Origin of the sequence: Alteromonas sp. DY56-G5 (genome assembly GCF_041414725.1) — a bacterium.
GTDB lineage: Bacteria > Pseudomonadota > Gammaproteobacteria > Enterobacterales > Alteromonadaceae > Alteromonas > Alteromonas macleodii.
This window is the reverse complement of record NZ_JANHZQ010000001.1, coordinates 57,672-253,710: the sequence shown is the minus strand read 5'-3', so window position 1 is coordinate 253,710 and position 196,039 is coordinate 57,672. Positions and strand designations below refer to the sequence as shown.

The 196,039-nt window shown below is 45.5% G+C and carries 168 protein-coding genes and 1 tRNA gene (1 of these 169 running past the window's edge); 66 read left to right on the top strand and 103 right to left on the bottom strand.

The features are described 5' to 3' along the window. Nucleotides 1–550: 550 nt before the first annotated feature. The 5 genes from nusG to NO989_RS01025 form a co-directional block, all read right to left on the bottom strand. Complete coding sequence (gene nusG, locus NO989_RS01045; RefSeq protein WP_014951044.1) at nucleotides 551–1,102, bottom strand: transcription termination/antitermination protein NusG; 552 nt, start codon at nucleotides 1,100–1,102, stop codon at nucleotides 551–553. 4 nt (nucleotides 1,103–1,106) lie between these two features. Beyond that, nucleotides 1,107–1,484, bottom strand: a complete 378-nt coding sequence (gene secE / locus NO989_RS01040) for a preprotein translocase subunit SecE (RefSeq protein ID WP_014951045.1) — start codon at nucleotides 1,482–1,484, stop codon at nucleotides 1,107–1,109. An 81-nt stretch (nucleotides 1,485–1,565) separates the two neighbouring features. Next, nucleotides 1,566–1,642 (bottom strand) — tRNA-Trp (locus NO989_RS01035). A 167-nt stretch (nucleotides 1,643–1,809) separates the two neighbouring features. Continuing rightward, nucleotides 1,810–3,651 carry an ABC transporter ATP-binding protein gene (locus NO989_RS01030; RefSeq protein ID WP_061486708.1) on the bottom strand — a complete coding sequence of 614 codons (1,842 nt, stop codon included), beginning with the start codon at nucleotides 3,649–3,651 and terminating at the stop codon, nucleotides 1,810–1,812. A gap of 231 nt (nucleotides 3,652–3,882) precedes the next feature. Then, nucleotides 3,883–4,506 carry an RraA family protein gene (locus NO989_RS01025; RefSeq protein ID WP_061486709.1) on the bottom strand — a complete coding sequence of 208 codons (624 nt, stop codon included), beginning with the start codon at nucleotides 4,504–4,506 and terminating at the stop codon, nucleotides 3,883–3,885. A gap of 251 nt (nucleotides 4,507–4,757) precedes the next feature. Here NO989_RS01025 and NO989_RS01020 point away from each other — a divergent pair, with 251 nt between their 5' ends. Together NO989_RS01020 and NO989_RS01015 are read left to right on the top strand one after the other, a co-directional pair. After that, nucleotides 4,758–6,824 carry a M13 family metallopeptidase gene (locus NO989_RS01020; protein WP_061486710.1) on the top strand — a complete coding sequence of 689 codons (2,067 nt, stop codon included), beginning with the start codon at nucleotides 4,758–4,760 and terminating at the stop codon, nucleotides 6,822–6,824. 138 nt (nucleotides 6,825–6,962) lie between these two features. Next, complete coding sequence (locus NO989_RS01015; RefSeq protein ID WP_061486711.1) at nucleotides 6,963–7,655, top strand: lysoplasmalogenase; 693 nt, start codon at nucleotides 6,963–6,965, stop codon at nucleotides 7,653–7,655. On the opposite strand, the gene NO989_RS01010 is transcribed toward NO989_RS01015, so the two are convergent. From NO989_RS01010 to NO989_RS00990, 5 genes are all read right to left on the bottom strand, one after another. Further along, complete coding sequence (locus tag NO989_RS01010; RefSeq protein WP_061486712.1) at nucleotides 7,652–8,050, bottom strand: ACT domain-containing protein; 399 nt, start codon at nucleotides 8,048–8,050, stop codon at nucleotides 7,652–7,654. The two genes, NO989_RS01015 and NO989_RS01010, sit on opposite strands and share 4 nt — an antisense overlap. A gap of 48 nt (nucleotides 8,051–8,098) precedes the next feature. After that, complete coding sequence (gene dbpA, locus NO989_RS01005; protein WP_014951051.1) at nucleotides 8,099–9,478, bottom strand: ATP-dependent RNA helicase DbpA; 1,380 nt, start codon at nucleotides 9,476–9,478, stop codon at nucleotides 8,099–8,101. Next, nucleotides 9,478–10,788 carry a substrate-binding periplasmic protein gene (locus NO989_RS01000; RefSeq protein ID WP_371341882.1) on the bottom strand — a complete coding sequence of 437 codons (1,311 nt, stop codon included), beginning with the start codon at nucleotides 10,786–10,788 and terminating at the stop codon, nucleotides 9,478–9,480. Before NO989_RS01000 ends, dbpA begins: the two co-directional genes overlap by 1 nt. Further along, nucleotides 10,758–11,804 (bottom strand): dihydroorotase, encoded by a 1,047-nt coding sequence (pyrC, locus tag NO989_RS00995; RefSeq protein ID WP_014951053.1) that lies wholly within the window; start codon nucleotides 11,802–11,804, stop codon nucleotides 10,758–10,760. The genes NO989_RS01000 and pyrC overlap by 31 nt, the downstream gene beginning before the upstream one ends. 98 nt (nucleotides 11,805–11,902) lie before the next feature. Then, a complete protein-coding gene (locus NO989_RS00990) occupies nucleotides 11,903–12,445 on the bottom strand; it encodes a lipocalin family protein (protein WP_371341881.1) in 543 nt (180 codons plus the stop codon). A 255-nt stretch (nucleotides 12,446–12,700) separates the two neighbouring features. Between NO989_RS00990 and NO989_RS00985 the strand changes: the two genes are divergently transcribed. Further along, a complete protein-coding gene (locus NO989_RS00985) occupies nucleotides 12,701–13,651 on the top strand; it encodes an aldo/keto reductase family oxidoreductase (protein ID WP_371341880.1) in 951 nt (316 codons plus the stop codon). A gap of 23 nt (nucleotides 13,652–13,674) precedes the next feature. Continuing rightward, nucleotides 13,675–14,058, top strand: a complete 384-nt coding sequence (locus tag NO989_RS00980) for a VOC family protein (protein ID WP_371341879.1) — start codon at nucleotides 13,675–13,677, stop codon at nucleotides 14,056–14,058. A 78-nt stretch (nucleotides 14,059–14,136) separates the two neighbouring features. Here the strand turns inward: NO989_RS00980 and NO989_RS00975 are convergent, their stop codons facing one another. Continuing rightward, a complete protein-coding gene (locus NO989_RS00975) occupies nucleotides 14,137–14,955 on the bottom strand; it encodes a mechanosensitive ion channel family protein (RefSeq protein WP_014977631.1) in 819 nt (272 codons plus the stop codon). A gap of 125 nt (nucleotides 14,956–15,080) precedes the next feature. After that, nucleotides 15,081–16,298, bottom strand: coding sequence for an MFS transporter (locus NO989_RS00970; RefSeq protein WP_014980533.1), 1,218 nt, complete (start codon nucleotides 16,296–16,298; stop codon nucleotides 15,081–15,083). A gap of 279 nt (nucleotides 16,299–16,577) precedes the next feature. Here NO989_RS00970 and NO989_RS00965 point away from each other — a divergent pair, with 279 nt between their 5' ends. After that, complete coding sequence (locus NO989_RS00965) at nucleotides 16,578–18,527, top strand: amylosucrase (protein WP_371341878.1); 1,950 nt, start codon at nucleotides 16,578–16,580, stop codon at nucleotides 18,525–18,527. 338 nt (nucleotides 18,528–18,865) lie between these two features. Then, on the top strand, nucleotides 18,866–19,093 hold the full coding sequence (locus tag NO989_RS00960; protein ID WP_230598813.1) for a hypothetical protein: 228 nt from the start codon (nucleotides 18,866–18,868) through the stop codon (nucleotides 19,091–19,093). A gap of 100 nt (nucleotides 19,094–19,193) precedes the next feature. On the opposite strand, the gene folE is transcribed toward NO989_RS00960, so the two are convergent. Beyond that, nucleotides 19,194–19,877 (bottom strand): GTP cyclohydrolase I FolE, encoded by a 684-nt coding sequence (gene folE, locus NO989_RS00955; protein WP_014951061.1) that lies wholly within the window; start codon nucleotides 19,875–19,877, stop codon nucleotides 19,194–19,196. Between the two features lie 161 nt (nucleotides 19,878–20,038). On the opposite strand from folE, the gene folM reads away from it, so the two are divergent. The 3 genes from folM (at nucleotide 20,039) to NO989_RS00940 (ending at nucleotide 22,839) form a co-directional block, all read left to right on the top strand. Continuing rightward, on the top strand, nucleotides 20,039–20,746 hold the full coding sequence (folM, locus tag NO989_RS00950) for a dihydromonapterin reductase (protein WP_014977635.1): 708 nt from the start codon (nucleotides 20,039–20,041) through the stop codon (nucleotides 20,744–20,746). Nucleotides 20,747–20,894: 148 nt separating this feature from the next. Continuing rightward, nucleotides 20,895–21,959 (top strand): agmatine deiminase family protein, encoded by a 1,065-nt coding sequence (locus tag NO989_RS00945; RefSeq protein ID WP_014977636.1) that lies wholly within the window; start codon nucleotides 20,895–20,897, stop codon nucleotides 21,957–21,959. Further along, entirely contained in the window at nucleotides 21,946–22,839 is an 894-nt protein-coding gene (locus NO989_RS00940; RefSeq protein ID WP_039229281.1) for a carbon-nitrogen hydrolase, read from the top strand. The genes NO989_RS00945 and NO989_RS00940 overlap by 14 nt, the downstream gene beginning before the upstream one ends. A 118-nt stretch (nucleotides 22,840–22,957) precedes the next feature. Here NO989_RS00940 and pdeM read toward each other — a convergent pair whose 3' ends face one another. Then, nucleotides 22,958–23,662: a ligase-associated DNA damage response endonuclease PdeM gene (pdeM, locus tag NO989_RS00935; protein ID WP_061486720.1), complete on the bottom strand. Its 705-nt coding sequence runs from the start codon at nucleotides 23,660–23,662 to the stop codon at nucleotides 22,958–22,960. Nucleotides 23,663–23,702: 40 nt separating this feature from the next. Next, nucleotides 23,703–26,309 (bottom strand): ligase-associated DNA damage response DEXH box helicase, encoded by a 2,607-nt coding sequence (locus NO989_RS00930; RefSeq protein ID WP_371341877.1) that lies wholly within the window; start codon nucleotides 26,307–26,309, stop codon nucleotides 23,703–23,705. Between the two features lie 223 nt (nucleotides 26,310–26,532). On the opposite strand from NO989_RS00930, the gene NO989_RS00925 reads away from it, so the two are divergent. From NO989_RS00925 to yeiP, 5 genes are all read left to right on the top strand, one after another. Further along, nucleotides 26,533–27,711 carry a DUF418 domain-containing protein gene (locus NO989_RS00925; RefSeq protein ID WP_281715384.1) on the top strand — a complete coding sequence of 393 codons (1,179 nt, stop codon included), beginning with the start codon at nucleotides 26,533–26,535 and terminating at the stop codon, nucleotides 27,709–27,711. Between the two features lie 140 nt (nucleotides 27,712–27,851). Beyond that, nucleotides 27,852–28,793: a transporter substrate-binding domain-containing protein gene (locus NO989_RS00920; RefSeq protein ID WP_239240904.1), complete on the top strand. Its 942-nt coding sequence runs from the start codon at nucleotides 27,852–27,854 to the stop codon at nucleotides 28,791–28,793. A gap of 274 nt (nucleotides 28,794–29,067) precedes the next feature. Further along, nucleotides 29,068–30,084, top strand: coding sequence for a ligase-associated DNA damage response exonuclease (locus NO989_RS00915; protein WP_039229360.1), 1,017 nt, complete (start codon nucleotides 29,068–29,070; stop codon nucleotides 30,082–30,084). Next, on the top strand, nucleotides 30,084–31,769 hold the full coding sequence (locus tag NO989_RS00910) for a cisplatin damage response ATP-dependent DNA ligase (RefSeq protein WP_371341876.1): 1,686 nt from the start codon (nucleotides 30,084–30,086) through the stop codon (nucleotides 31,767–31,769). The genes NO989_RS00915 and NO989_RS00910 overlap by 1 nt, the downstream gene beginning before the upstream one ends. 102 nt (nucleotides 31,770–31,871) lie before the next feature. After that, a complete protein-coding gene (gene yeiP / locus NO989_RS00905; RefSeq protein ID WP_014951071.1) occupies nucleotides 31,872–32,447 on the top strand; it encodes an elongation factor P-like protein YeiP in 576 nt (191 codons plus the stop codon). A 101-nt stretch (nucleotides 32,448–32,548) separates the two neighbouring features. On the opposite strand, the gene NO989_RS00900 is transcribed toward yeiP, so the two are convergent. Next, on the bottom strand, nucleotides 32,549–33,517 hold the full coding sequence (locus NO989_RS00900; RefSeq protein WP_014951072.1) for a carbohydrate kinase: 969 nt from the start codon (nucleotides 33,515–33,517) through the stop codon (nucleotides 32,549–32,551). Nucleotides 33,518–33,802: 285 nt separating this feature from the next. On the opposite strand from NO989_RS00900, the gene NO989_RS00895 reads away from it, so the two are divergent. Next, nucleotides 33,803–34,975 carry an ROK family transcriptional regulator gene (locus tag NO989_RS00895; protein ID WP_101566185.1) on the top strand — a complete coding sequence of 391 codons (1,173 nt, stop codon included), beginning with the start codon at nucleotides 33,803–33,805 and terminating at the stop codon, nucleotides 34,973–34,975. Between the two features lie 36 nt (nucleotides 34,976–35,011). Further along, nucleotides 35,012–35,920 (top strand): homocysteine S-methyltransferase family protein, encoded by a 909-nt coding sequence (locus NO989_RS00890; RefSeq protein WP_101566187.1) that lies wholly within the window; start codon nucleotides 35,012–35,014, stop codon nucleotides 35,918–35,920. A 25-nt stretch (nucleotides 35,921–35,945) separates the two neighbouring features. Here the strand turns inward: NO989_RS00890 and NO989_RS00885 are convergent, their stop codons facing one another. Beyond that, complete coding sequence (locus NO989_RS00885; RefSeq protein WP_156078946.1) at nucleotides 35,946–36,692, bottom strand: hypothetical protein; 747 nt, start codon at nucleotides 36,690–36,692, stop codon at nucleotides 35,946–35,948. Nucleotides 36,693–36,810: 118 nt separating this feature from the next. Here NO989_RS00885 and NO989_RS00880 point away from each other — a divergent pair, with 118 nt between their 5' ends. Beyond that, nucleotides 36,811–37,713 (top strand): LysR family transcriptional regulator, encoded by a 903-nt coding sequence (locus NO989_RS00880; RefSeq protein WP_342324352.1) that lies wholly within the window; start codon nucleotides 36,811–36,813, stop codon nucleotides 37,711–37,713. On the opposite strand, the gene NO989_RS00875 is transcribed toward NO989_RS00880, so the two are convergent. From NO989_RS00875 to ubiG, 5 genes are all read right to left on the bottom strand, one after another. Further along, the gene (locus NO989_RS00875; protein ID WP_014951077.1) at nucleotides 37,703–38,362 is read right to left on the bottom strand and encodes a glutathione S-transferase family protein; all 660 of its coding nucleotides are present in this window, start codon (nucleotides 38,360–38,362) and stop codon (nucleotides 37,703–37,705) included. The genes NO989_RS00880 and NO989_RS00875 overlap by 11 nt on opposite strands. Continuing rightward, nucleotides 38,362–38,970 (bottom strand): glutathione S-transferase family protein, encoded by a 609-nt coding sequence (locus tag NO989_RS00870; RefSeq protein WP_014951078.1) that lies wholly within the window; start codon nucleotides 38,968–38,970, stop codon nucleotides 38,362–38,364. The genes NO989_RS00875 and NO989_RS00870 overlap by 1 nt, the downstream gene beginning before the upstream one ends. A 189-nt stretch (nucleotides 38,971–39,159) precedes the next feature. Further along, nucleotides 39,160–40,158, bottom strand: coding sequence for a lipase secretion chaperone (locus NO989_RS00865; protein ID WP_101566191.1), 999 nt, complete (start codon nucleotides 40,156–40,158; stop codon nucleotides 39,160–39,162). Next, nucleotides 40,158–41,147 (bottom strand): triacylglycerol lipase, encoded by a 990-nt coding sequence (locus NO989_RS00860; RefSeq protein WP_101566193.1) that lies wholly within the window; start codon nucleotides 41,145–41,147, stop codon nucleotides 40,158–40,160. The genes NO989_RS00865 and NO989_RS00860 overlap by 1 nt, the downstream gene beginning before the upstream one ends. A gap of 249 nt (nucleotides 41,148–41,396) precedes the next feature. Continuing rightward, nucleotides 41,397–42,149: a bifunctional 2-polyprenyl-6-hydroxyphenol methylase/3-demethylubiquinol 3-O-methyltransferase UbiG gene (ubiG, locus tag NO989_RS00855; protein ID WP_101566195.1), complete on the bottom strand. Its 753-nt coding sequence runs from the start codon at nucleotides 42,147–42,149 to the stop codon at nucleotides 41,397–41,399. A gap of 164 nt (nucleotides 42,150–42,313) precedes the next feature. Between ubiG and NO989_RS00850 the strand changes: the two genes are divergently transcribed. Beyond that, complete coding sequence (locus tag NO989_RS00850) at nucleotides 42,314–42,673, top strand: DUF2237 family protein (RefSeq protein WP_371341875.1); 360 nt, start codon at nucleotides 42,314–42,316, stop codon at nucleotides 42,671–42,673. Nucleotides 42,674–42,754: 81 nt separating this feature from the next. Here the strand turns inward: NO989_RS00850 and NO989_RS00845 are convergent, their stop codons facing one another. The 14 genes from NO989_RS00845 to NO989_RS00780 all read right to left on the bottom strand — a co-directional run bounded on the left by NO989_RS00845 (nucleotide 42,755) and on the right by NO989_RS00780 (nucleotide 60,034). Beyond that, the gene (locus NO989_RS00845; RefSeq protein ID WP_338852563.1) at nucleotides 42,755–44,188 is read right to left on the bottom strand and encodes an aldehyde dehydrogenase family protein; all 1,434 of its coding nucleotides are present in this window, start codon (nucleotides 44,186–44,188) and stop codon (nucleotides 42,755–42,757) included. Between the two features lie 32 nt (nucleotides 44,189–44,220). After that, the gene (locus tag NO989_RS00840; protein ID WP_014951084.1) at nucleotides 44,221–45,861 is read right to left on the bottom strand and encodes an acetolactate synthase large subunit; all 1,641 of its coding nucleotides are present in this window, start codon (nucleotides 45,859–45,861) and stop codon (nucleotides 44,221–44,223) included. 366 nt (nucleotides 45,862–46,227) lie between these two features. Beyond that, nucleotides 46,228–46,629: a DUF4112 domain-containing protein gene (locus tag NO989_RS00835; RefSeq protein WP_014977648.1), complete on the bottom strand. Its 402-nt coding sequence runs from the start codon at nucleotides 46,627–46,629 to the stop codon at nucleotides 46,228–46,230. 93 nt (nucleotides 46,630–46,722) lie between these two features. Beyond that, the gene (gene hemH / locus NO989_RS00830) at nucleotides 46,723–47,802 is read right to left on the bottom strand and encodes a ferrochelatase (RefSeq protein ID WP_014951087.1); all 1,080 of its coding nucleotides are present in this window, start codon (nucleotides 47,800–47,802) and stop codon (nucleotides 46,723–46,725) included. A gap of 212 nt (nucleotides 47,803–48,014) precedes the next feature. Continuing rightward, a complete protein-coding gene (locus tag NO989_RS00825) occupies nucleotides 48,015–49,616 on the bottom strand; it encodes an AbgT family transporter (RefSeq protein WP_207198752.1) in 1,602 nt (533 codons plus the stop codon). A gap of 295 nt (nucleotides 49,617–49,911) precedes the next feature. Continuing rightward, entirely contained in the window at nucleotides 49,912–50,793 is an 882-nt protein-coding gene (gene hflC, locus NO989_RS00820) for a protease modulator HflC (RefSeq protein WP_014951089.1), read from the bottom strand. Nucleotides 50,794–50,798: 5 nt separating this feature from the next. Continuing rightward, entirely contained in the window at nucleotides 50,799–51,950 is a 1,152-nt protein-coding gene (gene hflK / locus NO989_RS00815) for an FtsH protease activity modulator HflK (protein ID WP_014951090.1), read from the bottom strand. Nucleotides 51,951–52,017: 67 nt separating this feature from the next. Further along, nucleotides 52,018–53,307 (bottom strand): ribosome rescue GTPase HflX, encoded by a 1,290-nt coding sequence (gene hflX, locus NO989_RS00810; RefSeq protein ID WP_014951091.1) that lies wholly within the window; start codon nucleotides 53,305–53,307, stop codon nucleotides 52,018–52,020. 17 nt (nucleotides 53,308–53,324) lie between these two features. Further along, entirely contained in the window at nucleotides 53,325–53,573 is a 249-nt protein-coding gene (gene hfq / locus NO989_RS00805; protein WP_014951092.1) for an RNA chaperone Hfq, read from the bottom strand. A gap of 78 nt (nucleotides 53,574–53,651) precedes the next feature. Next, on the bottom strand, nucleotides 53,652–54,605 hold the full coding sequence (gene miaA, locus NO989_RS00800; protein WP_371341874.1) for a tRNA (adenosine(37)-N6)-dimethylallyltransferase MiaA: 954 nt from the start codon (nucleotides 54,603–54,605) through the stop codon (nucleotides 53,652–53,654). Beyond that, nucleotides 54,589–56,448, bottom strand: coding sequence for a DNA mismatch repair endonuclease MutL (gene mutL, locus NO989_RS00795; protein WP_371341873.1), 1,860 nt, complete (start codon nucleotides 56,446–56,448; stop codon nucleotides 54,589–54,591). The genes miaA and mutL overlap by 17 nt, the downstream gene beginning before the upstream one ends. Before the next feature lie 94 nt (nucleotides 56,449–56,542). After that, a complete protein-coding gene (locus tag NO989_RS00790) occupies nucleotides 56,543–57,892 on the bottom strand; it encodes an N-acetylmuramoyl-L-alanine amidase (protein WP_283630092.1) in 1,350 nt (449 codons plus the stop codon). Nucleotides 57,893–57,977: 85 nt separating this feature from the next. Further along, complete coding sequence (tsaE, locus tag NO989_RS00785; RefSeq protein WP_014951096.1) at nucleotides 57,978–58,460, bottom strand: tRNA (adenosine(37)-N6)-threonylcarbamoyltransferase complex ATPase subunit type 1 TsaE; 483 nt, start codon at nucleotides 58,458–58,460, stop codon at nucleotides 57,978–57,980. Nucleotides 58,461–58,534: 74 nt separating this feature from the next. Beyond that, a complete protein-coding gene (locus tag NO989_RS00780; protein WP_014977653.1) occupies nucleotides 58,535–60,034 on the bottom strand; it encodes a bifunctional ADP-dependent NAD(P)H-hydrate dehydratase/NAD(P)H-hydrate epimerase in 1,500 nt (499 codons plus the stop codon). A 6-nt stretch (nucleotides 60,035–60,040) separates the two neighbouring features. On the opposite strand from NO989_RS00780, the gene queG reads away from it, so the two are divergent. Further along, complete coding sequence (gene queG, locus NO989_RS00775; RefSeq protein WP_168532746.1) at nucleotides 60,041–61,183, top strand: tRNA epoxyqueuosine(34) reductase QueG; 1,143 nt, start codon at nucleotides 60,041–60,043, stop codon at nucleotides 61,181–61,183. Between the two features lie 62 nt (nucleotides 61,184–61,245). Here the strand turns inward: queG and NO989_RS00770 are convergent, their stop codons facing one another. The 3 genes from NO989_RS00770 to nudC all read right to left on the bottom strand — a co-directional run bounded on the left by NO989_RS00770 (nucleotide 61,246) and on the right by nudC (nucleotide 64,086). Continuing rightward, nucleotides 61,246–61,869, bottom strand: coding sequence for a hypothetical protein (locus NO989_RS00770; RefSeq protein WP_069945116.1), 624 nt, complete (start codon nucleotides 61,867–61,869; stop codon nucleotides 61,246–61,248). A 23-nt stretch (nucleotides 61,870–61,892) separates the two neighbouring features. Further along, nucleotides 61,893–62,984, bottom strand: coding sequence for a uroporphyrinogen decarboxylase (hemE, locus tag NO989_RS00765; protein ID WP_168532748.1), 1,092 nt, complete (start codon nucleotides 62,982–62,984; stop codon nucleotides 61,893–61,895). A 268-nt stretch (nucleotides 62,985–63,252) separates the two neighbouring features. Beyond that, nucleotides 63,253–64,086: an NAD(+) diphosphatase gene (gene nudC, locus NO989_RS00760; RefSeq protein WP_080986364.1), complete on the bottom strand. Its 834-nt coding sequence runs from the start codon at nucleotides 64,084–64,086 to the stop codon at nucleotides 63,253–63,255. A gap of 161 nt (nucleotides 64,087–64,247) precedes the next feature. Here nudC and NO989_RS00755 point away from each other — a divergent pair, with 161 nt between their 5' ends. The 5 genes from NO989_RS00755 (at nucleotide 64,248) to NO989_RS00735 (ending at nucleotide 67,400) form a co-directional block, all read left to right on the top strand. After that, the gene (locus NO989_RS00755; protein ID WP_014977657.1) at nucleotides 64,248–64,712 is read left to right on the top strand and encodes an Rsd/AlgQ family anti-sigma factor; all 465 of its coding nucleotides are present in this window, start codon (nucleotides 64,248–64,250) and stop codon (nucleotides 64,710–64,712) included. A gap of 35 nt (nucleotides 64,713–64,747) precedes the next feature. Continuing rightward, complete coding sequence (locus tag NO989_RS00750) at nucleotides 64,748–65,221, top strand: transcriptional repressor (protein WP_014951103.1); 474 nt, start codon at nucleotides 64,748–64,750, stop codon at nucleotides 65,219–65,221. After that, entirely contained in the window at nucleotides 65,211–65,675 is a 465-nt protein-coding gene (locus NO989_RS00745; protein WP_014951104.1) for a chemotaxis protein CheX, read from the top strand. The genes NO989_RS00750 and NO989_RS00745 overlap by 11 nt, the downstream gene beginning before the upstream one ends. Then, entirely contained in the window at nucleotides 65,665–66,102 is a 438-nt protein-coding gene (locus NO989_RS00740; protein WP_014951105.1) for a secondary thiamine-phosphate synthase enzyme YjbQ, read from the top strand. Before NO989_RS00745 ends, NO989_RS00740 begins: the two co-directional genes overlap by 11 nt. A gap of 101 nt (nucleotides 66,103–66,203) precedes the next feature. Next, entirely contained in the window at nucleotides 66,204–67,400 is a 1,197-nt protein-coding gene (locus NO989_RS00735) for an OmpA family protein (RefSeq protein ID WP_039229239.1), read from the top strand. Between the two features lie 126 nt (nucleotides 67,401–67,526). On the opposite strand, the gene dnaB is transcribed toward NO989_RS00735, so the two are convergent. The 5 genes from dnaB to NO989_RS00710 form a co-directional block, all read right to left on the bottom strand. Beyond that, complete coding sequence (gene dnaB / locus NO989_RS00730; protein ID WP_014951107.1) at nucleotides 67,527–68,912, bottom strand: replicative DNA helicase; 1,386 nt, start codon at nucleotides 68,910–68,912, stop codon at nucleotides 67,527–67,529. 115 nt (nucleotides 68,913–69,027) lie between these two features. Continuing rightward, entirely contained in the window at nucleotides 69,028–69,498 is a 471-nt protein-coding gene (locus tag NO989_RS00725; RefSeq protein WP_014951108.1) for a hypothetical protein, read from the bottom strand. Nucleotides 69,499–69,752: 254 nt separating this feature from the next. Further along, nucleotides 69,753–70,754, bottom strand: coding sequence for a DUF4097 family beta strand repeat-containing protein (locus NO989_RS00720; RefSeq protein WP_069945118.1), 1,002 nt, complete (start codon nucleotides 70,752–70,754; stop codon nucleotides 69,753–69,755). Nucleotides 70,755–70,767: 13 nt separating this feature from the next. After that, nucleotides 70,768–71,280, bottom strand: coding sequence for a hypothetical protein (locus NO989_RS00715; RefSeq protein WP_069945119.1), 513 nt, complete (start codon nucleotides 71,278–71,280; stop codon nucleotides 70,768–70,770). Further along, nucleotides 71,273–71,848, bottom strand: coding sequence for an RNA polymerase sigma factor (locus NO989_RS00710; protein ID WP_014951111.1), 576 nt, complete (start codon nucleotides 71,846–71,848; stop codon nucleotides 71,273–71,275). Before NO989_RS00710 ends, NO989_RS00715 begins: the two co-directional genes overlap by 8 nt. Before the next feature lie 117 nt (nucleotides 71,849–71,965). Here NO989_RS00710 and NO989_RS00705 point away from each other — a divergent pair, with 117 nt between their 5' ends. Next, a complete protein-coding gene (locus tag NO989_RS00705; RefSeq protein WP_049585691.1) occupies nucleotides 71,966–72,616 on the top strand; it encodes an MOSC domain-containing protein in 651 nt (216 codons plus the stop codon). Nucleotides 72,617–72,637: 21 nt separating this feature from the next. Here NO989_RS00705 and NO989_RS00700 read toward each other — a convergent pair whose 3' ends face one another. Beyond that, nucleotides 72,638–73,750, bottom strand: a complete 1,113-nt coding sequence (locus NO989_RS00700; RefSeq protein ID WP_202285731.1) for an MBL fold metallo-hydrolase — start codon at nucleotides 73,748–73,750, stop codon at nucleotides 72,638–72,640. Nucleotides 73,751–74,039: 289 nt separating this feature from the next. On the opposite strand from NO989_RS00700, the gene NO989_RS00695 reads away from it, so the two are divergent. Both NO989_RS00695 and NO989_RS00690 read left to right on the top strand, forming a co-directional pair. Continuing rightward, nucleotides 74,040–74,729: a response regulator transcription factor gene (locus tag NO989_RS00695; RefSeq protein WP_014977663.1), complete on the top strand. Its 690-nt coding sequence runs from the start codon at nucleotides 74,040–74,042 to the stop codon at nucleotides 74,727–74,729. Then, on the top strand, nucleotides 74,726–76,156 hold the full coding sequence (locus NO989_RS00690; protein ID WP_371341872.1) for a histidine kinase sensor domain-containing protein: 1,431 nt from the start codon (nucleotides 74,726–74,728) through the stop codon (nucleotides 76,154–76,156). Before NO989_RS00695 ends, NO989_RS00690 begins: the two co-directional genes overlap by 4 nt. Here the strand turns inward: NO989_RS00690 and NO989_RS00685 are convergent. From NO989_RS00685 to rpsF, 7 genes are all read right to left on the bottom strand, one after another. Then, complete coding sequence (locus tag NO989_RS00685) at nucleotides 76,134–77,264, bottom strand: PepSY-associated TM helix domain-containing protein (RefSeq protein WP_371341871.1); 1,131 nt, start codon at nucleotides 77,262–77,264, stop codon at nucleotides 76,134–76,136. The two genes, NO989_RS00690 and NO989_RS00685, sit on opposite strands and share 23 nt — an antisense overlap. Nucleotides 77,265–77,277: 13 nt before the next feature. After that, the gene (locus NO989_RS00680; protein WP_371341870.1) at nucleotides 77,278–79,323 is read right to left on the bottom strand and encodes a TonB-dependent receptor; all 2,046 of its coding nucleotides are present in this window, start codon (nucleotides 79,321–79,323) and stop codon (nucleotides 77,278–77,280) included. A gap of 96 nt (nucleotides 79,324–79,419) precedes the next feature. After that, complete coding sequence (locus NO989_RS00675; RefSeq protein WP_069945124.1) at nucleotides 79,420–80,508, bottom strand: efflux RND transporter periplasmic adaptor subunit; 1,089 nt, start codon at nucleotides 80,506–80,508, stop codon at nucleotides 79,420–79,422. Between the two features lie 13 nt (nucleotides 80,509–80,521). Then, nucleotides 80,522–83,707 (bottom strand): efflux RND transporter permease subunit, encoded by a 3,186-nt coding sequence (locus tag NO989_RS00670; RefSeq protein ID WP_069945125.1) that lies wholly within the window; start codon nucleotides 83,705–83,707, stop codon nucleotides 80,522–80,524. Between the two features lie 459 nt (nucleotides 83,708–84,166). Next, nucleotides 84,167–84,619 carry a 50S ribosomal protein L9 gene (gene rplI / locus NO989_RS00665; protein ID WP_012519953.1) on the bottom strand — a complete coding sequence of 151 codons (453 nt, stop codon included), beginning with the start codon at nucleotides 84,617–84,619 and terminating at the stop codon, nucleotides 84,167–84,169. A 26-nt stretch (nucleotides 84,620–84,645) separates the two neighbouring features. Continuing rightward, nucleotides 84,646–84,873: a 30S ribosomal protein S18 gene (gene rpsR / locus NO989_RS00660; RefSeq protein ID WP_012519954.1), complete on the bottom strand. Its 228-nt coding sequence runs from the start codon at nucleotides 84,871–84,873 to the stop codon at nucleotides 84,646–84,648. A gap of 11 nt (nucleotides 84,874–84,884) precedes the next feature. Next, nucleotides 84,885–85,286 carry a 30S ribosomal protein S6 gene (gene rpsF / locus NO989_RS00655; protein ID WP_014951120.1) on the bottom strand — a complete coding sequence of 134 codons (402 nt, stop codon included), beginning with the start codon at nucleotides 85,284–85,286 and terminating at the stop codon, nucleotides 84,885–84,887. A gap of 246 nt (nucleotides 85,287–85,532) precedes the next feature. Between rpsF and NO989_RS00650 the strand changes: the two genes are divergently transcribed. The 3 genes from NO989_RS00650 (at nucleotide 85,533) to NO989_RS00640 (ending at nucleotide 88,189) form a co-directional block, all read left to right on the top strand. Continuing rightward, nucleotides 85,533–85,820: a YebG family protein gene (locus NO989_RS00650; RefSeq protein WP_014951121.1), complete on the top strand. Its 288-nt coding sequence runs from the start codon at nucleotides 85,533–85,535 to the stop codon at nucleotides 85,818–85,820. A gap of 222 nt (nucleotides 85,821–86,042) precedes the next feature. After that, nucleotides 86,043–86,846 (top strand): ABC transporter ATP-binding protein, encoded by an 804-nt coding sequence (locus NO989_RS00645; protein ID WP_069945126.1) that lies wholly within the window; start codon nucleotides 86,043–86,045, stop codon nucleotides 86,844–86,846. Continuing rightward, nucleotides 86,846–88,189, top strand: coding sequence for an ABC transporter permease (locus NO989_RS00640; protein ID WP_371341869.1), 1,344 nt, complete (start codon nucleotides 86,846–86,848; stop codon nucleotides 88,187–88,189). Before NO989_RS00645 ends, NO989_RS00640 begins: the two co-directional genes overlap by 1 nt. 117 nt (nucleotides 88,190–88,306) lie before the next feature. Here NO989_RS00640 and NO989_RS00635 read toward each other — a convergent pair whose 3' ends face one another. The 9 genes from NO989_RS00635 to NO989_RS00595 form a co-directional block, all read right to left on the bottom strand. Next, nucleotides 88,307–89,890: a PAS domain-containing methyl-accepting chemotaxis protein gene (locus NO989_RS00635; RefSeq protein WP_039229218.1), complete on the bottom strand. Its 1,584-nt coding sequence runs from the start codon at nucleotides 89,888–89,890 to the stop codon at nucleotides 88,307–88,309. 156 nt (nucleotides 89,891–90,046) lie between these two features. Then, complete coding sequence (locus NO989_RS00630) at nucleotides 90,047–91,552, bottom strand: sensor histidine kinase (RefSeq protein ID WP_039229215.1); 1,506 nt, start codon at nucleotides 91,550–91,552, stop codon at nucleotides 90,047–90,049. An 87-nt stretch (nucleotides 91,553–91,639) separates the two neighbouring features. Next, nucleotides 91,640–92,722, bottom strand: coding sequence for a methyl-accepting chemotaxis protein (locus NO989_RS00625; protein WP_348670360.1), 1,083 nt, complete (start codon nucleotides 92,720–92,722; stop codon nucleotides 91,640–91,642). Between the two features lie 152 nt (nucleotides 92,723–92,874). Beyond that, complete coding sequence (locus NO989_RS00620; protein WP_348670361.1) at nucleotides 92,875–93,276, bottom strand: hypothetical protein; 402 nt, start codon at nucleotides 93,274–93,276, stop codon at nucleotides 92,875–92,877. 44 nt (nucleotides 93,277–93,320) lie between these two features. Next, nucleotides 93,321–94,700 (bottom strand): sulfite oxidase, encoded by a 1,380-nt coding sequence (locus NO989_RS00615; RefSeq protein WP_014951128.1) that lies wholly within the window; start codon nucleotides 94,698–94,700, stop codon nucleotides 93,321–93,323. Next, a complete protein-coding gene (locus tag NO989_RS00610; RefSeq protein ID WP_014951129.1) occupies nucleotides 94,700–95,704 on the bottom strand; it encodes a YeiH family protein in 1,005 nt (334 codons plus the stop codon). The genes NO989_RS00615 and NO989_RS00610 overlap by 1 nt, the downstream gene beginning before the upstream one ends. Before the next feature lie 6 nt (nucleotides 95,705–95,710). Beyond that, nucleotides 95,711–96,718, bottom strand: a complete 1,008-nt coding sequence (locus NO989_RS00605; protein ID WP_014951130.1) for a TauD/TfdA family dioxygenase — start codon at nucleotides 96,716–96,718, stop codon at nucleotides 95,711–95,713. 9 nt (nucleotides 96,719–96,727) lie between these two features. After that, complete coding sequence (locus tag NO989_RS00600; RefSeq protein WP_014951131.1) at nucleotides 96,728–97,681, bottom strand: aldo/keto reductase; 954 nt, start codon at nucleotides 97,679–97,681, stop codon at nucleotides 96,728–96,730. A 354-nt stretch (nucleotides 97,682–98,035) separates the two neighbouring features. Continuing rightward, the gene (locus NO989_RS00595; protein WP_014951132.1) at nucleotides 98,036–98,785 is read right to left on the bottom strand and encodes a GntR family transcriptional regulator; all 750 of its coding nucleotides are present in this window, start codon (nucleotides 98,783–98,785) and stop codon (nucleotides 98,036–98,038) included. A gap of 99 nt (nucleotides 98,786–98,884) precedes the next feature. Here NO989_RS00595 and NO989_RS00590 point away from each other — a divergent pair, with 99 nt between their 5' ends. The 4 genes from NO989_RS00590 (at nucleotide 98,885) to NO989_RS00575 (ending at nucleotide 106,281) form a co-directional block, all read left to right on the top strand. Continuing rightward, nucleotides 98,885–99,637, top strand: a complete 753-nt coding sequence (locus NO989_RS00590; protein ID WP_014951133.1) for a TSUP family transporter — start codon at nucleotides 98,885–98,887, stop codon at nucleotides 99,635–99,637. 116 nt (nucleotides 99,638–99,753) lie between these two features. Next, the gene (locus tag NO989_RS00585; RefSeq protein ID WP_321824909.1) at nucleotides 99,754–101,820 is read left to right on the top strand and encodes an alpha-xylosidase; all 2,067 of its coding nucleotides are present in this window, start codon (nucleotides 99,754–99,756) and stop codon (nucleotides 101,818–101,820) included. Nucleotides 101,821–101,836: 16 nt separating this feature from the next. Then, a complete protein-coding gene (locus tag NO989_RS00580) occupies nucleotides 101,837–103,564 on the top strand; it encodes a solute:sodium symporter family transporter (protein WP_014951135.1) in 1,728 nt (575 codons plus the stop codon). A gap of 308 nt (nucleotides 103,565–103,872) precedes the next feature. Then, complete coding sequence (locus tag NO989_RS00575; RefSeq protein WP_014951136.1) at nucleotides 103,873–106,281, top strand: TonB-dependent receptor; 2,409 nt, start codon at nucleotides 103,873–103,875, stop codon at nucleotides 106,279–106,281. A gap of 122 nt (nucleotides 106,282–106,403) precedes the next feature. Here the strand turns inward: NO989_RS00575 and NO989_RS00570 are convergent, their stop codons facing one another. Next, nucleotides 106,404–107,399 carry a cation diffusion facilitator family transporter gene (locus NO989_RS00570; RefSeq protein ID WP_039229202.1) on the bottom strand — a complete coding sequence of 332 codons (996 nt, stop codon included), beginning with the start codon at nucleotides 107,397–107,399 and terminating at the stop codon, nucleotides 106,404–106,406. Nucleotides 107,400–107,793: 394 nt separating this feature from the next. On the opposite strand from NO989_RS00570, the gene NO989_RS00565 reads away from it, so the two are divergent. The 3 genes from NO989_RS00565 (at nucleotide 107,794) to NO989_RS00555 (ending at nucleotide 115,507) form a co-directional block, all read left to right on the top strand. After that, entirely contained in the window at nucleotides 107,794–110,475 is a 2,682-nt protein-coding gene (locus tag NO989_RS00565) for a family 16 glycosylhydrolase (RefSeq protein WP_371341868.1), read from the top strand. A gap of 66 nt (nucleotides 110,476–110,541) precedes the next feature. Then, the gene (locus tag NO989_RS00560; protein ID WP_014951139.1) at nucleotides 110,542–113,487 is read left to right on the top strand and encodes a TonB-dependent receptor; all 2,946 of its coding nucleotides are present in this window, start codon (nucleotides 110,542–110,544) and stop codon (nucleotides 113,485–113,487) included. Between the two features lie 136 nt (nucleotides 113,488–113,623). Continuing rightward, nucleotides 113,624–115,507 carry a GGDEF domain-containing protein gene (locus tag NO989_RS00555; protein WP_371341867.1) on the top strand — a complete coding sequence of 628 codons (1,884 nt, stop codon included), beginning with the start codon at nucleotides 113,624–113,626 and terminating at the stop codon, nucleotides 115,505–115,507. Between the two features lie 133 nt (nucleotides 115,508–115,640). Here NO989_RS00555 and nhaC read toward each other — a convergent pair whose 3' ends face one another. From nhaC to NO989_RS00540, 3 genes are all read right to left on the bottom strand, one after another. Continuing rightward, entirely contained in the window at nucleotides 115,641–117,128 is a 1,488-nt protein-coding gene (gene nhaC, locus NO989_RS00550; protein ID WP_348668038.1) for a Na+/H+ antiporter NhaC, read from the bottom strand. Between the two features lie 232 nt (nucleotides 117,129–117,360). Beyond that, nucleotides 117,361–119,913: an exo 1,3/1,4-beta-D-glucan glucohydrolase gene (locus NO989_RS00545; protein WP_371341866.1), complete on the bottom strand. Its 2,553-nt coding sequence runs from the start codon at nucleotides 119,911–119,913 to the stop codon at nucleotides 117,361–117,363. A gap of 12 nt (nucleotides 119,914–119,925) precedes the next feature. Further along, entirely contained in the window at nucleotides 119,926–121,188 is a 1,263-nt protein-coding gene (locus tag NO989_RS00540) for a sugar MFS transporter (RefSeq protein WP_039229189.1), read from the bottom strand. Between the two features lie 205 nt (nucleotides 121,189–121,393). Between NO989_RS00540 and NO989_RS00535 the strand changes: the two genes are divergently transcribed. The 3 genes from NO989_RS00535 to NO989_RS00525 are packed head-to-tail and all read left to right on the top strand — an operon-like array spanning nucleotide 121,394 to nucleotide 125,342. Beyond that, on the top strand, nucleotides 121,394–122,752 hold the full coding sequence (locus tag NO989_RS00535; protein WP_014951144.1) for a GH1 family beta-glucosidase: 1,359 nt from the start codon (nucleotides 121,394–121,396) through the stop codon (nucleotides 122,750–122,752). Between the two features lie 18 nt (nucleotides 122,753–122,770). Continuing rightward, nucleotides 122,771–123,772: a LacI family DNA-binding transcriptional regulator gene (locus NO989_RS00530; RefSeq protein WP_014951145.1), complete on the top strand. Its 1,002-nt coding sequence runs from the start codon at nucleotides 122,771–122,773 to the stop codon at nucleotides 123,770–123,772. Between the two features lies 1 nt (nucleotide 123,773). Beyond that, nucleotides 123,774–125,342, top strand: a complete 1,569-nt coding sequence (locus NO989_RS00525; protein ID WP_014951146.1) for a sugar porter family MFS transporter — start codon at nucleotides 123,774–123,776, stop codon at nucleotides 125,340–125,342. 19 nt (nucleotides 125,343–125,361) lie between these two features. On the opposite strand, the gene NO989_RS00520 is transcribed toward NO989_RS00525, so the two are convergent. The 6 genes from NO989_RS00520 to NO989_RS00495 all read right to left on the bottom strand — a co-directional run bounded on the left by NO989_RS00520 (nucleotide 125,362) and on the right by NO989_RS00495 (nucleotide 132,762). Beyond that, nucleotides 125,362–126,951 carry an ATP-binding cassette domain-containing protein gene (locus NO989_RS00520; protein ID WP_371341865.1) on the bottom strand — a complete coding sequence of 530 codons (1,590 nt, stop codon included), beginning with the start codon at nucleotides 126,949–126,951 and terminating at the stop codon, nucleotides 125,362–125,364. Continuing rightward, on the bottom strand, nucleotides 126,941–128,818 hold the full coding sequence (locus NO989_RS00515) for an ATP-binding cassette domain-containing protein (protein WP_371341864.1): 1,878 nt from the start codon (nucleotides 128,816–128,818) through the stop codon (nucleotides 126,941–126,943). Before NO989_RS00515 ends, NO989_RS00520 begins: the two co-directional genes overlap by 11 nt. Nucleotides 128,819–128,993: 175 nt before the next feature. Beyond that, on the bottom strand, nucleotides 128,994–129,107 hold the full coding sequence (gene cydX, locus NO989_RS00510; protein WP_061486754.1) for a cytochrome bd-I oxidase subunit CydX: 114 nt from the start codon (nucleotides 129,105–129,107) through the stop codon (nucleotides 128,994–128,996). A gap of 10 nt (nucleotides 129,108–129,117) precedes the next feature. Continuing rightward, nucleotides 129,118–130,254, bottom strand: a complete 1,137-nt coding sequence (gene cydB, locus NO989_RS00505) for a cytochrome d ubiquinol oxidase subunit II (RefSeq protein WP_061486755.1) — start codon at nucleotides 130,252–130,254, stop codon at nucleotides 129,118–129,120. After that, nucleotides 130,251–131,831 (bottom strand): cytochrome ubiquinol oxidase subunit I, encoded by a 1,581-nt coding sequence (locus NO989_RS00500; protein WP_039229177.1) that lies wholly within the window; start codon nucleotides 131,829–131,831, stop codon nucleotides 130,251–130,253. Before NO989_RS00500 ends, cydB begins: the two co-directional genes overlap by 4 nt. A gap of 325 nt (nucleotides 131,832–132,156) precedes the next feature. Continuing rightward, nucleotides 132,157–132,762, bottom strand: coding sequence for a DUF3365 domain-containing protein (locus NO989_RS00495; protein ID WP_371341863.1), 606 nt, complete (start codon nucleotides 132,760–132,762; stop codon nucleotides 132,157–132,159). Between the two features lie 155 nt (nucleotides 132,763–132,917). Between NO989_RS00495 and NO989_RS00490 the strand changes: the two genes are divergently transcribed. From NO989_RS00490 to NO989_RS00480, 3 genes are all read left to right on the top strand, one after another. After that, complete coding sequence (locus NO989_RS00490; protein ID WP_371341883.1) at nucleotides 132,918–134,198, top strand: sigma-54 interaction domain-containing protein; 1,281 nt, start codon at nucleotides 132,918–132,920, stop codon at nucleotides 134,196–134,198. Nucleotides 134,199–134,266: 68 nt separating this feature from the next. Beyond that, complete coding sequence (locus NO989_RS00485; protein WP_014951154.1) at nucleotides 134,267–134,677, top strand: hypothetical protein; 411 nt, start codon at nucleotides 134,267–134,269, stop codon at nucleotides 134,675–134,677. Between the two features lie 72 nt (nucleotides 134,678–134,749). Beyond that, nucleotides 134,750–136,867 carry a TonB-dependent receptor plug domain-containing protein gene (locus NO989_RS00480; RefSeq protein ID WP_371341862.1) on the top strand — a complete coding sequence of 706 codons (2,118 nt, stop codon included), beginning with the start codon at nucleotides 134,750–134,752 and terminating at the stop codon, nucleotides 136,865–136,867. Between the two features lie 197 nt (nucleotides 136,868–137,064). On the opposite strand, the gene NO989_RS00475 is transcribed toward NO989_RS00480, so the two are convergent. Continuing rightward, complete coding sequence (locus NO989_RS00475; RefSeq protein WP_371341861.1) at nucleotides 137,065–137,847, bottom strand: sulfite exporter TauE/SafE family protein; 783 nt, start codon at nucleotides 137,845–137,847, stop codon at nucleotides 137,065–137,067. Nucleotides 137,848–138,468: 621 nt separating this feature from the next. Between NO989_RS00475 and NO989_RS00470 the strand changes: the two genes are divergently transcribed. From NO989_RS00470 to NO989_RS00450, 5 genes are all read left to right on the top strand, one after another. Beyond that, a complete protein-coding gene (locus NO989_RS00470) occupies nucleotides 138,469–138,891 on the top strand; it encodes a nuclear transport factor 2 family protein (protein ID WP_014951158.1) in 423 nt (140 codons plus the stop codon). 144 nt (nucleotides 138,892–139,035) lie between these two features. Beyond that, complete coding sequence (locus tag NO989_RS00465) at nucleotides 139,036–139,746, top strand: hydrolase (protein WP_014951159.1); 711 nt, start codon at nucleotides 139,036–139,038, stop codon at nucleotides 139,744–139,746. 64 nt (nucleotides 139,747–139,810) lie between these two features. Further along, nucleotides 139,811–140,179 carry a cytochrome c gene (locus NO989_RS00460; protein WP_014951160.1) on the top strand — a complete coding sequence of 123 codons (369 nt, stop codon included), beginning with the start codon at nucleotides 139,811–139,813 and terminating at the stop codon, nucleotides 140,177–140,179. A gap of 10 nt (nucleotides 140,180–140,189) precedes the next feature. Continuing rightward, nucleotides 140,190–141,950 carry an amidohydrolase gene (locus tag NO989_RS00455; protein WP_371341860.1) on the top strand — a complete coding sequence of 587 codons (1,761 nt, stop codon included), beginning with the start codon at nucleotides 140,190–140,192 and terminating at the stop codon, nucleotides 141,948–141,950. Nucleotides 141,951–141,962: 12 nt separating this feature from the next. Continuing rightward, complete coding sequence (locus tag NO989_RS00450; protein WP_014977698.1) at nucleotides 141,963–142,817, top strand: pirin family protein; 855 nt, start codon at nucleotides 141,963–141,965, stop codon at nucleotides 142,815–142,817. Nucleotides 142,818–142,933: 116 nt separating this feature from the next. On the opposite strand, the gene NO989_RS00445 is transcribed toward NO989_RS00450, so the two are convergent. Together NO989_RS00445 and NO989_RS00440 are read right to left on the bottom strand one after the other, a co-directional pair. Beyond that, nucleotides 142,934–144,304 (bottom strand): 5-methyltetrahydrofolate--homocysteine methyltransferase, encoded by a 1,371-nt coding sequence (locus NO989_RS00445; RefSeq protein ID WP_371341859.1) that lies wholly within the window; start codon nucleotides 144,302–144,304, stop codon nucleotides 142,934–142,936. Between the two features lie 40 nt (nucleotides 144,305–144,344). Continuing rightward, complete coding sequence (locus NO989_RS00440) at nucleotides 144,345–146,747, bottom strand: TonB-dependent receptor (RefSeq protein ID WP_371341858.1); 2,403 nt, start codon at nucleotides 146,745–146,747, stop codon at nucleotides 144,345–144,347. A gap of 90 nt (nucleotides 146,748–146,837) precedes the next feature. Between NO989_RS00440 and NO989_RS00435 the strand changes: the two genes are divergently transcribed. The 4 genes from NO989_RS00435 (at nucleotide 146,838) to NO989_RS00420 (ending at nucleotide 150,011) form a co-directional block, all read left to right on the top strand. Continuing rightward, nucleotides 146,838–147,581 carry a DUF2796 domain-containing protein gene (locus NO989_RS00435; RefSeq protein WP_371341857.1) on the top strand — a complete coding sequence of 248 codons (744 nt, stop codon included), beginning with the start codon at nucleotides 146,838–146,840 and terminating at the stop codon, nucleotides 147,579–147,581. A 71-nt stretch (nucleotides 147,582–147,652) separates the two neighbouring features. Further along, nucleotides 147,653–148,129, top strand: a complete 477-nt coding sequence (locus NO989_RS00430) for a MerC domain-containing protein (RefSeq protein WP_371341856.1) — start codon at nucleotides 147,653–147,655, stop codon at nucleotides 148,127–148,129. Between the two features lie 95 nt (nucleotides 148,130–148,224). Then, nucleotides 148,225–149,151: a GTP cyclohydrolase FolE2 gene (gene folE2, locus NO989_RS00425; protein WP_371341855.1), complete on the top strand. Its 927-nt coding sequence runs from the start codon at nucleotides 148,225–148,227 to the stop codon at nucleotides 149,149–149,151. A gap of 62 nt (nucleotides 149,152–149,213) precedes the next feature. After that, nucleotides 149,214–150,011 (top strand): 5'-nucleotidase, lipoprotein e(P4) family, encoded by a 798-nt coding sequence (locus NO989_RS00420; protein WP_371341854.1) that lies wholly within the window; start codon nucleotides 149,214–149,216, stop codon nucleotides 150,009–150,011. A gap of 18 nt (nucleotides 150,012–150,029) precedes the next feature. On the opposite strand, the gene NO989_RS00415 is transcribed toward NO989_RS00420, so the two are convergent. From NO989_RS00415 to NO989_RS00385, 7 genes are all read right to left on the bottom strand, one after another. Beyond that, nucleotides 150,030–150,758 carry a DUF3299 domain-containing protein gene (locus tag NO989_RS00415; RefSeq protein WP_371341853.1) on the bottom strand — a complete coding sequence of 243 codons (729 nt, stop codon included), beginning with the start codon at nucleotides 150,756–150,758 and terminating at the stop codon, nucleotides 150,030–150,032. 15 nt (nucleotides 150,759–150,773) lie between these two features. Then, on the bottom strand, nucleotides 150,774–151,220 hold the full coding sequence (locus tag NO989_RS00410; RefSeq protein WP_014951169.1) for a hypothetical protein: 447 nt from the start codon (nucleotides 151,218–151,220) through the stop codon (nucleotides 150,774–150,776). A 5-nt stretch (nucleotides 151,221–151,225) separates the two neighbouring features. Continuing rightward, nucleotides 151,226–151,807: a DUF3299 domain-containing protein gene (locus tag NO989_RS00405; RefSeq protein WP_014951170.1), complete on the bottom strand. Its 582-nt coding sequence runs from the start codon at nucleotides 151,805–151,807 to the stop codon at nucleotides 151,226–151,228. Nucleotides 151,808–151,957: 150 nt separating this feature from the next. Next, a complete protein-coding gene (locus NO989_RS00400) occupies nucleotides 151,958–152,164 on the bottom strand; it encodes a DUF2892 domain-containing protein (protein WP_014977706.1) in 207 nt (68 codons plus the stop codon). Nucleotides 152,165–152,191: 27 nt separating this feature from the next. Beyond that, nucleotides 152,192–153,805: a hypothetical protein gene (locus tag NO989_RS00395; RefSeq protein WP_371341852.1), complete on the bottom strand. Its 1,614-nt coding sequence runs from the start codon at nucleotides 153,803–153,805 to the stop codon at nucleotides 152,192–152,194. A gap of 28 nt (nucleotides 153,806–153,833) precedes the next feature. Then, nucleotides 153,834–154,724 carry an outer membrane lipoprotein-sorting protein gene (locus NO989_RS00390; RefSeq protein ID WP_014951173.1) on the bottom strand — a complete coding sequence of 297 codons (891 nt, stop codon included), beginning with the start codon at nucleotides 154,722–154,724 and terminating at the stop codon, nucleotides 153,834–153,836. Between the two features lies 1 nt (nucleotide 154,725). Further along, nucleotides 154,726–157,329 (bottom strand): RND family transporter, encoded by a 2,604-nt coding sequence (locus NO989_RS00385; protein ID WP_156087160.1) that lies wholly within the window; start codon nucleotides 157,327–157,329, stop codon nucleotides 154,726–154,728. A gap of 1,089 nt (nucleotides 157,330–158,418) precedes the next feature. Between NO989_RS00385 and NO989_RS00380 the strand changes: the two genes are divergently transcribed. From NO989_RS00380 to NO989_RS00370, 3 genes are all read left to right on the top strand, one after another. Further along, nucleotides 158,419–159,582, top strand: a complete 1,164-nt coding sequence (locus NO989_RS00380; RefSeq protein ID WP_207198635.1) for an MFS transporter — start codon at nucleotides 158,419–158,421, stop codon at nucleotides 159,580–159,582. A gap of 490 nt (nucleotides 159,583–160,072) precedes the next feature. Continuing rightward, on the top strand, nucleotides 160,073–160,846 hold the full coding sequence (locus NO989_RS00375; protein ID WP_371341851.1) for a siderophore-interacting protein: 774 nt from the start codon (nucleotides 160,073–160,075) through the stop codon (nucleotides 160,844–160,846). 201 nt (nucleotides 160,847–161,047) lie between these two features. Beyond that, nucleotides 161,048–161,239, top strand: a complete 192-nt coding sequence (locus NO989_RS00370; protein WP_014951177.1) for a CsbD family protein — start codon at nucleotides 161,048–161,050, stop codon at nucleotides 161,237–161,239. 156 nt (nucleotides 161,240–161,395) lie between these two features. Here NO989_RS00370 and NO989_RS00365 read toward each other — a convergent pair whose 3' ends face one another. From NO989_RS00365 to NO989_RS00355, 3 genes are read right to left on the bottom strand one after another with little or no spacing between them, the layout of a single operon-like run. Beyond that, nucleotides 161,396–161,917, bottom strand: a complete 522-nt coding sequence (locus NO989_RS00365) for a hypothetical protein (protein ID WP_014951178.1) — start codon at nucleotides 161,915–161,917, stop codon at nucleotides 161,396–161,398. Then, nucleotides 161,907–162,761: an anti-sigma factor gene (locus tag NO989_RS00360; RefSeq protein ID WP_371341850.1), complete on the bottom strand. Its 855-nt coding sequence runs from the start codon at nucleotides 162,759–162,761 to the stop codon at nucleotides 161,907–161,909. The genes NO989_RS00365 and NO989_RS00360 overlap by 11 nt, the downstream gene beginning before the upstream one ends. Further along, entirely contained in the window at nucleotides 162,758–163,255 is a 498-nt protein-coding gene (locus NO989_RS00355) for an RNA polymerase sigma factor (protein ID WP_371341849.1), read from the bottom strand. The genes NO989_RS00360 and NO989_RS00355 overlap by 4 nt, the downstream gene beginning before the upstream one ends. A gap of 352 nt (nucleotides 163,256–163,607) precedes the next feature. Here NO989_RS00355 and NO989_RS00350 point away from each other — a divergent pair, with 352 nt between their 5' ends. After that, nucleotides 163,608–164,984, top strand: coding sequence for a S8 family serine peptidase (locus NO989_RS00350; protein ID WP_371341848.1), 1,377 nt, complete (start codon nucleotides 163,608–163,610; stop codon nucleotides 164,982–164,984). 41 nt (nucleotides 164,985–165,025) lie between these two features. Here NO989_RS00350 and NO989_RS00345 read toward each other — a convergent pair whose 3' ends face one another. The 4 genes from NO989_RS00345 to arfB all read right to left on the bottom strand — a co-directional run bounded on the left by NO989_RS00345 (nucleotide 165,026) and on the right by arfB (nucleotide 168,520). Then, the gene (locus NO989_RS00345; RefSeq protein WP_371341847.1) at nucleotides 165,026–166,045 is read right to left on the bottom strand and encodes an outer membrane beta-barrel protein; all 1,020 of its coding nucleotides are present in this window, start codon (nucleotides 166,043–166,045) and stop codon (nucleotides 165,026–165,028) included. A gap of 249 nt (nucleotides 166,046–166,294) precedes the next feature. Further along, nucleotides 166,295–167,176: a hypothetical protein gene (locus tag NO989_RS00340; RefSeq protein ID WP_371341846.1), complete on the bottom strand. Its 882-nt coding sequence runs from the start codon at nucleotides 167,174–167,176 to the stop codon at nucleotides 166,295–166,297. Between the two features lie 123 nt (nucleotides 167,177–167,299). Next, complete coding sequence (locus tag NO989_RS00335) at nucleotides 167,300–167,977, bottom strand: hypothetical protein (RefSeq protein WP_039229119.1); 678 nt, start codon at nucleotides 167,975–167,977, stop codon at nucleotides 167,300–167,302. A 126-nt stretch (nucleotides 167,978–168,103) separates the two neighbouring features. Further along, nucleotides 168,104–168,520 (bottom strand): alternative ribosome rescue aminoacyl-tRNA hydrolase ArfB, encoded by a 417-nt coding sequence (gene arfB, locus NO989_RS00330; RefSeq protein WP_014951185.1) that lies wholly within the window; start codon nucleotides 168,518–168,520, stop codon nucleotides 168,104–168,106. Nucleotides 168,521–168,666: 146 nt separating this feature from the next. Between arfB and NO989_RS00325 the strand changes: the two genes are divergently transcribed. Continuing rightward, nucleotides 168,667–169,596: an alpha/beta fold hydrolase gene (locus NO989_RS00325; RefSeq protein ID WP_061096124.1), complete on the top strand. Its 930-nt coding sequence runs from the start codon at nucleotides 168,667–168,669 to the stop codon at nucleotides 169,594–169,596. A gap of 9 nt (nucleotides 169,597–169,605) precedes the next feature. Here NO989_RS00325 and NO989_RS00320 read toward each other — a convergent pair whose 3' ends face one another. The 4 genes from NO989_RS00320 to NO989_RS00305 all read right to left on the bottom strand — a co-directional run bounded on the left by NO989_RS00320 (nucleotide 169,606) and on the right by NO989_RS00305 (nucleotide 171,531). Then, nucleotides 169,606–170,040 (bottom strand): hypothetical protein, encoded by a 435-nt coding sequence (locus NO989_RS00320; protein WP_239217729.1) that lies wholly within the window; start codon nucleotides 170,038–170,040, stop codon nucleotides 169,606–169,608. A gap of 73 nt (nucleotides 170,041–170,113) precedes the next feature. After that, on the bottom strand, nucleotides 170,114–170,560 hold the full coding sequence (locus NO989_RS00315) for a hypothetical protein (protein WP_014951188.1): 447 nt from the start codon (nucleotides 170,558–170,560) through the stop codon (nucleotides 170,114–170,116). A 130-nt stretch (nucleotides 170,561–170,690) separates the two neighbouring features. Beyond that, complete coding sequence (locus tag NO989_RS00310; RefSeq protein WP_371341845.1) at nucleotides 170,691–171,254, bottom strand: CBS domain-containing protein; 564 nt, start codon at nucleotides 171,252–171,254, stop codon at nucleotides 170,691–170,693. Nucleotides 171,255–171,297: 43 nt separating this feature from the next. Continuing rightward, on the bottom strand, nucleotides 171,298–171,531 hold the full coding sequence (locus NO989_RS00305; protein WP_039221646.1) for a hypothetical protein: 234 nt from the start codon (nucleotides 171,529–171,531) through the stop codon (nucleotides 171,298–171,300). A gap of 461 nt (nucleotides 171,532–171,992) precedes the next feature. Here NO989_RS00305 and NO989_RS00300 point away from each other — a divergent pair, with 461 nt between their 5' ends. Then, complete coding sequence (locus tag NO989_RS00300; protein WP_371341844.1) at nucleotides 171,993–172,520, top strand: cytochrome b; 528 nt, start codon at nucleotides 171,993–171,995, stop codon at nucleotides 172,518–172,520. A 22-nt stretch (nucleotides 172,521–172,542) separates the two neighbouring features. Then, on the top strand, nucleotides 172,543–173,109 hold the full coding sequence (locus NO989_RS00295; protein ID WP_014951192.1) for a YceI family protein: 567 nt from the start codon (nucleotides 172,543–172,545) through the stop codon (nucleotides 173,107–173,109). A 76-nt stretch (nucleotides 173,110–173,185) separates the two neighbouring features. Here the strand turns inward: NO989_RS00295 and NO989_RS00290 are convergent, their stop codons facing one another. Together NO989_RS00290 and NO989_RS00285 are read right to left on the bottom strand one after the other, a co-directional pair. Further along, a complete protein-coding gene (locus tag NO989_RS00290) occupies nucleotides 173,186–174,478 on the bottom strand; it encodes an NAD(P)/FAD-dependent oxidoreductase (RefSeq protein WP_371341843.1) in 1,293 nt (430 codons plus the stop codon). 185 nt (nucleotides 174,479–174,663) lie between these two features. Continuing rightward, complete coding sequence (locus NO989_RS00285) at nucleotides 174,664–176,733, bottom strand: TonB-dependent receptor (RefSeq protein WP_371341842.1); 2,070 nt, start codon at nucleotides 176,731–176,733, stop codon at nucleotides 174,664–174,666. A 317-nt stretch (nucleotides 176,734–177,050) separates the two neighbouring features. Between NO989_RS00285 and NO989_RS00280 the strand changes: the two genes are divergently transcribed. After that, nucleotides 177,051–177,494, top strand: coding sequence for a DUF2721 domain-containing protein (locus NO989_RS00280; protein WP_014951195.1), 444 nt, complete (start codon nucleotides 177,051–177,053; stop codon nucleotides 177,492–177,494). A gap of 194 nt (nucleotides 177,495–177,688) precedes the next feature. On the opposite strand, the gene NO989_RS00275 is transcribed toward NO989_RS00280, so the two are convergent. Next, on the bottom strand, nucleotides 177,689–178,699 hold the full coding sequence (locus NO989_RS00275) for a 5'-methylthioadenosine/S-adenosylhomocysteine nucleosidase (protein ID WP_156078986.1): 1,011 nt from the start codon (nucleotides 178,697–178,699) through the stop codon (nucleotides 177,689–177,691). A gap of 314 nt (nucleotides 178,700–179,013) precedes the next feature. Here NO989_RS00275 and NO989_RS00270 point away from each other — a divergent pair, with 314 nt between their 5' ends. Further along, complete coding sequence (locus NO989_RS00270) at nucleotides 179,014–179,898, top strand: LysR family transcriptional regulator (protein WP_239244154.1); 885 nt, start codon at nucleotides 179,014–179,016, stop codon at nucleotides 179,896–179,898. Between the two features lie 127 nt (nucleotides 179,899–180,025). On the opposite strand, the gene NO989_RS00265 is transcribed toward NO989_RS00270, so the two are convergent. Beyond that, a complete protein-coding gene (locus tag NO989_RS00265; protein WP_014951198.1) occupies nucleotides 180,026–181,384 on the bottom strand; it encodes an OmpP1/FadL family transporter in 1,359 nt (452 codons plus the stop codon). 387 nt (nucleotides 181,385–181,771) lie between these two features. Here NO989_RS00265 and NO989_RS00260 point away from each other — a divergent pair, with 387 nt between their 5' ends. Further along, complete coding sequence (locus NO989_RS00260; protein ID WP_039221630.1) at nucleotides 181,772–182,770, top strand: NADP-dependent oxidoreductase; 999 nt, start codon at nucleotides 181,772–181,774, stop codon at nucleotides 182,768–182,770. 23 nt (nucleotides 182,771–182,793) lie between these two features. On the opposite strand, the gene NO989_RS00255 is transcribed toward NO989_RS00260, so the two are convergent. The 4 genes from NO989_RS00255 to NO989_RS00240 all read right to left on the bottom strand — a co-directional run bounded on the left by NO989_RS00255 (nucleotide 182,794) and on the right by NO989_RS00240 (nucleotide 188,053). Then, nucleotides 182,794–183,870: a diguanylate cyclase gene (locus NO989_RS00255; RefSeq protein ID WP_014951200.1), complete on the bottom strand. Its 1,077-nt coding sequence runs from the start codon at nucleotides 183,868–183,870 to the stop codon at nucleotides 182,794–182,796. 104 nt (nucleotides 183,871–183,974) lie between these two features. Continuing rightward, a complete protein-coding gene (locus NO989_RS00250) occupies nucleotides 183,975–185,900 on the bottom strand; it encodes an ATP-binding protein (RefSeq protein WP_014951201.1) in 1,926 nt (641 codons plus the stop codon). A 19-nt stretch (nucleotides 185,901–185,919) separates the two neighbouring features. After that, entirely contained in the window at nucleotides 185,920–186,942 is a 1,023-nt protein-coding gene (locus NO989_RS00245; RefSeq protein ID WP_239257714.1) for an ABC transporter substrate-binding protein, read from the bottom strand. Between the two features lie 124 nt (nucleotides 186,943–187,066). Beyond that, nucleotides 187,067–188,053, bottom strand: coding sequence for an LLM class flavin-dependent oxidoreductase (locus NO989_RS00240; protein ID WP_371341841.1), 987 nt, complete (start codon nucleotides 188,051–188,053; stop codon nucleotides 187,067–187,069). Nucleotides 188,054–189,042: 989 nt separating this feature from the next. Between NO989_RS00240 and NO989_RS00235 the strand changes: the two genes are divergently transcribed. Continuing rightward, the gene (locus NO989_RS00235; protein ID WP_371341840.1) at nucleotides 189,043–190,554 is read left to right on the top strand and encodes a Fic family protein; all 1,512 of its coding nucleotides are present in this window, start codon (nucleotides 189,043–189,045) and stop codon (nucleotides 190,552–190,554) included. Nucleotides 190,555–190,784: 230 nt separating this feature from the next. Here NO989_RS00235 and NO989_RS00230 read toward each other — a convergent pair whose 3' ends face one another. Further along, nucleotides 190,785–191,018 carry a hypothetical protein gene (locus NO989_RS00230; protein WP_371341839.1) on the bottom strand — a complete coding sequence of 78 codons (234 nt, stop codon included), beginning with the start codon at nucleotides 191,016–191,018 and terminating at the stop codon, nucleotides 190,785–190,787. Between the two features lie 158 nt (nucleotides 191,019–191,176). Between NO989_RS00230 and NO989_RS00225 the strand changes: the two genes are divergently transcribed. The 3 genes from NO989_RS00225 (at nucleotide 191,177) to NO989_RS00215 (ending at nucleotide 193,427) form a co-directional block, all read left to right on the top strand. Next, nucleotides 191,177–191,497: an IS66 family insertion sequence element accessory protein TnpB gene (locus tag NO989_RS00225; protein WP_272977205.1), complete on the top strand. Its 321-nt coding sequence runs from the start codon at nucleotides 191,177–191,179 to the stop codon at nucleotides 191,495–191,497. Beyond that, nucleotides 191,494–191,844 carry an IS66 family insertion sequence element accessory protein TnpB gene (tnpB, locus tag NO989_RS00220; RefSeq protein ID WP_156086391.1) on the top strand — a complete coding sequence of 117 codons (351 nt, stop codon included), beginning with the start codon at nucleotides 191,494–191,496 and terminating at the stop codon, nucleotides 191,842–191,844. Before NO989_RS00225 ends, tnpB begins: the two co-directional genes overlap by 4 nt. A gap of 86 nt (nucleotides 191,845–191,930) precedes the next feature. Beyond that, complete coding sequence (locus NO989_RS00215; RefSeq protein WP_371341838.1) at nucleotides 191,931–193,427, top strand: IS66 family transposase; 1,497 nt, start codon at nucleotides 191,931–191,933, stop codon at nucleotides 193,425–193,427. Between the two features lie 126 nt (nucleotides 193,428–193,553). Here NO989_RS00215 and NO989_RS00210 read toward each other — a convergent pair whose 3' ends face one another. Together NO989_RS00210 and NO989_RS00205 are read right to left on the bottom strand one after the other, a co-directional pair. Beyond that, nucleotides 193,554–195,083 (bottom strand): TnsD family Tn7-like transposition protein, encoded by a 1,530-nt coding sequence (locus NO989_RS00210; protein WP_371341837.1) that lies wholly within the window; start codon nucleotides 195,081–195,083, stop codon nucleotides 193,554–193,556. A gap of 2 nt (nucleotides 195,084–195,085) precedes the next feature. After that, nucleotides 195,086–196,039, bottom strand: partial view of an ATP-binding protein gene (locus NO989_RS00205; RefSeq protein WP_371341836.1) — the 3' portion only. It continues 693 nt past the right edge of the window; the window shows 954 of its 1,647 coding nt (coding positions 694–1,647); its start codon lies off the right edge, out of view; its stop codon occupies nucleotides 195,086–195,088.

The following is a 196,039-nucleotide window of genomic DNA, read 5'->3' as shown; positions in this document are numbered from 1 at the left end:
CCAAAGATGAGTAATAGATCAAAATGGGGGATCGGTGTCAAGAAAAATAAATCAGTTAATTAGGTGCGGAATGACGGGTGCAGGCGCTTTAAGTCCGGTTAAAGGTTTCAGCTCTCTCGCAACATCCGTAGGTGGTGGGTTAGTTTCGGGCGCTATAGCAAATTTGGCGTCGGATCTAGAGGGTTTAGAAACAACAGATGAGTGAAGGTCAAATTTAAAATGGTAGATATCGGAACGGTGTTCATTTGGGTCATGGTAATTTGTGGAATGAACCTAATCTTAAAACGTGCGCTGGGTGTCAGATTTTGGGACTCTTTTACAAAGAGCGATAAAATCTCTGAAAAAACCGCAACAATATTGCAGTTTATGTTTATATTTCTTTCGCTTATTAGCTGTTATTTCTGGCTTATTTAGGTCAAGAGGATGCTACGTTGTAGTTACATGCATATTTTTATAAATATTCACCGCTCTCCTTTTATCGTTATCTAGATACAAAAAAGCCCCGTCAAACGGGGCTTTTTAAAAATGCTATACGGTAGCTTGAGTAGGCTTAGCCTTTTTCTACCTGACCAAATTCTAGGTCTACTGGAGTAGAACGACCGAAGATAAGTACCGATACTTTTACGCGGCTCTTTTCGTAGTCTACTTCTTCTACCACACCGTTGAAGTCTGCAAACGGGCCATCGATAACGCGAATAACTTCGCCTGGCTCGAACAGCGTCTTTGGTCTTGGCTTATCAACGTTTTCTTCAAGACGATTTAAGATAGCGTCAGCTTCTTTCTGCGTGATTGGCATAGGACGGTCAGATGTGCCGCCGATAAAACCAAGTACGCGAGGTACGCTTTTCACTAAGTGCCATGACTCTTCCGTCATCGCCATTTCTACCAATACATAACCTGGGTAGAACTTACGCTCAGACTTACGCTTTTGACCCGCACGCATTTCTACTACTTCTTCTGTTGGTACTAGTACCTGACCGAAGTAGTCTTCCATGTTGTGCATTTTGATGTATTCAAGCAGGGTCTTCTTAACGCGAGACTCATATTGTGAATAGGCTTGAACTACGTACCATCTTTTCTTTACTGCTTCTTCTTCAGACATACGGTTATGCTCCTATTCCTGTAATAAAGCCAACTACACGAACGATGATGCCGTCTAGTCCCCATAAAATTAGTGCCATAATTAACGTCGCTGCAAGCACGATAAGTGTAGTTTGGTTCGCCTCTTGGCGAGTTGGCCACACAACCTTGCGAACTTCTGTGCGAGACTCTTTAGCGAAGCTCAAGAAGGTGCTACCTTTTTCGGTAGTTGCCGCGATGAAACCAGCTATACCAACAACTACAACAATTGCGATGGCACGGTATAGTACCGAGATCTCACCGTACATTGTATTAGCGGTTACTAAACCGGCAAGTAGTGCAAAAACCACTACCCATTTAAACATGTCCAATGCATTGGACTGATTTTCCGTCTTTTCGCTCATGTTACGATCCTAGCACTACAGCGTCGTTGTTTTACGCATCTAAAAAATGCGCAACTTAAAAATTCTTAGTTTAAGTAAATTTGGCAGGGGTGGAGGGACTCGAACCCCCAACCATCGGTTTTGGAGACCGCTGTTCTACCAATTCGAACTACACCCCTGTGGTGTCGATAAGACAAAATTTACTTACACTGCCCTTGTGAGTTGTGCGTCTTTTCTAAGGAAAGTGCGGTATCGCAAGGGAGGGACGCGTATTATACTTAACCACTTTCAAGATACAAGCGGTTTATCCATCCCATCTGCGATTGAAGGCTAATTCGCGCCTTGCCTATTCAACGCCTATAAATCCGCCCGTTTGGTGCGCCCAAAGCTTGGCATATATGCCATTGTGCGCAATAAGCTCGGTATGGGTTCCCTGCTCTACAATATTGCCCTTATCCAGAACAAGTAACCTGTCCATTTGCGCAATGGTCGACAGTCGATGCGCAATAGCCAACACGGTTTTGCCTTCCATCACTTTATCCAGACAGGCTTGAATTGCCGCTTCAACTTCTGAATCTAGCGCTGATGTGGCTTCGTCCAGCACTAATACAGGCGCGTCTTTCAGTAACACTCGCGCAATAGCAATGCGCTGGCGCTGACCGCCTGAAAGCTTAACACCTCGCTCACCTACATGCGCGTCGTACCCTGTTCTACCGTGACTATCGGTAAGCGTAAGAATAAAGTCGTGCGCTTCGGCCTGTTTGGCCGCACGTATCATATCTTCTTCTGTCGCATCCGTTCGACCGTAAAGGATATTGTCGCGTACCGAGCGGTGCATCAGTGAAGTATCTTGTGTCACCATGCTGACTTTGGCGCGAAGGGTTTCTTGGCCTACTTCAGTGATATCTTGACCATCAATGACAATGCGACCACTTTGGGTGTCGTAAAAACGCATGAGCAAATTAACCAGGGTCGATTTACCTGCCCCAGAGCGCCCCACTAAGCCCACTTTTTCTCCAGGCTTAATGGCTAAATCCAAGTTAGTGAACACATCAATAGGTTTGTTGTCTGCACCTGAATAGGAAAAATGCACATTATCGAAATTAATCCCGCCGCCATTTACCTTTAACGCATCGGCTTTTGGCTTGTCTTTTACTGCAATAGGCTGCGCTAGTGTATTCATGCCATCCTGCACCGTGCCTAAGTTTTCGAACAAACCTGATACTTCCCACATAACCCAGTGCGACATACCGTTTAGTCGCAAACACAGACTAATAGCAATGGCGATATCGCCCGGGCTCGCGATGTTTTCCATCCACAAATACACAGATAGCGCACCAATGGTGAAAATAAGAATGGCGTTAGCCATTTCCACGCAGAATTCCAACACGGTAACCAAACGCATTTGCGGGTAAACCGTCTTAAGAAAACCATCCATACTTTCTTTTGCGTAATCCGCTTCGCGGCGACTATGTGAAAACAGCTTCACCGTTGTGATATTGGTATAGCTATCGACAATACGCCCAGTCATTAATGAGCGCGCGTCGGCTTGCTTTTGCGAGACTTCTTTTAGTTTAGGTACCAGCACCTTCAAGATACCGATATACACAAAAAACCACACGATAAGCGGCATGGCTAAGCGCCAGTCAGTGCTGAAAATAAGCACTACCATAGAGATAAAATAAACACTGATGTACACCAGCAAATCGAGAACCTTGGTCACGGTTTCTCGTACCGATAGCGCTGTCTGCATCACCTTGGTGGCCACACGGCCGGCAAACTCGTCGTGGAAGAAGGTTAAACTTTGGCCAAGCAAATAGCGGTGAGCCTGCCATCTAATGCGCATGGGATAGTTCCCCATCAGAGACTGACGAGAAAACAGCGAGCGCAACAAAATAAATAATGGAATAAAAACGAGAACGGTTAAACCCATGCCAATGAGGGTAAATTTTTGATCCGCTAAAAACGTGTCTCGGTTTTGATCAGAGAACCAGTCAACTAACTGCCCTAAAAAGCCGAAAAGCGCCACTTCTAACATGGCAACAATGGCACTTAGCACGGAAACAGTAAGGATTACGCCCCACATGCCTTTTGTGTAGTACTTACAAAATGCAACGATACCTGTTGGCGGTTGGGTAGGCGGCGTGTCAGGGAAAGGCTGGGTCAGCTTTTCAAAAAATGAAAACATGTAGAACTCGTTAGTTATTCAGTGACAGAGCACGTTTACGTATGCCCCAAAATGCTGGGTCACAATTCTACACGATAACTGAAAGTGTGTTGAACTTTGCGGTGTTTTTTTGCCGCAAAGCTCGTTTAACATTAGCTAATATTTGGCACAGGCTGATACTTGGCGAAAATTATTATCTGGAGAAGAGCTCACATAAAACAACTCAACACTAAGCTAATTTCCTGTCAGCCTTCACTCTGCAAAGCCTAATTTAGCGAGTATGCTTTCTACTTTTTCAACATGTTCAGCCTGCCATTGTTCAAGTGACATAGAGCCGTCTTTCTGGGCACGTTTTTGAGCAATGTCATAGGCTGCTAGCGCCTCATCTCTTGGAATTACTGCAATGCCCTCTTCGTCTGCAACAATGATATCTCCGGCGTGAACCGTTACACCAGCACAGGTAATCGGCTCATTTAACGGGGCTATACACTTTTTGGCTCCTGGCTTGGGTATAACGCCCCTGGCAAATACCGGGAATTTGTTGTCACGGGTTTCTGCAAGATCTCGTATAACACCATCAATCACGAAACCTTTTATGCCGCGAGACTGGGCTATCGCGCAGACGTTACCGCCCGCAACAGCGAATTCATCATCGGCTTCCACAACAATAATGTCACCGGGGCTTGCGCGATATATCGCCGCATGCAGCATAAGATGGTCTCCCGGCTCACACTTAACGGTAAATGCTGGACCCGCAATGCGTGGCATGCCTTCCCACAATGGTTTTATCGCATAGTGCATGAACTGCTCTCTTGGCAGCGCATCGGCGTACTCACAAGGTGATACGCTATCGAAAGGGGTATTGTGTAAGTCCATCGCCGTTCCTTGAATGTTGTAGTGTGTGAAAAAAACACTATAGCGAAATTAGCCCTACAAGTTGTTACAAGCTGTGTATTTTCACTATAAACACTTTTTCTATCCCCCCCGCCATGCTAAAAATTAGTAAAAAGCGTGCACGCAATACGCCACACCATTCTTTCGAAGGGATGCACAGGTTTCGCAACGCACTAAAAACAATAAGCGACAAGCCCAAATGTCGCCCAATAAAATGAAAAGGAAAACTCGACATGTTACGTAGCGTTTTAAGCTTAAGCGTGGCACTGGCCCTCACGGCTTGTAGCCCACAAAATTCATCCACAGAACAACAGACACAGAGCGCGGCTACCGAAGAAGCTCAGCAACAGCTTTCTTCAGGTGTCATTAAAGAAAATATGGATCTGTCTGTTGACCCGGGTGATGACTTTTTCCGCTACGTAAACGGCAAGTGGTTTGATAATTTTGAAATACCGGCAGATAAATCGAGCTACGGTTCTTTCGTGATCCTTCGCGATGAAGCACAAGATCACGTTATGGATATTATAAAATCGTCTGCAGAAGGCGACTTTAAAGCGGGCAGCGACGAGCAAAAAGTCGGTGATTTTTACCGTGCCTATATGGACATGGAAACCCGCAACGAACTTGGTACGACGCCGCTAAAGCCTGAGTTAACTAAGATTGATGCCATTGAAGACTACACCGACCTTGCTGAGTATTTCGCTTATGCAGCTCGCTATGGCTACGGTACGCCGTTCAGCCTAACTCAATACCCTGACCTTAAGTCGCCAAAAGAATATTTGATGTACACGTGGCAGTCGGGCTTAGGCCTTCCTGAGCGCGAGTACTACTTCAAGGACGACGAAACATCACAAACCATTCGCGATGCCTACGTTAAACATATTCAAACCATGTTTGAGCTGGCGGGTTTCGACGCGCCTAAAGAAAGTGCGGATATGCTGTTCGCACTTGAGACTAAAATTGCTCAGCTACATATGAAAAAAGAGCAGGCCCGTAACTTTGCTGCCAACTATAACAAACTGACAATTGAAGAACTTAAAGCGTTAATGCCTAAGTTCGACTGGGACGCTTATCTTACTGAAGCAGACATTAGCGACATTCCTTCGCTAGGCATCCTGCAAAAAGACTACATGCAAAACATTGATGGCGTTATTGCAGATACCTCACTGGAAGATTGGAAAACGTTCCTTAAGTGGGGCTTGTTAAATGCTTCAGCCAGTCGCTTAAATGCCGAGCTTGATGAAGCAAACTTCAATTTCTACAGCAAAGTGCTTCGCGGTGTTGAAGAGCAACAGCCACAATGGCGTCGTGCAGTAAGCCTTTCAAATGCCCATGTAGGCGAGCTAATCGGTAAGGTTTATGTGAAACAGCACTTCCCGCCTGAAGCGAAAGATCGCATGATGGAAATGGTTAATAACCTGTTGTTAGCTTACAAAGAAAGTATCGAAAACCTTGATTGGATGACAGATGAAACCCGTGCACAAGCACTAGACAAGCTATCTAAGTTTACTGTGAAAATTGGTTACCCAGACCAGTGGAGAGACTATTCAGCGCTGACAGTTAATGCCAGTGACCTGTTTGGAAACCTAAAGCGTTCTTCGGACGTGCTGTACGAAGAAATGCTTAAGAAACAAGGCGGCCCAGTGTGGACCCACGAATGGGGCATGACACCACAAACTGTTAATGCTTACTACAACCCTCCGCTAAACGAAATTGTATTCCCTGCGGCTATCCTTCAACCTCCGTTCTTTGACATGAACGCCGAAGATGCGGTTAACTACGGTGGCATTGGCGCGGTAATTGGTCATGAAATTGGCCATGGTTTTGATGATTCAGGGTCAACCTTTGACGGTGACGGCGTTCTGCGAAACTGGTGGACTGACGAAGATCGCGGCGAGTTTGAAGCACGCACTGCAAACTTGATTGAACAGTATAACCAGTTTGAGGTTCTGCCTGACTTGCACGTGAACGGTGAATATACCCTAGGTGAAAACATCGGCGACCTTGGCGGCATCAGCATCGCACTTAAAGCTTACCACCTGTCTCTTGATGGTGAAAAAGCACCTGAACTAGATGGTTTCACTGGCGATCAGCGTGTATTCATTGGTTACGGTCAGGTTTGGGCAAGCAAATATCGCGAAGAAGCGTTGCGCAGCCAAGTACAAACCGATACCCATTCACCTACGAAGTTCCGCACTAACGGTGCTGTTCGCAACGTACCTGAATTCTACGAAGCGTTTAACGTGACCGAAGAAGATGCGTTGTATTTACCACCAGAAGAACGCGTGAAAATTTGGTAATTCGCGTACTCTAAACACAGTACATAGAACGTAGCGTACATAAAATACGATAGCTAAAGCCCCATGTTTGCTTCACCAAACTGGGGCTTTTTTTGTCGTGTTGAAGTGTATGACTGAGCAGTTTCAAAAAGGCTAAATATGAATGTAAGAACAACTATTGTCTTTAGCAGCTTAGCGTTGATTTACCTGGCGACGCTGCCGCTTACCCCCTGCGTGGCGCAATTCTTACCCAAAGCCCTGCCTATTGTGGTACTGGCAGTTTTCGCCTATACAAAACTTAGCGCCATGCCGCGATACATGGTGTTGGCGGCGTTACTTTTTAGTCTTGCCGGAGATGTTAGTCTGGCCTTGCCCTTTGCTGATAGTTTTATTACCGGCTTGGCGTGCTTTTTTGTTGCCCATTTAACGTATGCTATGTGTTTTGCGTTGCTGCATCGCCGCCTACAAGAAACGCCCGGCGACCATATCATTTCACGCAAACCAAAGTGGTTCATTAGTATTATTATGGTTAGCTTTGCCGTAATGATGGCAGTGCACATTCTGCCAGCGTCGAAAGCCTTATTTTACCCTGTAGTCGCCTATATTAGCGTAATCACACTGATGGGTTTAACCGCAGTGTGGTTGGCTCAAACTAAGCTGATCGTAACCGGTGCGTTATTTTTTGTGATATCAGATGCCATTCTCGCCCAGTCGGTTTTCAAAACCCCGCTTCCACTGTCTACCATTTGGGTAATGACAACTTACTATGGTGCCCAATATTGCTTAACCATGGGGCTGGTTGATGGTTTTTTGAGAAAAGAGAATAAGCAGGAAGAGATTGGTCAGACCTAGTTAGACAACGACGTTAAAACGTCTATCGCCAAGTCGGCTTTTTCAGCTGGCACGAAAATATGGTCGTGATAATAAGCGGCCACCACGTTGGCGCTAATTCCTGCCTTACCCAGCGCGGTGGACATAGCTGCAGTCATGCCTACCGCTTCCAAACTAGAATGCACTTCACAGGTTATACAGCGGTAATAACCTTCAAATTGCAGATTAGCTTTCTCGGCTGCGGCAACCGGAAGAATAAGGGTGGTGCCCTCGCGTTCTTGAAACATCCCCTTAGCTACTGAAATTAACGCACTAGTTAATCTGTCAGCAGGCAAGGTAGTAAAAACGTAATTTTCACTACTCGCCACAGGATTCAGATTTTTCAGTATCACGCTCAAGTCAGTTTCAGCGACCACACTCACCTTCCATTGAATAACGTCAGTACTTAGATCTAAGAGCGCATATTAAAGCTTTCGGGCTCTAATACGCTTTCCTTTAATCTTACCTTCTCTAAAGTGCGCCATGGCTTTTTTCACGCTTCGCGTTTTCACTGCGACAAAACTCATGCTGTTCTGAACTTTAATTTTGCCCAAGTCGTCGCCAGGAATGCCCGCATCTTTGGTAAGTGCACCCACCAGATCGCCTGGGCGAAGCTTTTCCTTTTTACCCGCGCTTAGTGAAATACAGGTAAATTCAGGCTGAGTAATTTTGTTTTTATGAAAACGCAGGCTTTGTGCGCCTTTAAGTGGAATATCGCTTTCTTGCAATACTTCTATTTTTCGCAAAAAGTGCTCTTCGTCATCGCTGACTAGCGTGACCGCCATGCCCTGTGCGCCTGCTCGCGCCGTGCGACCAATGCGGTGAATATGGGTTTCCGGCTCTTCACTTACCGTGTAATTAATTACGCAGGCAACATCATCAATATCCAGCCCTCGCGCAGCTACATCGGTGGCAACAAGTACTTGTAGCGCATCGCTGGCGAACTGCATTAGCACCGATGTGCGTTGATGCTGTTCCAAGTCCCCCTGAAGTCCAGCTGCGCTAAAGCCATCTTCGATAAGCTCCTCAACCACTTCATTTACCTGAACCTTGCGGTTACAAAATACAATGGCATTTTTAGGTTGGTAGTGGGTAAGTACCGCTTTAAGCGCCTGAGTGCGTGTGTGCGGGAGCACGTTGTAGCCCAATTGGGTGATAGCGGGTTTACTGTCTTGAGACTCAACTTTACAGGTTACCGGGTTGTGCAGGTACTGCTTGGCTACACGCTCAATTTGTTCCGTAAAGGTTGCAGAAAACAATAGGGTTTGCACTTGTTTTGGCGTTTGACCGAAAATAATGCGTAAATCGTCTTCAAAGCCCATATCTAACATGCGATCGGCTTCATCGAGGACACGCAACTTTACGTTACTTAGGTCAATTCGACGCTTTTCCACATGGTCCATTACGCGACCCGGCGTGCCCACAATGATGTGAGGGCTATGTTTCAGTGACTGAATCTGCGGCCCCATAGGCTGGCCACCACATAACGTGGTCACTTTAATATTACCGATGTTCTTAGCCGCCGAACGGCACTGCTGAGCCACTTGATCAGCAAGCTCTCGGGTAGGACAAAGTATGATAGCCTGCGTGGTAAAATCATTCACTTCTACGTGCTGCAAGGCAGGAATTACAAAGCACAGAGTCTTGCCGCTGCCCGTCTGCGCTTGGCCTATCACATCTTTCCCCTGCAACGCCTCAGGGAGCGATTGTGCCTGTATAGGGGAAAGTTGGTAAATGCCTTGTGAGTCTAGCGCCTTGGTGATGGCAGGGTTTATATCTAAATGCTTAACTGTTTCAACTGTCATTAATTTGGGTTCCAAAGGTGCACTACACCATGTTCGGTATGATGAGCTATGCCGTATTCTTGGGACACCATGTCACTCCAGGAAGAAAGCTGCTCATTAAACTTGTCACTCATTTTCACACCGGCCGCCGCTAACTTGAGCTTCTCTAAAACCAAAACACAGGTGTCTTTCTTTGACAGTGCTAGGTAGGCCGTTGAAATGTCGTACTTACTCGATAGGGTTATTGTCTCACATTTAAATTGTTTTGGGTTACATCCAAAGTCAATTGCCCCCTGAGAACCGAAAATAGTATCAATTTCGTTGTTGATCAGTGCGTCCACTAATGCCTGCCACGAATCATAGGCTTTTACTTTGAAGCCATGCTCTATCGCAACGTTATAGCGGTAGTCTTCCAATAAGGTACCAACCCTAAAGTTCTTTGGTACGTTGGCAAAGGATTCAAAATAGGGCTTATCAATGCCGTACAGTCCATGAAGGTTTCTTGATACCGGCGTTACCCAGTGAAACACGCTTTCTCTTTCATGCGTGCGAATTACTGAGAATACCAATACGTTAGACTTGGTCATTGCTTCCTTTGCAATACGTTCCCATGGCGCGGAAAGGATACTCTGCTTGAGCGTCATCTCATCTAATATGTCTCTGACCAAGTCTGCAGCAATGCCTTTAAGCTTTCCTCGCACTCCCACCTCTGAAAAAAGTGGCACAATGTCGGCGATGACCCAAAGATTGTCGGTATTAGCATGCAGCTCACCTGCTAAGCTTAGTGTTCCAAAAGTAAGTATTGTGGCCGGGAAAGATGCTTTCAGTTCATCCCGCATTGCGCTAGCAAGCAATGTGAAGTCGTCTGAACCTTTGTATTGAGCAATCAGCTCGCTCATCCGCTCTGCAATATCGGCAGAACCTTCACTTTTGCTCAGTGCGATATAGCTCACTGCTATTGTCGTTGCCTGACTGCCCGCATTAGGCGTACAACGAACATTATTTCCACATTCAAAGGCAAATAGCGGCGTGATCCAATAATAACTATCTTCGTTATTTTCATCTCTGATCAAATTGATAAGGACGTCAGCTTTATTCGATATGGTGTCAGTAGCAGGCGTTAAATCAATGCCATTTTTTGATAAGGCATTTTTAAACGCTGTGAGTGAGTAAGATTGAATACTCTGCTTCTCAGAGGAAGATAGGGTGCTTGGTAAATCGGGGGCGTGAGAGTAAGAGAGTGCTTGTGCCCAAGTGGATGAACTCCACAGGGCACATAAACAGACAATAACAACAAAAACTACGCTTGAAATGCCTTTTCTAATTTCCACTGCAACGTTTGCCCCGCATAAAATGGAACCATATCGGTGCCATCAGCTAGGGTTACTTGTTCTGGCACCGTCCACGACTCTTTCACTAATGTCATTGTAGTCGTATTTCGTGGTAAACCATAAAAATCTGCACCGTAATGGCTAGCAAATCCTTCGAGCTTATCTATTGCGCCTAGCTGCTCGAACACTTCGGCATAAAGCTCAATTGCAGACCATGCGCTATAACAACCCGCGCAGCCGCAAGCATTTTCTTTTTTATGTTTTGCATGAGGTGCCGAGTCGGTACCTAGGAAGAATTTTTTGTTGCCGCTTGCCACCATATCGCGCAACGCTTTTTGATGCGTGTTACGTTTTAGTACTGGCAAGCAATAGTTATGAGGGCGTACGCCGCCAACCAGTAAATCGTTGCGATTTAACAATAAGTGCTGAGGGGTAATGGTGGCTCCAACAAATTCGCTGGCGCCCGCTACGAAGCTTGCGGCATCTGCTGTTGTAATATGCTCAAACACCACTTTCAGCTTAGGGAATGCGTCAACGATAGGCCCTAAATGGGTATCAATGAACACTTTTTCACGGTCAAAAATATCAATGTGATGTTCGGTCACCTCACCATGAATTAGCAACAATAAGCCTTGCTCTTGCATGGCTTGAAATACAGGGTATAAAGCCTGAATGCCTTTTACAGCCGCATCTGAGTTAGTAGTGGCCCCTGCAGGATATAGCTTACACGCAGTTACGCCCGCTTGTTTTGCATCGATAATGTCTTGAGGTGTAGTTTGATTAGTAAGGAATAAGGTCATTAATGGCTCAAAGCTACTACCTTTAGGTCGCGCAGCTTCAATTCGCCCTTTGTACGCCATGGCCATTTCAGCATTAACCACCGGTGGTACAAGGTTTGGCATAACAATAGCGCGCTGGAAACAACGTGCGGTTGCAGGCACTGTTTCAGCTAGCATTTCGTTATCGCGAAAGTGAAGGTGCCAATCGTCTGGCGTAGTAATGGTGAGCGTTTGCATGCCTTGTCTCTCTTAGTACTTATTCAAACAGAGGGGAAGATGCGCGCAATAATAGCACAATTCCCATTTTGCGCGCAGAACAACTCGCTCGAAAGTGGCTATGAATTCTCTTCGCCGTGCTCTACCCAAATAAGCTTGCTAACGTCGTACCCAGCCGATGTCGCTTTTTCTAGTAAACGGGTGCGGACTTCATCTGAAATAGAAGGTGTTCGCGCTAAAATCCAAAGGTAGTCTTTATCTGGGCCTGTTATCAAAGCATATTGATAACCTTCTTTATCTAGCTCCATAATTACATAACTAGCGTAAAATGGGCCAAAGAACGATACTTTCAGATGCCCTGTCGTTTCAGACTCTACAAAATACGCTTTGCCCTCGGCTTCATCCCATGCATTTTCTTCTACTGAAAAACCGCGATTAATTACCTTAACCCCTCCGTCATCGCGCATGCTATAGGTTGCCGTAACTTCGCTTAATCCTTCTTCGAAGCTATGGTCAAAGCGCGCTACTTCATACCACTTCCCTAAATAACGAGGAAGCTCAAAGCCTTCAACCGGCACTACCTTGTCAGGTACGCCAGTACAGCCAGACAAGCCCACACACACCATACCCGCCATAATCATTGAAACTAACTGCTTAAACATATGCCCTCTTTTCCTTGAACTCAGCTTTTAAAAAGCCCACTGATTAATTTAAATACACGCCTACATCGCAAAAATGATCTTTATCGGTGCTGCAACACCATAAACCTTCAAGCTAGGCTAACGGTCGACAGTAAAAATACGCTCGCCTAATCAGACTTTTCTTATCGCTTGGACCATATTACAGTGCTTTTAAAACAAGCCTTGAGCTAATACAGGCCCTGCCCACTCGATATTCTCAAACAGGGAGAAAATGACATGAATGCACACTTTCCACACGCAAGCCGCTTAATATATGGATGCATGGGCTTAGGTGGCGGTTGGAACGACAAACCGGCAACCAAAGCCGATATAAGCCAAGCAAGAAGCATCATTGATACTGTGCTGAGTTTAGATATTAATGTGTTTGATCATGCTGATATTTATACGTTCGGCAAAGCCGAAACGGTTTTTGGTGAAGCGCTCAAGCAAGCACCCGAATTAAAAGACAAAATGATTATCCAATCTAAATGTGCAATACGATTTGAGGATGATTTAGGACCAAAGCGTTACGACTTTTCAGCAAATCACATTCACACGTCGGTTGAAGGCATTCTCTCTAGATTAGGAATAGAACAGCTTGATATACTGCTGCTGCATCGTCCAGATCCACTTATGGAGCTAGACGAAGTCGCCGGTACACTGAAGCTGCTTCAGCAGCAAGGTAAAATAAAGCATGTTGGCGTTTCAAACATGCATGGTCACCAAATTAATTACCTGCAGTCTGCACTTTCCACACCTATTGTTGCCAACCAACTTGAAATGAGCCTTGGCTTTAGAGACTGGTTAGAAGACGGCATTACTACCAACAGCGCTGCTAATCGCGATACAGGTTATGCGCCCGGCACACTTGAATACTGCATGATGAACAACGTGCAACTTCAGGCATGGGGAAGCTTGGCACAAGGTAGATACACAGGTGCAAAAGTTGAAAATAGTAATGACCGTGCAACAGCAAACTTAGTGGCTCAACTTGCAGGTGAATATCAAACTACGCCTGAAGCGATTGTTTTGGCCTGGTTGATGCGACATCCTGCCAACATTGCGCCCGTTTTGGGCAGTACCAATATTGACAGAATTAAAGCAAGCCAAAAGGCTGAAGATGTTCATTTAAGTCGAGAGCACTGGTACAAGTTATTTGAGGCTGCTCGCGGTCAAGAGATGCCGTAAGCATAAATATTAAGGAAATTAAGATGCTGAAAGGCTTTCACCACGTTGCTATCATTTGTAGTGACTACCCTCGCTCAAAGACGTTTTACACGGACGTGTTGGGCTTCTCGATTATTGATGAAAACTACCGTGAAGCCAGAGACTCTTACAAATGTGACCTCGCGTTACCTGATGGCAGTCAGATTGAGCTTTTTTCGTTTCCGGGGGCACCGCAAAGACCGTCGCGCCCAGAAGCGCAAGGACTTAGGCACTTAGCGTTCAAGGTGGACAACCTTGATGAAATGATCAACCACCTAACGAATAAGCGAGTTGAATGCGAGCCAGTGAGAACCGATGAATACACCGGCAAACGCTTTACATTTTTCCAAGATCCTGACGGTTTACCCCTAGAGCTATGCGAAATCTAAAAATCGCGAAGCCGTAATAGAAAAATGCCGAATAAGGGGTCTCTTAGTCGGCATTTTTATCAATAACGATACAAACTTTTATTGGTCGAGCATCCTGACTTCCCGCTGCGGGAATGGTATTTCAATATCATGCTGCTGAAGGGCATTGAAAATGGCTTGGTTTAGTGCATAGCGCACTTCGAAATGCCTTACAGCTGGCGCCCAAACCCGAATACCAAAGTTAATACTGCTGTCGCCAAAATTATCTACACCAATGGCGGGTGACTTTTCTTCGCTGACTCCATCTACCGTTTCAACAGCCTTGCGAATCACATCGATTACCTCATCGACCTTACTGGAATAGGCAACGCCAATTTCAAGTTCAATCAACATGTTCTCTGCAGAATTATGCAAGATTTCACCGACTATCAGTTTGTTGGGTATTTGGATGTGAACATTGTCTTCGTCAATAAGAATGGTATAGGGCAACATGACTTGATCGACCACCCCTGCAACACCACGCACGCGGATAGTGTCGCCAACAACGAAAGGACGGGTAATAATTATGGTAAAGCCAGCGGCATAATTGGCCAACATACCTTGAATAGCTAAACCTGCACCTAAACCTACAGCACCTACGGCGGCTATAAGTGGGGTTACGCTAATGCCCACATTACCTAATGCTATAATTATTACGATACCCAATACCACTAGCTTGCTGGCACCGCCGGTAAAGCGGCTCAGCGTAATATCGATATTTCTGCTGACCATCAGGTTTTCAACCATGTGGCCTATTTTATTGGCCACCCACCAGCCAAGCAGAAAAATAATGATGGCGCCTACAATTTGGAAACTGTAGGTCACTGCAAATTCTACAAGAGTGTCGTAAAGGGCTTGCGCTTGTTTTAACTCATCCATGGAACGTGATTAGACTAGAAACTGATAGGAATAACCGAAGCTTAAACAACAACGTGAGGAAAAACCAGTGCCGAGAGCAAGCCCGGCACGTTACGGTTTTAAGGAATAAAGAGCGAGCATTGCATTTAGTTGGCGTATTCGCTTGCCTCAATTTCCGCTAAACGTTCTTTGGTAGGGTTCTTAATGTAGTTATACACCAAGCCAACAAAGAGCACGGCAGCAAAACCCGTGGCTACCATAAAGCCATACTTGGCGTCGCCACCGTTGGCGTCGCTCACCAGGCCCATGATGAAAGGCCCTGCAGCCGCACCTGCTGCGGTGAAGAACAAGATTACTCCGGCTACGCTTCCGTGTTGATGTTTTGGGAAACAGCTTATGCCTTTTGAGTTAAAGGTAGGATAAATTACTGACATAAAAATGCCCGTTAGCGGGAATAGAAACAACGCAAGCTGTTTTCCGCCCCACAGACCAAGACCGAAACACAGTACAATAGCACCAGTGAACACCATAAGAACCAATGCCCAGTTGAAGTGAGACATCATCCAGATGCCTACGAAACGCCCTGCAGCACGAAGGATAAAGAATGCCGTTACCGAGTATATTGCAAGGGTCTGAGAGAAGCCTTCAGTATAACAATCGTAGGTCGCTTTAAGCGTAGTCGCATCGCACACTAAATAACTCGGCATCCACACATAAATGGCGCTTTCTGCGGCGACATATAAAAACGCGCCTACTGAAAATCCTAAAGCATAGGGGTTTTTCACTAAACTTAAGCTCTGCGCTATCGATACTTTCTTTTCACCTGAGGCTGTATCTCGAGTGTAAGCGGGGTATTTCACCAGCAAAGCACCGATTATAAGTAGCGTACAAACACCACCAGCGATTACATAAAGCCACTGCCATGCAACGCCTTGATGAATAAGATAAGCGACAATAAGAGGCCCGATAATTGCGCCAACGCCAAAGAAGGCTTCTGCTCCATTCATAGTTGCTGTGTGCTGCTTGGTCGATGTTGAAATATCACCGATGAGCGCCAGCGCACCTGTTTTAAAGATACCCACGGCAACACCAGATAAGCTCATTAAACTTACAATCAACACAAAGTCGTTAGCAATTAAGAAGCTGTAGCATGCAAGGCCAAACAACGCTAAACCAATGATAATGGTAGGCTTGCGGCCTAACTTATCAGCCAAAAAACCAAGGAATAGACCCGATAAGGCAATACCTAACATGGGGAGTGAATGCATTAAGCTTGCTTGAGCATTGGTGACAGAGAACGCCACTTTCACTTCTTTGATTATCTCGCCTACCGAGTCTGACGTCATCGCAAACATCATAAACATTAGGTAGGTTAGCCATCTGATAATTCTGCTACTAGGATCATGATTGGGCATAGTCTGTCTCACAAGCACGGTATGAAAGGCCTTGTTCCGCCCTTCTAAACTTCACAAAAACACGTTGATCATTGCACGCATTCAGTAGGTCAAAAATAACGATGTAATAAACTTGATAAATGAGCTTAATCGTTTAAGATAAAAGTTAACAGAATTTAAAAAGCCTGTAAACCTGTTAATTAGGATAGGTTGTATGACGCACCTAAGCGTCGCACTTTGGAGTTTTCTATGAGCTATGCTGCTGACAGTGGTGTATGTTTAGACCGAATCTTGGCATCAACCGATTTATCTGGCCTAAGTAAGAAAGATGCAACAACTTTTACTCGTCGCTTGAAGGAACATTTTCCTCGTCTTTTTGACAAATATACCTACGTTTATGGGCACCAGTATGACTGCTACTTTCATTTACAAAAACTGGTTGAAATATTAAGAGACGGGTTAAAAAGCCGTAAACCAGCCCTCAAAAAGCTTGATAATGAAAGGTTAAAAAACCCGCTTTGGTATCGCGATGAACAGCAAGTCGGCATGGCCTGTTATGTTGACCTGATGGGCCCCACTCTGAATGACTTGCATGACAAAATTCCCTACTTTAAGTCTTTAGGCGTTACCTATGTGCACTTAATGCCTTTATACGATGCGCCCAAAGGGGATAGCGATGGCGGATATGCTGTGTCGGATTATCGCAAGGTTAATCCAACGCTAGGCACAGTGAAAGACCTGGAAAAGCTTGCTTCAGCACTGCAAAAAGAGGGAATAAATCTTGTTCTCGACTTTGTGTTCAATCATACCTCTGACGAGCACGCTTGGGCGAAAGCTGCACTGGCAGGTGAGAAGCAGTTTCAAGACTACTACTACCTTTTCGATGACAGGACCATTCCCGATCAGTACGAACATACTTTAAGAGAAATATTTCCCCAGGTAAGAAGAGGTAGCTTTACCTTCAATGAACAGATAGAGAAATGGATATGGACAACATTTAATAGCTTTCAATGGGATTTAAACTACAGTAATCCTGCGGTGTTTAACGCTATCACTTCTGAAATGTTGTTTCTCGCCAATATAGGTAGCGCTGCACTGCGTTTAGATGCGTTGGCCTTTATTTGGAAAGAGCTCGGAACTAACTGCGAAAATCAGGAAAAGGCCCACGTACTTATACAAGCGTTCAACTGTTGCTTACAAATTGTAACGCCTGCCGTGGCCTTTAAGTCAGAAGCCATCGTGCACCCTGACGAAGTACTTAAGTACATCGACAAAGATGAGTGTCAGCTATCCTACAACCCTTTGCTAATGGCACTGCTATGGAATTCGTTAGCCACGCGTAAAACCCGTTTGCTTACGCGCTCAATGAAAAAGAGCTTCTCTATTTCTGAGAACTGCACATGGGTGAACTACGTGCGATGCCACGACGATATCGGATGGACCTTCGACGACGCGGTAGCCAACGAACTGGGTATTAACGCATTCGATCACCGCCATTTTCTTAATCAATTTTATACCGGTCGTTTTGAAGGAAGTTTTGCCAACGGCGTGCCGTTTGCTGAAAACCCTTCGAATGGCGATTGTCGTGTGTGTGGTTCGCTGGCTTCCTTGTGCGGGCTAGAAGGAGCATTAAAAGCTAACGATTTAAAAGGCATTGACGATGCTGTGAAGCGAATGATGCTACTTTACGGTATTACCTTTAGCATCGGCGGCATTCCACTTCTTTACTCAAGCGACGAAGTGGGCAAGCTTAATGACTACAGCTATCGCTTTGATGAATCCAAAAAGCACGACGACAGATGGGTAAACCGAATTGCTGTTACCCGCGCAGATACGGAATTGGCGCTAGGAAACACGTCGCCTGCCAACCCTACAGAGACTGCGAGCCTTCACGTGTTTAATGGATTGCGCAAAATGATAGCAATTAGAAAGCAGAATGCGATTTTCGGGCAGTCTAGCACCCAAATTTTAGATGCCGATAACCATCATTGCTTTGCTTTTCTTCGGGAAAATACACAGGGTCACAAGCTGCTTGTAATATGTAACTTCAGTGAGCACCCTCAGACCATTCAGCGTAGCCTTTTGGCAACACTAAAGGGCGCATCAAGCCAAGATTTGCTAACTGATGAAACTGTCGAAATGAATGCTTCACCACTATTGCTTGAGCCTTTTCAACAAATGTGGCTTCTTGCTGATTAGAGCTTGAGCTTTCGCCATATCTTGCTAATTGCTGTTTGAAAAGTGGTTAGCAAGTTATCCGCGGCTTAGTCGCCAAATTATTTATCTTTACTGCCAGTGACTTATCGAATAAGTCATTTTTTCACAGGCACGCCAATAAATACCCACTATACTTTTTATAGTGAATAGATAGTTCACGTAGCTTCCGCATGACTTTGGTAGCCTCGCCTGTGTTTGACTGGCTCTCAAACTGATTGACGCGGAAGTAGCACTCTTCTTGTTGTGTGTGGTTTGTTTCTTGCTTCACGCAGAGGTATTACACAGCGGGATTCGACTTATGTCATATGGATATGTTTAACATGGTAACGGATAAAACGATGCAAAGTGATAGTGCTTTGGAATACATGTGCCCGTATTGCGGCGCAATAAATGACTTCCAGCTAGAAACAGTTCGCGACATGTATCACGAACAGCATGAATCTTGTGGGTGCTGTAACAAAGTACTCAGTTTAACGGCGGCCGATGGTATTGGTGGCCGTATCAATTTGATTGTCGATTCACTGGATGCAGAGCTTGTTATCAAATAAAGCGCATTGGAAAGCGTAGCAAAATGTTAGCAAACAAAAAGCCGCTTCATGAGCGGCTTTTAAAGTTCTTAAATAAAGTTCCGAAACAAACAACCATTAACTACCGAAAGAACTCTCGTTTCAATTCATTATCAGTAAGGAAACGGCCGCCGAGCGCAGACGTTTTCGTATATGAATTAGTATCACGGATCCCTCTCGCCTTAACGCAATAGTGCGTGGCGTTAATGCTCACCGCTACGTCTTCAGTATTGGTCAACGTCTGCAACGCAACTAACACTTGTTGAGTTAAACGCTCTTGTACCTGTGGACGTTGAGCAAAGAAACCCACAAGGCGGTTAATCTTTGAAAGGCCGATTACTGTATCTTTTGGAATATAAGAAACGGTTGCCGTGCCATCAATAGTAACAAAGTGGTGTTCGCAAGTGCTGGTCAGGCTTATATCAGATACCTGTACAGGCTGGTCAATCTGCATTTTGTTTTCAATGGCAGTAATCTTAGGAAATTTGCGGTAGTCCAATCCACCGAAGATTTCATTAACATACATTTTAGCGATTCGCGTGGGCGTATCACACAAACTGTCGTCAGTTAGATCAAGGCCAAGCGTGTCCATTACGTCACGCATAGCACTTTCAATTCGTTTGCGCTTTTGCTCGTCAGTAAGACCATTAGCCACCATAGGTGTTTCTAAACCTTTGGCTTCTAATGCTTCTCGTACACGTTGTGCTGGCTCTGAAATAGAGGGGTCTAGTGCGTCGCGCACAATTACCGCTTCTTTTGCTAACATTACTTTATCCGTAGTTACTTCTTTTTTGATCTTGTACGAGCATGAGTTCGTTACAGATCGATTACTTGGCAACATGACTTTTATTTAATGTCATTGCTACCGACTGTGCATTTGGCACAGAATAATAAAACCGTTACCTTTTACGAAAGAAGGACATCATCTTGAATTCACCTGTGTTAATTACAGGCGCAAGCCAACGTTTAGGCTTAGCTATGGCCAATAGTTTACTTGACCAGGGCCACCACGTTGTCGTGACTTATCGAACACTTCGTCCAAGTATTTCAATGCTTGAGGATAAAGGTGCTACAGTCTTACAGGCGGATTTTAGCACTGAGGCGGCTATTGATCGAGCAATTGATGAGATTAAGGCAATCAGTAAAACCTATCGAGCGGTGATCCACAACGCGTCAGATTGGGCGCAAGAAAAAGATAACCATGACAAGCATAGCTTGATTGAACGAATGATGTTGGTCCATGCTGTTGCCCCTTACCGCATAAACTTGGCACTTGAAAAGGCTCTTTGTGATTGCGACGTTCAGTCTGACATTATTCATATGACCGATTACGTTCAAGAAACAGGCAGCGAGAAACACATGGCCTATGCGGCGAGTAAGGCAGCCCTGCACAACCTGACCCTATCATTTGCTAAGAAGCTCGCACCAAAGGTAAAAGTAAATAGCATTGCCCCAGCTTTGCTTATGTTCAATGAGGGTGATGACGAAGCTTATAAGCAAAAAGCGTTAGAAAAATCACTGTTAGAGATAGTACCGGGGGCGCAAGAGGCCGTGAAAGCCGTGAACTATTTATTTGATAGTGACTATGTGACAGGGCAAACCCTTCACCTCAACGGTGGGCGGCATTTAAAATAAAGACTGCCCCTTTTTTCTGTCATTTCAGTTTTCCTTATGGCTTAAAGTAATCGTCACCGCCAATTAATTTCATCGCCATTTGCCTTGGTCTCATGCTGAGGCATGGCTATAATCCGAACCCTATTTCGTAGCTATTTGGAATTTTACTATGCACGGCAACCGTACTATGGCGCCTGAATGGCATAACATTGATGCTGTTATGTTAGCGTGGCCTCATGCGCAAACCGACTGGGCTCCATGGTTAGAAGACGCGAGAGCGACGTATCTGAACGTGATTGCTGCAGTAAACCGCAACGATGCGGGTGTGATTTTATTATGTGCGCCGAGTGACGTAGACGATCTTAATTCTCGTTTACCAGAGAACGCTCGAGTGCTTATTGTTCCTGCCTCATTTAACGACACATGGATGCGCGACTACGGCTTCATCACTTGTAAAGACAGTGAAGGCAATGGCTCGCCGGTAGAATTTCGCTTTAACGGTTGGGGCAATAAGTTTAACGCCGCTGAAGATAATCTGGCGAATCAGCGTTATCTTGCCAGCATGTGTAAATCTGTACTTCGCAGCAGCCCAATTGTGGCTGAAGGTGGCGCGCTGGAAATTGATGAAGACGGACACCTATTAAGTACTGCCCAGTGTTTACTTAACCCTGAACGTAATGGTGATATGTCGCTAAGCGCTTACGAAGATGCATTTAAAGATATGCTAGGCTGCAGCAAAGTTACTATTTTGCAGCATGGTCATTTAGAAGGCGATGATACTGACGGTCACATCGACACATTAGTGCGTTTCACGCCGAACAAAGGCCTAGTGATCCAGGCGTGTAACAACCGTCCTAATGACAGTCACTTTGAAGGGTTGAAAGCGTTGTGCGACGAGTGCGCCCTTGAGCTGCCTGAGCATGAACAGTTTCATCTGCCGCTGCCTAATATTGTAAATGACGAAGGGGATCGCCTGCCGGCATCGTACGCAAATTACTTGATTTGTAACAACGCAATATTATTGCCTGTTTACGGTGAAGAGGAAGACGCAGAAGCCATTGAGACTGTACAAAGAGCACATCCCAATCATATTGTTGAACCAATCGATTGCAGTGTACTCGTAAGACAATACGGCAGCTTGCATTGCATTTCCATGCAGGTTCCCACAAATACATTAAAAGATTCGATTATCACCACCTTAAAGAAAGGAGTGTCATTACATGCGCCCAGCTAAGCTAAAAGTGGGTCTGGTACAACAGGCCGTTGCCGATAACGACAAAGCAACGAACTGGAATAAAAGTGCCGAACAAATTGCCAAATTAGCCGCTGAAGGATGCGAGTGTATTTTGCTTCAAGAACTACACAGCACCCTGTATTTTTGCCAGCAAGAAGATACTGACGCCTTTGATTTGGCTGAACCAATTCCTGGACCTGCGACAGAATTTTTTGGTGAACTAGCCGAAAAACACAATATCGTGTTGGTGACATCTTTATTTGAAAAGCGCGGTTCAGGTTTGTATCACAACACCGCAGTCGTGTTCGACCGCAGTAAAGAAATTGCGGGCAAATATCGTAAAATGCATATTCCTGATGACCCAGGCTTTTACGAGAAGTTTTACTTCACACCGGGCGATATGGGCTTCACGCCTATTGAAACCAGCGTGGGTAAACTTGGCGTATTGGTGTGTTGGGACCAGTGGTATCCAGAAGCGGCGCGCCTAATGGCGATGGCAGGTGCGGACTTGTTGTTCTACCCTACCGCAATCGGCTGGGATTTAACTGACACAGAAGAAGAGCGTACCCGTCAGCACGGTGCATGGGAAACCATTCAGCGCTCTCACGCTGTGGCAAACTCAGTACCGGTTATCGTGGCAAACCGCACTGGATTTGAAGCGTCACCTGTTGAAGGTGATCCAGGTATTCAGTTCTGGGGACAAAGCTTTGTAGCAGGCCCGCAAGGTGAGATTTTGGCAAAAGCCGAAGCTGAAGGTGAAACCACGCTAACCGTAGAGCTTGATATGGAACGTACCGAACAGGTGAAGCGCATTTGGCCTTACTTCCGCGACCGCCGCATAGACGCCTATGACGAGCTAACCAAGCGCTGGCGCGATTAACCTAAATAATGGGGTTAAATAATGGGGTCAGAGTACATTATTTGAAACAATGGGGTCAGAGTACATTTTCCAAGACAAATTTAAGTCACAAAATGTACTCTGACCCCATTTGGGTGGTTCATACTTTAAATATAATCTTGTCGTAGAGCATGAATACCTGTCGTGAGCGTTTGGGCAGAAGCGTTAGCATTACCTCTTCATCAATATCTAGCCCACCAGTGAACTGACCAAAGGCTGGCATCACAAATACATTTTCGTTGTTAGTAAAGCATTTGCCTGAATAACGGCGGCGAGTAATGGTTGTGCGCTTTTTGGGGTGATAATGGCCAATAACCTGAGCACGAGTTTCACTCGTTTCTACTTCGTGCCTGAATACCATATTATCTAACACTATTTCAAAACACGGCGTACCCGGTATGCCGTCGGGTAAATCTGGGTCATGATTACCTTCTACCCACATCCACTCGTTCACACTATCAACTAGCCTACATAAGTGCTGACGGTCATCAAAGGTCATGCGCGACATGCTGTGTTTATCGTGAAAGCTGTCACCTAAGCTGATTACTCGCAGTGGCTTGTAATCATCGATGATGCTCTCTAATCGCGTTAACGAAGCGGTGGAATCTAAACTCGGCAACGGGTTCGCATAACTGCGTAAATAACTGCCTTTTTCTAAGTGGAGATCAGACACTATAAGCCAATCGCATGCGGGTAAATACGCCACACCGCGCGCATCTAGCAGCCACAAGTAGTCTGCATATTTTGTAATAGTGATGTGGCGCTGGCTTACTTTTTCGGTTAGCCACGCGTCAGTTATTGCCAAATTACCCTCGTATTTTTTTCGTTGCTGCTTCTATCTAATATTACTCAACAGATGAGCCCGATAACAATGCACGAACTTCATCTAACATGGTTTCAGCTTCTGCATATAAATTAGCTTGCTCAATGATAGCCTGCGCACCAGCGCCTTTCACTTGCTCACTGCGCACATCCAGTACTATAGGAATGGCCATGGGCGACGGTTTTTCAAGGTTTACCAGTGTCGTTGAATCCACGTAGCGAATAAGTAAATTAGCGAGTCGCCGTAAATCAAGTAGCTCACGTTCTGCATCGGCCCGAGCTACTTTAAGTAAGATATGGTCGCGGTCGTGTTCACGCAACGTATCGTAAATTAGGTCCGTGGAGAACGTGACCTGCTTCATGGTTTTTTGGCTGGCGTGATAGCGCTGTTCAGTGAGCCCACTCACCACCGCCACTTGCCTGAACGAGCGCTTAAGCATAGGTGCCTGTAACATCCAGTCTTCTAGCTCGTCCCCTAAAATTTCTGGCTGGAATAGGTGCTGCAGTTGCCCTTGTGTGATGGCGTTTACTGATGCTACCGATAATCCGTAATCGGTCACGCTGAAGCTTAAAGGCTTAATGCCCATTTTTTCCATTCGCCGCGTTAGCAACATACCTAAGGTTTGGTTCGCTTTGCGTCCGTCGAAGGTGTAGTACAAGGTATAGTGCGCCTGTCTAAACGGAAATTGCTCCACTAGCACGTTGTCAGGGCTAGGCAATTGAGAAAACGCCTGTTGAAGTTTAAGCCACTCTTGTACCTGTGCAGGCAGTGCTCTCCACGATTTCTGAGTAGCCAAAATTGCCCGTACCCCTTCCGCTAGATAGGTAGAAAGGGGCATTTGGCCACCTGCGTAGCTTGGTATTTTCGGCTCTTTAGCTTTTGCAGGCTTAGCGTGTAGCTGCATGTCTCGAATAGCCTCAAAACGCAATACTTCTCCTGCAAAATAGAAGGTGTCTCCGGGCGTTAGTTGCTGGGCGAAATACTCTTCTACTTCACCTATAATCTTGCCCTGGTTTCCTCTTCGAATACGCTTTACTTTAAGCCGCCCCGCTTCAACGATAGTGCCTATGTTTTGTCTGTGCCGTTGAATAACCCGCCGATTCGCTGGCGAGTAAGTGCCATCGTCGTTTTTCGTCAGCCGCTGATATCTTTCATACGCATTAAGCGCACTGCCCCCGTCTTGGGTAAATTGCCATAGTTTGTCGAAATCATCTCTATCGAGCCCTTGGTATGGCGTGGCGGTAAGTATCTCTTTATACAAGGTATCTGGGCTATCAGCCCTACTACACAAGCAGTTCAATATAAATTGCGGGACAATGTCCAGTGCCCCTGGCTGTGGGCTTTCCACGTCTAGCTCCCCTTTTTCAATAGCGGTGATCGCCGCCTGACACTCCAGCGCTTCAAAACGGTTTGCCGGTACGAGCAACGCTTCACTTGGCTCGTCGAGCCTGTGGTTTGCTCGCCCTATCCTTTGCAGCAGCCTGCTTACGCCTTTAGGTGCGCCAACTTGTATGACCTTGTCTACATCACCCCAGTCGATACCTAACTCCAAGGCCGACGTACATACAATTGCCCGCAGCATGCCGCTTGCCATCATGGCTTCGGTCTTACGACGCTGCTCTTTGCTTAAGCTGCCGTGATAAAGCGCAATGGGCAGCGCAGCCTTGTTTGCCTCCCACAGCATTTGAAACAACAGCTCTGACTGAGCTCGCGTATTCACAAAAACCAGCGTGGTTTTGGCGTTTTCAATGGCCTGGTAAATATCATCGATGGCGTAGCGAGCCATAAAGCCGCCAAAAGGCATGCGCGCTTTAGAGTGCAGCATTTCCACCTTAGGTTTTTCACCCGCTTTCACTTTTACAATATTAGCTACACCGTCACTGCCAGCCAGCCACGCACCTAGCGTTTCGGGAAAAGCGACGGTGGCTGATAAGCCAATACGCTTACAATGCGGTGATAGAATGCTTAACCGCGCGAGGGCGAGTGAAAGAAAGTCTCCGCGCTTGTTGGCCATTAAACTGTGCGTTTCGTCGATGATCACGCGTTTAAGCTTGCCAAAAAGCTTGTCGGCATCGGCGTAGCTCAACATCAGCATGAGCGATTCTGGTGTGGTAAGCAGGATGTTTGGCGGCTTTTTACGTTGACGCTGGCGCTTGTGTGAGGGCGTATCGCCTGTGCGTGTTTCTGCCGTTATCGGCAGCGCCATCTCTTCAATGGGCTGTAACAAATTACGATGAATATCTTGCGTGAGTGCTTTCAGCGGCGATATGTAAAGGGTATGTAGGCCGTTGAACCCATCCTTTTCTTTTCCTTTTGTTGCCTGTTTGTTTATTGCTTTTATTTCTGCTTGTTCACTGGTTCCGGTCTTCTTAACAAGCTCCTGGTTTTCCGAAATCTCATCAAGTTCACTCGTACCGAATGCCTCAGCAAGCTCGCTCATACCAAATGTCTCTGCAAGTTCGACTAGGCTAGGTAAAAAGCCTGACAGGGTTTTGCCAGCGCCGGTTGGCGCAATCAATAATGTACAGTCATGCTGGTCTTTCTCCACCAGCATGGTGTGTTGATAATCGCGTAGTTGCCAGCCTTTTTGTTCAAACCAATGGGCAAAGACTGAAGGAAGTGAAGTCATTGATGGTTCTTGTTAATACTTTTAGCACTTATACGGCAAAACCTTGGTTAGGTTTACTTGTCACGCCTTACGATAGATTCACAATGTAATCATCCTCAGCGCGTTTAATGTTTAGATACATTTTTCACTTCGACCTTATGCATTTTCTTAGCGTAAACTTCAGCGCAGAGTTTTTGACCTTCTTATGCTTCACGAATTAGCGATTTTCTTACAAGGACCGTACATGCGAATTCATTCAATAGACGCCGTTAGAGGTTTAGCCATTCTTGGCATCTTATTCATGAACATTACGTTTCACCAAAACGGTTACGCTAACTATGCTTTTTTTGAAGAGCCGCTATTATCAGACACGGTTATTTCACTTTTTAACACGCTGTTTTTGGATGGACGATTTCGCTCTCTGTTCTGCTTGCTGTTCGGTGCAGGTCTGGCAATTCAATTTGAGGCCTGTGAAAAGCGCGGACAACATTTCCTAGATTTCTCACAAGCCAGACTTAAGTGGCTGTTTGTATTTGGGCTACTGCATGGCGTATTTATTTTCAGCGGCGACATTTTGCTTTATTACAGCCTGTGCGCATTTTTTATTTTAAAACACTTCACGCTCCCTCAAGATGAACTCAAAAAGAAAAGTATTCATTACCTTATTGTGGGAAGCGCAATTATGTTAGTTGGTGGGCTCGTCATGGCGTTTGTGTTCGACATGGGGGCTGAACTGCCAACGCGACCCAGTGAAACATTTAACGAAGAAGTCGCCTTGTGGCAAAGCGGCTATTTAACGCAGCTTGGTATTCAAGCGTCATTTATGCTGTCTACGGTTATTGTCGCGCCATTCACTATGCTGTGGCAGTCTATGGGGCTTATGATGTTTGGCGCTTATTTGTATAGGGCAGGCTTTTTCAATCACGGCTTCTCGTCACTACTATTTAAGAAGTTAGTATTGGTTGCTATCGTCACATCCATCATTACTGCACTTCCGCAATTTTTATTCGAACAGGTAACATTAGATGTGATTCCCATGTTCACTAGCATTCCAGCCATTTTCTGTGCTTTGGTATACGCTCACCTATTGATAAATATAAGACATACTGCGGCGTGGTGGTATCAGTCGCTTATAAACTGCGGCAAAGTTGCGTTCACCCTCTACTTAACCCAATCAATAGCACTCGCTGTACTATTTCGCATCGTCATGCCCGCTTATTTTCCAAACTTTATTTACAGCGTAACGTTGCTTGATTTGCTTCTTGTCACCATCGCCTTCACCGCAGTACAAGTTATTTTGGCGAACGGCATTACTAAGCACTTCAACCAAGGTCCCTTTGAAGCCCTATGGCGAAAAATGTATTTGCGCAGTTTTCACAAAAAGCAAAAATTGAAACAGGACGAAATAGAGCAGCTCACCTAACGCCATATCGCTTGCATCTTGAAAATTGTGTCTATACTGAACGGTAAACGTAACCTAAATAAGTAGGCCTGCTAAGCTTTACTCAATGTTAAAGGTTAGCAGGTCCAATGGCTTTTCCTTAGCCATTGAGGTAAATAGGCATGATACAAAATCGACGTCGAGTAGGGCTATTTTCAATAGTAGCGGTGATGATAATTCGGCACCTTTTCTGTCAACAAGCTTTTGGAAGTGTGTTGGACAGTGCGCAAACATCACAGCTCCCCCCTAGCAGTTACGAAGTTAAGATAGTCGAAAGTAGTGAGCTCGACTATGCCTCTCATGCCTATTACTCTGCATTACTTAAATTAGCGCTTAGCAAAACAGAAGACCCTATTAAACCAACATATCTCGTAGAGAGTAGCGGCAATTTGGTGCAAGAACGCGTTCTGCGCCAACTAAACCAAGAAGGGGGAATTGACGTTTTTTGGACAGTGACGTCAAAACTACGTGAACAGCAAGCCATTCCGGTGCGGGTTCCTCTATTGAACGGAATCATGGGCTATCGCGTCTCTTTGATCCGCCAAAGTACTCTACGTGAGTTTAACAATGTTCGTAGCGCGCCTGACCTAAAGCGGTTTATTGCAGGTCAAGGTCACGACTGGCCCGATTTTCAGATTCTAGAGCACAACGGATTTACTACGTTAGGAACCAGTAATTACGACATTATCATTGAGCTTTTAAAGGCTGGTAGAATTGATTACTTTCCACGTGCGGCTCATGAGGCGGTGGTAGAGGCGAAATCACTAAACGACCCAGACATTATCATAGAGCCTTCAGTTTTATTGTATTACCCGTCTTACATGTTCTTCTTCGTTTCACAATCGAAACCTGAATTAGCGCAGCGCATAGAACGGGGATTAAATATTGCTCGACAAGACGGAAGCTTCGCCGCGTTATTTGAAAAATACATTAGTTTTAAAGATATTGAAAAAGCGCTGAAGCTTTCAGAGAGAACCGTACTTAAACTTAATAATCCACACCTCTCCGAAGCGACGCTAGAGGCAACAGCATCAGAAGCCCAACAACTTGAGGTTGTACAATAGGTAGCTCGAATAGCACGTTATAAGACTACAGCATCCTTATCAGTGTTACTTCTCATCAAGGAAAGTACTCCATTGATTCAACCGCACATGTAAAGTGAGAGACTTTTAAAGTACCTCTTCTGAAGCTGTATCCAAGTCCATATCTACTGCGACAAACAAAGTGCTTAAGCGCTTTACAGTTCGCAAAAATCTTCAACGAAGGAATATCAAATGGTCGATTTTAGGTACTCACTACGTAGTAAGAGCATTGTTTATTTCGTGGAAATTATGCGTAGTGCATCCATCAACGTGGCTAAAAGCTGACGACACTGGCCTGTATTGCGAGCCAGGCCAGTTTTATATTGACCCTATGAATGAAGTGTCAACCGCACTTGTTACTCACGGCCACGCCGACCATGCGCGCGCCGGCCACCACAGTGTCTATGCCAGCGCAGAGACGCTAGCTATTATGAAAACCCGCTATGGCGATGATATGGCAACACACCAACACGCCATAACGCTAGGTAAGTCAGTGACATTTAATGACGTTGCGGTCACTTTTTTCCCCGCCGGGCATATTTTAGGCTCCACCCAGATTCTTATTGAATATGCAGGCTACCGCGTTGTGGTTTCTGGCGACTATAAACGCCGCCACGATCCTACCTGCCCGCCGTTTGAAGTTGTCCCTTGCGATGTATTGATTACCGAGGCCACTTTTGGCCTTCCTGTGTTTAAACATCCACCTATAGAGCACGAAATAGATAAGCTCCTTCACTCGTTACGTGTTTTTCCCGAACGATGCCACCTTGTTGGTGCGTATGCCCTAGGGAAATGCCAGAGGGTTATTTTAGCGCTACGTGAAGCGGGGTACGAAAAGCCCATCTACTTACATGGTGCGCAGCTAAAGCTATGCGATTTATATGAACAGCTTGGAATAAGTCTAGGCGCTTTAATTCCTGTATCCGACGTCGCAGATAAAAAAGCACTGGCAGGTGAGATTGTATTAGCGCCCCCCTCGGCATTGGCCGACAGGTGGTCGAGAAGCTTACCCAATGTGCGCCCTGTTATGGCGTCTGGCTGGATGCAAATTCGCGCCCGTGCGAAGCAAAGAAATGCCGAACTACCGCTTATTATTTCCGATCACTGCGATTGGCCAGAATTATTACAAACCATTGAAGAAGTGAATCCCAAAGAAGTATGGGTGACCCATGGTAGAGAGGACGCGTTAATGTATCAAGCTGAAAAAATGGGGTTCAAAGCTAGGGCATTATCGCTTGTCGGCTACGATGAAGAAGAGCAAGGAGGCGACTAATGAAAGCATTTAGTAATTTGCTTGAGCAACTTTATTACACGTCGGGAAACAAAGCCAAAGCGCAACTCATTGCTGATTACATTGCCAACACACCTGACCCTGATCGTGGCTGGGCTATAGCCGCTATGGCCGGTACGTTGCGATTCGATTTTTTTAAGCGTAACACTGTGAAAAAGCTCATTACCGAACACACTGACTCTGCACTTTTTGCAATGAGCTACGATTATGTGGGAGAGGTTAGCGAAACCGTGGCGCATTTATGGCCTTACCGTGAACCTACGGATAATCTTCCAAGTCTTACTGAAGTCGTAGAAACCTTTGCGTCTGTGAGTAAACAGAAGGTGTCGGAAACGCTAGCCAACTACCTGACGATAATGACCCCTGCACAGCGCTGGGCTTTATTGAAACTTGGCACCCGCGGATTGCGCATAGGCGTGTCGGCTCGCTCCATTAAACAAATACTGGCCGATTATGGCAATAAAGATATCAAAGAAATTGAAACGCTGTGGCACGCGGTTACACCACCCTACACCGACATGCTTGCTTGGCTAGAAGGCAAAGCTGACAAACCTGACATTGAAAATGCAGTTACTTTCCACCCCGTGATGCTCTCCCACCCTATTGAGGACAGCGATATTGATGCTTTTACGGAAAACACGTGGCAAATTGAAAACAAGTACGACGGTATTCGCGTTCAGCTTGCTGTTAAATCGGAGCCTATTGCCAGTAAATGCGCCACAAGAAAAGACCAGAACGATAACAAAAAAGGGCAAACAATAGATGAAGAGACGCCGGATAAGGCGCTTTTCTCACGCACAGGAGATGACATTAGCCATTCTTTTCCCGACCTACTTGAAACGGTAAAAGGAAATATGGTGTTAGACGGCGAACTACTGGTTATTCATAACGTAAAAGGCGACGCTTATGACGCTATGGCTTCACAGCCGAATGTCGACACATTCAATGCACTTCAGCAACGCCTCAACAAGAAAAAGCCAAGTAAAGCACTGCAAGCGTCTTCACCTGTTGGACTTATTGTCTACGATGCCTTGGTGCTAGATGGCAAAGATTTAACTGAGAAAACGTTGAAGGAACGTCGCCAGGCGCTCCACGAATGGTTTAACCATAACAAAAGCGAGCGCTTGTTTTTATCGGAAACCCTTTCTGCGAGCTCTCCTAAAAGCCTTCGTGAACTTCATGCCCGCGTTTGTCAAAATCGCGCGGTGGAAGGGTTGATGATAAAGCGCTTAGATAGCGAGTACATCCCCGGCCGTCCCAAAGGGGAATGGTTCAAGTGGAAGCGCGACCCGCTGGTGGTTGATGCGGTAATGATGTACGCACAGCGAGGGCACGGGAAACGATCGAGCTTCTATTCCGATTACACGTTCGGTGCATGGGAAGACGACCAACTTCTGCCAATAGGAAAAGCATATTCTGGATTTACCGACGAAGAACTTAAGAAGCTAGACAACTGGGTACGGCGCAATGCAGTGGGACGCTTTGGTCCTGTGCGGGAGGTAAAGAAAGATCTGGTGTTAGAAGTGGCTTTCGACGCGGTCCATCCTTCTTCAAGACATAAATCGGGGGTAGCGCTGCGCTTTCCTCGCATTCACCGTATTCGTTGGGATAAACCAGCCGCCGAAGCTGACACTCTAACCAACGTTAAAGCGTTAATCGAAAACTAACCACGTAAAAATACTTCCTAAGTAAGAAAAAATCGCTGAAAATGAAGTTTTACAGATGACCTCGGGCGGATTGCCTGAAGAACATAAAAATAGGAAATCGCCATGCCTAAGGCTAGTGAAATCAAAAAGAATAACACCGTGGTATTTGACGGTAAGACCTGCATAGTTAGAGATATAGAGCGCTCTGTACCCCAAGGTCGTGCAGGTGGCAGCATTTATCGCATGCGCATGTATGACGTCGTCACAGGTGCTAAGTACGACGAAACATTTAAAGACTCAGACACATTAGATATGGCTGATTTAATTCGTCGTCCGGCAATGTTTTCTTATGTTGATGGTGACGAATACATTTTCATGGATAAGGAAGACTACACGCCTTATCACTTGAACAAAGAAAGTATTGAAAATGAGGCGCTATTCATTAATGAAGACACCGACGGTATTCAGGTGGTTATCGTAAGTGAAGTGCCAGTAGCGTTAGATTTGCCAATGAGCGTAGAGCTTGAAGTTGTTGAGACAGACCCATCTATTAAAGGCGCCTCTGCTACGTCTCGAACCAAGCCTGCCACGCTTTCAACCGGACTGGTTGTACAGGTGCCTGAATACATCAGCACTGGCGAATGGATTAAGGTAAACACCGAGGAACGCAAGTTCCAAAGTAGAGCGGATAAGCACTAAGCAACCAATACATCAGCTGACGCCACCTTTGCCGGTGCGCAGCGATTGAAGAAAAAAGGGTTCATTTTGAACCCTTTTGTTTATCTTAAGATAATCGATACTTATTTAGCGATATTAGCCTGCGTTGGCAATGCGCTAAATGCACCATACTGCGTTACCGTGTAAGCACCACAGCGGATAGCAAATTCCGTAGCTTCGCTTACATTCTCGAAGTTCTCCGCCCACGCGTCGAAGTCATCAGCGCTTTTCACTTTTGTAGATAGGAAATATAAGAAGCCACCAATAAAAGAGTCACCCGCTGCCGTCGTGTCTTTTACATCCATTTTAGGTGACGCTAACGTGCCGCTGAAGGACTTGGTAATATAGTGAATGGGCTCACCACCATCGGTGACTAGCACCACTTTAACGCCACTATCTAACCACTGCTGAACCTTTGTATCAGCATTTTCTTCGCCATATAGCTCTGCGAGTTCTTCTCGGCTAGCCTTTAAAACAGACACTTTCTTTGCAGCTTCATCTATACGTGACGGCGCATTCGCTGTGTCATCCCAAAACGCTGGGCGATAGTTAATATCCAAACAAACCATCATGCCGTTTTCCTTCGCCTTGTTCAGAATAAACTCGGTACCAGGAATAAGTTCAGGGCCTGAAATAGAACCTGAGCAAAAATGAAGCACTGTATTTTTATCACAATCTATCGTCGACAAATCTTGCTCTGAAATGTGTTTATGCGCGGCATTATCAACATAAAAATCAAAAGAGCGTTCGCCGTCTGCATCCAAGTTTACAAATGCCAGAGCCGTATTACCTTCTTGTGTAGTCCACACGAAGTCAGTGTTTACTTTGTAATGCTCTAGCATTTCTTTAAGAAACGCGCCAAAAGTATCGTCACCTACTTTCGAGACCATCGCACTCTCACCACCTAGCTGAGCTACAGCGACTGCCACATTAGCAGGTGCACCACCCGCGTAGGGCTGGAAAGGTTTCATTGCTGGTATGTTGCCATCTTTGGGCGCAGCACCTTGGCTTAACATATCAATTAGCACTTCACCTAAACATAAAATCTTCATACCAGCCTCACTTAACAGAATTTAAAAATTGCAGCTTACCTATGCACAGTTCGCGCAAGGTTAACGAATCGTTAATTAATTGGGGCATAGTATTGTCGAAAGAATCAATTAAATCAACCTAATTGATTTAACCTTTTGCGCAAAAATCAACGGGTGTGATAGGGTTGACCTAGTACTGTCGAATAAAGTTATGTCTGAACAAGTACCTACACCATTTCTTAAATTTGATACACGGCTAGGTTGTTATTACACTCTAGCTTCTTAAAACGATAGATTGTAAATACATTGAATACTGAATCGGCCTTTCACCTGCCATCACAAAAAGCACCTACATTGCTTGATAGCCGCTCAGCGAATGAACGGGATATCCTTACCCTAATTCGCCAACGTTCTTCATTGCCTAAAGCTGAAATAGCACAGTTAACGGGGCTGTCTGCACAATCAGCGACAGTGATCATTAAAAAACTAGAGGCTGACGGCCTGGTAAGGCGACTAAAGCCAATCAAAGGCGGAGTAGGCCAGCCCAAGGTGCCGTTTGGTCTAAATGAAAACGGCGCGTTTGGTATAGGGCTGAAAGTAGGTCGACGAAGTTTCGATATGACGTTACTCGACTTGAAAGGCAATGTAAGAGCAACACTTCACGAGAAGTTTGCCTACCCGACCGTAAGCAATCTGCTTACCTTTGCAAAACGTGCTTTCAATGTACTCATTAAAAATTTGGATACCGACCAACAGCGCCTAATCCGAGGTTTAGGCGTTGCTATGCCCTTCGAAATTTGGAGTTGGGCAGAAGAAGCCGGAGCCCCAAAAACTGAATTGGAAGAGTGGAGAGAGTTTAACCCACAAGCGGCGTTGGAAGATTTATTATCACTGCCTGTTTTTATAAAAAATGATGCTGGAGCAGCGTGCAGCGCAGAGATGTCTTTCGGTAATTCCCAAAACTACAATAGTTTTCTTTACATCTTTGTTGGCACATTCTTAGGCGGTGGCCTGGTACTCAATAACCAGTTAGTTAATGGAAAAACAGGCAACGCTGGGGCCATTGGCTCTTTACCCTTTTACAATGGCAGTACACAAAGCCAGCTAATAACCCAGTCTTCACTTTATTTGCTGGAAAGAAAGCTAAACGACGCTGGGCACAACGGTCAGCATATTTATGAATCGCCATCCCACTGGTCTTGTGACACGCACTCAATAGAAGACTGGTTAAGCGAAACCGCCAGAGGATTGGCCTTTGCGACTCAATGTGCAATGAGCTTGTTAGACCTAGACGGCGTAATCATAGATGGCGCAATTCCTGATGATGTCAAAAACGCATTGGTCGCGCATACGCAAACCGCGATGGAGACGCTTGATATGCGTGGCCTTGCTCAGGTACACATAAGCGAAGGTCTTGTAGGCAGAAAAGCGCAATCCATTGGAAGTGCAAACCTAGCCCTTCAGGCAAATTATTACTAATCATCTCACATCTCAAAAGGTTTGGCTTTGGGCAGCATGAAAGAAGGAATGCATGACATTTTAATTTTAGATGGCGGCATGGGGCGAGAGCTGAAAAAGACAGGTGCGCCCTTTAAGCAGCCAGAGTGGTCAGCACTGGCACTAATGCAAACACCAGAATTAGTAAGTGATGTGCACAAACGTTTTCTTGAAGCTGGTGCCTGCGTTATTACCACTAACGCCTATGCGCTTGTACCTTTTCATATTGGGGAAAATACATTTAGGGAGCAGGCTTTTACTCTCGCTCAGAATGCGGCCGAACTCGCTCGAGGTGCAGTAAACGCACTAAAGAGCGATGGTGACAAGAGGCGATTTGTCGCGGGTAGCGTTCCTCCAGCTTTTGGTTCTTACCGCCCGGATTTATTTGATGCGAGCCGTGTAGCCGACATTCTCACCCCGCTTATTAAAGCCCAGGAGCCCTATGTTGATGTTTGGTTGATTGAAACTGCAAGTTCGGTAGAAGAAGCTAAAGCCGTGGTGTCACTTATAAAACAGCACTCTTCACTGCCTATATGGCTGTCATTCTCCGTTAGTAATCGAGAAACATCTAACGAGCCTGTGACATTGCGCTCAGGTGAGCTGCTAAGTGAGATAGAGTCATTATTGAGCGAAGTACAGAGCGTACTTTTCAATTGCTCGCAGCCCGAAGAGATGGAAGACGCTATTTCAATAACGCGAAGTTTAAATGCTTCGATTAATATTGGCGCTTATGCAAATAGCTTTTCTGAGAGAAAACGTACACACGCGGCCAACGCGCTACTTTCCGAAATACGTGACGATATAACCCCCGCCCGCTATGTTGAATACGTTAAGACTTGGGTGGCTGCTGGCGCAACCATCATCGGGGGCTGCTGTGGTATCGGCCCTGAACATATTAAAGCCATCAGCGACGTTTTTGGTCAATAAAAGTACTAAATAGACGTGGCTAGCTTTACAGCGCAAAGTCCTGTGTTTCGAAATACAATAGTGAGTATAAGTCGCATACTGCAAACGCCGCATTGAGCTGCTCCACACTAGGCACATGCGTTTCCGTTGGTTTTATCGCTGGTTCGCTACATCCTTTTACGAGTATTAACGCATCATAAGAAGGGCGTGTACCAATACTATGAACGTACAGTTGACTATCGCCAAGCTCAATGATTGACCATGAATTAGCGCTCGGATCATTAGGGGCATCTACATCGGCGAGTTGCCGTTTATACTGTTTTGACACTCGGCGTTTAAACAGCAACTCAACGAATGTCAGTTTCGATTCACTTAGCCACTGATTACCGCCTCGTTCAAAGTGCCCCTTAAAGAATTCCGCAGGAATAGAAAATTGCTCGCCATTAATGAGCTTATTTAAATCAAAAATAGCCGGCAACAGTGTAACCATGCTGCTCTGAGAAAAAGCGCCAGCGTGATCCAGATCTAAAGACTCAAGAACTAGCGCTTTATATGAACTGTCTATCTTGTAGATAAGTTGATAATCGTGTGGCGAGTAGTATAGCGGCAGATGACTAGCGTAGAGATCGGTACCATCGGAAAACACTACCATTCCGTGAGATCCAACTTTATCGTGATTAGCGTGTGTCGTGGCAACTGGCGCTAACTCGCGGCCGACGACATTCGCACTGGAGGCGGGTGTATTAATGAAAGTCACGAATATATATAAAGCAGTAAGATAGAGATATTTCATAAGGCGGCAAGTATGTTTGAAAGGCTACTGTGGCAATACTGACATTCAATTCACATACAGTTAAGCTACAATTAAGATTCAATTAATTCCCAATTGGAAGCAATTTAGCGATGCACTTATGGATATTGAAGACTTAAGAAAATTTATTGTTGTTGCGCAATATGAGAACTTGAACAAGGCGTCCCAGCATTTATCAGTGACCACAGGCGCGTTGTCTAAAGTAGTAAAGCGCATAGAGCATAAATTGGAGGTGCAAGTATTTGACCGAGTAGGTAAACATATTCGACTCAACCAACGGGGTAACAAATTTCTGCTTTATGCCACTCATATTGTGCACGAAGCCGATCAAGCGCTCAGTGAGTTTAGAGGAAGTACTGCTGTATACAACGTTACAGTTGCTGGCCCATCGCTATTGCTTCAATACTACTTACCTACGTTGCTTTCCAAGCCCTCTTTTTTACAAACTCACTTTCACGTAAATATTAATGCTTGTTGGGAAGGTAAAGCGCTGGATAGTGTGTCAAAAGGAGGAAGCGATCTCGCTATTGCCACCTCTTTTGCGATGGAAGAACGAGAGAAAGACCCTTCTCTTCATCATATATCGCTAGGTTCGTCTACATATGTGGTCGCTGCAGCGGAAAACCACGCTGCGGTAACTGAAGCAAAGAACGGCGCATTAACAAGTCAAAGTTTGTACGGTTACGCATTCGCCTGCCCTGATGTTTCGCCCTTTTGTGGAATAAAACGCGGCATCGGTTCTGATGGATGGAGAGACGACAAAGTGCCCCGCTCAATTCGCTATCGATGTAATGATTTTGGCACGCTGATATCCATTGTTCGACAAGGACTGGCCTTGGCCTACGTGCCTGACTTCATAGCAAAAAGCCATAACCTTACTAGCGTCGATGTATTAGGTTATGACTTTTATCATACGGAGCACTTCGAACTTGTTTACAAACCTAGCATGGCATCGGGATGGCTCAACCGGTTTGTCGACTCAGTTAAAAGCGCTATTTCGTAACAACATTTTTAGCCCCTTTGATCAGTGCTTCTCTGTCAATTTTATTAGGGACTTCCACTCCACGCCGTGCGGCTGGCCTCGCTTCAATACTGTTTTTCCAACGGGTTAAGTTGTCTAACCCTTCTATGCTTACACCAGACCATTCATAGGTACGCACCCAACACCAGTTCGCCATGTCAGCAATACTGTAGTCGTCGACCAAATACTCTCGATTTTCTAGCCTCCCATCAAGCACAGTAAATAGGCGGCGTACTTCGTTCTGATAACGTGCTATCGCCACTGGAATTTTTTCTTCTAGGTAGCGGTGGAACACATTAGCTTGGCCCATCATTGGGCCTATGCCTCCCATCTGAAACATGACCCACTGTAAAACCTGGCTTTTTCGCTTTGCGTCGGAGGGTAAAAACATACCGCTTTTTTCTGCGAGATAAATCATGATAGCGCCAGACTCAAACACGATGTGACCGTCGGCTTCTCTATCCACAATTACAGGAATGCGGCCATTGGGGTTCATTGCCAAAAATTCAGGAGTTTTCTGCTCTCCCTTCATCAGGTTTACGGCATGGGCGGTGTATTCAAGCCCCATTTCTTCAAGCGCTACCGACGCTTTCCAACCGTTCGGTGTGGCTGCGGTGTATAAATCTATCATTAGGCTTTTGCACTCTCTCTGTTACTTACCGCCTCATACCAGCGCGCCAGATTGACATGCTCGTCAGTCATACGAATTTTTACCACACGGGCGAAATCCATAGCGCATAACGCGGTTATATCAGCAATAGAAAAGGTGTCACCAGCAATAAACTCTTTAACACCAAGTCGACGCTCTAAAATGTTCAAATATTTCGACGCATTAATACCCGCTTCCTTACCGAATTCAGGAACCGGCGTCATACGATCTTTAAAGTAGCCTGTAGTATGTTGAAAACACATACCAATTTGCATCATAAACGCGAACTCTACTTGTCGTTGCCACATAGAAATAGTCGCTTTTTCAACGGGCGTTGTTCCCATTAGCGGTGGCTCTGGCTGCAGTGCTTCAAAATACGTACAAATGGCATCGGTTTCGGCAATACAGGTGCCGTCATCAAGCTCTAAAATAGGTATCTTTCCCAGCGGGTTCTTCGCGCGCATTTCCGCAGTTAGATTTTCACCCTTTTGAATGTCGACCTGAACGTAGTCAACGTCAATGCCCTTCTCAGCCAAAAACATTCGTACTCGACGTGGGTTGGGCGCAGTCTTTGTTTCGTAGATTTTCATAATGATGATTACGGGCCTTATGGTGATTAGTCAGGAATTGTAATAACCCAAGATTAGTAACTGTGCAGTACGCTTTCAAATCACTCTGTATATGACTCATACTATTCAGCGCCTTTATGGTTATACCTCTGTGTTTTTCGCAGATAATTAACCAGTTGCAGGTCTTGAACCAGCTCTATCTAGATGCAGCTACAGCGCTGTGAGTACTTTAAGACGCTTTATTTCATTGTCAGTAAAATGGGCAGATTGATACTCTTGCAGTGCTTTTTCTATTGCGTTTGAATCAAGAGATTGCTGGACCAAGTTATCGCGGAATGTTTTGTATTCGGCAATTCTGTTTTGCCACTGAGCTTGTTGTGCCCATGTTTTGGAAAAGCGTTCTGCAACTTCGCTACCAAATTCAGCCGCCACTGCGTTATAGCGATCGTTAATAGTGCTGTGGTTGTTTTTTATTTCGTTTATTCGATGCATATTAAGCGTGGGCTGGAAGGCTTCACGTTCGGCGGAGTTTCCCGCTTTAATTGACTCGACGATAAGGGCCTTTCTTTCGTCTCTGGATAAGGTGTTTTCTTGGGCAACACTTAAACGTGCTAGCGCCGCCTCATCTACCTGCGCTTCTTGACTAAACAGATAGTGATATTCAGTATTATTAAAGTAAGTTCGTCTAATTTCCTCTCGCTCATCTAGCTTAAACGACACATCCTGCAAGCTGTGACTGGCAAGGTCGACGTCCAATTCAACCAAAGACAGCGCTACTTTGTAATCGACATACCGGGCAAATAAGTCGATTGCGTCACCTTGCGTGCTGAGTGTGAATACTTCATGAGCATGGGTTGTGTAGGCAAGTTTCACTGCTTGCGGCACTTCTGAGGTGCGTGCAAATACGAAGCGATCGAAAGCGTCTTTGGTCGAGTAATTGAGTTCAAAGGGAATGAGATCAGCTGCAATATCAGTGTCACTATCCCGATGACTACCTACATCAGTTACTTGATGTACTGCACCGCCTCCTTCTAACTCATATTCTCCGGCTTTCGCTTGTTCACCTAAGGATGAGCGTTGACTGAAAATTTCTGAATTAGAGGTTTGGGATTCAGACGCTAACTGGTTGTAAAGAATAGCACCGAATACTAAGAGGGCGAGCAGCCCTCCTAGTATTGGAAAAACACGGCGTAATTGACGCTTCTCCACTACAGTCCTAAGCCTTTCAGTCGGTTAGCCTGACGAACAAAAACGTCAACTGGGTCGGTTTCAAACCAGTGCGTTATGCCAAAGCTCTGGTTGACTTCATCAAGGTGGTTCATTTTATAGTTGTCTTTAAGTACTTTGCCTAAATGAGAACTACAGGTCGATACTAGCCCATCGTTTGGCTCTTTGAATGCGGTGCCAGTAATAGCTAAGAATGGGTCAACTACATCAAGTGCATTGGTGTAAGTTCTGCCTCCGCTCCACGAGAAATAGTACACGCCATTTTCAGCCAACATTTTTCCATCGTTGCGGCAGTAGGCAGTAGGCATCCCTTCTGGATATTTTTGATTGAAAGCAACAGAGCCAGACGTAGACAATGAATTAAGCGCAGCGATTGAATCTGTAGGTTTGTCTCGCGGATCTGACCCAGAGGCAATCTCGATGATATTGGCGAACGCATTAACTACAACGCCCGCAGCACCCTCGCCCACTGAACCTTCAGAAAAAGCGTCTCGTAGTTCATCTGCCACTTTGCTTCCCCAGTTTACGCCGGCAACTGAACTTACCGAAGCAACCTTATCTGGGGCAACGCTTGCGGCGTAACGTGCCGTTGGACCACCGTGACTGTGTCCAATTAAATTCACTTTGTCAGCTCCTGATAGCGCCAGAACTTCATCAATGTAATCGAGTAACTGTTCACCGCGGACTTCGGTCGAGTTTGCTGGTGAGACCTCTGCGATATAGACAACAGCGCCGTTTCGGCTAAGTTTGTGCGGTACCTTATAGAAATAATCAACAAATAAGATATCTTCGAACCCAAACAGACCGTGAACTAACACAATAGGGTGCTTGGTTTTTGCGTAGGTGCCAGCGTAGGCTTGGCCAGACAAGCCTAATGTCATACTGAACAAAGCTAATAACACGGCGAATTTACCGAGCCATGGTTTTGTAGAGCGTATTCTTATAGAGCGTAAGTGGTTATATAGTGTCATCGAGTGTGTCCCATAATTATGGTTATATGTGGTCTGTGGTCAGACCTTTGTTATAATTATGTAAACACCATGTAAAGATCAACCTTTGTGTGAAATCTTTAATAAAGGCTTTTACTGTGTATAGGCAAATTTTCGACGGAGTTAGTTACTATTAGTCAGTTAATTCAGAAAGATAGCGTCAGGTATGAAGTATGTTAACCCATACCATTTGCACTAAACATACAGGACATAAATAACACTTATAGTCGCTTATTTATGTTTGGAATATGCTTGAATGTAGTTTACCGCTAGGCTCGAAGTGGTTAGCCACTCTCCTTTAAGTGGGTTTAGCCTCATACCGACCTGATACTTAAGGGTAAACTCATTTCCAATCCAGCGTTTTAATTCGCAGGGCTTAACAAATTTCTTCCAGTCATGGGTTCCTATTGGTAAGTAGCGCATTACGTATTCCGCTCCCACTATGGCAACAACATAACTTTTCAGCGTGCGGTTCAGCGTCGCCAAAATCAGGAGGCCACCCGGCTTAACCAAACTTGCGCACTCGCGCATAAGCTGCTGCTGGTCAGGCACGTGCTCAACAACTTCGGCGTTAATTACCACATCATATTGCCGACCTTCTTCTACTACCTCGCTTGAGAGTTTATGCTGATAGTCTACCTTTACTCCTGTATTTTGAGCATGGCGCCTTGCCACTTCTACGCTCACCGCACTGGCATCTATTCCCGTAACTTGAGCGCCTAATTTTGCTAGCGGTTCGCTTATTAGCCCACCGCCACTGCCAATATCTATCACTGATAAGGCGGAATAATCGGGAGGCAAGTTGCCCTGACCGAAATGATTTTCTATTTGTGCTTTTATAACGTTTAGTCTTGCCCGATTAAAATCCAGCGCGGTTTTGTATTTGCCTTCTGGGTCCCACCAAGAGTCAGCCAGCGCATCGAAGCGCGCAATCTCTTGTTCAGAAAAGTTACTGTCGCCTGTTTTTTTGCTTTTATCGAGCACGATTTTTTACCTTAAAACGTAGTTACCGTAGCGCTTATTGTTGACCCTTGTCGAGCAGGGTCATAAGGTGGATAGATAAGGTTCTATTCATCCTAAATTCGCTACTTGGCGATTTGAATAAGACATACCTATTAAACCATACGTTGTAAAAGAGGGTTCTGATTTTGGCGAACGCAAAAAATGTTTATGGACGCCCACTCCAGCTATGCTGTGGAAATACTGGATTTACTCGAGAAGGATTTTGCTATGTACCAGACGCTGATGTGGGTAATCACAGCGTATGCGCGGTTGTTACTGACGAATTTCTTCAGTTTTCGCTACGACAAGGCAACGACCTCATCACGCCGTGGCCTAGTATGACATTTCCTGGCCTGTTAGCAGGCGACAGATGGTGTTTGTGTGCCGCTCGCTGGCTACAAGCCTATGGGGCAGGTGTAGCGCCGAAAGTACGCTTGGAAGCCACACATGAAAAAGCGTTAGATATTATTCCACTTTCACTGCTAGAAGAGTACGCGGCAGATTAATCTAAACCTGCCGCCTCGCCCTCGAATGCTTATATTCGCACTATTGCGCGAACATTGCTTGATTGAGCAGTGAAGTTCAATTTACTGCTGAGGAGTACGAATAACCATAAGTCGAGTCTCAGACATATCTTCAATCGCATAGCGAATACCTTCGCGCCCTAGACCTGAGTCCTTCACGCCACCATAGGGCATGTTGTCCACCCGCCAGCTAGGTACATCTCCAATGACCACACCACCAACGTCAAGCACGTCCCATGCTTTGTGCGCTTTATATATATCGCGGGTAAACACACCTGCTTGAAGTCCGTAGCGGCTGTTGTTTACTTCTTCAAGCGCTTCGTCATAGTCATCGAATGGCACCAGAATAGATAGAGGGCCAAACGCTTCTTCGGCACTGGCATCACAATCCTTTGGTACATTTTCCATTACCGTAGCATCAAGCATGGCGCCGTCTCGCGTTCCGCCGCATAGAATGGTGGCACCTTTCTCTTTTGCTTCTTCAATCCAGCCGTGAAGGCGCTCTGCTTCGCCTTCTGAGATCATAGGGCCAATAAAGGTGTCTTCATTAGACGGGTCGCCAGACACTAACGCTTTCACTTTTTCCACATAGCGCGACTTAAACTCATCGTATATTTTGCTATGCACTAAAAGGCGCTGAACACTTATACAACTTTGCCCTGATTGATAATAAGCTCCGACAATTACCCGGTCGATGGCGTCTTCAATATCGGCATCTTCATCAACTACGCATGCGGCGTTACCGCCAAGCTCCAATACCACCGGCTTCTTTCCTGCTTTTGCTTTAAGCGCCCAGCCCACATCAGGTGAACCTGTGAAGCTAAGCAGTTTTAGTCTTTCATCAGTAGTGAATAAGTCAGCGCCGTCGCGGCTACAAGGTAGAATAGAAAATGCGCCTTTGGGTAAGTCAGTTTCAGCTAATACCTCACCAATAATGAGCGCACCAATAGGGGTTCGCGAGGCAGGCTTAAGTACAAAGGTACAGCCTGCTGCGATTGCAGGAGCCACCTTGTGCGCAGCCAAATTCAGAGGAAAATTAAACGGCGATATAAATGAACATGGACCTATAGGGACCTTCTTGGTCATGCCCTGATAACCTTTGGCGCGCGCCGAGATTTCTAAATTCACCACCTCGCCGTTAATACGCACTGATTCTTCTGCCGCTATTTTGAAGGTATCGATAAGGCGGCTGACTTCGCCCTTAGCGTCTTTAATTGGCTTACCAGCCTCTATACAAAGCGCTTGTGCCAGCTCATCGGCTCTTTCGGTAAAGCGCTTCACACAGTGCTCTAGCACCGCTTGTCTTTCGAAAGGAGCCATTGCGGCCATCGCAGGCTGCGCTTCTTCTGCTGCAGCAATGGCCTTATCGATGGTATCCGCATCGGCCATCGCCACCTTGGTTGCTACCTCTCCGGTGTATTTATTAGTTACGTCCAAGTCGGTATTGGCATAATGTGGCTCACTCGCTAAATAATAGGGATAGCTTTCCTTCAACATTTTTTACTCCTTACCTTTCTGTTACGTTTGGCTTAAAGCTTGGCGCTAAGCTCTTTAATCGTATGATTTAGTGTTTTGTCATTCATACTGTAATCAACTGGACAATCGATAATATGTACGCCTTTTGTGTTCAAACACTTATCAACCAAGTGAATAAGTACATCCGCATCGTCAACTCTCCAGCCCTGTGCGCCGTAACTTTGTGCGTATTTAACAAAGTTGGGGTTGCCATAATCTAAACCAAACTCATCGAACTGCATGTTTGCTTGTTTCCACTTGATCATTCCGTACGCATCGTCGCGCAAGATGATCACCACAAGGTCAAGCTTAAGCCTAACGGCAGTCTCAATTTCTTGGCTATTCATCATAAAGCCGCCATCGCCGCATACGCTTACCACAGGGACATCGGGCTTTACTAGTTTGGCTGCTATAGCTGATGGCAAACCGGCTCCCATTGAAGCCAGTGCGTTATCTAAAAGCAGGGTATTCGGATGATATGCGGGGTAATTTCGGGCAAACCATATTTTATATACACCGTTGTCTAACGTAACAATGCCGTTATCAGGCATAACTTTACGAATATCGCGTACAAGACGTTCTGGTAAGATAGGGAATCGATTATCGTCTTCTGCTTCAGCACGGTGGTCTACATAGGCTTGATGCACATCTTTGTAGAAGTCGAGTTTCCAACTGTCTTGGGGAGTAATGCCTTCTTTTATTTGCCAGATGCTGTTAGCAATATCTCCAACGACTTCGAGTTGCGGGAAGTAAACAGGGTCTACGGCAGCCGAATCAAAGTTGACATGAATCACTTTTTTATCGTTGTGATGCATGAAGAACGGTGGCTTTTCTACCACATCGTGGCCTACGTTGATAATAAGATCGGCACGCTCTATTGCCCTGTGTACAAAATCACCGTCAGACAGAGCAGTATTCCCTGCGAAACGCGGATCGCTTTCGTTTAGTACCCCTTTACCCATTTGGGTGGTAACAAATGGAATGCAGGTTTTATCAACAAACTCCCTGAGCATTTTCGCTGTTAGCTTTCTGTTTGCTCCGGCGCCAATCAATAACAAAGGTGACTGGGCTTCTTCAATCATAGTAACCGCAGCAGCAATTGCTTTGTATTCGGCGATAGGTCGACGGGCCATGCTAGGTGTTAGTATTTGGGCACTGGTTTGTTCTGCGGCAATGTCTTCTGGTAGTTCAATGTGTACAGCGCCCGGACGCTCTTCATGGGCTAAACGAAATGCCTCTCGCACAGTAGAAGGAATTCTATCGCCACTCACAATCTGGTTGGTGAATTTAGTGATCGGCCGCATCATGTCAACGATGTCGATAACTTGAAAGCGACCTTGTTTGCTGGTTTTGATCGGCTTTTGCCCAGTAATCATCAACATTGGCATAGCGCCAAGTTGAGCATAAGCCGCGGGAGTAACTAGATTAGTGGCCCCGGGTCCTAAGGTCGAAAGGCACACTCCCACTTTTCCGGTAAGCCTGCCGTAAGTAGCAGCCATAAAGCCAGCGCCTTGCTCGTGACGAGTCAGCACCAGTTTAATAGAGGACTCGCGCAACGACTCAAGTAAGTCGAGGTTTTCTTCACCTGGGATACCAAAGACGTATTCCACGCCTTCTGCTTCTAACGCTTTAACAAATAAATCGGACGCTTTCATATGCTGCACGCTCCTTGTAATTTGAGCAGAAAATAAAGTTCTTATTAGTTGTGCTACGAAACAATGCTGCGAATGGGTTTACTGTGCGTAATAAAATGCCCGTTGCTAACGGGCATGTTAAAAAATAGTGTATAGGAGAGAAAAAGGAAGTCTAATCACTGATTATTATGCGCTTGTATGCGAGCAAAGAACCATCTTCGTTTTGTGACACACTAAATGTATATTCATTGTAGTCACTGCCAAACACTGTATCTTGCCCCAGCAACGTGTCTGGCTCACCCCGGTGACTGTAGTCGGGATGATTGGTACAAATGTCTTGGCAAAAGCTATCGGAAATGCGCAGGTATTTGGGTAACTAAACCTAGGTTATTCAGCACTCCATTCGGATAGTGCCTTCTGTGTTACTTTATCTACCTCATGTTTATTTTCGCTTATCCACCAGCGCTCCATAATACGGACATTTTTCTGATTGGCTTTATAGAATATATCCACAATGTCGCCAACAAATGGAATAAAACCTAAGCCAAAGTCGATTGCTGAGTTTTTTACCATTTGAGCTATTAGCGCTTTGGGCATACCCAATGATTTTCCCAGCCAAACTATTCGAAGTGAAACGAAGAGCATCAGCGCGTCACCGGCTCCAGGGATAAGTCCCACGATTGAATCCAAGCCTATTCTTATTGGGATAAAAGGGAGCTTTACAGCAGTATCCAGCAAGTTCGCCAGTTTTTGCGCTTTAAGTAGTGCCTTTGGTGCTTTGCCTTCCACGACCTTATCTCCCTTTCAATATAATAAATGCGCCACCAAGGGTGATTTCCCTATTGGTTTTCCTCGAAACGTTTACTGTCAGCTTTTCAAACGCTACTTTTCAGCGCCTAACGCTCTTGCTAAGCCTGCGCGCAAACCGTTGTCCGACTGTACTGTCCACCCATGCAGGTTTTCTTGCACTATGTCAAAAAGCACGTCTATATGTTCTTTGTCACTGTTAAGTGCCGCGATGTATTCATAGCGCTCACCACCAGCTTCCATAAAGTACTCGCGATTCTCTTCACCAATTTCTTCAATAGTTTCCAAGCAATCGGCTGAGAAGCCAGGGCACATAACCTGAATAGATTTCACCCCTTTTTCAGGTAAAGACTTTAACGTTTCATCTGTATACGGTTTCAACCACTCTTCTCGACCAAAACGAGATTGGAAGGTTGTCATATATTCGTCATGTGAAAGGCCAAGTTTCTCGGCAAGCAAGCGCGACGTTTTGTGGCACTCGCAGTGATAGGGGTCACCATTCATTAAATAGCGCTTAGGAATACCGTGGTAAGACAAAATAAGTTTGTCCGCCCTTCCATGGGTTTCCCAATGCGCTTTTACTTTGTTCGCCAGCGCGGTAATGAAATTATCGCGGTCGTGATAGTGATTCACGAAGCGAAGTTCTGGGAGCCAACGGCGAGAGGTGAAATCCTTAGCGATAGCATCAAATGTGGAGCCAGTTGTCGACGCGCTGTATTGAGGGTAAAGCGGTAAAACGACGAGTTTGCGTACGCCTTTTTCCAACATGGACTCGATGGTATCACCTATGGCGGGCTTGCCGTATCGCATGGCAAAGTCGACAATTACGTCATCGCCATATTGGGCTTTACAGCGTTCAGCAATAGCTGATGCTTGCGCTTTAGTAATAGCCATAAGTGGAGAGCCTTCTTCCGTCCATACGGTGGAATAAGCCTCTGCCGAGCGCTTGGGGCGAAAGTTTAGAATAATACCATTTAATACAAACCACCAAATCGCTTTAGGCACTTCCACAACCCGCGGGTCAGAAAGAAACTCTTTCAAATAAGGGCGTAACGCCTGCTTAGTTGGCGCTTCCGGTGTCCCCAAATTCGTTACCAGTACGCCAATTTTATCTGGTTGCCCGTGAGTAAAACCTTTGTTCGATTTGTATTTCATGTATTCATAGTCCGAGAAGTACTGCGCTATATCCGTATTATACTGAATTACCTTAGATTATGATCTGCTATAACGCCAAAAAAGTGCGATTGCGTTAATAGATTTTGGACATTAAAAAAGCGACAGGTGTTCGAAAATACTTTTCAAAAACACATGCCGCTTTCTTAGTTTGCTGCCGCATTATGCGTGAGGCAGCCCGTAAAGCTATCTATTTAAGGCTGATAGTAAGTCGCTGCGCCCGGGCCTACCGGCATACCGAGTAGGAACACCCAAATGTAGAACAAAATTGTCCAACCTACGATAAACACCATTGAGTAAGGCAGCATCATGGCAATGAGCGTGCCCATTCCCAAGTCTTTCTTGTACCTTGCAGCCATGGCCAAGATGAGTCCGAAATAGCTCATCATAGGTGCGATAACGTTTGTGACTGAATCACCAATACGGTATGCAGCTTGAATCACTTCAGGCGCGTAGCCTATGAGCATGAGCATTGGCACAAAAATAGGTGCTGTTACCGCCCATTGCGCTGATGCACTCCCTAGCGACAGGTTCACTACACCACACATCAAAATGAACAGAATAAACACCGCTGGGCCATCTAACCCTGCCGCTTGTAACAACGCAGCACCTTTAACGGCTAATACTGTGCCTAGGTTTGTCCATTTGAAAAACGCAACAAACTGCGCAGCAAAGAACACTAGCGTAATGTAAAGACCCATTGCCCCCATGCTTTTAGACATGGCATCAATAACATCTTTGTCGTTCTTCATCGACTTGGTAACTTTACCGTAAACAAAGCCAGGAATAGCAAAGGTGATAAAAATGAATGCAACAATGCCTTTAAGGAACGGAGAGCCCGCTACTTCACCTGTTTCTGGATGACGCAATATACCGTTTTCTGGCACTACCGTTAGCGCTAGTATCGCGCAAACAATAACAAACGATATACCTGCCCAACGCAGGCCTTTCTTTTCTAAATCCGTAGGCGCGTCCATTGATTGCTTGCCTAAATCTATGGAAGCATCAGCAGGGTCAAATTTGCCGAGTCTCGGCTCAACAACCTTTTCGGTGACCAACGCGCCCATTGTGGCTACAACGAAGGTACTGATGAACATGAAGTACCAGTTTACTTCTGGGCCTACCATATAGTCGGGGTCAATCATGTGAGCAGCGGCTTCCGTGATACCCGACAACAGTGGGTCGACAGTTCCAAGCAGTAGGTTGGCGCTATAGCCAGCCGATACACCTGCAAACGCGGCGGCCAGACCCGCTAACGGGTGACGACCTAACGAGTGGAAAATCATCGCTGCCAGTGGAATAAGTACCACGTAGCCAAGCTCTGATGCAGTATTTGAAATGATACCTGCGAAGACGATAGCAAAGGTTACGGCACGTTTAGAGGCATTCATCACCAACGCGCGCATTGCTGCTGATAACAGGCCAGAATGCTCTGCTACCGATACACCAAGAAGCGCAACAAGTACGGTACCCAGTGGCGCAAAGCCTGTGAAATTGGTAACCAAGCCTGTCACTATTCGCTGCAAACCTTCTGCGCTCATCAGCGATATGACTTCAATCATACCGTCTTCTTCACGCCCCTTTGCACCTATTGGGCGAGGGTCAGCTACAGCAATGTCAAAGTAACCAAGTATCCCACTAAGTAACACAATGAAAAGTGAAAGCAGAGCGAACAGCGTTACTGGATGTGGGAGCAGGTTTCCTAACCATTCCACCGTGGTGAGAAATCGCGAGAATAACCCACCTTGTCCGCCCCTATCATCGGCAGACACTGTATTTGTATTTTCCGTTGTCAAAATCTTCCCTCTGTCGTTTATTGACGTCTACCACACCAAGGTTAATGCTGGGAAGGCATCAACCTTGTACATAAATAGTGACGTGTTTTAATAGTATTCAGACGGTATTTTACCCGATTTAGTAAAATTTTGGCAGTAGATAGGGTAAATGAAGGGTTAAGTCAGTGTACATTTTCCTAAATTGCCCGGCTACACAGATTAAATATAACTCGCTATATCATACCGTTAGCCTTTCAAAAGGCGTAAAAAAACCAGTCTAAAAAGACTGGTTTTTAAAGCTTCAAATTACGGCTATTTAGTTACCGTTTGACTTGTTCATATACTTGAAGAAGTCGCTGTCTGGTGCAATAACCATGACATCTTGTTTGCTGTTAAAGCTTTGCTTATACGCGTCCATACTGCGCAGGAAGCTGTAAAAATCAGCGTTCTTTGAGTAAGCGTCAGCGTAAATTTGTGCCGCAATCGCATCACCTTCACCGCGAAGTTGACGTGCATTACGCTCAGCATCAGCAAGCATTACCGTTACCTTCGCATCAATGTTTGCCTTAATGACTTCGGCTTGCTCTTGACCTTCTGAACGATGCTCACGAGCTACGGCGGCACGCTCTGCGCGCATACGCTGGAAGATCGAGTTGCTCACTTCAGTGGGTAAGTTAATCTGCTTAACGCGTACGTCTACAATTTCAATACCAAGCTCATCAGACGATGTAGAAGCTTGTTCCATTGCCTGGTTCATAAGCGCTGAACGCTCACCAGAAACGATTTGTGCAATAGTACGAGTACCAAACTCAGAACGTAGGCCGTTGTTTACTTTTTGCTTCAGTAGCGCTTCTGCTTGCAGCTTGTTGCCACCCGTTGATAGGTAGTAACGTGCAAAGTCTTCTATGCGCCACTTAACATAAGAGTCAACAATCAGGTCTTTCTTCTCGCTTGTTACAAAGCGATCAGGCGTTCCATCCAACGTTTGAATACGCGCATCTAGATGGCGTACCGAGTCAATAAACGGAAGTTTAAAGTGTAATCCTGGCTCAAAAACCCGAGTTTCACCGGTCGCGTCATCGCGCTGAACCTTACCAAATTGAATAACAATGGCACGCTCACCCTCTTTAACTGCAAACAGAGAACCTGATGCAAGCAAAACAAGAAGAACGAATGCTGCGATTAATAAATTCTTCATTATGCTTATCTCCCTTCTCTGTAGCTGTCACCGCGCAAACCAGAGGTTGGCGACGAATTACGGCTTCTGCCTGAGGTATCAGTTACAGGTGTTTGTAAGCTTTCTAGCGTGTTGCGTGAGCGATCGTTAGACGACGACTGCTGACGCTCCATAATTTTATCCAGAGGCAGATACATCATGTTGTTTCCGCCTTTGCTATCAACCATAATTTTGCTGGTGTTACCCAACACTTCTTCCATGGTTTCAAGATAGATACGTTCGCGAGTAACCTGAGGTGCGCGCTCATATTGTGGAAGCAGCTCTTCAAAACGTGCCACTTCACCCTGCGCTTCCAACGTTACACGCTCTTTATAGGCTTGCGCTTCTTCATTCATACGATTTACTTGACCACGTGCACGTGGCTCAATCTCTCTCGCATAAGCTTCAGCTTCACGAATAAAACGTTGTTCATCTTCCTGTGCAGCAATCGCATCATCAAAAGCATCTTTAACTTGCTCTGGTGGGCGGGCATCACGGAAGTTCATATCGATAATGGAAACACCCATGTTGTAGGGTTCAATGATCGCTTGAAGCTCTTCCCATACACGCTGACGCGTTACTTCACGGCCGTCGGTAAGTACGTCGTCCATTTTAGAGTGGCCAACTACGTAGCGAATAGCGCTATCAAGAGACTGACTTAAACTCTGCTCAGGGCTTTCAACGGCAAACGTCCAACGATATGGGTCTACAACGCGAAATTGCATTTCCATTTGAACGCTTACCACGTTTTCGTCTTCTGTGAGCATAGAGCCTGAAGATGACTGGTCTCGAATTGACTGAACATCAACTGGGATTACTGAGTCAATAAACGTTGGCGCCCAACGAAGACCCGGCTCAACCTGCTCGTGATACTCACCGAAGCGAAGCACTACGCCACGCTCTGCTTCACGAATAGTGTAAAAACCACTAATGAACCAAATTACGACAAGTAAACCTACAAGAATACCAGCGCCGATGCCACCTAGGCTTTTGCCTGAGCCACCACCGTTGCCACCTGACTTTCCAAACTTACCAAATAAGTTCTTAAAAACATCGTCCAAATCTGGGGGACCTTGCTCTTTCCCACCGCGATTCTTCCACGGGTCGTTATTATTGCCACCCGGCTCATTCCAAGCCATGCTGATACTCCATAGATTACTGTTATATTTTTGAATTTCGCATGCTCAATGCAGTGACTAGCACTGACTAATGTCGCACAACATACTCTGATATTCCGTTTTCCAGACGTTTTTCAAGTCTGTTCCAGTCAGCGGCGGGCATTCTTACATCAACTACCCAGTCTCCCTGACTGTCGTATTCTTCACTAGCAATACAGTTTAGTTCGTACAACACGCCGCGCAATCGACTTTGTGCAGGCGGAATCTTTAATGTGTAATTCACCATACTTTTACCTAAACATTCGGTTAAAGCTTGGCTCAATAATTCCGTTCCTTCGCCTGTTTGTGCAGATAGCCACACTCTGACAGGCACGCCTTCGTCGTTTCTTTCTATACGCGGTTGAACGTCGTCTAGTTTATCAATCTTATTACAGATTAGTAATTGTTGAATCTCTCCAGCTTCAATTTCTTCAAGTACATCATTAACTTCATCCATGGTTTCGCGATATTTTGCATCAGCAATATCAACCACATGGAGCAGTAAATCTGCTTCTTGAGTCTCTTGAAGTGTCGCTTTAAACGCAGCAACGAGGTCGTGGGGAAGATGACGAATAAAACCTACCGTGTCGGCTAAAATAGCCGGCCCTACGTCTTTTAAATCGATTTTGCGTAACGTGGGATCTAGCGTTGCAAACAGCTGATCGGCAGCGTAAACGTGTGAGTCGGTAATGGTGTTAAACAGCGTCGATTTTCCCGCATTCGTATAGCCAACTAAGGATACCGTTGGAATTTCAGCGCGTTTGCGCGAGCGGCGACCCTGCTCGCGTTGCTTTTGCACTTTTTCCAAACGACGAAGAATGGCTTTAATACGACCACGAAGTAGTCGACGGTCAGTTTCTAGCTGTGTCTCACCTGGACCGCGAAGACCAATACCACCTTTTTGACGCTCAAGGTGGGTCCATCCTCTGATGAGACGAGTTGAGATATGCCTCAACTGGGCTAGTTCGACCTGAAGCTTACCCTCATGTGTTCTTGCGCGCTGCGCAAAAATATCAAGAATTAGCCCCGTTCTATCTAACACCCGGCATTTACACACCGCTTCTAAATTACGCTCCTGAGAAGGAGAAAGCGCGTGGTTGAAAATAACAACGTTGGCATCGTGTGCTTTCACTGCCGCTGCTATTTCCTCTGCCTTACCTGAACCAACAAAAAACTTAGCATGAGGCGCACTGCGCGAAGTCGTAATAACTTCTACCGCATTAACCCCTGCTGAAGACACAAGCAATTCAAGCTCACTTAAGTCTTCTTTACTGTTCTCGTCGGAAAAATTAACATGAACAAGTACAGCCTGTTCACCGGCTTCATAACGGTCAAACAAGCGCGTTACCTTTTAAATTATTCACCTTTAGTATTTTCAGAATCTCCTGCGCTAGGCATTGTGATAGCGCGTGCTGGAACAACAGTAGAAATCGCGTGCTTATACACCATTTGGCTTACTGTGTTCTTCAGTAAAATTACGAACTGGTCGAAAGATTCAACCTGTCCCTGAAGTTTAATACCGTTTACCAGATAAATTGATACTGGAATACGTTCCTTACGCAAAGCGTTCAAGAATGGGTCTTGTAAAGATTGCCCTTTAGCCATTTGATATCCTTAGTTTTTATTATTCGTGATAGGAATTTCACTATCACTGCACGTCTAATATATACCACACTCAAACATTTAAAGTGTGACTTTCGCTGTAATTTTAGTCAAATTATCGTTAGCAAATGTGTCTAGCCATGTAACCTGCTCCCAGCCCCGTAACCACGTGAGCTGACGCTTGGCGAGCTGTCTTGTAGCGATAATGCCTCTTTCACGCATTTCTGCGTAACTCAATTGGCCGTCTAGGTACTGCCACATCTGTCTGTACCCTACCGAACGAATAGAAGGCAAATCTTCATGAAGATCACTGCGTTCGTAGAGTTTTACTACTTCATTCTCAAACCCTTGCTCCAACATCAAATCAAAGCGGGTCGCTATACGTTCGTGCAACACTGCCCTGTCTGCGGGCGCTATGGCAAATTGTGCAATCTTATAAGGGCACTTTTCACCCTCTTGTTGTTGCCAATGTGTCAACGTCTTGCCGGTACTTCTATACACTTCCAGCGCACGGGTAATGCGCTGTGGGTCGTTGGGGTGAATTCTCTCACCACTAATTGGGTCTACACCACGTAATTCATCGTGTAATTTAGACCAACCCAAGCGTTGTGCCTGCTGTGTTATTTCGTCTCGTATCTTTTCATCTGACTTAGGTAGTGGCGAAATTCCATTTATCAAGGCATTAAAGTACATCATTGTACCTCCAGCCAAAATTGGCACCTTGCCACGCGCTAAAATATCGCCAATTAGCGCATTAGTGTCGTTTACAAATTGCGACACCGAATAGCTTTGTGCAGGGTCGATAATATCAATTAGATGATGTACTACACCTGCTTGCTCTTCCTGCGTTGGCTTCGCAGTGCCGATGTCCATACCTTTATATACAAGGGCTGAATCAACACTAATTACTTCGCTTTCAACCTTGGCCGCTATATCAAGCGCCAAGCCTGTCTTGCCTGATGCCGTGGGGCCCATAATTGCTATTACTGGCAATGCAGAATTTATGCCATTGGACACCTTATTCTCCCCATACATCTAGCACTGAATTTAAGGGGCGCACTTTAGCAAATTGCTCAATAATTTCCCATTGTTTCACTTCGCTCTGCTGATCCAACCAGTACCACAGCGCATTTGATGTCTCTTCATCTAAAACATGTTCAGGCAAAACCAATGATTTTACGGCATCATCAAGTGAATTTACTTCATCATTTAGTTCAACTAATAAGAAGTATTCAAACCACTTGAGCCACGGTAAGTGCCTGGTGCCGGCCGGCACCTGTTGCAGCCGATATTTGCCAGCCACTTTATTCACTTCAAAATGCGCGTCGTTTAGCAAAGTAATTAGTTGCTCATTTACATTATTGAGCGAAACAGCAACGGGCATTAACAACGGTTGTCCATGCTGCGCTTTTAAAAATAGTTCGCTTAACCAGATACTTGCAACTTTAGTTGCACAAAGAAGGTAAATTTTTTCTGATTTTGGGTAAATTCTACACTGGGAAGTTAGATTAACGTGCTCTGCAACGAGCATCGGGTCTGCATTGTTGTTAATAATGTCGCTATTTGGCGTCATTAACGCATTGTAATTTGACTGATATGCCGCGCTTGGCCCTCGACTTTGCTTATGTGCAGTGCCACCACTTCGTCCACCACTGGCACTCCCCGAGGATGTATTTCTTGGACTGCCTGTAAATTGACCAAAAGACTGTGGCGCGCCTTGCGAGACTCCCCCCGTCGAGTAACGAGAAGACTCGTTGAACGCCTGTGCATTATCCGACGTTTGATTCTGTAAAGGCCTAATGTAATCGTGTTCTACCTGAGAAGACATGAAATCTGAGCCCGAAGGACGGTTTGCGTCCATTCCTGATAAAGGCTGTTCGTCGGTCATGGCGTGCAGTGCATCACTTACGGTTTTACAGATAAAGTCGTGCACCAATCTGCCTTGTTGAAACCTCACCTCATGCTTGGCGGGATGAACATTTACATCCACATCTTTAGGGTTAACCGTTAAGTACACCACAAAGCTTGGTTGCTCCACCACACCCCAAACGCTTTCGTACGCTTGGCGAATAGCGTGCATAATAAGCTTATCTCGCATGCCTCTGCCGTTAACAAAACTGAACTGGCAATCATTACTGCTGCGAAGCATGGCCTCATTCCCTAGCCAAGCATCAATGTGAAGACCTTCATACTCAGTACTAATATGTACGGCGTTTTGAACAAACTTTTGTCCAACCACAGCGCCAATTCGGGTGGCTAAACTGCCTGCTTTGTCGGCGATAAAGCGCTTTGCTACTTTATCGTTGTGTTTCAAAACAAATGAAACCTTGGGATAGCTCAGTGCTATGCGTTTTATGACTTCTTCAATATGCTGAAATTCGGTTTTTTCGGTGCGTAAAAACTTACGTCTTGCTGGCGTGTTGTAAAACAGATCTGCCACGTCAATTGTGGTGCCAACAGGGTGGGCCGCTGGCTGGATATTTACCGCCATTTCCCTACCCTCACAATAGGCCTGCCACGCCTCACCTTGAGACTCAGTGCGCGATGTCAGTGTTAACCGGCTTACCGAGCTAATACTGGCCAGCGCTTCGCCACGAAAGCCAAGAGAGAGAATTTGTTCTAAGTCATCCAGAGTGGTAATTTTGCTGGTTGCATGGCGACTCAATGCCAGCTGCAGTTCACTTTTGACAATGCCTGACCCATTGTCTTTTATTCGAATGCGTTTGTGGCCACCTTTTTCAATATCGACTTCTATTTTGGTGGCACCAGCATCAAGGCTGTTTTCTAGTAATTCTTTAACCACAGACGCGGGGCGCTCAACCACTTCACCAGCGGCAATCTGGTTTGCAAGTTGGGGAGATAAAAGCTGTATAGGCAAAGGACTACCCTATGAAATTAACTATATGGATTTGTGGCGATACGACATGTAAGTGCAACAAGTGCTGAAAAAGCCTATGGAACAAAACTTTGGTTTATGTTCTCGGAATATTTAGTACCTGGCCTACTCGTACAACATCACTTGAAAGATCATTCGCTGCTTTGATACTGCTTACTTTTACATTGTAACGCTGTGCTAATAACGAGAGCGACTCGCCGCTTCTTACTTTGTGCGTTCGGTTATTCGCCCTTTCTTGTGCCCACAGTGTACCATCAGGGGGAACTTGCTTGAAGTAACGCTTAGTCGCATTAAACATGGCATTCGCTAAGCGTTCGCGATGTTTAGACCAGTTCAGATTCTTCTCTTCTTGCGGATTAGAAATGAAGCCTACTTCAACCAAAATAGAGGGGATGTCAGGCGCGGTCAAAACTGCAAAACTGGCGGCTTGTGGTTTTCTTTTATGCAGACTGGTCACCTGCTTTAGCTCTTCTACCACTTTATTACCTAAATCGTGGCTGGTCGCCATGCTGTGATCCATCGATAAACCCAGTATGGTTTCAGTAAGATATCGCTCGCTTGATTTATCATTGATCACTTCAGCTGCACCACCGAGTAATTCAGAGTGACGTTCAGATTTCTCTAGCCAGCGGCCTAATTCAGTGTCTGCTCTTCGCATGGATAGTACCCACACCGAACCACCTCGCGGTTGAGGCTGACTAAACGCATCGGCGTGGATGGAAATAAGCAAATCGGCTTTTTTCTCGCGCGCAATTTCAGGACGTCGATTAGGAGAAACATAATAATCATCGCCACGAGTCATGATGGCGCGCATACCTCGCTCCCGGTTTATCATGTCTTCCAGTTTTTTGGCGATACTCAGGGTGATGTGCTTTTCATAGGTACCAGCCGGACCGATTGAACCTGGGTCATGTCCACCATGCCCGGCGTCGATGGCGACGATAATGTCTCGGTCTCGGGCACTGGTAGAATCATCAATAACGACAGAGCCAGTTGATGCCGACGCTGATAACGTTGGCGACGGCTTCGGCGGGCTATCTGGTAAATCGACAACCAGCCTGTGTCCGTAAGCACCATCGGGGGTTACTGCAAATAACGAAGGCTTTGTATTTCTATTGAGCTCAACAACCACTCTGGCAGATGATTTGTTTTTCGGTGTGGAGTAGCGCAGCTTTTTAATCAAATCACCGCTGTTTTCAATGCCAGAAAGCTTAGCGGTGTCGCTGGTGTTGTTAAGATCGATGACAAGCCGAAGCGGATTTTTAAGTGTAAAATAGGTGAACTCTGGCGCTGATTTCATATCGAAAACAACGCGCGTATTGTCCGGCGACGGCCATATCCTAACCCCGTCGATGTTATTTTGCGCACCGTGTGCGAATTGCACGACGAAACACAATAATAATACCGAAACTATACTGCGCACCATAATTAGCCTTTCTGTTATTGTTATGCTGCTCTCGTCAACTCCGGAGCGGCTATTTATTCAGTTTTTCTTTCATTTCGCATTTGCGCTAAACGCGCTTGCATTGCTGAAGCAATTTCGCACCGTGGGCACTTTTTGCTTCCAAATTAAACTGCCTACCCGATGGCGTAATATTTATACTAATCACTAAGTCTGGGGATGCCAAGTATTCGCCCCCTTTTTCCGACCATTCAATAAGCGCGATAGCGCCCGAACCAAAGTAATCGCGAATTCCCATGAACTCTAACTCTTCTGGGTCGGCTAAGCGATACAGGTCGAAGTGATAGATATTGACGCCGTCCAACTCATAAGGTTCAACCAATGTATAGGTTGGACTTTTAACGCTACCTGAATGACCTAAAGATTGAATGAAATATCGGCTAAATGTCGTTTTCCCTGCACCTAAGTCGCCGTTTAAATAAATAACAGCATCGGTAGGGAGTTGACTCGAAACAGCCTGCGCTAAATCTCTGGCAAGCTGCGCAGTATCATCTACTTCATTAGCAAAAAAAGAGGTATGCGGGTAAGACATCAACAATATTCCACAGTAATAGAAAGCCGAATAACACAGTAGATGCCTGCCCGTTCAAGACAAAACCACGCTAACTAGTGGTTTATAAGCGCACGTACTGCGTCAAACAAATCGCTCGCTATCATACCACGTTGACCATACAGTTGGGCAATATCATCGCCAGCCTTAGCATGAAGCACTACACCATATTTCGCTGCAATATCTGTTTCTACGCCTTGCGCGAGCAACGCGCCCAATATTCCGCTTAATACATCACCGCTTCCTGCGGTAGCCATACCTGGATTACCGTGACGGCAAACCCAGGTTTTCTTTTCATTGTCGATAAGCGTGCCCGCCCCTTTTAGTACACAGACCGCATGGTATCGCTGTGAGCACTGCCTTGCGTAGTTAAAACGGTCGCTTTCTACATCATCAATAGAAACACCGAGTAAGCGCGCAGCTTCGCCCGCGTGAGGGGTTAAAATACTGTCAGACAAGGTGTACGCGGTTGACTGCTGACACAACAGATTTAGCGCGTCAGCATCAATGACCACAGGCTTATTTTGGCTTTGACAGTGCTTCATGGTGGTTTCAAATGCGCTTTCTGCCCATTCATCTTGCCCAAGACCCGGTCCAATAACCACACAGGTTGCCCAAGCTAATGCATCTTCCAAATTAAAGTCGGTGACCATGAGTTCAGGTCTGCCTGCACTGACCTGAACGACTGACGACTCATGGGTATACACGCGTACCATGCCCGCACCACTTCTCAGCGCGGCTTCACTGGCGAGTCGAATGGCACCTGCTGTTCCGCGGTTACCGCCAATGCACAACAGTCGACCATAAGTCCCTTTATGACTGTTAATCTCCCGTGGCCCCATACCTTTAAAGTGGTCGATATTTAGCATGGTCGCGCTCGCTTTAGCTAATGCTTGGAACGCTTTGCCGATACCCAAGTCCGCATACACTAACTTACCGCACGATTGTTTACCCGCACCAGTAACAAGCCCCGGCTTAATGCCCACAAAAGTAACGGTGATATCAGCCTGAACACATCGCCCCAGGCTCTGTCCTGTATTTGCATCAAGCCCTGACGGCACATCAACGCTTACAACCGGTGTTGATGACGCATTCACCGCATCAATGATGTCTGCAAACTCATTGCGAATATAGCTATTAATACCTGTACCAAGAAGCGCATCTATCACTACGTCAGACTTCTCGAGGAGCGCAGCGTCAAACCCATTGATACTGCCTCCTGAATCGAGCCAGCGCTGCTGTGCTTTGCCAGCATCACCATCCAGCGTACGTTCAGGCTCAACCGCACATAAATGCACTTGTTTACCCGCAAGTTTTGCGTTTATTGCTGCAATGTAGCCGTCACCCGCATTGTTACCTTGGCCCACCAGCACTAAGTAAACGTCTGAGTTTGGCATAAGCTCAAGACACTGCTTAAACACCACATCACCAGCTCGTTGCATCAACGTGAACATATCGCAGCCCGAATTCGCGGCGGCTTGTCCCTCATTTTCCCTAACCTGATCGGCCCGAAATAATTTGTATGATAAACTTGACGTTAATTGAGTATCTAGCATGAGCACATGTCCGAATTTAGTTCTATCGACCTTGTTGAATTAACCAACAATATCAAGGCTTGGGGTACAGCGCTAGGCTTTCAGCAGGTTGGCATCAGCGATATTGATCTACATCAGCACGAGGCACACCTTCAGGAATGGTTAGACAATGGGTATCACGGTGACATGGCCTTTATGGAGAGTCATGGGATGAAGCGTGCCCGGCCTGATGAGTTGGTCCCAGGGACATTACGGGTTATCAGCGTTCGCATGAACTACTTACCTCCTGACGCCTCGTTTGCTAAGCATTTAAAAAAGCCAGAAATAGGATACATCAGCCGCTATGCATTGGGCCGTGACTACCACAAAGTGCTGCGCAAACGTCTGAAGCAATTGGGTGAGAAAATCACCGCATCCCTGGCGCATACCCAATATCGCCCGTTTGTAGACTCAGCCCCCGTATTGGAACACGCTATTGCTGAAAAAGCGGGTATTGGCTGGACGGGGAAACACAGCCTGACACTCAACAAAGAAGCCGGCTCTTGGTTCTTCTTAGGTGAGCTGTTCATCAATTTGCCATTACCCACTGACTCACCAATTGAAGAGGGTTGCGGCACCTGCACGGCGTGTCTAACCATCTGCCCGACCAATGCAATTGTTGCACCTTATAAAGTAGATGCCCGTCGCTGTATTTCCTATCTCACCATTGAATCAGACAAAGATATTCCAGAAGATTTACGCCCCATGATGGGCAATCGCATTTATGGCTGTGACGATTGCCAACTTGTTTGCCCTTGGAATCGCTTTGCCGACGTTACCAGTGAAGAAGATTTCCACCCGCGACAAGTGCTACACGGCCAAAGTCTCAATGCGCTTTTCGGCTGGTCTGAAGAAACCTTCTTGCGCAATACGGAAGGCTCTCCCATCAGGCGGATTGGCTTTGAGAAGTGGCAGCGTAATATTGCCGTTGCGTTAGGAAACGCTCCGTATGATGAACAAAGCATTCTGCTTTTGAAAGAAAGACGAGGGAGCGTGAGTGACTTGGTGGACAGACATATTGATTGGGCTCTTAAGCGGCAGCAAGAGAAGCAACAAGCGTCTGAAGCAAAAAACAGGCAGCAAGCGCGGCTTATTCGCGTAATTGAAAAAGGTTTACCAAGAGACGCCTAACGCCAGTACACGTTTGAATAAGGCATACCGCGAATTCAATTGGCGATATACACGTTTTGGGGTTAACCCGCTGAGGCAAGCTGACTGTTTAAATCGGCCTGAGTGCTATTCCGATAACGCACACGAGCATTTGGCGAATGGGATGCGGCGAAAGAAACGTTAAGTTTGAGGCCTCGCTGTGCCACTTGCGTGGTTATGATAGGCGAGCCGAATTCCCACCACGGCTCCTGTTCCAATGCTTCAATAACTCGCGACAGCTCAGTTTCAGAACCGTCATACTCACCCGTTATTTCGCAATGTCCGTTCTCACATTTTACCGAGTCTAAAACAAAGCGCTCGTTGTTAGGCGGCAGCGCAAAAAACGTATTGAGTGAGCCTTCGGTTTTCGTGTAGAAAACCTCTGGCGCCATGATTTGGACATTCTCAGCAACGGGGGCAACATTCATCTCGCCGTTTTTCGTAACGCTTGTATCCAAGAGCACCGCACCTGTTTCATTTGAAACCAACTTGGCGGCGGGCTTAATAACTTTCAGCTCACTCGTTTCGGTGGCACGAGAGCGCGCTAACACATTGGTTAGTCGCTCTTTTTCTGCATTGGATTCACTGAGTTGGTGTTGATAGCCAGAAAATTTATACCCTGCTATCAATGCAAACGCTATCAGCAACAACACAAGCCACGTTTTCATTTTACTTCCTTTATCGAAGTCGCTTACTTGTGATATTGCTTACTAAGTTCATGTACCGCGTTAACGAACACACCTGCATTTTCAGGTGGTACGTCTAGATGGATACCGTGACCTAAATTAAATACGTGACCGCTACCTTCACCGTAACCTTCTAGAATGGACGCCACTTCTTGCTCAATTCTTTGCGGTTGAGCATACAGCATTGATGGATCCATATTACCTTGAAGTGCAACTTTATCGCCAATGCGCGCACGCGCTTCTTTAATGTCGATAGTCCAGTCTAAACCTACTGCGTCGCAGCCTGTCGCCGCAATCGATTCTAGCCACATGCCACCGTTTTTGGTGAACAAGGTAACAGGTACTTTACGGCCTTCATTTTCACGGGTCAGCCCACTTACAATGCGCTCCATGTACTGAAGCGAGAATTCTTTGTAGTCACGAGGAGATAACACGCCCCCCCAAGTATCAAATACCATGACTGACTGCGCGCCCGCAGCGATTTGAGCATTTAAATACTCAGTAACAGAATCAGCCAGTTTTGCTAGTAACGCATGAAGCGTTGTTGGCTCAGCAAATGCCATTTTCTTGATTTTGGTAAAGGCTTTACTTGAACCACCTTCAATCATGTAAGTCGCGAGTGTCCAAGGGCTTCCAGAAAAACCAATTAATGGCACTTCACCTTTAAGCTCACGGCGAATAGTACGAACGGCATTCATTACGTACTGTAATTCACCTTCTGGATCAGGAAGGCCGATTTTATCCACATCCGCTTTACACGTGATTGGATTTTTAAAGCGAGGGCCTTCACCTGTTTCAAAGTAAAGACCGAGGCCCATCGCATCTGGAATGGTCAAAATATCCGAAAAGAGAATTGCAGCGTCGAGAGGAAAACGACGTAAAGGTTGTAGCGTCACCTCACATGCAAGTTCTGCATTCTTGCACAACGACATAAAATCGCCTGCTACTGCACGAGTCGCTTTGTACTCTGGGAGGTAGCGCCCGGCTTGTCGCATCATCCATACAGGTGTGACATCAACCGGCTGCTTAAGTAACGCACGTAAGTAACGATCGTTCTTTAACGCGGGCTTATCAACACTGGGGAAATTTTGCGACATATAACTCACCTAAATTACTGAAGATATTTGAGCGCGAAAGTATACCAGTATTCTTAACTAAGGTGTGCTAAAACCTGTATTAAAAAATCAATGTTTTAACGACAAATCGGTGTAGTGTCGATTATTAAAGACAAACAATACTTGAACATTACTTTAAAAAGACGCTTGCACTTAAAGTGAGTGTTTGCTATTACTATAACCGTTAAAGAAAAGAAGCCCTACATGGGACCGTGCTAAACTTATTGAAACCCTGCTTCGGCAGGGTTTTTTATTTGTCGCCGATCAGAGACACCGTTTCAGCAATTAATTGTCCCGCAATAGACACTTTCGGTGGAATAGTCGGCAGCGCATCTATATCAAACCATTGCGCATCATCTATCTCGTTCTCCTGACAACGAATTTCCCCTTCGTCATACTCGGCAACAAACCCGACCATTAAGGAATGTGGAAATGGCCATGGCTGACTATTGTAATAGCGCAAGTTTTTAACCTTAACGCCAACTTCTTCGAAAACTTCTCTGTGGACCGCTTGCTCCAGACTTTCACCACTTTCTACGAAGCCTGCAAGGGTTGAATACATATTGGATTCTCGGTGGCGAACGCCTTTGGCCAACAATATTTTTTCGTTGTCGTGTATAGAAACAATGATACAGGGAGACACTCTTGGATAACTGCGATGTTGACAGCGGTGACAATGCATTGCCATTTCCCAATCTACGCGTTCAGTCTTGGCTCCACATTGCCCGCAAAATTGATGAGTACGCAAGAAGTGGATGTATTGCCAGGCTCGCCCAATAACGGAAAAGGCAATATCGTATTCGGCAAAAAGAAGCTGTCTAAGCGATACCCGTTCCCAACCGGGTTCGTCAACATGCTCAGCGCCCAAATCAACAACATATACGGGCAGATCTCTATGCGCCGTCTCATTGAGCGGCGGAAGTTGATGAATTTCATCGATATAAGATGCTAAAAATGGAATATCACTCAGGTAAGCAACGGGGATAGACTCAGACGATTCTTGTACTACAATTTTGCCGCGACTAAAAACTACCCACAGGGCTTGCTGAGCAGCTAGTTTCGCCTCATCCAACTTTATCATCATTGCACATCACTCCTGTTCTTTAATGCTTCATACTACACTAAATACTGAGCGTATAGATCGCCACCATACATTTTGAAACGAACTTTTTCGCGCAAAATTTGTGTCGCTAGTGCACAGTGTTATACTGAAACTTATTGTCGCTAAACGGGTAACACATCAAAATGTTGCAACAGTTAGAAAGCGTTAAATCAAAATGGGGCGGGAAAAGCCAGGTTATTGACCGCTGGTTAATGGACAGACAGGCACTGTTAGTTTCTTTCTGTGAACTAGCAGGTATTAACAAGCGAAGCGAGTGTTTACCTGACCCAGATGAAATAGACAACTTTTGCAGCGCATTACTCGATTATTTGTCGGTAGGACACTTTGAGGTTTTCGATATGTTGGTTGAAAACGACAATGAAGGCCTTGCACTACGAGATAAACTTTACCCCAGATTGACAAAAACCACTGACGCAGCACTCGCATTTAATGATACGTTTGCACAAGCAGTAACGCCCGAGCAGGCAGCTGAATTTGACTCAGCGCTAGCCAAGCTTGGTGAGACATTAGAAGAGCGTTTTGCCTTGGAAGATGAGTTAATAGCTCATGTACACACTAAAAAACGTGATCCAGAAGTGACGCTTTAATATAACAATGAAAGTCGAGTTTACGGTTATCATCAATGAACAAAACCACACTTATTCATAAGGCACGGGCTTATTGCGAGCAACGCGGCGCCAGATTCACACCGCTTAGAGAAAAGGTGTACGAAATTCTTGTTTCAAAGCACGGCCCTATGGGTGCTTATGAACTACTCGACTCACTAAAAGAAACAGAGTCTAGTGCCAAACCTGCGACAGTCTATCGCGCCCTTGATTTTCTTCTCGATTTTGGGTTTATTCACCGTTTAGAGTCTACGAATGCGTTTGTGGCCTGCTATCATTTTGGTTGTAACCACCCTGTTCAGTTTCTAATTTGTGACAGCTGTGGTGATGTTGCTGAAATTCAATCTGAAGGTCTTCAAGAGACCCTTGATAGCCAAGCAAAGCAACACGGATTCAAAGTATCGAAACAAACTATAGAGGCCCATGGATTATGTGCCGATTGTCAACAAACGGAAGATCACGCTGCCCAGGAGAGTGTACATGAATGCTGATTTTGTGAACCCGTTTATTGCTGGTCTTTTGAACGTGCTTGAAACCATGGCTCAAACTAAATTGACCCCGGGCAAGCCCAAGCGCAAACAAAGTGATATCGCCAAAGGCGATGTATCGGGGCTAATTGGCATGGTGGGCCCTGACGTTCGCGGCTCTATGTCTATTACTTTTGACGAGTCGTTGGCCCTGACCATAATGGAGAGAATGGTTGGCGAGCGCCCTGAGAAGCTTGATGCAGAAGTAGGCGACATGGTTGGCGAAGTTACCAACATGATTTGCGGTAACGCAAAACGAGACCTTGCTGAACGGGGTTACGAGTTTGGAATGGCAACACCCATCGTTGTATCAGGAAAGCAACATACGATTAGTCACCAGGTTGATGGTGCTAAAATTATTCTTCCTTTCATGTGCGACGAAGGATTAGCGCATTTGGAAATCTGTTTTGACAAATAATTTCTGGCAGTCTGAAAAAATTACACTCGACAGCTACCCGAGAGGATTTCACCTGATAACACAGCAGGTGGAATCTGCAATACCCAGTATTCGTCATGTTGAAGTCGGCCTTTTGCACCTATGGCTTCAGCATACAAGCGCTAGTTTGACAATCAATGAAAATGCCGACCCTACAGTGAGGCATGATATGGAAGCGTTCTTCAACCATAGTGTAAAAGAAGAGCTTTCTTTTTTCAGGCATACTTATGAAGGTAAAGATGATATGCCTGCTCACTTAAAATCGAGTATACTAGGGTGTCAACTTACTATACCTGTCCAACAAGGCAAGCTTGCACTTGGCACGTGGCAGGGTATCATGCTCGGCGAACACCGAGATCATGGTGGAAGACGAACAATTATTGCCACATTACAAGGGATCGCAGCCTAACCCATATTATAAATGGCACAATTTGTGCTAGCGTTAAACGTTAAGCACAACACAAAATTATCAAAAATCGATAATCACTCAACGTTAAACAGGATGTGACTATGAAACAACACTTTAAAATGGCAGCGCTATCTCTTGCTGTAATTTCTTCGACTAATGCATTTGCACAAGACTCTTCTGAGCCAGAGTACAAAAACTGGTTTGGTTTGTCTGGCATGTATTACAACACTGACGACTCACGTCCGTTAGATCTAACTGACGGCGGCCTTTACGACGATGGTCGTGGCGTAGCTTTTGAATACGGTTTCCGTTTTACTCAAAGCTGGGCAGCACGTGTTGAATTTACAGCCCTAGACCTTGATTATGCAGGCGGCGGTGATGAAAGCGGTGAAATGGTTGGTGTTGACGCACTATACTTCATGCCAAATGATGCATGGTTCTTATTCGGTGGTGTTAAGCGTCAAGCAGTAGGCGAATCAACTACCCTTGGTAACATCGGTATCGGTAAACACTGGGACATCCACGAAGATGTTAAACTTGTGACTGAAATCGCCGCTTATCACGACTTCGGTGAAGATTACAATGACTACAGTGTTAAAGTTGGTATCGCGATCCCATTTGGTAAAGGCACTCCTGCCGCACCTAAAGACAGCGACAACGATGGCGTTGTAGACAGCAAAGACCAGTGCCCAATGACACCAGCAGGTGTTCGTGTTGACGCAAATGGTTGTAGCATCGATGATGATAACGATGGCGTTCTAAACAACGTTGACCAGTGTCCTAACACTCCAGCTGGCACTAAAGTAGATGCAACTGGCTGTGCAATTAAAGATTCGGACAACGACGGCGTTGTAGACAGCAAAGATATGTGCCCTGATACACCAGCTGGCGTAAAAGTTGATGCAAAAGGTTGTACAGTATTTGACGAAGAGACAGTAGAAATCACACTACGCGTTCTATTCGACAACGAAAGTGCTGTAGTTAAAATGCCAAAAGATCCAGAAATCTCTGAATTTGCTGAGTTCATGAAGCAGTATCCTTCAACAACTGCGGTAATTGAAGGTCACACTTCTGCACCAGGTAGTGAAGCTTACAACATGGACCTTTCTAAGCGTCGTGCTGCGAACTTCAAAGAAGTAATGGTAGACATGTACGGTATCGAAGGTTCTCGTTTAGAGACTATCGGTTACGGCGAAACTCAGCTTCTAGACAATGGTAAGAATGCTGAAGCACACCGTGTTAACCGTCGCATTTCAGTGACAGTTAAAGACACAGTGAAAGTAGCTGAAGAAAAGTAATTCATTGTATATGAATTGAAAAAGGCGCCTTACGGCGCCTTTTTTGTGTCTGAAATACTTTAACTTATTAACCCTTAAAATGTAGACCGTGGCCGCGGTCGAAGCCTTTTGTCGCTAGAAGAGGGGCTAATATTCGTCGGCTATGGCAGGGCCTGCATAGTTGTCAAACCGTGAGAACTGACCTTGGAACGTAAGTCGACAGGTACCAATTGGGCCGTTACGCTGTTTACCAATAATAATCTCTGCAATGCCCTTATACTCACTGTTTTCGTGATAAACCTCATCACGATAAATAAACATAATAAGGTCGGCATCCTGCTCGATAGAGCCAGACTCACGAAGGTCAGAGTTTACAGGACGTTTATCGGCGCGTTGTTCTAGCGTACGGTTAAGCTGTGAAAGGGCAACTACCGGCACTTCAAGCTCTTTAGCCAATGCTTTCAGTGAGCGAGAGATCTCTGCAATTTCCAATGTTCGGTTGTCGCTAAGAGAAGGTACGCGCATCAACTGAAGATAATCCACCATGATTAGACTGATTCCACCGCGTTCGCGAGCGAGTTTTCTTGCGCGACTTCGCACGTCCATTGGTGTAAGGCCTGATGAATCATCAACAAACAAACAATCTTTGTCTTTGAGCATAGCCATGGTGTTGGAGATACGTGCCCAATCTTCATCATCCAGCTGTGCAGTACGAATTTTGGTTTGGTCAACGCGGCTTAATGACGCCAACATACGCATCATGATTTGTTCTGAGGGCATCTCAAGACTGAAAACAAGTACAGGTTTATCTTCTGCCATCATGGCGTTTTCAATCAAGTTCATGGCGAAGGTGGTCTTACCCATCGATGGACGAGCCGCCACGATAATAAGGTCAGAGGGCTGCATACCACTGGTCATTTTGTCTAGGTCGGTAAAGCCGGTAGTAACACCGGTAACGTCTTTATTGGTTTTCACCAATTCTTCTAGACGGTCAATGGTCTTCCCTAAGATAGACTCGACATCGCGAGGACCTTCGTTTTCACCAGTTCTTCGCTCGGCAATTTCAAATACTTTACTTTCGGCCAGGTCAAGAATGTCTGCACTGTCACGGCCTTCGGGGTTGTATCCAACTTCCGCTATTTCATGCGCCACTCCAATAAGCTCACGGGTTATCGCGCGCTCACTGATAATTTGCGCATAAGACACAACGTTCGCAGAACTTGGCGTGTTTTTGGCAAGTTCACCTAAGTAGGCAAAACCACCGGCATCTTCCAGTTCATCATGCTTTTCCAGCTCTTCTGATACTGTTATAAGATCTATTGGCTGGCTACTGTTTAGTAGTCGAGTGATTGCACGAAAGATAATTTGGTGTGAGCGATTGTAGAAATCGTTATCGGTAACAAGCTCCGCGACTTTGTCCCAGCTTTCAGGGTCAATAAGCATGCTGCCCAAAACAGATTGCTCAGCCTCAATGCTATGAGGTGGAACCTTCAATTTTTCAACATTCTTATCGTTTTTAGACGCAGACGCCACGAGTGAAACCTATTCCAATGCACAAAAGTCAGTTGGATATTATGCGCTTTTAACGTCCATCACTCAACAAAGGAAGTCGTCATTTTGTTGCGAAAGCGCAAAAAGACAACATCGTTTAAAGCGTTTTCTCCAGCTTTAAAAACGTACCGTCAACCAAGGTGTAGGCGCTGCCACCTTCCTGAAAAATGAGTGTAGAACCCATGATTGCTGAATTATCAAGGCACGACAAACTTACTTCAGTAATCTTGTCGTCGCTAAAGCCGAGCGATGATGGAGAGGCTTTAAAAGCAGCATAAAAATCTTGATTACTGATATTTTTCGTTGAATACACCGGTGACTCACAGAATGCCTGATCGAGTTTAGCCGAGTCTGAAGCATAGGTTACCGAGCGACCCAAGAACTTTTCTGACTCTATTGATGAGTGAGCTGAAACACCTACATTATAGGCCTTAGTCACCACCCAAGTACCTTCGTAATAAGCGGGTTCCTGAACAGCACAGCCTAGCGTAAATGCGCATATTCCAAACGCACCAATAATTAGACTATGAAATCGCCAAAACCTTTTGACGTGTCCAACAATACTCAATTTAACCTCCAATCAAAAAATAACAAACCATGTGATGATGTGGGTGAAGCGTGCAGGTCCGCTAACTTGTAACTAAGAGCCATTAAAACGCACTTTTGTTACTTACAAACGCTCAGCTACACATTTTTAGCGACCAAACAAAAAAAGCTGCGATCACTCGCAGCTTTTCATTAATCACCACATGTCTGATTAATAAATGTGGACTAAATTCATTTTTTCAACCTAAAGTTTCAATTGTGTTGCCTATAGCTTATTCACTTTTGGTCTATTTCAATTCGCCCGTGTACCGTAGAGATGTCTACATTTGCAGCCCCACCGTTGTGGATAAAGCGTAGCCAGCTACCTGGGCCATACTTAGGCTTTTGCGACTTTTCATCACTGATATTGTTTACAATGTTGCCGCCAGCGTGCGTCTCAATATCAAATTGTGCCGATACGCCATCTTGAAAGACAAATTCCATCGCACCGCCTACAGAATTCGCTTTTACGCTACCGTTCTTATTAAGACCTAAACTTGCGTAAGTCCTTCCATTAACCGTATTGATTTGCAGTACGTCTACCGCTTGAAGAGACACATCGATTCGACCGTTGACGGTTTCTACTGATACGTCTGGGCTATCGGAAGTGATGTCGAGCTTGCCATTAACTGACGCAAAGCTCACTGGCGTGTTTCCTGAGTGTGACGCTTCAATTTCGCCATTCACTGTTTCCGCCTCTAAACGGCCTCTCACATTCTCAAGCACGATATCGCCATTAACCGACTCAACTTCAACCCGCTCACCTATGTTTTTAAGGGTTACGTCGCCGTTTACCACCTCAACATCTACTGCTTTTGTTATACCTTCTGCAATAAGATCAGCATTGACCGCGGTATAGTGAAGGTCGCTTGCTGAAGGTATATAGATAACAAGGTCGTCGCCATCTTTACCTTTATTAAACCAGCTCTTTGAGTGGCGCTTGACTTCAACGTGTATAACCACGACATCTCCACGTCTTTCAAAGATAAACTCTTCAGTTTGATCGCCCAGTTCACCGGTGACACGAACCTGAGACTTATCCCAAACTCGGATATCTGCTTTTCCGTTGATGTGTTCAATGTCCACTTTCGGCGAAGACGATGTGTCGATGGTCTTATCTACTTTTTCTCCTGCAAACGCCGCAGTAGCGATACTTAGCAGCGCAGTAGTAAGTAATACCTTGGCCCCCAAAGGTGCCATGAACGTGTGCAAAAATGTGCTTTTCGTATTTATATTCATCTTTAAACCCTTATTAAATTTGCTGCCACTTTGGCGCGTGCACTCGCTCAATTAAGGCAATCTGCTGTTGATATACGTGATGCAGCATTTTAATTAATGCTGAGTTGTCTGGATCGTCCTTTAATGCCGCTTTAATAACATCTGCAGCATCGTCCAATTCTTTTAATTGCTCTTGCCAATCTTCAGTTAGCGCCGTTGTACTTTCATAACTAGCAAGAAGACTATTCACTTGTTGTTGTTGCTGCATACTCATTGCGTCAATCAGGGCATAGCCATCGCTTCGATTTTCATCAGCTTTAAACGCAAAAGGAGCCGCGAACCACAATACAGTAACTAAACAAACGCTTGCGGCTATTGCCATCCACTGTTTTGATGTAACCGTAGATGATGAAGCGTCGTCTTGTGAAGCGTCGCCTTGCTGCGATGTTATGCCGAGTTCAATACCTCGCCACAAATCTCGTTCTGGCTGCTTCTCTTTCGATATCCCAGAAATATGCTGAGCAAGCTTGTCGTCAAAATTACTCATCATCGACTCCCATAAAATCTTTCAATAATTGCTTAGCACGGAAAAATTGTGCTTTGCTTGAGCCCACTGCCATGTTCAACATGCTGGCAATGTCTTCATGCCTGTAACCTTCAATTGCATGGAGGACAAAAACCATTCTGGCTCGCTCGGGTAAGCGAATAACTAATGCTTCTAAATCCACATCGGTGCTGTTTTCTTCAGCCGGCATCTCGTTAATGCCGCTGTTTTCCAAGTTAAACATGCGCTGCACCCACCCTTTCTGCTTGCGCATATAAGAGATGGTAATGTTTGCCGTAACACTGTGTAACCATGTGGAAAATTGGCTTTGCCCATCAAAATTACCCAATTTTTTCCATAGCTGAATAAAGACTTCTTGCGAAGCATCTTCTGCCATTCCCTTTTCACCTGTAAGCCGGTAACAAAGCGCGTAGACTCGCCCAATATGTTCATCGTAAAGGGACCGAAACGCCTGCTTATCGCCCTTTTTCGCTTTAGATATCAGCTCATTTTCGCTTTTATTACCAAACACCACATTGGCGTGTACAACACGTTGTTGTGTGTGTTCCATTCTTTTCTCTTTGTTATTTGTGGTGCTGATTAGCATTAGCACTTGTTAGTGTTATAAGGTTAGTCGTACCCTATAGTAGAAAGGTTTAAATGCACAAAAATATTTTTTGGAGATGCCATGTCTACCTCATTTTCTGTTAACGCTCTGTTTGCTGGAAAACCTCAGCCGCTAGGCCCTCGTGGGGCACCAAGCAGTATTGTTAAAGCCCCCGTCGACGCGTTAACGGTGCATATGGACAGAACCGATGAAGACGAACAGGCCAACAAACGGCTTCACGGTGGACCGGAGAAAGTGCTGCATCAGTTCAACCCGACCAACTATCTGACATTAAGAAAGCATTTTCCTGAAGGCGACTTTTCGCTGGGCAGCATTGGCGAAAACATCAGTGTAGAGGGCATGGACGATGCTACCGTTTATATCGGCGATATATGGAAGTTCGGCGAGGTAGAACTGCAAGTAAGCGCACCCCGTGCCCCTTGCAATAAAATCTCGCAACGCTTCGAAGTGCCCAATTTAGATAGATTTGTCGGAGAACGAGGTATCACTGGCTGGTATTACCGGGTTATTAAAACCGGAACCATCAGTGTTGGCGACGAAGTAACACTACTGCACCGTGAGGACGATACCGTTAATGTTCACACCCTAATGCAATGCGCCCATACCAAAGCAGACAAAGCCCTGGCCCAAAAGCTAGCGAATCTTGAGGCGCTTGATGACGAATGGCGCGGAAAATGCCAAAAAATTGCGGATAAGATTGCGGATAAATAGGCCATTTATCCGTAGCTTAAATTAAAAAGACGCCTGCTCACCTTCATTCAAAATAATCCAAGGCATTGCAGGGTTTAGCTGCTTCTTCATTTTCATAAGACGAAATAGCGCAGAATGTGACGTCTTGTCACCCATCATCCAGCTGGCATTTCCATAGCCCCAAGGCACTACGGCTTTACAGCCTAGGTCTTGGGCCGCAACAATGGCATCTTCTGGCGTAGTATGTACCTTGCGATACCATTTAGGTGAGGTTTCGCTGAAATAAGACGCTATAGGTAACAGGCAAACATCTATTTCACCAAAGCGCGCTTTAATATCCTTGAAGTGCGGTGAATATCCCGTATCCCCCGCAAAGAACAATGTTTTGCCTTCACTCTCAAATACCCAACCACCCCACAGTGTCGCATTGTCGTCCTCGTACAAATAAGGCACCCAAATTCGGTTACTGAAATGATGGGCAGGCACGAAGTGAATAGAGGTTTTGCCTACGTTTTTGCTGGTATACCAAGCCATTTCTTTTATGGTGTAGCCTCTATTAGGGAAGTGCTCTGCGAAACCTAACGGAACAAGATATTCGGGCTTTGTGCCTAATTCGGCAATATCGGCTTTATTGAAATGATCATAGTGAATATGGGAATAAACCACAGCATCGGTTTGTGCGAGTTTGTCTTCACCTACCTCAGCGGGTTCGTTGCGGCTGAACCCCTCCGCCAATCGAAAAGCCCAATTAACGGGCCAATCAAACTGCCCAAACACAGGGTCAATAAGTATTTGCTCACCACTTGCGGTGTTAAGTAAAAAACTTGCGTGCCCTAACCAGGTGACATTAAAGCCGGTGTTCGAGTTCACTGTCGGGTTGTTGCCAACGAACTGACAATTTTGCATGTCACTTTCACATTCAATATCGGCAGACGCTGGGTAGCAATCATTAGTGCACGTGACGGGATATGCTTTAAAACCGTCGTAAATATTGCTGAATCTGTCCTCATACCCAGGCTCATTGGTGTGCTTGATTACAGCATTTTCACCTTCTATCTGAGTAACATGATTAGAGCTGGCGCAACCAGTCACGACACTTCCTGCTACTACTAGCGACGCCGACAACGTCGTTAACTTCTTTAAACTCATTACCATTTTTAAGATCGTGTCCTTGTAGCTCCAACCTAGGAGGCAAAGCGCTTAGTTGACTGCTGCGTCTATGCTTTATTTACTCAATTGTGCAGACATCAAGAGAACCGCAGTTTAGCGCAAGCACTAAGATAGCGGTTAACCGTTATTGTAAAGCGAGAAACCATCAGCACCACAGTAAATTTGTAACAATATAAAAGCGCGCATTAGCGGCCGCCTTCATCGTCACAAACCGATTAGTTGCAAATGATAACTATTATTAATAGTATGTTTAAAATTCTTTCCTGAAGCCATTATGCGTAAAACCCGAATACTCATTGTTGAAGATGACGCGACGTTAAGTGAACAAATCACACAGCTGTTGCAGTCTCGAGGATTTGACACTCGCCACGAAAGTGACGGTAATGCTGGGTTACAAGCTGTGCTTGAGGAGAACTTTGACCTTGTGTTACTCGACATACGCCTTCCCTCTTTAAACGGCTTGTCGTTGTTAAACCAATTAAGGCAAATAAAGCAAACACCGGTGATGATGATCACCGCGTCAGGTGCCGAGCAAGAAAGGATTGAAGGCTACCGTAAGGGCGCAGATGACTACTTACCCAAGCCCTTCAATTTTACTGAAATGATGCTTCGCATCGACGCACTGTTGCGACGCAGCAAAACACTAAACGACTCAGGCACGCAAAAGTCGGAAATCATTGTTGATGTGCTTTATTTAAATCGCATTCAGCAAGTTACCAAATACCACTCAAGATTACTCGAATTCACGCCAATACAATTTAAGCTTCTTTGGATGTTAGTAGATAACAAAGGGGAAACGTTGAGCAAAGCATTTCTTTATCACAGCGTGCTTAACAAACCCTTTTCGAGGTACGACCGAAGCTTAGATATGCATTTGTCTAGAGTACGCAAAAAGCTCGTTGAGACTGGCATGCCCCCTGAACGCCTTGCCACTGTCCACGGCCAAGGATATCGCTTTTCGTGAAAAATAAACTGCTATGGCGACTGTGCGCATTTATTGCCGTTGGTACTGTTCTGTTATTTTGGGCCATCGCGTGGCTTACCAATCATACCGAGACCAGCATGAGTTTTATCGATAAAGCTCATCAAGAAACCCTTTATTCCTATGGTCAAGAAGCGGAGAAAATCTACCTGGAGGATGGAGAACAAGCGTTAGCTGCTTTTTTGCAAGAAGTGAAGACAACAGAGGACACGTGGCTTGCCGTAGTTAACTCCCAAATGACCACATTCGCTAACACCCAAATGTTAGATGAGTTTGTTGACCGATTTCAAATAGGCCGCAGCCCCGAATGGAAAATACATTTGTACTTTTCTGAAAACCCTGTGATGGAAGTCCCCTTCGTCGATGACAATACGCACTTTTTAATTCAACTTCCACAGCGTATGCGCCCAGGTTCGTTATTGCTCGCCACACGCTTAACGCTTCAAATCGCATTACCTCTAGTGATATTAAGTCTGTTGAGTTTTATGCTGTATCGACACCTAATGACGCCACTAAAGCAATTAGAAAATGCCACAAAAGATTTCGCAAATGGCAATTTAGAAGCCCGTGCAATGGCTGCAATGCCCAAGCGAAATGACGAACTTACTGGGCTTGCCCAGACGTTCGACAAGATGGCCCAAAGAACCAGCAGTCTCATTTATAATCAAAGAAGTTTGCTTGCTGATCTCTCTCACGAGCTTCGCACGCCTCTTGCCCGCATTGATATGGCAATAGACTTTGTAGAGCAAGACATTAATCGTGAACAAGCACTTTCACGCCTGCGTTATGAAGCAAGTACGATGAGAGAGCTTGTTGAAGATACCCTAACCTTTGCATGGCTAAATACAGAATCGCCACAATTGAACAGCGATGACTTTGACTTGGTAGAACTTATCAATGTTATTTGTGAAGATGCGCGGTTTGAATACCCTGATAGAACCTTGCATGTCGACACACCTGAATGCGCGAATATTGAAAAGAGCAGCCAGCTTGCTTTGGGGCAGGCGTTAGAAAATATTATTCGTAATGCTTTGCGTCATACCCCTGAGCAAAGCAAAGTGAGTTTAACGCTGACCAGCGATAATAATAACTATGTTATCACGGTTACAGACGAAGGCACCGGCGTCCCTGAATCAATGCTAGACGCCATATTCGAACCTTTTTTCAGGGTAGACAAGGCACGGGCAGCCAAAAACTACGTACATGCCGCAAAACGCTCTGGCTTTGGTCTTGGGCTTGCACTGGCGAAACGTCAAATTGCCGCTGTGGGCGGCGACATATCAGCGATAAATCGCGCTGCACTAATCAAAGACGCTGCATTACATAGAGACGCTAGTACTACAAAGCAAACAGGGCTAGTCGTTACCATTACCCTGCCTAAGTCTTTTAATGCTGCTTTCGCAAATTGAGAAGTCTCTGCACTCCAAGTAGTGTGCCAGTATAAACTAAGATACAGCAAAGCAAGCTTACCAGCCCTGCAATGGTCTGCCCTATAAAGCCAAAGTATTCTCCCGTGTGCAAAAAGCGGGAAGTACCCCAAGCCTGACTCCCTTTGGGCCAATCGGTTTTGTACAGTGTCCTAGTGATGTCACCGGTTCCCGTGTCGAAATACAGTGAATACGCTAACTCTTGCCGGTGCCCTATACTTTTATCGATATAAAACCGTGCAGCACCCTCACTTTTGCCAATTTCCATCCACATGGAATACCAATCCTGATAGCCATTTTCATTGGCGTGTTGCTGAGCTTTGGTAAATAGCGTGTCGTAACTGACAACGTCGGCGTCTAGCGTCTCAGGCATAGCTTTCTTTTCGCGAGTAGGGACTTGTTCACCGTACATTCCATACAATGCTTTGTTTGCCCACTCAAAATAAAACAGGGTAGCCGTTAGTCCAATCACAACTAAAAAAGGCAGTGACCACATACCAAAAACAAAATGCCAATGTCGGCGACGGTGCTGTTTATTAGTGTACTTTTGCCGTAACCACATTTGCTGCTTTAAGGATTTTTTCGATATGTGTTTGGGCAACCATATGATGACTCCCGATAACAGCAAAAAAATAAAAATAAGATTGCTATAAGCCGTTATGGTTTTGCCAATTAATTGGTAATCCCCTTCCATTAAAAGATATCGATGCAGGTCAGTTATGACATGAAACGCTTCTTCAACGACCCCTTCTCCTTCTCTTAATATATCTCCGGTATAGGGGTGAATAAGATAGCTGTGTTCGCCGGCCCATGCGGGAATTGCCGCTCCCTCGCTATTGACCCATCGAACAAAAATATGCGCTTCGTTAGGATGCTTTTCACGAAGTAGTGATACAACCCGCTCAGTCGAGATTACCGACTTTTCGATATCAATCGTTTGTGCATAAGCCATTTCACTTAGCTCTTTGAACTGGCGCTCGTAAGTGAGTAATACACCGGTAAAAGCCATAATGAAAACGACAATGCTGGCCAATAAGCCAGCAAAGAGGTGGGCCCAAAAGACCCACCTTTTAAACGTGGAAAAGTTCATCTAAAGGCGTTGCTTAGAAATCGTAAGTCACAGACAAACGAATATCTCGTCCAGCTTCTTGCGGACCAATAACGCTTGGGAATACTTCGCTGTAGTCACCCACACTTGAATGGTCGATATACGCTTCATCAAACAAGTTCGTTACCACCAGATTTAAGCGAAGGTCGTTTGTGACTTCCCACTCGCCATAAATATCCACTAGGGTATAGTCTGCTTTGTTAAGTGAATAAAGCGAGTCGGTCCAACCGTTTTCCAAGGCCTGATGTAGTGTATCTATGTTGATGTCGTCAACCATAGTGATGTTAAAGCCAACACTAATGTCAGCAGTAACCGTGTAATCTGCACCAAGTACCCACGTATCACCGCGACTATTACCTAAGCCAACAAACTCGTATCCGTTAATATCGATGCTGTTATAGGGTACGCTGTACAGATCTTCACGAGGCATCAATTCAACATCTACGCTTGAAAACCCAAAGTACACGTCAACAGAGTCCCAGCGATACGCAAGGTTAAACTCTACGCCAGATGATTCTAGGTCGCCGATATTATTAAATACCGAGTTTCCTTGATAACCGCTAAATAGCACATCATCAATAGTAGATTCATAGGCGCTAAGGCGTGCATTAAGGTTATTCGCGCTGTATTCGATTGACGCTTCAATATTAGTGACAGTTTCAGGCACCACGTCACTGGCTACAACGGGAACGTCCTCACCATCATATAAGTATTCGTCAAGCGTGAAACCATCACCAATTTGCTTACCGCGCGCCGCTTCTGCGTAACCAAGACCAAGGGTCCAAGCTTCGGTAAGCTGATACTCAAGACCGACGTTAAAGCTAAGTTCATTGTCGTCTAGTCCAGATGGCTCATCGGTAACGGGTGTGCCGTAATAGTCATCGATCAAGATTTGTTGCTGAAAATCAAAGTCGTCATAACGAACACCGTAGCTCAACAGCAACTCTGGTGTGATATTGCTATGAGCTTGCGCGTAAATACCCATTACGCTGCCTTCTTCTGCGTTCTGCACAGGACCTACGCCAGGGCCACTTTCTACCTCATCTTTACGATAGTCGATACCGTAGGTGAATACGTGGTTTGAAATGTCGGTGGTGTTTCTAATATCAAAACCATAGGTATCGATATCAGACAAGAAATCGAAACGGCCGCCGCGGAACGATGATGATGTTTGGTATGCAGTGGCTTCTAAGAAAACCAATGCGCTGTGGTCAAAGCGGTAGTTCGCTACGTAGGTATCACGCTCTGCTTCACTAGGATAAAGTGGAGCACCTTCTAGTACTACCCAGTTAGGTCTTGCCGAAAACTCACCTTCTTCATCGCGCTGCTCTGCACTTATTGAAAGGTATTGATTATCCGCAATGTAACCACTGGCTTTAAGGAACATGAGATCTTGATCTGCGGCAGTACCCAGCACTTCGTTGCCGTCGCCATCTTCAAAGTTATCTCTGTCAACCGTGCTGTAATAACCTAGCAAGCCCCATGAATCACTTAGCTTTCCATAAAGGCTGCCGCTATATCGGGTGCCTTCGTTTGAGAAATAACTCGCTTTTACTCGACCACCAAATTGTTCGTCGCCTCTCAATAAATCTTGCGCATCTTTGGTTTTAAAGCGGATTGAACCACCAATGGCACCTGGGCCACTGGTTGCTTCACCTGCACCAGCCTGCACATCGATTTGCTTCAAAAGATCGGGATCTAGCGTTACGCGGCCAATGTGGTGAAATAGGGTTGAGGTTTGTTGCGCGCCATCTACGGTTACATTCAGGTAGGCATCTTCTAGTCCACGGATAAAGATTTTCTGCGCTACACCTACTGAACCGCCAACGCTGACCGACGGAGACTCTCTAAAAACATCAGCTAAATCGTTTGCCTGAAACTGCTCAATATCCTCGGCAGTAATGCTCAAGTTAGTTGCTGCGCCTACCACAGCAACTCGCTCTATAGACTTGGTTTCTTCATTCTGGTTTTCTAGGGATTGCGCAAATACTACCGGACTGGATAGCGTGCATACTGCACTGGCTAAAACTAACTTTTTCAAGGATGTCTCCATTTGATAATCAACAATTACAAATAAGAAACATTCTCATTAACTTTAGTCTAAATGGATAGCACTTTTACATTTGTTACAATTCTCTCAGTTCTTCGCTGTCAAAGACTCACGCTCATTGTTGTAACGTACTTTCTGGCCTGCACGCAGACGTTCAGCTCCTCTCACCACGACCGAGCGCTTCGGGTTCACATCGCCAAACACTTCAATTCTATCGCCCATGCCCACCCCGGTTGTCACCTTAACCTGCTCCGCTTCATTATTTTCATTGAGCTGATAGATAAAGGTTCCCGACTTTCTTAGTACCAGTGCATCGCGGGGTATGGTGACACCATCATGAGTATCGCTGCTAGGCAACGCCACGCGCACTGCACTGCCTATAGGAAAGTCACCGGGGTTGATGGCAATTCGTAGCTCCATCATGCGCGATGTACTGTTGCCTACCGGTACAATGGCACGAATAGATTCTTCTACTTGGTTCACGTTATTGTGAACGCTTACGCTCATGCCGTTAGCAATATAGGGTAATACGTTGAGCGGTGCGCGCACCTGAACTTCAACACTATCAGGGTTTACCACGCGAAGCAGGGTTTGCCCTACCCCAGTGTATTCGCCCGGCGACTGCAGCCTTTCAACCACCAAAGCCGTAAAGGGAGCACGAATACTGCTTTGTGCTATCTGATACTCGGTGAATTCTAAATCCAATTTGGCTTGCGCTAACTCCTGCTTAGCATTTTCTAAGTCAGCTTCCACTTCCTCTAACTCACCTCTGGACGTGTTTTGACTGGCCTGAAGGTTTTTGTACCTCGCGAGACGTTTGGTAAACAGTTCAACCTGCGACTGCCATCTGGCAATATTTGAGGCATTTTGATTGCGGGTAATACTTAAGCGAGTATCGTCGACTTTAACTAAAGGCTCCCCCGCTTTTACCACATCACCTACATCTGCCATCCAAGTAATGCGACCGTCTACCTCAGAGGCTAGGTTCGCATCGATAACGCTAAGTACCGTTCCAGGAACCCAGGTAAGTTGTGAAATCGCTTGCTCTCTGGCTTCATCTATTTGTACCAGCACCGGCGGTGGTTGATTGCTATCCTGTGCTTGTGCGCTCAACGATACACAGCTTGCAAATAAGGTAAACACACTAAGGGCGAGAGTAGAAGTCGTTGCTTTCATGGTTGTCTTTTCCTTACACATGATCGTTGTATTTATTTTGTTTTGCGGTGGATGAGGTAGTCGGCGAAGCGCCAGTGCTCTCTATGCGCTCGGCCAGGGGTTTGAGTATATTTACAGGTGACTTTGAAGCCGTCATACGCAGCAAGGTAGGCAGTAATAGCAAGGTGAATATGGTACTCACCGTCATTCCTCCCACAATAACAGCCGCAAGACCTCGGTAAATAACGCTGCCTGCACCTGGTAGCAACAGCAGGGGCAGCATGCCAAAGATTGAAGTCAGCGTGCTCATAAAGATAGGCCGTAAACGTAGTTTGATGGCTTGTTCTACCGCGTCATCACGGGTCAGCCCTTCTTGCTCTCCTATACGAGTCTGATGCACGAGTAAAATGGCATTGTTCACCACAAGCCCTAGCAAAATAATGAAGCCAATCATGGTTAACAGGTCCATGGGCTGGAAGGTAAAGATGTTCATGATACGAATAGCAATCACCCCGCCCACCGTGGCTAGCGGAATAGAAAGTACTACCAGCACGCTGTCTTTTAACGATTTAAACAACCCCGCCATTAACAGCAGTAGCAACACCATGGCAAAAAGAAAGTTATCAGCCATCGAGGCAATAGCGCCTTTTAAGCTATCCGCGCTACCACCATAATTAATAGCGCCATCGGTAGGCATCATGGCCATAATGGCAGGTTCAACCTCAGAGGTAATCACTTTCATGGCTTCTTCTAAACTCATCCCCTCTGGCGGATTTACGTTTAGCGTAAGGGTTCTTCGACCATCAATGCGCTGAATACGGCTTGGTCCTACGGCTCTTTCAATACCTACCAGTTCGCCTAATTGCACCACCTCGCCTGATGGCGTCATGACTGGCGTGCTGTTTAAGTCTTCGGGTGTAAACCAAGGTGCTGAGCGAAAGATAATATTCATGCGTTTGGTGCCATCGAAGTACTCCCCCACATACATACCATCACCCATGGCACGTACCAGGTTCCCCATACTGCCGCGATTTAACCCGACTTCCATCATTCTGCTGTCATTAGGGTAAAAGCGAAGCTCTGGTTCAGCTTGCTCTAGTGGAGGATTCGAACGCGCATTAGCGTTAGGGAAAACTTCTCTCAATTTGTCTAAACCTGCTTGCGCAGCGATGCCGAGCATGGCTTGGTCGGTACCTTGAAGATGAATGTCGATTGAGCGACCGTTTCCAAAGCCGCCGAACAAATTGCCTTGTTGTGAAAAGGTCTGTGTATCCGGCAAATCCTTTAAAATTTCATCGCGAACAATGGCTTCTAACTCTTTGACCTTAGACTGATCTTTAGCGCGCACACCCAAATTTCCGCCATTTGGCCATGTGATAATGTAGTAGTTTTTCAGCGCTGGCTGCTTTTCTCCGTCCATATAGGGCTGCAGTCTCTCAACGATAATTGGCATCACTTCTTCACTAATAAAGTTTTCACTGGCACCCGCAGGCAAACTTAAGAAGGCGTCAACGGCATCGCGTTTTACGGGCGGCAAATAATCCATGGAAGGCATAAGCAAAACACTACCTGTAATAGGCACGCCCATGAGTGTTAGAACTAATACAAGGCGGCGAAGCGGCGTACTTGATAGCGACATAATAGCGCGGGTTATCTTAGCCCATACCCGCTGTAAGCTATCAGCTGGCATGTTGCCATTAAGGTATTTAGCGGCAACGACGGGCAATACCGTTACCGCAACCACTAGCGACATACACACTGCAATGGCAATGGTAAGAGCGAGGTCAGCAAACAATTGCCCTTCAACATCTTCCAAAAACATGACGGGAATAAAAATAGCAACGGTGGTGGCTGTTGACGCCATGAGGGCACCAAACACTTCTTTCGTTCCCCGATGGGCACAATCCTCCATGTGCGTTTGTGAATTTGGGTCTTTATTTTCGATTTCGGCTTCGGCGCTCTTGCGCGTTCTTACAATGTTTTCCAGCACGACAATAGCGGCATCTAGCACCATACCTACCGCGAAGGCGAGTCCTGCCAGTGAAATGATATTGAGCGAGCGACCGGTAAGTTGAAGCACCACAAAAGTGCTAAGTAGTGAGATAGGAATGGCCAATGCCACAATGAGCGTTGCCCGCAGCTGGCGCATAAAGAGCCAAAGCACGGCAATGGCAAGCAGCACGCCTATAAATAAATTGCTGGTAACTAGCTGCACCGCTCTATAGATAAACACTGAGGCATCGAAGCTTTGCGCCATTACTAACTGTTCAGGGGCCAAGTCCTGTTCGTTTATTTGTGCAACTTTTGCTTTTACGGCTTCTAAGGTAGCTAAAACATTGGCGTTGTTTTGTCTGTCTACGCGAATAGATATGGCCGGATTGCCGTTTTGCACACTGTAGTTTGCACCGTCAGCGCGGGTGATTTTAATTTCGGCAATGTCATTTAAAGTGATCGGGCTGCCGTCTCGCCATTCAAGGATCATTTCACCCATTTGCGTAGGCTCGTAGCGACCTTCAAAACGCAGGGTATAGCGTCTTCTGCCCACATCGACAAAGCCGCCTGAAATATCATTCGCACGCCCCAACTCGTTGGCAACTGCCGTTAGGTCAATGCCTAACTGCGCCGCTTTAAACGGGTCGAAAACAATTTGAAACTCCTCAACGCCGCCAACCCCGCTTTCCATACGTGCTCTGGCCACGCCTGGAATAGCCTCAAGCTGAGGTTTAATGACATCGGTAAAAAAGGTTACATAGGTATTAATTTCGTTTGGATTGCCCGGAAGGCGCTGAAGAAAAAAGTAGGTCAAAGCGGGGGCGTCTCCCCCACTTCCAGCAAGCATAATATTAGGGGACAAGGCATCGCGAGGTAGTGGCGGTACGCGATTCATGCGGCTAATCACTTCAATGAGCGTTTTCTGCATGTCCGTATCTAAACCAAACTCTAGATTAATCCACGCATTACCTTGGTTTGCCCATGCATTCATCGACTCAAGGCCAGGGATCCCTTGCAGCACTTCCTCTTGAGGTTCAATGATCTCCGACTCAATTTCTTGGGGCGACGCAGCGCGCCACGAGGTCTGGATGTTAATATTCGGTCTTTCAATGTCAGGAAACAGCTGTACAGGTAAATTAAACAGGCTATATAGCCCTAAAAATACCAGCAGTGTTATTCCTATACCTACCCCAGTCGCGTTTTTTATTGCTTGCTTAGTGATGTCCATAATATGGCACTTATGCTTTTTATTGTTTGGTTTACTATAGGTCGCAGGAATGACAGAAAAAGTTTAAAGCCATGACACTAAGAATTTCAGCGATTATTAACATTTTGTTTAAACACCGTTTAAAAAACGTTATTTATCGCAGATGAGTGGACCTCAAAAATACGCCATTTGTCGGCGCTGGACATATTTGCTTACACCCACCGTTAATTAGGCGTCGCGACGTGGAGTGAGGGTAGGGATATTTTTAACTCGCCCTTCGGGAAGGTTTGGCAAGCATCACTATGGGAATTTAAAAAGCAACGGCCATTCCTACATTCCCACGCTTTGCTAGGAAACTTACCAGCACCTTCTGGGTGGGCAATCATCTATGCGGATTGGTATTGTTCTTTAAGTATCGAACAAAAATTTAGAGCAAAAAAAAGCCGCTCTAGGAGCGGCTTTTTTCAAATACGTCAGCGATTACGCTTCAGCAATGATGATCACTTTGATTGAAGTGATAACGTCAGAGTGAAGTTGTAAGTCGATGTCATACTCACCAGTTTCACGAAGAGTACCAGTAGGTAGTTTAACTTCTGCTTTTTGTACTTCAACGCCAGCTGCAGTGATTGCATCAGCGATGTCACGAGTACCAACAGAGCCAAATAGTTTACCTTCGTCACCAGCAGGAGCTGCGATTGTAACTTCAGCAAGCTCAGCAACTTTTTCAGCGCGTGCGTTAGCAGCAGCTAGTTGCTCAGCAATTTTCGCTTCAAGTTCAGCACGACGTGCTTCGAACTTTTCAACGTTGTCTTTAGTTGCAGGAACCGCTTTACCCTGTGGGAAAAGGAAGTTACGAGCGTAACCAGACTTAACAGTCACTTGGTCGCCCAGGCCGCCAAGGTTGGCGATTTTATCTAGTAGGATGATATTCATCTTAGCTAACCCTTATATTCGCCAAATTACTTGTGTGAATCAGTGTACGGAAGCAACGCAAGGAAACGTGCGCGCTTGATCGCAGAAGACAGCTGACGCTGATATTTTGCGCTTGTACCAGTAATACGGCTAGGGACAATTTTACCGCTCTCAGTGATGTAGTTCTTAAGAGTAGCGATATCTTTGTAATCAATCTCAGTCACACCTTCTGCAGTGAAACGGCAGAACTTACGACGTCTGAAAAAACGAGCCATGGGTGATCTCCTTAAGCGTTGTCTTCAGTGGTTTCAGTTTTCTTTTCCGCGCGATCTTGGCGAGGAGCAGAATCGTCACGACGCTCACGACGAGGCTCTTCTTTCATCATTGGAGAAGGCTCAGTCACAGCAGTCTTAGTGCGCATAACCATGTTACGTAGGATCACGTCGTTGAAACGGAAAGCATTTTCCAATTCATCAACAGCTTCTGCAGACGCTTCAGCATTGATTAGTACGTAGTGGGCTTTGTGCAGCTTTTCAATTGGGTAAGCCAGTTGACGACGGCCCCAATCTTCTAAACGATGAATCTGACCACCGTCTTGCTTTAGGATTGTGGTATAACGCTCGATCATACCAGGTACTTGTTCACTCTGATCAGGGTGAACCATAAATACGATTTCGTAATGACGCATTATAGCTCCTTACGGTTGTAGCCTCGACAGTACAGCCGACTGTATGGAGACAAGGAACGAATTGGGATGGCTGTAAGGGCGCGCATTATACGCAGCAGTTACTAATTGCACAAGCATTAATCACCTTTAGAGCAATCATTTGCCCTTTCCCCAAACACTACGCTCAGACATTTAATCAAAATACTGTTTATTTATACAGTAAAATACTGTACAGTTTTTGTGTCTTTAATAAACAGGGGACCTACCATGGCCATTACCACACAGTATGTTGTTACGCACAAAGGGGTAGAAAAATTGGTAACTACCGACAAAAAAGAAGCCGATCAGTATGACAAAATGCTCGATGCAGCAGATAACCTTGCTGACTACATTCATGCGAAGGGCATCAAGCTAGACGATAGCGTAGTGGAAGAGCTCACCATCATGCTGTCTAAAAACAAAGATAAAATCAGTAAGATTTTCAAAGGCGCTACCGCAGAAAGCGTATTAGAAGATGAAAGCGCAGAAGTGGTAAAGCTACAAGCTAACGGCTGATAATTTAGGCGCGCCTCTCTTTTGCGTCGTTATGATGAGCAATTAATAAGAGCAATTGCCGCTTTAGGCTGATGAGATCTGATAGCATAGCTATACGCAAAAATGTTATTTGATAACATTACCTCAACGCGGCAATGTGTTTTCTCTGGTTTTTAACTGGGTGAACAGACGTGTCGCTTTTGCTAATGTGAACATAAGACGTAAATACAGGTCGGGTTTAGCGTGAATACCATCAATAAAAAAAATAGCACTCACTCCCAGCGCAACGCAGTGTCTGAAGAGCACAACGCAGTGAATAAAGAGCGCAACACAGCGATTGAAGTTAGCAATTTACAGTTTTCGTACACCAAAGAAAGTCCCCCCATCATTGACATTAAAGCGTGGCAAGTTTCGCAAGGTGAGCACGTTTTTCTCTCAGGGCCTTCGGGTAGCGGAAAGAGCACATTGCTCAATTTGCTGTGCGGAACATTAACTCCAACTCAGGGCGACATTGCCTTATTAGCGCAGCCTTTCTCCACATTATCGAACCGACAGCGGGACAAGTTTAGAGCACGCAGTATCGGCGTTGTTTTTCAACAATTTAATCTTATTCCCTACCTTTCTGTGGCACAGAACATTAATGCGGCGGTGTATTTTGCAAGTACAAACGTCAGCAAGACAGCATCAGACGCAAAGCTTCGTCATTTACTGGACAAGCTACAGCTGCCTTCTCACGTGCTGCATGCGAAAGCTGACGCATTGAGTATTGGTCAGCAGCAGCGCGTTGCCATTGCCAGAGCACTGATTAACGACCCACAATTATTAATTGTCGATGAACCTACCTCTGCCCTAGATACCGATGCCAGAGATAGTTTTATGTCGCTGCTAAAAGACGTTGCAGGTGAAAGCACCATGATTTTTGTTAGTCACGATAAAGCCATGGAGAGTTATTTCGACCGCCACTGCAGCATGAGTGAATTAAGCCCAAGTACAAACCACTTAAAAACGCGAGGCGATGAGGCCCCAAAAGCACAGGAGCGTGCGTAATGCTAAGTACCATTGCTATTGAAAGCTTAAAGCGCAGGAAAACAACGGCAATCCTCACACTTTTAAGCATTACCATCAGCATTAGTTTACTTTTGTGCGTGGACATTATTCGCACCCAAGTTAAAACCAGTTTTACGCGCACCGTTTCTGGTGTAGATCTTATTGTTGGCGCACCAAGTGGACAGCTTAATTTACTCCTGTCATCAGTGTTTAATATAGGCACTCCCACCAAAGGTATTGAATATAAAAGTATTGCGGCGCTTCAATCTAACAAGCAGGTATCGTGGCTTATCCCACTATCTTTGGGTGATACCCACAGAGGTTTTAGAGTAGTAGGTACGACCAACAGCTTTTTCGACCACTTTAAATACGGTGATATGCAATCACTTGAAATGGCAGCAGGCTCGACATTTACGCAGCCACTGTCTACCGTTATTGGCGCAGATATCGCCAAATCATTGGGGTACAAGGTAGGGGATAAGATTATTATTTCCCATGGTCTGGGTAGCGTATCGTTCAACAACCATGACGATCACCCTTTCACTATCTCAGGCATAGTTAAGAAAACCGGTACGCCCGTAGATAAAGCCGTATACGTTACCCTACAGGGACTTGAAGAAGCCCACACAGGACCTAAACATTCGCCCACCTCAATGTTAGGCCGTAAATCTGCTGACAAGGCGAACGAGCATGAGCATGAACATGAGCATGAGCATGAGCATGAGCATGAGCATGAGCATGACGAGCATACAAAAGAACATGCAGTTTACAATAGCGAAGCGTTTACGCCTGAGTCAGTATCCGTGGTGATGCTGGGGCTTAAACATCGGGTAACTGCACTGCAGCTTCAGTATCAAATTAATCAAAGTAAAAAAGAGCCGCTAATGGCTATTCTACCGGGCATGGCACTCGCAGAACTTTGGCAAATTATGGGAAATGTTGAATCGCTATTGCTTGGCCTTTCCGGTCTTATCGTCATCTGCGCGTTAATTGGGCTTGCGACTATGCTGCTGGCAACGATGAGAGAGCGTTATCAAGAAATCGCCGTTTTACGAACTATAGGCGCAGGACCGTTTACCTTACTGCTACTCATACAGATTGAAGCGATGCTGCTTACGATTGTGAGTGCCGCACTGAGTTTAGGCTTGGTAGCTGGGCTTATGAGCGCACTAAAACCTTGGTTAAGCAGTACCTATGGGTTGTTTTTAAGCAGCCCACTGTTTGGACAAAGCAGTGTTATTATCATTTTACTGATACTGGGGTGCACATACTTGGTTTCGCTATTCCCCGCTGTGGCGGCCTACAGACGCGGCCTACACGCGGGACTAAACGCGAACTCATAAATACCCATGCCTACAGCGTTGTTTCCGGTTTTATAGGCTTTTATTTAGCCCCACATCTATGCGCCAATAGGCAATAGGTCTTTTAATGGATCGAGCTTAAGCGAGCTGGAGAGAGTATTACTCTCCCACTCGCTTATCTGTACTGAAACGCAATATTAGCTCGTGAACCTGATTAACCGTTGCGCGCAAATCGTGACTTGCTGCAAGCGATGCTTCAGATGAACGCTGGGTTTCAGACGCGCCGTCAGCGACTTCTACTAACTGCTGGTTAATATGCTCTGCCACCGTGCTTTGTTCTTCTACCGCTGAAGACATCTCTACCGTGGCATCAGCGATACCTTTTACTGCATTGTTAATTTCAAACAATGCACCTCGGGTTTCTTCTACTATAGCGCTGCCGTGCTCAGCTGAAGCTAGCCCTTCCGTCGATACCCTAACAGCGCGGTCAGAACGCTCAGCCAATTCATTAATGATGTTGTGGATTTTATCGGTCGATTCGCGAGTTTTCGAAGCTAAAGTACGAACCTCATCGGCAACAACCGCAAAACCTCTTCCTTGTTCGCCAGCCCTTGCAGCTTCGATCGCAGCATTAAGCGCTAACAGGTTAGTTTGCTCAGCGATGGTCGAGATGATATTGGCCGCTTCGCCAATATCGCTGGTTGACTGAGCCAACTCTGTCACTGTGGTAGAGATAGACTCAACCGCCTCGCGTAAGGCGACAATCGCCTGCATGGCTTGTTCTGCTTTTTGGTTGCCTGTCTCTACATTAGATGCCGCTGTCCTTGCGCTCTTTGCGTTACTTTCTACTCGTTCGGCAACTTCTTGAATCGCTTGACTCATTTGCGTTACCGCAGACGCAATTTGCTGTGTAGCTTGATTTTGCTGAACAACCGCGGCACTGGTGCTTTCTGCTTGTTGATGCGTGGTGTTAGCTATCGATTCGAGCCCCGCTGACGCATCTTTAATTCGGGTTAATGCCGTGCGATTTCTGGCAAGTTCACACCCCAGTGCAAGTTTGGCTTGGCTTATGTGAGGGGGGTCTGGGAAGTAGGTTTGTGCCACCGTTTCATTAGCGTAGCTTTCTGGGCTAAGAGAAAGCAGCGCGCCCCAGTCTTTTCTTGTCTTGGTTTCTTGAGCAATCATTAAAACTACAGCTCCAAGCAGCGCAATGCCTGCCGCTGCCCAACCATGGGTAAACGCGAGTACTAAAACAAGTAGGGCGCTTAACAATATTGCTGGCGCCATGTGCATTAGCCCTTGCCCCAGTCGCGACATCGGTGATACCGCAGATTTTCCTTCCTGCATTCTGGCGTAAACACTAGATGCGCGTGCTATTTCGTCATTTAACGCCGGCACTCGAACAGATTCGTAGCCTACTACTGACTTACCTTCATAAACGGGAGTCACAAACGCCGAAACCCAATAGTGATCGCCATTTTTTCTTCTGTTTTTAACTAACCCAATCCAGCTTTGCCCTGATTCCAAAGTACGCCACATTTCTTTGAACACAGGAGCAGGCATATCTGGATGACGGATAATGTTGTGATTTTTACCAATGAGTTCTTCACGACTGAAGCCACTTGCTTCTACAAATGCGCTATTACAATGCTGGATTACACCGCGCTTATCGGTAGATGAAATAAGACGATGATGTGCGGGAAACTTGTACTCTTTCTGGGTAACTGGCTGATTATTTCTCATTGGGTGCTTTCTCCATGTAGCAAAGCAATCATCCGTTAATCGTAGGAAATGTTGCTTACCTCCTAAGACTAGAACATAAACAAATTCTGTCTAGCAGGAAGAAAAAATTAGAGAAATTCTATATTCTATCAGCTATTTAGGAAAGCAATTTATACTTTAGGCTAGAGGTAACAAAACGGTAACGCGCGTACCCTTTCCTTCTTCGCTAGTGATATTTATCTTTCCGTTGTGCTCTTCAACAATAGTCATGGAAATAGACATTCCCAACCCTGTTCCCTCGCCGGGTGGTTTAGTTGTAAAAAAGGGCGTGAATATTCTATCCAGTGTTTCTTTCGACATACCAATACCCTCGTCTTCTACGATAAGCATGGCGCTTTTGTCATCTTGCTGCACTTTTAGTGTTATGGACTTCCCTTCTGGTGTTGCATAAATAGCATTGGTCACAAAGTTAACCAACACCTGCTGGATCTGTCCTGCATTACCAAGGAAATAGACATCCTTATCGGGTACTTCTACATTAAGTTTGTTTTTGTACCTGTGCAGATTGTTCGTTAGCTTGATCACCGTGTTCATGGCGTCAATGGCACTAATTTGTGTATGCTTTCCTGAACCAGGATACGAAAAACTTCGCAGCGCTTTTACAATTTCAATAATACGTTCAATGCCCTCGTGAGATTCATTGAACATCTCTGTAATTTCGCTCGCACTTTCTTGTAGTGAAAAGCGTTTTTCCAGCGCCTCGAACTGCGACTCTACCTCTCCACCAGCAGTGCGACAAAGCTTGCCTATTTCTTCTAACGCGTGTTGATAATCGCTAAAAATTTCTTTTGCAACCACCGTATTGCTTCGAACATAACCGATAGGGTTATTGATTTCGTGTGCTATACCCGCAGCAAGTTGTCCCAACATCGCCATCTTGTCTGCACTAACCAGCCTTTCTTCTAGAAAGTCTCTGTCTTTTTTAACCGAACTCAATTCTATTTGCCGACTGGTGAGCTCAGTTTTTTTGTTCTGGTAACGAGACGTAATGTTTAGATAATGTTTGGTGGTATCAAGAACGTGTAGCGTTTCTTCTTCTAAGTGATCGTCTTTGGTAAGCAACACGAGCCAAGCGAATTCGCCGTCTGCCATTTCATGCATAAAGTGAAGTAGCCTTGCTTCTTCTTTTGTATCTGGTCGCTCCACTGCATTAACGCACCAGTGGGAATAGCTCTCACGCAGTGTCAGAGGGGTTTCGTCTTTGAGAAGTTTGGCGAGCTCGGGAGAGCTATACCATCCATTTTCATGAGATAGCACCTGGCTATCATCCCCCACCGTTAGCGCTTCACCTTCTACAATAAATGCTTTTCCACAATGGGCACCGCTAAATTCGACCGCCGATTCCAGCGCAGAAAATATAAAACTCTTACCCGGCTGAGCATTTGAAAGCTGTGATGCGGCACGGTTAAGGTACAACAACTCCCTTTCCCGCTGTTTTGAATCTTTTAAGGCTTTTCTTAGCGCTTGATTCGCTAAGTAAGCATCTTGTGAGTAGGTTTCAAGAAAAGACTCTGCGTTTTTACGCGCTATTTTTTGACGTTTAAGCTGTCGTTCTAAAGAGTTAACGCGGGCTTCCAGCGCTAGAATGCGCTCTTGTTCGGTGGAATACGATGTTTCACTCACCAAAAAGCCCTCCGTTTAGGGCGCCGCTATGAATTCGGGCGCCACGCTTTTCAATAGGGCCAGTTGAACCGCAAGGCTCTACGGGCGCTAGCTAACTAGCCTATCAAGTAGTGTTAGTACTCTCTCACTGGCTTGTTCCATTTCCATAAGCTTAGCATCTGCCTCAGCATTGTTGCCATTTTGTTTAGCTAGAACGGCAGCGATACCGCTACTATGCACTTTTGCATGCGGCGCTTCAATCTCTCTGAATGCCGTTGTTTGGCCAATTGCTTTGTTAGCATTGTCACTATACCACTGCCCAAGGCGGCAGTTCTTATGATCGCCAAAGTCCGCCACAGATTTATTGCTGTAGCCGCACAGCACTGCATAAACCTCGGCCTTCCACACTACATGATCCAATTTTACTGTTTGAATGAACGTAGCAATTGCGCCTTCGCTAATGGTGGACTTCATACTGTCACAGTGTTGCACCATAACTTCGTAGCTGCCATTTAGCTGATTAATGCCGGTCTCTAGCTGCTCGTTGTTTCCGCGCAGTTCATTGACACCTGAAACCGCTTTGGAAGTAGACTGAATTATACCGTTCACCAACTCAGATACTTCTGTTGCTGATTTGTTGGTTTCTGTCGCCAATGCACGTACTTCATCAGCAACAACACTAAACCCGCGGCCTGCATCGCCTGCTCGCGCAGCTTCGATAGCAGCGTTTAGCGCAAGTAAGTTAGTTTGGTCAGAAATACTCGTAATAGTAGTAACAAATTTATTAATGTTATCTGCTGTTGTTGATAGCCCCGATATACGTTCGCTCATGCTGCCCATTTGGACATTAAGCCCGCTCATGTCGGTAACAATTTTGCTTAATGTAGTCGCAGAATCACTAAACAACTCATTAATATTAGCAACAGACTGGTTCTCAGCATCGATACGTTGATAAGTAGCCAACACCGTTTCACGAATACCTTCTAATTGACGCATTGCATCAACGATGCACTTCATTACAACGGAATCGTTCGACGATGCATACTGGCCGTTTGCAGCCTCAATGGCATTAATGAGTTCACTATTTTCTGCCTCTAAAACGTCAATTTTGTCTAAGGCTTCTTGCACTCTTGCTTCTAGTTTACGTACTTGCGCTTCTTTTTCTTCGTATTTACTGCGAGATACAAACATGTGTGGTTACCGATATGTTTTTTATAGAGTTATTTTGTTCAGATTAACAGATATCCAGACCATTTAACTATTAGTCTGAAGTAGCGTTATGCTATGAGTATCGGCGGAATATTGAAAAACTGATGAAATAAAACGCTCGGTTGAGACGAGCTTTATTTTTGTGGCAGTAGATGCGGCTCTAGGGGCGGGCGACGGGCGCCTTTTTTAGGACCATACCACAACGCCAGATAGTCTAGGATAGCGGGCTCTGCATCACCTAATGGCCATAGCTTTTGCGTGTCTTGCATCCATCGAATAGTTTCAAGCCATCTCTCTCTGCTCATTGCGTTCTGTGTAATTAGTGAAGGCGAATGGCATGCGCTACAGTGTGCAACCACTAGATTATAGCCCGGCGCTACAGTAAGACCTGACTGGGGGTCAACAGACACAGTCGTGGCATCAGCGGAATGCATACTTGAGCCGCTATTTTTATCGCTACTTTCATTGATGGCCGCAACCAGTGGTGTGCTAACTAACCCTGCCATAATAGAAACAAAAACGAATAGATGGCGCATGCGAGCGCTCCATATCTCAAACACGTTACTCGGTACCATGTGTTTTACACAACCCGCACAGCAATGCGATGGCAGGCATTGTTTAAGTAGCCTTTTGGATTCCAGCCTGGCAATACCATAGGTTGTGATTTTCCATTTTCATCTACGGCTTTGGCCCATATTTCGAAATAACCTTGTTGAGGAAAGGCTATTTTTGTAGTGAATTGCTGCCATGCATGTCTATTTACGGGTAGCGTGAGCTCTGCTATTTGCCACGTTTGTCCGAAATCAATAGATGTGTACACTTCAGCCACTTTACCCTCACCACTCCATGCATGACCGCGCACGCTTAGTTTCTTGGCCAAAGGATGATCAGTGCCCGACTGTGGAAAAGTAATGAGTGACTTAATAGGCATAGCTTCAATGATACACATATCTTCATCGGCTACTTTCGCCCCCGGAGCAACGGGTTTACAAGGGAGTCGGTACGCTTTGCCCAGCATTTTTGCACCGTCATGCACGCGGTCTCTGACCACTATCTTCTTAAGCCACTTACCAGACGTAGACGCTGGCCAACCACCAAAAACCAGTCGGAGCGGATAGCCATTCATTAAAGGCAGAGGTTCATCATTCATCGCCCACGCAATCAACGACTCATCTTCCATCGCTTTGTTTATCGGCACCCCGCGAGAAATAGCCGCTTTGCCCGGTGTACGGCTTAAATGCTGGTCATCACCATAATAGCCAATGTAAACAGCGCTATCTTTTACGCCCACTGACGTGAGTACATCTTTAAGCCTTACACCTGTCCATTTAGGGCATCCCACAGCTCCGGTAGTCCATTGGTTCCCCGTCGCTGCTGGCGAGAACTCGGCACGTCCATTACCGCCGCATTCCAGCGTTAGTTGGTATGAGTAATGTTTGAATTGGGTTTTGAGCTCTTCCAACGTGAAGGTTTTTGACTGCTCGGCCGACTCCCCTTCAATAGTAAGCGTCCACGTACTCGCGTCTGGCTTTTGCGGGGGAATACCATTATTCCTTACGAAAAATCGAGAGGCAGGCGTAACCGCATCATCAAGTAAGTGCGCTGGTGTTTCAGCGTTAATTGGCCGGTCGTTAAGTATTGTTAGCCCGTCTTTTCCCTCGATAGAAAAAGGCGTGTTCGACTGAGCAAATGCAGCGGGAATAAGTCCTGCTGGCATGAACTGACCGTAAACGACTTCAGCACCAAGTAGCAAAGACAGAGACTTCAGACCTTTGATAAAACCACGCCGAGTCAGCGCGTTGCTAGTTCGCTGAAAAACCTGTTCGTCGGCCTTTACAGGGTCCTTAGCGTACAGTTCGTGAAGGCCATGTTTTTTCACTGCTACCACCTCGTCATTGAGTGCTTTGTGTATTAAGAGTGCATTAAGAATAATTGTGATAAATCGCGCAAAAAATCCCACTATATTGCGAACAAATAGCCCAATATAAGCAGTGCAATCCACAGCGTTTCTGCCACAATCATTACAATTGGCAGCATACCGACTTCGGCTAACTTACCAAGGTTAGACTTCATACCGATTGCCGTAATTGAAACGACTAAGAAGAAGCGTGATATCTGGGTCCCCGTCTCAATAACTACTTCGGGTAGGGTTACAAAGCTGTTGAGTAACATAAGTACAATAAAGCCAACTAGAAACATCGGCATTTTAGGCACTTGCGCCCCGTCAGCCTGACTTTTGGCTTTGTAAAAGTGTTTAATGGCAATCATCATAATGAGTACCACTGGCATTAGCATGGCTACTCGTACCAGCTTGGTCAGTGTCGCCATGTCGCCTGCACTGTCAGACACCGAGTAACCTGCCCCCACAACTTGCGCCACATCGTGAATAGTGCCGCCTAAGAAAATGCCAGCTTCCGTATCATTCATGCCCAACTGCGCCGCCACAATTGGGTAGAGCACCATGGCGATGGTCGACATAGCGGTTACGCCAATAACCGTCAGCAACGTGTCTCTTTCGTGGTTTTCTCCCTTGGGAAGAATGGTGGAAATGGCGAGAGCCGCAGACGCACCACAAATGGCTACTGAGCCTCCCGTTAATGCACCAAAACGCTTTTGTAACCCGAGTAATTTGGCGAGACCCACTCCGACAATAATTGTTGTGAGTATGGCAGCGGCCAGCATAAGAGCGGTCTGCCACCCAAGTACCGCTAAGTCACCTAGCGCAATGCGTAGACCAAGCAGAACAACTCCAGCGCGAAGAAGAGTACTTGCCGTGAAATCGATACCACACGCACAGGGCGTATCGTTCTGATACAAAAACGATACGGCCATACCTAAAAGTAATGCGAACAACATAGCAGGGGCGTTGTAATGCTCACTCAAAAAGAGCGCCGCCATACCGGTAATGGTTGCAATTCCCAGCCCGGGCCAAATATTTTTACATTTTACTGCTATATCGTTCATTTTCTTTTATCGCTCTGAGGCCACAAGCGCAACAAGCACTACGCGCTTTCGCTCGCCAGAATAAGGGCGGCGGCCATGCATTGCACGGTAATTGTCAACAATAGCCACGTCACCATCTTGCCACTCTAAGTCAAAGGTGTAAGTTTCAGACAGTTCTGCAACGCGCTCTAAACCGGCTTTAGGAATTGCACTTCCATCGCCAAAAGTAATTGCCGACGACGGGTTTTCCCTTACGCCTTTCCATCCCATATACGCAGCTATTAGCTGGTTATAGAACACTTCTGAGCCATCACTAAGTTCGATAACCGCAGGTAAGACAGGCGTAATGGCTCTTAGACTACCATCCTCCAACCATTGCCAGGTGTATCCTAACTCTTTTAATTTAGCTTCTGCCTCTTCTAATGACTCAACGCTTAGCGTGCTTTTCCAGCTTCTTCCTTGGCCAGAGTTGGCATCATTGGCTGCTGGCATAGTAGTCGTATATTTAAGGCCTTTCTCTTTAAAGTCTTTAGCAAGCGCAGGATTTTCTTCCTTCAATGCTTCAAACAATTTGTCGGAGCGACATAAAGGCGTTGCTCCCCCCTCATCCGCTGCAGTCTTACAAAAGAAAAACAGCTTGCTAGGTGAAATAGGCGTCTGCGCCATTTCATGATGTAGAAAAATTTCTACGTCTTTCGGCGCTTCATTTGCTGTGAATACGCGCTCAGTAAAGTTAATACGCACTGCATTAGACAACGACTCCTGATAGGTAAAGTTAGGATAGCCGAAGCCTGCTGAGAAAACGTCAAAGGTCTCTGCGGAATCAATTGGAAACCCTCGGAAAAGTAGTGCTCCCGACTTTGCAAGTTTTGCTTCAAGCTCTGATTGATTTGCTTTTACAAATGCAACGGTCTCTTCTACCGTTGTACAACCCTCGTTGTTCACGACTATTTCAGGGAACACACCGCCGTTATAATTGTGCTGAGTAGGTACACTTGCGTAGGCTACCGCAGAGCTGTCATTGACGTTTTTCATAGCTAACTCCTAGTCGTAAATAGGGTGGAAACGGTTAAAGGCAGCTTCGCAGAAGTGCCCTGGATCGTTAAATCTGCGATTTACGTTCAATGCAGATATTGCCTGCATTTCACTGTCGCTGAGTGAGAAGTCAAAAAGTGCGAGGTTTTCTTTCATACGCTCAACTTTTGACGTTTTTGGAATGATGGCGTTACCGCGCTGAATTCCCCAACGCAAGACAACCTGCGCGGGCGTTTTACCATGGGCTTCTGCCGCGGCTTTTACTACGCTTTGCTCAAGCACTGATTCCGTCTGATCAGCCATTTCAAGCTCTAGATAAGATAAGGCACCTAGCGGAGAGAAGGCCGTCACCTCCAGTCCATAGTCTTTTGCCAAACGAATTAGTCGCTCTTGCGTAAGGTACGGGTGAGATTCAATTTGCAGCATGGCTGGCTTAATACGCGCATAGCTCATCAGGTCGTTAAGCAAACCGGTGTTGTAATTACACACACCAATTTGTTTTGCTTTTCCGCTATCGGCAAGCGACTCCATTGCCTCCCATGTCTTATGCAAAGGTACAGGCGCGAGTTCCATTTTAGGCTCGGCAACATCAGGTTCGTAAAACCATTCTGGTGGATAACGGGTCTCGATAGGCACAAATTTCTGCGCTATCGGGAAATGGATCAGGTATAAGTCTACATAATCTAACTGTAAGTCTGACAAGGTTTTCTCTAAAGCAAGACCCACGTGCTCAGGGGCGTGAAAGGTATTCCATAGTTTTGAAGTAACCCAAAGCTCTTCTCTGGTGCACAAGCCTTCATCAATCGCTCGCTTAATGCCTTCACCCACTTCCTTTTCATTGCCGTAATCAGCGGCACAATCTAAGTGTCGATAGCCAGCCTTAATCGCTTGGTACGTGGTTTCCGCACATATGGCAGTATCGACCTTCCAAAAACCAAAACCTACCTCTGGTATCTTATTCATTGTTTCATTCACCTTAGAATTCGTTGCTTTAAGCTAGTACGGACTTTCTCTTAAACGTACTGCAAAGATAAAAAGCCGCGGTTTACTTTTGCAGTATGCTCTTGTATAACTTTAGCTTCAAACTTTAGTCTTGTATAAGACATAAGTTATTACACAGATATACCGATGTCAACAAAGTGTTAACAAACTTAATGAAAAGTTTGGAGTGCAATAAAAAGAAATGTCTTGCGGTGGCATAACAAGGTAAAGCGTTACCTTGTTATGCTAGGTGTTCGAGAGTCGGTAAGAAACAATTTGATAGGAACGGACGTTTAAAACGTTGTGGTTGAACAGTTTGGCGTTGATAGCAAAGGATTAATCAAGTTCAACTTGGTAATGGTAGTGGTCAGTTCTACATTTGCTTTCACGATATTCAATGAGTTTACCGTCAATAGACTCAGTGACGCGCGTAACCATAAGTAACGGCATTCCTTTTTCGATACCTAAGCTTTTTGCATCACTTTTTGAGGCCAAAACCGCTTTAATGCTGTCACGGGTCTTAAATACAGTTTGGTTGTAGTCCGTTTGATAAAAATGATACAGAGTATGCGGAATATCTTCTCGCTTCTCGATGTCAGGAAATCGCTTAGACGGTAAATAAATAGTTTCAAGCATACAAAATTCGTTATCGAGAATTCGCCTACGCTTAAGCTTCACTACTTTGTCTTTAGCGGTAATTGATAGTGCAGTTTGGACACTTTCAATTGGCTCGACCAGCTCTTTACTTAACAGTTCAGCTTTGGGTAGGTCAGCACCTTTTCCGTCAGCTTGTAACGGAAAGAAACGAAACAGCGCATCTTGTGCCGTATGCTCAGAAACAAATGTACCGACCCCCTGACGACGGGTTACAATTTTGGTATCTGTCAGCAATGTTAGCGCTTTGCGAACGGTTCCTTGGCTAACATTGAATTCGTCAGCAAGCTTAAACTCACTAGGTAGCATCTCGCCTGGTTGCCAACGGCGCTCGACAATAAGCTGCTTAATGTATTCAGCGACTTGTTGATACAGCGGCTGAAAGGCAAGACTTGGACCGCTGAGTTTGTGATCGAATTGAGATGAAGACATGAACCCTAACCTAAACGCTTAATTTTTGTTGTTATATCATACACAAGAGTTATAGCGCACTTTTGATATAAATCACATACATTGCAGGAATTACACGTGATGCTTTTGGAAACACTGCTTCCCATGTTTGCGCTATTGGGGCTTGCGACACTGCTACAGACCTTAAGCGGTTTTGGTTTTGGCCTTATGGTGGTATCAAGCTTTACGTTATTCGGCATCTTGCCGCTTACGGCGACCACCTTTATGGTGAGTTTTCTAAGTCTTTTCAATTCCATCAGCTTAGTAGTGAAAAACACGGAGCAAATAAATAGACGTGCTTTCACTATTATACTGGTTAGCGGTATACCATTTATGGCGGTAGGCTACGCATTGTTGGAATACCTGTCCGTTGGGATGGCAACTTGGCTCAATTTACTGCTTGGCTTGGCTATTCTCAGCTGCTGTGGCCTTTTATTAATAAAAAGAAAGCGGACACAGCCATCTGGTCGCGCATACGGTTTTTCTATCGCTGGCGCTCTAGGTGGATTGCTAGGCGGTCTTTTTTCTACTTTTGGCCCACCTGTGGTATTTCAGTGTTATCGACAAACCTGGCCAATTAATGAAATCAGGATAACGCTGCTGGCCGTATTTAGTGTTACCTCACTTATACGCCTTGCCATAATACCGTTTGGTACTTTGCCTTCAACAGAAGTGTTTCTGTCTGCTGTTTTTGCCATTCCCGTCATTTTAATTTTCACGCGATTAGGACGAATTCTCGCTGCTCGCGTATCCGCTGCCGCTGTTCGACTGTTAGCCTTAACCATGCTTGCATTAAGTGGCGTAACCCTTATTGTCCAAAATATCAGTATATAAGACGGCTTGATAGTGAACGCGGATCTAAATCTTCATAATTTTCTAATTGCAGATTGACACCCAAGTTACATTTCATTAACTTATGTCTTATATAAGACATAAAGGGTAATGTAGAAATGAGTAACGCGTTTTGTGTAAATGAGCCAGAATGGAACGATATTAAAGCCGCTGACATTACTGAGCAGCCCTTTTTGTCGGATGATAAGACACTTATTGTCCCCACCCAATATGGTGAGTTGAGTCTAAGTATTAGTCAGTTTGGTTTACGCATTCAAAGTAACGTAAATGCAGCAGATGATTTTGGTATGCTTACTCAAGCGCCGGAGAGGCTATCGCTAGTACTTTCCGGTGATCAGTCTCACAGCACCCTGGCAGCAGGCGATTATCGATTAGAAGTTTTTGCCGCACCTCTTCATTTCAAGCTGTATAAAAATGACGTTTTAGTTCAGCAAAGCGCCACCGACGGCCACTTTGTACGTCAGCATCGCTTGCCGCCATTCGCTAAAACCGACAAAGGTTGGTTAGTAAGTTTAGAGCTTAGCTACGACGAAGCCGTTTATGGTCTTGGAGAGAAATGGGGCAAGCTTGATAAACGCGGCCAGCTAATTCGCTCATACAACCACGACGCTTTAGGCGTAAACGCCGAAAAGTCTTATAAAAATACACCTTACGCATGGAGTCCTGAAGGCTGGAATTTATTTGTGCACACTCCAGCGCCAGTCACCCATGGAGTCGGCTACGCACTTTGGTCACAGCGAGCTTACGTGTGCTTAGTAGAAGATAACCTACTCGACATGTTCTTGTTCCATCAAGACTCGCCAGCTAAATGCCTTCAAACCTACAGTGAGTTAACAGGCTTTGCGCCAACACCTCCAACATGGAGCTTAGGCGTAATCCTGTCTAAAGCGTATTATAAAGACGCCGACGAGCTACTCGCCGTTGCCCGCGAAGTGCGCGAAAAGAATATGCCTTGCGATGTTATTACCCTTGATGGTCGCGCATGGCAAGACACAGATACCCGCTTTGCTTTTGAGTGGGACCCTAAACGCTACGCCGATCCTCAACCGGTTATTGATGAACTTAAAGCGTTAGGCTTTAAGATTTGCGTATGGGAATACCCCATGATTTCAGTGAAAAACCCCCTTTACAAAAAGGCGGCCGAAAAGGGTTGGCTGATAAAGGATAAACGCACTGGCGAAGCGTACCGCTATGCGTGGGACTTAAGCCCATTTGGTGAAGTACTTACGCCTTTGCCAGACTCAGGTATTTTAGACTTTACCAACCCTGAAGCTTACGAGTTTTGGAAAACGTCGCACAAACCTTTATTTGACCTTGGCGTAGATATGATAAAGGCCGACTTTGGCGAACAGTTGGAAGACGACAATATGCTGTCGTATAGCGGTGATTCAGGCAATCGCCTACATAACGTGTACAGTATGCTCTACAACCGTTGTGTTTACGAGGCTGCCGACGCTTACTGTAAAACAGGTCCATTCTTATTCAGTCGCTCAGCTTGGACGGGAAGTCAGCGTTACCCATCGCAGTGGGGCGGTGACCCGCAAGCCGACTGGCATGGCCTTGCAGCAAGCATTCGTGGCAGTTTGTCTTGGGGTATGTCAGGCGGGCCGTTTTTCGCTACCGATATAGGCGGGTTTTACAAAGACACCCGAGATGCCGAACTTTACGTAAGATGGGCACAAGCGTCAGTGTTTAGTGCCCACATGCGATTGCACGGTATTGGCCCTCGTGAACCCTGGTCCTACGGCGATGCCGCTTCCAATGCAGTATTTGAGGCCCTTAAGCTAAGATATAAGCTTATTCCATACCTAAAGGAAACCGCAGAAAAAGCATCACAAACAGGACTTCCGGTTCAGCGCGCCATGGCTTTAGCCTTCCCTGAACAGCCGCTCTCGCATGGTTTTGAACAACAATTTATGTGCGGTGATGACCTACTTGTTGTGCCTTGCGTGGTGCCCGGCGGAAAAATTAAATACTACTTACCAAAAGGTGAATGGATACGTTTTGGTACCGAAGAAGTCGTGCAGGGTGAGCAATACAGAGAAGAAATACTTGCGCTTAACGATGTGGCGGTGTTCATCCAAAAAGGCAGTCGCATTGTAATGGGCCCAGATGTTCAACATACCGATATGGATATGTCGAACACCACACATTGGCCAGCGTAGCGCATAGGAGCAGTTCATGGATATCACCCTTACCCTATTGTCATGCATGGCATTTATGGCACTGGTTGCCGTTATTTCTTACATGAAAACAAAAGGGGAAGTAAACACGCAAGACGGTTACTTCCTTGCAGGAAGAGGGTTGACCGGCACTTTTATTGCTGGGTCCATGATCCTTACCAATCTTTCCGCAGAGCAGCTTATTGGATTAAATGGCTCTGCCTTTGGGTATAACTTAAGCGCTATGGCGTGGGAAGTTACCGCCGGTATCTCTACCATTATTATGGCGCTTATTTTCTTGCCTCGTTACTTAGCAGGCGCTTTCTCCACCCTACCTGAGTTTTTACGCGACCGTTTCGACGATAGCGTTCGCAGAATGACGGTAGTTTTGTTTATGGTGGGGTATTCGTTAGTTACCATTCCATCGGTGCTTTACTCTGGCTCTATTGCCGTGCTTAGGCTTTTTGATGTACCCGGGCTTTTCAATGTAAGCTATGAGGTGGGACTGGTACTTACCATCGTCATAGTCGGTACGATTGGCGCTCTCTATGCCATTTTCGGTGGTTTAAAAGCGGTAGCCGTATCAGACACGATTAATGGAGTTGGCCTTTTAATTGTGGGTTTATTGGTTCCCGTTCTTGGCTTGGTGGCCTTAGGCGACGGCAGCTTTAGCCAAGGTCTATCTACTATTGCTACAACGGAAACTGAAAAGCTCAATGCTATAGGTGGTCCCGACGACCCTGTTCCTTTTGGTACTATTTTCACGGGTATGATTTTAGCCAATTTGTTTTACTGGGGTACTAACCAATACGTAATTCAGCGAACCTTAGGCGCTAAAAATCTGGTTGAAGGCCAAAAAGGGGTGTTGTTCTCTGGCTATTTTAAAGTGCTTGTGCCCTTTATGATGATGTTACCAGGCGTGATTGCTTATCACTTATATCAAGACGAAAACCTTCAAACTATCGACCTTGCCTACCCTCATTTAGTAAAAGATGTACTCCCACAGTATTTGTCGGGTTTCTTTTTAGCAGTATTGCTTGGTGCGGTGTTTAGCTCTTTTAATTCACTGCTTAACAGTGCTGCCACCCTATTTTGCTTAGACGTATACAAACCCTTCAAAAAAGACAAAGTGAGCGACGAAAAGCTTATTCGCGTTGCCAAGATCACCAGTATTGTTATTGCTGTGCTCTCTTTTATCACGGCGCCGCTGCTTATGTTTGCCCCTGAAGGATTGTGGCAAATCATTCGCATATTTACCGGCTTTTACAATATTCCCGTTATCACTATTGTGCTTGTTGGCCTATTTACAAAACGCGTTCCTGCGCTGGCGGCAAAAGTCGCGATTATCTTCCACGTAATTGCCTATGGACTGCTTAAGTTCGTATGGGAAGTCGATATTAACTTTATCCATATCTACGCCATTTTGTTCGCTATTGAATTGGCTATTATGTTGACTATAGGCAGGCTCTACCCAATGACTACTCCATGGCATTTCACTGCAAAGGCTGAAGTCAATATGACGCCATGGCGCTATGCCATTCCCTGCGCCATCGTGCTTGTTGGCCTTATCGCAACGCTTTACCTGATGTTCTCTCCTGTAGGCTTTGTGAATGGACTAAGCAACGCGTTTGTCCCTGCACTAGTCGGCTTGTGGGCAACATGTTTCGTGGCAATTGGTATAAGTCTGAAATGGTGGCGAGTAAAGTATGAGCAAGGCTTGAAGCGCCTCGCTTCTCAGCACGCCTAACTCTCCTTCATCATTTTTGTATAGAAAAAACACAAAAAAATTAACATAACGTTTGCAAATGGCTTAACAATTGTTTAACTTAATCACTCTTATATAAGACATCAGATGCAAGATATCTTTTATATAGAAGACCGTATTTTTAACGCTATTGAATTTTGCTACTGAAAGAATAATACGCGTAGCGCTGTACCCTACGCAGCCAGAATAAAAAACGAAACGCCGATTACTTGCTCAAATGCTTTTGTATCCGACTAAAGGTAGCAAGGTGTAAGTGAGGGCGTGATAAGCGAAACACCCTGGAGAACAACATGAATACAAAGAGATCACTCATCAGCAAGGCGGTAACCCTTGCTATGACATCTGGATTGCTACTTCACACCAATGCATTTGCGCAAGAGGCAGATACAGAGCAAGTCGACGCCTCAAAAGATGATAAATCATTTGAACAAATTGTCGTTACATCGCAAAAGCGTGTTCAAAGCATCAGCGATGTGCCCGTTGCTGTATCAGTGTTACGCGGTGACCAGATAGAATCTGCCTTTGCTAACAATGTTGAAAATCTACAAGCGCTTGTGCCTTCTGTGAGCTTCCGCAAAGGGACAACAACTCGAAATTCAGCCTTAACCGTTCGTGGTATTGGAACAATTTCATTTAGTATCGCCGCAGAGCCAAGCGTAGCCACGGTGGTAGATGGCGTTGTATTAGGGCGTTCTGGTCAAGCGTTTGCCGATTTGTACGATGTAGATCGAATTGAGGTATTACGTGGTCCACAGGGTACTTTATTTGGCAAAAACGCCTCTGCTGGTGTGGTAAACATCACCACAAAAGATCCTTCTCAGGAGCTCACAGGCAGTCTTTCTACCGAGTTTTATCAAGATAACGAATACCGTTTAAAAGGCACAGTAAGTGGTGGCTTAACCGACGACCTTTCAGCCAGCTTAACCGTCTTCCAAGGTAAATTCGACGGCTATATCGACAACGTTTACAACAATGAAAAAGTAAACGGTTATGACCGTGAAGGTGCCCGTGCAGTTGTGGTTTACGAGCCAACCAATGATTTAAAAGTAAAGTTCATTAGCGAAATTTACAGCGCGGATGACGACTGTTGTGCTGATTTAGAAGGCGTATCTAGCGGTCGCAATCCCGACTCAAAGGCAGCGCCCAACAGTGAGACCATTGCCGACGGTATCGATTTAGAACAGCGACAAATTGATCATGACTTCGAATCTCGCACTATTGACGACCATTCGGCCTTCTCCGTACAAGTGGACAAAACCATTGGTGACTACACCTTCACGTCGATCACTGCCCAGCGCTCATGGGAAAATACAGAATTCCGCGAAGGTGATTTTACGTCTATTGCTGGCGACAGCGACCAGCCAGTATTTGGAGTGCCGTTTCAGCTGCATGACGTAGGTGAGCAAGAATGGAGTCAGTTTTCTCAAGAATTCCGTGTTGCATCAAACCTAGCTGGCCCATTCAACTTCTTAGCCGGTATGTTCTACTGGAACATGGATTCAGAGCGTAACTTCACTCGTGATGCAAGTTGCCAAAACAATAACCTTCAACTTGACCAAGCACTGACATTCTATGCACAGAATAACCTGTCTGGAGATGCGCTGACAGACGCACTTTCTGACCTAGACGCTTACGCTAATTCGCTAGGTGTGACATGTAATGCCAACGACATTGTGTCTGCCACGGCATTCATGAGCACTGAGTTTAATAACTGGGCCGTTTACGGAGATGGCACCTACGACTTAAGCGATGACTTACGCCTTATCTTCGGTCTTCGCTATACCGATGATGAAGTGTCTTACACTCACCGTCGTATAAGTAACGACGAATATGGACGCCGTGGTGTGGGCGTTCGCCCTGCGACCGAGAACACCGATGCAGAAGGTGTGGTAGATGAAACCAATTTGTCTGGCCGCCTTGGTGTTCAATACGATCTCGACCAAAATCAAATGGTTTATGCAACCTATTCTCAAGGCTACAAAGGCCCTGGTTTCAATGTTTACTATAACTTCAACCCAGAGAATGACGGACGCCCTATTGGCGCGGAAGAATCTGACGCTTACGAAATTGGCTATAAGTACGCAAGTCGCGATCTACTTTTAAATATCGCGCTATTTAGCACTGACATTGAAGGCTTCCAAGCAAACAACTTTGATTGTTCTGACGGCGCATGTATTACGCGCCTTACCAATGCTGGTGATGTGACGACCCAAGGCGTTGAAGTAGACTTTATGTGGAACGCAACCGACAACCTAACGCTAATCGGTGGCGCTGCGTACACCAAGGCTGAGATCGATAGATTTAATTGCCCTGAAGAAGCAGAGTGTACCGACCGTTCGGGCTTGGATGTTCCATTCTCACCTGACATGAAATACTCACTGTCAGCGGAGTACTTCATGGAAACAGAGCATGGTTTTGACGTTTACTACAACGCGTCTTACATCTATACCGATGAACAGTACTCTGACTTGCCAGGCAACACGGGTGAATTCAATCCTCACTCATTGTTACCTGACTACAGCATGCTTAACGCAAGCGTTAGCTTCTCATTCAAAGACGATGCCTTCCGCGTATCTTTGATTGCGAAGAACTTGCTTGATGAAAGCTACGCGACCACATATAGCGGCGACAACTTCCGCTATCAAATACCGCGCGATGCAGATCGCTATTACGGCGTAGCATTTAAAGCAAGGTTTTAATCTCGTTATAAATTAAAAAACGTGTGTGTTGAAAGGGGCGTGTGAACGCCCCTCTTTTTTGCACAACTACAGGCTGTTAGTCCCTGAAAATCAAAACAAACACCTTTGCCCAAATAATAGTATTAATTTATCTCTTCGTGCTGGTGTTCATGAGAGTGGGCGTGTAAATGGTCATTATCATCACGACATGGCTCACCCGGCAACTCAAACTCTATCGTGGTATGAGCAAGTTCAAAGGGGGCTAAACGCTCGTGAACTTCCTTTTTAAGTGCTCTCAGTTTGTCATTGTCTATTGCACAGTTTATTACCACGTGTGCAGTAAGCACGTGCTGCTCTCCGTCAAGCGACCAAAAATGTACATGGTGAATTTCTTCAACGTGCTCGATTTTCAAAAGCGTGTTGCTAATAGCATTCCTTGTAGCCAAGTCAGGTACGCCCTGTAGAAACAAAGACATGGTCTGCACAACATACCGAACAACATTGACCAAAATAAATAGCGTAAAACCAATAGATAAAATTGGGTCGAGTATAGGCCATTCAACAAAGTGGAGCACAATGGCTACTACCAGTACCGCTACCCACCCCATCGTGTCTTCAATTAAGTGCCAGTTAAGCACCTTTTCATTCATCGAATGACCGCCGTGGAGTTTATAAGCTGCAAATCCATTCACGACAATACCTAGGATCGCTAATCCAATCATACCCTCTGTAACGGGCATTTCGGGGTTAGATAAACGAGGGATGGCCTCAGACAACACCCAAATTGAGCCAATCACCAAGATAACGCCGTTGATCATAGCTCCCATAAGGCTCAGCCGTTTGAAGCCATACGTATACTTTTCGGTAGATGCTTTATTCCCGAGCTTACTTAAATACCACGCCAGACCTATGGATAGAGAGTCTCCTAAATCATGAACAGCATCTGCCATTATGGCGACACTGTTAGTAAGCCAACCCCCGATGAATTCAATAATAGTAAAGATGAAATTTAGCCAGAACGCCCATCCAATGCGTGTGGAATCTGTGCCTAGCGCTTCAGCATGCGCACCGTGGTGATGGCCGTGATGCTGACCTTTATGATGATTGGAGGCGGTAGTGCTGTGATTGTGGTGATGCATAATAACAACTCACATGAGATCGTATATTGAGCTTAACGTGATGTGTACCCAGGTGCGAACAAAATATCGAGCACAGGTCATTAACAAGTCCCTTAGAAAATTTGTAAATAGTGAGTGAAACAAGCACCTTTAAATTTTAACCCACCCTCTAATACAACCTTATATTATTGTTTTATTTTAAAATAAATGAAAAACAACAAAAATAAGACCGACAGCCAAATGTTAATTTTTTGAGAACAGTATTGATCTTTATGTGTCAGTCGCTTAATGTAATGTAAGCGCTTTCAAACAGCCATTTTTATTTGACCTAAATTGTAAGCGCTTACAAAAAGCTTTTTACGTGGCATTTGCCACTACATAAAAACCCAATTTCTTTAGATCAGGGCTGAAAACAATGACGAAAAAAGCATCTCAACTTTCGCGGATAGCTGCCGCGATCTCAGTGGCAACCCTATTTGGCTGTGGAGGCGGAGCAACCACATCTACAGACATCGACGTTGTTGATCCTGCGGCACCCGTTTCTGACTGGGAGCTGGTATGGAGCGACGAGTTCGATGGGAACAGTATTGACGATGACAACTGGACTCACGAAGTAAACTGCGACGGTGGCGGCAATAATGAATCTCAGTGTTATACCGACAGCGAAGACAATTCATTTGTGTCTGACGGTAGCCTAAAAATTGTTGCTCTACCCGCGGAAGAAGGAGCGCAAAAGCCTTATACGTCAGCCCGTCTAAACACGCGCTACAAAGCAGACTTTAAATACGGCCGTATTGAAATGCGTGCTAAATTGCCCTCTGGTCAAGGCAGTTGGCCGGCGTTTTGGATGATGCCTACTGATGAGGTTTACGGCGGCTGGCCTCGTTCTGGCGAAATTGACATCATGGAAGCCGTAAACCTTAAGGCACTAGATGCCGACGGCAATCCTGAAAGCCATATTCACGGCACCCTTCACTATGGTCAAGAATGGCCAAATAACGATAGCTCAGGCAAAGCCTACTCGCTTCCTGATGGAGCGAATCCAGCAGACGACTTTCACACCTACGCCGTTGAATGGCAAGAAGGCGAAATTCGCTGGTACATGGACGATTACCTTTACGCTACGCAGCGTCGTTCAGAAGTTCGTTATAACGCAAACGGTGACGCAACTGGACTTTCTCACCGCGGCTGGTATGCAGAATACTTTGAGCAAGGCACAGGTGAGCTAACTACTCACTGGGACAACGCGCCATTCGATCAAGAATTCTACATTATCCTTAACTTTGCAGTAGGTGGCGACTGGCCAGCTAACGTAAACGAAACAGGTATTGATGCTGAAGCGTTTGTCGAAGGTCAGACTTACGAGGTCGATTATGTTCGAGTGTACGAATGTGCATCGAACCCAGACACCGGCAAGGGCTGTGAAACTGTTCGCCCAGGTTACAACTCACTAGACGATGCATTAGTGGAAGGCGAGGCGCCTATCCCTTCACCACCGTCAACCGGTGTTGCACAAAACCTTACTATTTTCGACGGAACACCTAATCCAAACTGGCCTGCGTGGGACTGCTGTGGTGGGTCAACACCAGCACTCGTAGAAGATGCCGAGCAAGGACAGGTTTTCGAATTTGCTATTAATGAAACACCTACGGTAATGGGCTTTATCAGTCGAGCCCAATTCATTACCGACCCAGAAGGTGAAGCGTCTCCGTTTGATGCGTCTCCAATGGAAGAAACTGGCAGTGTTAAATTCGATCTGAAAGTTACATCGCTGCCTGCAAATGCGACAACTAATTGGCTATTTAAGATTGAAAGTTCTGAAGGTTCAACTGCCGCAGAACTTCCACTGATGGACGGCTATGTAGGACCCGCAGACAACGCTGGTGCTGCGCCTGAACAGGGTGTGTGGGAGTCTTACGAATTTCCACTTAGCGCGCTTGCAGCAGCAGGCTTAGATACAAGTGCTATCGATGTCATCATGGTTTTCCCTGCGTGGGATACCGGCAATGGAGCAGTGTATCGCATGGCTAACGTAGAAATTTCGCAAGAAGGCGGAGCTAGCTACCCAGAATTAGTCATCTTCGAAGATGGGCAAAACCCTAACTGGCCTATGTGGGACTGTTGTGGCGGCTCTACCCCTACTGAAGAAATGGACAACGAAGAACACGGTCTAACTGCAGAATTTCGAATTGGCGCAGAACCGACTGTAATGGGCTTTATCACGCGTCCTGAATCTGGCGGCGGTGACACCCCGTTCGATGCTACAGCACTTACCGACGGTGGCTTATTGCAGTTTGATATGCGCGTAGTGAGTGCGCCCAGTAACGCCGAAGCATCTTGGATATTCAAAATCGAGTCTAATGGCGCATCTACTGCTGTTGAATTGCCACTTTCTGATAGCGTTGAGGGTCAGGAGCCTGTGGAAGGTGAATGGCAAACCTACACATTTACTATTTCAGAATTGCAGGCACGTGGTTTGGACGTGAGTGCTATCGACGTCATTATGGTTTTCCCAGCTTGGGGCACAGGTGAAGGCGCGGTTTATCGCTTAGACAATGTGAAATTTTACCACCCTGATAGCGGCGAAGATGCGTCAGGTGCGGGCATCACGCTCTTTGCTGATACAGCAGCTGAACAATGGTCAATCTGGGATTGTTGTGGTGGCTCAACGCCAACTGAAGAAGTAGACGACGCGGAACACGGCACAGTAGCAGAATTTCGCATTGGCGCTACACCAACGGTGATGGGTTTCTTAGCTGATGAAACCGTATCATTCGATGCTTCATCACTACTTTCAAATGGCGCGATTAAGTTTGAAATGAAAGTAAGCTCAATGCCTAACGACGCCTCTGCACCTTGGTTGTTCAAAGTAGAGTCCATTAATGTCTCTTCTGCTGTTGAACTTCCAATGTCGGCCAGCTTGGAAGGTGCTGATCCGGTTGAAGGTGAATGGCAAACATACACTTTCCCACTACAAACCCTATATGACGCAGGCTTAGATATCAGCGCTATCAACGTCATCATGATGTTCCCAGCATGGGGGCAAGGCGAAGGTGCAGTTTATCGCATCGACAATGTAGAAATAGCAGCACAGTAACAAAGCAAATGCCGCTTTAGCCTTTAAAGCGGCAGTGACCAATTGATAAGAATTAGTAGGGCAATTATGAAAAACACACCATTTAAAAAGACCCAGCTTGCCACATCAATGGCTTTGTTGATGGGCTCTACCCTAGCTCTTCCCTCTTACGCACAAGAATCAGAAGCGGTAACACCGGCAGAGGGCGAAGTTGAAGTTATTCAAGTAAGCGGTATTCGCGGCAGTATGATCCGCTCTATGGATTTGAAACGCAGCTCAAGCGGCGTAGTAGATGCCATATCCGCTGAAGAACTAGGTAAATTTCCTGATACCAACCTGGCTGAGGCACTTCAACGCATTACAGGTGTAAGTATTAGTCGTTCAAACGGTGAAGGTAGTGAAATTACCGTTCGTGGTTTTGGTCCTGAGTTCAACCTAATTACCCTGAACGGTAGACAAATGCCGGGGACGGGCTTTACCCGTTCCTTCAATTTAGCCAACCTTTCTTCTGAAGGTGTAAACACGCTTGAGCTTCAGAAGACCGCCCGTGCAGAAAATCCCAGCGGGGGACTAGGTGCAACGGTAAACATTATTACCATGAAGCCGTTGGCGCAATCAGGACAAAATGCCACGTTTTCAGTGAAAGGTATTTACGACTCGTCTAACGAAGCGGGTGATGACGTAACCCCTGAAATTGCTGGTGTCTACAGCAACACGTTTGCCGATGACATGTTTGGATTTGGTCTGTCATTCTCTCACCAAGAACGTGACTTTCAGCAGCAAGCGGCAAATATTCAAGGCTGGCAGCTTCAAGAAAACGCTGCACTACCTGACTTAGACCCTGAAAATGTGGTTGATAACCGCACCAATATTACCGACGCTGCGTTCTTTCCTAAAGACATGAACTACAGCATTACTGACGTTCAGCGTGAGCGTTCAAACGCCCAAGTTACTTTCCAATTTCGCCCAGTTGACGATTTTACTGCAACGATAGATTACACTGCAACACGCGCCACTACTGGCACCAACACAGTGGGATGGGGTATTTGGAATAACTTTGGCGCTAATATTAATGCGTACGAATTAGACGAAAATGGTACAGCAGTCTATGCCGATATTAGTGGCGACGACGGCTCGTTTACTGCCAGTCGCGAAACCACGCGAGTTGACGCGCGTTCAATTGGTGTAAACCTAGACTGGGTAGTGTCTGACGATTGGCATTTCCGTCTGGATTACCACGATTCTTACAACGAGATTGATAACGGTTATGACAAAGGTTTGGGTAGCTCTGGCCAAATTATACTGGGCTCAAACCAGCTTGAGTCAAAAGTTTACGACTACAGAGCAGGCGAGATTCCACAAGTTTATGTGAACTGGAACAACGGTACGAATGAAATCTTACCTAGTGAAATTGACTCTAACTTCAGCCAATTCATTTACTCACCAGGTCGCTCTGATATTGAGCAACTGCAGCTTGACGGCACGTGGTATAACTCAGCTTTCGACATACCACTGGTTAAAATTGACTTTGGTTACGCCCGAACAGAACAAGCATTGACGGGTTTTGAAGCGTGGAGCGGACTACGCGGCGGCCCGGGTTTTAGTCCATCTTTCACAGAAATTTTCCCAGACAGCATGTTTATTCGCAATGACACATCAGGCTTCCTAGACGCCTTTGACGGTGGTGGCGCAGGCATGAATCCGGGTTACTATTACACCTATGATTTTGACGAAGCCATTGCCCGTCAACTTGCTTTCATTACTGGTGATGTCGTTGGCGAGAGTAACGCTTACTCTATCGACCCTTACTTCAGCGGTGCGCCTTCTGTCAGTAACGTAGAGGAAATTACCGACTCTATTTATGTTCAGTCAGAGTGGGACTTCGAGGTCGGTGATTATTACGTGCAAATAAATGCTGGTGTACGCTACGAAGAAACAGAAGTGCCAAGCTCTGCGGAGGTTCGTGTACCTGTACAGGTAAATTGGGTCGCAGCTTCTGAGTGGATCACGCAGTTTGAAGACGAGCTACAGGTGCAAGACTTTACAGGCGAATATGACATTTTATTACCCATGTTCGACGTAAAAGTAGATGTGACGGATGACATTGTTGCGCGTTTCTCTTGGGGTAAATCAATTACCAGAGCGCCGATTGGCTTGCTACAAGGTGGCTTGGCATTCAGTGGAAGCCCTAAAATTGGCGCGAGAACCGCATCGGCGGGTAACACCAGCTTGCTACCGTTCGAGTCAACTAACTTAGACCTTTCATTTGAGTGGTACTACGACGAGTCGAGCATGCTTGCCGTGGGTTTATTCAGAAAGTCGGTTGAAAACTACATTACAACCACAGGTCAAGATCAGCAGTTCGAAGGTTTACGTGACATCTATCAAGGCCCTCGCTGGAACGAAGCCGTGACCGCATTAACGGCAGCTGGTGAGCAAGCCACCGATAGCGCTATCTATAATTACTTTATTGATAACGGCTATGCTGACGAAAACGGTGTGGTAACCCCTAATGCGGACGACCCGTTAATTACCTGGCGTACCACACAGCCTGGTAATTCCAGCGATTCAAAAACGGTTGAAGGTATTGAGCTAGCTATACAGCACACGTTTGGCGACACCGGTTTTGGTTTCGGCGCCAACGCAACGTTAGTTGACGGTGACGTTGAATACGACCCTTACAACCTGAACGAGCAAGACCCGCTTGTAGGCATCAGCGACTCCGCCAACTTCCAGGTGTTTTATGAGAAAGAAGGCCTTTCTGTAAAAGTGACCTATGCATGGCGCTCAGACTATGTTGTGGGTATTGGCCAAGCACAAGGTTCTTCAGATAACCCAGCAACTCAGTTCGACACCTTTGGTCAAGTTGATGCCAGCATCAACTATGATGTGAATGAGCACCTAACTGTCTTCCTAGAAGGCGTAAACATTAACGACGAAACAGAGCGTGGCTACGGCCGATTCGAAGAGCAATTCTTATTTGCTCGTCAGTACGGACCTCGCTACACGCTTGGCGCTAGATATACTTTCTAAGTTGATAGAGCAATAATACTAAGGGCCTTTTCAGGCCCTTTTTTGTTTTAGCACGCTAGAATTATCAAACATTTCTTCCAATATTTGATAACCTCACTAGACAAGCTCAGGTACGAGTAATAAAAGAAGAAAGCGAGTGAAGTATAAGAAGTGTATTAGCGTACTAGTGCTATTTTTGTTGGGAATAAACAATACCTTCGCATCTGACGATGACAGATATTTCCAAGCGTATTCCCAAATTATAGGCAGTAAACCCGACAGTGAAGAAGAGTTAACGGCATTAGTCTCTGACTCTGATGTCTTATCTGAACAGTCATCTCTTGCATCTGTTTACATTGCTTTACTGCAATCTATGCTTGATCATCCCACGGGATTCGAAGAGTACAAACTTGCCCCGAAAGACCACTTAAAAGATATAAAGCGTTCACACCCAGCGTTGTATTTCAGACACAACATTCTGTCAGCTTATAACCTCGCCATTCAGGAAAAGTGGCGTTTAGCCCATAGCACTATTGACGAAGTAATAGCGTTTGCCAACGACAATGATCCTGAGCTTTACTTTGACGCTATTGCGACTAAATCCATTTTTCTAGCGAGAATGGGACTAATAAGAGCATCCCTAAACTCTGGCGCGAAAGTGTTAGGCGAACTGCCTTCATTAACCGAAAAACGCTTCTTTGGAGACGGTGCAATAGAAAACATGGAGCTTGAGATAGGGCTCAATATGTCTTACTTAGGGGAGAATAAGCGTGCTTTAGAATTGTGTTCTCGTGCAGAGACCTTTTTTTATACTAGGCCTTTGTCTAGCCCCCATCGGTATTACCAAATTGCCCTAGACTGCCAACGAAGAAGCCTCGAGAACTTAGGTCGAATAGAAGAGGCTTTCGACATGCTCGAAAAATACACCGAATACGCTACATCCATTGAGGACTGGAATACCTACACCTATGGACTAGTTTTAAAAATTGAATATTTCTATGCTCTGGGCAAAGTAAAAGAGGCGCATGAATTAATTGAAAAAACTGAGAGTTTCATATCCTTACTACCGACCTCATACGATACTAACACTTATCAAATTTCTCGGTTCAAAGCACTAGTAGAACAGAATGAGTTTGAAAGAGCTAACGCGTTGTCAGCTTTAATTATCGACAACTTGAGTGACGAGTACAGCTCACCCGATTTACATTGGGCACAATTCAAATCTATTCAGTCTTCTCTTTTCGAGCAGCTGGGGAACAAAGAGGCTGCCATTTCAGCATTGCGAGACAGTAAGAACTTTTATCAATCTCTTTACTATCAAACTGACGACAGAAAAGAACTGTTTAGCGACTATTATGAAAGTGCGTTAGCTGAGCGAAAACTACAACTCTTAAAACAACAGCACGAATTATCTCAACTGGAACTTGCAAACAGCAACAGAATGAATCTAATTCTTACTGCTGGGGCGCTGACTTTATTAGGACTTTTAGCCCTCATTAGCTATCTATATGCTGTCCAGCGAAGGTTGAAAAGAGAACAGGAAACATTAGCGACCGTAGATACGCTCACAGGCGTTCGTAATAGAAGAAGTTTACTCGGCGCAGTGCAGTTAGAGCTAAATGAAGCAAAGGCGTATAAAAACGACTTATCTTTGGTGTTAATCGATTTAGATAACTTCAAAGAAATCAATGACAACTATGGCCATGAGTGTGGGGACGATTTACTCAAAGCCTTTTGTGAACACGTTTCCAAGTCCATTAGAAAAACAGATACATTTGGACGTTATGGTGGAGAGGAGTTCATTCTGTGCCTTCCTAACACGTCGGCTGCCGAGGCTAAAGAAGTTGTTAGCTCTATCCTTGATAGTTATCGAAAAGTGCGTATTACGCCAAATATCAGCGCACAAACCTTTTCTGCTGGCATTGCGCAGTATCAAACAGGGATTGAAACATCGAATCTCATTAAGCAGTGTGACGAAGCGCTTTATGTCGCTAAAAGGTTTGGTAGGAATAGAGTTTGTATTTTCAGTCAGGATGACTAAGAAAACCAAAGAATTGAACGCCAATAAGTCGAGTGTACTACAGTATTAGAGTCATCAGACTTTAACACTGTAGTAACTAATTTTAGCTACGGTCACTTGCGCGTTTCAAGCGACTGTTTTCGCTTATCCAACCTTACTCGGTAACGGGCGTTCCATCCTTATTAAATTTCGCTATTTCGGCGCCAGAAGACTCCCACTCTTCCTTTTCAGCTTTAGTGGCTTTGGGTGAGAACCAACCGACATAGGCGTAAAATATCCCTATTAGGGGCGCCGTCCAACATGCAAAGGCAAGAGGGATGTACAGCAGGTTTTCTAAGTTTGCGCCAGAAATACCCAGGCCAAGAGCAGATATCACAAACGCACCACCGGCATTCCAAGGGATGAGCGGAGACATTAACGTGCCCCCTTCTTCAATGCCACGGGACAGGTTAAGCGTGGAATAACCCATGCCTCTATAAACAGGTGAATACATTCTTCCCGGCAAGGCTACCGACAAGTACGGGTCGCCAGCCACCAGATTAGTAGAAAACGCCGTACCAACCGCTGCTATCTGTGTACCAGCAAAGGTTCTCGCTTTACTCTTTATTGCATTGATAATGCTTCTTAGGCAGCCTGTCGTTTCTAACGCTCCACCGAAACCAAGCGCAATCAATACCAATGAAATAGTCCACATCATTGACTGAACGCCGCCGCGATTAAGCAAACTATCTATTTCAACAATATTCGTTTGGATGGCATATCCGTTATTTGCATAATCGAAAACGGCTTGCAAACTCTGCCCTTGCATAAACATGGCGAAAGCTCCTCCCACAACCGCTCCTGCAAATAACGCAGGAAGGGGTGGAATTTTCTTTAAGGCTAACCCCATAACAACAAGCGCTGGCAATAACGCCCACCCCGTAACGGTAAAGTTATCTTCTAATGCACTGGTGATACCTGCAATTTTTGCAAATGAGACGCTCTGAGCATCGATAACGAAGAAGCCTACGCCAAGGTAAATCAGAAATGCGAGCACCATGGCAGGGATTGTCGTTGCCATCATATTCTTGATATGTGAAAACACGTCGGTACCTGTAACCGCTGGAGCAAGGTTTGTGGTATCCGACAGCGGCGATACCTTGTCTCCGAAAAAGGCGCCTGAAACTACTGCTCCCGCCGTCCAGTACATGGGGATATCGAATCCTTCACCGATACCCATTAATGCTAAACCAACGGTGCCTACGCTGCCCCAACTTGTGCCTAAAGAAACTGAAACGACTGCACAGATAACCATACCCGCGGCCAGAAAAATTTGGGGAGACAGGGTCTTTAACCCGTAGTAAATAATGGTGGGTACCGTACCGCTGGCTATCCAAATACCTATGATCATCCCTACAACAATAAGTACACTTACCGACGGCAACGCAACATGGATAACTTTAAAGATTCCTGCCCGCACTTCTTCCCACGTTAGACCAAGATAAGTACCAACAAAACTTGTTAATGCTATGCCAATGGCAAGCGGTATATGAGGCTCAAACACGCCGAAGTAAAATATCTGGGTGCCGAGGATTAAAAGCGTCAATACAACAGGTGTTAACGCAAGTAAGAGACTTGGTGTTGCACGCTGTTCATCTGTCATTTTACTACCCTGTAATTTTCCCGAATGACAAGAATGAATGCAGGACGGAAACACGTCTTATCTACTTTCATCTCACCAACGATTGTTGTTTATATTACAGGTTGGCTACGGGATGAACTGCATAATAGATCGATAAACGGAAGGCTCAAGGTCGGTGCAAACAAAAAAAAGCCGCCAGTTTTTGAGGTTGGCGGCGTTGTTTTTTCTAGTAGCGTTGAGAGCTACTTACTGTTTAGTTTTGGCAACTTATACTCGCCGATTTGTCAGCCTCAGGGGTAAACTGAATATCTGCCACACTCAAGCTAGCCTTCCCTGAACTTCCCAGCTCAAACGGCACAACAAGGCCGGTAAAATCGATACCTTCATTAACAAAGCACTGTAGGTCAATACTTATGTTTGTCCATGTGTCAGCTGGCATTGCCTTTAGCTGCTCGCTAATATCAATTTGAGTTGAACAGCTGCCCGCTGCGTCTCCCTCGCCTTCACAGTTCATGCCTACCGTTACAGGTGCATTTATGTCTGAGTGACGACTAACGTTAAAGCTTAGGGCACCATGCGTAAGTAATTGCGCACTTAAATCTTCACGGAAAAAGCTCTTGCTTGCAAAACGCATAGCGGCGAACTCAGTGCCATCGAAAGTGATTTTACGCGCATCTTCCTGCACTTCCTTATCAACCGTACGATAAGTAATAGCTCCAACAGTATGCGTGCTAGCGTTCACTGCCAGAGAGTCATCACCAGAGTAAAGCCATAATACCCAAGGTGCCTCAACCGAGCCCTTTAGAATTTCCATCGGCTTGTTGCTGTCAGTACTGACTCTAATTTCAGTATTTAGCGTATCGCTTAGAACGTTGTCATCGCTGTACGTTAAGCCGAAGCCATAAGGCAGCAAAGGTTCATAGGTTTCATCGCCCTTGTTAACGATCTGCTGAGGCTCTGACGGCCACGAGAAAGACAGCTTGCCTTTAAAGTCCTGCTCACCAAACAAAACGTCTGCCACCGCTGCACCTTCAGAGCCAGGAAGCCAAGCTGCAACAAATGCATCAGATGCATTTAGCTCTGCGTTAACCCACATCGGACGGCCGCTGATAAACACCGACACCACGGGAATTCCCTGAGATTTCAAGTTTTCGAGCAACGCTAGATCCGTCTTGCTACCGTGTTGATAAATTAAGGTTTCTCTATCGCCATGACCTTCTGCATAAGGCTCTTCACCGAACACCACTATGGCGACATCAGGTTTAGTTTCAAAGCTACCGTCAACCGATAGCTGTACGTTACCACCTGCATTTTCTACATGTGCTTTAATACCGTCATAAATAGAGCTGCCGCCAGGGAAGTCATCGTTGGTATTATTTGTGCCTTGCCACGTAATACTCCAACCACCTGATTGCTTGCCGATGTTATCCGCACCATCGCCCGCTACCAATATGCGTTTGCTTGCAGAAATCGGGAGGGTTTTATTTTTATTTTTCAGCAGTACCAGAGACTCGCGCACCGCTTGCGCCGCCACTTCTCTATGCTCTGCCTTACCAATAAGCGAACGGTCGCCAGATAACGGGCGGTTTGCCGGGCTTGGCTTTTCGAAAAGTCCAGCGCGTACTTTCACTCGAAGAATTCGGCGTACCGCATCATCAATACGCGACATAGGGATGGTGCCGTCGTTTACTTGAGCAAGAGTGTTGTCATACAGCACCTTCCAATCGTTTGGCACCATAAAAATATCCAAGCCTGCATTGATGGCCTGTGCACAATCTTCGTTGTTGCAACCTTTAACTTGCCCATGACCGTTCCAGTCACCGACTACAAACCCGTCAAAGCCCATTTGCTCTTTAAGTACGTCAGTTAGCAAGTATTTATGACCGTGAAGCTTCTCGCCATTCCAGCTATTGAACGACGCCATAACAGACTGCGCGCCCGCCGTTAATCCGCCCACATAGCCTTGGGCGTGAATATCAAATAACTCTTGTTCGCTGGCAACATTGTCACCTTGGTCATCACCGCCAACCGTACCGCCGTCACCTACAAAGTGCTTTACCGTACTAATTACACGCTGGTCGCTTAAAAAGTCTTTGTCAGCCGCGCCTTGAAGACCTTTAACCACTGAAGCGGCATACTCTCTAACAATGGCTGGGTCTTCAGAATAGCTCTCGTAGGTTCTGCCCCAGCGATCGTCACGTACCACAGCAACGGTAGGCGCAAATACCCAATCGATACCCGTCGCCATGACCTCTTTAGCTGTAATGTGCGCAATCTTCTCTACCAGTTCAGGGTTATTTGCCGCACCTAATCCAATGTTGTGAGGAAACAAGGTTGCGCCTATAACATTGTTATGACCGTGAACAGCGTCTGTCCCCCACATTGTAGGAATTGTCGAGCCGTCCAAACTGTCATCGATGGAAGCCTGATAAAGCTTTTCTGCAAGTGCAACCCAGTCTTCTGGTGTGGCGTGCTTGTCGTTATTAGGGAATGCACCACCGCCGTTAAGATAAGAACCAAATCCATATTTGCGCATATCTTCTACCGTGATATTGCGAATTTCAGGCTGGATCATCTGCGCAATTTTTTGCTCGATAGTCATGGTAGACAGAATTTCTTCTACCTTAGTTTCGACAGTAGCGTTTGTTTTAACTTCAATATCCAGTTTAGGCCATACCTCGCCCGCTTTGTTTGGCTGTGGCTCAACATCATCGACTGAAGCCGTATTTTTTTCAGCTGAACATGCACTAACTAAAACGCCAACCAATGCACCGGTAACAACTTTCGCGATTATACTTTTTCGCATTATTTATCCTCGTTACTTTTCAGTGGTATTAATGTGAGATACGCGACTTCCTACAAGGCCATAGTAGGCAATGTAAAGGTAGCAAGAAGCGGGTAGTAAAAATGACAGCGTAACGCCGACGGTGTCTGCAAGCATGCCTTGAAGCAATGGAATAATGGCACCGCCAACTATGGCTAAACAAAGAATGCCTGAACCTTGTGGGGTGTCTTTTCCTAGCTGGTGAAGTGCAAGACTAAAAATGGTAGGGAACATGATTGAGTTAAACAAACCTACTCCCAAAATGCTCCACAGCGCGATGTCTCCTGTACTTGAAAGTGATAGCAAAATAAGCGCAATAGCCATACAAGCGTTAAACGCCAGCACGTAGCCACCCGAGATTTTTTGCATAACCACAGCACCGATAAAGCGCCCTACCATCGCGCCTCCCCAGTAGTAAGCAAGTAGCTTGGCCGCCCCTGCCTCACTTAATCCGCCAACCGCCGGACTCGCTAGATAATTCACCAGCATGCTGCCAATGGCCACTTCCGCGCCGACATACATAAAAATGCCGACAGCGCCTAAAACAAGGTGCTTGTGATGCCATGCACCTCCTTTAAATACTCCAGTGCTTGCGCTGGTGTGATTTAGCTTCGGCAGCTTTAAATACATGAAAATAAGAGCCAGAAGAAGCAGTGATGCAGCAAGAATTAGGTAAGGCACTTGCACGTCTGATGCACTTGGCGTACCGCCTCCGTGCTCTCCTGTAGCGCCGTAGATAAGATAAGAGCCGAAGAAGGGAGCCACGGTTGTACCAAAAGCGTTAAATGCTTGGGTCATGGTGAGTCGTGACGAGGCAGTTTTAGGGTGGCCGAGTGCCGTTACATAAGGGTTGGCAGACACCTGAAGTACGGTTATACCAGACGCTAATACAAAAAGAGCTAACAGAAAAATACCGTATATTTGACTTGATGCAGCGGGGAAGAACAGCAAGCACCCCACGCAGGCTATAGCGAGCCCAAGTACAATACCTTTCTGGTAACCAATGCGCGACACCACCATGCCTGCAGGCAGTGACACAATGAAATAGGCACTAAAAAAGCAAAACTGAATCAGCATTGCTTGTGTGAAGCTAAGGTTAAATGCACCTTTTAAGTAAGGAATAAGGATGTCATTCAAACAGGTAATAAAACCCCACATGAAGAACAGCGTGGTGAGTGAGATAAGCGCAAAACGGTATCCACCGTTTGCCTCTGCCTCTTGGGCGCTTGAAATATTAGGCTGCACTGGTGTGTCCACGAATAACCTCTGTTGCTATTTTTCTATTTAATGATAAATTTACATTTGAAAGCGCTTACATCTAACTGCAAGCAATTTTGTAAGCGCTTACATTGAAGAAATAATTACACGAAGCGTAATCGAATTCAATGTAAATATGATGTTATTTGTCCTGTCTAGCGCAGGGTTAATATGAAAAAATTGTTATAGTCAGGACATACCCACGATGCAAGAAATTAACCTTCCATCCAATTCAATGATGTTGTCGAAAGACTTTTTGTTTGGTGTGGCTACATCAAGTTTCCAAATAGAGGGAGACAGAAAAGGAAGATTAGATTGTATTTGGGACACGTTCTGCGAAAAGAAAAATGCCATTACTGATGCCACTAACGGTGACATTGCCTGTAACCACATAGATTTGTGGAAACAAGATGTAGAGCTAATTGATTCTCTTGGTGTTGATGCTTATAGACTGTCTATCTCGTGGCCACGAGTGATGAAACAGGACGGTAGCGTAAACGAAGTGGGCATGCGCTTTTACGTAAACTTAGTCAATGAAGTTATCAAGCGCGGCATGAAAGTGTTCGTGACGCTTTATCACTGGGATTTACCGCAACACCTTGAAGACAACGGTGGCTGGCTTAATCGCAATACAGCCTATGCATTCGAAAAATATGCTGAAGCCGTAGCAAACGCGTTGGGCGAAAAAGTCCACTCCTACGCGACATTAAATGAGCCATTTTGTTCAGCCTATTTGGGTTATGAGGCAGGCATTCATGCACCTGGAAAGACAGGCATGGCAAATGGTCGAAAGGCAGCGCATCACTTATTGCTTGCTCACGGTTTAGCGTTGAAGGTGCTTAACCGAGTTTGCCCAAAAAGCCAAAACGGTATCGTACTTAACTTTAGCAATTGCCATACAAAAAGTGATTCACCCGAAGACATACACGCCGCCAAACTCGCCGATGATTACCACAATCAATGGTATCTAAAGCCTATTATTGAAGGCAAATATCCAGACATTATCGATAAGCTCGCTCCCGACGTTAAGCCAGACATTGCGGAAGGTGATATGGCTATTATTTGCCAACCAATCGATTACTTAGGCATTAATTATTACACCCGCACTGTGTATCAAAGTGATGGCAATGGTTGGTTTGAAATTGTGCCTCCAGCCACAACCGAATTAACCGCAATGGGCTGGGAAATCACTCCTGATGCCTTTACCGAGCTGCTTGTTGATTTGCACCAACGCTACGACTTACCGCCTATCTATATCACTGAAAACGGAGCAGCAATGGATGATGAGCTCATAGATGGGGAAGTGTTGGACAATGGGCGTACCGCCTACTTCCACACCCATTTAAATGCGGTAAATGAAGCAATAGAAAAAGGCGTAGACATACGCGGATATTTTGCATGGAGCCTAATGGACAACTTTGAGTGGGCACTGGGCTATTCAAAGCGTTTCGGCATAGTTTATGTCGACTACGCAACCCAAAAACGTACGCCAAAACAAAGCGCTTTGGCTTATTCAAAACTGGTTAAGAGCCGGATAAATGGGTACATTAGCGGTATCAAATAAGGACAAGTACCAAACCGTATGGCAACAATTTACCAAGTATCAGAGGCCGCAGGTGTTTCGTTAGCTACCGTTTCTCGCGTTATGAATGGCAACGCGAAGGTAAGCGAGCGCACCCGCAAAAAAGTAGAGGATGCTATGGCATCGTTGGGATATCAACCCAATGCCATCGCTCAATCTCTTGCGTCAAACCGCACTAACAGCGTCGGTTTGCTCGTATCAGAACTGCACGGCTCTTACTTTGGCGACTTGATGAGTACGGTAGAACATGTACTTAAACAAAACGGTAAGCACGTTATTATTACCGCCGGTCATGTGGATGAAAAGCGCGAGCACGAAGCTATTGAGTTTCTAAAAAGCCGCCGTTGCGATGCCTTGATTCTTCACGCTGAAGCCGTCTCCGATGACTACTTAAAAACACTAGTAGACAGTAAGATCCCCGTTGTTGTGATAAACCGAAAAGTGGACGCTCTCGACGAGAACTGCTTTGTTGTGGACAACGAAAGAGGCGGCTACATGGCAACGAAAGCTGCTATTGATGCAGGCCACAAAAAGATTGCGTACATTAGCGGGCCGCTATTTAAAAAGGATGCGAGCGATCGTCTGGCAGGTCACAAAAGAGCCCTTCAAGAAGCAGGGGTTACCTTTAGTGAAAACAGTGTCTTTGAAGGTGACTTCCACGAGTCATCAGGCCAAGAAGGCATGCAGCATCTTCAGAAAACATTCTCTGACTTTACCGCATTGGTATGCGCGAACGACGAAATGGCCTCTGGTGCAATGACCGCCGCAAGAGAAGCGGGATTTGATATACCGTCCCAGCTTTCTATCATTGGCTTCGATAACGTACTGTTTTCGCGCTACCTTTATCCGAAACTCACTACAATTAATAACCCTATTCACGCTATGGGAGAAATGGCTGCTTATTGGGTGCTACAACATGTTTATGACATAAAAAGCCCTATTCCTATTGAGCACTTATTTGAACCCGAAGTAGTAAATAGGGACACATTAGGCAAACTATAAAATGAATAAAGCCCTGTCTCCGTCGCTGTATTACACACTCATTGTCTCTCTTGGAGGGTTTATTTTTGGCTTCGATGCCAGTGTAATAGCAGGAGCCAATGGCTTTATCGATGCCGAATTTAACCTAAGCGATTGGCAGCAAGGCTTCGTCGTAAGCTCACCGACACTAGGCGCGCTAATAGCCATGCTATTTGCCGGCGGCGTTAGCGACGCTATTGGCAGGCGCAAAGCCCTCATTCTTGTCGCTTTCCTTTACCTGCTTTCTTCTGTCGGCTCAGCCTTAGCCCCTAATTTCGAACTATTAGTGCTTTCTCGCTTTATTGGCGGCATTGCGTTTTGTTCGCTGATCATTGCCCCGCTGTATATTTCGGAAATAAGCGCCCCAGAAAACCGAGGCAAAATGGTGTCGGTGAACCAGCTAAACATTGTATTTGGCTTCGCCCTATCCTATTTCACCAACTATTACCTGTTGCAGCTCAGCAATAGCGGTGCAGGTTGGGTTACTGAATGGAGTATAGATACGCATTTGTGGCGCTACATGCTGGGCTTGGAGGTTATCCCCGCAGCACTATGGTTTGGTTTACTGTTTACTATTCCGCGTAGCCCCAGGTGGCTGGTACTAAAAGGCCAACACGAGGAAGCCGAACAGGTTATAAACCGCTTATTCGACAAAGCCCAAGCCAGCGCTCTTGTTGAAGATATAGCGTCTTCACTTAAAGAAAAGTCGTGGCCTTTTCGTGAACGCCTAGGCTTTCTAAAGGCGAAGGCCATGCGATTTCCGTTAATGGTGGGCATTATTATTGCCATTGCTCAGCAAATTACCGGCATTAACGTTATCTTTTTTTACGCGCCCACGATTTTTGAACAAAGCGGTGTAGGTACCAATGCGGCATTTATGCAGGCTGTATGGATTGGCTTGGTTAACGTAGCATTTACCGTGGTTGCTATGCTAACTATTGATAAATGGGGAAGAAAACCGCTGCTGCTGATTGGCTTAACTGGCGTAGTGATCAGCATGTCTATTTGTACCTATGGCTTTAAACAGGCGACATATCAAGTACAGCAAACGGCCATAAACGAAATACAGCAAGATGCGCCGAGTGTGGCAATAAAGCTAACTCCACTAACCAACGATATTTACTATTCAGACGTTGAGTTTAAGCGCACGCTAAAGACCACACTTACCAGCGACGAATACGATGCGTATCAGCAACCATTGCTAACTAGCAGTATTAATATGAATGCACCTTTAGTGTTGTTTGGCATTATTGCGTTTGTTGCTTCGTTCGCGATGTCTCTTGGCCCAGTGATGTGGGCAATGCTTGCTGAAATTTTTCCGAATCAAACCCGCGCTTTGGCTATTTCATTAGTTGGCATGGTGAATTCACTCACCAGTTTTCTAGTTCAAGTTGTTTTCCCTTGGGAGTTGGCCAACTTGGGAGCCGCGGCCACGTTTGCAATTTACGGCGTGTTTGCCTTAGTCAGCCTGATCTTAGTTGCTAAGTTCTTCCCAGAAACAAAGGGAAGAACGTTGGAAGAAATCACGGAAGAATTTGAGCGATCCGCTTAGCTGAGGTCAATCCTGTATATTAAGGCAACCTGATAGCATGCTGACCTGCACAAAGGTTATTCATTCTAGCCTCTTCTAATAGTAGTGTTGATGATACATTTAACGCGCTTGGCGTAACGTGAGAAGCAACTAGGATGAGATGGTTGGCAGCGTAGCGATTTAATACCTCACACACTTTATGCTGAGTAGTCACATCCAAGCCCTCGAAGGGTTCATCAACAAGCAACACTTTTGCGTGAGATAAAATAGCGCGCGCTAAGGCTAGTCGCTTACGCTCTCCCCCAGAGAGCGTCCTACCCGCCTTGCCAACCCACATAGACAACGGCAACAGTGCCTCTAGCCCTAATTGAGCTAACAGGTTAGTCATGTCATCAAGGGGAATACCCATTCCGGCAGGGTCTAAATTTGAAGAGACACTGCCAGAAAGCACTATTGGCTCTTGTTCCACATAGCGCCAGTTTTTAATTAAGCCATCGGCTATACGCATGCCATCCACTTCTTTAAGTCCAGTAGAAGGCACAACCCCCGCAATTGACTGAAGCAAAGATGACTTACCACAGCCTGACGGCCCGGATATACATACGATGCCAGTGGCTGGGAATGTAGCATTGACCAAAGGTAAGCGTCTATTTTTGGCAGTATAGCCAGATAACGTAAGTGAATGGTGCAGTTCGGTGCGTTCAAGTACTTTAATGGGTGAGGTTTTGAGCTTCTTAAGGGCTTTCGCGCTTTGTTTGTGCTGTGCAAACTTGGTAATGCTGTGAAAAGCTGCACCAGCCCAATCAGGCGCAGCCATCAATATCATGGGCACAACAATAGCAATAGGCATATACGAAAAGTCAGATATTGGACTAACTGCGCCCGACATAACTAACACTACCGCAAAAAATGCCGCGCCTTGAAACCACCAGCTCGCGCGTAAAGCTTTGTCTTTCTGCGTAGTTTGTTGTCGCCACACCCTGTCAGCACTCGGCATGCTATTGATCGCATGCCCACCCTCTTCCTTTGGCATGTTGTTCATTGCTTTATTTAAGTGCCATATAGCGCTGCAGTTAAGAAAGTCGGCTGACTCATGGCGAAACACTTTATTTTCCTTTGTCGCTTTTTTCGCAACGTTTAAACCACTAAAGCCTTGCAGCACAACGATGAAGAGCCAAATAACAAAAAGTGTAAGTAAAAACGAGGTGCCGGGAAGGTCAAACCATACTGCAACAATGCAAAGGTTAGTGAATATAAATGTGATGTTAGAAAGCGGAGCTATCCAAGCAATCCACCGACTGGCAAGCGTTTCGGTATGCTGGGCTAATGCTTCTGTTGTGAATGCTTTGTCGGTAATTTTACTGTTTTCAAGTTGACTGAATACAAGCAAGCGCCCCTCTGCGATACGGGTAAGCAAATCGTTATGACCCACCCACATACTGGCATATCCCGAAGCAATGCGAAGTAGTGCTAGCGCGCGAATAACCACCGCGGGAATAACGTAATTAAAACCTATTGGTGCAATAGCGCTGATAGCGATAAACCACGAAGAAATAACAAGAATGGTTATTCCTGCCACACCGTGTAAAAGAGCAAGCAGTACCGTGAGATAAGCCGGTTTACTTTTCATCAAGGCCACACTCCTTTTGATTGGCATTCGCCTTAAAGCTCGTTGCCGTCACACTGCTACAGCCTTGTAGGTGCTCGTCTTGTAATGCGCCTATTTTGCTTTTAAGCCCTGCCTCTGATTTTGACTTTGAGTTGAAAATGGCGTCTTGTTCGGGCGTGCTTCGCGATACCGTCCAAAAGCGGTTAAACCAGTTTGCAGGGAGTGCTTTGTGAGAAGCCCAAATCAGTGTTTTGTCTCTACCCAAACGTTCAATTAACTGTGCCAATCTTGCATGCTGGGAATCTGGCAAATGGGCCGTGGGTTCATCGAGCAACCATATATTGTCTTTGCGCAACAGCGCTCTCGCAAGCGACAGCCTTTGCGCTTCTCCACCTGAAAGCAGTGGATAATCCGTCATTACCGTATCAAGCCCCAAAGGCAATAACGACAGCCACAAGTCAAGTTCTACTGCTTCTAGCGCTTTCATAAGCGCGTCGTCTGTAAAGCTGTCGTTTAAACACAAATTTTCACGCACGGTACCTGCCGTGATCACGGGGTGCTGGGTTATCCAAATTACCGGTTCACTGAATGTATGTGTGCTAGGTCTTTGACCGCCTAAGGCTTCTAATAATAGTGTTTTACCTGAACCAGAGCGCCCGCTAATGAGTATTTTATCGCCCTTTGATACTTCTAGAGATTCAGCGTGCAAGAGTGCAGGAGTATCATCAACAGCCGATTTATCCTTACCGCTCGGCAAGCGAGGTTGCGGGGCGTTTATGTCAAAAACCTTAAGGTTATTAGCCGTAAGCAATACCTTGTGTTCTGATGAATAATGGTGGGTTGTGTCATCGTTGACCGGGTTCATTGCACTACCATCAAGATTTTGTGTGAAGCGCGAGAATAACGGCGCGAGTTCAGCTTTGGCGGCTTCTGCTTGCGCCTTTTGATGGTATACCTGCCCCAGCTTTTTCATTTCACTGAGTAACAATGGCACAGTCAGCAATATCCATAAGCCCTGATGGAGCGTTATTTCCGGCCCAATACTCAATTCACCTAACAGTGAAAAACCAATAAATACTGCCGTAAGTGCAACCGCGAGTGTTGCGAAGAAGTCGAGCACGCTGTTGGACAAAAACGCTACGCTCACTACTTTCATAGTACGCGCATTCAAATTTTCACTGGCATCTTTAAGCAGGACTGTTTGTTTTTGATGCGCCTGATAATTTGCCAGCATCGGCAGCGCGGCTACCCTATCAGTAAATAAACTTCCCAAACGTTCAAGAGCGATAAAGTGCTTTCGATGAAGCGCTGCCGCCCCTTTACCCACAATAATCATAAAAAGCGGCACTACCGGCAATGTTAGTAATAGGCCAATCCCTATAACGGGGTTCACATAAAAGATAACGGCTAAAGCAAACAAGGGGACAACAACTGCAATCATTTGCTGCACTCGATATTCAAGTGCCCAGTCAGCAAAAGCCTGTAAGTGCTGCAGCCACACCGTTTGCCAATAGTAAACCGAGTGCTGGCGAATAAGCGCATATTGACGCTCGATGAAAACCTGCTGCAAGCGCTGTTCTAGCTTATTTAATACCTGCATTTTTGCACTACTAGATAAGGCATTGAATGCGCCTTGAAGCAGCCAACTCATTCCCAGAGAAACGGCAAGTCCTGTGACATCACTCGCTGTTGCAGGAGTCTGGTTTACTACCCAGTCATGAGCAATATGAGAAAAATAATAGAACCCAATAATCAAAGAAAAAAGCGACAAACACTTAACCATTACTTGGGCCGTAAGAGAGGTACGCAAGCCAAGCGACTGCGCCTTATCTATCTTATTGGACCACGCGTTGAGCGTTTGCCGGTTGGGAACTTTTTCTTTGATCACTGTGGTTTTGACTCTTCTTTTGCGTTACTTAGTAATGAAAGCAAATTTCGCATTTCTTTTTCATTCTTTTCCAAGTGGTGGGCTGGCTGCAAGAACCCTCAGCGGCAGGGACGCTACTGATGAGCCCCCATGGACGAGTTCACCCCGTGTCCTTGCGGCCAGCCTACCTCCACTTCTATTCTTGCTCTTCGGGTCTATCCATATTTTCCGTCGACTCCAACCACATGGCGTTGATAATGCCAAAAGAGCACGCCAGCAAAACTCCTAAAATCCAAGCGAAATACCACATAGCGTTCTCCTTAATAAATGGTGTGAGACTGGTCGAGGTCTTCGTTTTTAATGCGCCCGCGCATTACGTAAAAGCTATAGGCCGTGTAGCTAAGTACAATAGGCACAAAGATACAGGCAACGATAAACATTACGTTTAGCGTCATATGGCTAGACGTAGCGTCCCATACGGTTAAGCTCGCCTCTGGCATAGTGATGCTTGGCATTAGGAATGGGAACATTGAAAAGCCAGCTGTTAAGATAACGCCTGCTATAAATAGCGCACTCGATACAAACGCCATGCCTGCTTTACCTTTCTTAGAGAAAAGCGCACAGGCCAAACCAGCAATAATACCCAGCACAGGTGCTGCCATCATAAGGGGGTATTTGCTGTAGTTGCTCACCCAAGCTCCAGCTTCAATGGCAACCTCTTTCTTAAGTGGATTTGACGTAGCAATGGTATCGACTGCCGACGTAATCACGAAGCCATCTAATCCAAATGCTACCCAAAGACCTGCAAGTACAAATAGCGTGACACCAGCCAGGCTTAACACAACCGATACTGCACGTGCGCGAACTTCAATAAAGCCATCGGTTTTCATTTGTAGCCAGGTTGCACCGTGATTCAGCAACATAGCCACAGATAGCAGTCCTGCCACCAGCGCAAACGGTGTTAAAAGGCCAAAGAACGAGCCTGTGTAAGTTGATTTAAGCGTGCTGTCCATTTCAAACGGTACGCCCAACAGCAGGTTACCAAACGCCACACCAAAGATAAGGGCTGGGATAATACCGCCAGCAAATAACGCCCAATCCCACGCTTTACGCCACTGCGGGTTAGGTAATTTACTGCGGTAATCAAAGCCTATCGGGCGCATCCAAAGGGCAATTAAGGTAAGGGCCAGCGCGAGGTAAAACCCAGAAAACGCAGTGGCGTAAATCATAGGCCACGCGGCGAAAATAGCGCCACCTGCGGTGATAAACCAAACTTGGTTGCCATCCCAGTGCGGCCCTACTGTATTTATCATTACGCGGCGCTCTTTGTCATTTTTACCAATAAGCGTGAGCAGTGCTCCAACGCCCAAATCGAAGCCATCAGTAACCGCGAAGCCAATTAGCAGAACGCCAACCAAGCACCACCAAATGACTCTCAGTAGTTCATAATCAATCATGCTTTTGCTCCTTGCTCATCAAGGTCAATAAGATCAAATTCAGTGTCAGGCTGCTTATCTTCAGGTGGAACTGGCCCTTTCTTGGCAAACTTCTTCATTAGGTAAAAACCAATAATGAACATGCCGGTGTAGAAAGCACTGTAGGCTACAAGGGTTATTACCACGTCGCTTACGGCGAGATTAGATACCGACGTATGCACCGGAAGCACCTCTGCAATTGACCATGGTTGGCGGCCATATTCAGCGACAAACCAGCCAGCCTCACAGGCAATCCAAGGAAGCGGCAAACCGTAGAGCGCGCTTTTTAATAGCCAACGTGGCTTAGTAATCTTGTGTTTAGTGCTGTAGTAAAAGGCGCACACAAATAGCGCAAGCATAATAAAGCCAGCCACAACCATAAGGCGGAAACTCCAAAACAATGGGGCAACCGGCGGAATGCTGTAATCTACTGCCTGTTGAAGCGCGGCATCAGAAGGATTTGAAACGTTCTCAGTGAAAGGCTCTAGCAACATAGCGTAGCCCAAACTGTCTTTATTTTGGTCGAAGGCAGTACGTTGCTCAGCTGTCGCGGTGCCGTTTCTTACATCATCAAGCACTTCATAGGCTTTAATTCCGCTTAGAATACGCTCGCGATTCTCTTCTTTAAGATCCTTAATACCTTTTACTTCTTCGGTTAACGAACGGGTAGCAATTATGCCCATTGCCCAAGGAATTTGAAGGGCGTACTCGGTTTCCTGCTTCTCGTCGTTTGGAATACCAAACACGGTAAACGGCGCAGGTGCAGGATGGGTTTCGTACTCAGCTTCAACTGCTGCCAGCTTCACTTTTTGTACATCACCAAGCTCATAACCACTCTCATCACCTAGCACGATCACAGAAAGCGTTGAGGCTAGGCCAAAGCTAGCAGCTATGGCGAACGAACGGCGCGCAAAGGCGATATGCTTATGATTAAGCAGGTAGTAACTTGAAATTGCCAACACAAACATTGCGCCGGTCACGTAACCTGCTGATACAGTGTGAACAAATTTGACCTGTGCTACGGGGTTAAAAATAACCTCAGCAAAACTGGTCATTTCCATACGCATGGCTTCAAAATTAAATTCAGCGCCTACCGGGTATTGCATCCAGCCGTTAGCAATCAAGATCCACAGTGCAGAGAAGTTTGAACCAATGGCCACCAGCCAAGTCGCCATCAGATGCTTCACCTTTGACATTTTGTCCCAGCCAAAGAAGAACAACCCCACGAAGGTAGACTCCAGGAAAAAGGCCATTAGGCCTTCGATGGCAAGTGGCGCACCGAAGATATCGCCTACATAGTGAGAATAGTAAGACCAATTCATTCCGAACTGGAATTCCATGGTTAAGCCTGTGGCTACACCAATGGCAAAGTTAATTCCAAACAGCTTTCCCCAGAATTGGGTCATCTGCTTATAAATTTCTTTACCCGTCATTACGTATACCGATTCCATAATGGCAAGTAAGAAACTAAGCCCCAAAGTTAAGGGTACAAATATAAAGTGGAACATTGCAGTTAATGCAAATTGCCACCGCGATAGTTCTATTAACGTATCGCTCATGGGTTATCTCCCTTGTATTTCGTGTGCGCGTTAAACGCTTAGCAGAAAAGTGGTTTAAAATTCAGTGATGAACACGTGAATATGCCGCATGGCAAGAGCACGGTTTATGCCATACATCAGTAATTTGGCTGCTTAAGCGCATTACCGATAAACGGCGGTATTTTCGTACTGTGCAGATAAATTATTCCACGACCGAGCGTGTGGCTTATTGATCCAACGCAACAATTCATGGCGATGCATTCGCCATATTTGTCATTTAGGTGACAAATATGGCACAAGAGAAAGGTCACGTAGGTGAACATTGAGAGGTAGAGAATAGGGCGCGTTAGGGTGTATATGTGATTGTGAATGCACCCCGTAAATCACCCAATTCAAACCCTGTAGCTTGATCATTGGGATAGTGCTTTAGAATGGATTGTTTTACTGAAGGTGCCACATTGGCTCCGTGGCATGCCATGCACACCTGACCTTGTTCAATCGCCATCATGTACCTAAACTCACCGCTTTCGCTATCGTATTGATAAGTTTCAATAGGTCTTTTAGGGGCCAAATTGTCTTGCTTAGCTTTGGTCAGTAATTGTGAAAACCACGCTAACTGCTCACGCTCCCATTGATCTGCCGCATTGTTTGGGTTCCTTACTTTCAGCGCGGTACGCCCAACCTCCCACCCGTTTTGACTAAGCGCCAGAGCAATAGGAGCCGCTGCAATCTGGCATTCGTTAACGCCAGCCTCTAGCCCTCCGGATTGAATTGCTTGCTGTAGTCGTGACTTTAGCGCGCCTCCCAGTGCTTTTGCGTGTAATCGCGCTTCTTTGACTTTTTCCTGTACACTGTTTTCACTTTTTTTCTCATTGGCAGTCACTGTATCTGCCAATGAATGAGCACTACTTGCCAATAAGCTTATCGCCATCAGCATTACGCTATTTTTCATTATAAAACTCTCTTTGGAATTGAATGAGTTGCTACCGAAGTATTGTCGTTTGTCTCAAACAGTGAACAAGCTCTATGCCAATATGATAAATTGCCAAAATTAAATTAGAACAAACTAATATTCAGCCACCCATGAATATATCCATAGTACAAGCGATGATAGATGCGATAGATAAACCCGCAATCTTCATTAACCCAAGCTACGTTATTGAAGCTGTCAACCAGCCCTACAGAGATACCTACCCTGTGGATATAAAGCTTGGCTTTAGTACCTGCTATCAAGTCTCTCACCGCAACAGCAAACCTTGCGATAAGTGCGGCGAGCATTGCCCCATGCAAGAGAGTAAAGCCACAGGACGAGCGGCTAGCGTAGTACACGTTCATACCACCAGTGAGGGTCAAAGCTACTGCGACATCCTCATGCGCCCGATCTTCGACGGTAGCGGAGAATTATTAGGTTTCTTGGAAATACTTGATAAGCTTTCGTTTGCCTCAAACCGACCTTCAGCAGGAAAGATGGTCGGCGAATCAGAGGCATTTAAAGCAATGCTAAACAAAATAAATCGCGCCGCTAACTCAGATATTTCAGTACTACTGTTTGGCGAAACCGGCACGGGTAAAGAGCTGGTGTCCCAAGCACTTCACTCGAGTAGTCACCGTGCTGGCAAACCATTTGTTGTCATCGAGTGTACCGGCATGTCTGACACGCTGCTTGAAAGCGAACTATTCGGTTATGAAAAAGGGGCATTTACAGGCGCAACCACAAATAAGAAAGGGCTCGTAGAAGCAGCGGAAGGCGGCACATTGTTTTTTGATGAAGTCGGCGATATCCCACTTTCCACACAAGTAAAGCTTCTGCGGCTGTTCGAGTCTCAAACTTATCGACCTGTAGGAAGCACAGTGTCTAAAAAGGCTGATTTTCGTTTGGTGTGTGCATCACACAAAAATTTAAAGCACATGGTGGAAACGGGCGAATTCAGACAAGACCTCTACTACCGCATTGCCGGTTTTCCTATCAACCTCCCTTCTTTAAGACAAAGAAAATCAGATATAGCACTGATAGCCGCTCATTTTTTGGCAATGTCTAAAGAGAAAAAACGGTTTCATAAAAACGCGCTAGAAAAACTAACCAACTACCCGTTCCCAGGCAATATTCGCGAACTCAAAAACATTGTAGACCAAGCTATTTTACTGGCTGATGAAACCGTTATTTACGATACAGACTTACCCGAGCTCGATAACATAAGCTCTGATGCTATCAATGATGCCTCGTCATCTCACAGTAACGTTGTGACCTTAGACGAATTGGAACGCCAATACTTACGTCAGGTTCACACGTCTTTTGAAGGCGATACCCAGCAACTTGCACAAGCGCTGGGAGTGAGTACCCGTACACTTTACAGAAAGCTGAAAAAAGCGGGGGTTGGAGATACGTAAAAAATAATAGGTAGAAAAATTACCAAAACGCAGGCTATGATAAAAAGGCGCTAACCAGATAAAGAAAAATGACTTTAAGACGCCTACTTACACTAACACTTTGCCTTTGTATGCTTTTGCAAAATGCATTAGCACTTGGCCTTGCTGCCCATACTATGCAGCAAGCACGTGCGTTTGTAGGTGAAGATATTGAACTTATTTGTACTGGCAAGACCATGCGCTACATTTCAATTAGCGCCACTGAATTTGAAGGTGAGTTCGTTTTTGTTAGCCCCGAACTGCTCAAAGCACCCGCCGAGCACGTTGACTGTACCAATGGCACGTTAGCCGACTTACCTCAGGTTGACGAGCCACTACATGCCACATTACCTTTACTATCACTAGTTCGCTATCGCGCTTTAGTCGCGCGTTTAGCGGCTAAGCCCTTTACAGATTTTGCTTACGCGGCGCCGCTAAGTCGTGCCCCACCACACGCATAACAACCTCCAAAAACACACTGAACATGCATGCTTTCACCATGCACAACACTCGTTTTTTAAAATGGAATTGTTATGAAGCAATCTATCATTGCGCTTGCCGTATTCACTGCGTGCGCGCCCGTACACATTTACGCAAACACCATCGACTTAGCCGATAACACTTCGACAGAAGTGGTCACCGTTATTGGCACACCGCTTTCCCTTAGCACGCAAAATATCGAACAAGAGTCTGTTAGTGCTACCAGCAATATTGACGCTGACTTCGGCGATCAGCTTGCCACATTACCTGGCGTGTCGATATCCCGAAACGGCCCAGTCACTGGGCTTATTCAGTATAGAGGACTTTATGGTGACCGAGTTGGCGTAAGCATTGATGGCGTTGATATTGCTGGAGCAGGACCAAACGCCATGGACTCGCCCCTTTCTCATGTGCTGCCAGAACCAGGACTGACCGCCACCCTTTGCCGGGGGATTGTGCCAGTAAGTGCAGGTGTGCAGACGCTAGGCGGAAAGCTTCGCATTCACTCTGATGCCTCAGCACTTTTTGACTTGAATACAGGCTTTAGCGGTAGCGTAAGTGCCAGCGTAATATCTCCGGGGAGCGGTCAGCAATACCAAGGCAATCTGTTTTATAAGAGTGAGCAGGCTTTTGTTAGCGGCGCCTTCACTCATCAGCAGCGCGACGAACAAGAGTCGGGAGATAACAGCGTTATACCAAACAGCCATTACCAAAGAAATGGCGGTAAGTTTAGGGCGGGCGTCGAATGGGGCAATCACCAAATCGATGTGAGTTATCAGCAACTTAATACTAACGAAAGCGGCACGCCTGCTTTAGCCATGGACATTGGTTTTATTGATGCCGCTTGGTATCGACTGGGCTATCGCTATAACGCAAACGATAGGGAGTTCTTCACGTTAAGCTGGTTTGGCAACAGCAACCAACATGCCATGGATAACTTCTCACAGCGCATGGTGATGTCTGCCGACATGGCGAGAGAGAATAACGCTGATGCTATTGCTCAAGGTGTAGATGCCACCTATGTAATGCCATTTTATGAAGGTGACCTCAAACTAGGTGCCTATCTGCACCACAGCAGGAATAACTCGACCATCACCAACCCTAATAACGGCATGTTCTTCGTTGATAACTTTACCAACGTAGAAAAAGACACAGCCAGCGTATACGCAGAATGGCAGCGAGATAAAGCATCTTATTCAACAACAATTGGTACCCGGTATACACGTGTTGACATGGATGCCGGGCTAGCCGGTTCTAATATGGTTATGATGAACCCAGCCATTGCTTCACTCGTTGATGATTTCAACGCGGCAGAACGCAGTAAGAGCTATAACATGTTAGATATTGCCGCTAGCACGCGATATCACGCCAGCGACAATGTCGATGTTGTCCTTGGCGTATCGCAGAAAAACCGTGCCCCTACTTACTTCGAGCGCTATACGTGGCTACCTCTTGGTATTTCTGGGGGAATGGCAGACGGGTTTAACTACATTGGTAACTTGGCTCTAGACAACGAAACAGCACGCCAGATAGATGTGGGTATTGATTACCGTTTCAAAGGCTGGTCAGTTTCTCCTCGTCTCTTTTATCAAGATATTGAAGACTATATTACTGGTTCTCCCAGCATGAATATGGCTGCCAATATGGTCTCCACCATGATGGCAGGCACAACACCATTTCAATGGACTAATACAGACGCCGTAATCAAAGGGGCAGATCTGACTGTTTCGGGTAATGTGTTTGATAACGTGAAGCTTAACGCAGTAGCAAGTGTTCAGCACGGTAATCGCGACGATATCGACGATGCGTTGTTTCGTATTGCCCCCGAACAGCTCATCACTACCATTCAGTGGGACACACGGCTGCTTGATGCACCAATGGCACTCCAATTAACGTCAGAATTGGCAGGAGCACAAAACCACGTTTCAGCGCTACAAAGTGAAAACACTACCGCTGGATATGGATTGGTGCATATTACGGGGCTTTTCACCCTTATAGATAATGCACAGTCAAACCTTCAGGTAACGGCAACCGTTCATAACCTATTTGATAAGCATTACGCCCCACACACAGCGGGAATTAACCGCGTGAGGAATACTGATGTTGTACTAGGTGAGCGAGTACCCGCAGCGGGACGAGAGTGGCATCTATCGCTGAGCTACAGGTTCTAATTGTTTAAAACTCAAACCCCAAAAGCCAAACGCAATATGTAGGTTCAGCCCTGAGTAAAAGCTAAAGGCAAAAAGATAAACCAGTGGTCTGCCTCCGCTGGTTTATCTTCTCTTAATGTCTGATACACATGCCGTTTTAAACGCTAGAAATGAAAACTTGTGCACTAATGTAAGTATTTTGAAGCTAAAAAGCTGTGTTAGATTACAGCGGGAAATAAAGCTGAGAATGCCTGCCACAAGAGCCGCAGGGCTAACAGTGTCACCACTATCTTGAACGCCAGCATAAATTTTTCAGCGGGGACACGCTTTAATACCTTCAAGCCGAAAAACGTGCCGAGCGCACCACTGGCAATCATAATAATGATTAGCCCCGCCCACTGGGCAAAGGAAAATCCTACAAAGGTAAAAACAAACGCTTTAAGGCCGTGTTGCAGTGTCATACAGCTGGCAAACGTGCCGGTTATCTGCATTTTGCTGTAATTATTTCGGTGTACAAATGCCGCCACCAAAGGCCCTGTAGCACCTACAAACATTGAAACCAACGTGGTTACTAACCCTGCCAATGTTCTACCCGCGGGGTTCATTTCTTGTGCTTTGGGTTTACTCCCCCACACCAGAAATAAAATAAATGCGGCAACCGCAAATTGTATAATAACCAACGGCAGCTGAACCACAATAAACGACGCCAAGAACGCGCCAACGATTGCGCCTAAAGAAAAATACTTCAGCATACTCCAGTCGATATGCCTTGCAGTCATCAGTGCACGGTTGCCGTTTGAACCAAGCTGAACTAAACCGTGAACCGGGATCAGCGCACTGACTGGCATAGTACCGGCCATTACTGCCAGTAATAAGACCCCGCCACCAATACCCAGCGTTGCTGTCATCATCGACGTAAAGAAGGAGGTAACAACAAGTACTACTGATGATGACATCGACATCGCATCATTGGCCGTTAACCAGCTATAAAGTAACTCCAAGGGTCAAATTCCACCTTAATTCGTAACACAGTTTGTATGGTTTGAGTGATCATTACACCAAAATATATCGTTTAAATATCATACAAAACTCACGCCTAGCGCGTAAGGTTATTTATCATGCCTTCTATTAGTTATTTAAACAAAGCACTTCGAATAATACGTGACAAGCAATGTACAAAAGGCGCTAAGCTAGTTGCCAGGCAACTTCTCCGCAATAGCGGGTTCACTGATAAAGATATTTATGATTGTTTAAAGCAGGGCACGATTATTCGCATTACCATATTTGAAGCCTAGGGTAGCGTTACATCTTATACCTTACACTTACCGCTTGCCCACCCACTCGCATGGGTCTAATTTCTACACCTAAAAACCCATTGACTTTCTTCATTATGCACAGGATACTCGGGTCATTAAATACTCACTAGCAGCGCACTGTTTTTAAATACTATGCCTAAGAACACGAATACACATACTGCTTACTCAGCGTCTGCGCTGATTATTATTCTCGCTATTCTAAGGAATGGGCGGGTTAGCTAGTGCGTAAATAGAATTCACTAAACCCGCCGCAAAGGCGGGTTTTTTATTGGCTCGTCTTGCGGTAAAAATAACGGAACGACAGCCATGAACAATCCAATATCTCACGTGTTACAACAGTTGCATGACGCAGTTAACCGCGGCGATCAAGACGCCTTATCCCAATGTTATGCTAGCGATGCAACAGTGGTCGCGACCCCTATGTCCAGCTCAACGCAAAACCAAGCCGCTGAAGAACATGCCACGCAGCGAGACTGCGTTGATGCCCTGCTTAAATTTCAAAAGAAATTCATGCCCGATCATTTTGTTACAACCGGAGATGAACGGGTTATACAAGCCGGTGACGTAGCGCTAGTCGTCGCTAAGCTTTACCTTGTTCCTAAAGCAACACCCAACGCCCTACCCTGCGAGGGTAAGCGCGCCGTTTACGTTCTGCAAAGGGATGCAAGTGGTGAATGGCGCTGTGTCATCGATAACTTCTTCGGTACTGATTTGTTAGATTTTGCGTGATTCTCTCAAATCTAGGCATTTAATTCTAAAAATTAGAATATCTTGATGAATTTTTACGCATTTTAAATTAATAAAAACGAACATAGGATTTATCTCGAGGTTTACGAAGTACTCACAACAAACTTAATCCAAGAGGAAATCACAATGTTCAATATTAAAAAATCAATGGCAGCACTTGTTACTGGCTTAACCTTTCTTGTTCCTTCTGTGCAAGCGGGAGAGCCAGCCAAGAGCCTTCTGACACCCGACAACCACACGGTCATTCTTATCGACCACCAGCCTCAAATGGCGTTTGCAACACGCTCACATTCAATCGAAGATGTGCGCAACAACGTTACAGGTCTAGCAAAATCTGCAAAGGCATTTAATGTACCCACCATTCTGACAACCGTAGCTGAAAAGTCATTCAGCGGCCCGCTTTTCCCGGAATTAAAAGCAGTATTCCCCGACCAAACACCTATTGACCGCACAACGATGAACACCTGGGAAGATAAGCGAGTCACCGACAAGGTTAAGAAATTTAAAAAGAACAAAATTGTTATTGCAGCGCTTTGGACAGAAGTTTGCGGTGTAGGGCCAGTGCTGTCTGCCATTGAAGAAGGCTATGACGTGTATTTTGTAACCGATGCGTCTGGCGGTGTATCTAAAGAAGCTCACGACATGGCGGTTCAGCGTATGATTCAGGCAGGTGCTCAACCCATTACTTGGTTGCAGTACCTTCTAGAACTTCAACGTGATTGGGCTCGCACTGAAAGCTATGTGGACGTGACAAACATCGCAAAAGAACATGCTGGGGGGTACGGTTTAGGCCTTATTTACGCAACCGAAATGTTTAACGCCAAAGAAGGCCAGTAGCCTTTAATGCGACAGGTCAGCGTGACCTGTCGCTCTTGAATCGTTACTGCACGAGGAGTTTAACATGAGAGCTTTGCACCCACTTGTAGCACTATTGACCGCGCTTCAAATCGCAACACTTTCTTTCAGCGTTAGCGCTAATACCGATAGCGCGCAATATGAAAAAGGCCAAACACTTTCACAATACTGTATGGGGTGTCACGGTGAAACAGGTATTGCCAACATTGAAAGTAACCCTAATTTGGCAGGTCAGAACAAACCGTACCTAGTTTATGCACTTAAAGCTTATCGCGACGGCATCAGGAAAGGCGGTATGGCCAGCATCATGCGCCCCAATGCATCAGGGCTTAGCGATGACGATATTGACGCCCTAGCCACTTATTTTGCAGCCCAGTCAGGTAAACAAACCACTAGCCAAAGCAGCAATAACTAGGAGCTATCCCATGAATTTATTATTGTCACGTTTTTCGATTGTTGCTCTATTGTTTGGCGCTAGCCAGGCAATGGCTGCCCCAGATCTGGTCGTTGTAAATGCAAAAATCACAAATTCGAGCGGCCAAACCTATACGGCTCTTAGCGTAGAAAACGGTAAATTTAGCGCCTTTTCGCAAGATGCCCAACAGCTGCTAGCAGACGCAGATAGTGCCACTCAAGTAATCGATGCAAAAGGACAGCGGCTTATTCCAGGTATTAATGACTCGCATATGCACGTAACGCGTGGAGGACGTTTTTATAATTTAGAAACTCGCTGGGAAGGTATTACAAGCTTGAAAGAAGGCTTAGCCATGCTAGAAGCACAAGCCAAACGCACGCCCAAGGGTCAATGGGTAAGAGTCATTGGAGGTTTCAGCCCTTATCAATTTGAAGAGAAGCGCTTACCTACACCACAAGAGCTTACCGACATCGCGCCAAACACACCGGTATTTGTGCTTCATCTTTACTCAGGTGGTGTGCTCAATAAAAAAGGCCTTGAAGCACTGGGAATAGACAAAGACACCCAAGCACCAAAGGGAAGCGTGATAGAGCGAGATGCTAACGGCAACCCCACAGGTGTTTTGCTTGCTCAACCCAACCCAATGATTTTATATAAGACCATTGCCGCGCTGCCTCAACTAAGCGCAAATGAACAGTTAAATTCCAGTCGACAGTTTTATCGCAAACTACTTAGCCTAGGCGTAACCAGTGTAGTAGACGCAGGCGGCGGTGGCCATACCTTTCCTGAAGACTATACAGCCAGTGAAACCCTTGCCAAGCTCGGTGAGTTACCGATACGGGTTTCTAATTACTTGTTCCCGCAAGTTCCCACTAAAGAAATGGTGAGTTTTGCTACATGGATGAGTAAGTATGAAGCAAATCAAAACCAGCATATTCATTTAGACAATGGCTATGTAATTGAAGGCGGTGGCGAGCTACTTACTTATAAAGCGTCAGACTATGAAAACTTTCGTGCGCCACGCCCTGAACTTCCAGGCGAAGCCGAAGATGCGCTGGAAGAAGTGATTAGGCTTCATCTATTGCAGCAGTGGCCGTTTAGGCTCCATGCCACTTATGACCAATCTATAACACGTATTTTAAATGTACTTGAACATATTCACTCAACACAGCCCGTTGATAGCGTGCGCTGGATTATCGACCACGCCGAGACGGTGTCTGATGAAAATCTCGAGCGCATTAAAGCGTTAGGTGGCTCGATTGCGGTACAAGGTCGTATGGCCTTTGCTGGTGAGGATTTCGTTGAGCGATATGGCGCCGAGCAAGCCAAGCGCACGCCCCCTATAAAGCAAATGCTTAGTGCTGGTATCACAGTGGGCTTAGGCACAGACGGTACCCGCGTTTCAAGTTTTAATCCATGGGCAACCTATTACTGGGCAGTGAGCGGAAAAACCGTGGGTGGTTTTGATTTAGGTACAAAGCATGTAGACAGACTGACAGCCCTTAAGCTATTTACTCAAGGAAGCGCTGCACTATCTGGAGAAGAAAACGTTAAGGGTAGATTGCAACCTGGCTTTTACGCTGACTTTGCTATTCTTAACCACGATATCTTAACAGTAAGTGAAAAGGCATTGCTAAACACACAAGCACAGTTAACTGTCGTAGACGGCAACGTCGTTTTTGCCGATAGACAGCAGTACCCAGAACTCGCAACACCAATAGAATCAGCCGAGCCCGCGTGGTCACCGGTTAACTTCTCCCAACAACGTTAATTGAGAAAGATCATGGCAAAACGAATTTCATCTCACAAAAAAGATTTAGGTGGCTTCTCAGTAAGTCGCATTATTCCCCACGTTGACGCAAGGAGCATTGGCCCATTTGTTTTTGTTGACCATATGGGACCTGCACATTTCCCAGCAGGCAGCGGCATTAACGTTAGGCCCCACCCGCATATAGGACTGGCCACCATTAGTTATTTAATGGAAGGTAGTATGCTGCATAGGGATAGCTTAGGCACTATTCAGGAAATACAGCCTGGTGACGTAAACTGGATGACAGCGGGTAAAGGCATTGTTCACTCTGAGCGAGAGACCATTGAAACCCGAGGCAGTGACCATGTGCTAAACGGTCTACAGTGCTGGGTTGCATTGCCTGAAGAAAAGGCAGATATGGAGCCCAGCTTTATACATGTTAACAAAGCTAAACTGCCGTATATACATCGTGAGAAAGTACTGATGCGACTAATTGCAGGGGAAGCGTACGGCTACACGTCACCGGTTAAGACGTACTCACCCATGTTTTATTTAGATGTGATAACAGAAGCAGGAGCGGTTATTGAGCGTCCATGTGGCAATTCTCAAACGGCCTGTTACGTTATTTCCGGAAAAGTAAAACTAGGCGATGCAGTATTCAGCGCTGGCGAATTTGTGCTATTGGACGATGAAAGTGAAATTGAAACCATGGAGAATAGTCGCTACTTCCTTTTAGGTGGAGAGAAAATGGAGAAACAACCCATTTTACGTTGGAACTTTTTGGCGTACTCTCAAGAGAAAATAGAAGACGCTGAGGCTCGTTGGGCAAACGGGTTATTCCCAACTATTCCGGGCGATGACCGCGAGTTTATTCCGCTGCCTAAATAAAGCTGTTGTTGTAAGCAGCTCTAGCAACAAACTAATGGCTTTAAGCACAAAATACATTAAAACCAAAAAGAGCAGGCTTATAGCCTGCTCTTTCATTAGCGTAATATCACTACGTATTAATGGTCGTGATCGTGTTCTTCTGCAATACCTAGCCAAACTGCACCTGCAGGCTCAAAATCCAGTTCAAGCAAGGTTTCTGTGGTCTCGGTTTCCAAATCAACAGCAAGGATAGCTTGCGCAACAGGGTCAACAACAAACAAGGCTTCTTCGTGTTGCGATGCCGCCATGCTAAATGACTGACCTTCTGCTAGGTTTGCGGCGCTGGCACTGGCCACATCAATTTTGTGCGCAAATTCCCAGTGCGTGTCACCGTCTTCTTCATGCGCTTCTAGCAGTGTTACAAAACCTTTGTCATCTAAAATAACAAAGAATTCACCGCCCATTGAGAAGCCGTATGACACTGCATGAGCGTCAGTCTCTGGCTGCCAGTCAATCACGCTCATTGTGCTAGTTACAGGCGACACATTGGCCAAGATGGCGCTGCCACCGCCGTGCTGTGAAGCAATACCAATAAACGCTTCAGCGTGTTCATGTCCATACATTGTGCCAATGCGCAGGTCGCCAAGACCATCAATGTTTTCAATAAACGCGCTGGTAAATACCTCATCATCTTCGTTGAGAATTAATACGCCGTCGCTACAGCCAAATGCCACAGCGACTTCGTTTTGAGCGGCGCCATGTAAATCAGCACACTCGCCATCAAAGCGTTGCTCTTCTTCGTACTCGCCATCATGCCAGTGATATACCGCAACGCTGTCTGGCAAGATTGGGTTAGCAGAACGAGACTCTGCATCATCACGACGTACAGTACTAATTAGCATGTCTCCACGCGGTTCCGCGACACCGTGCATATTTACAGTAAATTCCAAAGTAGGAACTTCTGTAATTTCACTGGCAATTTGGGTATCGGTTACCACTTTTACCGCTGCCGGCATGCTGGTGTCCGCATTTCCGTCGTAAAACACAGCAAGCTGACCGTCGTGTGTTACTACGTGAGTCGGTTGACTACCTTCAAGGGTGAAACCAGACAGACTTGGGGCTTCTTCATAGTCGTGCAGATGCTCTACGTGATCTTCTCGCCATAATCCACCATCAAGAAACTCAGTTAGTCCGTTTGCTCGGCTGTTGATGACTGCAAAGCGATAGTCTGCGGAGGCGCTTACACTGCTTCCATCAAAGGTTGCAGAAAACGTATCAAGTACTGAATTATCATCTAGATCAAAGACAGTGAGCGTATTTGATGCAGCATCGGCAACAACCAATCTGCCTTCACTTTCAATTTCATAATCTGAGTCGTGATCGTCGTGGTCGTGATCATCCTCTGGCACCTCAATAGGATCCAGCTCTACAATATTGGTTTCTGCATCACCACAGCCTGCGAGCAAAAGTGCGCTGGCTATGGCGCTTAGTACTAGTCTATTTTTCATGTGTGTATCCCTATCAATAATTCTTTTTTATAAGCTGATCTTAGAAATAACCGCGTACGCCGAAAGCAAAGTTTCTACCCGGACGTGGTGCAATATCTTTCAGAAATGAGGTGTGAACGCGCGCTTCTTCGTCGGTTAGGTTTTCACCGCTCAGGTAAACCGATAAATCAATATCTCCCAAAGGAATGTCGTACGTGATTGAAGCATCAACAAGGGTGTAGCCGTCCGTTTCAGTCTCGAACGTCGAGATATCGTCTTGTTTTGCAAAATATGTGATGTCTAAATCTGCGCGAATGTTATCTAACGTGTAGGCAACGTGTGAGCCCACTCGCATGGGCGAAGTGCGAGGCAGTGCGCCACCATCTTTAAGGCGGGCTTTAACGTAGTCGGCGAAGAAATCGAGTTTTAGGTTGTCAGTGGTTTGCCAGGCAACTTGTAACTCAAAACCATGAAGAACAGCGTCAGCTGAACCAAACAGGTAAACAGGTAATTCATCGCTGTGTTCATCTTCGCTATGCTCTTCTTCACCGTGCCCCTCTTCGCCATGATCATGGTCATGACCACTTTCAGCGAATAAGCCGGTTTCTTCTTGGAAGTAGTAGTTATCTACTTGGTTATAAAAAGCATTAAATACAAAGCCAACGTCACCCTGTGTTTTTCTGAACGTTAGGTCGATGTTATTTGCTGTCTCAAGATCGATTGCCGTTTGAGAAAGCACAAACTCGCCTTCCTCTGACAAATCAAACAGGGCGCCAATTTCATAGGTACGGGTGCCAATATGCGGGCCAAAAGAAAGAAGCTCAGAGGCAGAAGGGGCGCGCTCTGAACGGGAAAGTGAAACGCCCACGTTATAGCTTTCATTAATGGTATAAACTACACCCGCTGATAGCGATATAGGTGTAAACTCTTGATCTACCGCGAACTGTCGTACGAACTCGCTGCCTTCATGTTCGTCGTGAGCATGCTCATCATGATCATGTTCATCGTCATGCTCGTGAGCGTCAAGCTCAGGCAACAGCACACTTGATGCGTCTAATGTTACGCTTTCCGCTCGCGCCCCTAATTGAACCAGAAAATCACCAAAGTGACGCTCTTCCATGAGTGCTACAGCAAACATCTCCATTTCTGAAGGCGGTGTAAAGGCTTCTTCGCCTTGAGCAAATACATCGCTCCCTTTGTAATGAAGGCTGATACCACCGCGCCAGCCAGCCATGGGTTTATGCAATAACTCTACGCGAAGTTCTTCGGTTTCATTACTAAAAGTGGTACCTACTAAACCGCCCTCAACTTCAGCATGTTCATAATCGGTATAGCCCGCTCTAAAGTGAACACTTTGCAAAAAGTCATTGGTAAAGTTGTACTCACCTAAAAGCTGATACTTAGTTTGCTCAAGATCAGCGAATACCGAAGTATCTCCGCCATGGCTGTGCCCAGGCACGCCATACTCTCGCTCAAATCGCTCTACCGCTACGCCAACATAGCCTTGGTCGAATAAATAGCTGGTCCCTAACGTAAACCCATTCGATTCTTCGTTACTGTTTTCAACCACATGGGCGCCATCTGGGTCATCAATGTCAGGGGCAACAGGTGTTTCATAATCATTTGAATCGCGATAAAAACCGTCAGCGTAAAAGGCTATGTTGTCCACCCCAGTAGTCACGTTAAACGTTCCAAGTTTCTGGTCGTTAACGGTTTGCGTTTCTAATACAAATTCACCGCGCGTTTCAGTGGACGTGGGCACACGTTGGTCAACTACGTTCACCACACCGCCTATCGCACCGCTTCCGAAGAACAGGGTTGCTGGCCCACGCAGCACTTCAATTTGTTTAGCGGTCGATGCTTCACTTGCTACTGCGTGGTCGGGGCCAACACGGGAAACGTCGCTCACATCCAAGCCATTTTGAGTAATCAGTACCCGTGGTCCGCTAAGGCCACGAATAATTGGCGTGCTCGCAACATTGCCATGGAAGTTAGACTGTACGCCGGGTAATTTTTCTAGCGTATCGCCCAGCGTGGCCGCTTGTTGCCGACGTAAGGTTTCGCCAGATAACACGCTCACTGGTGTGGCCGATTCCATCACCGATAAATGCATAGGCGTGGCGTGCACGTCAATGACCTCGATAGCACTGCGCGCCAAGACAAAGTTAGCGCCACCCGCGTTGTCAGATTGAACTTGCGTATGCTCATGTAAGTGAGCGAAGCCAGAGGCGAATATGTGAAGCGTATAGTCGCCCTCCTTTACGTCAGAGAAAGTAAACTCGCCCAGCTCGTTAGTGCTGGTAACACGCTTTAGCGCCTCAATTTCAACAGTGGCATTGGCGAGCGGCTTTCCGGCTGCATTAGTTACCGTGCCAGAAAGTGTTTGTGCCAGCGCTGACGGAGATGCTAATAGCAACGCAGGCGCTGAAAGCGATAAGCCTAACGCCAATCGAGACAGTTTCATTATTCTAACCTCTGAATTTGTGTAATGTGATAATGTATCATATTTATTTTTATGGTATGTTATATTGTAACGTTTACGCAAGAGGTAAAAATGAAAACTATTTCTATTACGTGGAAGAATTCACAAAAAGCGCTACGCGCCTCTTCAACTTTTCTTAAGGTAGGTACTTTTGTCGGATTGAATTTGGCTGGGATGGGTATCAACGCTGTTCATGCTGCGCCTCATACTCACGGCGAAGGCAAACTACAAATCCTACAAGCGGGAAGTGAGTGGCAGTTTGTGCTGCAGCTGCCTGCTGCTGATGTTCTGGGGTTTGAATACGCGCCATCCACGGCTAGCGAGAAAAAACGTTATAAAGAAACGCAAAAGGTTTTTCAGCGCTTTGACGATATTTTTACCCTGAGCAATACGTGTGAATTACTCGATACCACACTTGAAAGCCCATGGGAGGTAGCTAACGAGCATGACGAGCATGACGAGCATGACGAGCATGACGAGCATGACGAGCATGACGAGCATGACGAGCATGACGAGCATGACGAGCATGACGAGCATGACGAGCATGACGAGCATGACGAGCATGACGAGCATGACGAGCATGACGAGCATGACGAGCATGAAAGTGAACACGAAGACCATGCCCATCGCAACACGCATTCTGATTTTCGTGTCGCATATTTGCTTAGTTGCCAAGGCCCCGTAAAGCGTATTGAGATGACAGGGTTTCCCCATTGGCCAAGCCTGCAGCACGTTAATGCAATTTGGGTAACCAACAAAGGACAAGGCGCACTAGAGATAACGCCAAGTCAGCCAACCTTACTGATAAGCAGCTAGTTAGATTTTTTATTCTCTCAGGCGCAAGCTTCACCCATTATGCGTGCGCCATAGCAATTTTCGGACATACTATGAATTCGATATCTCAAGGAAGCAGCGTAATGCCAAAAGTGCAGTTCATTTCAGACAGGCTCGCTATGCTCCTTTCATCCCTTTGCGTAATACATTGTTTATTAACGCCTATTTTATTAATTTCCATACCTGCATTGGCAGGTGTGTCAATTCTCAATGATGAAACCTTCCATCAAATATTGCTGTTCTTTGTGTTGCCCATTGGGGTCTTTGCACTTTCACTAGGCTACCTACATCACAAAAATAAGTGGGTAGTATTTGCTGGCGTTTTTGGACTAACGCTTTTAAGTAGTCCGCTGCTCGTTGAGTGGATAGGCTTAGGACACGAAGTGCTAGGTGAATATGGTGAAGTGATAATCACGGTAATCGCGTCGTTTATTATCGTTGGTGCGCACCTGATTAACTATAGGCTTAGGTCGACCGTGCAGGTGCCTATTTGCGAAGAGCGCGAGACCACCCAATCACAACCCTATTAGTTTCATCATAACCTCAAAAGCGGGTAATTCTTATCGAGCGACGCTCGCAATATTAGTGATGTAAGCCGTTTTTGAGGTCTCATTCAGAGGTTATTTTGTCTAGTTTTAATCATTCCGACACGGTACTTCCCGATGTCACTACAGAGCATTCCACTGCGCAACTTCCTGGTATTGATAGTGTAGGCATGCAGGGCATTGCTATTCCTCTGCACGTGCTAGGTAAGCGCGGTGAGCGATTAGCCAGCCAAGCAAAAGTCGATGTAACAGTGAGTTTAGATCACCCCAATGCTAAAGGCATTCACATGTCTCGATTGTACAGCTTGCTGCAGCGATATTTGAGCAACCAAGACTTACATAAGTCGGCACTTGTGTCGTTAATGAACGCGCTTATCGAGTCTCAAGATGGGCTGAGCAACAGCGCCCAGCTTAATCTACACTTTGACCTCACCGTGTCGCGTCCGGCGCTCATAAGTAGGATCTCAGGATATCAATCGTACCCAGCTTCACTTTGCGTAAGGCGTTCACCTGAACGTTGTGAGGCACAGCTTAAGTTAAGAGTACCGTACTCTAGTACTTGTCCTTGCTCGGCCTCCCTCTCTCGCAAGGCGTTATCAGAAGTGTTTGTGCAGCAATTCGAAGGAAAAGGTTTATCCGTAGAAGAAATGGGCGCTTGGCTCGCTTCTAAACAAGCCAGCATCGCCACGGCGCATGCACAGCGTTCTTTTGCCGATATAACCCTAGATTTAAGCGACAACGAGATCCCCGATTTTATTGGTATTATTGACCTGATAGAAAACGCGTTAGGCACACCGCTTCAAACCGCAGTTAAGCGTGAAGATGAACAGGCGTTTGCCAAGCGTAATGCTGAAAACCTAATGTTTGTAGAAGATTCGGTAAGGCGACTGCATGAAGCGTTAAGTACGTATTACCAAGCTACCTATTTTCGTGTAAAAGTAGAACATCAAGAAAGTCTGCATGCACACGACGCCATTGCTGAATTATCAGGCCCAGTTCATCGATAAATTCAGACATAATTTGGGTGTTGAAACCGGTAGGCAGAAGAAACAATAAAAGGAAAATAACATTGTTATCTCTTAACAAGCTCTCTTACATCAGCAAAGCGGCGTGCATAGGCGCTGCAGTATCAGCTATTGCGGCGTGCTCGTCTGCGCCATCAACCCCGCTTGCTGGTGTAAAATCACACACTCTGTCAAATGCCGTGATATACCAAACCAGCAGCAAAGAGTACCCTGTTCTTTCAAGTTTTGTGTATGGCCAAGCTATTTCAGCGCTACCTACGCGTTTTGCTAATGGCGATGTTGTGGTGATGGATGTTGATGAAACCGTGCTAGACAATAGCACCTATCAAAAAGAACGGGAAAGTGCTGGCTTGGGATATTCTTCACAAAGCTGGGCCGAATGGGTAAGACGTGAAGAAGCCACACTGGTGCCTGGTGTAGCCGCTTTCATCGATGAAGTAGTTGCACGAAATGGCAAGGTGGCGCTTATTACGAATCGCAATAAAGCGCTTGATAGTCACACCTGGAATAACCTTTTGGCGCAAGGTTTGCCGCTTACCACGAGTAATACCTGTGTTGTTGGCCGCACTGCTGAAGACAAAGAAGCGGTAGGCCAAGAAGGTATGGTTAATGACAAAGACTTGCGCAGAATGCAGCTTACCCAGGGCAAGATCGCATGTTCGAATACGTCTAAAGACGTGTCGTCTACGTGGGCTGTGCCTCACACTATTATCATGCAAATTGGCGACAACATTGAAGATGTGGGCGGCGTAACCCAAAAATCTGCCAACGTTGAGTTGCTCATGCCACGAGTGGGCACAGAGATTTTTATTCTGCCAAACCCCATGTACGGTTCTTGGTAGAGCATTGACAAAGTAAAATCAACGAATGTCGCTTTCTATATGGAAAGCGCCGTTCGTTAAATTAGCGTTGTCATCGTTAATGCCATTTCCCAGCCCTGAATAGGGCTTTATTTCTACCACATCCAGTAAGTAAGCGGATGTGCCCTGAGGGTCTTCATACAACCCGGTAGAAAACTCACCCGAGAACGTATACGCCTGCTGGATGTCTATTCCTCTAATACCGCCTTGCTCGTGGGCATTATTCAACGAAACAAACACAATTTGATTCGGTGGCGGGGGTGGGTAATGAATACACGCGCCGAAATAAGGCACAATGAAGAACGCCGTTATTTCTCGCTGTGCATTGGCCTCTACAGGCACAATAAACCCGGTGAGTTCGACGTACTTGCCGTTAAATGTATCAACCGTATTCACTGAGATAAGCGCTTGCTGGTATTCATCGTCAAACGTGCGTTGAATAGACTGAAATACCTGTTCATGAAGGGGTAAATTCTGCTGAGGATTTTGAGTCGATTGGGTCTGGCCCAACAGCGCCTTTTCGGCGTCAGGTAACAGCGCGTCCCACGATAAGGGTTGGAACTGTTGAACGGTAGTTAACCTGTGGCTGTCTTGATAAATCGCCGTGTTATTCGCGAAAAAGCGCTCAATTACGCTATCAAGCTTACCCCTCAGGCCGAGCCCCACCAGCGCGCCCAATGCAATCAAAGCAATAAGAGAAGCCAGTAAAACGTACGTGGCGCGCTTCATACATTATCCTAGCTTTTAACTTGCTAAAATTTTGACTTTGCGGGTGTAAGTTACCGGCACATTCTTTTTAAGCGCATAGACTTTTAGAACAAGTTCGTGCGTGCCTTCTTCTTGTGCCTGAAAGCTAATGGCTTGTTCGCCCTTTGTAGACGGCAGAGAAAAGCGCTGCGGCGACAGTAGCGTTACACCATCACTTGCCATCACATCTACGCTAACTTCTTTGTAGTTCGAAGGAATGGTAAATCGCAGCGGAACGGCTGACGCCTCAAGCTTAGCCACTTCTCGCTTTCTGTCGATATTGAGCGAAATGAGCGGCTCCTTAGCTGCCGCTAAGTGCTGTTGCATCATGGGGTGCTGAAAGCCAAACTGCATGTTTCCCATACCTGCGTGTAGTTCACACGCAGTACTATGAAATGCTATAAGACTTGATAAAACGGTAGCTGCAACGACTGTTTTTTTCATATCAGTTACTCCTCGTAAAGCGCGAAGCTGTCTAGCACTAACGAATAAGCAGATGTACCTAGTGCGCTTTCGTGGTTGTCTATTTTTACCGTGCCTTCAAACCAATAAGGGTCGTACAAGTTCTCAACTGCAATGCCTTCTTTGTATTCAACATACAAAATTTGATTTGGCGGTGGTGGTGGCATGTGTAAGCAAGCCCCAAAATAAGGAACGACGAAAAAAGCCGTCGCTTTTTGCTCATCGTTTTGCTCTAAAGGCACTATAAATCCAGGGATGCGGATAGCCTTCCCGTCAAACGCCTCTATCACTCGCGTCGACACTAACGCTTGTTGGTATCGCTGTGCTTGTTCATCTTCTAGCTGCTTTGAAGCAAAGTCATCGACAGAGTCGGCGGCAGAGCCATCGGCAATATCGTTTAAAAACTCAGGCCTGTTTAAAAGCGCGCTCAAATCGTCCTCGGGCATAAGAGCTACCCAGTCAATTTCCTCGTAATTGGCGGCTTGGGTTGGGTTTAACGTGCTAAATAAAACCAATAGTGCCGCAATTAAACCGAATTTAACGCTAGAAAGCGTGACAGAAAATTTCACAAAGATGACCTAACATACTATTTAACAATCATGTTATAACATATCACAACGTAGTGAATTGCGATAAGCGTTTATCTTTGCAAAATGTTACTTAGCGCCAATTACTCAATAGAGAATGCTTTGCTAGCGCATTTGTGAAGCATCAGTTAATTACGCTAGTTCCCGTTCACTTTTAAGCCCAAGCACGTGTTTAAAAAATAGCGTTGCTGGGCAAAAGCCAGTGAAGCTCTGTTGGAACAAGTTTGCGCCAATAAACACGGTAAACCACATAAAGTTTGCATGAACAAACTGGGTTAGTAATACAGACAACAACACCATGAGCCCTGCGAAGGCGGTTAATGCTTTTTCCTGAGACATAGCGTAATCCTTAAATATTGGAAGAGATTAAAAATAAAATCGATAGGCAATAAACGCATTACTTGCGTCTTCAAACTGCCCCCAAAACGTATAGTTATCCTTACCTGAAAAGACATTCACCCCCGCTCTCACTTGCCACTTGTCGGTGGGCGAATAAGCCACTGTAGTCTTTAGGTATCCGTCGCTATCGCTGGGTGAATAAAACAGAAAGGTATTTAACGTCAGTGTTTGACGAAGTGCTAACCACGTTAAACGGGTCGTCACCCAATGGCGGTATTTTTCTTGAACTCGCTCAGAAGACGAGACTGTTCTATTTAGGCCATCCGCATTGTGTAAGTACTCGGTGTACCACTGGAAACCACCGGTAAGATTTGCGGCAATTTCTTGGCTATAGCCTAGTAGGAAACGACTTTGATCATTCGCTATTTGCCCGTCACTTCCATCCATGTCTTCAAGGCTGTTGTAGAAAACGTATTCCGCATTTGCTATCCCCCGCCCCAGAGGCGCGACAACACTTGCGCCATAGGCATTTATTTTACTGTAGCGCGGTCTTCCAAGAGAATCTGTCGCGGTGGGCTGCCTTGTATAACCGGTGTAACCATAGCCTGCAATCTCCATCCCCTTAACAGATTTATACACCCTTAAGGCAAGCTCACTTCCTCGTGGGCGATTATCACGTTCAACAGAAAACGAAGGGGCAATGTTTTCATCCAATTGCGGGCTGTAAAAAGAAAATATTTCGCCTGTAATACCAATATCAGGCTCAAATTCAGGTGTGACGACTAAATCTACATTGGCAAAATCCGTGTAGCCCGACACCTTTAATGCATTACTCGGCGCTTTAAGGTATTCGTCTTCTCTTCCTGCAAAGAACGACTGATAATCTTTAGGGAAGAGATCATTTAAGAACAAGTAATCCCCTGTCCCCCAAGTCAGCACTTGCTTACCGACTTTAATGTCAAATGCATTTGCCCATTCCCCCGTGCCGACCAAAGCGCTGGGTAGAATACTGCTTAAGCTACCTTGCCATGCCAGTTCGCGAAATTGTGATTCCCACGACGACGTTACGCCGTCATACCAAACGTCGGCTTTACTGGAAATGGAGGAACTGTCTAATGCATAGTCTGCGCGAAGTTGAACTCTGGCGTCGCGCAATGTGCTGTTATTTAACACAGATGGCGCGTTAGCAGCTTGAAAACTCTCGTTCATTTGTGAATTCTGACTGCCAAACGCGGTAGCCATGTCACGGGAAAAACGGTTTCCTACGGCGAGCTCGGTGAAACCAGAAATACGAAGCTTACTTTTGCTGTCAGTGCCCCATTCGTCATCCCACTTATCGCTCCAATCGTCACCTGATTCGACATTATCCTCCTCAGGCCACACGCTGTCCCACTCGTCGTTTACGTTAGCTTTGTACTCTTGTGTGCCGATTTTTAACGGGTCTTTTGGGTTCTGGCTTTCAACATTTAACGTCTGAGCGCTTAACGGTAAACTTACTACTGCCATTGATGCAAAAATGAAAATAATCGGCGCGAGCAAAGCGTGCGCCCTCCATTGCTTTTTAACCCACTCAGAAAGACCATAGGCTTGGCTAGGCAGCGTTATCCATATGGATGGAGCTAGTAATTTAGGCAAGCGCACCGTGCTAAATTCCTTTTTCAAGATTGTGTTATTTAATATAGCGTTGCGGTGGCACACGTAGGCTACGCTCACTAAATATGCTATCTGGAAGACCTATGTCGTATTCAATCCCTCTGAATTCCATAAGGGTATAGCCACCTGATGCAAGGTCCGTCACCTTACTTCTCACCACAGTAGGATTGCCCTGTATAGTCTCAATAGTTACAGCTTCAACGCGGCGGTAGTTATTGTCACCCTTATAAAAGTTAATTAAGGTGGGCAAATAAGTGTCTTTGTCTATCTCTACTACATAGTGGCTGAACTCAACGAGCGCTGTGTCCTTGGGCGTTGCTTTTAAGTGATAATGAGTTTGGGTTTGTTCAAGCAGCTCAAAACTGTCCTGGGCCGTTGCGCGGCCGGAAACATCTTCATAGAAGAAATGAGAACCAACAAACGATGTACGTTTATCGCCAGCCGCTATCCGCTTTACCAAATCTAAAGCCGGCAAATATAACCAACGGTCGTCATCAGAATTAAGCGCCGCATGCTTCTCAACGCGAAATACCGTGCCTTCAACCTCAGTAGGACGGCTAAAGAAAACCAGCATACGTTGATCGCCGGTGTCGGCGCCTGCCTCATTCGGCACATCTTTGCGCAGAATAGTAAACTGACGCATTTGCTTTCGACCTTGCTCATCTACAATGAGCATTCTCGCCATTGAACGTCCGTCATTGCCCGCGTAGTACGCCGCCTGCTCAGCCTTATTAACGATTTCAGCAACATCGATACTACTGCTGCTTTCGTCGCTTTGGGTTGCCAAGGCTTGAGCGAATCCATTACCCGATATAAGTAATAGCGCAACAAGGCCCCTGAACATGCTTCGAAGGTTTCGTATTTTTGGTCGACGCCACATGAACACTGATAATATGGAAATACGCATTTTAGGCCTCCTTGAAAACCCAACGTTTAAGCAACGTCATAGCAGCTGGCAACACCAGCAGCGTAACGAGTGCTGAAATAAACATAATACTTGCCAGAAAAATGCCCACGGTGATGTAAGGCACAAGTGGTGCTAAAAGCAGCGGCGTAAAGCCAAGCGCGATGACCAGCGCATTACGAGTAATAGCGCTAGCAGGCTCTTCAAACATGGCATCAAACGTTTTACTCACGCTACCCGTTTGCTTGTAAATCTCTTTGGCTCTAGCCAGAAAGTGAATGGCAAAGTCTACCGACAAACCCAATGTCAGGGCTGAAAGCACGGCAATAGGCATATCGTAATCTTTACCTACAATGCCAATAGCACCGTAAATAAAGGTGATAGTTATGGTAAGGGGCAGCATGGCTAATACACCGAATATCAGTGAGCGCAGCAGCAATACCATCATCACAAAAACAATAATGAAGGCGCTAAGTAAGCTGTCTAACATGCCTGCAACCATGTTGTCCTGCCACACCACATTTAGGTATGCCTTACCTGCCCATTGATATGTCAGGCCATCAGGCAGTGTGTGTTGAGCGAAGTAGTTATCGACTAACTCAATTACCTCGGTCATATCTTGGTTGTCACCACTGGATAGTTGTAGCCACACCAAGGTTTTACGATAGTCTGGTGTCACGAAATGCCACAAGTCTTGAGGCCTATGAGAGGACTGATATTGCAAGAGCGTCTGTGCTATCGCCGGCTGAGTATTAGGTAACTCGTAGTCGCTGTCATTGCCCGAATGCAGCTCTCGGTTAACCACTTTAATCACATCACTGAGGGACTGAGTTTTACCCACCAGCGTTTGAGTGCTTAGGTAATTTTGCAGGTCTGAAAGCAGCGCTACATTATCGGGCTGTTGAAACGTTTTGCTTGTGCCTTTAATTTCATCAATGCTTGAAAGCAATCGATTTAAAGCGTCATATTCGTCGCTCTCAAGATCACCAAATAATGCATCATCGACGGCAAATGCGAGAGTCTCAAAATTATTGCCGGCATTTTCATTGTTTAGTGTATCGAGGGTTGTTTCACGCCATTCATCTAATGAAGGGGGCAACTCTGCACTTAGCAGTATTTCACCTGCACTTTTCAGCTTGCGGGTATCTTCAATAACAATGTACGCGTTATACGTACCCGCAAACTCCCTATTAAGCGCATTATCGGCTACACGAATTTCATGATTTTCTTTAAACCAGCGCACAGGATTATCGTTAATTTGTATTTGGAAAATACCCCACACTGATACCGCTGAAATCACCATAAACGCAACGAGTAATGCCCCTTTATAATTTAGCGCCAAGGTGCGAATACCGTACACAAATCGCTGTAAGTATGTTGTTTTCATTGATGAGGTATTGGCATCGGCGTGCAGTGCAGACTGCAATTTTGCGAGCGCCTCTGGCGACATTCTTGATATATAAGCAGGTATAAAGGTAAGCGTAATAGCGAAAGCCAACAGAATACCTGAGCCAATGAAAGCACCGAAAATCTGTACGGGTGGAATGGGAGTTAGCATAAGTGAATAGAACCCTGCCGCAGAGGTCAGCGACGTAAACAGCATCGGCTGAAATAGGTGTTCAACCACTGTGGTAATCACTTGATCGGCCTTTTGACCTGGTTTATAGCGGTCTGAAAACTCAGACAATATATGCACCGAGTCAACAACAGCGATAGGCATCAAAAATATGGCAATCATGGATGACATGATGTGCACAGTGAAACCTAAGCCGATTAGCGCCCCCATTGTGATAATTACCGTTGCCATTGCCACCACCATCGGGGCGGTAATCAGCGTAAAATTGCGGAAAAAGACAAAGAGGAGGATAAAAATCATTAGTCCCGCAGCTGGCGCTGAAATTGCCATTTGAATAAACATTTCAACGCCGAATTGATCTTCAGCAACAGGGAGTCCTGTTATGTGCCACTGCAATGTTTCGTTTGTTGTATTCGCGCCAATATAGGCACGAATGTCTTCCGCAATACGGAAGCTCTCATTTTTATCTTTAATGGGCACATAGATAGCCGCAGCATTGTGTGATGAGGAAGCCAGGCTCCCCTGTAACATTGGAAGGCGTGCAATAGCATTGGCAATGTAATCTGCTTCCTCTTGCGATGATGGGGCTTGTGACATCATCCAAGAGAACTTGAGCTCACCGTCGTCACCTTGAGTAATATTGTCCACTGTTGAGAACGACATGACATCTCTAGCAATAACCCCCTCAGTGTTTAATATTTGCTGGGTAACACCGTCTATTGCTTGCAGGTTGTTTGGTGTGTAGATGCCTTTATTGGTACTTAAAGCAGCATTATGAGTGGCTGTGTCATTGGCTGGTGATGCTATAACCCCCACCACTATCGCGTCGTGCATAGCAAAAGTATGCTTCACATCGTTATGAAAGACGCGGGCAGGATGATTGGCTTCAAGCATATTCTCTGGGTCGGTGTCTATCGTAATTAGCCGCATTTGATAAGCGCAAAAGACAACAGCCAACAGTAAAGCGGCATAAACCCACTTACCTTTCCGGGTAGAGAGGAACAGTAATTTTTCAATAACTGCCGTGAACATAGCTATGAACTCCTACTAGGAAATACATTGATTCCCTCTAATCGTGATACGACTGGGTTAACTCCATCCACTGTGTTTCCTTGGCGTGTTGAGTGGCGCTCCACTTTCACAAACCATGACCTTTGATCTGCAGAACATTTCACAACGCCTACCTGCGTTAGCAAAAACAATGGGTACATTTATGGGCCACAGCGTTTATGGGACACAGTATTAAATTAGATTACTCTAATATATAAATAATCTAATGTATTTTTAGAAAAGATCAAGAGCAATGCGACGAGTAACACAGAGAAAAGAAAAGTGTTTGTAAAACGCTACACACCACCGAGAAAAAACTACATACCTACTCAACCTTAGTTTTTCAAATACGAGCTACCCGCTGTCCAAAAATAAAAATAATCTTTAAAAATCAGTAAGTTAAAATTATTCTAAATTGAATTTAAGGTTTGGCACAGATCACGCATACATTAGACTAACGGATAAATACAGAACGCAGTTTGTAGCTAGGATAGCTTTAGCGACGGAGAGGCCAAATTGCGTAGATGACAAATACTGAAGGTGACGACATGGGAAGTGCATGGAGTGTGTCACCAAGGAAAAACGGATGTGTCAGTATTGTAGCTAATGGATGCCTGTAGAAGATTCGTTAAATTGCTGGTCGATGATGAGGTTAGGTAAAAGACAACCTAATTAAACTCGCAGGATGCAAGGCACTTGTTTCATAAGGATTGCAAACAAGCTCTGAGTACCTACATCGCAAGCACCGACAGTGATGTCTCGTGCAGCAAGGGATTGTTGACCCAATTTGGATTCGTTGAATGTACGTGTGTGTTGCTTCAGCGAGACCATAGTGAGGACACTGGTAATGTCGTCGATGTTATTAGTGAGTTGTCATCCGACGACTACCCTCTCCCCTCAAAGGCCCATCCCGGCCTTTACATACCTCTGATTTTGGCCCGCCTTTGGCGGGCATTTTTTTATCTTCATTTGTGATAAAATTGCGTTGATTCTTTATCGCCTAACAAAAGGGCTACCTGCGTGCTTTCGCCGTCTGCATCTACTATCGTTTTTAGAGTTCTTTTTTGTGCGTTGCTCGCTACGTCTGTTGGCCAAAGCGTAATGCTTACCACACTCCCTTCTATGGGGCGACAGGCGAACCTTTCTGAATTCCACATTGCCACTATTATGTCTAGCTCTGCACTTATCTTTGCGTTCGGTACGAATGTGTGGAGCAAAGTCGCTAAGCGTGCGGGCTTCAAACGTATTTTAATGGTTGGTCTGTCGGGTTATAGCTTGGGCACGTTTGCCTTCGCTAGTGCATGGATGGCAGGATTTTCTGGCATTATAAGCGGCACCAATTTGTTTTTGGCATTGTTGATAAGCCGAAGTCTGCAATCAACCATTATGTCTGCAACTCCGCCATCTGCGGTAGGTTACGCCGTCGCCATCAGTACGCCCCAAAGTCGAGTAAGTGCAATCAGCAAAGTAACCTCTGCAAGCAACGTAGGGCAAATTGTGGGGCCCGCCTACGCTGGGCTTTTAGTCGGTTTTGGCTTATTGGCACCATTGTACAGCATCGTGTTGCTAACCTTACTGGCGCTTACATTGGTATATTTTAAGCTACCTGTTCTGCCGCCTTTGTCTCAGCAAAAAAACGCTCAGCAGACTAGCGACAATAACCAAGCGCCTAGCAAAGTACCTTATGTATTCGTCGCTGCATGTATTTGTGTATTTTGCGCAATGGCGATGATGCAGCAATCACTGGGTTTCTTTTTTATCGATTTTTACGACTATTCACCCGTAGACGCTGCTCGGCAAGTGGGTTTCGCGATGATGGTCAGTGCTGCCGCGTCTCTTACAGCCCAATTTGGGTGGGTACAAAAAGGCCGAATAAGCAAAGAAGCGATGATCACTATCGCGCTTCCGCTATTGGGCTTAGCCTACTTGCTGCTCTTTCTTCAACATTCGTTATTTATGCTTTATGCGGCCATGACATTAATGGGTTTAGGTATGGGAATGGCCTACCCATCTTTGGCAGCTGCAGCAACGACCTACTGCGCCCCCTCTCAACAAGCCACTATCACTGGGTTAATTACAGCGACTACTGCCATGGGCTACGTAATAGGTCCGCCACTGGCAGCTTTCATTTACCAACTGGACATCGCGCTACCGTTCGCTATAGCGTCAGCGCTAATCGCAGCAACCACGTGCGTCGTCTACATAACATTACGAAGAATAAGACACGTTGGCTAGGGCCTGTTTACCGTTGCTATACATTTGGCCCAATTCGTCATCAAAGCTAAACAGGCCTTAGCGAATTAATGCCAGCCTGACAGGTGACAGGAATACGCCTATTTCAAAGGTATTTATTTTTTTACCTTTTATTTTTAAAAAAGCGGAACCTTTTTATAATTAGGCTATCTTAACTTATACATGAAGTCGTTGAGTGTGCGTCTTTGTGGTGTGTAAATGTGTTTTCCAAGTTATGTTGTGGTTTTTTAAGGGGCTTTTTAGCCCCTTTTCTTTTGCTCTAATCTTCCCTTTTCCAGTGCGTATTCCTCGCTTATTTTTATAATGCTAATCCAACGTACACCTATCTGTTTTATTTGTATCAGTTTTTCTCAAGACCGGTCAGTTAATCTAAAAAATAGAACTAAACAATCCTGATCATTTCACCTTTAGAAATGGAAATGAGAATTATTACCAATATAAAATAGTTACTCAAGATTACAGGAGTAAGCTAATGTCTAAACCGCAACCTCGCAGAGCTATTGTCACCCAATCAGTCCGAATTACCCCAAATATGCAGCGTGTAAACCTTAGTGGGGAAGACCTTTTTACCTTTCCCTCGGTCACTGCAGGTGCGTACATTAAACTTATGTTCGACCTAGAAGGAAACCCGCTGAAACGCCCCACAGACACAAGCCAAGTGGCAATGCGCACCTATACAGTTGCGCACTTTGACGCAGAGAAGCCTGAAATGGTTCTGGATATGGTTATCCATGCCGATGGTGGTAAAACTGGCCCTGCGTCGGCATGGGCAACAAGTACAAAGCCCGGCGACATCATCACGCTCGCAGGGCCCGGTTCTAGTAAGGGACTCAGCGAGCAATATGATTGGATACTGTTGGCTGGCGACATGACAGCGCTTCCTAGTATTAGAAATCACCTTGCCGAGCTTCCTGTGCAAACCAAAGGCTACGCCGTGATTAAAATTGAAGACGAAAAGGATGCGGTTACACTTAAAAAGCCCGAAGGAGTAACGGTGATATGGGAACATGAGCAATCTTTACCTTCCCGCCTTGACCAGTTAACTTGGCTCGACGGAAACCCCACAGTTTGGGTGGCGTGTGAATTTTCTGATATGCGGGCGATTCGGGCATGGCTCAAGGACGAAAAATTCGTGGCGCACGAGAATATTTACATTAGCAGCTACTGGAAGAAAGGCCGCAGCGAAGATCAACATAAAATAGAAAAAAGGCAGGACAGTGAAGCGTATGCTAAAACATTGGCCTAGTTGATGACTATGCTTCCTGTAGGCTTTGCAAGAACTTGTAAATTCTGCATAAAAACCAACTGTGCGGCAGGATTTTCACAAACAACAAATTCAATACTTTCATACACCTACATAATGGAACAGCATTTGCTGCTAAGAAAATAACTGGCCAATTATTCCGCCAGTTTTTTCAACCAATTGTTTGGATAAGGAGAGCAAGTTATGAACAGTGATCGTATTGAAGGTAATTGGAAAGAAATGAAAGGTAAGGTGCAGCAAAAGTGGGGCAAACTTACCGATGACGACCTAGATGTAATTGACGGTCGACGTGAAGAACTAGTAGGTAAGATTCAACAAGCTTATGGCAAAAGCCGTGACGAAGCTGAAAAAGAGGTCGATGGTTATTTTAATTAATCGCCGTCTTCAATATATGAATTAAAACACTGGCAGTATAACAATCTGGTATCACTGTGTTGTTAATCTTTACTGCTACTAAAAGGGCCGCTGCATAATGCAGCGGCCCTTTTATTTGTGTCGTAATCAAGGGAGGTTATGCCCTTTGATTTTTTATCACTCTTCCGTCTTAGGCTGTAAGTTATCGCGAACTTCCCTTGCGTCAAAGCTCGTTGCCGACGTTGGACGCGTACCTTTGCCTATCTCAATGCTCAAGATACTTTCGATCTCACTTTGCTGAGAGCCCCCTACAAATACACCCGTTTCGAATTGGGTAGTAGGGTGGTAGGACGTTCTGCAAGTGAGCACACCGCACTCGGTAACCCGTGCATATCGCTGGCTAAAGCCTGCGGTAGGTGTAGTTTGCACGGTCTCCTTATCTACTAAGGTCTCTCGGTCAGTCACTACAAACCAGTCGTAACCTTCTAATAACGTAAGTTCGGCAGCACGGAGCATGGCGTAATCCATCGCCTTGCCTTTATCAGACCCCTTCGCTTTGAAATGCACGCGGTATTGGGTATCACTCAACTTACTTTCCGTGTAGCCAAAGCCGCCTTTTTTGGCCTGTCTATAATCGGGTTGACTGGCGCAGCCCGCCATAATTAATATCGCAAGTACTAACATAATTTTAGTTTTCATCATTTACTCCTTCGGCCTTGTCAGCTAGCCAAGTTGCTTCAATTGCGTTTTTCTCTTGCTCTCGGTTTAATGGCGCAGACGCCATCATTTTGTCTAACTCTTCTTCCATTACTTTAGCGCTAGTGGCGGTTTGATATTGACCTGCATTCTCACCTAGCTCGTCCAATTTGCTAGCGGCAAGCTGCCACGCACCTTGCTTATCTTTACAAGCAATCATTACATTTAGTTCATCTTTCGATGCGACTTCAGCCTGTCTACAGTAGTTAAACTCCGTATTTACGAAAGACAACTGCGGCGTAACCGTCACGCCTGAATCAAAGGTTGTTGCTTCGCCAGTTAGGTTACTATCGAGTACCGATGATACTCTCGCCCAATGAGAAGGCTGCGTTGTTTCAGCGCCCTGTTGATTAAAGAACACTAAGCCCGCTAATACCGCCACACTCGCAGCTATTGCAGAAGGCCCCTTCCACTTCGTTTGTTTATGTGGCGCACTATTAGTTGAATTCGCTTTCTTTGGAAACGGCTTAACGTTTTCCGCAGGGCTTTGATTTACAGAGCCTTGCTTTGCAGCGCTTACGCTGGCTAAGCTTGTATCGGATACCTGTACGTCGCTTGCCTGGCTTAACGGTTTTTCATCACTCAAAAGTGCCACGATTTCTTTAGGCAGCGCCACTGCTGTCGCTTTTTCTGCAGCAACTTTCACAACTCTATCCACTTCTGCAAGTGCGGCGAGTCGGTCAGAAACGGTAACATCGTGCGCTATCGCTTCACGAACCAGATCCATCTCAGCGGTATCTAACTCTCCATCTAAAAATGCTGAGAGTTTTTCGTCAGTTAAGATCACGATAGCACCTCGTTTTGACCATTTATTAAGTTTGATATTTTTGCTCTCGCTCTAGCAAGACGGCTCATAATGGTGCCCGTCGGTACCTGCAACACTTCAGAAGCATCCGCGTAACTCATCCCTTGTACAGCAACCAAAGAAAGGGTTTCTCTTTGCTCACAGGGTAACTCATCCATAGCGCTTGAGACTTGTTTAAGCGTAATTGTCTGCGTTATAGCGTCATCTATGTCATTGCAGCTATTCGCCGATTGCGCTTCATAGGAAAGGGCATCAGTCGCATTGGTTCTAACTTTCTTCGCTCTGTATTCGTCTATCCAACAGTTGCGGCACACTCTAAATGCCCAAGCCATTAATGTAACTTGCTCAGGAAGCGGTTTACTCAATAGCCGTTCAAGCGTGTTCTGAAGTAAATCATCAGCATCATGCATGTTACCCGTCAACGAATATGCAAACTTTCGCAATGACGGGACGAGTTCAGTCAACTCATCTTTCATTTTCATGTACCTTTGTGAGGTTTCCCGTTATCTCTACCCTGTTAACGAGCCACTTTTGTTTTTATTCCACGTACTAAGACCTATTTTTTTACTGCACTGTATTGCAGCGGCCTGTGAGCCATCTAGACAAGGCGAATGTTTAACAGTCTAAAGGGTCGCATTGGAATTTTTCTTCTGTCTAATCGTCACTACACTGTATGGTAGTGGTAAATGCCTGTTCGCCTTTAGCGCACATTTAGAACAACGTTTGTGCACAATGGACCACAGGCTTCTAATAGAAGGCTATGGCACAATTTATGCCATTCCTTCTTTAGGCACCGATCTGCCCCAACGTTAACGTAAAGGTAGTAAAATGAAGTACACACTCATTGTGGCGATTTTGAGTTTGATTGCGGCACCAACATCACAAGCCCAACTAGCAGGAACATTGAATCAAGTGGTGTCTCCTGTGCGTCCGATAATTGATAGAACCTCCTCCGACCTAAAGGCCATTCGCGAGGAAGCAAGACGAAAAGCACAATCATCTATCGAAGGCACCAGAGACTTATCAACAGTGGCGTCGGGCGTACTAAACGACATTCCTGCCCCCCAATTTATCGCTCCTGCAGCAACCACTATTTTATCGACTTCAGGCCAAGTGGTTGTTAATGAAGTAACGGTTGAAAATGGCTTTCTGGCTGTTGAAAAAGAGTGGCTATTCCTAGGAGAAGAAGCCGACAAAGTACACTTTCAAGGTGCCAATATTGAAATACAAAAAGCTCAGTTTTTGCCCGCACTCTCTCAGTGGCTTTTTAAAGTTAAAGTCACAGGAGATGCGGATGATGTGTCGTCTATTCGCAACAGTTTGCCCCATAATTTGCAGTCTCAAATTGGTCGAAATCATATTTATTTGTCACAGACCAAGCCCACTTCGAACGGGTCTTTTCAAGAGGTAAGCAGTGAAAAGCTGGAAGCCTGTCCAACCCCACTGCGCATTGGAATGGTTGATACTCATGTAGCGTCCTCTCACCCACTGCTCTCACACGTTAATCTAACGCAAGCGTCTTTTATTGTTGCTCATAATCAAGATCGAAATCAGGAGCAAGATGGCAATGCGGGCAGCGAAACTGACGTTGCCTTTTCGTCAGACCACGGTACCGCAGTAGCCAGCCTATTGGCGGCGTCGTTGCCAAAGTCTAGCCAGGTGTTTAACGCCAGTGTGTTTTATTCGCGTAATAGTGTTAGCCAAGGCGCTACGCTGATGTCGTTAATTGAAGGTTTAAACTATCTTGCATCACAGCAGGTAGACGCTATAAACATGAGTCTTGCAGGTCCCGACAACCCTATTTTAGCGCGGGTCATAAATCAATTGGATAAGAGCGGTATTCAAATCATTGCTGCGGTGGGCAACGAGGGGCCAGCCTCTTTACCCTTGTACCCCGCGGCTTATACAGAAACATTGGGCATTACGGCCGTTGATAAATCTAATGTAATTTACCGGTGGGCAAACCAAGGGGATTACGTTGATTTTGCTGCGTTTGGCGTGTCGGTAGATGCCGCACATCCTAATGGAAAAACGATCAGGCAAACGGGAACCTCTATGGCTTCACCGCGCGCCACCGCTTTGTATGCATGCTTTTTGCGCGAAAAACAAGAAAGGAACGCTGCCTTGTTGAAACTTCAGCAGCTAGCTTTAGATGCAGGGGCTCCCGGACGAGACAGCGTATTCGGTTTTGGTGTGCTGCCTTAAATTAAGCGTGCTGTTCATTATAGAATTTTTATTAACGCCCACTAAAAATGAACGTTAATGCCTAACTCAGCAATGGTTTCTTGGTAGTTTGCGCCATCGACACTAGAAGCAAAGTCTCCATATTGCGTAGACAGTTTAATATCGACATTGTTGTGAATGGCGTAATCGGCACTCATCTCAACGACGTGTCTGTCGTCTTCCCTGCCTAGACCTCCATCTTGTTCTGAGGCGTAATCTCTTACATCTAATTGATAGGCAACCGTAAGCTTCAAGGGTTTACTAAATACCGCTAGAGGATAGGTGTACGCTAAATCCATCCCAATACCGGTGTAATCGAACACATTATTTTGGGCATCTTCATTTTGATACTTAAGTGCGATTTGGAAGAAGTCTTCCCCTTCGAAGAAGTAAAATAGGTCACTGCGCACAGCAGCTGCTTCACTATCTCGAATTGGCGCACCTTCAGGCGTGTTCTCGAATTGTTTATCGATAAGGTCGCTACTAACACGCAAGTAAGTGCGCTGCCCCAACAATTTTCCGACAGATAATCCAGATTGTTGATAGGTGAGGAAGTCACGCTCGTCTAGCTCAGCGCTAGCGTGATAGTAGTGCGCTCCTAGTTTGGCGAAGTCAAACGCATAGCTGGTGCTAGCGGACAGTGTGGTAAGGCCAAGATCGAACTCGCTTAGCGTTTGATAGTTGGTATTCGCCTGGCTTACCGACAGTACATTTTCCCATTTCGTTGTGGGCTTCACCAGCAGCTTTAGCTGAGCTTCTGACTGCAGTGCGCCGTCGGCCACATCTGAATTCGTATCGAGCTCGCTAACGCTCACATTGCTATCAGAGCGGTACCCTAAATAGCCAGACCCTGAGAATGAAATCGTTTGGTGTTTTGCGTTTGTATGATTCGCATCTTCATCACTGTGCGAGTGACTGTCAGAGCCCGCATAAGCAGCGCTACTACCGAGTAAAACAGCTGCCACGGACAGCGATAGGCATTTGCGGCCGCCACGAATAAGGTTGTTTGTTGTTGATGAGTGTTGAAGTATTTGCATATTCATTGTTGTTACCTACCACAGAGAAAGTGAAACTTAGCGATTGGTGTTTTTAAGGAGAGACGTGAGATTTGACTTGAGGTGCTCGCTTTAAGGAATGCACGATAACGAGGCAGTGTATTCGCACCTGCAGCCTAGGCCTTAAATAGCGGCTTGCCTTTCTATTTAGACAAGCCGCACTCAGACTTTAAGGTGGCTATTTAACGTGCTAGCTCAAGATTGCTCTACGCCCACCTAGTGGTTTAGGCCTTTATATTAAAGGCCAAGCGCACCTGAAATACTTGAAGCTACGTTGTCGTTTACAGTGCTTGTTACGGCGCTTTCAACCGAACTCGCCACGGTATTATTTACCGTGCTTGCTACGGTGCTATCCACCGTATTTGCTACCGTGCCTTCTACCGTATTTCCTACCGTGTCAGTAATCGTTCCTTCGACAGCGGTGCCAACCGTTCCGGTTACAGAACTGGTCACTGAGCTTGCTACGGTGCTGGCTGCTGTATTGGCTACGCCGCCGTTTACCGCACTTTCGATGGTGCCTGCAGCCGTGTTCGATAAGGTACTGCCTGCTGCTGTTTCTGCAGTATTGTTTAGTGCACCACTTACACTGCCAGTTAGCGAACCTCCTGCGGTATTTTCCGCGTCATTGTTTGCTAGTGAACCGATTTGGTTCAATGCCAAGCTTGGCGCTGTCTGCGCTGTACTTTCTGCTTCACTTTCTGCTCCATCGACTTGTTCTGCATTTCCAAACGCTGATGACAGTACAGATAATGACCCAGACACACTACTTGTCAGTGCGCCTGCCACTGGCGAAGTGATCGAGTTCGCCATATCTGATGTTGCAGAAACTTGACTCACTCCCTGATCGGCAGATAGATCGTTGCTTGTTTGGTTTGTTGATAATGGTTCATCGGCTGAGCTCTCGGTGGACATTTGGCTCTGCGTAGATGCTTCGCCTTCGGCAGAAGTCTGCGTATTAACCTGATTTGCAGACTGTGTAGTTGCACCGCTTGTTAGTGAAAGCGATGCAGAAGTCGACGCATTAGCTGATGTGTTAGCAGAGAACGTAGTTTCTTGAGCCAACACAGACGTTGACGCGATACCTAAAGCCAGTGCAATTGCAGTATTTAACTTTTTCATCCGTTTATCTCCGTTTTTCATAAAGGACACTGAGATAACGATTGAAGAAAAGTTTTTATTCCGCACTGAGTTTGATTTTTTTAAAAGAATTAAAAAAGCCCTGCAAAAACAGGGCTTTTCGAACTATTTTTCTGAAGCAGTCATGCTCTTTTCCCACCAGGGAAGCGAAAAATCTATATTATCTGGGTCGTAAGTTTTGGCATATTTCATTTTAACTGAACTCCAAAACGCAGCTTTGAAAGCAGGGTCGTAAATAACAAACTCACCCTTTTCGCGATACTGTTCAAACAGTTTTTGATAAGCTCCTACTGGTGTTAACGGGTTATCCTGTTGAAAAACCACATCTCCGCCGTACGCTTCGTAAAGGGCTTTCGATACTTTCCAGCTTTTTGCCATGCCTTCCGCCATTGCCAAACGATAACGCTCTAGCTCTTCATCTTGATAGGCGCCATCGCTGTCCAAATCAACGGTCCATAATTTTATTACAGAATACGCAGATTGAATTTCGCTTTCATTTGGCTCTATCGCATTTTTATCGGCAAAATCTGAAAGAACAGACTCGGTAATTTTATTACCAAGTGCACGCTGAGCTAAAATAGCTCGTACTTCTTTCTCAGACTTGTCAGTTAAAATAGACTGAAAACGGTCAACATCAGCCTGTGAAGGCTGTAGTTCAGTATTAGAAATAGATTTGTTGAACAAACGAGCAATAATCTCGTTTGCGGCTTGCGGTGTATTAATCCCAAGCGAAACCACTATGGCTGCAAATAACACCATAGGAATAACGTTCGAACGCGTCACTTTGTATGCTTCCCTAAGTTCCAATAATTAGCATAAGCACAAGACACATTCATTTATTATTGTAAGAATTTTCCGTTGTCTTGCGAAATGACATCTATAAGGCTTTATACTTTAGATTAGTTTTGTTTAAAATTCCACTTTCTTACGCATAGATTTTTTAGCACCTTGTTGTTTTTTTACATCTACACGACGTGCTTTTGCCGCACGGCTCACCTTTGTTTTTATGCGCGGTTTTTGTTCAATTGTCGCAGCCTTTATCCACGCAACAAGTCGCGCTAGCGCATCTTCTCTGTTTTGTTCTTGCGTTCGATAATTTTGCGCTTTAAGCACAAAAACACCGTCGTTGGTTACGCGACTATCTTTAAGCTGAAGTAGCTTTTCTTTCAGCTTTTCAGGCAGCGATGATCCATTTATGTCGAAGCGTAAATGTATGGCGCTACTTACTTTGTTCACATTCTGCCCACCGCTACCTTGTGCTCGAATAGCTTGCAATTCAGCTTCGCTTTCATCTATCGCGATAGAAGGGGTTATTATTAATTCCATCTCAAATCCTAATACGTCATGGCGTAACCACGTTAACGTTGCAGCACTAGCGGCTCTACATCTATAGGTCACTATCACTACTGCTTACTTGACCATTTTTGCGTTAACCGATAGGTTGTTTTTTATCCTTATTTTGGACATAAAACATGATCATCGCATTGCTCATCATTATTTGTATCGTTGTAGCGCTTATTTGGTTTACCGCCAAAATGGACAGCAATATCGAAGCTTCATTCACACCATCAGGAAAACTTACGCCTGTTGATGGTGGAATTATTCACTGGCAAAAGCAAGGAAACGGTCCGGCGCTTGTGCTGATTCATGGTTTACTTGGCAATAGTAACAATTTTAGCGAATTAGCAAAAACCCTCGCTTCCCGCTACACGGTCTATACCATTGATCGTCCAGGCAGCGGATTTTCGAGCCGCTATAAAAGCACATCCGCCAGCTTCGAACAGCAAAGTAAAATGATACTCGAGTGGATGCAAAAAGAGGGAATAGGTAGTGCGAGCATCGCTGGGCATTCAATGGGAGGAGGAATTGCACTGAGGATGGCAATCGATGCACCTGACAAAATAAAATCGGTTTCGCTTCTATGCCCGTTAACTACACCACTAAAAGGTGGTGCCGGGCCTCTTTCGGTGCTTTACATACCCAATGAATGGGTACGCAGCAGTGTTGCAAAAACCATTGCCAGTCCACTGCGTGCAAAGTTAGGTCGAAAACAAGTCGCACAAATTTTTCACCCCGAACCTGTCCCCCCGTCCTTTTCAACTGAAGGCGGTGGTTTATTAGCGCTTCACTCTCGAAGCTTTTATGAAGGTAGCAGAGATACAGTATCTGCGCAGGGCAGTCTGCACCGTCAGCAAACTCGTTATGAAGATATTCAATGCCCTGTTGGGGTATTGTATGGTGAAAAAGATACTATCTTGAGGCCCGACGAGCACATCACCGCGGTAACAAAGGCAATAGGAAGTGCGGTACACAAAATTATTTCTGGCGCTGGCCACATGATCCCCGTTACTCAGGTGCAAGCGTGCGCAGACTTTATAATATCGATTGACGAAAGCGCTTAAGTAAGTGGCTTAGTGAAGCCTTGCACCTGTCTTTTCAACGTGCTCTTTATGAGAAAACTCAACAACGGCGAGTGTGCGCTCTCGACCATAAGTCGACTGCTTCAGTTTGCGAAGCTGATCGGCGACTCTCTCAATGCCGTCATACGCTTTGCACATTTCAAAAGGGGTCGCGCCCAGCGTTATATTGTAACTGCTAAACCACGCCTTCATTTGCTCACTGTCCCCATCTGACAATGAAATGAGTAAATGATACATACGAATAAAAGCGAGCTGCTTTCTGTACTCTGATGTGCCACTCTCAAACCCAAGTAGCGTAGTCTGCGCCAAAGAAGATGGAGAAATATCCAATATTTCAGAAGCTTGCTTGATATTTAAACCCAGTTCCTGGTATGCCCAAGTGAAGGCTTTCGTAACAACGCTGGTAGGAAATAGTGATCTATTCATAATATCGCCTCGTTTCATCGAACAATGTTATACAGATGTTATGAAACGTTGCGAAATGCGTACCAAGTTTTATCTACAGCTTCATTGCTACTTTCTCACGATGCAAATCGATGCCATCTTTATCGACGGAAAATCCTTTTGAAGACAACCAATCAACAGCATCTTCTATGGAATCCACAAAAATATAATCAATATTGGTATCGCGATACACGCGTTTAAGTTGCGCCTGCGTGGTTGCTCGAACGCTTGACTCTCCCATCACTAATGCCACATGAGTGAGCCCTATGGGATTTACCGAAGCCACACGTTCGTGAAGCAGCGCTTCAGCATCAGGAATGAGTAGTGATTCGCCAACAACACTAACAATATCGCACCAAGCTTTCCCATGTAAGCACTCGGAAAGCGTGCGATACTCACTGGCAAAGCTATTTACACACTCTCTGTTCCACGGCCCATAAGCTTGCGTTAGCACCGCATCACCACAGCGTGTAATAATAAATTCACCATGAGCATACTGCATATAACCACCTAACTACTTCGATAAAATATTAAGCTAGCAAATACCGTTAAGGCGATATATGCCTTTGACTACGAGTTGTTTTGAAACAACACGTAGTCAAAGTATGGTTCAGTATTGAGAAAATTGAAAATTAAGCGGCAAGAATGTTGATCAGCTCAGCAAACGTAGGGCGGCCCTGTATATCAAGCGGCAAGCGCAACTCTCTCGCAATATCACTGACGCTGATTACGCCACGAATTTCATGGCTGTCTCTGTCCATGACAAGGCAATGGTGCTGCCCGTAATCTTTGAGTGTTTCTATCACGTCCCCCACTGATGAACGTATTAGTTCACTAAAATCGAACGACATGATAGAAGTTTTGGGACGCATGAAATCATGAACAGTGAGCTCTTCTCGCTTAACCTTAAGCTCGCTTACACGCTGAATGATTTGCTGTTCACCTACATCGTGACTGGTCACAATACCAATGAAACGGTTCTCATTGTTTACCACCAGCATCATACGAACATGAGACTGACGCATAATCGACTCTACTTTCGTAGCCGGCGTTCGCGCATCAATAACGTGTGGTAAGTGCTGCTTGAAGTCAGTGAAAACCGCCATAGCAGATGAATTTACAGTAATGGTATTTTCAACAACCGGCCATGCCAAAGTATCGATAGCTTCGGTTTTATATAGATTTAAGGCGTGCATACCTTTCTCCTAATCAAAAATAAAAAATTCAGTTTTTTAATGATTAAGTGAAAGAAGGTGGTCCTCGAATGATATTATCGCGCTGCCTAGTAAAGGCTTTTGCATCAATCGTTTTACCAGCCGAAAACCGGTATTTTTCCAAGCCGCTGGTGATGTCGACAAGCGAAATGCCATCATCAATGTCGTCGTCAGACACTTCAAAAGCGGAGCTTTCCCAGTCGCTAATGAGGGGTGAGAGCGTATTTGCACTGTTCGACTGCCCCGCAATATTTTGCACACTTCTTCCCTCTCCCAATGCGGAGACGGATACTAGTGATGAAAATAACGCTGGCAGAATAACGGCCAACAAAACGTACGAAACGCGCAAAGCGTACAACCTCTACTGAACTAAACAACATTGAAGCAAAGCAGCCACTTTTGTTACTGCCTATTTAAACTATAAGAGTATTTAGCGCGTTTAATAGAGGTGTTTAGCGCAATTTATCGACCATTAAACGACATGTCTTAGAAAACTAGCCGTGTCGCGATTCAGATTTGGTGGGTTGTTTTCTGTACATCCGTTCTAAAAACAAGAACGAACACTCCCATTAAATGTAATGTTTAGCCAACGTAATTAGAAATACACTAGATTCAATTGATGCATGAGGTGCTTTTTCAGCGGTCATTTCGCGGTTGAGATAACGCGATTAACTGAATGTCTAAACAACCTGATTGCAAGTAAGTAATAACGGAAGTGATATGAAACCAAGATGGTCCAGACCTATAGTTTTTTTGCATTGGATATCTGCTATTGCCATTGTCGGCATGTTTGCTTCAGGGCTGTGGATGGTCGACCTCACATATTACAGCGACTGGTATAAGACGGCACCGCATTGGCACAAGAGTGTTGGATTAATTTTGCTTGCCATCACTGTTATTCGCTTAGTCACGCGCGTTGTTACTTCACGGCCGCCGTCACATGGCACCCCGTTAGAAAAAAGGTTAAGTCGCATAGGTCATGGGCTTTTGTACACCTTGATTATCATGCTATTCGCGAGCGGCTATTTAATTTCAACGGCCGATGGAAGAAGCATCGACGTATTTAATTGGTTTTCTGTACCTGCAATGGGCGAGTTCTTTGAAAATCAAGAAGACATTGCAGGAAAGGCCCATTTTTATATTGCGTGGTCAGTGATTGTATTGGCGATCATTCACGCGCTGGCTGCGCTGAAACACCACTTTATTCGTAACGATGACACACTGAAGCAGATGTTACGGCTTCGATGATATTGAGGAAAAAGGAGAAATGATGAAGAAGTTAACACTTGCCTTGGCCGCTGCGCTGTCTTTAAGCACCGCTAACGCCGCAGATTATGTGATTGATAGCAAAGGCGCCCACGCGTCTATCAACTTTAAAATTCAACACTTGGGCTACTCGTGGCTTACTGGTCGCTTCAACGATTTTAAAGGTACTTTTAGTTACGACGACGCAGCACCTAGTGCAGCAAAAATTATGGTGACTATCGATACCGACAGTATCGACTCAAACCACGCAGAGCGTGACAAGCACCTTAAGAGCGACGATTTCTTAAACGTTGACGACTTTCCAGAGGCGAAGTTTGTCAGCACAAAAATTGTCGATAAAGGCAATGGCATGATGGATGTAATGGGTGACTTCACGCTTCACGGTGTGACAAAGCCTATCACTATAGAAGCCAAAAAGATTGGCGAAGGCAAAGACCCATGGGGTGGCTATCGTGCAGGATTCATGGGCACAACGACGATTGCACTTAAAGATTATGGCATCGACTATGATTTAGGCCCAGCGTCGCAAACGGTAGAATTAGAGCTTCACGTTGAAGGCGTGAAACAATAGCTATTTACGTTTGGTCCCAGCGAACTAAATTTATGATTTGAGAAAGCCCCAAACATGGGGCTTTTTTTATATGTGGTTAGTGAAGCTTCAGCTTAGGGCTGATGGCCTGACTTAACTTCTTCACAAGGAGCTTTAGAGCACCTTTAATTTTTCCGTGTACTGCAAACTGGTGCATATTATACAAAGAAACGTAAACCAACTTGGCTAGACGCCCTTCTATAAACATACTGCTGTTTGACAGTGAGCCCATTAAACTTCCAACAGTGCTGTATTTACTTAAGTGAACCAAGGATCCATAGTCCTTGTAAGTAAAATCTTTCGTGTCTTTTTGAGTAAATAACGACGTTATATTATGCGCAACAATATCCGCCATTTGGTGGGCAGACTGCGCTCGAGGCGGCACCCACTTCCCATTTTCCTGCTGGAAACCACAGCAATCGCCTAACACCCAAATATTCTTATGAGATGAACTGCGAAGCTGCTTATCAACAAGAATTTGATTGGCTCTGTTCGTTTCAAAAAGCGCAAGCTTTGTTATGAAGTCCGGTGCTTTCACCCCCGCAGCCCACACCATTAAATCAGCGTCAATCCGACCACCGTCTTTTGTGATCAGCCCTTTCGCGTCGGCTTCTGCCACCATGGTTTGCTCTTTAATGTCTACGCCCAACTTATGGAGCGCTTTTCTTGCAGAGTTTGCTATACGCTCAGGTAGCGCAGGCAATATACGCTCTCCCGCTTCTACGATCGTAATCTTAAGACGAGAAGCTGACATGTCTGGCATTCCGTAAGCCTTGGACAAATTCGCCACATGGTGAAGTTGAGCGGCGAGCTCAGTACCTGTTGCTCCTGCCCCGACAATAGCGACATCAATTTTGGCGTCTTTATCTTCTTGCTGATTGATGCGGATTAGTTGATTAAGAAGCGCTCTGTGAAAACGTTCAGCTTGCTTTAACGAGTCAAGAAAGTAGCAGTGCTCAGCAACGCCAGGTGTGCCAAAGTCGTTACTCACGCTGCCAACCGCCAGCACTAACTGGTCATAATGAATCTCGCGTTCAGGCAAAACCTTAGTCCCTTCTTCATCGATTAAAGGCGACAAGGTTATGGTTTGCGCTTGCGCGTTAAGCGAGCACATTTCACCTAATTGAAAGCGGTAGTGGTGAGCTACAGCGTGGATGGCGTAGTCCACACCGTCTGAATGCTTATCAATTACACCGGCGGCCACTTCGTGTAATAGCGGCTTCCAGATATGGGTTCGACTGCGGTCGACGAGGGTAATTTCGGCTTGTTTCTTTCTCCCGAGGGTGCGGCTTAAGCGACTGGCTAATTCAAGACCACCAGCACCGCCACCAACAATTACTATTTTTTGCATGGGTATACCTATTAACAATCATTCCACGTATGTCGCCTGACCTTTCCAAGCGCTATACATGGCGTGACTGAGACCCATGCTGATGCCTACAGACTACGCCTGATGCCGCTGGGGTACAAGCAAATCACGGCAATAGTCTGTATTTCTGGGGTTAATAGTAATCTATTACATATGTCTATTTAAGCTTATAAGGTAAACGATGCCGTTATCATGTAGTTGCGAGGCCGCCCCGGAAAGTAGCGAGGGCCTGTGAAGCTAGTAAAATCAGCGCGTTCAGCGTAGTCCGTATCCAATACGTTGTTAACCCGCGCATACAATGTAACGTCTTCGTTTACGCTGTAACGTACACGCGCATGTAACAAGTCATGCCCCTCGTACTCGTTGAGATTTTCAGCGTCGGTGAAATAGCTGGAAACATGCTGCCACTCTAGCTGCGTTTGTACTTTGTTCGACATCTCAAAGCTTAAACGAGCGTTAAACTGAAGCTTTGGCGCAGTATCAATATCATTACCTTTAATGTCTTGTTCACCTGAGAGCTGACTGTGCTCGTAGGTATGCCTTGCGTATGTACCAGCAAAATCTAAGCGCAGTATATCGCTTAACGGTTGGTCAAAAGTAAGCTCTACGCCTCTATGCCACGTTTCGCCGTTGCTTACGTTGAAAAAGTCGCTGTCGCGGTAAATCACATTATCTTTTTGTAGGCTGTAAAGGCTAAGCGTATAGCTGCCGTCAAATAGTGTTCCTGTAACGCCCATCTCGATATTATCGGCCGTTACCGAGTCAAGATCAGTAACAGTCTGTGCACGCTGCAAACGATACAGCTCTGTTGCCTGAGGCGCGCGATAGCCTCTTGCGATGCCGCCAAATAACTGGGTTTGAGGATTAAGTTGATAACGAAGTGAAAGCTTCGGACTAAAGTTATCAAAATCATTTTCACTGTCTGCTGGTCTGGAATATCTGCAGCCGCCAAAACCGCACTCTGTGCCATCTTCGCGTACACGACCAACATTCATATTGTTGGTGTAGTCGTATTGCATAGACTCAAAGCGCCCGCCGACAGAAATAGCGCAACGCTCAGCATGCCAATTGAAGGTAAAGAAAGGCGCAAATAGCGTGGCATCTACATCATAATCATAGTGCTTTCCTACAGGTATGGTTTCAACCAAGAAGGCAGACCCTTCTATAGCGCTATCTTGTGACTGGGTTAATTCACCTTCTGTGTATTCTACGTCTAATCCTATATCCGCACTTAGGCTGTCATTGATGACGTAATTGAACTGAGACAGCGCACCAACGCCTTTTTGAGTATTCGTTTCAAGGGGTTTGCCAGGTAAAAAGTGCATACGGAAACGCATGTCCTGGTTGCGTACGTAAGGTGTAATCGACAGTGCATGACCACCGCTAAAGTTAGTATCGAACTTGCTCCATAGCCTAAAACTTTCTGCTTTTCGAAACGCTTCGGGGTTTGGGTTGCTTTTGGCTATTTGTGTATTTTTGTAGCTTTCAAACCCTTCGATGTAGCCGGCAGTTTCTTGGTCCAGATGGGTATAGGTAAGGCCGCTCGTGATAACCGTGCTGTCCCACTCTAGCCTGTGGCGAAGCGAGACTTTCTCTTGGTCAACGCCCTCTTCATTTCGATATCCTGTATCTCTGGTAACACTGGCGGCGATACCCACGCCACTGTGACCAAAGTCTTTCCCTTCTTTAAGCTTTACGCGATGAAACCCATAAGACCCGTAATCAACGCTAAGCTCTCCGTCGCCTTGGGTTGTGTCAGGGGTAACCACATTAATCACACCATGTATCGCATTAGAGCCATAAAGCGCTGACGCAGGGCCTTTTATCACGTCAATACGCTGTGCAATTTCACCGTGTGCTTCAAACAGCTCGTTAATATTGCAAAAACCTGCTGCGCGCAACGCAATACCGTCTTCTGCTGCTAAAATTCCGCCGCACGCTCCAGCGCCGGTTAACACTGGCGAACGAAGGGCAGGTAAATACTCTTGCCCATTGCCCCGCTGTACGCCGGCACCCGCAATGTAATTCAGCGACTCTTGGATATGTTGAAATGAAAGCAGCGAAAGCGTTTCTTCTGAAATAGACGACACTGCATAACCGGAAGCATTCATATTTCCCTGTATACGAGAAGACGTGGTTTCAATTCTTTCTATTTCATTGGTTTGTTGAGCAGTGGCTGCATGCGAAAGCAGAGACACAGCTAGCAACGACAGAGGAAAGCTTGGGGCAAAGCGCATTATCTATCCTTATGATGACAAAATGTTTTTTTAGCAACTGATGCTAGTGTATCGTTAATTTAGGCAAGAATGGGTTAAAACTCGCTAAACTGTTGCGGCATTTTGACAATTACGTCATATCTCTGATTTAAGCGTTGGCGTAGACTTTGCAGTTCGCAGACTTTACTGTCACAACACAAGTCTTAGTTTTATACACTATTTCTAATTTACGTGTATCTAACGCATATAGACTGGCAGTACGTTAGTAGATTGCAGCAACGGGTTAATCACTCTTTGCCTAAAGTAAGAACATCAAACTTTGTTCGCTGGAGGAACCATTGGACACACTTATTCCTAGTCTTTCACAGCTTATCGAATTCGCTGTTGCCCCCGTATTTTTACTTACCGGTATTGCGGGCTTCCTCAATGTTATGTCGTCTCGGCTGGGCCGAATATCCGACAGGGTGAGGGTGGCAGAAAGACAGATTCATACCCTTTCAGACCCGCATATTGTCGATCGCTCAAAGAAAGAAATTAAGGTGCTATGGCGCAGGGTAAAAGTGATTAACTGGGCGATTGGGCTGTGTGTCGCCGCTGGGCTAATGGTGTGTACCGTCATTATGGCGCTGTTTTCTGGGTCGCTATGGGTTGTCGATTTAAAAACACCAGTCATCGTATTGTTCATACTGGCTATGATGTTTCTAATCAGTGCGCTCATTGTTTTTCTGGTTGAAGTAAAACTTGCGACAAATACCATAAATATGGTCAGAACCATTCGCTAGTCCCACCACGTCAACGGTTTGCTCGCTGGCGATCAGTTGATAGCGTTAGAAGCACCTAAGAAAGGCGGATAGCGCGTAATGTTTACCTTCTCTATCCGCCTACTTATTTTTAGGCTGTCGCGATTGGCTTAGTTTTGAAACTAACATTCATATGCAAAGAAGCAACGTTGCCTCAATGTTTGCCATAGTATCGACTACTCGTCCTCAGCGAGTGTATCTAATACAGAAAACAGAACGTTAGCGCCAATTCGCGACACTTCTTGGTCGTACTTGTTCTCAACGTTAACGCCTTCTTGACCGCCAGCCAAATCACTAATAGCTCGAACAATAATCCAGTCAACGTCGTTAACGGTACATACTTGACCTATTGCGGCTGACTCCATCTCTGTTACTTCGGCATTGAACACGTCTCTTGTCCACTTTCGATACTCGCGGTTATCCATAAAGACAGACCCGGTAATACCATTTCCGCCTACAAAGAGCTCGGCATCCCGCTCACCAAGCACGCGCTGCGTTGGCATAGTGCTCATAGCTTGTTTCGCCGCAGTTAAAAGACGCGGTGTCGCGCTGAAATAGGCGGTATCTTGTGGTTTATCCATCCCCTCTTTCACAATAAGCACTTCGTCAGGATGAATGAAGTGAAAGGGCTTATATTTTGGTGTGTGAGGATCTTTAGCGCGGCGTTCATCTTGCTCTTCAATGAACTTTGCATAATATTCAGGCAGTATGTATTCCCCCGGAGCATTCGGATCTTCATTGGTGTACACACTCTCATCATGGTAGTACCAACGCGCCGGAACAATGACGTCACCCGGTTGCCATTTTGGGTTAACCGCTCCCGCAATCCCCATGTAAACCACTTGCTTAACCGGAAAGTAATCCAACGCCATCTGCATAGTCATAGCAGCGTTTGCAATGCTCATTCCAGTAGCGAATATTAATATTGGCTCGTCGTGATAGGTACCTATGCGATACGTAACGCCTTTGATGGTTGTGGTTGTGTGAATGGATGCATTGGGATCTTGCTCAATACGGTTAAGGATACCCTGCATTTCGGGTGCGTAGGCTACGGTAACAGCAGTAAACGCAGGCTGTGAGAACGCGGCGGGCCCGTATGAAGCGCCAACGGACGTTTTAGTAGAAGTACAACCGCCCATCCACGAGGTGGAGAGCAGAACAATAATCATCAAAGTAAACTGTTTCATTCGCGATTCTCAGCTGCATAGTTAGTGAATAATTAAACTAGCACTTTAATCGGGCAAAGAAACGCTGGATTTCAATAATTTACCATTTAAAAACATAAAGAAAACATCTTTAAAACAAGGTGATCCCTAAAATTACTTTTAGCTACAAATGCGAAGAGAATGCATAACTTTCCATTGTAAGCATTGCGTAAAGACGTGCTTCAAAAGCGTTCATCAACGTTAAAATACGGTAGAATTCGACTATTTCCGTCGTTAATTTGCTACAAATGAAGAGTCAAAATACTGCGGCCAATAAAAAGGATTAACTAAGCGCCATGAATACTAAATTACTTCGCTCTCTTCAGGTTTTTGTTGCAGTAACAGATAGCGGTAGCATGAGTGTAGCTGCGAGAGAGCTGCACATGACTGTCTCTGCTATTAGTCAGCAGTTAAGAAAGCTAGAACACGATATCGGCCTTAGCCTTTTTAATCGAAATACCCGAAGCTTGAGCCTAACGGAAGCAGGGCGCATCTATTACGAAACCAGTAAGCAAATGCTACAAAACGCAGAACTTGCCCAGCAAAAAATTGAAAGTCTGCAGGATGATCCCACAGGTAAAATAAACATCATCGCGCCGGAGGGTTTTGGCGGAGGACTGTTAAGCGAGCCACTGAAAAAGCTTTGTGAAGAATTTCCTAAAATAACTATTTCTTTAACCGTAACTGACGAGCCTAAAGACATTATCGCTTCTAGTGCCGATCTTGTTCTTTGCTTCGCCCCAGTCTCAGATACAAATTTCAGCAGTTTGGTACTCGCGACCTGGAAGCGCATTTTATGTGTCTCTGCAGACCATCCACTTGCAAACGAAACTCTGACTTCGCCTGAAGCGCTTAACGCGCATACATACATTGCTCACAGACATATTGAAGAATACGTCATGAAGCACGAAAGCGAAGGCGAGTATGAATTGGATACACAACGCATTGATGTCAACTCAATGCAGACATTGATTAAACTTACTCAAGATAGTGTTGGCTATGCGGTTCTTCCCGAACCAGAAGTGAGACATCTATTAAAGTCTGGTGAAATGAAGCAGCTCTTCACTGACTGGGAGTTACCAGATTATACGGTTTATGCGGTTACACCGAAAAGGGAGCTAATGCCTGCAAAAATCGGCGCAGCAATTACATGTCTTCAAGATTTATTTGCGCAAATTTAGTCGTTAAACAGCGCACAAGAACCCCATCGCACATAAAAAATGCGACGTTATACCAGTGTGCATAGGTCATTACCAAAAAGGCAGCGTAAATACGCTGCCTTTCTTATTTAACTTGGCTTCTTTGAAATTAGAAGCGAGTGTTCATTTGAACACTTAGAATGTGCGCAGTAGCTGACTGTGTGCCTGAGAAGTTAGTGGTAAAGTCAGTACCAGGAAGAACATTGCTTAGAATCGTTCTATCTTTGTCGATATTCGCTTCACGGCCATCTATGAATACGTAAGCCACGTCTATTGATGTATCTTCGCTAACCGTGTAAGTCATACCACCAGAGAACCAATGACGGTCTGTATCTGGGATACTTAGTGAGCGGTTTTCTACCGATACCACACCGTCATCATAAGCATAGCCAGCACGAAGGGTAATTTCATCGTTTAGGATGTAAGTTACACCAAGCGCTGCACGCCATGAGTCGTCGAAATTCTCTTCTTTAATTAGGAAATCGATGCCGTCTTCTAGGTTAGCTTCAAGCTTCTCAAACGTACTCCAGTCAGTGAAAGTAACACTTGCTTGTACAGACCACTGATTGTCAATTTTTTGATCAATCGCTAGCTCTGTAATCGCAGCAAGGTTCAAATCTAGACTACCAGGCTGGTTTAAGTTGATAGGAAACACTGGCGTCTCTGAAGATACCGCGCCTTCTAGTTCTAGTTTCGTTTCTGCACGGTATGAAAGCGCAACATTAGTCATATCCGTTGGTTGCCAGAAAATACCGGCGTTCCAACCATAGCCCCAATCGTCACCTTCCATGCTAAACAGTGAATTGCCAGGAGTAAGCGTAGGTAATGTAATACCTAACGCTTCTGCTGTTGGCGCTAGGCCTGCAACAGTGCCCGCTAGCGTGTTTGATACGCCAGAACCAATTTCAGCTTCAGCGTAAGTGATGTTTAAACCAAAACCTACCATAAGCTGCTTATTCACTTTATAAGATACAGCAGGGTTTAGGGTTACCGTTTTTACTTCAGCTGTGTCAGCAAAATGCAGCGCACCGAAATCATCAGAGTAATCTGAACGAAGACCGTAGGTTGTGAATACACCTACACCAGCAGATAGCTTTTCATTAATTGGGCTTACATAAAAGAATCCTGGAACAAAAGCAGTATCTGCAATGTTGTCTTCTGCTGCTGGCATAGGTTGGCCAACTGGGGCTTCGCCTAACGCATAGCTAACATCACCATCGATATCTACGTTCGGATCGATAAAGCTTACTGATGCACTGAACTCAGCTTCTTTAAATACACCAATCGCTGCAGGGTTAGTTGCTAAAATGGAGGCATTCTCTGGCTTAGCCGCTTGACCAGCCATGGCACGGCCTAGACCGTTTGCACTGTGTTCATTAACTTGGAAACCAGCTGCCAGCGCAGAAGAAGAGGCTAAGGTAGCAAGCGCTAAGCAAACTGAGGCACGTAAAGAAAACTGTTGCTTCATAAGATACTCATTGTAAAAGGGGAAAATTGCATCGGGCATTCTACGGATCTGAGTACTTTTGTTCAATGCAAGTAAACGCCATTTACGCACTTTTATCGCATTTTTTACAATTATAGCTACAACTTCGACGCATTTATAAACAACTTTGATAAAACGACGTTAACAAAAGATCTCAATCTTGTTAACGCCATTTTAATTAACTATCACTAACACCTATTGGAAATGCAAAAAGGTTTCACTCAAATTTATAAACAAGCTGTGTTATAGGTTGTGTTTATGTCTATAACCCCCACCCTATTTTAAACAGCGCAGATGTAACCGTGTTTAGCGATGCGCTTTTACATTCGATAAGACGTCGACCATTTGTGCTTGTAACAGGAGGACACCATGTCAACATACAAAGCAATTACACTCGTTAATCGCCCCCATGACAGAAAAATTGGGCCACATTTATTTGAAAGCAAAGAGCTCGAAATTCCCACGCCTAAAGACGGTCAAATTTTGATAAAGCAAACTCACATGTCTTTAGACCCTGCGATGTTAGGTTGGATGAGTGAAGACAGAGAGAGTTATATTCCACCTGTGGAGCTTGGCGATGTAATGCGCTCAAGCGGTGTGGGCGAAGTGGTTGAGTCTAACAACCCTAATTTTTCGGTTGGCGACAAAGTTATGGGAATGACTGGCTGGAGTGAATATGTGCTCAGCGACGGTTCTGGTTTTAACAAACTTCAGCCTGGCATTACTGAGGAAATGGCCCTTTGTGTTTTTGCACTACCAGGCCTAACGGCCACAACAGGTTTATATAATTTTGGCGAGCCCAAAGAAGGTGAGACACTTATTGTTACGGGTGCAGCAGGTTCTGTAGGCTCAATTGTAGGTCAGCTTGCTAAAGCAGACGGGCTGCGTGTAATTGGCGTAGTAGGAAGCGAAGACAAAGCCGATTGGATTGTTAACGAGCTTGGGTTTGATGGCGCTATAAACTACAAAACCGACAATTTAGAAGAAAAGTTAGCCGAACTAACACCAAATAAAATAGACGTCTTCTTTGAAAATACGGGCGGTCCTATTCAGCAGCACATTTTTAATAGAATGAATGCCCATGGCCGAATTGTGGTATGTGGAATGATTGCCGATTACCAGTCTGAAAAGCCGTCACCGGGCCCGAACTGGATCCCGCTGATTAAAAAGCGAATTAACATTCGCGGTTTTGCTATGCCTGATCACTGGGGTGAAATTCCACAACTACTGCAAAAGCTTTCGCCTTATGTTCAACAAGGTAAAATCAAGTACCGTGCACACACTGTGGAAGGCTTAGAGAACGCCGAGAAGGGCCTAAATATGTTGTTTGAAGGCAAGAACACCGGCAAGATGATTGTGAAGCTGTAAGCCAATCGTGAAAAAGCGCAGTGTTATTCTAAGCACTGCGCCTGATTTAATACAAACTGGGCTTTACCTTTTTCTTTTGCTTCGTAAAGTGCTTTATCTGCTTCGTCAATAAGGCAATCAATAGACATGTTCTCGGCCGACTTGGCAAACACCACACCAATGGAACAACTCATTAAAGGATGCTTTGCATCTTGTGCATGTTCTAGTGCTGCTTCTGTCCACTTATTCAAAAGTGCATCACAGTGCTTCTCAACTTGTTCTTTCTGAATGTCGCTCAATACAACAATAAACTCTTCCCCACCGTACCGACCTAATATGTCTGTCTCTCGCTTAAAGACCTGCTTCATAATGCGGGCTTGTATTTTTATGGCTTCATCCCCCTGCTGATGACCAAAACAGTCGTTATATTTTTTAAAGTCGTCTAAGTCGAGCATCATCACGGCCATCGACACTTTATGACGCTTACTCAACGCCAACAGTTTTTCACTCTGCTCTCGTAACGCACGCCGATTCAATAAATCAGATAAGGGGTCAAATTTGCTAAGTTTAAGTAGCCTGTCATTGGTTTCTTTTAACATGCGTACGCTGCGATCTAACCGATAACGGGCATAGACACAAATAAACAAAGACCCAGATACAAATGCCATTGAAATTGGAACTCTGTCACCATAAACCGGCGCAACCCACATTAACCCCAAAAAACCCAGAATGTTGATGACGTTGGCTGCTAGCGCTAATTTAAAGGCAATGCCCAGCGCAAACACACAGAAGAAAGCATATAAAATGGTGCCCTCGTAGGGGAAAATGAAGCTGTGCTCTTCCCAGCAAACCCATATTAACCAGTAGTTGCTGTAAGAAAGCGCAATAAGTAACCCTGCGAAAATGTAGGCTCGATGCTGAATGAACCTGCGCCAGAAGGAGAGTACAACAACGACGAGTATAATAGGGAATTGAAGAAGTAAGCGATCGAATATGTACAGCTCGTACATGCTGCTTGGTAATAGCATCAAGTCAGCAGCCATAAAGGCAAGCACAAGTAGAGCACCAATGATCAGCGCAATTCTCAGCCGAAGTAGCTCGCGGGGTTTATTGATTTGCACACGCCACCTTAAGCAATAAGTTACTGTTAAAGCATCTATATATTAGCCCATGGTGAAATCACCCACGGGCTCTTACAACTTCAAATTACTGAAGCTGCATCACTTTAACTATTATCAGTGACTTCTTGATTAAGCGCCAGTTTTGACAAACTTTCTTGCAGTGCCTCAACGGTGACAGGTTTGGTAACGATGTCGTCCATCCCCGCTTCTTTAAATGACACGTGCCGCTCTTTGAATGCTTCGGCGGTAAGCCCTATAACCGGGATTTTGCTAAGCTCTCCATCAAGCTTTCGAATGCGTTTTGTCGCTTCAATGCCGTCCATCACTGGCATGTGCACATCCATGAAAACAACATCAATACCGCCCTCTTCTACTCGTGCAGCGGCTTTCAGTCCATTATCAACGTGCTCAACATCACATTTCAGCTGTTCTAAGAGTGCCTGTGCTACCACAGCATTAATGGCATTATCTTCAGCCAACAGAACTTTAATACCTTCTGGTAAGCTAGCGCGCTCTGCTTGTCGCGCGGAATCCGAATCGGCCGACGACTCCACCACGCGACGACTCTGCACCTTGGCGGTAACGGTGAAACATGAACCTTCGCCTACTTTGCTCACCACCTTAATATCACCACCTAATATTTGTGCAAGCTGCTTTGCAATAGCAAGACCTAGCCCAGTGCCACCGTATTTACGCGTAATTGATGAATCGGACTGCGTAAACTTATCAAAAATATGCTCGAGTCTGTCTGGCTCAATACCAATACCGGTATCTTTAACCGCAATTACCAAATGGTTCTCGCTCACGGTATCCTGTGAAGGCTGTTTGAGTTTGGCGGAAATAGTCACCGTGCCCTTATGAGTAAACTTAATTGCGTTACTCACCAAGTTAATGATTATCTGGCGTAACTTCGTAATATCACTGGTTACTGCCACCGATTCCATGTTCTTACTTTTGTAAACCAAACGCGTACTATTGGCGCTAGCATTGGTACCCAGTAGCGTAATAAGGTCATTCAGCATTGCGTCAAGATCGAACTCTGTAACGTCAACTTCTGACATACCTGATTCAATTTTTGAGAGATCCAGAACATCGTTGATAACGGTCGCTAGAATAGACGCCGATGATTTCAAATCGCTGGCATACTGATGCTGTTTATCCGACAGTTGCGTATCAAGAAGTAGCGTTGCTAATCCCTGAATACCGTTCAGTGGGGTGCGAATTTCATGACTCATTACTGCAAGAAAATCCGTTTTTGCGCGGTTTGCTTGCTGAGCTTGAGCAACGTATTGCTCTATTTCACCAGACATTGCCTCAACGTCTCGCGCTAAACTACCTAACTCGTCGTTTTGCTGTAAGTCTATACTGACCTTCTTATGGTCAACCGCAATGCGACTTGCTGCTGATTTTATTTTTTCGATAGGAGAAACAACAAACACCTGTGTGACTCTTCCCATAAGCAAACTGACAATAACGACAGCAAATAGCGTCACTAATGACGTTAGCCACGCAATAGTAGATAGGAAAGATTGCAGTGCGTCAGCAGGCTGTAATACGGTAACTTTCCAATTCCATGGCGCAAATTCCGCACACGCAAATAACACGTCAGCATCGTTAATATTCGACTCACCAAAGGCGACCTTACGACTGGCAATGGTTGCGATTGTCGCATCTTCGACATTAGGAACCACAGTGTGCTCCATCGTACTAAACACCACAGTATCGGCACTCTTGTCACTGATCGCAAAGTGGCGGTCGGTGGCTTGCTGCAACGACTTTAGCTCTTCAAACACTTCCTTTTGATAGGCCTCGCGAAACACAGGCACATTCTCTAGGCCCGACTCAATAAGCAGTTCACGTCTTTCGTCAATGATCTCTAAAACGTTTAATGTAAGCGTCTGAGTGAGGAGCTGATATTCTCTTTCGCGTACTGAATCGTACGCCGTCAAATAAGCCCAATACCCTGTAAGTGCCATACCAATTAATAAAATTGGAATGTAGATAACCAGCAGTTTCGATTTAATCCGCATACTTACTTCTAATTAGGCCTTATTGATACACATGTTTTTTCGACAGCTTCAAGTAATTTGAAGGAATGGGTAACTGCAGTTTGATTGCTGTAGACACATTTACCGCTACAGTGTACGTATCCATTTTATCAACGGGAATGTCCCTCGCCGATTTTTTCTCAAGAATTAGCTTGGCTTTTCTTGCAGCTGATTTGCCAATACTCGCTGGCTCAGATACTACGCCAAGAAGCGCACCTTCTTTCACAGAGGAAATGCTTTCTGCAAATAAAGGAAGCAGTCCCGTAGCTTCTTTTACCTTTGTTACTAAGCCATTCGATTCCGCGAGCGGCCCAGATGAAAGCCAGTAACCATCCAGCTCGTTTGTTTTTTGCTGCAAGCTGTTGATGATGCTGTCAGTCATTTCAACCAGTCCATCATCGCCTTCTATATACGGTGTACTAACAGCAACAAGATTTATGTTCTCGTAGTCATCATTCAGTGCCAGAAGTTGATTAACCAAGTTGCTTGACGATGGGTATGTAGAATGGACTAGACCGATGGTAAAAAGCGATGAGGGCTTAGACGCTCTGAGCACGCCCTCTAACATATCTAGCTTTACCTTTGCGTCTAGCACGTGTGACTCGCCCGTCATGTTGCGTTCACTAACCGCACCAATAGCAGAAACTATTCCTTCTTCAACCGGTGCTGAGACCGCCATAAACAGCTTAGGTACATCAACAAACGCTTCAGACGCATTCAGCGCTCTGGTGGCAAGGGTCGCCACCGATACAATAAGGTCAGGCGCTGGGTTTTGTGCAAGCTCGGTAAGTATCTCCTTAGCACGAACTTCAGAGCCTTCGGCGTTATACGATGTTACGTTAATCTCGTGATCGGGCATAATTCGCGCAAGTTCCTTTTCGAACTCGGCCCGCGAATCAGCGACAATTGGAACAGGCAGAGTTTCAAGAACAATTAGGTCCAGGGTTTCTTTCGCAAAAGCAGCACTAGTGCCCCACATCAAAGAAGATAAAGCTAAAAGAAGGGAAAACCAGACCTTTGTCATAACTGTGAACCTAACACAACTAACTGAAAATACGCACATATAGACGTATCATAAAGTTATTCGAAGGTCATTCATAGTGGAAGTTATAACCAAATATTCAATACTGGGAATAGCTGTCTAAAAACTAAGATGCGATTTCCGCAAATGCGTTAACGCTAAACAAGCGCGCTTCTATATCGTAAATCGGCATCGACACGATAATTTCATCAACACCCGTCGCTTCAACAAACTGAGCTAGCTTGTTTTGCACCGTTTCTTTCGACCCTACCAACGCATACCTCAATACATTCGATAACATTGCTTCGTCAGTCGCCGTACAATATTCGTCAAAGTCAGGCATAGGCTTAGCGAAAGGCCTATTAAGACCACGCCGCATGTTCATAAATTGCTGCTTCACTGACGTAAATAGGAATTCAGCCTCTTCATCGGTTTCAGCAATCACCACCATTACACCAGCCATCGCTTTTGGCACTGATAACTGAGGCGACGGTTTGAACATATTGCGGTACACATGAAGCGCATCGAATAGCGCATCGGGCGCAAAATGCGAGGCGAACGAATATGGCAACCCCATTTTTGCCGCCACTTGGGCACTGTATAAGCTAGAGCCAAGCAACCACAGGGGGACATGAGTATTTGCCCCAGGTACTGCAACAATTGGCTGCCCGTCTTGCGGTGTACCCAAGTAGTGCTGAAGTTCTTGAATATCTTCCGGGTAACTGTCCACATCGCTTTGCAAATTACGACGAAGCGCGCGTGCGGTTGCCATATCAGTGCCTGGTGCACGGCCAAGTCCAAGCTCTATGCGATTGGGAAATAATTCAGCCAAGGTGCCAAACTGTTCAGCAATGACCAAAGGTGCATGGTTAGGCAGCATAATACCGCCCGCACCAACTTTAATGGTAGCGGTGGCGTTAGCAATGTGCGTTAACACTACTGAGGTGGCAGAACTGGCAACACCACGCATGCCGTGATGCTCGGCTAACCACACACGTTCATAGCCACAGCGCTCAGCTTCCACAGCCATTAACTTCGAATTGTTTAACGCGTCTTTTACGCCAAACCCTTCAGATATTGGCGCTAAATCTAGCAGTGAGTATGGGATAGCCATGTTGCCTCGCAATGTTGAAACTTGGTATGACTTATAGGTATGACCTTACTCCTCGTTTTACAACTGCCTTACCTAACAAAGTAAGACGGATGGAGAAGGTTTATCGATGAAGTGAGAGTGGTGGAAAGAGAAGTGAAATAATAGTGAGGCATGGACTTGCAGGAAAGCGACTTAATTAGCAGCCAATACTCGCCTATCGAAAATAAAAAAGCCTGCGCTTTTGTCAGTCGCAGGCTTTGTTTGTGAGCACGAATTGTAAACATACAATAAAGCATCATACTTAAACACTCATTAAGCTGTTGATTTATATAAACATGAAATGAACAACATACTTAAAGAGTGTCATACTTTATTTTCAATTAATGTAATTCATGCCACCAAAACACAACAAAAAACTATCATACTATAAAGCTGAGCAAATCTCAATCAGCTTCGTAATCCTCTTATGATAAAGGCTTTGCTGCTGTCCCGCTTTCCAAACTCTTGTTAACTGCCTATTCCAGTATGAATAATGCAATAGCTCTAGACCTCAACCACAATGGTCTATACCCATGTAACCAAACTGAACTAGAACGCGCCTACGAGAAATCGCGCCCTGCTGTAGATGATGAATAAAGTTTGCAACTAGCAGGTATTGTAACTCAATTACTTAGGTTGGACGTTTTTTAAATAAAAATTGCAACTGCCTCTTTAATCTAACGAGTCTCGGTGTATACGTTTTAAAATAAAGTTTGCAACCAGATGAATTCACTTCTTATCGGTCAACCTGAATCTCCGGTTATAAATCTGTACTTCTTTTGGAAGGATTATGGCCGGAAAGCTTTGTTTCTTGTATGCCTTCTTTAAGCTAATGAGCATTAAAGCCTAAAAACAACAAATCATTAAAACCTATAAAAGAGGTGACAGTAAAACCTATGAATGATATAACACTAAAACCTAGAGGTGAATGCAATAACTGGTAAATATCATAAGTAATAGTTGGAGCGAACATGAATGACATATCACAAAAACTAGCAGATTCGCTTGAACAATTACAAAAGCTTCAAGAATCTGGGGTTGTTGCCATCCAGTCAAAACAACTCAGCAGAGTGCATCGAGAGCGGTTATTGAAGCATGGGTTTATTCGCGAAGTCATCCGAGGCTGGTACATACCGGCTATGCCTGATGAAAAGCCGGGCGACAGTACATCTTGGTATACTTCTTTCTGGGATTTTTGCGGTGCATATTTATCAGAACGTTTCGATAATGCCTGGTGTTTATCACCTGAGCAATCAATTAGCCTGCATATCGGCGATAGAACTGTTCCTCAGCAGTTGCTCGTACGCTCGCCCAAAGGCAATAATAAACCCACCGCCTTTTTGCACAACACCTCGATTTTTGATGTCAGGTTGAACATGCCTGCCACAGAACAGATTGAAAACCTAGACGGGCTCAATGTATACAGCTTAGCGGCAGCGCTTGTTTATTCTTCTGCGAATCAGTTTCAAAATGCGCCCATCCAAATGCGTACCGCCCTTTCGATGGTGACAGATGCATCCGACGTATTGTCCGTTTTACTCGCCGGTAATCACAGTGTAATTGCCGGCCGATTAGTGGGGGCTTTTAGAAATATTGGCCGGGATCTGATTGCTGACAATATCTTAAAGGGCATGCAAGCGGCCGATTTGAAAGTGCAAGAAGAAGACCCTTTCGCCGAGAAAGTGCAAGTGAGCTTTGGTCGTCGTGACGTTTCGCCCTATGTTAATCGCATGCGGTTGATGTGGGCACAAATGCGTGAAAATGTTATTTCGCACTTTCCTTTAGCCTCAAGCCAAACCATCGACATCGAAACCTACATGGCCGAAGTGGAAGATAAATACGTTACAGACGCCTACCACTCACTGTCCATTGAAGGCTATCGAGTGACTCGCGAATTGATTGAACTGGTTCGCTCTGGCAACTGGCAAGCTGAAGGTTCAGACGAGAGTAAAAAACACTTAGATGCGATGGCCGCTAAAGGCTACTGGGATGCGTTCCAAGAAGTTAAAAAAGCAGTGTTAGCAGTTTTAGAAGGTAAGAATCCTGGCGACGTATTGGAACAGACGCACAGCGATTGGTATCTCGCCTTATTTGGCCCGAGTGTTGCGGCCGGTATTATAAAACAGTCGGACTTGGCCGGTTACCGGTCAGGGCCTGTCTATATTCGCCAGTCTATGCATACTCCACCAAGCAGAGAAGCAGTTCGCGACATGATGCCGACTCTCTTTGACTTACTCGCAGAAGAGGAGCATGCAGCCGTCAGAGTGGTACTGGGGCACTTCATTTTCGTCTACATCCACCCTTACTTCGATGGTAACGGCAGAATGGGAAGATTCATCATGAATTTAATGATGGCATCTGGTGGTTACCCATGGACAGTCGTACCTGTCGAGCGAAGAGATGAATATATGCAAGCGTTGGAAGCAGCCAGCGTCAAACAGGATATTGTGCCTTTTACACAGTTCTTGGCATCGCAACTTTAACCAAAAGACTGGTTGTAGGCTTATTAACCTGTTTGGTATTAACTTTCACGGCTATTGCTGCTATTTCGTCAAAGCGCTCAGCTGGGATCTCCGCAACAAGCTGGAAGAACGCCCCATTATCAACGTGCTCCTTCTGAGTGATAGAAAAACTATCGGGATTGTCTATCTGAATAACAGCAGGATTTGCTATTGAGCTCTGACTTCAGGCATTTTGGAAACAAAAATAGTAATTAGTTTAAAAATTTGGAATTTGGGAACAGACTAGTAACTTGTCGTATTATTGATTCTGTTAAAATGTCTTTAGTTTCAGCATTTCTGCTAATTTCGATTTCAATCTGGCCAGTACCTGAGTGACTAACAAAAGCATCATCAAAGCCATTTTCAAAAAGCAAATCATCAATGTTGTCCATGGACATATTGTCATCTCTAAGGTCAAATTTGATTGTGATATTGAAGGTATTCATTTTACTGCCCCTTTTTAATCCATGCTAAAGCTATGTCTTCATAATGATAGCGAACAAGGCTTCATTACAGTATTTGACCGTGTCCGTCCGGTAATCCCCACGTTCAATTCATAAGTCAGCTACGGCATGGTGTTCTCTTTTTGTTAAGGAGAATGACCATGCCGCAATATCAACGAAGAGAAGTGCAAGACTGGCTCAACTTATTCGAGCAGCAAAAGCAAAGCGGGCTCACCGCAGTGGCTTTTTGTCGCCAACAGCAGATTAATGTTCAAACTTACTACACCAGGCGTCGTGATATTCGGTTACAGCGAAGAAGCAACAAGTTTGTTCAGGTGAAACGTGAAGTCACGAAGGTTGAATCCTACACCGAAGCAATGGGTGGCGAACTTCTCCTGCAATTTGGAAATGCTCAACTTAGCGTGCCAATCAATATTAACCCTCACTGGATTGCTACCGTGATGAAGGCATTGTCCAAATGAAGATGTTCGTAGAGCCTGCCGACATTTACCTGTACATGGATATCGTCGATTTCCGCAAATCGATAAATGGCTTAATTGTCGTTGTTGAGCAGGATATGAACCTGAATCCATTTCGCGATGCACTGTTCGTCTTCCGCAACAAAAAGCGCGATAAGGTCAAAATACTCTATTGGGATAAAACGGGCTTCGCTCTCTGGTATAAACGCCTCGAGAAGCATCGTTTTAAGTGGCCTGTCGATGCGAACTTAAAACAGATGCATATGAGTGAGCAACAGCTACAATGGCTGTTATCGGGTTACGATGTCATAGGCCATCAGCCGTTGCACTACAACGCATCCGGCTTATAACCTGTGATCATAAGTAGCGATTAACGATCACGAAATAGTCTTAATAATGTAAGGCAATCAGCAGCTTAATACGGGATAATGGTGGTATGAACGAGAAAGAATACCAATCCCGCATCGCTGAACTTGAAGCGCTTCTTGAAGAGAAGCGCGCGCGGATTGCCTATTTAGAAGAACAGTTCCGCGTTGCCCAGCATAAGCAGTTTGGTAAAAGCACCGAAGGCCACCCTGGGCAAGGTGAGTTGTTCAATGAAGCGGAAGAACTGGTTGTTGAAGCTGAAACAGCCGAAGAAACGATTAGCTATACTCGTAAAAAGCCCACACGTAAACCGCTACCTAAAGACCTGCCTCGTGAAGTTATCGTTCACGATATTAGCGACGAAGAAAAAATCTGTGGCTGTTGTGCGGGCGAATTACATCGCATTGGTGAAGATAAGTCAGAGAAGCTTCAGTTTATTCCTGCTCAGGTCAACGTGATTGAGCATGTACGCCCTAAATATGCGTGCCGTACCTGTGAAAAGGACGGTATCAGCAACACGGTCAAACAAGCGCCGGTGCCACCTAGCGTTATCCCCAAAGGCTACGCAACGCCAAGCTTGTTAAGTCAAATCATCACCAGCAAATATCAGTATGGGTTACCGCTTTATCGACAAGAAGCGATGTTCAAACAGCACGGTATCGAATTAAGCCGTAAAACCATGGCGGATTGGATAGTCCGCTGCGCTGAGTTGTTTAAACCGCTTTACGAACAGCTTCATCAACATCTGCTAAAGCAACCCGTTATAGCGGCGGATGAAACCACGCTAAAAGTGGTCGAGTCTGAAAAAGCGAACAGCTATATGTGGTTGTATGCCAGTGGTGCTGATTCACCTAGCGGTAATATCCCCGATACAGCGACATCCAATATCGTGTTGTACGATTATCACAATAGTCGCGCTGGACAATGCGCAGTAGACTTCCTGCAAGGCTATAGCGGCTATCTACAAGTGGATGGCTATCAAGGTTACGAGCAAACGCAAGCGACACTTATTGGTTGCTGGGCCCATGCACGTCGTAAGTTTATGGAAGCAAAGAAAGGCGCGGGTAAAAAAGGCAGCGGCAAAGCAGACTGGGCACTCAATCACATCCAAAAACTCTATCGCATCGAAACTCAATTAAAAGATAAAACGGTGGAGGTGCGCTACCTTACCAGACAAGAAAAGAGCCTGCCGTTGCTCAACCAGCTCCATACATGGCTAGAGAAATCAGTACATCAAGTGCTACCGAAAACCAAATTAGGTGAAGCGATTCAATACTGCTTGAACCAATGGGAAAAGCTAGCGCGCTATACACTCGACGGATTATTAAATATCGATAACAATCGCGCTGAGCGCGCGATTAAACCGTTCGTGATAGGCAGAAAAAACTGGCTGTTCAGCCAGACCGCTACCGGCGCCAATGCCAGCGCCATCCTCTACAGCATCATCGAAACCGCAAAAGCCAACGACCTCAATGTGTTCGAGTATGTGATGTCTTGCCTTGATGAGTTCAGCAAGCCAGCGCCGAACATCGAGCAACTACTTCCATGGCACTTTGCGAAGCGCTAGGTGGGATTGCCAGACGCTTACATTAAAAACATATTAAATGCGTGGATCTAATCTTGAGTTTTGAACCTTCACCGATAATTCAAACTAGTTTTATTGCAAAACTTACATTTAAATATTGTTTAGTAGTTAACTAGCTTCAAGCTCAATTATTTTCTGGTCTAGTATGGGTGTTAGACTTTCTTTTCGAATACCCGATACTCTTAGAAGTCGCCACCTTTGCACTGGTAGATTTTGCTGTTTTAGCTTGTCAGCCGCTATAGTTAGGCGAAATGATTGATATTGCTCAATGCTCTCTGCATGTAAATCGAGCCACTTATCCGTCTGGGGTAAATCTGATAGATGTTTTTCTACAGAGTTTGAGCGGGGTAATTTTTTAATGAAAAAATGTTTACTTAGTCGGTTACGTTCAGGATTGGCGAGTTGCTCAGCTAATAACGTGTTAAGTAGTTCAATATTATCCTTGTCCCATGATAGGTAATCAGGCTCATACCTATTTTCAACTTTTGCAGTGACTTTAGGTTTGTTTTTCATCAGCCAACTTGGGTCGTTTCGATAAAGCCAAGTGTATAACGCACCTCCTATACTAGCCGCTCTTATCTGCTTAACACCGAGATCACTGTGCTTCTCCAGTACTTCAAGCCACTCTTTTCTTTTGGCTTCTAATAACGTTGGTTCTACAGCCTCTGTATTTTTCTTTTTTGATTTTGGTACTGCCAACGTTTTGGGAAGTTTTGAAACTTTACGGAATATTTCATCATTACTAATGTCGGGCAATAGTGAGCACCAAACCATTAAATGCCTTAAAGGGTGAAAAGATTTTCGGTGTTTACGAAACAAGCAAATTAGCCAATTATTGCCACTGGTATCTAATTTATAAATCTTTGATTCTAGACGGCTCCAGTCCGCCTCGAACTTTTCACGAATTTTTTTGTGATCAGCTTGGTTGCCTCTGGAAAAGTTAAGCTCTTTGGCAACATTTAGATAGAACATACTCCATTGGTGCTCAGTAAACCCTGACAAAACAGGATTAGTTAATAGCGCTTCAAATCTGCTTATTAATTGGCGCTCTATATCTGTAATTTCTAGGCTTTGAGATTCTGTCACTTCACTAATTAATGATGCTGATTTATATAAATGTTTTTGCGTAGAGTGCAGTGGCAAGTCTGAAGTCTGCAATAGACAACTATGTTTGATACAGACATTAACGCCTGCAATTTGATTTAAACGGTTCCAGTATGGCTCTCCAAGAATTTCTTTTTGTTCCTGATAACATTGTGGACAATACCGAAAACACTCTGGCTTTTGAACAGAAGAGGCAGCTATTCCAGCTCTGGTATGGATACTGCCACCTTGCTCAGAATACATTGACTGAATTACTTGCGCTGATTGCTGAGTATTTAAGAAGGGGAAATATATTGGCGCTAGCGTATGACGTTTAATAATTTCTTCCACATCAACTTTCCAAACGACATTTACTCTTTCTGTAAACACTTGTAGGTGACTGGGAAGGTCTGGAATTGCAACAGCAGTATGTTTGCCAAAAATGTCTCTCGATACTGCTTGCCTATTTTCTAATTGACCAGTATGAACTGCATATCGAGCTATAACGCTATAGAGTAGTTCATCCTCATATGGTACTGGAAAATACGCCAACATATTTAACTCACCATTAAGTTTTGCACAGGAAAAATAAAACCTTCATCACATAATTGCTCGTACATGGTTCCCGATTTACTGGCATACAGTTTTCTTAAATCATGATCATCCAAACTTCCCCACGCTTTTTTACTCACATATTTTGGGGGGACTTTTTTGGCCTTATTTGCAGGGGGATGATTTAACCCGCTCAACGAGGAAGTGGCATGATGAATGATTTGAATTAGCGTCACTTCAGGGTTGTTATTAACACTCTCCAATACAAGCGGCCTAACAATATCTTCGTTAATACCCATAGCCATTAGAGTTTGTATGGCCGAATTTGCTACATCGGAATGGGACGCTTCTCCTAGTTCGACATTAGCCTTTTTATTTAATGGGACAGCTTTGAGGTGATCAAAAGTATTTAATAGTGCCCCCTCAATTTTAGGAATTACGATATCACTGCACTGCTCAAGTACAGTTCTGTCTTTACTGTTTAAAGCGTCGAGCATCGGTTTTACTATTGAAAGTTCTTCCTCAAATACGTCTCTTAGTAATTCTACAGAAAGGCATTCATCTTCTGGTGAATTAGCCAACAGAATAGCCCTTGCCTGAGCTAAGCAAAATAGTTTGACTAAAATGTCAGGTACTCCCTGTGATATCTCATAAAGCTCATTGATCATCACTTCGTCTAACTTTCCGGGCGATTTGAGCCATTGGTATTGCCACAGTTCTTTGACAAAATCATCCCAGTTTTCATCTAGTGGTAATCGATCCCAAACAATACTACCTTCACCTGATGCTCTCCTCGCTTGACGGAATTCCGAAGCAAATAGCTTTAAAGCAGTTGGAGTTCCAATTAGTACAATTGACACTTCAACAACATTTACGAGCGTCACCAGAAAATTAATCATTTTCTTTTCGCCACCGCTCTTAGCCAAATTCATGTGTTGAAACTCGTCAATTACAACTAA

Bases quoted from the DNA above. Each gene is read 5' to 3' on its own strand.
- NO989_RS00445 (WP_371341859.1), bottom strand. From the start codon at position 144,304: ATGAAAAATAGACTAGTACTAAGCGCCATAGCCAGCGCACTTTTGCTC.
- NO989_RS00385 (WP_156087160.1), bottom strand. From the start codon at position 157,329: ATGTTCACGGCAGTTATTGAAAAATTACTGTTCCTCTCTACCCGGAAA.
- NO989_RS00340 (WP_371341846.1), bottom strand. From the start codon at position 167,176: ATGAAAAAGTTAAATACTGCAATTGCACTGGCTTTAGGTATCGCGTCA.
- NO989_RS00440 (WP_371341858.1), bottom strand. From the start codon at position 146,747: ATGAAACTGTCTCGATTGGCGTTAGGCTTATCGCTTTCAGCGCCTGCG.
- rpsR (WP_012519954.1), bottom strand. From the start codon at position 84,873: ATGGCTCGTTTTTTCAGACGTCGTAAGTTCTGCCGTTTCACTGCAGAA.
- NO989_RS00720 (WP_069945118.1), bottom strand. From the start codon at position 70,754: ATGAATATAAATACGAAAAGCACATTTTTGCACACGTTCATGGCACCT.
- NO989_RS00910 (WP_371341876.1), top strand. From the start codon at position 30,084: ATGAAAGCATTTAGTAATTTGCTTGAGCAACTTTATTACACGTCGGGA.
- hemH (WP_014951087.1), bottom strand. From the start codon at position 47,802: ATGAAATACAAATCGAACAAAGGTTTTACTCACGGGCAACCAGATAAA.
- tsaE (WP_014951096.1), bottom strand. From the start codon at position 58,460: ATGTCTTACCCGCATACCTCTTTTTTTGCTAATGAAGTAGATGATACT.
- NO989_RS00355 (WP_371341849.1), bottom strand. From the start codon at position 163,255: ATGAAAGATGAGTTGACTGAACTCGTCCCGTCATTGCGAAAGTTTGCA.
- NO989_RS00400 (WP_014977706.1), bottom strand. From the start codon at position 152,164: ATGTCTCAGGAAAAAGCATTAACCGCCTTCGCAGGGCTCATGGTGTTG.
- NO989_RS00900 (WP_014951072.1), bottom strand. From the start codon at position 33,517: ATGAAGATTTTATGTTTAGGTGAAGTGCTAATTGATATGTTAAGCCAA.
- NO989_RS00755 (WP_014977657.1), top strand. From the start codon at position 64,248: ATGTTGCAACAGTTAGAAAGCGTTAAATCAAAATGGGGCGGGAAAAGC.
- NO989_RS00710 (WP_014951111.1), bottom strand. From the start codon at position 71,848: ATGGAACACACACAACAACGTGTTGTACACGCCAATGTGGTGTTTGGT.
- NO989_RS00300 (WP_371341844.1), top strand. From the start codon at position 171,993: ATGAAACCAAGATGGTCCAGACCTATAGTTTTTTTGCATTGGATATCT.
- NO989_RS00370 (WP_014951177.1), top strand. From the start codon at position 161,048: ATGAACAGTGATCGTATTGAAGGTAATTGGAAAGAAATGAAAGGTAAG.
- NO989_RS00940 (WP_039229281.1), top strand. From the start codon at position 21,946: ATGCGCCCAGCTAAGCTAAAAGTGGGTCTGGTACAACAGGCCGTTGCC.
- NO989_RS00470 (WP_014951158.1), top strand. From the start codon at position 138,469: ATGAACAATCCAATATCTCACGTGTTACAACAGTTGCATGACGCAGTT.
- NO989_RS00985 (WP_371341880.1), top strand. From the start codon at position 12,701: ATGAATGCACACTTTCCACACGCAAGCCGCTTAATATATGGATGCATG.
- NO989_RS00250 (WP_014951201.1), bottom strand. From the start codon at position 185,900: ATGCGGATTAAATCGAAACTGCTGGTTATCTACATTCCAATTTTATTA.
- NO989_RS00640 (WP_371341869.1), top strand. From the start codon at position 86,846: ATGCTAAGTACCATTGCTATTGAAAGCTTAAAGCGCAGGAAAACAACG.
- NO989_RS00240 (WP_371341841.1), bottom strand. From the start codon at position 188,053: ATGGCTATCCCATACTCACTGCTAGATTTAGCGCCAATATCTGAAGGG.
- NO989_RS00845 (WP_338852563.1), bottom strand. From the start codon at position 44,188: ATGTTGAAGGAAAGCTATCCCTATTATTTAGCGAGTGAGCCACATTAT.
- NO989_RS00875 (WP_014951077.1), bottom strand. From the start codon at position 38,362: ATGATAGATTTATACACCGCAGCCACACCGAACGGTTGGAAAGCGTCG.
- dbpA (WP_014951051.1), bottom strand. From the start codon at position 9,478: ATGACAGTTGAAACAGTTAAGCATTTAGATATAAACCCTGCCATCACC.
- NO989_RS00560 (WP_014951139.1), top strand. From the start codon at position 110,542: ATGAAAAACACACCATTTAAAAAGACCCAGCTTGCCACATCAATGGCT.
- NO989_RS00870 (WP_014951078.1), bottom strand. From the start codon at position 38,970: ATGAAAATCTACGAAACAAAGACTGCGCCCAACCCACGTCGAGTACGA.
- NO989_RS00490 (WP_371341883.1), top strand. From the start codon at position 132,918: ATGATAGATGCGATAGATAAACCCGCAATCTTCATTAACCCAAGCTAC.
- NO989_RS00685 (WP_371341871.1), bottom strand. From the start codon at position 77,264: ATGAACTTTTCCACGTTTAAAAGGTGGGTCTTTTGGGCCCACCTCTTT.
- yeiP (WP_014951071.1), top strand. From the start codon at position 31,872: ATGCCTAAGGCTAGTGAAATCAAAAAGAATAACACCGTGGTATTTGAC.
- NO989_RS00570 (WP_039229202.1), bottom strand. From the start codon at position 107,399: ATGCATCACCACAATCACAGCACTACCGCCTCCAATCATCATAAAGGT.
- NO989_RS00925 (WP_281715384.1), top strand. From the start codon at position 26,533: ATGCGAATTCATTCAATAGACGCCGTTAGAGGTTTAGCCATTCTTGGC.
- NO989_RS00960 (WP_230598813.1), top strand. From the start codon at position 18,866: ATGGTAACGGATAAAACGATGCAAAGTGATAGTGCTTTGGAATACATG.
- NO989_RS00460 (WP_014951160.1), top strand. From the start codon at position 139,811: ATGAGAGCTTTGCACCCACTTGTAGCACTATTGACCGCGCTTCAAATC.
- NO989_RS00230 (WP_371341839.1), bottom strand. From the start codon at position 191,018: ATGAATACCTTCAATATCACAATCAAATTTGACCTTAGAGATGACAAT.
- NO989_RS00930 (WP_371341877.1), bottom strand. From the start codon at position 26,309: ATGACTTCACTTCCTTCAGTCTTTGCCCATTGGTTTGAACAAAAAGGC.
- NO989_RS00215 (WP_371341838.1), top strand. From the start codon at position 191,931: ATGAACGAGAAAGAATACCAATCCCGCATCGCTGAACTTGAAGCGCTT.
- NO989_RS00270 (WP_239244154.1), top strand. From the start codon at position 179,014: ATGAATACTAAATTACTTCGCTCTCTTCAGGTTTTTGTTGCAGTAACA.
- NO989_RS00520 (WP_371341865.1), bottom strand. From the start codon at position 126,951: ATGAAAAGTAAACCGGCTTATCTCACGGTACTGCTTGCTCTTTTACAC.
- NO989_RS00535 (WP_014951144.1), top strand. From the start codon at position 121,394: ATGCAAGAAATTAACCTTCCATCCAATTCAATGATGTTGTCGAAAGAC.
- NO989_RS00920 (WP_239240904.1), top strand. From the start codon at position 27,852: ATGATACAAAATCGACGTCGAGTAGGGCTATTTTCAATAGTAGCGGTG.
- nhaC (WP_348668038.1), bottom strand. From the start codon at position 117,128: ATGACAGATGAACAGCGTGCAACACCAAGTCTCTTACTTGCGTTAACA.
- NO989_RS00430 (WP_371341856.1), top strand. From the start codon at position 147,653: ATGAATTCGATATCTCAAGGAAGCAGCGTAATGCCAAAAGTGCAGTTC.
- rplI (WP_012519953.1), bottom strand. From the start codon at position 84,619: ATGAATATCATCCTACTAGATAAAATCGCCAACCTTGGCGGCCTGGGC.
- NO989_RS01015 (WP_061486711.1), top strand. From the start codon at position 6,963: ATGAATGTAAGAACAACTATTGTCTTTAGCAGCTTAGCGTTGATTTAC.
- NO989_RS00610 (WP_014951129.1), bottom strand. From the start codon at position 95,704: ATGAACGATATAGCAGTAAAATGTAAAAATATTTGGCCCGGGCTGGGA.
- NO989_RS00390 (WP_014951173.1), bottom strand. From the start codon at position 154,724: ATGCGTATTTCCATATTATCAGTGTTCATGTGGCGTCGACCAAAAATA.
- NO989_RS00790 (WP_283630092.1), bottom strand. From the start codon at position 57,892: ATGGTGCGCAGTATAGTTTCGGTATTATTATTGTGTTTCGTCGTGCAA.
- NO989_RS00975 (WP_014977631.1), bottom strand. From the start codon at position 14,955: ATGGATGAGTTAAAACAAGCGCAAGCCCTTTACGACACTCTTGTAGAA.
- NO989_RS00350 (WP_371341848.1), top strand. From the start codon at position 163,608: ATGAAGTACACACTCATTGTGGCGATTTTGAGTTTGATTGCGGCACCA.
- NO989_RS00225 (WP_272977205.1), top strand. From the start codon at position 191,177: ATGCCGCAATATCAACGAAGAGAAGTGCAAGACTGGCTCAACTTATTC.
- cydX (WP_061486754.1), bottom strand. From the start codon at position 129,107: ATGTGGTATTTCGCTTGGATTTTAGGAGTTTTGCTGGCGTGCTCTTTT.
- NO989_RS00500 (WP_039229177.1), bottom strand. From the start codon at position 131,831: ATGAGCGATACGTTAATAGAACTATCGCGGTGGCAATTTGCATTAACT.
- tnpB (WP_156086391.1), top strand. From the start codon at position 191,494: ATGAAGATGTTCGTAGAGCCTGCCGACATTTACCTGTACATGGATATC.
- NO989_RS00590 (WP_014951133.1), top strand. From the start codon at position 98,885: ATGCTTTTGGAAACACTGCTTCCCATGTTTGCGCTATTGGGGCTTGCG.
- NO989_RS00705 (WP_049585691.1), top strand. From the start codon at position 71,966: ATGTCTACCTCATTTTCTGTTAACGCTCTGTTTGCTGGAAAACCTCAG.
- NO989_RS01025 (WP_061486709.1), bottom strand. From the start codon at position 4,506: ATGGACTTACACAATACCCCTTTCGATAGCGTATCACCTTGTGAGTAC.
- NO989_RS00885 (WP_156078946.1), bottom strand. From the start codon at position 36,692: ATGAAATATCTCTATCTTACTGCTTTATATATATTCGTGACTTTCATT.
- NO989_RS00260 (WP_039221630.1), top strand. From the start codon at position 181,772: ATGTCAACATACAAAGCAATTACACTCGTTAATCGCCCCCATGACAGA.
- NO989_RS00290 (WP_371341843.1), bottom strand. From the start codon at position 174,478: ATGCAAAAAATAGTAATTGTTGGTGGCGGTGCTGGTGGTCTTGAATTA.
- NO989_RS00670 (WP_069945125.1), bottom strand. From the start codon at position 83,707: ATGGACATCACTAAGCAAGCAATAAAAAACGCGACTGGGGTAGGTATA.
- NO989_RS01020 (WP_061486710.1), top strand. From the start codon at position 4,758: ATGTTACGTAGCGTTTTAAGCTTAAGCGTGGCACTGGCCCTCACGGCT.
- secE (WP_014951045.1), bottom strand. From the start codon at position 1,484: ATGAGCGAAAAGACGGAAAATCAGTCCAATGCATTGGACATGTTTAAA.
- NO989_RS00415 (WP_371341853.1), bottom strand. From the start codon at position 150,758: ATGAAGCGCGCCACGTACGTTTTACTGGCTTCTCTTATTGCTTTGATT.
- NO989_RS00605 (WP_014951130.1), bottom strand. From the start codon at position 96,718: ATGAAAAACGTCAATGACAGCTCTGCGGTAGCCTACGCAAGTGTACCT.
- NO989_RS00235 (WP_371341840.1), top strand. From the start codon at position 189,043: ATGAATGACATATCACAAAAACTAGCAGATTCGCTTGAACAATTACAA.
- NO989_RS00600 (WP_014951131.1), bottom strand. From the start codon at position 97,681: ATGAATAAGATACCAGAGGTAGGTTTTGGTTTTTGGAAGGTCGATACT.
- NO989_RS00485 (WP_014951154.1), top strand. From the start codon at position 134,267: ATGACTTTAAGACGCCTACTTACACTAACACTTTGCCTTTGTATGCTT.
- NO989_RS00580 (WP_014951135.1), top strand. From the start codon at position 101,837: ATGGATATCACCCTTACCCTATTGTCATGCATGGCATTTATGGCACTG.
- hemE (WP_168532748.1), bottom strand. From the start codon at position 62,984: ATGTCGCAAAATTTCCCCAGTGTTGATAAGCCCGCGTTAAAGAACGAT.
- NO989_RS01030 (WP_061486708.1), bottom strand. From the start codon at position 3,651: ATGTTTTCATTTTTTGAAAAGCTGACCCAGCCTTTCCCTGACACGCCG.
- NO989_RS00375 (WP_371341851.1), top strand. From the start codon at position 160,073: ATGTCTAAACCGCAACCTCGCAGAGCTATTGTCACCCAATCAGTCCGA.
- rpsF (WP_014951120.1), bottom strand. From the start codon at position 85,286: ATGCGTCATTACGAAATCGTATTTATGGTTCACCCTGATCAGAGTGAA.
- NO989_RS00210 (WP_371341837.1), bottom strand. From the start codon at position 195,083: ATGTTGGCGTATTTTCCAGTACCATATGAGGATGAACTACTCTATAGC.
- hfq (WP_014951092.1), bottom strand. From the start codon at position 53,573: ATGGCTAAAGGGCAATCTTTACAAGACCCATTCTTGAACGCTTTGCGT.
- NO989_RS00565 (WP_371341868.1), top strand. From the start codon at position 107,794: ATGACGAAAAAAGCATCTCAACTTTCGCGGATAGCTGCCGCGATCTCA.
- nudC (WP_080986364.1), bottom strand. From the start codon at position 64,086: ATGATGATAAAGTTGGATGAGGCGAAACTAGCTGCTCAGCAAGCCCTG.
- pyrC (WP_014951053.1), bottom strand. From the start codon at position 11,804: ATGCAAACGCTCACCATTACTACGCCAGACGATTGGCACCTTCACTTT.
- NO989_RS00365 (WP_014951178.1), bottom strand. From the start codon at position 161,917: ATGAAAACTAAAATTATGTTAGTACTTGCGATATTAATTATGGCGGGC.
- NO989_RS00880 (WP_342324352.1), top strand. From the start codon at position 36,811: ATGGATATTGAAGACTTAAGAAAATTTATTGTTGTTGCGCAATATGAG.
- NO989_RS00650 (WP_014951121.1), top strand. From the start codon at position 85,533: ATGGCCATTACCACACAGTATGTTGTTACGCACAAAGGGGTAGAAAAA.
- NO989_RS00715 (WP_069945119.1), bottom strand. From the start codon at position 71,280: ATGAGTAATTTTGACGACAAGCTTGCTCAGCATATTTCTGGGATATCG.
- NO989_RS00635 (WP_039229218.1), bottom strand. From the start codon at position 89,890: ATGAGAAATAATCAGCCAGTTACCCAGAAAGAGTACAAGTTTCCCGCA.
- NO989_RS00495 (WP_371341863.1), bottom strand. From the start codon at position 132,762: ATGAAAAATAGCGTAATGCTGATGGCGATAAGCTTATTGGCAAGTAGT.
- NO989_RS00575 (WP_014951136.1), top strand. From the start codon at position 103,873: ATGAATACAAAGAGATCACTCATCAGCAAGGCGGTAACCCTTGCTATG.
- NO989_RS00970 (WP_014980533.1), bottom strand. From the start codon at position 16,298: ATGTTTATGATGTTTGCGATGACGTCAGACTCGGTAGGCGAGATAATC.
- NO989_RS00840 (WP_014951084.1), bottom strand. From the start codon at position 45,861: ATGAAAGCGTCCGATTTATTTGTTAAAGCGTTAGAAGCAGAAGGCGTG.
- NO989_RS00295 (WP_014951192.1), top strand. From the start codon at position 172,543: ATGAAGAAGTTAACACTTGCCTTGGCCGCTGCGCTGTCTTTAAGCACC.
- NO989_RS00455 (WP_371341860.1), top strand. From the start codon at position 140,190: ATGAATTTATTATTGTCACGTTTTTCGATTGTTGCTCTATTGTTTGGC.
- NO989_RS00450 (WP_014977698.1), top strand. From the start codon at position 141,963: ATGGCAAAACGAATTTCATCTCACAAAAAAGATTTAGGTGGCTTCTCA.
- NO989_RS00595 (WP_014951132.1), bottom strand. From the start codon at position 98,785: ATGTCTTCATCTCAATTCGATCACAAACTCAGCGGTCCAAGTCTTGCC.
- NO989_RS00325 (WP_061096124.1), top strand. From the start codon at position 168,667: ATGATCATCGCATTGCTCATCATTATTTGTATCGTTGTAGCGCTTATT.
- NO989_RS00735 (WP_039229239.1), top strand. From the start codon at position 66,204: ATGAAACAACACTTTAAAATGGCAGCGCTATCTCTTGCTGTAATTTCT.
- NO989_RS00435 (WP_371341857.1), top strand. From the start codon at position 146,838: ATGAAAACTATTTCTATTACGTGGAAGAATTCACAAAAAGCGCTACGC.
- NO989_RS00285 (WP_371341842.1), bottom strand. From the start codon at position 176,733: ATGCGCTTTGCCCCAAGCTTTCCTCTGTCGTTGCTAGCTGTGTCTCTG.
- NO989_RS00545 (WP_371341866.1), bottom strand. From the start codon at position 119,913: ATGCGAAAAAGTATAATCGCGAAAGTTGTTACCGGTGCATTGGTTGGC.
- hflK (WP_014951090.1), bottom strand. From the start codon at position 51,950: ATGGCTTGGAATGAGCCGGGTGGCAATAATAACGACCCGTGGAAGAAT.
- NO989_RS00245 (WP_239257714.1), bottom strand. From the start codon at position 186,942: ATGACAAAGGTCTGGTTTTCCCTTCTTTTAGCTTTATCTTCTTTGATG.
- NO989_RS00275 (WP_156078986.1), bottom strand. From the start codon at position 178,699: ATGAAACAGTTTACTTTGATGATTATTGTTCTGCTCTCCACCTCGTGG.
- cydB (WP_061486755.1), bottom strand. From the start codon at position 130,254: ATGATTGATTATGAACTACTGAGAGTCATTTGGTGGTGCTTGGTTGGC.
- NO989_RS00530 (WP_014951145.1), top strand. From the start codon at position 122,771: ATGGCAACAATTTACCAAGTATCAGAGGCCGCAGGTGTTTCGTTAGCT.
- NO989_RS00965 (WP_371341878.1), top strand. From the start codon at position 16,578: ATGAGCTATGCTGCTGACAGTGGTGTATGTTTAGACCGAATCTTGGCA.
- NO989_RS00315 (WP_014951188.1), bottom strand. From the start codon at position 170,560: ATGCAGTATGCTCATGGTGAATTTATTATTACACGCTGTGGTGATGCG.
- NO989_RS00770 (WP_069945116.1), bottom strand. From the start codon at position 61,869: ATGAAAACGTGGCTTGTGTTGTTGCTGATAGCGTTTGCATTGATAGCA.
- NO989_RS00480 (WP_371341862.1), top strand. From the start codon at position 134,750: ATGAAGCAATCTATCATTGCGCTTGCCGTATTCACTGCGTGCGCGCCC.
- NO989_RS00525 (WP_014951146.1), top strand. From the start codon at position 123,774: ATGAATAAAGCCCTGTCTCCGTCGCTGTATTACACACTCATTGTCTCT.
- NO989_RS00265 (WP_014951198.1), bottom strand. From the start codon at position 181,384: ATGAAGCAACAGTTTTCTTTACGTGCCTCAGTTTGCTTAGCGCTTGCT.
- NO989_RS00745 (WP_014951104.1), top strand. From the start codon at position 65,211: ATGAATGCTGATTTTGTGAACCCGTTTATTGCTGGTCTTTTGAACGTG.
- NO989_RS00465 (WP_014951159.1), top strand. From the start codon at position 139,036: ATGTTCAATATTAAAAAATCAATGGCAGCACTTGTTACTGGCTTAACC.
- NO989_RS00585 (WP_321824909.1), top strand. From the start codon at position 99,754: ATGAGTAACGCGTTTTGTGTAAATGAGCCAGAATGGAACGATATTAAA.
- NO989_RS00410 (WP_014951169.1), bottom strand. From the start codon at position 151,220: ATGAAAAAAACAGTCGTTGCAGCTACCGTTTTATCAAGTCTTATAGCA.
- miaA (WP_371341874.1), bottom strand. From the start codon at position 54,605: ATGTATGGGGAGAATAAGGTGTCCAATGGCATAAATTCTGCATTGCCA.
- NO989_RS00620 (WP_348670361.1), bottom strand. From the start codon at position 93,276: ATGCGCCATCTATTCGTTTTTGTTTCTATTATGGCAGGGTTAGTTAGC.
- NO989_RS00700 (WP_202285731.1), bottom strand. From the start codon at position 73,750: ATGGTAATGAGTTTAAAGAAGTTAACGACGTTGTCGGCGTCGCTAGTA.
- NO989_RS00625 (WP_348670360.1), bottom strand. From the start codon at position 92,722: ATGTTTGTATCTCGCAGTAAATACGAAGAAAAAGAAGCGCAAGTACGT.
- NO989_RS00345 (WP_371341847.1), bottom strand. From the start codon at position 166,045: ATGAATATGCAAATACTTCAACACTCATCAACAACAAACAACCTTATT.
- queG (WP_168532746.1), top strand. From the start codon at position 60,041: ATGTCCGAATTTAGTTCTATCGACCTTGTTGAATTAACCAACAATATC.
- arfB (WP_014951185.1), bottom strand. From the start codon at position 168,520: ATGGAATTAATAATAACCCCTTCTATCGCGATAGATGAAAGCGAAGCT.
- hflC (WP_014951089.1), bottom strand. From the start codon at position 50,793: ATGAAGAATTTATTAATCGCAGCATTCGTTCTTCTTGTTTTGCTTGCA.
- folE (WP_014951061.1), bottom strand. From the start codon at position 19,877: ATGTTAGCAAAAGAAGCGGTAATTGTGCGCGACGCACTAGACCCCTCT.
- NO989_RS00860 (WP_101566193.1), bottom strand. From the start codon at position 41,147: ATGACACTATATAACCACTTACGCTCTATAAGAATACGCTCTACAAAA.
- NO989_RS00945 (WP_014977636.1), top strand. From the start codon at position 20,895: ATGCACGGCAACCGTACTATGGCGCCTGAATGGCATAACATTGATGCT.
- NO989_RS00980 (WP_371341879.1), top strand. From the start codon at position 13,675: ATGCTGAAAGGCTTTCACCACGTTGCTATCATTTGTAGTGACTACCCT.
- NO989_RS00890 (WP_101566187.1), top strand. From the start codon at position 35,012: ATGAAAGAAGGAATGCATGACATTTTAATTTTAGATGGCGGCATGGGG.
- NO989_RS00695 (WP_014977663.1), top strand. From the start codon at position 74,040: ATGCGTAAAACCCGAATACTCATTGTTGAAGATGACGCGACGTTAAGT.
- NO989_RS00750 (WP_014951103.1), top strand. From the start codon at position 64,748: ATGAACAAAACCACACTTATTCATAAGGCACGGGCTTATTGCGAGCAA.
- NO989_RS00675 (WP_069945124.1), bottom strand. From the start codon at position 80,508: ATGAAAGCAACGACTTCTACTCTCGCCCTTAGTGTGTTTACCTTATTT.
- nusG (WP_014951044.1), bottom strand. From the start codon at position 1,102: ATGTCTGAAGAAGAAGCAGTAAAGAAAAGATGGTACGTAGTTCAAGCC.
- NO989_RS00780 (WP_014977653.1), bottom strand. From the start codon at position 60,034: ATGCTAGATACTCAATTAACGTCAAGTTTATCATACAAATTATTTCGG.
- NO989_RS00990 (WP_371341881.1), bottom strand. From the start codon at position 12,445: ATGTTTAAGCAGTTAGTTTCAATGATTATGGCGGGTATGGTGTGTGTG.
- NO989_RS00310 (WP_371341845.1), bottom strand. From the start codon at position 171,254: ATGCACGCCTTAAATCTATATAAAACCGAAGCTATCGATACTTTGGCA.
- NO989_RS00320 (WP_239217729.1), bottom strand. From the start codon at position 170,040: ATGAATAGATCACTATTTCCTACCAGCGTTGTTACGAAAGCCTTCACT.